This window comes from Muribaculum gordoncarteri, from assembly GCF_004803695.1.
Lineage (GTDB): Bacteria > Bacteroidota > Bacteroidia > Bacteroidales > Muribaculaceae > Muribaculum > Muribaculum gordoncarteri.
On sequence record NZ_CP039393.1, the window covers coordinates 3056587 to 3287272 of the forward strand.

Below are 230686 nucleotides of genomic sequence, written 5' to 3' on the forward strand. Positions count from 1 at the left end.
TGTGCAGGAGGGACAGGATGTAAAGGCCGGTGACACTCTCGTGCACATCCACTCGTCGCTCGCCGAAGCCAAGCTCTATCAGGCCGAGGCATTGAAGGATGCCGCATCGGCTCAGAACCGCAAGATCGACGCCGGTACACGCTCGCAGATAATCCAGAGCGCCTACGACCTGTGGCAGCAGGCGATAGCCGCACGCAATATCACCGAGAAGACCTACAACCGCATGGAGTCGCTCTTTAAGCAGGATGTGGTGTCGGCCCAGAAACGCGATGAGGCCGAAGCCGCCTATAAGGCCGCCGTTGCAGGTGAAAACGCCGCCCGGAGCCAGTATCAGATGGCCAAGGAGGGTGCCCAGCGCGAGGACAAGGAGAGCGCATCGGCCATGGTCGATGTTGCCAAGGGCGGAATAATGGAGGTTGAGGCGCTGCTTCAGGACCAGTATCTGACCGCTCCCACCAACGGACAGATAGATATAATCTATCCCCACGAAGGTGAGCTTGTGGCACTCGGCGCTCCGGTGATGAACCTGTTGAAGTTGTCGGACAAGTGGGTTACGTTCAATGTGCGTGAGGAGATGCTCAAGAATCTTCCCATAGGCAAGGAGATCGACATCATGATACCCGCGCTCGACCACAAGAAGACAAAGGCCAAGGTTTACTACGTGCGTGACATGGGTACCTATGCCGTGTGGCGTTCGACCAAAGCCACAGGCGACTGGGACAGCCGTACATTCCAGATCAAGGCCCGTCCGGTCGAGGATATTCCCGAACTTCGTCCCGGAATGTCGATAATATATCTGCAGCCCGAGAAGTAGAAACAGCAATAAAATTTTCAAACCTTTAATAATTATAGTATGTCCGGTTCATGGTCAATAATGAAGAGAGCGGTAGCCGAAGGAGTGCGTCAGCTTGCGCGGCGGCCCATCTACATCATAGTAATGGTGTTGGTGCCTATAGGCATGAGCTTCTTTTTCCTTGACTTGATGAACAAAGGACTTCCTTTGCAGTCGCCTACGGCGGTCGTTGACCTCGACAACACACCGTTGTCACGCCGGGTTGTGCGCAACCTCGACACTTCGGAGCTTGTCGACATACAGTACCGTCCTTCGAGCTACGGCGATGCCATGAAGCTGCTGAAAGAGGGTACGGTCTACGGATTTTTCATGGTTCCGCGCAATTTCCAGGCCGATGCCGAGGGAGGTCGCCCCACGACCATAACCTATTACTGCAACATGGCCTATTTCATTCCGGGCACACTGTCGTTCAAGGGATTCAAGACTACGGCGGTGTCGACATCGGGAGCCATAGCCATGACCACGCTCGTGAGTGCAGGTGTCGACGGCGAGCTGGTCAACAATCTGTTGCAGCCGGTGGTGACGCAGGAACACCCCATAGGCAATCCATGGCTTAACTATTCGATATATCTGAGCAACTCGTTCCTGCCGTGTCTTCTTCAGCTGATAATATTCCAGATAACGGCGTTCTCCATACTTCAGGAGATCAAGCTCGGTACATCAATAAAGTGGGTGAACGATGCAGGACAATCGATTGTCATAGCCCTCTTCGGCAAGCTGATGCCGCAGTTCATCATATTCACTTCGGTAGGTCTTGCCATGCAGTCGCTCATCTACTTCTACTGGGGATTCCCGCTGAACGGTAATGTGTGGAGCATGATATGGGCAATGGTGCTGCTGGTGATTGCATCGCAGGCGTTTGCGCTGATGATAACAAGCCTGATACCCAACCTGAGGTTCGCATTGTCGATTCTGTCGCTTGTGGGCATCCTGTCGTTCTCGATAGCTGCCTTCTCATTCCCTGTCGAGAGCATGTATCCGGCCGTGGGCATATTCTCCTACATAGTTCCTATACGTTATTACTTCCTCATATATATAAATGTGGCGCTTAACGGCTATGAGGTGTACTATTGCCGATGGGACTATATCGTGCTGATACTTTTCGCGCTTGCTCCGATGGGTCTTTTGTGGAAGCTTAAGAAGAACTCGTTGAATCCCGTATATGTTCCTTAGTGTTATGAAAATGATTAGTGACATAAAATATTGGTTCAGGAGTCTGTTCAAGGTCTGGGTCAACGAGTACAAGCTTGTTGGCAAGGACTTGGGCGTGATGCTGTTTTTCTTTGCGTTGCCGCTGATGTACCCCATCGTGTACACGCTCATCTACAACCCCGAGGTGGTGGAAAACGTGGCCATGGTGGTTGTCGACAACAGCCGCACCACCGAGAGTCGCGAGCTCGTGAGGATGATAAACGCGTCGCAATACACCGAGGTGGTGGACTATGCCATCGACCTTAATGAGGCCCGTAACATGATGAAGGAGCGCAAGTGCTACGGCATACTTGTGATTCCCGAGGACTATGCACGCCGTCTGGGTCGCAACGAGCAGGCTGTGCTGCCTATATACTGCGACATGAGCCTGATGCTGCGTTACAGGAGCATAATGTTTGCAATGACCGATATATCGCTCCAGCTTGGAAGCGACATACGCACCGAGGATATAAATGAATCGCCGGTGGCGTTCATGTCGGATGCCGTGGGCTCGACAGTTGAAACCGATGCATTCTTTGAGGGCGATACATCGCAGGGCTTTGCGTCGTTCATCATGCCCGGCGTCATAATACTTATCATACAGCAGAGTCTTATACTGGGAGTGCTGATGCTTAACGGCGGTGCCTGTGAGCGTCGCAGGCGTAACGGCGGATATGACCCGCTGACAATCGAGGCTCCCACATCGGCACGCCTTATAGGCCGTGCCATTTGCCTGATGACCATCTACATTCCCATGAGCATATATGTGCTCCATTATATACCGATGATGTTTGAGCTGCCTCATATAGGCAGCATGATCGACTATCTCGCGCTCATGTTGCCGATGTTGCTCGCCTCGATATTCCTGGCCGACATCATGCAGCCGCTTGTCACCGAGCGCGAAAGCTCAATGCTCGTGTGGGTGTTCTCGTCGGTCCTCTTCCTGTTTGTTTCGGGCCTTACGTGGCCGCGTTACGCAATGAACGACTTCTGGCTTACGATAAGCAGCCTCGTGCCGTCGTCATGGGGAGTACAGGGATTCCTTGCCATCGATGTGAACGGCTGCAAACTGGGTGACATACCCACGATTTACCTTATGCTGTGGGCGCTGACGGTGGCTTACTTCATTATAGCGGTAATAGTAGACCGGCGATGCCGACTGCGCGACATACGCCGGTACTCTAAGCCCCGGTATCAGGAGCGTTGAGGCTCCAATGCTTCGGGGTGGGTGAAGCTGCGGTAGTGGGCGAGGGGCAGATTCAGCTTGCCCGATGCTCTCAGCAGCTTGCGCAGTGACGAGATAATTTCACGCGACTCCTGCAGAACGTTAAGGTAGACATAGGCCACCGTGAGGTTGGCGGCATCGCCTTCGCGCAGATGCAGGTAGACATCCTTGGAGCGCAGCGACAGTTCATCCTTTATCCGGTCGCAGCGGCGGCGTATGCGGTCGATGGCTTCGGGTTCATCGTTCTCGATTGCCGCGATTGAGTCGTTGAACACTTCGATTATCTGCTTGCACAACGGGTTGAAACGGTCACGGAAAGAGTCGGGCAGCGGACGGAAGTTGTTGTCGACATGCTCCTTACATACTTCGGTTATGTGAAGCAGGTTGTATAGGATGGCCATCTCCATGTTGTTGGACAGGTGAAACCATGTGCTCTTCTCAATAGCCGTGTCGGGAGCGACATTACGCAGGCACAGCGTCATTTTGCGTCGCGTCGACTTCAACACATCCTTTTCGGATGACAATGACTTGGAGGTGCGTGACAGCAGCTTTGCGTTGTCGTTGACAAATCCCGATGTTATGTCGCTGTAGGTTTCCGATGCAAATTGCAGGAACGACTTCTGCTTGTCGTTGATGTAGATGCGCAGCAGTCGCCACACTTCGTTGCGGTCGGTTGTGTTCAGTATCGTCTGGAAAAGGGTGTCGTCCTTGACCTCCTTGGCTTTGTTGCGGAATCGGATGTTGCTGCGCACGAGAAGCACAAGCGCTATGATGCCTCCGGCAATCATTACGGGTACGCCTCCGAGGTGCATGAGGCACACTACGATTCCGGCTCCGATGAATGCGACACCTGCGGTTATGAACCAACCGCCGATTACCGAGATGACACCCGTTATGCGGAACACCGCGCTCTCGCGTCCCCAGGCCTTGTCGGCAAGCGAGGTACCCATTGCCACCATGAAGGTGACGAATGTTGTAGATAGGGGAAGCTTCATCGATGTACCCCAGGCAATCAACATTCCGGCGAGCATCAGGTTTACGGCACCGCGCACAAGGTCGAATGCTGCACCCTCCTCGGGCTGAGCCTTTGACGAGTCAAGACGGCGGCTCATGACGCGCTTCAGGCCTTGAGGCAGGCGGTCGTCGATCCATGAGAATGTGTTTATGGCACCGCGCACAAGCGAGCGTCCGAGGCGTGACGAGCCAAACATCTCGTCGCCTTGGCTTTGTGAGCTTAATCCGACGGTTGTCTGCGTCACCTGACGGGCCTTCTTGGAGGTGGCAAGCGACACTACCATTATCATTCCTGCACCCACGAGGAAGTAGAGCGGTGTATTGGCCGAGCTGTTGAGGCTGTCCATCATGAATCCGTGGAGATTGCCGCCTCCCGAGCTCATGTAGTCATTGTAGGAGTCGAGCGAGGTGAGGGGTATGCCTATGAAGTTGACAAGGTCGTTGCCGGCAAATGCCATTGCGAGGGAGAATGTGCCAACAAGCACTACCACTTTAAGTACATTTACGTGACACCAGTGCAGAATCTGCATTATGACGGTGAAGGCGACAAATGACGCCAGGAGAATCAATGCGGTGTTGGAGTTGATCCATGTCTTCAGCTCAGGGGTCATGAACGAGAGGTCCTTGATGCCCTTCAGGAGCATGAAGTAGACGATGGCAGTGCAGGCGATGCCGCCGAATATCGCTATTTTCCATTTAAGGCGGCTCTTGTACTCAAACGTGAATACCAATCGGGTCAAGAACTGGACTATCGTGCCGAAAATGAAGGCTATGGCAACCGACAGGAATATACCGATGATTACCGACAGCGCCTTCTCGGTGTTGAGCAGGTCGCCCATCGCGAGAGTGCTTTCGGGAGCCATGATTTTGAACAGTGCGACGACAAATGTAGCTCCAAGCAGCTCAAACACCATCGACACGGTGGTCGATGTGGGCATCCCGAGGGAGTTGAATATGTCGAGCAATATTATGTCGGTTACCATCACGGCCATGAATATGGTTATGACATCGTAGAATGACAGATTCTCAGGCCGGAATATGCCGTGACGGGCTACATCCATCATGCCGTTGCTCATGGCGGCTCCGATGAACACACCCGATGCGGCCACAATCATTACTGTCTTGAAGCTTGCGGCTTTTGAGCCGATTGATGAGGTGAGGAAATTGACAGCATCGTTGCTTACACCTACCGAAAGGTCAAATACGGCAAGTAAGAACAGGAAGATTACGACACCTAAAAATAGCAGATCCATAATTTCTTGAATTTATAATGTGCATTTTGTGATTGACACACAAAATTCAAGAAATCATGTTGCATAAATATGTCCGAATTGTTGAGTTTTTGTTAACCGAATGCTAATGTAAGCGAAAACGGAACTGCAATCCGCCGTCATTGGTGACGCTTATGTCGGAGCCGTGGATTCCTACTGCGTTACGCACGATAGACAGTCCGAGTCCGGTGCCTCCGGCTGCGCGTGACCTGCCCTTGTCGATGCGGTAGAATCGCTCGAAGATGTGGGGCAGATGCTCGTCGGGCACTCCGCATCCGTTGTCGCTGACGGTGAAATTGCCTTCGTTGTCGGCCTTGATGACGATTTCGCTGCCGCCGCTGTAGGAGATTGCGTTGTCGATGAGGTTGCGGAATATCGATTCAAGCAGTTGACGGTTGCCGTTGATTTTCAGCTGAGGCATGTCGACGGTTATGTTCATCGATGTGCGCAGTCGCTCCTCGGCCACTACATCGTTGACAAGTTCGACGAGGTCGACGGGTGCTTTCTCAATCATCTCCTCGCCCTCGTCCATGCGCGTTATGGCGGCGACATCCTTCAGCAGTGAGTTGAGTCGCTGTGCGTTGGCGAAGATGCGGTCGTTTAGTTCGCGCTTTTTCTCCTCCGACAACATTTCGGGATGGTCGCGCAGCAGTTCAAGGCACACGAGAATCGAGGCGACGGGAGTCTTCAGCTCATGGTTGATATTGTTGGTAAGCTGCTTCTTAAGGCGTATCTTGTCCTTTTCCTGTCGCAATGCTTCGCGATGCTGCTCGTCACGCTGGATATATAGTCGCACGATGTGACTTGCAATGCTGCCAAGCTCGTCGTGAGGAAATGCTTCGTCATTGTATATGCGCTCACCTTTTTCAGCTTTCTCGGCAAACAGGTTGAGGCGGCGTATGCTCAGCGATATCTTGTGTGACGCTACATAGCTTGCGAGGCTTAGTACTATTGCAAAGGCAATCATTATCCACAGGATGGAGCTGTCGGCTTTAAGCACTTCCTGAAGAGAATGGGTGTAGGGAGCGGCCGAGCGTATGACGATGCCGTCGTCGCCCCGCATCGCCGAGTAGAAGTAACTGCAGTTGTCGCTGACCGAATAGCGTGACACCGAATGTCCGATTCCCGACTTGCGGGCCTCGATAACTTCAGGACGGCTGTTGTGATCGCCCGACGGGAAGGGAGTGCTGTCGTTGTTGTCAAAGATGACATTTCCGGCGTTGTCGATTAATGATATGCGCAGATTGTCGAGCGGCGAGCCGATGTGACCGATTATACTGTCGATTGACACCCCACGGGATATGTCGTCGAGGATGCGGCGGTTGTGCATCTGCAGCTCGCAGTCGAGAAGCTGCTCCTTGAAGGCTTTTTCACGGCGGTACTGAAACACCATGAATGTACCTACAAGCAGCCAGCTCATGGTGAGCACAAGCAGCAGCACGCGTGAATGGAACGAGAATCTAATCTTGCTTCCAGCCATATCCGTAACCTGAGCGTGTGATTATGTTACCTCCGTAAGGGGCGATCTTGCCGCGAATGCGCGTGACATGGACATCGATTGAGCGGTCGACGACAATGACCTGCTCGGGCCACACTTTCTTCAGAATCTCTTCGCGCGAGAATATGCGGCCGGGATTCTCGACAAACAGGGCGAGAATCTCAAACTCCTTGCGCGGCAGCTTCACAGGCACGCCGTCGACGGTGCAGACCAAAGAGGCTCTGTCGCACACCACTCCGTGACCGGGCTTGGGCATGGTGCGTCGGAGCACGGCCTGGATGCGGGCTATCACGTTGCGTATGGAATAGGGTTTGGCGATGTAGTCGTCGCCTATGCGCAGGCCGTCGACCATGTCGTCAACGGAGTCGCGGGCGGTGAGGAATATGACCGGAATGTCGGCTGTAGAGGGATTGCGTTTAAGCAAATCGGCCAATTCAAGACCGCTCATGCCGTCCATCATGATGTCGAGCAGCAGCAGATTGAATGACGACAGGTCGAGCCGCAACGCCTCCTCGGCACTTGATGCGGTGGTGACATCGTAACCCTCAAACTCAAGATAGGTGCGCAGACACTCGCAAAGAGTTTCTTCGTCGTCAACTATCAGTATTCTTGCACATTTAGCGTTCATACGACAAATATACATCAAATTGCGAAATAATGTTCGATAACGCACTAACTTAATGAAAACTTAATAAAAGCAACGCACTAACTTAATGAAAACTTAATAAAAGCGGAGGCCCCCGGCGAGGGAGCCTCCGTTGTTTAGAACGTGACGCACGGAGCGTCGATGCGATTCAATTCAATCAATCGAGTGCTACGTTGCCTTTAACCGGGGTGATGGTGTAGGTGAACTTGTAGTCACCGTAGGGCAGCATGTACTCGGCGCGGGGGAGAGCACCCCAGCTGTTGACGCAACCAAGACCCATCTGCTTGAGGTCGATGCAGAGGTTGGTGAGGTCGGCTACGGGAACCTGAGGCATGTGACCCTGCATCTTGTTCTCGCCTTCGTCGAGCGACTCGATGGTGTAGTGGAGAGCCGATGCCGAGAAGGGTTCAGCTGCCGTCACCTCGATGCCGTTGCCTGCGGGGTTGAGCACTCGCCACCAACGGAGGTCGGTGCGTGTTCCTGTTTCCTGCGGACGGATATAGTTGTAGGGCTGCTCGGTAACGGTCTGGCGGTATATGCCGAGGTTGGTGCAGTTATTGCGGTCAATGTAGTTTTCGCCGGGGCCGCGTCCGTAGTATTCAACAGTTTCAAACGAAGCGGGCATAGGCATCTGCATACCGAAGCGGAAGAGGTTGGCAACCTTGGCATCCTTCGTGGCCGTCATGTCCTCGTTGACTGTTACGACACCGTTTCCGTCGACTGTGTAGACGAGCTTCAGCGTTGCTTTAACCGAAGGCATGTCGTAGTCAGCTGTAATCACGGCGCAACCGTCCTTGATTTCAGAGTTGAGAGCGGTGAGCTTGATTTCGGGGTTGAGCCATGCGCGGTATCTGCGCTGAAGGCCTGCGCCGTAGTCGTTGTCGGTGGGTGCGCGCCAGAAGTTGGGGGTGATTGAGGCACCGTCCTTCAACATCGATGTTCCGCCCACTTCGTAACGGTTGATGTAACCGGTGGCCTTGTCTACGGCCAGCGAGAAGTCGAGTCCGTTAACGACGAGGCTCTTGGCGTTGTCGTCGATCTTGGTGACGGCGGGAGCCGATGCCCTGACGATTGACGATGCGTAGGGGCGAAGAACGATCTGCTCCTGTGCTACAACAAATCCGGCGGGGAGAAGTCCCTCGCGTTCCTTGGTTGAGTAGTCGATATTGAGCAGCCACTCGCCGGTAGAGCCGATGGGGCCGTAGTTGATGGCATATTCGCGTGACTTCTGGGGAGCTACATCGAGATTTTCGATAACGCCGGTCTTAACGGGCACACCGTTGTGGAGGAGAGTCCAGTTGAGGGTAACGTAGCTGAGGTCGCGGAAGAAGTTTTCGTTGAATATGCTTACCTTGCCCTCGCCTGCAGCTGTGGTGAGGATGTTCTGCTGGATGCGTGCCACTTCGTAGGCGTGAGGATTGGGAATGCGGTCGGGGCTGATAAGACCGTTGTCGCAGAAGTTCTGGTCGTTGGCATCGTAGTCGTTGAAGTCGCCTCCATAGGCCCAGATGGTAGTTCCATTCTTGTCCTTCCAACGGATTGACTGGTCAACGAAGTCCCAGATGTAACCGCCCTGATATTTGGGATATTTGCGGATGAGATCCCAGTATTCCTTGAATCCTCCCTGAGAGTTACCCATTGCGTGAGCATATTCGCACTGGATGAGCGGCTTATTGTAGTTGTCGTTCTGAGAATATCTCTCGGAGTGCTCGTAGGGATAGTATATGGGGCAGAAGATGTCGGTCTTGCCGTCGATGCGAGCCTGCTCATACTGAACGGGGCGGCTGGTGTCCATGGCTTTAACCATGTCGTAAGCGGCTTCAAAGTTGGGGCCGTAACCTGCCTCGTTGCCAAGCGACCACACGATGATGCTCGGATGGTTGAAGTTGCGCTGTACGTGACGCTGGTTGCGTTCAAGGTGAGCCTTTGCGTAGGCGGGATTCTTGGCGAGGGTTTCGTCGCCGTAGCCCATTCCGTGGGACTCGATATTGGCCTCGGCCACTACATATATACCGTACTTGTCGCAGAGGTCATACCACAATGCGTCATCGGGGTAGTGACATGTGCGCACTGCGTTGATGTTGAGCTCCTTCATGAGCTGGATGTCCTGAAGCATGCGGTCGAGCGACACTACATAACCTCCGTCGGGGTCGAGCTCGTGACGGTCGGCACCCTTGAAGAGAACGGGCTGTCCGTTGACAAGAAGCTGTGAGTTCTTGATTTCAATCTTGCGGAAACCTACATTTACGGGAATAACCTCGAGGGTCTTGCCGTTTTTGGAGAATGTGGTGCGCAAAGTGTATAGGTTGGGAATTTCGGCACTCCACTTCAGCGGATTGGGGATGTCGAGAGTGCGCTTGACATTTCCCTTGGCGTTGTTGATTGTTTCGGTCTTGATAACCTTGTTGTCGGCATTGAGGAGCTCGAGGGTTATGTTGCCGCTGCCTTTCACGTCGATGTCGACACCGAGTTTACCGTCACGATAGTCGTCGGTAAGGTCGGCATTCACGCGGATGTCCTGAATGCGGTTCTTGGAACGTGCATAGAGATAGCTGTCGCGGGCGAGTCCGCTGAAACGGAAGAAGTCCTGGTCCTCAAGGTAGGTTCCGTCACACCAGCGGAAAATCTGGAATGTGATGAGGTTCTTCTGTCCGGGACGGATATAGGGGGTTATGTCAAACTCATTTTCAAGCTTGCTGTCTTCGCCATAGCCTACATACTTTCCGTTTACCCAAAGCGAGATGTTGGAAGTGGCCGAGCCGAAGTGGGCTATTACATCCTTGCCTTTCCAGTCGGCAGGGATTTCAATTTCCTTACGGTAGGTTCCCACATGGTTGTCCTTTTCGGGTACCTGAGGAGGATTGTTCTCAAAGTGATTGCGCCAGGCATATCCGTTGTTCACGTAGATGGGGTCGCCGTATCCGTTAAGCTCCCACATTCCGGGTACATTGATTTGTCCCCATGATGAATCGTCGTAGTTGACTTTCCAGAAATCGGTAGGGCGCTTGTCGGCATCGGCTACCCAGTTGAATTTCCATTTGCCGTTGAGCGACACGTAGTTGTCGCTTGATGCTTTGTCACCGTTGGAATCCTCGACCGATTCAAACGCAAAGTAGGATGAATGCATCGGAGCGCGATTCACGGCATTGACTTCAGGGTCGAGCCATTCGGGCGTTTTTGCTCCCGCCGCGAGAGCAACCGCAGCGAAAAGGCACGTAGCTGTGATTTTTTTCATTGGTGGAATGATCTGTTAATAATAATTGGATATATCTTCACAAATATAGCCAAAAAAAGCGACATAAAACGTTGTGATGCGGGATATTGTTAAATAACCTGCCACAAAACATAAAAATAGGGCCGCCGAATCGTAATGATTCATCGGCGGCCCGAAAAAGGTGGGAATAATATATCAGATTATCCTATTATTCAGTGTAGAACTTGAGGGTGTTGTTCTCGACGGGGTTATTGTTCATCAAGATGCCGATTACGTTGCCAAGCACGGCCTGTGCGCCGAGCTGCTGGCTGTAGCGGGCTGCATTCTCCTCGTAGCTGTAGGGGCGTGATTCGTTGTCAACACCGTAAACCTGGTAAACGTACACACCGTTGGTGCCCTTTACGGGACCTACGACAGCACCTTCCTTGCTGACGGGAACCTGACCGAGAAGCTCCGACTCGGTAACACCGATGCCGGGGATGAACATCTGACCGAATGTAACATCGGTAGAGTCAACCGAAGAGTTCATGAGAGCTGCATAGCCGGCAACATCGTTGGCCTTGCCTGCATACTCGGCAATGAGTCCGGCAGCCTTCTTGTTGTTACGTGCGCGCTCGGCGAGAGCAAGACGGATGTCCTCGTCGTCGGCAGGCAGATAACCGGGCTTGATGATGTCGTTAAGTGCGACAACGATGAGCTTGTCGTTCTGTCCGTCCTCGAGGATGGGAGAAATCTGTCCTTCCTTTGCATCCATAACCCACTTCACAGCGTTGCGGGTGTAGGGTACATTGCCAAGCATCGAGCTGTTGGCGGTGACCATTGCGGGCTGGAGGGTGTAGCCTGCCGAGAGAGCTCTTGTTACAGTGAGTGAATCGGCGCTGGTTACTCCGGCCATGAAGTTTTCAAGATCGGAGTTGAGCTTTGCGATTGTTTCGTCGGAGGGATATACCTTATAAGTTACGGTTGCGAAATCGTAGATGTTGACGGGAGCGCGCTTGGTGTTCACGCGGATGATGCGGGCGTCGGTTCCCATCGAATCGGCAATGAAGTAGTTGCTACCTGCGCTGAGGAGGCGATCCTTAACCTCGTTGTCGGGAGCTGAAGCGAGAGTCTGCCAGATATCGGCCTGTCCGCCTGCCACGCCGGGACGCTTGAGGGCTTCCTCGAAGGCGAGGCCCGAGTTGAGGGCATCAAGAAGTGAGTCGCGTGATGCGGCGTCGCCCTGGAATGCGATTACATCGACATTGATTGAGTCAACGGCGTTCTTTGAACCGATGAGCTTAACGATTGTAAACTCGTCGTTGATGAACGACAGCATCTTTACATCGCCGGGAGCCGCAGTGGTTACGAACTCACGGAGCTGCGGGTTGGTGATTGACGATGCGGCAGCCGAGTTGCGGTCAACGCCGAAGTTGGAGTCACCGTTAACTGCGTCAACGGCGGGAGTTGCGCTAAGGCGTGAGATTGTGGTGTCGACGAGCACTCGGCCCTGATTGATGTCGGCCTGTGAAGGAGCGATGTTTACAGCGATGAAGTGAGCGCGACGGGTTTCGTCGTTCACCTTGAAGCTGTTTTTCTCCTTGTTGTATTCGTCGCGGATGTCGGCGCTTGTCACCTCATACTGGTCGTTGGGGACATCGGCATAGTTCTTGTGAGCGTAGATTATGTGGCTTGTCGAAGCGTTGCTGTCGTAGAATGCTTTTGCGTCGAGGTCGTTGGCAACGATTGACGAGGCAAGAAGATACTGCAACTTCTGCTGCTTGAGCATTTCGGCCATCTGCTGTTCCTGACGGAGCCAAAGAGCCTGAATCTGCTGGGCCTGATCGGCGGGAACATTGTATTTAGTGGGGTTGAACGCTACATCGTAGAGCTGGTCGGGCGACTGGAAGCCCATCTGCTGTGCAAACTGGATCATTGCATAGTGGGCGTTGGGGCCGAGCATGGCTTTCGACAGCTCATTGTCGGTTACCTCGATTCCAAGGTCTTCGATTTCCTTGTTGATCAGTCGCTCCTGAATCATCTGGTTGAGGACATATTGCTGCAGAGCGGCAGGGTCCATCTTTGTGTTCTGCTGCTGGTACTGCTGGTTAACTTCCTCGTAGCGGCGCTGAAATTCCTGAATGTCGATTTTTTCTTTACCTACCTTTGCGATAGTGGTGCCGGTGCCGAACAGGGTGCGTCCCGAAGTGAAGAAGTCACCGATGATGAACGCGAGCAAAGCAGCTCCGACGACGATGAGTAGCAGTGTTGATTTACTGCGGATTTTTTCAAGTGTTGCCATTTATTGTTTTACGTTATTTTAATTTTTCAATGATAATGACTGAGCGATTTTACGCCCCGGCTCTCGCCGAATAGGGTAAAATCGCACAAAGATACTAAAATAATTCAATAGCATCGTCACTAAGTCAACATTTTATGCAATGTCGAGGATGATTATAGGCCAAATTCGTTGCGTATTGCGTCAACAGCATCGAGTTTTTCCCATGTGAAGAGCTCTACCTCTATGGTTTTGGTGGGTTCATACTTTGAAATGAACGTTTTGGTCACGGTGCGGGGTTCGCGTCCCATGTGGCCGAACGAGGCGGTTTCCTGATAGATGGGGTTGCGTAGTTTCAAGCGCTTTTCGATGGCGTGGGGACGCATGTCAAACAGCTTGGACACGTGCTGCGATATCTCGGCGTCGGTCATGTCGACATTGGCTGTTCCGCGGGTGTTGACATAGAGGCTTACAGGCTGTGCCACACCGATGGCATAGGCAACCTGGACGAGAGCTTCGCGAGCCACGCCGGCGGCAACGAGATTCTTGGCGATGTGACGGGCCGCATAGGCTGCCGAACGGTCGACCTTGGAGGGGTCCTTACCCGAGAAGGCACCGCCGCCGTGGGCTCCGCGTCCGCCGTAGGTGTCGACGATTATCTTGCGTCCGGTGAGTCCGGTGTCGCCGTGGGGACCTCCGATTACGAATTTGCCGGTGGGGTTGACATGGAGTATCAGCTTGTCGTCGAAAAGAGCCTTGACGCTGTCGGGAAGCTTGGCCTTCACGCGGGGGAGAAGGATGTCGCGGACATCGGTGCGTATCTTCTCGAGCATCATTTCATCGGCTTTTTCCTGCGACTCGGCATCTTCGGCCGGGATGAACTCGTCGTGCTGTGTCGAGATGACGATAGTGTGTATGCGCACCGGAGTGCCGTCGGGCGAGTATTCGATTGTCACCTGGCTCTTTGAGTCGGGACGGAGGTAGGGCATCAGCTCGCCTTCGCGGCGTATTGCCGAGAGCTCGCGCAGCAGTGCGTGACTGAGGTCGAGCGACAAGGGCATATAGTTGGGGGTTTCGTTGCAGGCGTAACCGAACATCATGCCTTGGTCGCCGGCTCCCTGTTCCTGCTCGTCGGCACGTTCCACACCTCGGTTGATGTCGGCGCTCTGCTCGTGGAGGGCCGAGAATACTCCGCAAGCGTTGCCGTCAAACTTCAGCTCGCTGCGGTCGTAGCCTATTTCGTTAATCACTCGTCGAGTCACATCCATCAGGTCGATGTAGGCTTTGCTCTTGACTTCGCCGGCAACGACTACCTGTCCGGTGGTGACAAGAGTTTCGCAGGCCACCTTTGAGTCGGGGTCATGAGCGAGAAATTCGTCGAGTATTGCGTCGGAGATTTGGTCGGCGACTTTGTCGGGGTGTCCTTCCGACACCGATTCCGAAGTGAAAAGATAATTGGTCATAGCTTAGTATTGCAGTTTAATTTGGTTCAAAAATAAAAATCCCCGTATCGACCTTGGTCGGGACGGAGTAAAAAACACTAAGCCGTTTTTATGATTTTAGAGCATTTTGCGGTTTTAGCATTTTTTACGGTGGTTGCAAGCAGCCAAATTTTTCCACCCGAATAAGGTTGTCACTAAAGGACGGTGCAAAGATAATACATTTTGTTGATATAATTGCAATGTATTGCATCAATTAACAATTGGCTGAACGTATTTGCTCAGATTCCGTTCCACAATATTTATTGTCGAACCGGCTCTTAAACTGCATCCCCAAAAGTTGGGCGTAAAACTTTTGGGGCGCAGGTCAGGCTTCGGTGTCGGGGATTGCAAACATTTCATGGAGCCGGTCGAATCGCGACAGGGAGTCGCTTCCATGACGCGCGATGGAGTTGCGCACGCGCGACAGCGGCTTCTTGGCCATGCTGCCGCTCTTGGAGTAGAACTTGTCGGCGTAGCAAATCAGCTTCTCGAGCATCGACTCGGGGCAGTAGTCGCCGAGGGGCAGGTCGAGTTGTTGCTGCAGGATGTCCTCCATTGTTATGCCTGTTCCGGTGTGACGCTCGGCAACAAGCGCCCATGACTCGGGAGCTCCTTCGTCGCGAAGTAGCCGGGCGCCGATCACGCCGTGACGCATATAGTGGGCGTCGCCATGGCAGTGTATGCCGGGAGCGTTGGTGGCGAAGATGCCTATGTCGTGCAACATTGCCGCGCTCTCCACTTCCACGGGGTCGAGGTTGAGGCTGCGCTCGCGGTTTATGGCGAGTGCGAGGTCGGCCACCTGGCGAGCGTGCTTCATATATATATGTCGCAGCTCGTTGTCGTCGGGGTAGTATTTGTCGATTATTTCCTGATAGGTCATTGCTGTGATTAAAAAGCCGAAAGACGCTCACCCGTGATCGGGAAGCGCCTTTCGGGTATGATGTTTCGATTGTGAGTCGTCGGGATTAGTCGATGACGGTGTTCCATCCGTGGATGTCCTCTTCCTCGCCGAGCTGTATTGCGCGCAGCTTGTTGTAGAGGGCTGTCACTACGGGGCCGGGCTGGCCGTCCTTGCTGACTACATATTTCACGCCGGTGTCGAGGTCGTCGATTTCGGCGACGGGCGAAGCCACGGCTGCTGTTCCGCAGGCTGCCGCCTCCTGGATTTCGGCAAGCTCCTCAAGTGGGATGTGGCGTCGTTCAACGGTAATGCCCATGTCCTCGGCAAGCTGCATGAGGCTCTTGTTGGTTATCGAGGGCAGAATCGATTCCGATGCGGGAGTTATATATTTGCCGTCCTTTATCGCGAAGAAGTTGGCGGGGCCGCATTCGTCGAGATATTTCTTCTCCTTGGGGTCGAGATAGAGCACGGCCGAGTAGCCGAGAGAGTGGGCGCGTTCGCCGGCTTCGAGGCTTGCGGCATAGTTTCCTCCGACTTTCCAGCGTCCTGTGCCTTTGGGGGCTACGCGGTCAAACTCGCGCATGATACATATATTGGTGGGCTTGAATCCCTCCTTGAAGTAGGGGCCCACGGGGGTTACGAGTATAAGGAAGAGGTATTCGGTGGCGGGCTTTACGCCTACTTGTGCCGAAATGCCTATCTCAAGCGGACGGATGTAGAGCGATGCTCCGCTTCCGTAGGGTGGCACGAAGCGCTCGTTGAGCTTCACTACTTTCTTTACCATTTCGGTGAAGAGCTCTACGGGGACGGGAGCCATCATGATTCCTTTGGCCGACTCGATTATGCGCTTGGCGTTCTCCTCAAGACGGAATATGCGCACTTTGCCGTCCTTACCACGGAAGGCCTTCAGACCTTCAAATATCTCTTGTCCATAATGCAATGCGGTGGCGGCAATGTGGAGATTGATTGTTTCGGATTGTGAAACTTCGATATCGCCCCATTTGCCGTCGCGATAGTAGCAACGTACGTTGTAATCGGTGGGGATGTAGCCGAAAGAGAGCTTTCCCCAATCTAATTCCTCGGTCATAGTTGAATTTATTTTGTCAATGCGCGAAATTAGTTATAATTATTTAATTCCGCATCCCAAAACCGATAAAATTTTAATCGGAGTGGGTTTAATCGGGCTTGTATTGCGTGAGCGGTCTATCGCGACGCTGTGATGTGGGTCACCGATTCGGGCAATTTCCGCTTGGGAATATTGTAGGTGGGCTTGAGGTAGAGCTTCAGGTCGATGAAGTCGATGAGCACATCCTGAGTGAAGAGGTTGAAGGGGTTCATTGCAAAGTCTTCCTCGTCGTTGTCGTAGTAGTAGGCTGTGTATGAGCCGCCTCGATCGCCGCACGACAATATGGCCGAATGGTCGACTATAGCGGGGAATTGTCCGCGTGCCGAAACCACAGTGTCGGCGTATAGCGGCCTCAATGTGCGCCTTGCTTCGCGATAGGGGAGCTTTATGCCCACTCGCTGCAGGCCGGTGTCGATGAAGTATTCGTCCTCGTCCGATTCAATTGATATGGGTATGTAGTATCTTTTGCCGAGCCAAATGCTTGTCCTCAATGCTTTTGAATAGCTTAAATCGACGCATTGGACATAGCCCGCAGGTAGTTTTACATATAGGTTGAGGGCTTTATTGTGATATTGATACTCAATCTTGAACTTCTGCAGGAAGTCTATACCGAGAACCGATAATCCGTTCTTTGAAGGTGCGAAATCCACGTTGTGTATTACGTTTATTATCTCATTATAGATCGTGGAGTCGTTTTCGTAGACCTTGTGGTGGAATGGTAGATCGATTTTATAGCGTGTTGCCGACAGCTGGATGTCGCCCATGCCGTCACGGCCCAATACGGGGTATATCTCTTTGCGCGGATGGTAGCCCATCTTTTCCAGGGTGGCGAGGGCCTCGGCGGTTATTGTGCTGAGGTCGCTTCCGGTGTCGATTTTGAACATCAGTCCCGGGGCTATCTCGGCCACGAATGGCGAGCCGCTAAGCGACATGGTGCCAACGATTCCGTCGGGGTTGTCGGAGCTGATGTCATTTTGTGATGTACGCGACAAGACAAACCCATAGCACAGGATGGCGCAAAGCAATACGACGATTAATGTTATTGTAGTTTTTGATTTCATTCTGATAGTAAGCACCCTTGTTATGCGGGGCGGCGCTTTCGGTGTGCAAATATAGGTCGAATAGCTTCAAAGAAAGTAAATGCGGCGCGGGAATTTAACTTTATTGTGACATTTATCGCAAATGTGTTATATAGATGTCGCAAATCGGTGACAAAAAGAAAGTCCCCGGCAAAAACTTGCCGAGGACTTGGGAGTGGGCGCTGAGGGATTCGAACCCCCGACCCTCTGCTTGTAAGGCAGATGCTCTGAACCAGCTGAGCTAAGCGCCCGAAAATTTTTCGGGAACTTCAACGAAGAATGGGGTTTAATATTGTGGGCGCTGAGGGATTCGAACCCCCGACCCTCTGCTTGTAAGGCAGATGCTCTGAACCAGCTGAGCTAAGCGCCCTTTCTTCGTTAAAGCGATGCAAAGTTACAACGATTTTCTGAATTGGCAAATAAAAACGGCATAAAAATCACTCAAAAAATCAAATTTATTGCGTAACTTTGTGCCTATCAATCATTATACATATATTATTTTGATATGCAACTGACTCAACTTACAGCTATTTCGCCCATTGACGGCCGTTATCGCGGCAAATGCGAGCGTCTTGACGAGTATTTTTCGGAGTTTGCGCTCATTCGTTATCGAGTGCGTGTGGAAATCGAGTATTTCATCGCCTTGTGCGAAATCCCCTTGCCTCAGCTCGCGGCTGTCAATCCGGAGATATTCCCCGAGCTGCGCAGCATATATAAAAACTTCACTTTGGCCGATGCCGAGCGCATCAAGTCGATAGAATCGGTGACCAACCACGATGTCAAGGCTGTTGAATACTTCCTTAAGGAGCGTTGGGACGCTCTTGGGCTGGAGAGCTTCAAGGAGTTCATCCATTTCGGCCTCACCTCGCAGGACATCAACAACACTTCGGTGCCCCTGTCGATCAAGGAGGCTCTTGAGCATGTGTATCGTCCGCTTCTTATGGAGCTTGTGGAGCATCTTGAGGCCCGCGCCGAAGAGTGGAAGGATCTGCCCATGCTCGCCAAGACTCACGGCCAGCCGGCTTCGCCCACTCGTCTTGGCAAGGAGATAAAGGTGTTCAGCTATCGTCTGCGCCGTCAGATAGCGCTGCTCGACGCTGTTCCCGTGAGCGGAAAGTTTGGTGGCGCCACCGGAAATTTCAACGCGCATCTCACTGCCTATCCTTCGATTGACTGGCGTGACTTTGCCGCACGTTTCCTCAACGACCGCTTAGGCATAGAGCGTGAGGAGTACACAACCCAGATTTCCAACTACGACAACATGGCTGCCATTTTCGACGCCCTGCGCCGCATCAACACTATCATCCTCGACCTTGACAAGGACATGTGGCAGTACATATCAATGGAATATTTCAAGCAGAAGATAAAGGCAGGCGAGGTAGGTTCGTCGGCAATGCCCCATAAGGTCAACCCCATCGACTTTGAGAACTCCGAGGGTAATCTCGGCATAGCCAATGCGGTGCTTGACCACCTGGCAATGAAGCTGCCTATATCGCGTCTGCAGCGTGACCTCACCGACTCAACCGTACTGCGCAATATAGGTGTGCCTCTGGGTCACATGATGATTGCCCTCAGCTCTACGCTTAAGGGACTCAACAAGCTGCTCCTCAATGAAGCCGCTATAGCCCGCGACCTCGACAACATGTGGAATGTGGTAGCCGAGGGAATCCAGACGATACTCCGTCGCGAAGGTTATCCGAAGCCCTACGAAACCTTGAAGGAGCTTACCCGCGTCAACACCACGGTTACTGCCGAGAGCATCGCATCGTTTATCGACACGCTCAATGTGAACGACGCGGTCAAGGAGGAGCTTAAGCATCTTTCGCCCCACTCCTACACAGGATATTGATAACATCGCAACCCCTCGGCCCGGTCGCAATTGCCCCGCCGACAGGTTGTAAATACTACTGATTTACGCCGCCCCGTCAGGTAAACTCCTGACGGGGCGGTCGTTTGTTTATCTTATGAGGGATAAATATTCGGGCGTGGCAATGATTAAAAAAGGTTAAAAATGCTTCGTGGGTATGATTTCACAGTGCTTTTTGATTCAATTAACGTTATGTAAATGTTGGCGCAGTCAAATAAAAAAATTAATTTTGCACAACTTAATGCACTATGACACGCAGTCGCGGGTCCTATTGCACGAGAAAAGTGTGAGGGCGTAATAATAGTAGTGACTGATTTACGATTCCAAAATGCTTATAATGAATGAGTCAACAATTTTATTAACATTTTATTAATAACAATTATCCGGTTTGTCCGGGAAATCAAACAAAACAACTAAAACGACGCCGCGAGGCAGACAACAAGCATTACTCAACCAATTTAAAAGTGACTGAATTATGGACAGTGAAGAAAAGAAACCCAAACGACCGAGAATCGGCGAAAATCGCATCGCAGCATCATCGGACGGAGATGCACAACATTACGGTAAAGTAAACTATGACCAACCGAGCGACTATCAGTCGTCGGGCGAGCATACTCAGGGAGATTACCAGCGAGAACGCAACTATCAACCCCGTCCCTACAACAACAATCGTCAGCAGGGTGGTTACGGCAACAATCGTTACAACCAGGGCGGATACCGTCAGGGCAACAACTATAACAACCGATACAATCAGGGAGGTTATCAGCCTCGTCAACAATATCAATCGCCTGCGGCATCGGAGGGCGCCGAAAGCACTACACCCGCCGAAGGCACTTCGATGAGCGAAGGTTACACTCCTTCGACTCAGCAGGAGGGCGGTTACAACAACTATCGTCAGCAGGGCGGTTACAATAACAATCGTCAGGGCGGCTATAACAACAATCGTCAGGGCGGTTACAACAACAATCGTCAGGGTGGTTACAACAACAACCGTCAGGGTGGCTACAACAATAATCGTCAGGGCGGTTACAACAACAATCGCCAGGGCGGCTACAACAACCGCCAGGGTGGTTACAACAACAACCGTCAGCAGGGTGGCTACAACAACAATCGCCAGCAGGGCGGCTATAACAACCGTCAGCAGGGTGGTTACAACAACAATCGCCAGCAGGGTCCCAACCGTCAGGGCGGTTACAACAACCGTCGTCAGCAGGGTCCCAACCGCCAGGGATTCAACGCACCCCGTCAGGGCAAGAGCTTCACTCCGCGTCCAAAGCGCATAGAGTACGAAATGCCGATACCCGATCCCAACGAACAGATTCGTCTTAACAAGTTCATGGCCAATGCCGGAATATGCTCACGCCGCGAAGCCGACGAATTTATCCAGCAGGGTCTTGTAAAGGTGAACGGAGAGGTAGTAACCGAACTCGGAACCAAGATTTCGCACAGCGATGTCGTTGAATATGATGAAAAGGTGGTGACACTGGAGAGCAAGTGCTACATCCTGCTCAACAAACCCAAGGATTGCGTGACCACAAGCGACGACCCCAACGGCCGCACAACAGTGATGGACCTCGTAAAGGGTGCTTGCAACGAGCGCATCTATCCCGTAGGTCGTCTTGACCGCAACACTACCGGTGTGCTTCTTCTCACCAACGACGGCGACCTCGCCTCGAAGCTCACACATCCCAAGTATGTGAAGAAGAAAATCTATCACGTGTGGACCGACAAGGACATCTCGGAAGATGACATGCAGGCAATCGCCGACGGAATCGAGCTTGAGGACGGCCCCATCCATGCCGACGCAATAAGCTATGCCACCGAGAACGACCGCAATCAGGCCGGTATCGAGATTCACTCGGGACGCAACCGCATCGTGCGCCGCATCTTCGAGAGCCTCGGCTATCACGTGACCAAGCTTGACCGTGTTTACTTTGCCGGACTCACCAAGAAGAATCTTCCCCGCGGTCGCTGGCGTTACCTCACCCAGGAGGAGGTCAACTTCCTCAAGATGGGATCATTTGAATAATCTACATTATTATATATAATATAGCTTGCAATGAAACGTACAAAGATAATTGACCTGTTTCGACCCGAACTGATAGGTCAGGAAGTGTGTGTCATGGGTTGGGTGCGCACCCGCCGAGGCAACAAGCATGTTCAGTTTGTGGCGTTGAACGACGGTTCGACAGTCAAGAACGTGCAGATAGTCTTCGACATGTCGCAGTTTACCGATGAGCAGCTCAAGCCCATCACCACAGGGTCGTCGATCAAGGTCGACGGTGTGCTGGTCGAGTCGATGGGCAAGGGACAATCGGTCGAGATTCAGGCTCGTGAGCTTGAGGTGTTCGGCACCGCCGACCCCGAGGCTTACCCGCTGCAGAAGAAGGGCCACACATTGGAGTTCCTGCGTGAAAAGGCGCATCTGCGTCCGCGCACCAACACCTTCGGCGCCATCCTGCGAGTGCGCAGTGCATTGGCATTTGCCATCCACAAGTTCTTCCAGGAAAAGGGATTCTTCTATCTCAACACTCCGCTCATCACGGCGAGTGACTGCGAGGGTGCCGGCGCTATGTTCCAGGTGACCACGCTCAATCTCAACAACCTCCCCAAAACCGAGGAGGGACAGGTTGACTACTCGCTCGACTTCTTCGGAAAGCCCACCGCACTTACCGTGTCGGGACAGCTTGAGGGTGAGCTTGGAGCCACCGCCCTTGGTGCCATATACACCTTCGGCCCCACATTCCGTGCCGAAAACTCCAACACTCCGCGTCACTTGTCGGAATTCTGGATGATCGAGCCTGAAATGGCGTTCTACGACATCACTGACAATATGGACCTTGCCGAGGAGTTTATCAAATACTGTATCAGCTATGCTCTTGAGCATTCGCTCGACGACATCCAATTCCTGGCCGAGCACTACGACCCCGAGCTTGTAGAGCGTCTGCGCTTCGTGCTCGACAACGAGTTTGTGCGCCTCTCCTATTCCGAAGGTGTTAAGATTCTTGAGGAGTCGGGTCACAAGTTTGAGTTCCCCGTATATTGGGGCGCCGACCTTCAGAGCGAGCATGAGCGTTATCTCGTCGAGGAGCATTTCAAGCGTCCGGTGATACTTACCGACTATCCCAAGGAGATAAAGGCCTTCTACATGAAGCTCAACGACGACGGAAAGACCGTAAGGGCCATGGATGTCCTCTTCCCGAAGATCGGAGAGATTATCGGCGGCTCGGAGCGTGAGGAGAACTACGACAAGCTTCTCGGACGCATCGAGGAGCTCGACATCCCCATGAAGGACATGTGGTGGTATCTTGACACCCGTCGTTTCGGCACCGTTCCTCATGCAGGATTCGGACTCGGATTTGAGCGTCTTGTGCTCTTCGTGACCGGTATGACCAACATTCGTGACGTCATTCCCTTCCCGCGTACACCCAACAACGCCGAGTTCTAAAACGAGGCTTGGTTTTGACATGATATCGCCGGTGCGGATTCAATTTCGCACCGGCTTTTTTTGCGGCATTCGCAATGCTTTGTCCGAAGCGTCGGGCTAAGACAAAAAACGGCGTTAAATGTTGTGTTAAATAAGCTAAATTATGTTAATTTTATGCTTATTTTATATGCTTTTACATTAGATATTACTTATTCTGCGTATTTTTGCAGCGATTCTTATAGCGATAATTGTTCAAATTGAAGCACGACTTCAAATAGGTAATACTAAAGATAGAAAATCAGCTATTTTATGTATTGATTTTAATAGCGGCTTGCCGATGCTACCTTGTTTTTTGTGCATTGGTGTGTGGGACTCCTGTCTACTTTATGTATGTTTGCCGGTTGATTGTGCCCAATGAGCGATTTAAAGAAATTGAGATAAATAAATTTAATTAATGTAAAACTAAACAAACTCTTGCATGAAGAACATTTGTTTTCAAATGACTCGGAAGGCCTGGATTGTCGCCGTGATGGTCCTGTGTTTCTCCTTCCCGGCTCTGGCACAGACGATTACAGTAACGGGTACTGTGACCGACGCTACCGGAGAACCTCTTATCGGAGCCAGTGTGATAGCTAAAGGTACCTCAGTGGGCGCTGCTACCGACTTCGACGGTAACTATTCCCTTTCGGTCGACCCTAAAGCCACGTTGATTGTGTCGTATGTCGGCTATGATACACAAGAAATACCTGTTGACGGTCGCACCAACATCAATGTTGTCCTCAAGGAGAACTCGGTGATGCTTAACGAAGTTGTGGCCATCGGTTACGGTAGCGTTAAGAAGAGCGATGCCACAGGAGCAGTTTCGGCCATCAAGCCCAGTGAGGTTCAGGCCGGTCTTGCAACATCGGCTCAGGACCTTCTCGTAGGCCGCAGCCCCGGTGTTGTCGTTACCACCAACGGTGGTCAGCCTGAAGGCGGTGCAAGCATCCAGATTCGTGGTGGTGCATCACTCAGCGCAAGCAACGAGCCGTTGATTGTTATCGACGGCGTGCCCATGGACACCAAGGGCACATTGGGTTCTTCCAACCCAATGTCACTCGTAAACCCCGAGAACATCGAGTCAATGACAATTCTTAAGGATGCCTCGGCAACTGCCATCTTCGGTAGCCGTGCATCTAACGGTGTGATCATCATCACCACCAAGAAGGGATCGTCGGGCGCTCCCGTCGTGAACTTTGCTGCCAATATGTACATCAACACTCCGCGCAACTATGTCGACATGATGAATGCTTCGGAGTTCAGCTCATTTATCCTCACCCGTTACGGTGAAGGCTCAAGCCAGGTTAACGCCCTCGGCGATGCAAACACCAACTGGCAGAAGGAAGTGCTCCGCACTACAGTGTCGAGCGACTACAACCTGAGCGTAGGCGGTACTTATAAGGTGCTTCCTTATCGTGTGTCGGTAAGCTACACCAACAACAACGGTATCGTGAATACCACCAAGATGGACCGTGCTACAGTGGGTATCAACCTTTCGCCCAAGTTCTTCGACGGCCTCCTTTCAGTTAACGCCAACGTGCGCGGCGCTTACATCAACAACCGCTTCTTCGACGGTAGTGCCCTTGGCGCATCGGTAAGCTTCAACCCCACGCTGCCCGTTTATGCTCCCGAAGGCAATGTGTTCAACAACTACACCACCTATGTGGGAACACGTGTTGCCCGTCCCACCGATGCAGGTTCAAGCATCAACACCATCCAGACACTCAACCCCGTGTCATTGATTAACGAATACAACTCTTCATCAAAGGTATATCAGAGCATAGGTAACCTTCAGCTCGACCTAGCAATGCCGTTCCTCCGCGAACTCCACGCCAACCTCAACCTCGGTTACGACTTGAGCCGCTCCAATGTCAACAACATCTGGGCAGCCAACTCTCCTATGTCGTGGAAAAACGGTAGCGACCTGCTCCTCCCCGATCCCGACAATCCTGCGGTTATGAAGATTCAGAATGTAAAGGACGGTGAAGGCCGTTACTTCCACGAACACCAGGTGAAGGCCAACCTCCTTCTCGACTTCTACCTCAACTACAAGAAGGATTTCGACGCCATCTCATCCAACCTTGACGCTACTGCAGGTTACTCTTGGCAGTCATTCCGTTGGCAGGGCAACAGCTTCACTCAGGTAAACACCGGTGAGCACAAGGGCTTCCAGGCTTATCCCACCAACTACTACCGCAACGACCTTAAGCTCGTTTCGTTCTTCGGTCGTATCAACTACACATTCATGGACCGCTATCTCGCCACCGTGACATTGCGTCAGGACGGTACTTCACGTTTCTCCAAGAATCATCGCTGGGGTACATTCCCGTCGGTTTCTCTTGCATGGCGTATCATCGACGAAGCTTTCATGGAACCCACACGCAGCGTGCTCAGCGACCTTAAGATCCGTGCCAGCTGGGGTATCACCGGTCAGCAGGATATAGGCGACGACTTCTTCCCCTACATGCCTATCTATACAATAGGTAACAACGGTAACTCGGCGCCCAACACCACTGCCTATCCCAACATCATCCCCGACGGAAAGGGCGGATTCATCAACGTTATCAAGCCTAACGGTTACAACTCCGACATCAAGTGGGAGGAAACAACCACATGGAACTTCGGTATCGACTTCGGATTCCTCAACAACCGCATCGCAGGTAACCTTGAGGTCTACAAGCGTAAGACCAAGGACCTGTTGACCTGGGCCACCGTTCCTGCAGGATCTAACCTGACCAATGCAATGAACACCAACATCGGTGACCTTGAGAACACCGGTATCGAGTTCAACATCAACACCCGTCCTATCGTGACACGTGACTTCACATGGACATCCGACTTCAACATCTCCTGGAACAAGAACAAGATCACCAAGCTTACCGACGGTGACGATCCCGGTTACTTCATCGCTACCGGTGGCATATCGGCCGGTACAGGTACCAACATCCAGGCCCACATGGTGGGACACCCCGCTTACAGCTTCTACGTTTACCAGCAGGTTTACGATGTTAACGGCGACCCCATCGAAGGTCAGTTTGTCGACCGTAACGGTGACGGCCAGATAACCGAAGCCGACAAGTACATCTATCACAGCCGCGACCCGAAGGTGGTGTTCACTTGGAACAACACGTTCAATTATAAGAACTGGGACTTCGGTATGGTACTCCGTGCCAACATCGGCAACTGGGTGTACAACGACTTTGAAGCAGCCAACACCTCTATCTCATCGACCTCATCGGCACCGTTGAGCAACCTCATGAGCAATCGCTTCCTCTTCAACGACCTTGGAGTGCGCGGCGTGCAGAGCGACTACTTCGTGCGCAATGCAAGCTTCCTCCGTTGCGACAACATCACCATTGGTTACACTTGGCCCAACCTGCTCAACGACGCACTTCGTCTGCGCCTCTACGGAGCGGTTCAGAATCCTTTCGTGATTACCAAGTACAACGGTCTTGATCCCGAGGTATTCGGCGGTATCGACAATGCCGTATATCCTCGTCCTGTCACCGTATCATTCGGTATAGTAGCTCAATTCTAATCCATTAAAACGATTATTAAAAATGATTATCAACAAACTTAAATATACAGCTATCGCTTGTGTGGCTTTAGGCATGGGACTCTCTTCGTGTGTCGACGACCTCAACATCGACCCCAAGAACCCGAGTCAGCTCACTACACTTACCAGCGGTGAACAATACTATCAGGTACTGGCCCAGGTTTATGGCGGCCTTGTGCTTTCAGGCGTTAACGGAGGCTCCGACATCACTGTCGACGACGGCGGTGCCGGTGTCTACACCCGTCAGTTGTGGAATCTTCAGGAACTTTGCACCGATGAGGCTTTCGTAGGAAAGAACTGGAACGATGCCGGTCTTGACGAGCTCGACTACGCCACTTGGTCGCCCGACAACCACTGGCTCTATGAGGCAATGTCACGTTTCACATTCCAGATCAACCTTTGCAACGAGTTCCTCCGCATCATCGATGAGGCATCTGTTGTAGCCAACCCCCTTTCAGCCGACGAAATCGCCCTCATGAAGTGTGAGGCCCGCACTCTCCGTGCCCTCTCTTACTATCACATGATGGACCTCTTCGGAAAAGGCCCTTGGGTTACCGAGGAACATGCGATAGGTACCACTCCCGAAACCATGACTCGTGCCGAGATGTTCCCTCTCGTAGTTGCCGATCTTGAGGATGCCATCAAGGGCCTTAAGCCCGCGTCGCAGACCATCTACGGTCGTGTGTCACGCGAAGGTGCCCTGATGCTTCTCGCCAAGCTCTACCTCAATGCCGAGGTCTACACCGGAACTGCAATGTGGCAGCAGTGTGCCACTGCCTGTCAGGAAATCGTAAAGACCATTCCCGACCTTGCTCCTACCTACCGTTACCTCTTCTGCGGTAGCAACGACAAGTATGTAGCTTCACAGTCGGCCGGTGGCCCGATGGAAATTCTTTGGGGTATTCCTCAGGACAACTCCAACACCCAGACCTACGGTGGTACTACCTACCTCGGACTCGGTGCCTATAACGCAAACATCGACAAGAACCTCCAGCAGCGTCTTGGCATCGAAGGTACAGGATGGGGTGGCCCGCGTGTTCGTCCCGAAGTGCCCAATGTCATCAGCGCACGTGACGAGGAGCGTTACCTCTTCTGGACCGAGGGCCTTTCCAACGACCTATCCAATATCGGTGACTGGGAAATGCCCGGTGGCAGCGGCTACATGAGCATGAAGTTCACCTATACCAACGAGAACGACTACTACAACACTTCGGGTGCCATAAAGATGAATACGTTCAATAACGCCGACTTCCCCTTGTTCCGTCTTGCCGATACATTCCTGATGCTCGCCGAGTGTCAGCTTCACGGTGTGTCATGCGACGGTCAGGCCTACTTCGACAAGGTGCGTGACCGTGCCGGAATGGAGTCACTGCCGCTCAACGAGCAGAATCTTCTCGACGAGCGTATGCGTGAGCTTTACTGGGAAGGACATCGCCGCAGCGACCTCATTCGCTTCGGAAAGTTCACCGGCGGTTCCTACCTTTGGAGCTGGAAGGGCGGTATAGAATCGGGACAGTCGATTGCCGCTACCCGCAACCTCTATGCAATTCCTACGCAGTATGTAAATACTCTTGGACAGAATGAAGGATATTGATTTAGTTAACCTTTAACAGAATAGCTTACAGTTATGAAAAAAATATTTTTGCTTTGCGCTGTATTATTGGCTGCAGTATCCTTCGTGAGCTGTGAGGATAATACCGACCCGAAGGCGAAACAACCCGTCAACAAGGACTTCCTCAATACTCCTCCGTTGGCCAATCAGACTTATGTTCTTGAAACAGCCGGTAGCGTGCAGTTTACCTGCTCTCAGCCCGACTACGATGTCGCAACTCCTCCCACCTATGCTGTTCAGGTGTCGCTCGACCCCGAGTTCAGCAAGGTGATCAGCGACTCCAAGTATCTCTATAGCGCCGAAGACGCTCTTCCTTATTCGGAAGTGGCTTACACCACCACTCACACCACTCTTGATGTTCCCGCACGCGACATAGCCGACGGTATCAGCGCATGTCTCGGTTACACCGACATTAGCCAGTATGCCGGACGCGAAGCCTATTCAGGCCCCGTGTATGTGCGTGTACGTTCGTTCTTCCCCTCGTTGACCGGTGATTTGGCCAACCTCTACTCAATCGAGTCCAACGTAGTGACTCTTCCCAATGTGATAAGCTATCCTTCGGTTCGTCAGCCGGGATGGATCTATCTCGTAGGTCAGCCTAACGGTTGGAACGAGCCGAGCGAATCCAATGCTGCAATTTATGAAGACTGGATGCTCTATGAGCCCGACAACGGTATCGGTACTCAGATTTATGTCGGAACATTCTTTATCCCCGACGGACAGTTTACGATGCGATTCTACAAGGAGTTGACCGGATGGGATGCCGATTCCTACGGTTCACAGAAGGATGACAATGCTGTAGACATCGAGTTTGACGGCGGCAAGTACTCAGGCAAGATTGGCGGCCCCGGTTACAAAGGTTATTATAACGTTCCCGGATGGACTGCCAACTGGGTTAAGTTTACTGTTAACCTCAAGGCCGGTAGCGTTGACTTCGAGATTGTCGACCCCGTTGAGTGATGACAAATAAGGTATGAACAAATAAATCTGACGATACAATGAAATTAAAACTTAATATTGCGCTTTTTGCGGCTTTCGCCCTCGGCCTTGCCGCTTGTAGCGACGATGTATATCGCGGTATTCCGCAGGTGACTCCGCAGGAACCGGTCATGCCGGCCGACGGAATCGAGGCTACCGATGTGTTGCCCGATGGAGGAGCCATCGACCTTTCGAGTGCCGAAACATTCTCGATGGTCAACATTACAAAGCTCGAGGACTTCCCTGCAACCGACGACCTCAGCGTGGTTATGCGCGTGTCGGAATCGGCCGACATGAGCAACCCCGAGGCTATGGTGCTCAACGTTGCTGACGACAATAAGACAGCTTCGGTCGCTTCAGTGAAGCTTAACGAAGTGTTCCGCAAGATGTTTGGCAAGTCGCCCAAGGCTCGCACCATCTATGTCGACTATACGGCTTATGCTCTTAACGGCACCTCTTCGGTGCTGCTCGGCGCCATCGGTGCAAAGCAGTCGCTCGTGGTGACTCCGCTTCCCGCCGACTTCGTAATCGAGGATAACTACTATCTCGTGGGTACTGCATGTGACTGGAAGATACCTCAGGCTATCGCATTCACCCACTCCGACAAGAGCCCCTACGACGATCCCGTGTTCAAGCTTATAAACATTGAGGTTACCGCCGAGCAGGCTGCTGCTGGCTGGTGGTGGAAGATAATTCCGGCATCGACATTCGAGGCAGGCGACTGGGTTCCCGGTGACAACACTCAATATGGTCCCGCCACCAACGGTGACGAGGCTATGGAAGGCAAGCTCGTGGGCGTTGACGCTCAGGCAGGTGTAATCAAGGTGGCAGGTCACTACGACATTACCATTAACATGGAAGACCTCACCTACACAATCTCCAAGACTCCGGCCGTGATGTATGTGCCCAACCAGTTTGGATGGGACAAGCACGGTATTCTCTACTCAACCGACTATGAGAACTTCCAGGGTCTTGCCGGTATCGATCCCATCTACGGATTCAAGTTCATGACCGGCGACGGTCAGTGGATAGGAGCCGGCAAAACCGAAGGCACTCTGTCGACTTCGGGCGGCAACATCCTTGAAGGCGTGCTTACAAAGGTTGGTCTGTACTATCTCACCGTTAATATGCCCGACATGAAATTCACTCAGGAGTATATCAGCAGTCTTGCCCTTATCGGTAGCGCTACTCCTAACGGATGGTCGGAAGCCGATGCGGTAGAGATGACGCCTAACTCCGACTATGAGATATGGACAATCGATGTTCATTTGGTTCCCGGCAGCTTCAAGTTCATGACCGACCATTCATGGGCTAAGCCTAATCTCGGAGGCGATGTAAACAATCTTACATTCGGAGGCGGTGACCTCAACTTCGAGGGCGAGGAAGGTGACTACATCGTAACCCTTGACCTCAGCAAGTATCCTTACTCTTGCACAGTGGTAAAGAAATAGTCTTATTGACTTTACTATATGATTTACGGGGCATGTCATGCGACATGCCCCGTACTTTTTTATCCGTTAGCTGACAAATTGTTAAATAATATCATTATGCGATAAAAACTCTGTCGTCATTATGATTTGTGAGGTCAAATGCCTATCTTTACAAATGACGGCAATGATTGAGCCGCCTGAATCAAAATTCAAGAATATATAACGATTAAGATTATGAAAACATCCTATCTTTTTCTTGCCGAAGGCTTTGAGGAAGTCGAGGCAATGACTCCGGTCGATGTTATGCGCCGTGCCGGTATGGAGGTATATACAGTATCGATAACAAAGAATCGTGAGGTCAAGGGCGCCCACGGAGTGACGGTGTTGGCCGACAAGACGATTGATGAAATAGATGCCGACGATGCCGAGTGGCTGATAACACCGGGCGGAATGCCGGGAGCTACCAATCTTGCCGCATCGGGCAAGCTCAGCGACATGTTGACCAACCAGTACCGTAAGGACGGACGCATCGCATCTATATGCGCGTCACCTGCAGTGGTGCTCGCTCCGCTTGGAATTGTACGCGGACAGAACGCCACCTGCTATCCCTCGTTCAAGGATGATCTTATAAAGGGCGGTGCCAACTATATCGACGACCGTGTAGTCATAAGCGGTAATCTCATTACCTCCAACGGCCCTTCGTCGGCTCTCTTCTTTGCTCTCGCCATCGTGTCGGAAACACTCGGCGAGGATGTGTCGGCTTCGGTAGGTGCCGGCATGCTTCTTGGCTGATCGGGCTATTTGCGATCAAGAGTTACGAAGCGGTAATTGACTCCCGAGCGGGGATCGGTTGCCGCTTCGCTTTGTTGTGTGACATCCCATTGGGTTGCGTCGATTTCGGGGAAGCGCGTGTCGGCGTCGGGAGCGTCGGCATCGATTTGCGTCAGGTAGATGCGTGACGCATGAGGCATAGCCTGACGGTAGATTTCACCGCCGCCTATTATCATTGCCTCGTCGCTTGTCGCCGTCATGTTGATTGCCTCGTTGAGCGACGTGGCTATTTCGATTCCGGGGGCGTTATATGACGCATTGCTTGTCACCACGATGTTGCGTCGGCCGGGTAACGCTCCGTTGGGAAATGACTCGAATGTCTTGCGCCCCATGATGATGGGCTTGCCCATCGTGACGGCTTTGAAATGCTTCATGTCGTCGCTTATGCGGTAGAGCAGGTTGCCCTTGTGGCCGAGGCCGCCGTCACGTGTCACAGCGGCTATTATTGAAATGCGTGTCGTCATACCGATACTTTTGCCTTTATGTGGGGATGCGGATCGTAGTCTTCGAGCTTGAAGTCGTCGTAGGTGAAGTCAAATATATTCTTCACATCGGGATTTATGACCATGCGGGGCAGCTTTCGCGGTTCGCGTGTCAGCTGCAGGTCGACCTGCTCGAGGTGGTCGTTGTAGATGTGTGCGTCACCAAGAGTGTGCACGAAGTCGCCCGCCTTTAGCCCCGTCACCTGCGCCATCATCATTAGCAGCAGCGCGTAGGAGGCGATGTTGAACGGCACGCCGAGGAAAATGTCGGCCGAACGCTGGTAGAGCTGCAGGCTCAGTCGTCCGTCGGCCACATAGAACTGGAAGAATGCGTGACATGGCGGCAGATTCATGTTTTCAAGGTCGGCGACATTCCATGCGCTCACTATTATGCGTCGTGAGTCGGGATTGTTCTTGATTGTTTCCACCGCTTCGGTTATCTGGTCAATCGACCCTCCCTTGTAGTCGGGCCATGAGCGCCACTGGAAGCCGTATATGTGTCCGAGCGATCCGTCAGGGTCGGCCCATTCGTTCCATATTCTCACTCCGTTGTCCTGCAGATACTTTACGTTAGTATCGCCTTTCAGAAACCACAATAGCTCGTATATTATGGATTTCAGGTGAAGTTTCTTGGTTGTAAGCAAGGGGAATCCCTCTTCGAGGTTGAAGCGCATCTGGTAGCCAAACACACTGCGTGTGCCTGTTCCGGTGCGGTCGCTTTTTGATACTCCGTTCTCCTTCACGTGACGGAGCAGGTCGAGATATTGTTTCATCGGTCGGTTGGTTGGTCGGTTGTAGTATCGGTTGAACATTCGGCCATGGGTGCCGCCTGTCCCTGTGCCGCGGGCGGTGCGGCCTTGGCATCGGTGCGTTGCAGCATCGGTATCGAGAGCTGCTTGCGCGTAGGGCGGTAAAATATGGCGTTGTCACGGCATGCCGTGAGGCAGTTGAAGCAGTTTACGCATCTCGAGCCGTCGACTGTGTGGTCGTCCATGTTTATGCATGATGCCTTGCACGCGTGTTCGCATCGACGGCAGTTGGTGCACAGGTCGGTGTCGATGTCTATGTGCCACAGCGACTGCTTGCTTATCAGTCCGAGCGTTGTCCCCACGGGGCAGATGGTGTTGCAGAACGTGCGTCCGTAGAACCATGCCGGAATCGTGATGGCCGTTATCGACACTATCGACAATATGACGCCGAAAGCCGATGCGGTGAACACGTGGACATAGGTTACATCCCACAGTCCGGTAGCGGTGCCCGCCTTGGCAATCAGGTTGTTGATGCATCCCCACACGGGCTTAAGCAGGTCGACCACACTGCGGGTGTATATGCTGTAGGGGGCGACTACGGTGGGAAGCAGCGTCAGTCCGCCTATGAGGCAGGCTATGATTATGGCGAGGCTTGTGTAGCGCAGCGTGGTGAGCGGCGGGGAGTAGTGGTAGTCGCGTCGCGACCCCTGACGGCTGCTTCGTCCCACTCTCGCAACGATGTCCTGCAGGGTGCCGAGCGGACATATCGATGAGCAGTATATGCGTCCGAACAGCGAAGTGAACAGCCACCAGAACACGAGAATGCCGAATGAGAATCCTATCGACACCGGGATTATCTGTATCCGCTCGATCCATCCTAATGCGTTGAGAAGCAGTGCGCTGTATTCAACCCACAGCAGCGTTACCATCGCCATGATGATAACCGACACTACAACGCGGCATATTTTCAGAGTTCTGTTCTTCATCTGTGAGTCGCACGGGGCTGTGACAAAATTACAAAAATCCCATAATTAAACACCTCTTTTATCCTAAAATGTGTTTTTATTGTTCATAAATGATTTTGTAGCAAGCTCGTTTGCCGGCGTTGTGAAGAAAAATCATTAACTTTGTGCTATGAAAGAGTTTTTTGCTATCATAAAGCGCTTCGTACCGCCCTATAAGAAGTACCTCGCACTCAACATACTGTTCAATATACTCACGGCTTTCCTGACGCTGTTCTCGTTTGCCATAGTCATTCCTATCCTTGAGATGCTCTTCGGCATCAACGAAGGACACTATGAATACATGCCTTTCAACGATTTCGAGCACATCAACGACATCCTGATCAACAACTTCTACTACTATGTGCAGGTGATGATTGCGCGTTGGGGACAGTCGGTGGCTCTTGCCGGACTTGCCGCAATTCTTGTGGTGATGACCGCCCTGAAGACGGGTACGGCCTATCTCAGCTCCTACTTCATCGTGCCGTTGCGCTCGGGAATCGTGCGTGACATACGCAACTACATGTACGACAAGATTGTGAGGCTCCCCATGGCGTTCTTCACCGACTCCCGCAAGGGCGATGTGATGGCGCGAATGACAGGCGATGTCGCCGAGATCGAGAACTCCGTGATGGCGTCGCTCGACATGATGTTCAAGAACCCCGTGATGATTATTGTGTGTCTTGTCATGATGGTGGCCATATCGTGGCAGCTGACCATATTTGTGCTCATCCTGCTTCCTATCGCCGGATTGGTCATGGGTCGAGTGGGCAAGAGGCTGAAGCGACAGTCGTTTGAGGGACAGACCCAGTGGGGCGTGCTCATGTCCAATATCGAGGAAACTCTCGGCGGACTGCGCATAATCAAGGCTTTTAACGCCGAAGAGAAGGTGCAGTCGCGCTTCCATCGTGAAAATCAGGTGTTTTACCGCATAAGCAACCGCATCGCGCGCCGCCAGTCGCTCGCACACCCCATGAGCGAGTTCCTCGGCACGCTCACGATTGCCATCGTCCTGTGGTTTGGCGGCACGTTGATTCTCAGCGGCAACGCGTCAATCACTGCCCCCAAGTTCATCTACTACATGATAATATTCTATAGCATCATAAATCCCGCCAAGGACCTGTCGAAGGCCGCTTATTCGATTCAGAAGGGTCTTGCCTCGATGGAGCGTGTCGACCGCATTCTCGATGCGCGCAATCCCATCCAGGATCCTGAGAAGCCCAAGGAGCTTGTCGACTTCAAGGGGGCTATCGACTATGAGGGCGTTACGTTCAGCTACGGCACCAATCCCGTCATAAAGGATGTGACGCTGCATGTTCCGGCCGGTGCGACGGTGGCTCTTGTGGGGCAGAGCGGTTCGGGCAAATCCACCTTGGCCGACCTGCTGCCGCGTTTCTATGATGTGGATTCGGGCAGCGTCAAGGTCGACGGCATCGACATTCGCGACCTGCGTGTGCACGACCTGCGCGGATTGATGGGCAATGTCAATCAGGAGGCCATCCTGTTTAACGACACTTTCTACAACAACATCACCTTCGGTGTGAAGGATGTGACTCCCGAGCAGGTTATCGAAGCGGCCAAGATTGCCAATGCGCATGAATTCATCATGGAGTCGGAAAACGGTTACGACACCAACATCGGTGACCGCGGATGCCGCCTTTCGGGAGGCCAGCGTCAGCGTGTGTCAATCGCCAGGGCCATCCTCAAGAATCCGCCCATCCTCATTCTCGACGAGGCCACCTCGGCTCTCGACAGCGAGAGCGAGAAGCTTGTTCAGGAGGCTCTTGACCGACTGATGCGCGACCGCACGACCGTGGTGATAGCCCACAGGCTGTCGACCATAAAGAACGCCGACATAATATGCGTCATGCATGAAGGCAGCATCGTTGAGGCCGGTACTCACGACGAGCTTATCGAAAAGAACGGCTTCTACAAGCGTCTTGTCGACATACAGAAATTCTGATTCTCGCCGAAGGCGTTGTGACGCATTTTTTTGCAGTGTGACGATAGGAATTTCGCGGTAATTATGTATCTTTGAATTCGTCTTAGATAAAAACCTAAATTTATAGAAACTATGTCAATACTTGAACCTGGCAAGAAAATTGCCATTTGCAGCGATCACGCCGGATATGAACTTAAAAGCATTGTTGAGGGATACCTGATGTCGCAGGGCATCGAGTATGAGGATTTCGGAACCGACAGCGATGCAAGCTGCGACTATGCCGACTATGCTCATCCTTGTGCCGAGGCTGTTGAAAGCGGACGCGATTACCCCGGAATCGGTATATGCGGAAGCGGCAATGGCATCAACATGACGCTCAACAAGCATCAGGGAATACGCTCGGCTCTCTGCTGGAATGTGGAGCTTGCCAAGCTTGCACGCGCCCACAACAACGCCAACGTGCTTGTGCTTCCCGCCCGTTTCATCGAGCCCGCTCTCGCGCTTGCAATTGTTGACGCATTCCTTGCAACTCCCTTCGACGGTGGTCGTCACGAGCGTCGCATCGCCAAGATTCCCGTAAAGAAATAGTGTCGGACATCATCGTTATTGCCGATGCAGCAACCTGCTTGACAGCCCTTGTCCGATTACAAGTCGGTACGGGGCTGTTAATTTTAGGTGCGTGACGATAAAAATCGCTATTCAGTTGTTATTGTTATTAAATGTTTTTGCGCAATGAAAAAGAAACTGGTTATATCGACAGGTGCAGGCATGAGCGCCGAGAGTGGAATTGCTACTTTTCGCGACAGTGGCGGACTTTGGGACAAGTATCCCGTAATGGAGGTGGCGAGTGCCGACGGCTTTGCCCGCAACCCCAAGCTTGTGCATGAATTCTACAATCAGCGTCGCCGTGAGCTTGTAAATGCCAAACCTAATGCCGGACATCTCGGTCTGGTCGACCTTGAACAGTGGTATGACACCTACATAATCACCCAGAATGTCGACAACCTGCATGAGCGTGCCGGAAGCAAAAACGTGCTGCATCTGCATGGCGAATTGATGAAAGTGCGTGCCATCGACGATGAAACAAAGGTGTATGAGCTTAAGCCTGACGCACTTGCAACGACTCCCGACACCGTTATCGACGGACACCGGGTGCGCCCCCACATTGTATTCTTTCAGGAGGCCGTGCCCAACATCGAGCCGGCCATCGAGCTTGCACAGGAGGCCGATGTATTTGTGGTGATAGGCACCTCGCTTAACGTTTATCCGGCGGCGAGTCTGCTCCATTTTGTAAGGAAAGGCGTGCCTGTTTACTATATCGACCCCAATCCGGCCGCTGTGCCTCAGGGTGTTACGGTGCTTAAAATGAAGGCGAGCGAGGGAGTGGCCAAACTTGCCGAACTGTTAAAACCTAAAAGTTAATTTACAATTGTAAATTCTGCGTTTTGTCGCTGTGTGCTGCCGGAATTAGTTGTAGTGCTGACTGTTAGGCCAATGTTGATAACTTTGCTAAAAATTGCTTGAAAAAAGTTTAAATTTGTGGATGTAAATTTTGGATAAAATCGCTAACTTTACAACCTAATTGGCGCGCACTATGGAACAGGAAGTTTACCACATACCGGCATTGCTTGATGAAACACTGCAAGGGCTTGATATTAAGCCCGATGGCATCTATGTGGATGTCACATTCGGTGGTGGCGGACATTCTCGTGCGATAATTCAGCGACTTAACGGGGATGGTCGCCTTTATGGATTTGATCAGGACGCCGATGCTATGAACAACGCAATCGACGACAGTCGATTTACATTTGTATACAGCAACTTCCGTTTTTTGCGTAATTTCCTCCGCTATTACGGTGTCGAGAGTGTCGACGGTATTCTTGGCGACCTCGGTGTGTCGTTTCATCATTTCGATGACCCCGAGCGTGGCTTTTCATTCCGTTGGGACGGCCCGCTCGACATGCGTATGAACCGTAACGCCACACGCACAGCCGCTTGGTACGTAGCCAATTATACCGAGCAGGAGCTTGCCGACGCCTTCTATCTCTATGGCGAGCTGAAGACGGCACGCCGCATTGCCGCTGCAATAGTCAAGGCGCGTCAGGAGTCGCCCATAACCACTGTGGAGCAGCTCCTTGCCGTAGTGAAGCCGTTCATAAATCCGCGCAAGGAGAAGAAGGAGCTGGCTCAAGTGTTTCAGGCTCTGCGCATAGTCGTCAACGGCGAAATCGAGGCGTTGAGCGACTTCCTGCAGCAGGCTCTCACCATGCTCAAGCCCGGCGGACGACTTGTCGTCATCACCTATCATTCGCTTGAGGACCGACTTGTAAAGAACTTCATGCGCACCGGCAATCTTAACGGAGAGCCGGCTCAGGACTTCTTCGGCCGCAACCTGTCGCCGTTCAAGCTCCTGACATCGAAACCCATTGTGCCCTCGGAGGCCGAGGTCGAGCGGAATCCGCGAGCACGAAGCGCCAAGCTGAGAGTGGCCGAGAAACTTCCGACCGACGATTAGCCGGCATGAGATATCAATTCACATTATGCGTCAAATCAAAAAATAAATCATAATAATCACACATGGCACAGGCCGCAGGCAAAAGCAAGAAAATTAAAGACGACAATCTGTTGGTGAAGCTCATCAACGGACGGTTGCTTTCCAGTGACTTTTTCGCTCGTCACTGGAAGTCGGTTCTGTTGGCCATTCTGATGGTGCTTATCTACATCACCAACCGCTATCAGTGCCTGACCCGAATGGAGGAGATACGCCGACTCGAGCAGGAGCTTGAAGAGGTGGAAACCGAGCGCATCCGCGTCCGCAGCACTTACATGAGCCGTATACGCGAGTCGTCGATGCAGGAGATGGTCGACACCATGCACCTTAACCTGCGCATTCAGGATAAGCCCCCTTACAAATTAAGCAAACATTAACCTCTCATCCTTGAAATGAAAAAAGAGAATCGATCACATATACTGCTGCGTTACGCTCTGGTGATAGGCTGCATCCTTGTCTTCGCCTCGTTTATTGTCTATAAGGCATTTGACACTACCGTCATATCGGCCTCGCGATGGAACGAGAAGGCGATGAAGGAGCTGTCGCGCGTCGACACTATACGCCCCGAACGCGGTAACATCCTTGCCAGCAACGGCTCGATACTTGCCACCAACCTCTGCTACTACAATGTGCGCATCGACTTCCGCAGCGAGCGTTTCATGGAGGGCCGTTACCTGCTTGCCGTCGACAGCCTTGCCGACAGCCTCGCGTTGCACTTCCCCATACGCGACAGGGCAGGGTGGAAGAAGCGTCTTCTCTCGCCGCTCGACAAGCCGCGTGAAAAGCGCCCCCGCGCCTTCAAGATTCTCGGCAACATATCCTACGCCGATTATCAGCTGCTGCGCACATTCCCCTTCTTCAACATCCGCAACGCCAACAAGACCGGTCTGACCAAGGAGAAGGTGATGCGTCGTGTCAACCCTTACGGAGCGATGGCGCGTCGTAGTGTGGGCGGTGTGGGCATCGATTCTATAACCGGCGAAACTCACGGAATATCGGGACTCGAACGCGCACTTGACTCCCTGCTTTACGGAAAGCCCGGCCTCGCCAAGAAGGTGCCGCTTACCAAGGACATCGTCAACTGGACCGATGTAGAGCCGGTTCCCGGCTACAACATAAAGACCACCATCGACATTAACATGCAGGACATCGTGGAGAACGAGCTCAACAATGTTCTCACCACCTGCAATGCCGACTGGGGAGTGGCAGTGCTTATGGAGGTGAGCACCGGCAACATCAAGGCCATCTCCAATCTTGAGAAGAGCCCGTCGTCCGATGAATACATCGAGGGCATGAACCGTGCCGTGCTCGGTTATGAGCCGGGTTCGGTGGTGAAGACCCTCTCGATGATGATAGCTGTCGAGGACGGAATCGTTAAGGATGTCGAGGAGGTGATAACCACCGGTCACGGATTTGCTTATGCCGGAGGCCGCCCCATTACCGACTCCCACGGTGTGGCGTCGATGCCCGTGCGCGAGGTGATCGAGCGCTCCTCCAACATCGGTATGGCTAAAATCATCACGTCACGCTACGGCGACAATCCCGGTGCATTCTATACCCGACTTAAGAAGCTCGGATTCCTCGACCCGATGAATACCGGAATCGCCGGTGAACGCCCTCCTCGCATCGACAGCGTTGCCAGCAACCGTGGCGGACGAATAGCCTTGTCACGCATGTGCTACGGTTACTCTACCGAAATTCCACCGCTCTATACGCTCTCCATATATAACGCCATAGCCAACGACGGCAAGTATGTGCGTCCGCGCCTTGTGGAGCGGCTGCTTGGCGAAGGCATCGACTCGGTGCTGCCTGTAAGCTATGTGCGTGACACAATGGCCTGCAGTCCGCGCACTGCCGAGATTATGCGCATGATGCTCACCAATGTAGTGTGGGGCGACCACGGCACCGGAAAGCTGTTGCGCAACGACAAGGTGCGCATTGCCGGAAAGACCGGTACATGCTACATCATCGAGAACGGAGCCTACAATACCGGCAAGAAGCGTCTTGCATTCTGCGGCTTCTTCCCCGCCGAAAAGCCTCTCTACTCATGCATCGTGCTCACATGCTATCCCAAGCAGAACATGTTTGGAGCGGCAAGTACGAGCGGCACAGTGTTGAAGAATATCGCGCTCAAGATGTTTTCGCGCGGAATGTTGAACAACAGTTCCGATTACCGCGAAGGCGAGCACGCTCCCACCAGGCCCACTTTCTTTGCATCGGGCGGTCAGCGCCGCATAAAGAACGTGCGCGACAATCTCGGCATGGGAAGCGTGAAATACTTCGAGCCGGGCAACCACAAGTCGGGCGTGCCGAGCGTACTCGGTTACAATCTTCGCGATGCCATCAATGTGCTTGAGAGCGCAGGGCTGGAAGTCGACTTCAACGGCACCGGCTATGTCGTGGCACAATCGCTCTCACCGGGCAGCACGTTACGCCCCGGCTCACGTGTAAGGCTCACATTAAATCAATAATCCAACGAAACCTAATTAAACCGCATAGGCAATATGAAATCCCTCTCACAACTCCTTTCACCATTGATGGTTGAAGAAATAATCGGCAGCGATGACAAAATCATCACCGATGTAGTAAGTGACTCACGTAAAGTTACCACAGGCTCGCTGTTTGTGGCTGTGCGCGGTACTACCGTCGACGGCCACTCGTTCATTCCTTTGCTTCAGTACAGCGGTGTAGCCGCCATTGTGTGTGAGGAGTTTCCCGAGTTCATCGAGTCGTCGATCACCTATATCAAGGTGAGCGACAGCGCCGTGGCTCTCGGATATCTTGCCTCGGAATGGTGGGACAACCCTTCGCGCAAATTGAATCTCGTAGGCGTGACGGGTACAAACGGAAAAACCACCACCGCCACTCTTATCTATGAGATGGCACGACTCATGGGATATAAGGCCGGACTGCTCTCGACGGTGTGCAACTATGTCGAGGACGAGGCCATACCTACCAATCAGACAACTCCCGACCCGCTTACAATAAACGCGCTGCTGCACCGCATGGTGGAAGCCGGATGCGATTACGCGTCGATGGAAGTGAGCTCACATGCCGCTCATCAGCATCGCATCGCCGGACTGCACTTCGCCGGCGGCGTGTTCTCCAACCTCACCCGCGACCACCTTGACTATCACAAGACCGTCGAGGCCTATCTTGCAGCCAAGAAGTCGTTCTTTGACGGACTGCCGTCGACGGCTTTCGCTCTCACCAACATCGACGATAAGGTGGGCGAGGTAATTGTGCAGAACACCAAGGCCCGTAAGTACACCTACTCGTTGCGCTCGCGCGCCGATTTCACCGGACGCATAATCGAGAGCCGACTCGACGGAACCACTATGTCGTTCAACGGCCGTGATGTGGAGGTGCTGTTTACTGGCAAGTTCAACGCCTACAACCTTACGGCAGTCTACGGCGTGTCGATTCTTCTCGGTTGGCCGCTTGAGGAGGTGCTCGTAGGCATGAGCCGCCTTGTGCCCGTGGCGGGACGCTTCCAGGCTTTCCACTCGCCCAAGGGCTATACAGCGATTGTCGACTATGCCCACACTCCCGATGCCGTTGTCAACGTGCTTCAGGCTATACGCGAGGTGATAGGCAACCGTGGCTCCATCATCACCGTGGTTGGTGCCGGCGGTAACCGTGACAAGGGCAAGCGACCCATAATGGCGCGTGAGGCCGCATTGCGCAGCGACCGGCTCATCCTCACTTCCGACAATCCCCGCTTTGAGGAGCCTGGCGACATACTCCGTGACATGGAGGAGGGACTCGACATCGAGGGTCGCAAGAAGTCGCTCAGCATCGTCGACCGTCGCGAGGCCATACGCGCTGCAGCCGCTTTCGCTCAGCCGGGCGATGTGATACTTATTGCCGGAAAGGGCCATGAGGACTATCAGGAAATAAAAGGGGTGAAGCATCACTTTGACGACCGTGAAGTTGTCAAGGAGGTGTTTGCCTGTGAATCATAACCTCACTTAATTTAAGGAGATGCTCTACTATCTGTTTGACTATCTTGAAAAGTTTGACATTCCCGGTGCAAGGTTGATGGACTACATCACCTTCCGCTCCGGTGCCGCTCTTGTATTGTCGTTGTTTATTGCCATCGTTTTCGGCCGTCGCATAATCGACCGTCTGCAGCTGATGCAGGTAGGCGAGATAATTCGTGACCTCGGCCTTGAAGGGCAGATGAAGAAGACGGGAACCCCCACTATGGGAGGCGTCATCATAATAATGTCGATTCTGATTCCCTGCCTGCTCATCGGTAATCTCTCCAATGTCTACATGATATTGATGATTGTCGCTACGCTGTGGCTCGGAACTCTTGGATTCCTTGACGACTATATAAAGGTGGCGCGTCGCGACAAGGACGGCCTTAAGGGCAAATTCAAGATAGTGGGACAGGTGGGCCTCGGACTCATCGTGGGCCTCACGATGGTGTTCAGCCCCGAAGTGGTAATGCGCGAAAACATCGAGGTGGAGAATGTGGAAAATCACGAAGTGGTGATAACCTACGAGCCTGAGAATGTTAAGTCGGCGCAGACGACCATCCCCTTTGTTAAAAACAACAACTTCGACTATGCCTATCTCACGCAGTGGATGGGCAAGTATGCCGTTACAGGCGGTTGGATTCTGTTTGTGCTCGTGACGATATTCGTTGTCACTGCGACATCCAACGGCGCCAACCTCACCGACGGCCTTGACGGCCTTGCCACAGGCACATCGGCGATTATTGGTGTGGCCCTTGCCATTATGGCCTATCTCGGCGGTAACATCATCTACTCCTCCTACCTTAATATAATGTATATTCCGGGGTCGGAGGAGCTTGTGGTCTACATGGCCGCATTCATCGGAGCCTTGATAGGCTTCCTATGGTATAACGCCTATCCCGCCCAGGTATTTATGGGCGATACGGGCAGCCTCACTTTGGGAGGTATAATAGCGGTCTTTGCAATTCTCATTCGCAAGGAGCTGCTGTTGCCCATCCTTTGCGCTATATTCTTCATCGAGGATCTCTCGGTGATAATTCAGGTGGCTTACTTCAAGCTGACCAAGCGCAAATACGGTGAAGGTCGCAGGGTGTTCAAGATGACGCCTCTGCATCATCACTATCAGAAGGCCGGCAATACGGTTCCGGCGCTGATTCAGCGGCCTTTCATCCCCATTCCCGAGTCCAAGATTGTAACCCGATTCTGGATTGTGGGCATAATGCTTGCCGTTATAACTTTTGTGACATTGAAAATACGATAGAAGAACTTTAATACAAGACTATGAATAAAAAGATTGTAGTTCTCGGTGGTGGTGAAAGCGGTGTCGGAGCCGCAATTCTTGCCAAGGATAAAGGAATGGATGTGTTTTTGTCGGACTACGGCAAAATCGCGCCTCACTATAAGCAACAGCTGATCGACGAGGGAATCGCCTGGGAAGAGGGCGGTCATGATGAGTCGCGCATACTTGCGGCCGATGAGGTGATCAAGAGCCCCGGAATCGCTCCCACGGCTCCCATAATGGTGAAGATTGCCGAGCGCGGCATACCGGTAATTTCGGAAATCGAGTTTGCCGGACGATACACCGATGCCAAGATGGTGTGCATAACGGGAAGTAACGGTAAGACTACCACAACGCTTCTCACCTACCACATTCTCAAGAACGCCGGTATCAATGTCGGCCTTGCGGGAAATGTGGGTAGCAGCCTCGCCCTTCAGGTGGCCCGCGAGCATCATGATGTCTACGTGATTGAGCTGAGCAGCTTCCAGCTTGAGAATATGTATGAATTCAAGGCCAATATCGCCGTGATGCTTAACATAACGCCCGACCATCTCGACCGCTACGACTATAAGATGCAGAACTATGTCAACGCCAAGTTCCGCATAATCCGAAACCTCACTCCCGAGGATGCCTTCATCTTCTGGCAGGACGACCCCGTGATTCAGGCTCAGCTGCGTCAGGTGACTACCGAGGCCCGGATGTATCCCTTCAGCGAACATCTCGAAAAGGATGTCGACGCATATATCGACGCTGACGACGAACTGGTACTCAATACTTCCCACACTTCGTTGAAAATGCCTCGCAATCATCTTGCCTTGCACGGATTGCACAATCTCTACAACTCCATGGCGGCAGGTCTGTCGGCCTGTCTGCTCGACATACGCAAGGAGGACATACGCCGCGCTCTTGAGGACTTTGAGGGCGTTGAGCATCGCCTTGAATATGTAGCCACTGTCAACGGTGTGCGTTACATAAACGACTCAAAGGCTACCAATGTCAACTCATGCTGGTATGCTCTTGAAAGCATGCCCAAGGGCGTAGTGCTCATCCTTGGCGGCAAGGACAAGGGCAATGATTATACCGAGATAGAGTCTCTCGTAAAGGAGAAGGTGAAGGCCATCGTGTGCATGGGCAAGGACAATGCCAAGCTGCTCGATTTCTTCACTGGCAAGGTCGATGCCATATACGACACCCACTCACTGCAGGATGCCGTCGACACTTGTGCCGCTATAGCCGCATCGGGCGACACGGTGCTGCTGTCGCCCTGCTGTGCAAGCTTCGACCTGTTCAGCAGCTACGAGGACCGAGGCCGTCAGTTCAAGGATGCCGTAAAACGCCTCAAATAAACTATAAACCCTACTCTCTCACGCTTAACACCTTAAAAAATGGAAGCCACTGAATCAGCCCCCGCATCAGGTGCTCATGTAGCCGAGGCAAAGCCTGCGATAACCTATAAACGACACGGCGACAAGTCGATATGGGGTATATTCATAACATTGTGTATCATCTCGGTAATCGAGCTCTACAGCGCATCGAGCCGTGAGGTCGCCGCAGCCGGAGTCTACGGCCCCATAATGCGTCACTGTTTCCTGTTGGGAATGGGTGTGTGCATCGTGTTGCTGCTTGAGAGGCTGCATTACAAGGCATTTTTTGCCTGTGCATGGGTCATCGCGTTCCTGAGTATGGGCATGATGCTCTATGTCACTCTTTTCGGAGAGATTGTCAACGGTGCGCGGCGTAGTTTCAGTCTTATGGGTATAACGATTCAGCCGTCGGAGTTCATCAAGTTGTCGGCCGTGCTCGTTATCGCTCAGATAATGTCGAAGTCGCAGCGACCCAAGGCCATCGGTGTGCGCACACAGGGCGTTGTCCTGTCGGCCATCATGGTGCTGCTGTTCGGCGGATTGCTGTTCAAGCAGGGATTGACCAATACTATCCTGCTCATGTCAATCAGTATGGCCATGATTGCCATCGGAGGCACCGAGCTTAAGAAGATGCTGTGTGTCGGCCTCGTATATGCCGTTATAGGCGGCGGCGTGGTGTTCGCCAAGTTCATGTCGGAGGGCGACAGCAAGGCAAAGGGCGATGAGATAGCCACTACCGAGCAGGCGCTTACCACCGATAAGCGACACGGCACATGGCAGGCGCGTCTTGACCGATTCTTCTCGGATGTGCCTAAATATGAGGAGGAGATTACGGCCAAGAACCGTCAGGAGATGTACTCCTACATGGCTCAGGCCAACGGCGGCGTATTCGGCGTCTTCCCCGGCAATTCGCGTGAAACGGCCCGCTTGCCGCTTGCTTTTTCCGACTATATATTCTCGATTATAATCGAGGACCTCGGATTTGTGGGCGGGGTGGGATTGCTCATCCTCTATCTGTGGCTGTTGGCTCGTGCCGGAATCATTGCCAAGAAGTGTCACCGCGCCTTCCCCGTGCTTCTTGTCATGGGTATGGCTGTGATGATAGTGCTCCAGGCGCTGTTCCACATGGCCATCACTACCGGCACATTCCCCGTTTCGGGACAGCCGTTGCCGCTTATATCCAAGGGCGGTACATCGATCATCGTGACATCGATAGCCATAGGCGCGATGTTGAGCGTGAGCCGCACCGCCGTGCAGAACGGTAACCGTCAGGAGGTAAAGGAGGAGCTGAACGCACTTCCCGAGGAGCTGCGTGCCGAGAATCCGGTTCAGTTGTAAAAAACAAGATATTTTATCCGTTATGGAACAAAAACATTATAACGTGCTTATAAGCGGAGGGGGCACCGGAGGACACATCTTCCCGGCTCTCTCCATTGCCAACGCCTTGAAGCGCAGGGATAAGCTCACCAATATACTTTTCGTAGGAGCCGAAGGCCGCATGGAGATGGAGAGGGTGCCGGCTGCCGGATATGAGATTGTGGGACTCCCCGTCAGCGGATTCAACCGCAAGAACATGTTGAGCAATGTTAAGGTGCTCTTCAAGCTCATGAAGAGCATGATGAAGGCCAAGCGCGTGCTCAAGGATTTCAAGCCCGACATTGCTGTGGGGGTAGGCGGATATGCCAGCGGTCCCATGCTGAAGGAGGCTCAGAAGTGCGGCGTGCCCACGCTGTTGCAGGAGCAGAACTCCTATGCGGGCGTCACCAACAAGCTTCTTGCCAAGAAGGCCGATGCAATATGCGTGGCCTACTCGGGCATGGAGCGTTTCTTTCCCGCCGACAAGATAATTCTCACAGGAAATCCCGTGCGAGCCGACCTGCTTAATGTCACGGCGACAAAGGAGGAGGCTCGAAAGAGCCTTGGCGTGCCTGTTGACCGCAAGTTAGTGCTTGTGGTGGGTGGAAGCCTCGGCGCACGCACCATCAATGAAAGCATTGCCGCCGCGCTCGACAAGATTGAGTATGAAGGAGCATTTGTGCTGTGGCAGACAGGAAAACTCTACGATGAGGAGTGTCAGGCTATCGCAAAGCGTCACCCCGGAGTGGTGAAGGCTGTGCCGTTCATTTCCGACATGGCGCTGGCCTACCGTGCCGCCGACATTGTGGTGTCACGTGCCGGAGCGGGTACCATCTCCGAGCTGCAGCTTATCGGTCTTCCCGTTGTGCTGATTCCGTCGCCCAATGTGGCCGAGGATCATCAGCGCAAGAATGCCGAGGCTCTCGTACAATGCGATGCCGCAGTGATGATTCTCGATGCCGATGCCCGTGAGAAACTCGGCGACGAGGTAGTGGCACTGCTCGGCGACGAGAAGCGTTGCAACCTCCTTGCCGAAAACGTGCGCCGCATGGCGTTACGTGACTCCGACGAGGTAATTGTCGATACTATCTACAAGATATTGAATAATCCGAAATAACGATGTCACATAAAAAGATATACTTTGCAGGTGCCGGAGGTATAGGCATGGCCGCCCTTGAGCGTTACTTCCTTGCCAAAGGGTGCCGGGTTGCGGGTTATGACCGCACTCCCACCGACCTTACACGCGCACTGCAGGACGAAGGGGTTGAGATAACGTTTGACGAGTCGGTCGAGGCCATTCCCGCCGACTTCAAAGGCTGCCCCGAGGAGGTGCTTGTCGTCTACACTCCCGCGTTGCCCGACATGCATCCTGGATTGAGCTATTTCCGTGAAAACGGTTACGAAGTTGTGAAGCGTGCCGCGGTGCTCGGCAACATAACGCGTGACACCAAGGGACTCTGTTTCGCGGGAACTCACGGCAAGACCACTACATCGTCAATGGCCGCACACATCCTGAATACCTGCAAGGTGGGATGTAACGCATTTCTCGGCGGCATCTTGCGCAACTACAACAGCAATCTGCTGCTCAGCGCCACTTCGCCCTATTCGGTGATAGAGGCCGATGAATACGACCGTTCGTTCCACCATCTGCGCCCCTACATCGCCGTCATCACCGCCACCGATCCCGACCATCTCGACATATACGGCACCGAGGAGGCTTATCTGGAGAGCTTCGCCCACTTCACCGAGCTGATAAAGCCGGGCGGCATGCTTGTGGTTCACGAGGACCTGAAGCTGAAGCCGAGAGTGCCCGAAGGAGTGAAGATCTACACCTATTCGCGTGACAAGGGCGATTTTCATGCTGAAAACATTCGTCGTGGCAACGGTGAGATAACGTTTGACATCGTGACGCCTTCGGAAACCGTGCGTGACATAACGCTCGGCGTCCCTGTCGAAATCAACATCGAGAATGCTATCGCCGCATTTGCCGCCTGTTACCTTACAGGCGACATCGAGATCGATGCCGCACGCGATGCCATCGCCTCCTTCATGGGCCCCAAGCGGCGATTCGAGTTCTGGCTTAAGGAGCCGGGTGCCGAGGGACGCGCCATAATCGACGACTACGCCCATCATCCCGATGAGCTGAGGGCATCGATAATGTCGGTGAAGTCGCTCTATCCGGGTCGCAGGCTCACGGTGGCGTTCCAGCCCCATCTCTATTCGCGCACACGTGACTTCGCTCCTGAATTTGCCGCGTCATTGTCGCTTGCCGACGAGGTTATACTGCTTGACATATATCCCGCCCGCGAGGAACCGATTCCCGGAGTTACTTCCGAAATCATATTCAATGACATAAAATGCAAGGATAAAGTCATGATTGATAAGCAACATTTGACAGAAACAATAAAAAATCGTAACTTTGAAATCCTGCTGACTGTTGGTGCAGGGGACATTTGCAACTATTTACCCGAAATTGTTAAAAACGTTAATCTCCGTTGATGAAGAAGTTTCTTAAGTGCTTGATTTCGATATTGCTGTTATGTTATCTCATCGGTGCCGTCGCCTGGTCGCGATTGCAGGCACGCGATGTGATGTGCAGCGGTGTCGCCATTGTAGTGCTTGACTCTTTGAATTCCAACTTCGTCACCGCTCATGAGATAGCGCGCGAGCTCGGCGATTTCAGCAACGATGCTCCCTCGATGAAGCTCACCGACATCGACACCGACAGCATTGAGCGACGCCTCGGCCTCATCGATAAGATCGAGAGCGTCCAGTGTCGCATATACACCGACAACACCGTGCGCATCGACATTGATCCGCTTCACCCGGTGCTGCGAGTGTTTGACCGCAATAAATCCTACTACATCAACAAGGATGGAAAGCGCATTTCGGCTACGGCGCGTTACCACACCGACCTGCCTGTCGTTTCGGGACATTTCGACTCGACATTCCGGGCCGTGTCGCTGCTGCCGCTTGTGCGTTACATAAACTCCGATTCGACATGGAATGCGCTCGTGACGCAAATTAAAGTCGACGGCCCCAACAATATAATACTTGTCCCCGTAATTCACGGCCATGTCATAAATATAGGCGACATGGAACACCTTGACAGCAAGTTTGATCGTATACGGATGGCCTATACCGATATTCTTCCGGTGAAAGGCTGGAACTATTACGACACTATTTCTGTTAAATGGGGAGGACAGATTGTTGCCACGCGACGCGCCAAGGCTCTTCATCACACCGTGAGCGCGGTCGATCTTGAAGCCGAGCACGAGGAGCCCGATTTGGGCACGATGCTTGCCGGCGATACGGCAGGAGTGGTGTCATCCAATGCGAAAAGGAGTAATTAATTGAAAAAGAATATAATAAATACCTCGTTCAAAACAATATGGAACAAAAATACATAGTTGCCTTGGAAATCGGCAGTTCCCACATCAGGGCTGCTGTCGGCGTAGTCGATGAGTCGGGAGTGCTGACCATACTTGCCGTAGAGGATGAAAACGCAATAAATGTAGTGCGTTACGGCTGGATACAGAATGTCGAGGAGGTGAGCAACCGCATAAACAAGCTCATCAAGAAGCTCGAGAACTATCAGAGCATCTCTCCCCGTAAAATCAAGTCGGTGTATGTTTCTATAGGCGGACGCTCGACTATGGCCACTTCGCGCCAGATTGTGCGTCACTTTGACGACGGGGTTGACATAACCGATAAAATCATTCAGCAGATAAAGGACGAAGCCCGTCAGATGGTGGTTTCCGACCGCAAGGTTATCGAGGTGCTTCCGCGTGAATTTGCCGTCGACAATCTCGACTGTCCAAATCCCGTGGGAACGGTGGGCCGAAATATAAAGGCCGAGATAAATCTTGTGACATGCAAGCCCGTCATCGGCTACAGCAACATTCAGCGTGCCGTGACCGAGCGTCAGCAGCTCAATATAAAGGGTGAGATTGTGCGTCAGTCGGCCATCGCCGACCTCGTGCTAACTTCCGATGAGAAGAAGCTCGGCTGCATGCTTGTCGATTTCGGTGCCGAAACCACAACCGTGTCGATGTACAAGAACGGAACGTTGCGTTATTTTGAAACCCTTCCGCTCGGTTCGCGCAACATAACGCGCGACATCATGTCGCTCAATCACACCGAGGAGAATGCCGAACAGCTCAAGAAGGTGCTCGGCGATGTGGTCAACGTAGAGCCCAACTACCGCAAGCATGACTTCGACGGTGACGCAACCGAGGTCAACAACTATGTGCGCGCACGTGCCGGCGAGATAATCGTCAACATAATCGAGCAGCCCAAGTATGCAGGCTACAAGATTTCGAGCGACTTGCCCGGCGGAATAATCATCGTCGGAGCAGGAGCCAAGCTTAAGGGATTCACCGACCAGCTTGCATCGCAGAGCGGATTGAACGTGCGTCTTGGTAACATCCCCGGAACTATACGCATCTCCGATCCCAAGCTGCAGTCGCTTGATTTTATCGATGTCATAGCACTGTTGAACGCCGCAGCCCGCCGCAATCCTCAGGAGTGTACCGAAGTGCCCGTTCAGGTTAATGTCACCTACGATTACGATGACAGCTACGACGAAGATGACGACGACGAACCCGGCCCCCGTCCCATAAAAGGCAAAGAAAAGAAGGAGAAGAAAGAGAAGAAACCCAAGGTTGAGGAGAAGCGCGAGCCCAAGGGCCCGAGCAAGCTCTCACAGTGGAAGGATCGACTCGCTACAATGCTCTTCAATGAGGCCGACGAAAATGATGAGTAACTTAAATTGAAAACTTAATAACGATAACAAGATATATGGCACCCGAAGATATACCCGCACCCAACGAGATAGGATTTACCGATAGAGAACCTACCGATGACATCATTAAAGTAATCGGCGTAGGCGGTGGTGGAAACAATGCCGTGTCCCACATGTATGAGCAAGGCATCAAGAATGTGTCGTTTGTTATATGCAACACCGACCGGCAGGCGTTGAAAAATTCGCCTGTGCCCACCCGTGTGGAGATAGGAAACGGCCTTGGTGCCGGAAACAAGCCTGAAATCGCCCGCGAGGCTGCCGAAGCGGCTGTCGACAAGATAAATCAGCTCTTTGACGACCACACCAAGATGGTGTTCATCACTGCCGGAATGGGTGGCGGCACAGGTACCGGAGCTGCCCCTGTAGTGGCTCGTCTGGCCAAGGAGCACGGATTGCTTACCATAGGCATTGTCACTATACCGTTCCTCTTTGAGGGCGAGCGCAAGATTCTCAAGGCTCTGAACGGAGCCGACGAGATGAGCAAGTATGTCGATGCGCTGCTCGTAATCAACAACCAGCGACTGACCGACATATACCCCGACCTCAACTTCGTTAACGCATTCGGTAAGGCCGACGACACTCTCACCACCGCGGCCCGCTCGATATCGGAGCTTATAACCTGCGACGGAAAAATCAACCTCGACTTCAACGATGTCGACACTACCTTGCGCGACGGTGGAGCCGCCATAATCTCTACCGGATACGGCGAGGGCGAGCAGCGTGTTACCAAGGCAATCGACGATGCCCTTAACTCGCCTCTGTTGAAGAACCGTGACATCCTGACTTCCAAGAAGTTGCTTTTCAACATCTACTTCTCGCCCGAGGCCGAGCAGGAGTTCAAGATGGAGGAAACCGAGGAGCTCACATCGTTCATCAGCAGCATCGACTCGGATGTCGATGTTATATGGGGTGCATCCTACGACCGCACTCTCGGCGACAAGGTGAAAATTACCATTCTCGCTGCCGGATTTGATGTTACGATCGACGAGAGCAAGAGCCGCGGCACCCGCAGCCGTGTGGTCAACTTCAACCGCAACAAGAAGGAAGAGGAGCATGACGCCACACAGCGTCTTGGCGACGAGTATGGCAAGGAGGCTGTTCTGCGCATGCAGGGCGACAAGGCCAAGGCGCGTTACATCGTGCTTACGCCTTCGCAGATGGACGACGAGCGTTCAATCGAGGCGATAGAGAAGAGCCCCACCTACAACCGCGACAAGAAGACCTCCGACGAGATAAAGGAGATGGGTAAGAGCTCATCGGGCAATGCCGACGAACCTCGACCCAACAATGCCGCATCCAACAACTCGGGATTCAGCATTCAGTTCTAAGTCAAAGCATTATAACTTATAAATGGAGGGCGTGACAATGGTGTCATGCCCTCACAATTGATTACCCCTCAAAACGTGGCCGCAAAAATAGTAGAAACTCCGCTGATGAAGCAGTACATCGAGATGAAGCAAAAGCATCCCGATGCCATATTGCTGTTTCGTGTCGGCGACTTTTATGAAACATTTTCCGATGATGCCATAGTGGCTTCCGAGATACTCGGCATAACGCTGACGCGTCGTGCCAACGGTGTGTCGCAGTATGTCGAGCTTGCCGGATTTCCTCACCATGCCCTTGATTCCTACCTTCCCAAGCTCGTAAGGGCCGGAAAGCGTGTTGCGATATGTGAGCAGCTTGAGGATCCCAAGCTCACCAAGAAACTTGTGAAGCGAGGCATAACGGAGCTTGTCACACCAGGAGTTTCGGTAAATGACGCGGTGCTGAATCATCGCGAAAACAACTTCGTGTCGGCTCTGCACTTCACCCGCAGCGGACTCATAGGCGTGGCTTTCCTTGACATATCGACCGGTGAGTTCCTCACCGCCGAGGGAAATGCCGACTACGTTGACAAGCTGCTTAACAACTTCGCGCCCAAAGAGGTGCTTGTCGAGAGGGGCAATCGCAAGCGTGTCGACGAAACCTTTTCGTCGCGTTATCTTGTCTTTGAGCTCGACGACTGGATATTCACCGACGAGGCAGCCAACGACAAGCTGCTGAAACAGTTTGAAACACGCAACCTCAAGGGCTTTGGAATACACTCCCTCCATGCCGCCATCATCGCCTCGGGTGCGGTGCTGCACTATCTCGACATAACCAAGCATACGATGACGAGCCACATAACGCGTCTGTCGCGCATCGAGGAGGAGAGTTACGTGCGTCTTGACAAGTTCACCGTGCGCAATCTCGAGCTGGTCGAGGGAATGGGCGACGAAGGCAAGAGCCTGCTTGATGTCATCGACCGCACTATAAGTCCGATGGGCGCGCGACTGCTGCGTCGCTGGCTGTTGTTCCCGTTGAAGGATGTGAAGGCCATAAACGCCAGGCTCGATGTCGTGGAGTATTTCTTCCGCCACCCCGAGCAGCACGATGAGGTGAAGTCACTTCTTGAGCATGTGGGCGACATGGAGCGCATAATCTCCAAGGTGGCCGTGGGGCGCATATCGCCGCGTGAGGTGGTGCAGCTGCGCAATGCGCTCAATGTCATGGAACCGCTCAAAAAGCTGTGTTGCGATGCCGACCTTGAAGCGTTACGTTCGATCGGCGAGCAGCTCAATCCCTGTTCATTGATTCGCGACCGCATTGCCCGCGAGATTGTCGATGACGCTCCTATTGCTCTCAACAGGGGAGCCGTCATAAAGGACGGTGTCGATGCCGAGCTCGACGAACTGCGTGAAATAGCCTTCAAGGGCAAGGACTACCTGCTGAAGATACAGGCGCGTGAGATTGAGGCCACCGGAATTTCAAGCCTTAAGATAGGATATAATAACGTGTTCGGTTACTATATCGAAGTGACCAATACGCACAAGTCGAAAGTGCCCACTGACTGGATACGCAAGCAGACCCTCGTAAATGCCGAGCGTTATATAACGCAGGAACTGAAGGACTATGAGGAGAAGATACTCGGAGCGCAGGAGAAGATTGCGATAATCGAAACGCGGCTCTACAACGACCTCGTGGCGCGTCTTGCCGAATACATTCCGGCCATACAGCTTGACTCGGCGCTCGTGGCGCGTCTTGATGTGCTGGCCGCATTTACGCGTGTGGCAAAGGAGAATCACTACAATCGTCCGGTGGTCGACGACTCGTTGTGCATCGACATTGTGGAGGGGCGTCACCCTGTCATCGAGCGTCAGCTGCCTCCCGGCGAGCCATATATCACCAACAGTGTGCATCTCGACAACGCGTCGACTCAGGTGATGATGATAACGGGCCCCAACATGTCGGGTAAGTCGGCGCTGCTGCGTCAAACCGCCCTCAATGTCATCATGGCGCAGATAGGCTGTTTCGTTGCTGCCGACAGCGCTCGTGTGGGCATCGTCGACAAGGTGTTTACGCGTGTAGGCGCAAGCGACAACATTTCGCTCGGCGAGTCAACTTTCATGGTCGAGATGAACGAGGCGGCTTCGATTCTCAACAACATGAGCGAGCGCAGCCTCATCCTGTTTGACGAGTTGGGCCGAGGCACATCGACCTACGACGGCATCTCAATAGCATGGGCCATCGTGGAGCATATACATGAGTATGGTAACATGCATCCCAAGACCCTCTTTGCCACCCATTACCATGAATTGAATGAGATGGAGGCGAGCTTCAAGCGCGTGGCCAATTACAATGTGTCGGTGAAGGAGATCAACGGCAAGGTGGTGTTTCTGCGCAAGCTTGCACGCGGAGGCAGCGAACATAGTTTCGGTATCCATGTGGCCAAGCTGGCCGGTATGCCGCAGTCGATAGTGAAGCGTGCCGATGAGGTGCTGCATCATCTTGAAACCAACAACCGTCAGGAGGCCATAGGCAAGGACTTGAGCAGCGTCGCCGATAATCGAAGCGGCGTGCAGCTGTCGTTTTTCCAGCTCGATGACCCTGTGCTGACTCAGATAAGGGACGAGATACTCAACATCGACATAAACAATCTCACGCCTATGGCGGCGTTGAACAAGCTGAATGACATACGCTCGATAATCACCGGCAAGGCATGATGCTGACGACGAGGTGTTGTCAAATGCTGAAAAATTCTGTTGAAAATTAATTGAGCGACGATTCGTCGATTACGCGGCGTGCGCCTATGTAACGTCGCGAGTAGTAGGGCTCCGATGAGTCGCTTATCGTTATGCCCGAACTGATGGCTGAATGGATGAACTTGAATGTTCCGGCATCGGCGTCGACATCAACCACCATTCCCACATGACCCACTCTTGAAGTGCCTGCACGGCGTCCGTTGAAAAACACCAGGTCGCCGGGACGCAGGTCGTCGGTCACTACGGGTGTTCCCTGGGTGTACTGTGAGCTTGACGATGCCTTTAGCGATATTCCGAATTGCTTGAAGATGTAGCCGGTGAATCCCGAGCAGTCAAATCCTTTGGGAGTCTTGCCGCCTCGACGGTAGCGCAATCCCATAAACTCCTTGGCGTGGTTTATCATGTCGAGCACCATCTGGGGTGTCTTGTACTCTTCGACGGCTTCGACGGGAGTAAGCACGGGCAACTCGGGCTTCCATGAGTTTATGTAAGCCAGATATTTTGGAGTTTCGGGAGTGGTCATCAGCTTTAGAGGCTCGGCTGCCGACATAGGCACGGCCATTGCCGTAAGCATGAGGATCCCAAGCAGGAAACGCATTATATAGGTCATCGCGTGATGTGAAACAGTAATTAAATGAAGGTTAAGAAAAAATCGTCATTACAAATTTATTAAAAAATAGCTAATCCCGACAAGTCCTGCCCGGAATTTAGGGTTTATTAGGATTGCGGGCCTGTTGACGACCGTGTTTTTGGTTAAATTCACATTTTGCGGGGCCGATGTCGCTATTGGAGCGAGCGACGGGTCTTAAGGTCGGCGGTCTTTTCCCATTTGAACATCTTGTCGCTCGGGCGTATCTTCGTGTCGGTCTTTATTGAGAAGCGGTCGCCTTTCACGGCTTTATCAACCGGCTTCAGGTCGACACGTATTTCATCGACCGTCATTATCACGGCTCCCGTTGTGGGACCGGTTATCACGACTTCGTCGCCGGTGTGCAGCTCTCCGTTTTCCATCACGAACTCGGCCACGCCTATGTTGGAGAAGTAACGCACTCCCTTGGCCGCATACACTTTGGTACGTGTGGCCGATGAGCCATACTTCGAGGTCCACTCTCCGAGTCGTTGTCCCAGGTAATATCCGTTCCAGAATCCACGGTTGAATATGCGGTTGAGGCTGTCGTCCCACTGCGCAATGCGTTCCTCGGTGAATGTGCCGTCGCACACCGCCTTTATCGCTTCGTCGTAGCACTGCACGGCTATCTTCACATATTCGGCACCGCGTGCGCGGCCCTCGATTTTGAACACTCTCACTCCCGCATCGATCATCTTGTTGAGGAAGTGGATTGTCTTGAGGTCCTTGGGCGACATGATGTACTGGTTTTCGATGTCGAGCGAGTCGCCTGTTTCGCGGTCGGTTACGGTGTAGCCGCGGCGGCATATCTGGGTGCAGGCGCCACGGTTGGCGCTTGAGTTCATCTCGTGCAGGCTCAGATAACATTTGCCCGAAACGGCCATGCACAACGCTCCGTGACAGAACATCTCTATTCTCACCGGTTTTCCGTGGGGGCCGCAGATGTTTTCGGCGATAATCGCCTGATGTATTGCGCTCACCTGATCGAGATTGAGCTCGCGGGCGAGTACCACGACATCGGCCCACTGCGAGTAAAATCGCACGGCCTCGATGTTGGTTATGTTGACCTGTGTCGAAATGTGTACCTCGACCCCTATCGAGCGTGCATAGAGTATAGCGGCTATGTCGCTTGCTATTATGGCGGTGATCGATGCCTCCTTTGCCGCATCGATTATGGCGTGACACTTCTCGATGTCGGTGTCAAATATTATGGTGTTGACCGTGAGGTATGTCTTTACCCCATGTGACGCACAGGTGTGTGCTATGTTGTGGAGGTCGTCGATGGTGAAGTTGTTGGATGAGCGGGCGCGCATGTTGAGCCCCTCGATGCCGAAGTACACGGCGTCGGCTCCTGCGTCAATGGCCGCATATAGCGACTCATAGCTCCCTACGGGAGCCATTATCTCGAAATCGTTGCGTTTCATAATTCTGCAAAGTTACTAATTATTTTCCTTTTATGTCGGCGTATTAGAGCTGGTTCGACAATAAATATTAACGGCAGGGGCGCATAGTGCGGAGCGATTTTTGGTCTGCGAGGAAGGAGTGTACTGGATGTACACGACTGACAAACAGACAGAAAAGCGCCCGCGATATGCGAGGCGATGGTAATTTCGGTTCAACCAATCGCCTCGGCCACTCGTTGGCGCTTTTCTTCATCTCTTTCGGTCACGATGGAGCCCCATCGCTCCCTCAAGAGCTAAAGAAAATCACTCAACAATTGACCGCCCTGCCGTTAATATTTAATGTCGTACCGGCTCTAAATTGGCCTGCGGGATATGAAATAGTGAAAAAAGGGTGAATTTTCTATAAATATATGCTTTGAAACGGCTATGAGCCACACTAAGAAATGAATTAGTTTTGTTAATATTATAAATTAATATAACTTTGTAGAACTAAAATTGACCCTAAAGCGGAAAAATGAGAGTAAAAATACATCGCGAAGGCCTGAATATATTGGTCGTATTGCTGTTCATCCTGCTGGTGATAAATATCCCGGCATGGCTGTTCATGCGACCTGTGGCCATTCCCGTTACATTTACCGTTATTTCGGCTGTCGTTTATCTGCTTGTATTGAACTTCTTCCGTTCGCCCCGCCGCTCGTTCAAGGGCAACCGCGACAATGTGGTGGTCGCTTCGGCCGACGGCAAGGTTGTGGCGCTTGAGGAAACCTACGAGGATGAGTTTCTGCACTGCAGGTGCATCCAGCTGTCGGTGTTCATGAGCGTTCTCAACGTTCACGCCAATTGGTTCCCGGTCGATGGCAAGGTACTCTACGTGAAGCACCATTCCGGACGATTCATGTCGGCCTACCTGCCCAAGTCGAGCACCGAGAATGAGCGTTCGACCGTAGCGATTGAGGCACGTAACGGACAGACGATAGTTATGCGTCAGGTGGCCGGTGCTCTTGCACGCCGCATTGTCACTTATGCCGCTCCGGGCGAGCCGGCATCGATTGAGGATCACATGGGTTTCATAAAGTTTGGCTCGCGAGTCGATCTTTATCTCCCTCTCGGCACTGAAATCTATGTGAAGCTCGGCGACAAGACAATAGGCGGAGTAACCACGGTGGGACGCCTTGCCGATAAGCCTACGGCTGAGTCAATTAAAAAATCCTGAATTGAAAAATGCTTAAGATAATAAAGTCCAACATCCCCAACACAATTACGTGCATGAGCCTTGTGTGCGGTTGTGTGGCATGTATCATGTCGTTCAACTACAACGTGATGTCGGGAGGTCTTTACGGTTACCAATGGGCGTTCATATTCATCGGTATCGCCGCTCTGTTTGATTTTTGTGACGGAGCCGCCGCACGATTGCTCCATGCCTACTCCAATCTCGGAAAGGAGCTTGACTCGCTGAGCGACCTCGTGAGCTTCGGCGTGGCACCGGGCATGTTGATCTACAACACAATCTCGGCCTTCTCCGACTGTCACTGGGTGGCCTATCTGGCCATACTTATTCCGGTGATGGGCGAATTGAGGCTCGCGCGATTCAATATCGACGACCGTCAGACAACATCTTTTCTCGGAATGCCTATTCCGGCCAATGCCATTTTCTGGATAGGATTTACGGCGTGGATTCATCGTTACGGTTATCCCGGCGACATTGTTATGGCGCTGTTGGTAGTAGTGGTGTCGCTTCTGATGGTGATGACACGCATGAAGATGTTCTCTTTGAAATTCAAGAATTTCGATATCCGTGAGAATCTGCGCAGGTATATAATAATCATTGCGGCGATATTCTTTGTTGTTATGTACGGAGTCGCCGGATTTGCCTACGCAATACTTTTCTATGTGGTTTTGTCGCTTGTAAGAACCAAGTACAGCGCATAACCGGTAGCGCCGGCAAAGCCCAACAAATCTCCTTATTATTTCGTTAATATATAGTTATGTCAGTATTTGCATTCATAATATTTTTACTGTTCATTTTTATTATATGGCCCATAGTGCGTGTAGCCGGAGCCATATCAAAAGCGCGCCGTCAGTTCTACGACAGGCAGGAGGCTTTCCGACAAGCCTATGGCGCTAATACTCAGAACAATAATTCCCGACAGAATCAGCCTCACAAAGGCAAGCGCAAGATATTCGGCCGCAATGATGGTGAGTATGTTGAGTTTGAGGAGGTCACCACTGCTTCATCCTATACCGAAACCAAGAAGAACGGCTATGAGGAGGAGCGATATACCGTAGAGCAACAGGTGACCGATGCCGAGTGGGAGGATATAAAATAGTGACGCTATGAGTTATTACATTTCCCGACTGTATGATTTTCTGAGGGAGCTGCAGGCCAACAACAATAGGGAGTGGTTTGCGGCCCACAAGGAGGAGTATGACAGTTTGCGGAGTCTGTGGCTTGACGACGTTGACCGCCTCATTGGACTGATGAGCCAATGGGAGCCGCAGCTCAGGGCGCTGAAGGCCAAGGACTGCGTGTATCGCATATATCGTGACACGCGTTTTTCGACCGACAAGACACCTTATAAGGTGTATTTCTCGGCCGCGTTCAGCCCTTACGGAAGGAAGACTCACCATGCGGCATATTATATGCAGATAGATGTGCGTGACGCCGAGAGCGGATTGTATGGCGGCGTGTGGTGCCCCGAGGCCGCCGTCCTGCGCAAGTTGCGTAACGCCATCGTTGACAATATCGAGGAGTTCAGGGCTATAATCGATGCTCCCGACATGAAGCGTTACTATCCGGGATGGATAAGCGAGTCGCTTAAAAGCGCTCCCAAGGGGTGGCCTAAGGATCACCCCGACATAGATTTGCTAAGGCTTAAGGATTACGGGAAGTTCTGCCGTTGCGACGAGAAGTTCTTCGATACTCCCGATTGGCCTGCCAAAGTTGCCGAGAGATTCAGGATTCTAAAGCCGATGGTCGACTTCCTGAACTACTCAATTGATGAAGAGATTTAGATGATAATACATCAATATTTCCTATTTATTTAACTAAAACAACATTTAACATGAAGAAGTATTTAGCAGAGGGTATCGGAACAATGTTTCTCGTTCTTCTCGCCTGTGGTAGCGCAGTTCTTGCCGGTCCGTCGATAGGCGGTTACGGTGTAGGCGTATGTTTTGGACTCGTCCTCATTTGTCTTTGCTATTGCATAGGCAACATTTCGGGATGTCATGTCAATCCCGCAGTGTCGTTTGCTATGTGGATCAGCGGAAAGCTTAACAGCAAGGATTTCGCAGGCTATGTAGTGTCGCAGCTTATCGGTGCCGTGATTGGTGCAGGTTTCCTCTATTGGTTTGTCGACATGTCGCCCGAGTTTAACTTCGGAGGCGTGACCGGTGCCAATAATCTTGCCACCAATGTGCTTCAGCCCGGTGCAACTTCCGGTATGGCTCTTCTTACCGAGATTTTGCTGACATTCTTTTTTGTATTCATCATTCTCGGTGCTACTGACGAGAACCACGGATTCGGTAAGTTTGCAGGTCTTGCAATCGGTATTGCTCTCGGACTCGTAAACATCGTGGGTATTCCTGTCGACAACTGCTCGGTTAACCCTGCCCGCAGCTTCGGTCCCGCAGTATTCTCGCCCGATGCATTCGGCGACTTCTGGATTATGGTCGTAGGTCCCCTTGTAGGTGCCGCTATCGCCGTTGTAGCATGGCGTGCCGTTGTTCCTTACCTGACAAAGAAGGCATAATACGCATTTAAACGAAAAAAGCAGGACGTACCGAAATCGATCGGCACGCCCTGTAATTTTTAGGATAGATACTGATTTTTGTGAGAACGAGAATCAATAAGTGATTGTGGGAGGCAGGGTAGCGGCCTCTTCAATCATTTTCTGAAGTTCGGTAACGCTGGGCACGCGACGAGTCAGGTGCTTTTCGTTGTTGACCTCTTCCATCTTTGCTGCGAGGTTCTCGGCATTGCGATGGCGGAGTTCCTTTACGGTGTCGACACCGGCTGCCTCAAGAAGTTCGGCAAATTGCGGACCGATGCCGTTGATGCGGAACAGGTCGGCGTGGTTGGCCCATTTCAGGATAAGTTTGGGAGAGATGCCTGTGGTTTCGGCAAGTTCCTTGCGGCCTTTGGGTGTAACGCAACGTTCGAGAAGTTGGTCGACGGTGTTAACGCCGGCTTCGGTAAGCTTCTGTGCGTAGGATTCACCAACACCTTCGATGTCAATAACTTTGTAGGTCATAATGGTAAATTTAAGTTAAGTTGTAAAGTAATAACGTTTAAACGCTACCAAATATAGGATTTTTTATTAATAAAAAATGTTAAATGGAGTTTATTCTGCGTATTGCCCTGATTATCTCACGTTTTCCTCCCGGAGGGCCTGGGAGTCGCTCTACTGAAAAGCCGATGGCTGAGAGCATTCGCCTTATGCAGCCCTTTGCGCAGTAGGTGGTGAGCACTCCGCCGGGATTCATGGCATGGAAAATGCGCCTGAACAGCTCGGGCGACCACATTTCGGGTTGCTTTTCGGGTGCGAATGCGTCGAAGTAGACAACATCGATTCCCGAGGGAAGGTCACACTGCGTGAAGTCGCAACGGCGTTTTTCGAGCGTGAAAGCGGGCGTCAGCTGCCGGGGTCCGTCCCATGGACATTGATGTAGGTCACGCAACAGTCGGGGGTCGACGAATCGGTCGAGTTGCATGCTGTCGACCTCTTCAAGCGACAGTGGATAGAGCTCCAGGGCTATGTAACGCACCGGCGACAGGTCGTTTGCGGCCATTGCGGTGACGGCGGCGTTCATTCCGGTACCGAGCCCGATTTCGAGGATGGTGACGGGGCCCGGCGATTGTGACGCACGGAACAGGTAGCCGCAGTCGCGGTAGATGTGACGGCTTTCGGTGATTGCCCCCTTGACCGAGTGGTAGTGTTCGTCGAGTTGCGGCAGGTAGAGTGTCGCGCTGCCGTCGTCGGTTATCTGTATCTCACGCTGCGGAGCGGGCTTCTCAGTGCACATTGAACGATAGATTTACCTTGTCGGGCGTTATGTCGAGCATAACGGGTGCGCTCTCTATCATGGGGAGATTGTGGTCGATGTGTCCTATGGGGAAGTTGTAGGCCACGGGGATGTTCAGGTCGGCGGTCATGTCACGCACCATGTCGAGCATGTCGGAATAGTTGCGGTCGGGGTGGTATTCTGTGAATTGTCCCACGATCAATCCTTTTATGCGGTCGAGCACTCCCGAGAGCCGGAGTTGGTAGAGCTGTCGCTCCACCTTGTAGATGGGTTCGGCTATGTCCTCGAGAAAGAGTATAGCGTCATCATGAGCGAACATGTCGTAGGGAGTTCCTATGAGTGCGCCTAAAACGGCGAGGTTGCCGCCGAATAGCTGCCCGGTGGCAGTGCCGGGTTTGTTGTTGTCATGTCGCACCTCGATGGAGTAGGTGGGGAGTGAGCCGCGCAGGATGTTGAAGAGCGTTACGTTGTCGGGGTCGTCAGCTCCGAACTCGGCCAGATGCTTGCACATCGAGGCGTGCAGGCTTGCGATGCCGAGCGATGACATGAATGCGTGTAGAGCCGAGATGTCGCTGAAGCCTATAAGCCATTTTGGATCGGCCTTTATGGCATCGGCAGGGAGGCTGTCGAGCAGATGCACTGCGCCGTACCCTCCGCGGCTGCATATTACGGCGCGTATCGTGGGGTCGCACAACGCTTCGGTCAGGTCGTTGAGGCGCTCCAGGCGTGAGGCGCTGTAGCTGCCGTGACTTCCGAGAGCCGATGGCATCACTACGGGAGTCCATCCTTGCGACATGATTACGGGTATGGCTTCGTCGACGAGGCGGTTGTCGATGCTACTTGCGGGCGACACGATTGCTATGCGGTCGCCTTCGCGCAGGGGTGCGGGGAATGTGACTCTCTTCATGTCAGCTGACCTGTACTTTTATTCCTTCGCCGCGCATGCGGTCGGCAATTTTTTCAAGTTCGTCCTTCTCCACCTTCTGCAGGTCGCTTTCGGGTGTTGCGCGGTCAATGGAGTAGAGCATCACCTCGGCGGGGCGTATTGTCTTGTAGGCCTCGATAAGTGCATCGACCTCTTCGGGAGTAGTGTTGTCGATGTGCTTTCCGTTGTGGTTGCCGCGCAGCATCATGGTCTGTATTATGCATTGGTCGCCGAATTGGGCAAGCTGGGGTATGAGGCGTTCGCAGGTGAACTGCGGCGAGCCGGGCTGGTCGATGAGCCTCATTGTGGGCGTGAGCGCCGAGTCGAGCTTGAGGATGCAGTTGTCGACACGCCTCAGGGCGCGGTTTACATCGGGACGGTCGAGGCGGGTTGAGTTGCACAGCACACTCACCTTGGCCGAGGGATAGTAACGGTCGCGCACCTCGATGGTGTCGTTTATTATATCCTCAAAGCAGGGATGCAGGGTGGGTTCGCCGTTTCCCGAGAATGTTATCACATCAAGTCGGTCGCCTGCCTGTGACATGGATTTCAGCTTCTCTTCAAGCTGCTTCTTTACATCGTCACGTGCCGGAAATCCCGTTGTGCCGGGGCCTTGTGAATTATAGCCGGCTTCGCAGTAAACGCAGTCAAATGAACATATCTTGCCGTCGTTGGGCGACAGGTTCACTCCAAGCGAAGTGCCGAGGCGACGACTGTGTATGGGGCCGAATATGGTTGAGTGAAAAAGTATGGTTACCATGATGTATTGAATATCTTATTGTTGTATAACAATCGGGGAGCCGATTAGTGCTGAAGTATTCGGTTAAAAAGAGCTATGTAGCGTCGGGCGACAGCCTCGGCCGAGAAGCGCGTCACCACCTCGTCATGGAGGCGGTTGCGCGTTATGTCGTGCTTCAATGCCCACAGGATGCCCTCGGCCACGCTTTGCGGCGACTTGTACTGCGCCATGTAGCCGGTGTCGAGGTGGGTGAATATGTCGGCTTGCCCTCCTTGCGCGAATGACACGGGAATGCATCCTCCGGCCATGCCTTCGATGAGGGTTCCTGGCAATGTTTCATAGAGCGATGTCGACAGGATGACGCGTGACGCTGCATAGAGGTCGCTGACAAGCCGGCTGTCGGTTATCATGCCAAGGTGACGATAGGGAAACTCCAGGCGGTCGAGCAGCTGTGGGTTGCGTATCGCCCCGAAGAACACTGCTTCGCACTCGGCTGCAACCTCGGGATGGGCGCGAGCTATGATGTTGAGCGCGTCGATGGCGTAGTCAAGCCCCTTTATGGGATCGTCGAGGCGTGCGGCACCCATCAGTATGATATTCCGGCCGGGCGTGACAGGCAGTTTGTCGCCCGGGCGTGACGGCGTGACATTGAAGTCGGCTGTGGGGAAAGCGTTGGGAATTACCGTCACATCGGCCGATTGCAGCAGTGAGCTTTCGCGGCACTTTCCCGCAAGCCAGTTGCTCACCGGCACAAAGTGAATGGGAACCGCCGCATAGAGGCGTGACTTGCGCTTCCACACCGTGCGCGACAGGTCGCGGTCGCGGCGTCCGTCATGCAGGTAGGGGCAATGTCCGCAGCGATCGGTGTAACGGGTGCACCGGTGGGCGTGATGACACACTCCGGTGAGGCACCACATGTCGTGCATGGTCCACACAATCTTTTTTCCGGCGCGGTGCAGCCGCTTGATGTCGTTGAGCGAGAGCATGCCCTGGTTTATCCAGTTGAGCGCGACGATGTCGGCTTCGCGTATCCAGGGATGTCGGGAGATGTCACATCCCGTGTCGGCCAGCGACACCTTGAAAAGGTCACGGCGGTTGAAACCGTTACCTGCCATTATGCGCAGTCGCTCAAGGGCGAAGTCGATAAATCGTCGTGTCTTTCCGCAGCATTGTGCCACGGCGGGATCGTCGGTGCTCTTGTTCAACACGAGCATGCGAGTGTCGACTCCTGCGTCACGCAGGGCATGCATGAGCCGTCGCGACACTATCGCGGCACCTCCGAGCGAGTCGCTGTTGTTGACGATTACGACCTTCATTGCGCGTTATCTTTTCTTCGACGGGAGCGAGGTGCTCAACACGATGTTGATGTCCTTTATCTGCAGTCGGGCTTCGAGATACTCCTTGAATTTCTTGGCCTGAGCCGACGACATTGCGGCGCTGTACTGGACGAGGGCGAGGTTTACGGTGTCGAGTTTTCCGTCGTAAACGTTGCTGACGATGCCTCGCGTCACGGCAATATCACGCACCTGCGGGAAGAGCACCTTCAGCTCGGGCGCTATTACGGCACCCATGGAGTCGTTACGTGCTATTTGCGCGTTGATGTTACGCAGAGAGTCGATTGTCGTCTGCTGTCGTGTTATGGTGGCCTGCGTCACCTGATACATGTCACGCAGCATTGTTGATGTGGCCTGGGCGGCGTCAAACTCAGTGTTGCTGTTGTAGCCCTGGCTTATTTTTAGCTTTGTCCCGGCAAGATGATACTGAGGCAGCTTGTCGGTCATGGCGAGCATGAGCGAGTCGTGGGGAATGGTGCGTCCGATGAGGTTGACGGTGAGCGTGCCGTTGCCGTTGTGGTAGGATGGCTTGAAGCTGAGCACCTGAGTGTCGGGGAAGGTGAACTCGTTGTCGACAAACTTGTTGCAGTTGGACATGAAGTTGTTCTCCTTAAACATGTTGTAGGTGAGGTAGGCCGCCGGAATTATCGTCAGGAACGCTATAGTGTAGATTGTAGTGCGCACTTTGCGGGCGCGCTCGGAATTGGCGAAGTCCTTGACCTTGTATTTCATGAGCCTTACGCCGAGTGTCGTAGCACAGGCGATGAACACCGAGTTGATGAAGAAGAGGTAGAATGCTCCGATGAAGTAGGTCCACTGCATTGTGGCGAGTCCGTAGCCCACGGTACACAACGGCGGCATAAGAGCGGTGGCAATGGCCACACCCGGAATCACATTGCCCTTGACGCGGCTGCCTATGGCGAGGATGCCAGCCGTTCCGCCGAAGAAGCCTATGAATACATCATAGATTGTCGGGGATGTGCGCGCAAGCAGCTCGCTGTGACCTTCGTTTACCGGCGAGATGAGGAAATAGATGCATGATGCGGCGATACTGAACATCGTAGCCATGAACAGGTTGCGGAACGAACGCTTCATCAGCTCGAAATCCTGAATGCCGACAGCAAGCCCCATACCGATTATAGGCCCCATGAGCGGCGAGATGAGCATCGCACCTATTATGACAGCGGTAGAGTTGACATTCAATCCAAGTGACGCTATGAATATGGCCACAATCAGGATTATGATGTTGATGCCGCGAAATGACACGCCTTCGCGTATTTCGGTTTCAGCCTCCTCCTGCGGAATGAGGAATCCTGTCAGGTCGAAGTAGCCGAAAAGGCTTGTCTTTAGTTTTTGGAGATTGAAGTTTGTCATATTACATCATTTATTTGTCGGTGTTTTTACAGGCCGGTTGCGGCGCAGGATTGCAAGCGGATTGATTGACTCGCGTCGGCACACGATGTAGACATAACCGGCGAGCAGCACAGTGCGGAAAAGCAGCCGGGCCCATTCGGGTTCTATCTTAACAAGCGAGGCCGTGACATAGAGCACGATTGCTATGACGAAGTAGCTGAAGATGCCTTTTATGTCGTAGCCTATGGGATATTTCGACCGTCCGATGAAGTAGCTTGCGAGCATCATTGTGCCGTAGCTTGCAAATGCGGCCCAGGCGCATGCCATGTAACCGAACCTCGGCACAAACAGCACGTTGAGCACCACCGTCACAAGCAGTCCGAGCAGCGAGAACCACATGCCCCAGGTGGTTTTGTCGGTGAGCTTGTACCACAGCGATAGGTTGAAGAATATGCCGAAGAAGAGCTCGGCCATCATGAGCACCGGCACAACTTTAAGTCCCGAGAAGTAGTTCTTATCGATGAAGTACTTTATTATGTCGAGGTAGAACATGACGCCAAGGAAGATGAAGAGCGCGAATATGATGAAATACTTCATGGCATCGCGGTAGGCCTGCAGCTTGCTGTCGCCGCTCTCGCGGTTCTGTGCGAATATGAAGGGCTCGTAGGCGAAGCGGAAAGCCTGGATGAACATCACCATCACTATCGCTATCTTGTAGTTGGCGCTGTAGATGCCGACCTGCCTCATGGCCTCGGCCTTGTCGTCAAACAGATCGGGGAACAGCAGCGTGGAGATGGTCTGATTCATTATTCCGGCCACACCCAGCACGAGCAGCGGCCACGAGTAGCGGAGCATCTCACGCAGCAGGCGGCCATTGAAGAGCAGCGGCACATTTACCGTGTCGGGCAGCAGGAGCAGCAGTGTCGCAATCGATGCGATGAGGTTGGCCGTGAAGATATAGCCTATTCCGTAGTCGGGCGCATAGAACCAGTCGATGAGCCACGGCGCAACGTTCATGATTTTGGGGCACAGGAGCAGGAAGAATAGGTTAAGACCTATGTTAAGCCCTATGTTGATGAGCTTTATAGTGGCGAAGCGGAGGGGGCGTTTCTTGTAACGCAGGTAGGCGAAGGGGAGCGAGGTGTAGGCATCGATGGCCACCGCGAGGGCAAGCGTCCACACGTAGGACTTGTGGCCGGCACACATCAGCAGTTCGGAGATGGGCGAGAGGAAAATCATCACGGCGGCGAAGAACATCGTCGAGGTGAATCCGAGCGACACAAGCGATGTGGAGTAGACCTCGTCGGGATTGGAGTAACGCTCATGGTTGGCAAACCGGAAGAATCCCGTTTCCATGCCGTAGGTGATTATTATCAGCACCACAGCCACAGCGTTGTAGAGGTAGCTGACTATTCCATATTCGGCCGGTACAAACATGTAGGTGTACAGCGGCACAAGGCACCAGTTGAGAAAGCGTCCGATTATGCTGCTCAACCCGTAGATTGCCGTATCCTTTACCAAACTTTTAATTCCTGCCATTGCTTACTATATACGTTGGTGAATCGTGTAGGGGAGAGAGGGTTTCAGGGCCTTGCCCGGGTGACGCGGATCAGAAGAGCGAACCCATGCCCCGTCCCTCGGGCGAGTGTCCGAGATGTATCCATGCAAGTTCGGTTACCTCGCGTCCGCGCGGAGTGCGTTTGATGAATCCCTCCTTGATGAGGAACGGCTCATATACCTCCTCGATGGTTCCGGGATCTTCGCCCAGTGCGGTGGCTATGGTGGTGAGTCCCACGGGGCCGCCTTTGAACTTGGTTATTATCGTTGTGAGAATCTTGTTGTCGATTTCGTCGAGGCCATAGCGGTCGATGTTCAGCGCCTCAAGCGCGTAACGTGCTATTTCGGGTTCCACCACTCCGCTGCCCTTGACCTGCGCGAAGTCACGCACACGGCGCAGCAGCGCGTTGGCAATACGAGGGGTGCCGCGGCTGCGTAACGCAATCTCGTGGGCCGCCTCGGCCGTGCACTTCACCCCGAGCAGACGCGCCGAACGCAACACGATGCGCTCGAGCACTTCGTGGTCGTAGTACTCAAGGTGACAGTTTATGCCGAATCGGGCACGCAGGGGCGATGTGAGCAGTCCGCTTCGCGTGGTGGCTCCGATGAGCGTGAAGGGCGACAGACTCAGCTGTACCGAGCGCGCACCGGGTCCCTTGTCGATCATGATGTCGATGCGGAAATCCTCCATGGCCGAGTAGAGATACTCCTCGACGATGGGGCTGAGGCGGTGAATCTCGTCGATGAAGAGCACATCGTTCTCTTCGAGCGAGGTGAGTATGCCGGCAAGGTCGCCGGGCTTGTCGAGCACGGGGCCCGACGTGATTTTTATGCCCACGCCGAGCTCGTTGGCCACAATCTGCGACAAGGTTGTCTTGCCGAGGCCGGGAGGGCCGTGCAGCAGCACGTGGTCGAGCGACTCGCCTCGCATGCGGGCGGCCGCCACAAACACCCTCAGGTTCTCGATTATCTTGTCCTGACCGCTGAACGAGTCAAACTCCGACGGACGCAACGCCTTTTCAAAGTCGGAGTCGCGGTCCTTGCCGCTCTGCGAGGCGCGTATGTCAAAGTCTTCACTCATTTGGGGGCGACGGGGGAATTATTGATTTTACTTTGGTTACTATCATTTGCGGTGGTATGCCGGCAAGGCAGTGGTAGTCGCCGCGTGAGCATGGCTTGTTGCCAAACACCGAGCAGGGGCGGCAAGTCATGGGCAGCTGCACGATGTCGGCCTCTTTCTGCCTGAAGCCCTTGAATCCGCAGTAGGGGTGGGTGGCGCCCCACACGCTCACCACTCTCACCCCGACGAGCGAGGCGAGGTGCATGTTGGCCGAGTCCATCGACACCATTGTGTCGAGATGGCTCAGCAGGGCGAGTTCCACGGCAAATCCGTGACGGGTCTCGGCAAGTGATGTCACTCCGTTGTAGCGCGACGCCCATTCGCCGAGAATCTTGCGCTCATAGTCGCCTCCGCCGAAGAGGAATATCTTGGTCGAAGGCATGGCAGCCAGTTCGGCCACGACTTTCTCCATCAGTTCGGGGGGATATATCTTACCCTTGTGCTTAGCAAACGGTGCGATGCCTATCCAGCGTTCACCCTCGGCCTTAGGCGGCGTTATGTCGGCAAACATGGCAGGGTCGCCCTTGTCCGAGCCGTAGAGGCTGGTGAATTTCTCTTCAAGAGCAAATCCGAACCGATAGAATACCTCGCGGTAGCGTGCGCGTGACGAGATGAGCGGCAGCATCACCTTGTTGCGCGGGCGGGTGAGTGCGCGCTTGTGCATGCGCCCCTTGTGTATCGAGTGACATTTCATGCCGTGCAGCGTACACACTGCGCGCAGGAAAAATGAGCGCAGCACGCCGTGGAGATCGGCAAATGCGTCGATCGAGTATTGTGCGCGAAGCTCCTTGAAGAGTCGCCACAGGTCGCGCGGTGTCTTGTACTCGTTTTTCACATCGACCCCTATCACCACGAGGTTTTCGGGGGGATTGATGAAGAGCGACTCCTGCACCGGCTTGGTTATGAAGATGAAGCGCGTGTCGGGGTTGCAGCGACATGCCGAGTAGACCACCGGAATGGTCATGGCCACATCGCCGAGCGCCGAGAAACGCGCCACGAGCAGATTCCTGGGCAGCCCGTTACTTGCTGGCATAGAGTACCGGGTTGGTGTCGGGGTCGTTGTACATCTTCATCTGTCGGTAGACCTTCATGTACTTGCGTCCGGCGGCAATGTCGTCGAGGAGCTGATTGATGGCCGTGATGAGGTCGCTGCGCTGTTCAAGCAGCACGTTGAGCTTGGCTTGGCACTTGGCTATGTGCTCGGGCGACGCATCGGTGCGGGCCACTTCCACCTCCATGTGATAGATCTTCAGGGCGAGAATCGAGAGGCGGTCGAGGGCCCACGCGGGGCTTTCGGTGTTGATTGTCGCGCCGTCGAGAGGCTTCACATCCTTGTAGGTTTCGCGGAAGTAGGTGTCGAGCTCCTCAACCATGTCGGTGCGGTCCTGATTGGAGCGGTCGATGCGACGCTTCAGGGCCAGTGCGGCCACAGGGTCGATTTCGGGGTCGCGTATGATATCCTCAAGATGCCATTGCACGGCATCGATCCAGTTCTTGGCGAAGAGTGTGTGCTCGATAGAGCCGTTCTCGTAGGGGTTGTCTACCTTGGCGTCAACATTGTCATACTCGTGATAGAGTCGTGTAGTGTCGTCGAATACGCGGTAGCACTTGTCAGCAAAATCCATAATCATTGGGGTTATTGTTGTTACTAAGACACAAAGATAGCGTTTGCCCTCCTAATTTGCAATTCATGAAATGTGTTTTAGCCGTTTTTGTGCCGTTTTTTGGTTTGTAACGGGCTGAAAAAGTCAGGGGCGCGGACCTAAGTTCGCGCCCCTGCCGGGAATACCTGTTATAAACTAATCTTAATTACCTGTTTTCTGATATTTGGAATTGCCTGAGGATTACTTTTCAGCCGGCTTTCCTGCAACGAGGGGCCAGTAAGGATTCTGGTAGAGTACCGATTCCGAGGGGCTTGCTCCATCGGGTGAGGTGAGCATAAGCTCGTTGATGGGCAGCGGGTTCAGGTAGTGAGCCATGCGCCATGTACAGCCGTTGTAGGCAGCCTGACCTTCGGTGCGTTCAAATGGACGGAGGTATTCGCTCTTTTCAGGTGCCGAAACGTTGGCATTGGCTTCGTTCCAAACCAAATCGGTGTACCAATTCTGCATCGGAGTGTTCCAGAGGTGCATACCTTCAAGGTGAGCGGGTGAGGTGATGAGCTGATCGTAAGAACGCCAGCGCTTGAGGTCGGCATCACGGAAACCTTCAGAGAGAAGCTCGCAACGACGCTCGCGACGGATGTTGTAGAGCGTACGGTCGGTCAACAGTGCGCCTGCGCTGTAGGCACCCCAGTCGTTCTCGGCCTCCTTGTTCATGTCGGTGAGCGAGATGGTCTTGTTGTAGTCGGGATCTACTTTTGCACGTGTGCGTATTGCGCGCCAGTAAGAGTCGGCTGTACCGTCGATTGTGTGGTTGAGCTCGTAGGAAGCCTCCATGTAGTTAAGGAGAGCCTCAACGGCGCGGAAACAGGGAGCTGCGGTGTAGCCGCCACCGTTGGCATAGTACTTGCGGTTGAAGTTGCCGCCCTTGCGGAGTGCATAGCCTGTAGCGTAGCCGCGCTCGTCATCACCGAGGGTGATAAGGGGATAGGGCTCAACGGGAACAACTTCGGTACCCTGTCCGTTGTCGGGCTCAAAGAGGATGTTCTTCTGTCCGGGCTCCTTAAGGAATACGCTAAGACGAGAGTCGCGGTTGACGCGTACATCGGCAATTGTCTTGTCGCCCATGTAGTATCCGTCGCCGTCGGCATAGGTTCCATGGGTGTAGACGGGAGTACCGTCGGCCATGAGGAAGTTCTGAACATAGCCACGGGTAAGACCTGTGCGCTGGTTGCCACGACCGGCTGCTGCATTGACATTGTGAGTTACAAGTCCGCGGCCGTATTGACGCCAGAGAAGAACTTCGGGATAGCCCGACAAATCTTCGTCGCAGAACATGTTGTAGTAGGGGTTGGCGGGCTCGTCGGCTGACTGCTGAACTTTACCGGTGTTGGCGGTGAGGTTGCCTACATACTTGTCGCCTACCTCCTTGGCAGCCGCCATGGCCTGCTGGAAGAAGAACTTGATTTCCTCGTCGATTGAGCCTGAGGGATAAGAGAAGTCGGGGTTGTAGCTTGCTCCGGGCCATCCTTCACCGCCGGGCACGAATGCAGTGCCCTTGAAGTATTTCAGCCAGGTGGCTTCGTAGAGAGCCACGCGTGACTTGAAGAGCAGAGCGAGGTCGCGGTTGATGTACTGAGAGCTGTAGTTGGTTTCGCTCATCAACAGGGCGGCCTTGTCGAGGTCCTCAAGGATGAAGCGGGCCACCATGTTGCGGGGTGCACGCTTGCTGGCCTCGGTAAGGGTAGCCATGTCGTCGGGCAGCGGCTCGGTGATGATGGGGAAGTCGCCGAATGTCTTCAGACGGTTGAAGTACTGGTAGGCACGGAGGAAGTAGCCTTCGCCGAGCGCATGCTTTATTTCGCTGAGGTTTCCGTAGATGGTGTTCTCCGATCCGTTGATGTCCTCACCGTAACGTGCAAGCGCGTTTGTGAGCATGAAGTTGATGTAGTAGATGCGGGTGAAGCTCCATGTTCCGTGGGTGTTGGCTACGAGCCAGCGGTCGGTGGTGTATTTGTTGTCGGCAGTGACATATATCTGGTTGTCAGTGCCTGAGTCACCTCCAAACAATCCATAGCTCCAGTTGCCGTGGCTCGGGAGAGTATTGGGATACTCGTCAAGCACTACGGCACGTATCTGAGCCAGAGTCGAGTAGTATTTTTCGGGAGAAATCTGCGACATCGGCTCCTTTTCAAGGAAGTCGGAGCAAGATGAGAACATCATCAATCCTCCCACGGCCAATGCTGCCGAAAGATGTGATATTTTATTGTATTTCATGATTGTTACTGTGATTTAATGATTAGAGAGTAAGTGATAATCCGAATGCCCAAGTGCGAGAAAGGGGATATGCGTTACCGTAGCTTCCGTTGTAACCGCCTTTGATTGTTTCGGGATCAAATACCTTGGAGAGCTTGGTGTGCGTCCAGAGGTTGTCGACCGATACATAAAGACGGAGATTCTGAACGAAGAACTTGCGGCTCAACTCCTGAGGAATGGTGTAGCCTACCTGGAGGTTCTTCAGACGGATGTAGGATGCATCCTGGAGGTAGCGGGTCTGTGCCTTCTGGTTCTTGTCCTGATCAAATACGGGACGGGGATAGTAAGCGTCGGTATTTGCCGGAATTATACGATCGGGCAGACCGAGATCCTTGCCGCGGTAGTAGTCCTGATGTTCACCGAGAGCTGCCGACCACCACATGTTGCTGGTGACACCCCAGAAGATGGGTGAGTAGGAGAAGAAGTCACGCTTGCCTACGCCCTGGAAGAATGCGCGGATGTCGAATCCCTTGTAGCTTGCGTTAAGGTCGATACCGTAGAACAAGCGGGGAGTCTCGTTACCGATAACCTTTAAGTCGCCGTGGTCGTCAAGAGTTTCAGCTCCTGAATTGATGCCTGGGTTTCCGTCGAGGTCGCGGTACATGATGTCGCCTTCGCCCCAGTCCCAACCAAGGGACTCCTGTCCGCCAACGGCTTCAAGGTGTGCTTCCATTTCAGCGTTGCTCTTGGCTATACCGATGGTTTCATAACCCCATATTTCGTTGATTTCGCGGCCGTTATTGTGACTCCATATAGACCGGGTTGCATTGCCGGGATAATTGCGGATATAGGTGCGTGCGTCAGAGAGGTTGAATGATACACCGTAATTGAGGCCGAATGCGGTGCGGTCGCGCCATGCGAGGGTAAGTTCCCATCCGTTGGTCTTGAGGTCGCAGTTGTTGGCCGAGGGAGGATTAAGACCGAGAGTTGCGGGCAGCTGTACTGCGGGGCCCACCATGTCGTCGGTGTAGCGGATGAAGGCATCGAATGTACCTGTGAGTCGGTTGTTGAACAAGCCCCAGTCAAGAGCTATGTTCCATGTGCGCACCTTTTCCCAGGTAAGGCTCGAGCTTACAAGGCCGTTTACCTAAGTGGTAGCCGGACGCTTGCCGTTGATGAGCCAGTTACCGTTGGCCTGGCCGATTGACATTGTGCGATAGGTGGGATACCACACATTGGTGTTCTGGTTGGCGAGGCTACCGTAGGATGCACGGAGCTTCAGGAGGTTGCAGTAGGGAGTGAAGTCACGCCAGAACTCCTCCTGGGCGATGTTCCAACCGAGAGAGAATGAAGGAGCCCATGTCCAGCGACGGCCTGAGCGGAAACGTGATGAACCGTCGTAACGGAGGTTGCCTTCTACAAGGTAACGGCCCTTGTAGTCGTAGTTGACACGGCCGAAGAAGCCCATAATCGACCACTGGTTGCGCTGACCTCCTACTGAAGGCTGCTGCTCGCTGCCGTTGCCGCGAAGACCGGTGATGAGGTCGAGTTCGGGAAGGTCTTCGTCCTGAAGTCCGTAACCGGTAGCGTTAAATTTGGTCTGACGCATCTCTTCCGACTGGAAACCGAGCATAACTTTGAAGTTGTGGTTCTCTTTCATTGTCCAGCTGTAGTCGGTGTAGATGTTCCAGTTCATATAGTTGTTCTTGGCAAGTGACTGTTCAAGACGGGAGTCACCCTGAGTGTCATCGACCGAACCATCGACTTTGTGGTTGTAGTAGGGGAGGAAAGTGGAACGGCGTTCGGAATTGTCGGTAGAGTAGTTGAACTCAACGTGGGTAACCCAGTTCTTGATGGGCTCGATAACTACTCCGGCCTGCTGATAGAGCTGGTCGCGTTGAACGGTGCGCACTCCACCGAGAGCAAGTGACATTGCGGGGGTGTCGGCGTTGGAGTTGAAGTAGTAGCCGTTTTCGTCATATACGGGGAGGTTAGGCCATGTCTGGCGACCGATCTTATCGTATAGACCGTTGTCAAATCGGCTTGGGCGGTCGAGGTCGGTGCGAACGAAGCGTGCGCTGTAGTTGAATGTCACCCAAGAGGCGAGCTTTGCCGAAAATTTACCGGCCGCGTTGTAGCGCTTCTGCCCGTCGTGACCGTGACGGAGCATACCGTTATAGTCGAGGTAGCCGATTGATGCGAAGTAGTTTACATTGCCGTTACCGCCGCTTATGCTTGCATTGTGCTCCTGCGAGAAGGCGTTGTCACGGTATAGTTCAGAGTACCAGTCGGTGTTGGCGTATGCTCTTGTGAAGGGGTCCCCGGCGGGCTTTCCCCATACCTCGCCGTTGGTGGGAAGACCTCCCATGTTGCTGCCGCCGTTTTCCTGGAACTCGATCATGTTCTTAAGAGTGGCGTCGTCAAACTGAACGCCCCAATTAGCGTTGGCAGCGGCTTCGTTATAGTACACAGCAAAGTCGTAGCTGTTCATGCTCGACGGCATGCCGATGGGCGATGCCCAGCGGAAGCTGTTGCTGTAGTTTACGACAACTTTGCCTTCCGAACCCTTCTTGGTGGTAATCATGATTACACCGAAGGCAGCGCGGCTACCGTAAATTGAAGAAGATGCCGCATCCTTAAGAACCGAAATGGTTTCGATGTCCTGGGGATTGACGGTGTTGATATCGCCTTCCATACCGTCGATGAGTACGAGCGGCTCTCCGCTTGAACCTTCGCCGATTGTTCCGACACCACGAATGTTGATTGACATGTTGGTTTCAACATCACCTGCATTACGAGTGAGCTGAAGACCGGGGATAAGACCTTGCAGGGCTTCGGTTGCGTTCTTTACCGGGCGGGCTGCGATGTCCTTTGCTGTGGCTACGCCCACGGCACCGGTAAGGTTTACTTTCTTCTGAGTACCGAATCCCACTACGACAACGTCGTCAAGTACATGGGAGTCCTCTTTGAGGGTTGTTTCAACGCCTTCGCCGGCCTTTAAAACTGCAGTTTCACATCCCACGAAGGAGATTTCGAGTTCCGCACCGGGGCGCACCTTATAAGGTGTAGTTACCGTCGAGGTCGGTGGCGCAAGCATTGCTTGGATTGCCTTTTTCTCGTACAGTGGCTCCGATTAACGGATCGCCGAATGAATCAAACACTGTGCCCGTGGCTGTTACCAGGGATTGCTGTGTGTCGGTCGCCGTTTGGGGCTGACCCGCCGCATTTACGTGGGGTGCTCCTGTTACGAGAGCCATGCCCAACAATGTGGCCACAAGAATTCTGTTGAATGTCATTTGGTAATTTAAGGAATTAATTTGACCTGATATTTAAGGATAACTTAAATTTCGTTTGTTTTGGGGGCATTAGAACCTGATTGATTAGGTTTTTCATGCTGATTGGTTTTGTAGCTGTGCAAATTTACGTTAAAAAATTACCCCCCCAATTATTTAACACATATTAACCAAATTAACGTGAATAAATGCTTGATTTTTACAATTGGCCTCTCGCTTGGTGGATACACGTTTGGGCATATCCTTGGTTGTAGTGGGTTATTGGGCAGCTACGCAGCCCTCGGGGATGGTGGGAGGCGCGACATGACCTCACGCTGCACGCACCTAAAGGCGCGTTTGCATGAGGCTAACCTTATTGGGCAGCTAACGCAGCCCTTGCGCTAACGCGGGGGTTCACGGGTGACGCTTCGCTCACCCGCGGTTACGCACATGTAATGCCTCCGGCATACCATCCCCACTCATGCTATGTATTAAAAAAAATTAGAAAAAATTTGGAGATGTGAAATAAAGGATATACCTTTGCGGTATGGTAGTGATGTATATGACTACACTACTACATCACGCTGAACTTATAAACATTAATTATATAGCAATATGAAAAAGTTATTTTTGACATTAGCAGTGATTGTAGCATCGATGAGCTGCAACGCACAATTGTTATGGAAAGTTTCAGGCAACGGAGTAAAGGGCGATTCCTATCTCTTCGGCACTCACCACGTGGCACCCGTCGACATGCTCGACAAGACCCCCGGCTTTAATGACGCTTTGAAAGGAGTCGATGCCGTTTACGGTGAAATCGACATGGCTCTCATGGTATCGCCCGAGGCCCAGCAGTCGATTTTGTCGCTGGCCATGGCACCTGCCGACAGTACTCTCAACAAGCTTTACACCACTGAGCAGTATGACTCGATAAATGCCGTGTTGAAGAAATATACCAGCGGCATGGCTACGCTTGACCAACTCAATATGCTTAAGCCCTCGATGGTTGCCACTCAGATAGCAATGTTCCAAAACATGGTGGCTTTCCCCGGCTTCAACGCTTCGCAGCAGCTCGACCAGACGGTACAGCTGAAGGCCAAGGAACTTGGCAAGGCCATCAAGGACTTTGAAACAGTTGAATTCCAGATGAATCTGCTGTTTGGCGACCCTATCGCCGACCAAGCCGAGGGACTTCTCAAGGCAGCACGTACCGATGAAGAGGCCATAGGCCATGTGAAGGAATTGGCACGCGCCTACACCGAAGGCGATCTTGCCGCTATAGAGAAGGTGATGTTTGCCCCTGAAATAGGCATGGACGAGGAAACTGCAAAGCACATGCTCTATGACCGCAACGACAACTGGATCAAGACCATCAAGGATGCCGTGGGCCACGAATCGATAATGGTAGCCGTGGGTATAGGTCATCTCGTGGGCGAGCGCGGACTCATCAAGCAGCTTCAGGATGCCGGTTACACCGTGACTCCGGTTAAATAAATGACATTACAGCTTCATACTTACAATTCATACTTACACTTGTAGTTAAAAAATCACATTACATGTTAGAACTGAGAAGGCTTAAATTTGCTTACCGCAAGGGTGCCGAGGCGTTGACCAACGCCTCGGCCTCGATTGGCGGGGGTGTCTATCTGCTCCTTGGAGAGAACGGAGCCGGAAAGACGACATTGCTGCACCTGATGGCCGGATTGCTCTATCCCGGCAGTGGTGAGTGTTTGCTCAACGGCGACCCGATAGCGTCGCGACGCCCTTCCGACATGCAGCGGATATTTTTCCTTGGCGACAACATGCCGTTTCCGGGGCGCACGATCGACGAGTTTGTGAAGATGCACGCTCAATTTTTCCCGACCTTTGACCCTCAGCTGCTTGCCGACATACTTGGCCGTTTTGGTATAAACCCGGCGGAGCGCCTTGACGGCATGTCGCTCGGAACGCGCAAGAAGGCACAGCTTGCCTATGCTCTTTCGCTGCGCACGCAGGTGCTCCTTCTCGACGAACCGGCCAACGGGCTCGACATATCGTCGAAGAAACTGCTGCAGGAGATAATCGTAGAGAACATCACCGAGGAGCAGACGATAATCGTGTCGACCCACACCGTGTGGGATTTCAAGAACCTATTTGACGGGCTTTTGGTGCTGAATCACGGACAACTCCTAGTGGCGTCGACTGTCGACGAGATTCTCGGCCGCATTGCCTTTGTGAGCGCTTCGGAGCCGCCGGTGGGTGCGCTCTACATCGAGCGTGTTGCCGGACGATTCAACGCCATCGTGAAAAATGACGGCGACACCGATACCGACATCGACTATGTGCTGCTCTACTCGGCGTTGATGAACGCCGACGCGCGTGACAATATTGTAAAACTTCTAAATGATTAACCGAGATGGACGCTAAATGTGATTGCATGGATTCGTTTTCATGGAGAAGGGTAGGCCGCGTGGCCCGCTTCTATTTTCCTTATATAAAGAAGCAGCTGATAATCTATCCCGCTTTTTCGATTTTGGGGATGGTGATTGTGATACTATCGGAAAGAGTAGCAGGACTGGGCTATGGATTGTTCCTGGCTGTTAAGGGGGCATTGTCGATGATGCTTGTGTTTGCGCCCACGATATTTGCGTCACGCAACGGACTTGATGTTGAAACCGTGCTGCCGGCTACCGGTGCCGAAAAGTCGACATTCATCATAGGCTATGTATGCATTGTGGTTCCTATACTTCTCTATCTTCCCGTTTTTGGGGGCATGCCATGTGACATGCTTAAGGATAATGCCGACATAGCGCGTGTTTTGGCGTTACGTAGCAGTCTTTCCGCTTCTACCTACGGGTTTACAATTATCGAAAACCTGTTTCCGATATCGGTGTGCCTCTATGTTGTCATGAAGCGCACAACCAACCGCATACTGCTTGGTATGGTTTGGTCGGTTGTTGCACTTATATCGATGAGTTTCGTAGGAGGCATCTACGGTATGGTTATGGCCATCTACGGACGATTCTGGGAAAAAAGCAGCAGCGATGTCGAAAGCGTCATGAAGCTGGTGACTGAAGGTATGGAATCTTTCGTCATAGTACTTGGGGTTATATTGCTTATTTGTAGTATCTTTGTACTATATCGCACCCATAAGGTGATAAGCAATCGTCAAATATAACAGTCAATGGACTTCAAGAACAATAAACCGATATATAAGCAGATAATTGACTACTGTTTCGGCAACATCATGTCGGGAGAGTGGGCTGTCGACGGGCGAGTTCCTTCGATAAAGGAGCTTTCGGTTGAGCTTGCTGTCAATAACCGCACTGTTATAAAGGCTTACGAGTATATGCAGATGAAGGAGATAATCTACGTGAAGCGCGGCTTGGGTTACTTTGTGTCGCCCGACGCGCGTGACATAATCGTCGAGGAGCGTCGTGACGAGTTTTTCCATGACACGCTCGACGATGTGTTCAGGGAAATGGATATACTCGGAATCTCAATCGATGATGTGGTGAAGCGCTACCGCGATCACATCACTTCGTGACGGTAATCGTAGGTGTTGCGCAGCTGCTCAAACCTCTCGGGATTTTCTTTCAACGATAAAGTGTCGGCCGCCGGAGTGTAGCTCTCGGCTATGGCTTCCAATGTAACGCTCTCGGCTGCGCCGGGAGCGACTTTTTCGTGCATCTCCACTTGTGGGAGGTTGAAGTGGGCCGTGAGCGCGTTTACCGCCATGGTGGTAGCGCGTATTTTGCCTTCGCGCGAATATCCCGCTATGTGGGGAGTGGCTATGAGCGCTTTTTCAAGGAGCGGGCGTGATATTGTCGGCTCGTTTTCCCAGCAGTCGATGGCTGCGGCTCCTATCGCACCGCTGTCGAGTGCGTCGATCAGCGATTGTGTATCGGTCACGGGGCCTCGCGAAGAGTTTATTACAAGCGGCTTGCGGCCAAGCTCAGCTGTGGAGGAGCCGTCGAGCAGGTGGAAGGTGGGGTGCGCTCCCTGTCGGGCCATGGGTGTGTGAAATGTTATCACATCGGCCAGGCGTGCTATGGATGCCATGTCGGTGAACATCGCGTCGCCTTCGCGCTCGGCTCTCGGAGGGTCGCAGAGCAGAACCTTCATTCCCAACTGCCGTGCCCATCGCTCCACGATTGAACCTACGTGACCTACGCCCACTATGCCTATGGTGAGCGACGACAGCGGTCGGCGGTCGTCGACTGCCTTACGCCATATTGCGATGGAGCCGAACACGTATTGCGCTACGGCGGGAGCGTTACATCCCGGAGCGTTGGCCACGGTTATGCCGTTGGTCTTGCAGTAGTCGAGGTCGATGTGGTCGGTGCCTATGGTGGCGGTGGCTATGAACTTGCACGTGGTGCCGTCGAGCAGCCGGGCGTCACATCGTGTGCGTGTGCGCGTTATCAGCGCGTCGGCGTCACGTAACGCTTCGTTGGTGATTTCATCGGGCGACAGGTAGGTTACGTTGTCGACAATGGGCTCAAGCAGCCCCTTGATGAAGGGTATCTTGTTTTCGATGATGACTTTCATATAGAGATGATGACTTTCATATAGAGATGATGACTTTCATATAGATATGCTCCAGATGTAGAGTGCGGTGTAGGTTCCTATTATACAGAGGATGGGAATGTAACTGCGCAGCTGGTTGTTAAACCTGAAGAAGTGGCCTATCTGCAGGGCCGAGCAGCAGTTAAGTATGGGCAGATAGATTATGAGATTGTTGTAGTCGACGAAAATGAGCACAACCGTAATCAGCGACACTACGAGCCAGAATCCGTTGTAGGCGCGTGTGCGGGCGTTGTAACGGTAGATTCGCATAAGGTTAAGTGTGCCGAACCCGAATCCGAGGAACAGCGTCACGCCCGTGTAGACGATAATCTGCGCAAGCTCTCGGCCTTCAAGTGCGTTGAACAGGCTCACAAACTCGGGTAGCGTGAAGTTGGACGGCGATATGATGCCGAATCCCCACAGAATCCAATAGGGCGTTACGATGCCGATAGCGGCCGCCATCAGTCCGCGCATTGTGAACGAGCGCATCTGCAGGCATCCCACCAGGAAGGCCACAATGTATATGGCATAGGCGTAACTTGTCAGCGAACCTATGCTGATGAGGAAGAAGGTGAGGAATATGCGGCGCGTGAGGTCGGGATTCTGGAAGGTTGAGAAGAGGGGTATTATGGCGAATAGAAGTATCGCGCACATGACGGTGCCGTCGTAGAACTGCCCCATGATGGAGGGGAGTCCCCCTGCATGATCATGAACATGCCCACAAACAGGTGTGACATGGTGCGCAGCACGTTGAATCGCCTGTTCATGTAGGAGAGGAGCAGGGCGAGCAGTACATTGACGGCGATTCCGGCCCACAGCGAGGCGTAACGGTCGGTAATCCATTCGTTGGCCGATGGAAGTCCGAATCCGTTGTTGCCCGTTATGTAGACGATGTCGCCGTTGCGATAGGCAATAATGGTGCCGATGACGGCTGCGGCCATCATCAGCATCATGCCATAGCGTGAGTGCAGATATCGTGTGATTTCCTGCTCCTTCACAGCCTGTAGGGATTATTTCTGTTGTAGAGCCATGAGGTCGCGGCCTATGTCGCGACGGAAATAATGGCCGTCAAAGTCGATGAGCGCGATTGAGGCGTAGCTGTTGGCAAGTGCGTCAGCTATGCTGTCGCCGTAGGAGCTTACCGAAAGAACTCGTCCGCCCGATGTCACGACATTGCCCTCGGCGTCACGCTTGGTACCGGCGTGGAACACGGTGCTTTGCGTCACCTTGTCGAGGCCGCTGATGAGTTTGCCCTTTTCGTAGCTTCCGGGGTATCCGCCCGACACCATCATCACGGTCACTGCCGTGCGCGGGTCCTGACGGAGCTCGAGGTCGCCGAGGTTGCCTCGGGCGGCTGCCTGCATCAGCTCGACGAGGTCGCTGTCGATGCGCAGCATTACTGCTTCGGTTTCGGGGTCGCCCATGCGCACGTTGTACTCGATTACCATAGGCTCGCCCTCAACGTTGATGAGGCCGAGGAATATGAATCCGCGATAAGTGATGCCTTCCGATGCAAGTCCCTTGACGGTGGGCTCGATTATGCGAGTGCGCACCTTCTCCATGAAGGTGTCGTCGGCAAACGGTACTGGGCTTACTGCGCCCATTCCGCCGGTGTTGAGTCCGGTGTCACCTTCGCCTATGCGCTTGTAGTCCTTGGCTACGGGGAGCACGCGGTAGTCGTTGCCGTCGGTGAGCACGAATACCGAACATTCGATGCCCGAGAGGAACTCCTCGATTACCACTGTGGCCGATGATGCTCCGAACATTCCCGAAAGCATCTCCTTAAGCGACTCGCGGGCCTCCTCGATGGTGGGGAGTATGAGCACGCCCTTTCCGGCAGCCAGTCCGTCGGCTTTGAGCACGTAGGGCGGCTTCAGCTCTTCAAGGAAGCGGTATCCCTCCTCGATGTTGTCGGCAGTGAAGCTGCGGTAGCGTGCGGTGGGGATGTTGTGACGCACCATGAACTGCTTGGCGAAGTCCTTGCTGCCTTCAAGCGCGGCACCTGCACGGCTTGGGCCTACGACAAGTATGTCACTGTCGGCAAATCGGTCGTAGATGCCCTTTACAAGCGGGTCTTCGTTGCCTACGACAATCATCTTGATGCCGTTGTCGGTTACAAATTTATCGATTGCGTCGAAGTCGGTAGGCGACATGTCGACATTGGTACCATACTGGGTAGTGCCTCCGTTTCCGGGGGCTATGTATAACTTGCCGAGAAGCGGGCTTTGGCTGATTTTCCATGCGAGAGCCGATTCACGGCCTCCCGAACCAAGAAGCAGAATGTCGATGGGTTGCTGCATATTCACGGGTTGTTAAGTGGTTACTACGTTATTTGTTTTCGTTGGATGATGAGTCGTTGTTTTCGTCGTTGCGCTTCCATCCGCGGCGGCGCATTACGGGAAGGGTGGGCTTGCGTCCGAGTATTGACTTCAGCGCCTTTTCGTTGCGGCGTATTGCCAGCGGGTTTTCCGAAGGTTCCTGAGTCGGCTCCACTTCGGGCTTGTTTGACGGATATTTCTTGCGACCGAGCGGTTTCGGCTTATATTTTTCCTTGAGCGCGTTGTGTTTCTCGCCACGCTTTTCGGGGCGGTCGCCTTTCTTGCCTCCGAATCCCTTGCGGCGTGCGTTGTTGCGCCATTCGTCGTCGGTGAGGCGGCGCTTGGGCTTGCTCTCCTTGGGCGAGGAGTTGCTCTCGGGATCCTTCAGCGAGTGACCTTCGCGACGGAAGCTCTTGTAGTCGCCCTCGAAGATGATGTATTCGCGGAGCTCACACTCGAGCGAACCGTTAAGCAGGGGCATCTTCAATGAGGGTGCCAGTCCTATGCGACGGAAATACTCGTCCTGATATCCGATAATCCAGGCGTGGTAGCCCTTGAACACGTTTTTGAGCTTGTTGCCTATCATCTCGTAGAGGCCGTCCATGTCGTTGACCGAGATGCGCTCGCCGTAGGGGGGATTGGTTACGAGCACTCCGTCGGCGGGAGCCTCAGTCCACTGCGACAGGGGCTTTATGCTGAGGTCGATGTAGCGTCCCACGCCGGCCTGCTTGATGTTTTGCTCGGCGATGGCGATTGCCTTGGGCGATATGTCGCTTCCGTAGATCTTGTAGTCGAATGTGCGCTCCTGCGAGTCGTCGTTGTAGAGGCTTTCAAAGAGTTCTTCGTCGAAGTCCTTCCACTGCTCGAATGCAAAGCGCTTGCGATAGACTCCGGGATTGATGTTGGCGGCGATGAGGGCGGCTTCGATAAGGAATGTGCCCGAGCCGCACATGGGGTCGACGAGCGGACACTCGCCTTTCCATCCGCTCTTGAGCAGAATGCCGGCGGCCAGCACTTCGTTGATGGGAGCCTCGGTCTGTGCCACGCGATAGCCGCGCTTATGTAGTGACTCGCCCGATGAGTCGAGCGACAGCGTGACGCGGTTGCCGTCGATGTGCACGTTTATCATTACATCGGCATCCTGCAGGCGCACGCCGGGACGCTTGTCGGCACCGAAACGGTCCTTGAAGAAGTCGACGATGCCATCCTTGACGCGGTAGGTGACATAACGCGAGTGGGTGAACTGCTCGGAGTTGACAACTGAATCAATGGAGAATGTCTTGTCGATTGATAGCACCGAAGTCCAGTCAAACTCCTTTGTCATCTCATAGAGCGCGTCGGGGTCCGATGCCGTGAATTTGTAGATGGGCTTCAGGATGCGCAGGGCGGTGCGGCAGCACAGGTTGGCCTTGTAGAGAGTGGCGAGGTCGCCCTCAAACGCTACCATGCGGCGTCCGGGCTGTACGTTCAGGGCGCCGATTCCGCGAAGCTCGTCGGCCAGGATCTCTTCCAGTCCTTGGAAGGTCTTTGCTACCATTTCAAATTTTTCAGTATTCATCACTGCTTGATTCTTAAAACGTTGTTGGCTTTTGCTTGAATGAGTCGTTCTCCCGGGGCTACATTCTGGGTTACCCAGATGTTACCTCCTATGATGGCGTTGTCGCCGATTGTTATGCGTCCCAGGATGGAGGCGTTGGAGTATATGATTACGTTGTTTCCTATGATGGGGTGACGCGGTATTCCCTTGATGGGGTTGCCGTCGGGATCCATGTCAAAGCTCTTTGCTCCGAGTGTCACACCCTGATACAGCTTGACATTGTTTCCGAGTATGGCGGTAGCGCCGATCACCACGCCGGTTCCGTGGTCGATGGTAAAGCCTTCGCCAATGGTGGCTGCGGGGTGTATGTCGATACCCGTTTCGCTATGGGCCTGCTCGCTTATCATGCGGGGTATTATAGGCACATCGAGCTTTATCAGCTCATGGGCTATGCGGTAGTTGCAGATGGCGCGTATGCCGGGATAGCAATATATCACCTCCTGGGTGGAGGTTGCCGCAGGGTCGCCTCGGTGGGTGGCGTAGACATCGGTGTTGAGGAGTCGGCGCAGATTGGGGAGCTGCTTGATGAACTCGGCCGCTTTTTCGGCAGCCTTGTGCTCCATCTCATCGTAATCGGGGGCTGTGTCGGTGCATATATCCATCGACAATCCGGCGTGAATCTGGTCAACGAGCAGGTGATAGAGCTTTTCGGCCCACAATCCGGTGAAGTAAGTCACATTGTTGCGTGTCACATCGCTGTCGCCGAAGAATCCGGGAAAAATCAGGGCTCGCGAAAGGTAGATGATTTCCTTGACCGCCTGCTGCGAGGGAAGCGGTTGGCCCTGCCACTGCGAGGGGCAGATGTTGGTCAGGTTGTCGGTGTCCGACAGTCGCCTGACAGTGTCGCGAAGCGTTGCTTCATGTTGCTGATTCAATCCCATCGTTGTACTTGTGAATGCCGGCATATAGTGCTCCCCGGCCTATTCGTTGCAAAATTAGCCAAAAATCCCCATATTCACAATTGTGACACTCTTATTTACTCATTTTCATCCTTTTCGGTCGTTTCTTCATTATCGCCCAGACGGAAGAGCGAGAAATTTACCGATCCGTAGGTGCGGTGGTCGAAGAATCCGGGAAGCGACGAGAAGTCGTAGGCCTTGGAGTGCTCGACTATTACAATGGTGTCGGGCGACAGCATCCGTGAGCCGAGTATGCGTGAGGGAACCTCGCCGAAGTTGGGCAGGTCGTAAGGGGGATCGGCGAAGATTATGTCGAATTTGGTTGCGCAACTCTCGATAAACTTGAATGCGTCACCTTTGATGAGGTTGAGGTTCTTGCAGTTGAGCTGCTGCGCCACCTGCTTGATGAACTTGTATTGCGTGGCGGCCTTTTCAACCGATGTCACTTCGGCGCATCCGCGTGAAAGGAACTCAAATGTTATGGCACCCGTTCCGGCAAACAGGTCGAGAGCCTTCAATCCGTCGAAGTCGACCATGTTTTCAAGCACGTTGAATATGTTTTCACGCGCAAAGTCGGTAGTAGGGCGTGCTGAAATGTTGGTGGGCACGTCAAATCGGCGACGGCCGAATTTTCCTCTTATTATTCGCATAGCGGCAGTATTATTAAGTCAAACGGAGCTTTTCCCCATTGCTCGTCGTCCTTGAGAATGTAGGCGGGCGGGACCACCGGCATTACATATCCGAGGAATTTGCGCAGAATGGGGGTGATTTCATCGCGCAACGCTTCATCGCCGGCTATGAGGAGCTCGTTGCCGGCAGGGTCGAGGTCGAGCATGTCACGGCAGGCCATGATGTAGTAGACGGCGTCCATGATGTCACGGAACCGGAATGTGTTGGCCATGCGCAACGAGTCATTGCCAAGCACGATGATGTCCATCGCATCGCGGCGCAGGTTGACATACATCTTGCCGGCGTTGTCAATGCGGTTCTTGTCGAAGAAGTAGCGGCATTGCGGCGACAGGTTATGTCTTATCACGGGATTGTTGAACGTGCGGCGCAGGAAAGCCGTTATGTTGTTGTCGACCGACATGACAATCGTAGCTCCGATGTGCGTCATGTCGTCGACAATCACTTCGCCCGAAGCCGCTTCCTCGCCGATGGCCTTGATGAGGAGCGCCCGCGGCATGTCACTGTCGCCGGCTATGATGTCGTCGGGTACTATCGCAAACCGAGGCGTGTCGATCAATATGTCAATCTGCAGGAAGTCGCTCAGCAGCACGGGATTGTCGTAGACCACCTCCTCGAGCGATTTCATCAGCGATGCCGATGACGCTTCGAGCGGCAGGCGGCGGTAGATCGCCGATGCTATGTCGTCGGGATTGTAGACGAGTGCATGAAGCGAGTCGTGTCCGAGCCGCAGGGCCAGCCGGCTGCTCCGGGGCTCTTTTATGGTTTCCTTGTCAAGAACGCATATTCCCATACCTGACAGTCGGTTAGCGGCGCAGATTGCGCAGGTTGTTCTGGTTGTTCATGTTGCCTATGTTGCTCGAGCCGTTGGGGTTGCCGGGACCGAAGAAGTTGGTGTCGTCGTAGTAGCCGTCCTCATCTTCATCGCGGTTGCGGTTGTCGTTCTCATCCTCGACAAATGTTCCGTCGGGATTGCGACGGCGCTTCTTCTCCTTGGGCTTGTTCTTCTTTATTTCCTGAGGCTTCTGAAGGTCGATGGGAGTTTCATATATGTCCCAGCTTTGCTCGACATCCCAGTTCTTTTTCAGAACTATCTTCTTGGGGTAGTAATATACCTCCTCGGGCTGTATGGAGTCGAGAAGATTGCCGGTGTCATACTCACCGTTGCCGTTGCGGTCGATATATAGTCGGGCGTAGTAGGTGCCGGGTTGCAGATAGGGGAACTCTGCAACACCGTCCTTCAACGGAGCTATTGCAACGGGATTGTCGTCGGAGCCGAGCACCTCGACAATAGCCGAGTCACGCACACCCGTGACATTGAATGCGAGCAGCGAGTAGTCCTCCAGGGCACGGGCGGTGAACTCATGCTTGAACGGTTTGTTCCACTCGTTGTAGATGCCTACTATCGATGCCGAGTCGGCTGAGAATCGGTATTTTACACCGGGCTCCCACTTGTATTCCACTTTGTAGCGCATGGTGTTGAATGGGTCGACCCTCACGAGTTCCGGCACGGCAAGGGTGTCGAATATCGTGTCGCGTATCATCTCAAGATGCAGTCCTTCGGGGATGATGGTGTCGAGGGGCTGGTTCATCTCAAATATTATAGGCAGGTATATCTCCTGGGTGTTGCTTGTCTTTGCCGATATGTTCAGGAAGGTGAGCTGAGGCCCGACGATGGAGTCGCTGTTTTCCTCGTCGTCTTTTTTCTTCTTTACCTTCTTTTCCTTGGTTTTGTTGGCTTTGGGTTCGCGATAGAGCACCCTTATCGTGTCGTCGCCCCACGACAGTTGTTGCAGTGTGTCGGTGCGCAGGAAGTGCAGTGCAAGCATCATTGTGTCCTGGGCCATAAGGGCGGTGTCGGTTATGAAATATTCGAGTGTGTCGCGTGTCATACCCGTGTTTAGTATCGCAAGCTCGTCGATGCGCTTTCCTGCTGCCGGGCCGTTGAGCAGTGTGATGGTGGGGAATGTGTCGCTCGGAGCCGCGAGGTTGAGCAGAAGACGACGGCGGTCGGGACGGGTATAGTCCTTGAGGTACTGCGCCTTATATCCTTCGTTGAACCATGTGAGCAGAATGTCGTTGGGGAAGTAGTTGGTGCCCGGATGGGTGACGATGGAGTCGCGTCCGTCGAGTGTTATGAGTGTGTCGTTAACCGTAGTAGGTTCGGCATATGGTGACACTGTCACATCGTAGAACGCCACATCCTCGGAACGGTCCCAATGGTAGTCGCGGTTGATGTCGTTGAGCGCGTAAATGCGATAGTTGCCGGGCTTAAGGCCTCTTATTATGAACTGGCCGAGCTGGTTGGTGCGTCCGATACGTTCAAGCGGCAGTGTAGTTATTGCAGTGTCGGAGAGGTTGCTGTAGACACCCACGAGCATATTCTGCGCGGGTTCAAGCGTACGCGCCTCGAAAACCATACCGGCTATTCGCAACGAGTCGATCGAGTCGCCGGTCGAGAAGTCGATTGCAAATCCGTCGAGCGTGTTTCCCTCGTTCAGGTCCTTTATCGCGTCGGAAAAGTCGATGGTATAGGTGGTATTGTCCAGCATGGAGTCACGCAATTCGGCCGTGACACGTTTGCCGTTTGCCGTAATCGACGGGATGTTCTTCTGAGGAGGCGACACTACGACCTTGTTCATCACATCCTCTACCTGCACATTCTCATTAAAGTCGATGGTGATGTGATTCTTTTTGAAGTTCACAGAGCCGATAGCGGGGTTGCTCTGAACGTAAACCGGTGGGTCGACATCGTATTCGCCTCCGGTAGGACGGCCCATTGAAGCGCATGCGGCGAGGATAAACGCCGCAACTGCTGCCAATATCAGCCTCATATATGTAACATCGTTTAATTTCATGTTGACAAAGATACGAATAAGTCGAGTGCAATGCCAAATTTATTTGAGCATTGCCGAGCGAGAGTATCTAAGAAGTATTCAAAGATACGAATAAGTTGAGAGCAAAAGCAAAATTTATTTGAGCATTGTCGAGCGTGAGTATCTAAGACTACAGTCAAAGATACGAATAAGTTGAGAGCAAAAGCAAAATTTATTTTGATTTTGCCGAGCGGAAGTATCTAAGACAGAGTCAAAGATACGAATAAGTTGAGAGCAAAAGCCAAATTTATTTTGATTTTGCCGAATGTAAGTATCTAAGATGCAATCAAAGATAAGCAAAAAATAAATTGTGGCACATTTTTAGTTGATGATTTATAAAAAAGCATTATCTTTGTGGTCGCAAATCGCGCTCGGGGTGTAGCACAGTTGGCAGCGCGCCACGTTCGGGACGTGGAGGTCGGAAGTTCGAGTCTTCTCACCCCGACATTCAGGACTACCTGACATTCAGGTAGCCCTGAATTTTTTTATACCTCCCCGTTCATGAATCCGAGTTGTGGTTACACACAAAAATTCAATAGATTGAACATTATATGCTGTGAAAAAGTTTCTTATATAGGAAACTTTTCATATATTTGCAATATGAACACTAAATTGAAAAAAATAGGAGAGCTCCTTAACATTTGCCGAAAAAATAGAGGACTGACCCAGGAGGAGGTCGGTTCGATGATTGGTGTTCAAAAGGCTATGGTATCGAAAGTTGAAAATGGCTTATGTGTCAATTTCGACACTATCAGTCGTATTGCTGCGGCTCTTGAAGTTGAACCTATGGTGGAATTGAAGCCGGTGAAAAAAGCGGATAAGAACATTATCGACTATGTGATGACGGCAATAATAGAATTTGCCAAGAGGCACAGACTTACAATCAAGGAGGCAAGCAATTATCTCAATCGTTTCAAGGGAATCGATTTCTTGATGGAATTTTATGATGTTGAACATACATTGTCATTCAACGACTGTGTTGACGACTTGACGGTTGTATGCCAAAACAACGGAGGGGAGATAAGATGATACTGTATCACGGCTCAAATGTTTCGATTGATAAGATAGATCTTGCGAAATGCCGCCCTTACAAGGACTTTGGAAAGGGTTTCTATCTGACCGATATTCGCAATCAAGCAGAAAGGATGGCTGCGAGAACGGCAAAGATGTTCCGAGGCGAACCTATATTGACGAGTTTTGAGTTTGATTTGGATTCAGCTTTAAGGCACGGCCTGAAGATAAAGATTTTCGACTCTCCAAATGAAGAGTGGGCGCGCTTCGTCATGGTAAATCGTGACATAAATACTAAGCAGCCGGGACATGATTACGATATAGTGATAGGCCCGGTTGCCGATGACACAATTGCCAGACTACTGCGTATGTTCACTGAGCATTTCATCAGTGAACGGCAACTTGTCGAGGAACTGACATTTTCTGAAGTTACATCACAATATTTCTTTCACACTAAGGCAGCGATAAAGATGCTGAAAAAGATATGAACGATAACACTGCACGATATTTATTTGAAGGTATTTCGGCCGATGTTGTTCGCTATCTTGTGGAGCGTGACGGCATGGAGTTGCCTGACGCAATCTCGGTGTTTCACAATTCGGAAACATTTTCCAAACTGGAGGATTTCGATACGGGGCTTTACATAGAGAGTCCGGCCTATGTATACGATTTACTTCAATCGGAGTTGGAAAACGGCCGGCTTGTGCCTTGAGGATTTATTCAGCCATCAATGTGTGGGTGCGAAAAAGGGGCGCCGCTGCAGAGGTAAGCGGCGCCCCTTTATAATTATGTGGGAATGGAAAATGTATAGGACTACAGTTTTACCGATGTGGCATTGCCGTCGTAGCTTACGGTGCGTGTCACCTTGTGGGCCGCTATATCACCGGCTTCGGTGTCGGGATTTACGACAACGATGTTGAAGCTGCGGTTGTTGAGCATTCCGGGATATGAACCGTTGCGCTGACCGATGTGCAGAGTGCGGGTGGCATCGTCCCAACGGAAAGGAATTTCAGCAAACATTCCCTTCTCGTAGTCGTAGCTTTCGCCGTCGTCCTCATAGAGGATGAATTCGCCGTCGTCACCGGGATATACGCGCAGCTCAAGGCTGTCCCAAGGCTTTTCGGTAGTGTACTGCACCGCAGGGCCAAACGGGATGATGCTGCCGCTCTTTACATATACCGGCATGCGGTCGATGGGGGCGAGGCACTGCACATTCTTGCCGCCGTCGCTCACCTCGTTGCTCCAGAAGTTATACCACTTGCTGCCTTCGGGCAGATAAACGTTGACGGGCGCTGCCGCCTTGGTTATGTCGGGGTATATGGTATGGCCGTTCTTGTCGGCGTCAAGATAGGTGTATAGAGGATCGGTGACGGGCTTTACGAGAAGCGCCTTGCCAAACATATACTGGTCGTCGAGCGTAATCGCCTTGCGGTCGGCGGGGAAGTCCATTACGAGCGGACGCATCATTGTGCCCGAACGCTGCACCACATCGCCTGCGAGGCTGTAGATGTAAGGCATGAGGCGGTAGCGAAGCTCGATGGCTTTCTTCTGGGCGTCAAATGCCCAGTCGCCGGGATTGCCGAAGTTGTAGAGCTCGCTTACCATAGGCGACGAGCAGTGGTTGCGCATCATGGGCATGAAGCATCCCCATTGCATCCAACGCACTTGGAGCTCCTGCATGGCAGGACTCTTGGGATCGTTTTTGTAGTCCCAGCCGAAGAATCCGCCTATGTCTGTGTTCCAGAACGGGATTCCGCAGATAACGTAGTTCAGTCCTGAAGGAATTTGGTTTTTCATCACGTTCCAGTTGGAAACCACATCACCGCTCCAGCTGAATGTGCCGTAGTGCTGCAGGCCAAATGTTCCGCAGCGTGTCATCTGCACCGAGCGGCGGTTGTTGCCCTTCATTTTGCGCTGATGCTCGTAGATTCCCTTGTTGGTCATCAATGCGAATGCATTCTTGACACTGCGCCACGAGCCGTCGTGGGTCATGTAGTCGGCATCGCCCGGAGCCTCGAAGTGGTCGGGTTCGGTGGAGTCGGTCCACCATGCGTCGATGCCCATCTTGTAGAGGTTGGTGAGATATTTCCAGTAGATGTCACGCGCCTTGGGGTTGAACGGGTCGTAGGGACGCACACCGCGGTTGCGCGGCCATGTTTCAAACGGCAACAGCGCGCCTATCTTGTCGAGCTCGCGGTATTGGTCGGTCCACGGGCCGAAATTGGCCCAGATGGATATCATCAGCTTCGAGTTGTTGTCGTGAACGTAGCTCACCATCTCCTCGGGCGACTTTATGCGCGGGTCGGGATACACAGCGTTGGGGTCTTCGTCGTTGGGCAGGTAACGCATCCATTTGGCATCGCCCATCTTGTTGATGTAGTGGGGATTAACAAATTTCATCGCGTTCCAGTTGGAGTCGCAGCCCCAGTATTGCCAGTCCTGCACCATTCCGTCGAGAGGAATCTCGAGGGCGCGGTAACGGTCGAGTACATCACAGAGTTCGTCGCTGCTCTTGTAGCGTTCGCGGCACTGCCAGTGTCCCAGGGTCCAGATGGGGAACATGGTAGCTTCGCCGGTAAGCGAGCGTATGCCGGCAATAACGCCGTCCTGAGTGCCGTCGCGATAGATGAAGTAGTAGTCGATCGAGGGTGCTACCTCCGATGTGAACGATGCAATGTTGTCAATGTCGGTAAACCTTGAGTCGCCGGCATTGTCCCAGTACAGTCCGTAGCCTTTGTCGGATGTGAAGTAGGGTATCGTGATGTTGGTGTTGCCACACCACATCCTTACATCCTGACCGCGCTGGTTGAGAACCGGAGATTGGCGCTGACCGAGTCCGAATATCACCTCGGTTGAGTCAAGATTGTAGGACTGGCTCACTTTGAACCGTCCTTCATCGACCTTGTTGACACAGGGAGCGTGGCTCGATGCGCTTTCACTCAGCAGGAGATTGCCTTTGGAGTCGGAGAAGCGCACATTACCGTCGGCTCCTATTGAGGCTGTCAGCGACGACGACTTCAATGTCACGCCGTTGGCCTTGCGCTCAGTGCCGAGCGTCACGCTCTCGGGCTGCATGATTACCGAGTAGCTCTTCTTGTCGGGAGCCGTTGCGCCCGGATATTTGCTTACTCTTACGATTGAAGGTGAATAGAATGTGACACGGGTGGTCCACTGTCCGTCGGGGGTGACGGTGGCTCCTCCATTGTCCACACTCACGCTTTGAGCCGTGAGTGTGGATGAGATGGATAGGATTGCCAGCCTAAAACTAAATTTTTTATCATAGAAAATGGATATATGGTTGGTTGACATTAATATCCGGGGTTCTGGTGCAGCTTGCTGTTGGTAAGCAGTACCTTGTTGGGTATCGGGTAGAGGTTCTTGTCGGCGTTGCTCTTGTCGTGGGAGAACCATGACTTGGTGGTGAACGCGTTGAAGCGTACCATGTCCTGACGGCGACGGCCTTCCTGACAGAATTCCCATCCGAGCTCGTCGAGGAAGCGGCCGTAGGTTATGTCGGCACCGCCTTCCGATGAGGTGGCATACTCGTCGCGGCGACCATAGTCATAGACGCTGCCGCCCTTGAGTTGCTCGTCGGTCACGACTGCCTTCTCGGGGTTGTTGGGGAATGCGCGTGAGCGCACCATTGTCACGAGCTCGCCTGCGCCCGGCTTGCCGTCACGCATCAATGCCTCGGCCTTCATCATGAGAATGTCGGCGTAACGGAAGAGAGGGAAGTCGTTGCTGAGGCGGTTGGTGATTCCGTGGGCATACTCAAACTTGCCCCAGCGGAAACCGTCGTCGACATCCGATGCGTCGATTGAGGGAACATCCACTTCATATATGAGAGGATTGCCGTCGGAGCTGCGCAGGAGGATGTTGCCCGATGCGTCATATTGTTGTCCCTGGATGTACCACTCGGCAAGACGCTTGTCGTCGGGGTCGAAGCTATTGATGAACTGAGGAATTGCGCATACACCACCCCAAGGACGGTCGGTGAAGCCGTAGGTGGCCTGGTTCTCGGGTGCGAGAGTGTAGAGGTGGAAGTCAAATGCATTCCAGTCGGTCACGTAGATTTCATCGAACGGAAGGGCAAATATTATCTCCTTTGAATTTTCGTTGGCGGTGACAAAGGGGGCGTTGATGTCGGATTCAAGACCGTAGTCGCCGGTGGCCTTGGCATGTTCGATGACAGCGTTGCAGTGGGTAACACATTCGTTCCACATGGCTTGTCCAGTCCACACTTCGGCGTTGAGATACATCTTGGCAAGCAGGGTGTGGGCGGCCCACTTGTTGAAACGTGCATAATAGTATCCGCGTGCCTGGTCGGAGAGGAGGGGAAGATTGTCGTTAACCTCCTTCACGATGAAGTCAAACACCTGCTTGCGGGTTGACTGTTCGGGCAGCTCGACATCCTTGAAGTCGGTGATGATGGGCACATTGCCGTAGAGGTCGATGAGCACGTAATAGTAGGATGCGCGAAGCACTTTCAACTCGGCGATAAGACGCTCTCGTGCATCGCCCTGAATGTCGATGACATTGTCCTCAATCTGCGACAGCACTCGGTTGCAGGCGGTGACACCGTTGAACGTGCGCTCCCAGCCGTTGAGCACGCCTTCATCCTCGGTGGTCCAAGTGTGCTGATGCCAGCGCTTGTAGATGTATCCGTCGACCCATCCTATACCGAGTCGGGCCGGAATGACATCCTGGTCGGCCGACAACTCCTGCGACCTCACTACACCCTGCCACAGCAGCATTGTCTGTCGCCAGGGGATGTAGGCGGCGTTGACCACATAGCTTATATCGGCTTCGGTTTTGGGTTCATATTGCGATGACACGATTGAGCCGTAGCTCTCGTCCTTGAGTTCGGTGCATGATGCCGATGCAAGCAGCAGAGCCGCCATGCCAAATGCTTTGAATATATTATGTTTTTTCATCGTTGTATTCATTTATCAGGTTAGAAACTTACGTTGACTCCGAATGTGAACGAGCGTACCTGCGGATAACGGTCGCGGGTGTCGTAGCCGGGGGTGAGTCCGTCGGTCGACACTTCGGGGTCGATGCCCTTGTAGTGGGTGAATGTGAAGGCGTTGAGTACCGAGCCGTAGAGTCGCAGCGACTGGATGTATTTGCCTATCTTGCCGAATGTGTAGCCGAGCGTTATGTTGTCGATTTTCCAGTAGTCGCCGTCCTCGATATAGTAGCTGTTGAACTCGGGCTCTACCTCCTTGCTTAGAGGCACTTTGCCAAACACGGGGTCAAACACTGTCTTCAGTCGGTTCTCGAAGCGGCTGTTTTTGGTGTTCTCGTAGTTGAGGCGGGCACCGTTGATAACCTGGAATCCGAATGCGCCGCGCATTGTCACGTTGAGGTCCCAGCGGCGATAGCGCAGGGTGTTGTTCCATCCGGCATACCATTTAGGTAGACCGTTGCCTATCACGTGCTTGTCCTCGGGAGCGTGGGTGAAGTCCTTGTAGTTGACGAGCTCGCCGTTGCGGTCCTCGTAGATCCATCGTCCTTCATCGTCGACATCCACTACCTTGAATCCGTAGAAGTTACCGATGCTCTCGCCTACCTGCACACGGTGTGACGAAGTCACCTGACCCGAATATTCGGCTGTACCGGTGTCGAAGAAGTCATATTCGGTCTTGAACACGCTGCCCGAGAGGCTCTTCAGCTTGTTGGAGTTGATCGAGAAGCTTGCCGAGGTGGTCCACTCAAAGTCACGCATCTGAACAGGAACCACGTTTACGAGCACCTCGACACCTCGGTTCTCCATTGTACCTCCGTTGGCTGTTGTAACGTTATAAAGGTTGGGAGGTGTGGGCACTGAGTAATCGTAGATAAGGCCGTCGATGCGACGGTTGTAGAAGTCGATTGAACCGTTGACGCGGCTGTTCCACGACATGAAGTCGATACCTACGTTGAACTCCTTCTTCTCTTCCCACTTAAGGTCGGGGTTGGGGTTTGACGCCGGAACGATGGTCTGAATCCACTGTCCGTCGAGGTAGGCGTAGGAGCCGTAGCGCAACATTGCCACTCCGAGGAATGACGCACGCGGCTGTGAGCCTGTGACACCGTAACCCACACGGAGCTTCAAGTCGTCAAATATGTTCTGGTCCTGCATGAACTTCTCCTGGGTTATGCGCCATCCGAGTGATACCGACGGGAATAGACCCCATGCGTTGTCGGTGCCCCACAGCTGGCTTGCGCCCTCGTAACGCAGGGCGGCCATGAGCAGGTATTTGTTGTCGTAGGAGTAGGTGGCGCGGCCGAAGAAGCCGATGAGGTTGGTGATTGACTTGGAGGAGCCTACATTGGCCTTTCCGTCCTTAAGTGCCGAACCGATGCCGATGTTGTGCCATCCGCCGAAGTAGTCGTCCTGGAATCCCCAGTTATCCACCCAGATGTTTTCGTAATTGTTTTCGTTATAGCTGTAACCGCCAAGTATGGTGAACTTGTTGCGTCCTATCGATGCGTCATATTGAGCGGTGAGTTCGAGAAGCTTCTCGACTGAGATCGACGAGCCTACCGATGACCATCCTTTGTAGCCGTCGCGACGGGCCGATATGTGGTTGAGCGTTTCGCTGTAACCACGGTTCATCACAAATCGGTTGTAGGAGTAGTTGGCCTGAAGGGTGAGGTCGCGTATGGGGTTGTAGGTGATGCCGGCGTTATAGCGCAGCTGGGTGTTCTTTACATCGCCGTCGGCCTCGGTGAGAAGTGCCACGGGATTTTCATACTCAAACTTGCTGAGGTTCTCGTACCATGAGCCGTCCTCGTTGCGCACGGGTTCGGTGGGGTTGCGTCGGGTTGCCTGGCTGTAGGCCACGCCGCGGAAGCTGCCGCCGTTGACGGTCGATTCGCGCCAGTCGGAGCGGCCGAGAAGCCCGAAACGCAGACGCACTTTGTCGTCAAAGAGTCGCTGCGTCACCTCGATGCGTGCGCGGAAATTCTCAAAATTGGAGCGCTTCATGATACCTTGGCGCGAAGCATAGTTCACGTTGGCTATATAGTTGGCGCGTGATGTTCCTCCCGATAGCGAAAGGTTGTGCACATGGCTCACCGGGGTGCGGGTTATCTCGTCGACCCAGTCGGTGTCGTAGCCTTGGTCATAGTCGGGATATAGCTGAGCAAACTCCGATGCATTGAGCATGTCGTGCTTCTTGGAGATGTGTGATGTGCTGATGTAGCCGCTGTAGTCGACTCTCAGAATCTCGGAGCCGCGAGCCTGCTTGGTGGTGATCAGGATTACGCCGTTGGTGCCTCGTGTACCGTAGATGGCTGCCGCCGATCCGTCCTTGAGCACGTCGATGCTCTCGACATCCTCGGGTGCAACGGTGTTGAAGTCGCCGGGTATTCCGTCAATTAGAATAAGAGGTGCTGTGTTGGCGCCGCCGATTGTGCTTGTACCGCGCAGGCGAATCTGGGTGTTGCCTGTCGGGTCGCCTGAGGGATTGGTGATTGCAAGTCCTGCGACTTTGCCTTGAATGAGCTGACCCACATCCTTTACGGCGCCTTTGACGAAGTTCTCCGACTTGACGCTGGCGACGGAGCTTGTTACATCGCCTTTACGCTGCGTGCCGTATCCGATTACGACAACTTCGTCAAGATTCTGTGAATCTTCAATCATCTTAATGGTCAGTTCTTCAGTCGATTTTAGTGTTATAGTCTGCGGAACGTAGCCTATATAGCTGACTTGCAGCTGCTTACCCTCGATAGGGGGGGGTAATGTGATAGAGAACCGTCCGTCGATGTCGGTCGAGGTTCCTATTGACATTCCTTTTACCATTACGGTAACTCCGGGAAGCGGTTCGCCCGATTGCGAATCCACTACGTTTCCATGGATGCTTTGTTGAGCGTAGGATGATAATGTAAAGCTCAATAAAAGCAAAAGTTGAAACAATTTTTTCATGTAAGATAATTTTAGGTTAATGAAAATGATTGGTTCAACAAAATTATAAAAGAGGTCCGTCACCGTGACAACACGGATGTTGAATAAAAGGATATGGATGTTGATTTTATTGTTGATTCCTGGCGGCGCGTTGAGCGTATTCGCTTGGTTTGCAGCCGTATTCCTCCACGAAGCATCGGCTCATGTGACTTGTGGAGCTGAAGCCTGTGCGGTCGGCTATTTCGGCCATGGTCAGTCGCCCTTCCTTGACCATTGCAGCTGCATGGTTGAGACGGATGCTGCGTATAAATGAGCTGGGCGACTTGTCGAGCAGGAATGTCATCTTCTTGTATAATCCCGTGCGTTCCATGCACAGCTTCTCGCTCAGTTGCTTTACCGAAAAGCCTCTCTCGCCTATGTTGGCCTCGACAAGGTTTATGGCCTTAGCTATGAACTCCCTGTCCTGCGGCGAAATTGCCGGCTCGGCCTCTTCGCTGCCCGTGACGCTGCACTCGGGGTCAGGCTCCGGCTTGTCGTCGGCCGCCCTGTCGGCTTGTCCGCGCTCGTAGGAGTCACATCGCTCGATGAGGTTGTGTATACGCATCAACAGCATCTCTTCGCGATGCTTGCGCTTCAGCCTGTTGCGCGTAATGTGCTGATATATGGCAAATGACGCTACAATCAACGCTATTGCCACAAGGATGTAAACGATTATGGCGCCACGGGTGAACCACCACGGGGGAGTGATGACAAATTGCAGTGAGTTTACGGGAGCGTCGTCAAGTGTCGACGCGTCGGTGGCGGCGGCAACCTGCACTGTGTATCGGCCCGGAGGCTGATTCATGAATTTCAGGTGCATGAATCCGTTGCGGTCGACGATGCCGTTGTCGTCCGACGCCGAATAGACGGTCCACGGCGCGTCGTTGTCGATGTCGGTGAGTATGCGCACCTTGAATGTCGTCATCATTGGCCGCGCGTAGTTGAGCGACGCTATGTCGAGCGACAGGTTGTTGTCGTGAAACGGCAACGTGACGGTGGCACCGGGGTAGATGTCGATGCGCCGGTTATTGGCCGTGAGTCGGGTGAACACGGGATTGAACGTGTCGGGCTCCACCGACATCGAATCGGGATGGAATACGGTCCACCCGTTCTGACCCTGGAATACGAGAAAACCGTTATCGAGCCGCAGGGCACGCTGCTGTATGTATTCGTCGGAAAGTGCGCCGTCATTTATGTCAAAGCTGCGCACGGTGAATCCTCCGTCACTCTCGGGCCTCACCGACGATATTCCGTAGGCCGTTCCCGTCCACATTGTGCCGTCGGCGGCTTCGACAAGCGACTTCACGTTGTTGTTGACGAGTCCGTTTTCGGTGTAGAGGATTACGCTGTCGCCGGTGTTGCGTGTCACTTTCAGTCCGTCGGAAGTCGCGCTCCACAGCCATCCCCGCGAGTCGGTGATTGTGTCGTTGATTCTCAATGCCGTGCCGTGTCGTTCTCCGAAGCTGAATGTCGTGGGCAGCATTTCAGACCGCTCCTCCGAAGAGTGCATCCTGAATCTCAGCGGGTGGGAGTAGAGCAGCCCCGAATGATAGGTGCCTATCCACACTCCGCCGTGGTTGTCGATGAATATCGTGTTGAAATTGTCGGTCTTTATCGGGCCGTCGGGAGTCTTTATCCCCTCAATAAGCCTCGGCTCGAGCGAATGTCGGTCGACATGCCACAACCCGCCCTGACTCGTTATGAGAAGGTCGCCGTGAGGGGTCATCGCGAGAGTGTGCAATATATAAGGAGTGCGCATTATTTGGCGCCACGACAGGGTGCGCGGGTCAAACTGCAGCAGTATCGAATTGCCGAAATTGGTGCGTATCTGATAGATTTTTCCGTCGGGAAAGTACCTTACGAGCGATGAGCCCCTGAACTTTCCGGCGATGTCGTCGCCGTAGGCTCGCGATTCAAACAGGGTGGCCGATGTGTTGCGGTCGAGGCCGCGCACCAATCCGGTGCTGTAGAATAGCATCACCGTGTCGCCCGTCACCTCCAGGTCCTGAAGGTTGCCGCTATCCTTTACCAACGGCAGGTGACGCTGACGCTCCACATCCCACAGCCCGGCGGAGTCAACAAGCCAGATGTCGCTCCTGCGGTCGAGGAAGAGGTCGTTGACGCGCCCTCCCGAGGGCTTCATCGTCGTGAACATCCCCTCAAGGTCGTTTACATAACCCATGCGGTTTACATCGAGGCACTGCATGTTGTGACGCTCCTTTATCCAGAGCCGGTTGTCGCGTCCCGCATACACGTGATAGGCGCCGTCGTAATCGGCAAGCCTGTACATGCTTGAGTCAACGTAGTGAACATAGTCGAATCCCCCGCCGTTGTAGATGTTGACATTCCCCGAAGTGGTCACGGCCATGCGTCCGTCATGCAGCTGCAGCAGATGAAGCACTTCGTTGTCGCTAAGTCCGTCACGTGTGCCGATGCGTGTAAACACAAGGCCGTCGACCCGTATCGAGGCACTTGATGTGACGATGACGGCAAGAAGCGTGATGATTGCGGCAATCAGGCGATGGTAGCGTTTCATGATGTTGCAAAATTATTCATTTTTCGGAATAAAAAACTTCAAAATGTCATGAAAAAATATTTTGTCATCCAAAGTGGCGTTTTTGTGTTGAATGTCATTTTTATTAATTAACTTTGCGTCAACTATTAGTATACGGTAACTTTAAAAATATTGCATAGAGATGAATCACGTGTCAAATCGCGTTCAATCGCTTGCACCGTCGCAGACACTTGCGATGTCGCAGAAGAGCAATGAGCTTAAGGCTCAGGGTGTGGATGTAATAAACCTGTCGGTAGGAGAACCCGACTTCAACACTCCCGAGCACATAAAGGAGGCCGCCAAGCGTGCCGTCGACGAGAACTACACTTTCTACACTCCCGTGCCGGGTTACATGACCTTGCGCAAGGCCATTTCGGAGAAACTGAAGAAGGAGAACGGCGTGGATTTCGCTCCCGAGCAGATTGTGGTTTCGGGCGGTGCAAAGCAGTCGCTGTGCAATGTCGTGCTGTCAGTTATCAACCCCGGCGACGAAGTTATCATTCCCACTCCGGCTTGGGTGAGCTACGTTGAGATGGTGCATCTCGCCGAGGGCAAGAACGTTCTCGTTCCCGCCACCATCGAGCAGGATTTCAAGATTACTCCCGAGCAGCTGCGTGCCGCTTTGACCGAGCGCACCCGCCTCATCATCTTCTGCTCGCCATCCAACCCCACCGGCAGCGTCTACAGCCGCGAGGAGCTCGCCGAGCTCGTAAAGGTGCTTGCCGACTATCCCGACGTGCTTGTGCTCGCCGACGAGATATATGAGCACATCAACTTCACCGGAAGCTTCACCTCGCTCGCCTCGTTCCCCGAAATCGCCGACCGCGTGTGCATCGTCAACGGCGTGTCAAAGGCTTATGCCATGACAGGATGGCGCATCGGATTCCTTGCCGCCCCGCTGTGGCTGGCACGTGCCACCAACAAGCTCCAGAGCCAGTACACCTCAGGCGCTTCGTCAATAGCACAGAAGGCCGCCGAGGCTGCCTACACCGGTTCGCAGGAGTGTGTCGAGGAGATGCGCAAGGCATTTGAGCGCCGCCGCGACCTCGTTGTGGGACTCGCACGCACCATCCCCGGATGGAAGGTCAACAATCCTCAGGGAGCTTTCTACCTCTTCCCCGAGGTGTCGAGCTACTTCGGCAAGCGTTACGGCGACACAGTGATCAACAACGACTCCGACCTCGCAATGTATCTGCTCGAGGAGGGACACGTGGCCACAGTTGCCGGCTCGGCATTCTGCACTCCCGGCTACATACGCCTCAGCTACGCTACCAGCGACGACAACATCCGTGAAGCCATGCGTCGCATCGAGGCCGCTCTCGCCAAGCTCGTGTGATGCCGGGGCGTTAAACCAAATTTACAAGTATAAGCAATAACTACAGGATATCCTAATGAAGCCTATCGAGGGTAAATCGGACTGTGTGGTGATTATTCCCACCTACAATGAGCGTGAAAACGCCGCCGCCATCATCGAGGCGGTCATGAACCAGCCTCACGAAATGGATGTGCTCGTGGTCGATGACGGTTCGCCCGACGGCACCGCCGCCATTGTGCGAGGAAAGATGGAGGAGCATCCCGGACGAGTGCATCTGCTTGAACGAAGCGGAAAGCTCGGACTCGGCACCGCCTACATCACCGGGTTCAAGTGGGCCATCGAGCGCAAGTATGAATACATATTCGAGATGGACGCCGACTTTTCCCACAACCCCGACGACCTCATGGCTCTATACAAAGCGTGTGCCGAAGGTGGCGCCGATGTGGCCATCGGTTCCCGTTACGTGACGGGGGTGAATGTGGTCAACTGGCCCATGGGGCGCGTGCTCATGTCCTACTACGCATCCAAATATGTGCGCATAGTGACCGGAATGCCCATCCGCGACACCACCGCGGGATTTGTGTGCTATCGCCGCCGCGTGCTCGAAACAATCAGGCTCGACGATGTGCGCTTCAAGGGCTATGCATTCCAGATTGAGATGAAGTTCACCGCCTACAAGTGCCGGTTCAAGATTGTCGAGGTGCCCATCGTGTTTGTCAACCGGGTGCTCGGCGAGAGCAAGATGAGCTCGGGCATATTCTCGGAAGCGGTGTTTGGAGTGGTGCGCCTCAAGGTGTGGAGCTGGTTTCACAAATATCCCGATTGCAGTAAAAAATAGTCATATATCCCCGTGAACGATACTATCATCTACAATGCTCTGCTTATCAACGAGGGCGAGAAATTCAAGGGTTACGTGGTGACCGACGGCCCGGTCATAGCCCGTGTGGGGCGTGGTGACGCGCCTGCCGATCTCATTGCAGCCTGCCGCGAGGCTGTCGACGCCCGAGGCTCCTATCTGCTCCCCGGAGTGATCGACGACCAGGTACACTTCCGTGACCCCGGACTGGTGCATAAGGGCGACATTGCCACCGAGTCGATTGCCGCAGTGGCGGGAGGTGTGACATCGTTCATGGACATGCCCAATACCAAGCCGCCAACAGTGACCCAGAAGGCGCTTCGCGAGAAGCTGCAGCATGCGTCGGAGGTGTCGGCGGCCAACTACTCATTCTTCATCGGAGCTACCAACGACAACATGCGTGAGCTCCTTGAGTGTGACTATAAAATCACTCCCGGCGTGAAGCTGTTTCTGGGTTCGTCGACAGGCAATATGCTCGTCGACGAGGAGTCGGCGCGTGACCGCATATTCAGCGAAGTGCCGGCCATAATAGCCGTGCACTCCGAGGACGAGGCAACCATACGCGCCAATCGTCAGCGTTACGAAAGCGAGTGTGGAGGCAGCGTGCCGGTTGAGATGCATCCGCTCATCCGCAGTCGTGAGGCTTGCGTGCTGTCGACACGAAGGGCCATCGAGCGCGCCGAGCGATGCAACACGAGGCTTCATGTGCTGCATGTGTCGACCGCCGATGAAGTGGCCATGTTTTCCGATGCACCGCTCCCCGAGAAGCGCATAACGGCCGAGGTGTGTGTGCACCACCTTTGGTTCTGCGACGAGGACTATGCCCGGCTTGGATCGAGGATAAAGATGAATCCCGCGGTCAAGAGCCGTGCCGACCGCGATGCTCTCCGTCAGGGATTGCGCGACGGCCGCATCGACATCGTGGCCACCGACCATGCTCCGCATCTGCCTGCCGAAAAGGAGGGCGATGCCCTCACTGCCGCTTCGGGGGCGCCTATGGTGCAGTTCTCGCTTCCCGTGATGCTGGAGCTTGCCGACATGGGAGTGTTTACTCATCAGCTCGTGGTCGACAAGATGTGTCACGCGCCCGCAAGACTGTATGACATCATGGGGCGAGGCTTCATCCGCGAGGGTTATATGGCCGACTTGGTGCTGGTGAAGCCCGGCGAGGCCTACACGGTGACCGACGACATGGTGCTGAGCCGATGCGGCTGGACGCCACTTGCCGGTACAACTCTCCACAATCGCGTTACCGATACATGGGTAAACGGGCATCGGGCGTGCCGTGACGGAAAAGTCGACGACACTGTGCGAGGCACGGAATTGCGATACGGCGGTAAATGACTTGAAAACTAACGAAATAATAGGGGCGGCCTTGCAAGGCCGCCCCTATTCACTATATAGAATAAGATTAAGACATCGTTCCCCAATATTTGTTATCGCTCGGGCAGTTCCTCCCCCCATTTGGGAAGATTCTCCTTCCAGTCGGGATTATTTGCAATATACTCTTTTTCCATTTCGCTAACTTCAGCCCATGATGGGATATTGGTAAATCCGTAACCTTCCTGTTGCTGCAATATTTGACCATGAAAGTTATTGAATCTGATAGGGTCCTTAAGAAGTTTTTCAAGAACATCTGCAGGTACCTCGCCTTGGAGGCGATTTCCCTGCAGATTTGCACCCGAATGTATTACGCTTCCGTTGACCAACCAGTCCACACCTCCGGCACCGGTCCAGTCCAATGATGTGAAGTTATTATTGAAAAGCTGAACATAGGCATGGGTTATTGCCGGACATTCGCCCGTGAATGCGTTATCAGGCATATAGAATATAGGTTCAGGATAGGTGGGGCGATATCTTAATCTGGTTACCGAAGGAGGTAGTTTTTTCAGCTTCCTATTTTCTATTATTGACACATATGTAAGGTTTTCGGTGAAGATGTCATCAGGAAGTGAGGTGAATTGCGTGAATTCAATCCATAAATGTTCAAGATTCAGCTTGGTCACTGATTCAGGTAATTCTCCATAATAGCATTTTCCTATTATAGAAAGTGACCTGAGGTGCTTAAGCTCTCCGATACATTCAGGAATGTACCCATAAGCTCCTGATTCAGGTTCATCAAATGAGAAAATCTCTAAACCCACAAGATTGTAACGCTTTTCCTCCTTATCCCAGACCCACATGCTTGGCCATGTCTTTATGCTGTCGAGTATTAATTCCGGCCCCACTCCTTCCAGTTTTCCGCTATATGATTTATATATTTCGCAGGCGATTGCGCTGTCTTGTTCATTGAACAGACGGTATGGCTTTTGCGGTTCCGGATCGTCATCGGAACTGCATCCCCCCAATATTAATCCATGCAGTGCGAGAATTGTCAAAAGCCAAAACAATAACTTTCGTATAATCTTAAATCTAAACGGTTAATAATTTATTTTCATATTCCGCATCACTGCATGATACGGTTAGTGTCGCTGCAATCATGATTGCAGAGGCAACGAGGGGTAGAGTTTTTCTTTTCATGGCTAATATAATTTGGTTATTAGTTTTGGCAATCGGATATTGGCTTAATCTATCGGCAATATAGCAAAATAAATCTACAAAAAACAAATATTATGCAAAATTTAACAAAATAAACAGCAAAATGCTACTCCATTTGCCGATTCCGGGAGGTAAAATTGAAAAGTAATCGATAAAAAGACAAATATAGGTTAAATAAATCGCGAGGATTATTTGACATGTAAAATATTTAACCGTAAATTTGCGAACCAAGCCACTTGAGCGTCAAAAGCAATGACATTCAAGTGCTTTTTATCGATAATAGGCCAAAAAACTAAGTGAAATCATATAAATGTCATGTTAGAGAAAACCAATGTAAAGACTCTTGACAAAGTAGTCGTGAGATTTTCCGGCGATTCCGGCGACGGAATGCAGCTTGCCGGCAACATCTTCACTAATGTGTCGGCCGGAGTCGGAAACCAAGTTTCGACTTTCCCCGACTATCCGGCAGAAATCCGCGCCCCGCAAGGTTCGCTTGGCGGAGTATCGGGATTTCAGGTTCATATAGGAACAAATGTACACACACCGGGCGACAAGGCCGATGTGCTTATTGCCATGAATCCCGCTGCCTTGAAGCAGAATGTCAAGCACCTCAAGCCCGGAGGTGTAGTGATTGTCGACATCGACTCATTCAAGGAAGCCGACCTGAAAAAGGCTCTTTTTGAAACAGCCGACCCCTTCAAGGAACTTAACCTTAACGCACAGGTGATTGAGGTGCCCGTCACCTCGATGACCAAGGCCGCACTTGCCGAATCGGGACTTGACAACAAGTCGGTGCTGAAGTGCCGCAACATATTTGCTCTCGGCCTCGTGTGCTGGTTGTTTGACCGCCCGCTGGAGGCTGCCATGCACCATCTTAAGAACAAGTTTGCCCGCAAGCCCGCCATTTACGAGGCCAATGCCAAGGTAATCCAGGCCGGCTACGACTACGGGTCCAACATACACGCCTCGGTGTCGACCTACCGCATCGAGTCGGAGGACATCCGTCCGGGACACTATACCGACATCAACGGCAACACGGCCACTGCATGGGGATTGATAATGGCCGCCGAGAAGTCGGGTCGTCCGCTCTTCCTCGGAAGCTACCCCATCACTCCCGCCACCGACATTCTTCATGAGCTTGCCAAGCGCAAGGATCTCGGCGTGAAGGCCGTGCAGATGGAGGACGAGATTGCCGGAGTTTGCTCGGCTATCGGAGCGTCATTTGCCGGAAACCTCGGCGTCACTTCAACTTCGGGCCCCGGCCTTGCATTGAAGAGCGAGGGTATAGGTCTTGCCGTTATGGCCGAGCTGCCGCTGGTGGTAATCGATGTACAGCGCGGAGGCCCCTCGACCGGACTTCCCACCAAGACCGAGCAGACCGACCTTATGCAGGCCCTCTACGGTCGCAACGGCGAGTCGCCCCTGGTGGTAGTGGCTCCCGCATCGCCCACCGACTGCTTCACCATGGCCTTTGAGGCTTCGCGCATAGCGATCGAGCACATGACTCCCGTGATTCTGCTCTCCGATGCATTCATCGGCAACGGCTCGTCGGCATGGCGCATTCCCGACGATGACGAATATCCCGCCATCAAGCCCCATTACGTGCCCGAGGAGATGCGCTCCACATGGCGTGCCTATCAGCGCGACGAGGAGAGCAATGTGCGCTACTGGGCAATTCCCGGAACCGAAGGCCTCACCCACCGCCTCGGCGGCCTTGAAAAGGACTTTGTGACAGGTGCCATATCGACCGACCCCGCCAACCATGAGAAGATGGTGTATGTGCGCAAGGCCAAGATTGAGAAGATTGCCAATGACATTCCCGAACTCGAGGTGCTGTGTGACGCCGATGCCGACACGCTGCTCGTGGGCTGGGGAGGTACCTACGGACACCTCTACACCGCAGCTCAGGAGCTGTGCAAGGAGGGCCGCAAGGTGGCTTTTGCCCATTTCCGCTACATAAACCCGCTGCCCCGCAACACCCGCGAAGTGCTTTCACGCTACAAGAAGGTGATATGCGCCGAATTGAACACGGGACAGTTTGCCGACTATCTGCAGAGCAAGTTTGCCGGACTTGAGGTTAAGCGCATCAATAAGGTTCAGGGTCAGCCCTTCCTGGTGCAGGAGGTCGTTGACGGCGTTAAAAAATTTATGGACGAAAAGTAAAAAGTTACGACTATGGATTGCATAAAATATACAGCAGCTGACTATAAGAGCGACCAATCGGTGCGCTGGTGCCCCGGATGTGGCGACCATGCCATACTCAACGTGCTCCACAAGGCTATGGCCGAAATAGGCGTGGCTCCCCACAACACAGCCGTGATTTCGGGCATCGGGTGCAGCTCGCGCCTCCCTTACTACATGAACACCTACGGATTCCACACCATCCACGGCCGTGCCGCCGCAGTGGCTACGGGATTCAAGGTGGCCAATCCGGCAATGACCGTGTGGCAGATTTCGGGTGACGGCGACGGCCTTGCCATAGGCGGAAACCACTTCATCCATGCAGTGCGTCGAAATGTCGACATCAACCTGCTGTTGTTCAACAATAAGATCTACGGCTTGACCAAGGGTCAGTATTCACCCACAAGCGCACGCGGATTTGTGAGCAAGTCATCGCCCTACGGCACTACCGAGGATCCGTTTATCCCGGCCGAACTCGTGTTTGGCGCCCGTGGCAACTTCTTCGGCCGCTCGATCGATGTCGACCTGCCCATCGCCCAGGAGGTGATGGTGGCCGCCGCCCGTCACCGTGGCACTTCGGTTGTAGAGATGCTTCAGAACTGCGTGATATTCAACAACGGCATACACAACTACATCAGCGACCGCGAGTTCCGCGCCGAGCGCACAATTCATCTGCGTCACGGCGAGAAGATGCTCTTCGGCAAGAACATGGAGAAGGGACTTGTGCGCGACGGATTCCTGCTGAAGGCCGTCGAGCTTGGCAAGGACGGATACACTATCGACGATGTGCTCGTTCATGACGCTCACACCCCGAGCAACTTCCTCCACCAGCAGCTTGCCATGATGGACGGCTACGACCTGCCGCTTGCTGTGGGCGTGATCCGCGATGTGGAGAGTCCCGTCTACAACGAGGAGATCGACATGCAGATCGAGCAGGTGCGCGCCAAGAAGGGATTTGACCGGTTGCGCGACATGATTCTCGCAGGCGAAACCTGGGAGGTCAAGTAAGCCACCCGTTACGATAAAAAGCGAAGCGCGATTGTGTATCCCACACAGTCGCGCTTCTTTCATTATTAGTGGAGGCGTCTTCGGCCTGTTGTATTAATCTCTATGGAGGCCGTTCCCAATTTTCAGTGTCCTCCACCCGATTACTCAATTCAGTGCATTAAAAGCTATTCTCTTTATATGTTATCCTTGTTGCAGTATGTGCGGGTCTATAGCATCGCCGTCAGCGGCAGGTTCATCTGGGGCAGCTTGTCGCGGCGTATCATCACGTTGACTGCGCCGTTGTCCTTTCCGTCGGGACGGAATATGTAGGTCACCGTTATCTGCTCGCCGTGGGTTATTGTGGCGCTGTACATCGTTTCGCGCTTGTTGAAGTAGTAGGTAAACGACACCTGGTTGCTGTCGCTCGATATGATTGCCTTGTCGGCCTGCTCTTCATCGTCCATGAACGCATCCTTAAGCCTCTGTGCGAGGGCCTTGCTGTTGATGGTGTAGGTGCGCACGGTCTTTTCGATTTTGTGGTTCTTGGGATTGCGCGTGGTTACCGAGTTCACTATCACCGACTTGTCCTTGGCTATTGCGTTTATTGCCGACTGGATGTTTTTCTGGGCCGAAACCTCGACCGAACATGCCACTGCGAATACCACTGCGAGCAGCAGGCTCTTGATGATGCTTGATGAGTTCATTGCTTGGAGTCTATTTGAATGATTAATTTATTATTGTCTGCCTTTTTGTTCTATTTCGTTCTCGGCCTGCTGGAGGTTGCGGTAGGTTTCGAGAGCCTTGCGCTCCACATCGTCGGCATGGGCGATGGTGGCCTCTATCTCGGGCATTATCTCGTTGATGTTGCTGTTGACCGTGTTGCCCACTTTCACGTAGCTGCCGTCGTAGATGCTCGTCGAGGATGTGCTGCCGGTAAACAGCGCTATTCCAACGCTCACCATCACGGCCACCATGGCTGCGGCGGCGATGCTCCACCTCACGAGCCTTATGCGTATGATGCGGCTCTGTCGGCGGTTCTCCTCTATGAGCCGGCGGGGATCCTCCTCCATCTTGCCGTCATACCACGCAAACATCGGGGCGTACTCTTGCAGTGACTGAGGCACATCCTCATTCTTGAAAAAGTCATATAGCGCCTGCTCTTCGGCGTTGCTCGTTTCACCGTCAAGAAACTTTTCGATGTAGTTTCTTACGTTTTTCTTTGTTATAATAGTAGTGTTCATCGTTCAATTGGGCATAAATTGTTGTTTTACTCTCTTTCTCGCTCTCGACAGGTTGACGCGCACGGCTCCGGGATTGCTTCCCGTTATTGCGGCTATCTCTTCGACCTCGAAGCCTTCGACATGCTTCATCCTCAGTATCGATTGCTGTAGGTCGGGCAGTGCCGATATTGCGTCGAATATCTCCTTGAGGCTCTCCTCCCGGATGATTTTCGTTTCAGTCGATTCGTCGCCTTTTACATCGTATAGCTCGTCGATGTCGACCATTCCCGACCGGCGGCCTCTTATGCAGCTTATGGCGAGATGCCGCGTGATGACCGAGGCCAGGGAGTCGACGCTTCGGTAGTCGTCGAGTCGGTCACGCAGAAACCATAGCTTCAGCAGCGTGTCCTGCACCACATCTTCGGCGTCGTCACCGTTGTTGAGGTACCGGATGGCGAGCTGCAGAAGTTGCGGACGCATACGTGTTATTCGGCTTTCAAACTCTTTCCGTTCCATATTCACCTATATGACGCAGTGATGTGGCAAAACGTTACATCAATATTCCGATTTTTTTAAAAACAGTCGGCGTGACTTGCATATTTCTCGTTTTTTTGCATACCTTTGCGAGTGCGAAAGTGCATAGTTGAATATTAATTGAGAAATATAAAAAACGGAAATTATGGCAAACAATTTTAAGCCGGAAACCCTGTGTGTGCAGGCCGGTTGGACCCCTACCAAGGGAGAGCCGAGAGTGCTCCCGATCTATCAGAGTACTACTTTTAAATATGATACGAGCGAGCAGATGGCCCGTCTGTTTGACCTTGAGGACACGGGTTTCTTCTACACCCGTCTTCAGAATCCCACCAATGAGGCCGTTGCCGCAAAGATTGCCGCTCTTGAAGGCGGAGTGGGCGCGATGCTCACCTCCAGCGGACAGGCCGCCAACTTCTATGCACTGTTCAACATCTGTCAGGCAGGCGACCACTTCGTGTGCTCCTCGGCCATCTACGGCGGCACGTTCAACCTCTTTGGCGTGACAATGAAGAAGCTCGGAATCGATGTGACATTCGTCAATCCCGACGCAAGCGAGGAGGAGATTATAGCCGCTTTCCGTCCCAACACCAAGGCGCTCTTTGGCGAAACCATATCCAACCCCTCGCTCGAGGTGCTTGACATCGAGAAGTTTGCCCGCATAGCCCACAGCCAGGGTGTGCCCCTGATTGTCGACAACACATTCCCCACGCCCATAAATTGTCGCCCGTTTGAATGGGGTGCCGACATCGTTGTACACTCGACCACCAAATATATGGACGGTCACGCAACGAGCGTGGGCGGCGTCATCGTCGACAGCGGAAACTTTGACTGGGAGGCCCATGCCGAGAAGTATCCCGGACTTTGCACCCCCGATGACTCATACCACGGCCTCACCTACACAAAGGCTTTCGGCAAGATGGCCTACATGGTCAAGGCCACTGCGCAGTTGATGCGTGACCTCGGAAGCATCCAGTCGCCGCAGAACGCATTTCTGCTGAATCTCGGTCTTGAAACGCTGCACTTGCGCATGCCCCGCCACTGTTCCAACGCTCAGGCTGTGGCCGAATACCTCTCGGGCAACGACAAGGTGGCCTGGGTCAACTATTGCGGACTGCCCGGCAACAAGTATCACGACCTTGCGATGAAGTATATGCCCAACGGATCCTGCGGCGTAGTGTCGTTTGGACTCAAGGGCGGCCGCGATGTGGCTATAAGGTTTATGGACAACCTGAAGCTTGCCGCTATCGTGACGCACGTGGCCGATGCGCGCACTTGTGTGCTGCATCCTGCAAGTCACACCCATCGACAGCTTTCCGACGAGCAGCTCCTGGAAGCGGGAGTGCGCCCCGACCTCATCCGCTTTTCGGTGGGAATCGAGAATGTCGACGACATCATCGCCGACATCAAGCAGGCTCTCGAAGCGTGACGCTTGCAGTTAAGTAGAAAACATTAATAAATATGACGCAGGGTTTCTCGATTGAGGGGTGCCTTTCATTGTTATGTGCATTAAAATCACTAACTTTGCGCTTTAATTTAATATAATAGGACAAAAACGTGGAACCCAAATATATTTTTGTCACCGGCGGCGTGGTTTCTTCCCTTGGTAAGGGAATTATTTCGTCGTCGCTTGCCTGCTTGCTTAAAGCAAGAGGCTTCAGGGTTACGATTCAGAAGTTTGACCCGTACATCAACATCGATCCGGGCACATTGAATCCCTATGAGCACGGCGAGTGTTATGTGACCGTCGACGGTCACGAGGCCGACCTTGACCTCGGACATTACGAGCGGTTTACCAACGTTCCCACTACCCGAGCCAACAATGTCACCACAGGACGCATCTACCAGAGCGTGATCGACAAGGAGCGTCGCGGCGACTATCTCGGCAAGACCGTCCAGATAATTCCCCACATTACCGATGAAATAAAGCGCAACGTAAAGTTGCTCGGAAACACCGGTAATTTCGATTTCATAATAACCGAAATCGGAGGTACGGTGGGCGACATCGAGTCGCTCCCATTCCTTGAAAGCGTGCGTCAGCTGCGCTGGGAGCTTGGTCAGGACTCGCTTTGCATCCATTTGACCTATGTGCCCTACATCCGTGCCGCCAAGGAACTGAAGACAAAGCCCACGCAGCACTCGGTGAAGCAGTTGCAGGAGGTGGGTATACAGCCCGACATCCTCGTGCTGCGTACCGAGAAGGAGATTCCCGCCGACATGCGCCGCAAGATTGCGCAGTTCTGCAACGTGTCGCCCGACGCCGTGATTCAGTCGGTCGACATGCCCACAATCTACGAAGTGCCCCTGCGCATGCATGAGCAGCACCTCGATGAGATTGTGCTTCGCAAGACCGGAGTACCTGTCGAGGGTGAGCCCCACATGGAGCCTTGGCTCAACTTCCTCCGCAAGCTCGACAATGCCGAGGAGGAGGTGACGATAGGTCTTGTGGGCAAGTATGTCGAGCTTCAGGACGCCTACAAGTCGATCAACGAGTCGCTCTTTCAGGCCGCTAGCTATAACGACCACAAGCTCAAGCTCGTGTATATCCACTCCGAGAAGCTCAATGCCGGCAATGTCGACGAGCTTCTGTCGCCGCTCGACGGCGTCATCATTGCGCCGGGATTCGGTCAGCGAGGCATCGAGGGCAAGTTTGTAGCCCTTAAGTGGTGTCGCGAGCACGATGTCCCCACATTCGGCATCTGTCTTGGCATGCAGTGCATGGTCATTGAGTTTGCCCGCGATGTGCTTGGACTGCATGAGGCCAATTCTACCGAGATGAATCCCACCACCCCCGACAATGTAATCGACCTCATGGAGGATCAGAAGACGGTTGTCGACAAGGGAGGCACAATGCGACTCGGAGCCTACGACTGCCGTCTGCAACCCGGTTCGCGAGCCGCCAAGGCTTACGGATGCACCGATGTGAAGGAGCGTCACCGTCATCGCTTTGAATTCAACAACGAATACCGCGAGCGTTTCGAGGCCGCCGGCATGCGGTGTGTGGGCGAAAATCCCGCCACCCGCCTTGTCGAGGTAGTGGAGCTGCCCGACCACCGTTGGTTTATCGGTACGCAGTATCACCCCGAATACTCTTCGACGGTCCTCAACCCCAACCCCCTATTCCTTGACTTTATAAAAGCTGCAATCGCATATAAACACGAAAAGAAATAATGGATAAGAACACAATGTACGGTTTGCTCCTGATGGGAGCTGTCATCCTTGGATTCATGTGGCTCAACCAGCCCGAACCCAAGCCCGACAGCATTGCCCCCGCCGAGCAGATAACCGCAGAACAGGCCGAGGCGATGGCCGATGCACAGCTCGCTTCATCGCTCGACACACTCACTCCGGCCGAAACTTCGATGCTGGCCGCCGCCGTTCACCAGTACGGAACTCCCGACTCGGTGTCAGGCCGCGTAACGATGCAAAATTCAAAGGTGGATCTCGTATCCGACGGATACCTGTTGACCGGCTCGGTCAATGTCGACGGCAAGAGCGTTGACATAGCCGACCTCTCCAATCCCGCCGCTGCGGGGCTTTCACCCGTCATCGCCTCAAAGGCTGTGAAGTTGCTCAAGACGACAACCCGTGAGCTTACACAGTACCAGGGATTTGCACGTTACCTTCAGGGCGACAGCTCTACCGTGCGTCTTGAAAATGAATACATCGCGCTCGACCTCTCCAACAAGGGCGGCGTCATATCGCGTGCTGAGCTCAAGGACTACAAGTCCTATAAGGGCGGCAATGTCGTGGTGTTTGAAGGCGACGACAACGGCTACTCGTTTATCCTCAACTCGGCCGACCGTGAGTTTGACACCCGCAACTTCTTCTTCGAGCCGGTTCAGGAGAGCGACACCACGGTGTTGATGACGCTCAATCTCGGAAGCGGTGCATCGTTTGGAATGCGTTACACCCTTCTCCCCGAAAGCTACGTGGTTAGAATGGAGATTGTGCAGAACGGCATGCAGTCGATTATCCCCTCCAATGTGGCTACAATGGATTTCCTCTGGCATCAGAAGATGATTCGCCAGGAGGAGGGCCGCATGTTTGAGGAGCGTAACTCGGGATTGTACTATATGTATGCCGGAGGCGGTGTCGAAAACCTCAGTGAGTCGTCAAATGACGATGAGGAGGTCAACGAGCGCATCAAGTGGATAGGATTCAAGAATCAGTTCTTCTCGATGGCATTCATCGCCCGAAGCTCGTTCAATAACGCCAATCTCACCTCAACCATACTCACAAAGAGCCAGCCCGGCTACCTGAAGGAGCTTGAGGCCGTTTCGTCGGTCGACTACAACGCCTCCAACCCCATGCCGGCACAGTTTGACATTCTCATCGGCCCCAACCTCTATCCCATGTTGTCGGGACTTGATGACAAGCTGAACGACGGCGAGGATCTTCACTTGACACGACTCATTCCTCTCGGATGGACTCTCTTCCGCTGGATCAACACATGGATTGTGATTCCCGTATTTGACATCCTCGGCAAGTGGTTTACCAACTACGGCGTCATCATCCTGTTGCTCACAATCTTCATCAAGATCATCATCTTCCCCTTCACCTACAAGAGCTACATGTCGCAGGCCAAGATGCGCTTGCTCGCTCCTGAGATAAAGGAAATCAATGAAAAGTATCCCGGTCAGGAGAATGCCATGACCCGTCAGCAAAAGACGATGGAACTTTACTCGCGTGCCGGTGCCAATCCCATGGCGGGCTGTCTGCCCATGTTGCTGCAGATGCCGGTGCTTATCGCCATGTTCACCTTCTTCCCCTCGTGTATCGAGCTGCGCGGCGAGCCATTCCTTTGGGTTAAGGACCTGTCGGCTCCCGATGCCATCATCACCTGGAGCGGCAACATTCCCTTGGTCACCGAGTACTTCGGCAACCACCTGTCGCTGTTCTGTCTTCTCATGACCGTGACCAACATCATCTACACTAAGGTCACGATGCAGAATCAGCCTTCGGGAGCGTCGATGCCCGGCATGAAGTGGATGATGTATCTGATGCCTTTGATGTTCCTTGTCTTCTTCAACAACTACGCCGCAGGTCTTTCCTACTACTACTTCCTGTCGCTGTTGATCACAATCGTGCAGACCTATGTGTTCCGTCACGTTGTAAATGAGGAGAAGATGCGCGCCAAGATGCAGGAAGCATCCAAGAAGCCCCGCAAGAAGTCGGGTTTCATGGCTCGTCTTGAAGAGGCTCAGCGTCAGCAGCAGGCCATGCTCCGCGAGCAGGAGAAGCGTAAAAAGGGTGCCAACCGCCGATAAAGCGGCTCGCCGGTATTATTTAAATTAATTGATGGACTATGAATAATTTCGTGTTCTGGAGCCCGACCAAGTTCGTTTTCGGGCGTGACACCGAAAGCCGCACCGGAGCCTTGGCTCGTGAGTTTGGCGGCCGTAAGGTGCTGCTTGTCTACGGTGGCGGCTCGGTTGTGCGCAGCGGTTTGCTCGACCGGGTTAAGGCATCGCTTTCAGCGAGCGGTATCGAATGGGAGGAGATGGGCGGAATTCAGCCCAATCCCACCGACGACCGCGTTTATGAAGGTATTGAACTGGTGCGCTCGCGGAACATCGATATGCTCATTGCCGTGGGCGGCGGTTCGGTCATCGACACTGCCAAGGGCATCGCATGCGGAGTTCCCTACGAAGGCGACTTCTGGGACTTCTATTGCGGCAAAAAGATAGTGGAGAAGGCTCTCCCCGTGGGTGTCGTGCTCACCATCCCGGCTGCCGGAAGTGAAGGCTCGGGCAACTCGGTCATCACCAAGCGTGACGGACTGATCAAGCTCAGTCTGCGCACCGAAAGCGCCCTTCGCCCCAAGTTTGCGGTGATGAATCCCGAACTCACCTTCACGTTGCCTCCCTATCAGACCGCATGCGGCATCGTCGACATGATGGTCCACATCATGGAGCGTTATTTCACCAATACCCCCGATGTCGAGATTACCGACCGCGTGGCTGAGGGTGTGCTCATCGCGATAATGGAGGAGGCTCCCAAAGTGATGTGCGACCCCGAGAACTATGAGGCGCGCGCCAACATCATGTGGAGCGGCACTCTCGCCCATAACGGAGTGTGCGGCACAGGCCGTGCCGAGGATTGGTCGTCACACTTTATCGAGCATGAGATAAGCGCGATATATAACGTTGCCCACGGAGCCGGACTTGCCGTCGTGGTTCCCGCATGGATGCAGTATGTGGCCGGTGTCAATCCCGTCAAGGTGGCGCAGTTTGCCCGTCGTGTCATGGGCGTTGTGTCGCAGGGCGATGACAAGTCGGTAGCAGCCGAAGGCATCAAGCGTCTTAAGGATTTCTTCATGAGCATAGGTATGCCCGTTACATTCAAGGAGCTCGGCATCGACAATCCCGACATCGAGCGACTTGTTGCAAAGCTTCACGAGCACAAGGGTGAACGCATCGGCGGTTATGTCAAGCTTTCGGCCGATGACACCATAAAGATATATGAGATGATGCAGTGACGCTCAGGTCACGGCACATATACGACTTTTTAGGAGAGCCTGAATGTGTACTTCAATGACGGAGTGCATCCCAGGCTCTCCTTGAATTTACTTAGGCCTTCGTTTACTCCGTCGCAGCTGTCGACAGGCCCGAAGTCGAGCATCCTCGCTCCCTCGGCCTTGTAGTGACGCATAATGTGGAGCGCGAGAAGATTCATGGCTCCCGGATGATGGTGCAGGGGCAGGTCGCCCCAGTTGATAAGCTGCACGATTCCCGGTGCTGCGTGATGCAGCTGGGCGGCGGCTATGTCGATTCCGTCAAAAGTCATTATAAAGAAGTCGCTGTTGGTCACCGGTGCGGTCGCGATGAAGTCGTGCAGCGACATTCGCAGCTCTCGCCCTTTTGCGTTGTGATTGGCAAGTATCAGGTTGTAGTTGCGCGTTATTTCGCTCTCGGTTGCGGGTTGCCTGGTGATAGTGTAGTGTGACATCAACGCTCTACCTATGCTCCACCGCGATTTGGGCGACATCAGGTCTATGGGGTCGAGGTGACGCGTCAGGTCGGCCGCATAGTTGAGGTGGGGCGTTATCTCGATGCCGGGTGTCAACATTAACGAGTAGGCGCATTTTATGGCGGCGTTGTCGCCGTAACATTCGGGGGGCAGCGTCACGACAAGCGACCGCCCCGTCGATTTCGTGAATGAGCAAAGCGACTTGACTGCGTTGTCGATGCATCGGAACGACTGCCGGCGGTTGACCGTCAATCCGCCGAACGGGGCCGACCACGGTGACATGATAGCTCCGTCACGCTCGCCCGCAATCATGCCGCAGCGCAATCTTCCTCCGTCATATAACGCAAGGTATAGCACATCGTCACACTTGCTGCGGTTCAGCTCCGAAAATTGGACTGAATTGTAGATGTGTCCCGGATGTGGGAATGCTCGCCTGTAGCTGTCGGAATCGAGTCGTTGTATATGCATCGTTGGGCTTTTGTCGTCACAATATTACGAAAAATAGTTCATATCCGCAATCTCCCCATGTCGAATAAGCAATATTGGGCGTTGAGTAACGTTGGATTTATGTAGACGCTTACACTATGATAAATCGTTTTCTCAACATATTCCTTATAATTGTGCTTCTTGCCGTTGCGAGCGGTTGCATCGAGGATGGATTCACCGATGATTCATCGGCCCGTCCCGAGTTTTCGGTCGACACCCTCAACCTTGGACTCGCATTCTCGGGCGAGATCACATCCGTCCACAGCTTCAGGGTTTACAATCGTCACGACCGCAATTTGCTCATAAGCCGCATTGCGTTACGTGACGGCAATGAAGCCTACAGGCTGAATGTCGACGGCGTTGCCGGCAAGGAGTTTGCTGATGTCGCCATAAGGCCGCACGACTCCATCTATGTGTTTGTCGACGCGCAGTTCCCTCCTGTGGGACATGACGGCAAGCTGACTGTTAAGTCGCTCCTCGACTTCGAGGTCAACGGCGGTCGCTCCACGGTGGTGCTGAGTGCCGAGTGCATCGATGTGACTGTCGTTCCGGCTTCGGTGCTGTCGGCCGATGCCCTTTGGTCGGGTGCTTATCATGTCATGGGTGATGTGACGGTTGCTTCAGGCGTGACATTGAATCTCGCCGAGGGCACTACACTCTACTTCCACGACAAGGCATCACTCAATGTCGAGGGTGCCGTTGTCGCCGACGGAACTCCCGAAAAGCCGGTTGTGATGTGTGGCGACCGTAACGGAACGATGGTGGGACGCATCCCCTACGACATTGTGCCGGGACAGTGGAGCGGTGTCACTTTCGCAGGCACCGGGAGCCGGTTGTCGCACACTGTTGTGCGCAACACCTCGTCGGGCATTGCCGTGACGGGCGGTGAGATCTCGATGCTTAATTGTGTCGTGCGCAACTCGCGTGAAAGCGTCATCTCCGTTACCGATGCCGAAGTCAAGGCTGTGGGATGTGAATTTGCCGACGCGCCCGGCGGCGTTGTGACGCTCGACGGCCGCGCCCGATTGACGATGAATCACTGCACTGTCGCCAACAGCTACCTTTTTGCTCCCGTGACGGGCGCTCTGCTTGAGCTGAAAGATGACGGAGTGTCATGCCACATAACCAACTCCATCATCTACGGCAACGGCCCGATGATGAACACTAAGTCACCCGACTCGGGTGATATCACGCTACGGCGTTGTCTTGTGGGAGCTGACGGCAGTGACGACGACACATTCATCGACATGATATGGAACTCCGACCCCATGTTCATTACCGACACCGACCGCTATATCTTCGACTATCGCGTCGGCCCCGGCTCTCCTGCCGAGGGAGCGGCCGATGCATCACTTACTTTGCCCGAGGCCGTGCGCGATTTCTACGGCCGCGAGCGAGGCTCAACATCCGACCTCGGCGCCTACCAGCATTGATATGGAATCATTAATATGCTATGATTCCATATCGTTAGAGTGTTACATGCCGGCGTATGATTTTACTGTAGGGCTTTCAACATCGACTCCAAATTCACGGGCACGGGCCATGATGGCGCGTGCAAGCTTCGGCTTCAGGTCATCGGGACAATAACGGAAATAGGCTTCGGCTGCGCGCACGTGTGCCGCATCGGGCATTGGATATTCACGCCTTTCAGGAAGTCCGAACACCTCATCGGGCAGTTCTTTCTTCTCTTCATAACTTAATCGGTCGGTCATAATAATATTGATATTAATAGGTTACTTCTATCTTAAAGTAACATATACGGGAAAGCATCGGTGTGCTTCCCAATCCATTATTATGCTTTATTAACAGTGTCAGTTGCCGTCGGCGCTTATTGCGGCAAGTAACGCCGCCAGTAATAAATATATTTTCATGGGGATATTATGTTGTTCGGTTTGACAAAGTTAAGACCCCGTACCCCAATATTTATTAATACTGGGGCGGTCAAGCGTTATGCAGATGTGTTAGCGCATTGAGGGAGCAATGCGGTTGCATTGTGACCGAAATAAGCGGACGCAGATGCTTGACGATTGGTCGTGGTGGTTGAAACTTCTTCCATGGGAACAAGAGAAATACTCTTTCAAACTGTTAGTATATTTCTTAGATATAAGTATGACAAAAATTTGAACACATCGAATTTCGGCTTGTAGAGCCGTCTTAGAAGAACGTTTGCGATTACTTCCAGACCATACTTGATTAGTGATTTGGCTCTCTTGCCGTGTTTCAATATTCTGATAGCTTTTACATTGATATCCTTATGTTCACCAACAAGATACGCCCACGCCAATGCAATACAGACCATCGCCGTAAGACGAGCGATGCGGTCAATGTCGCGCAGGTGGGTGTCCTCGATGTTGAAGCCGGAGGATTTCATAGCTCTGAAGCATGTCTCAATCTGCCATCGTTGTTTGTAAGTGGCAACGGCCTCTTCGGGGCGGTTATAACAAATCAGAATTTGCAGTTCAGGCACGCCATCGGAGTTTTTCAGCAAGGCTCCGGAAATATAGACATATTCCCCTTTGAGGAGAAACAGCTTGTCGTAGACACGTTCCTGGCCGAGCTTAAGACCGTGAAACAGATGCCACGCCCTGACATCCTGGCAGGATTTGGGATTGCGCAACCAAAAATTCTGTTTAATCCGCAGATAGTATCGGATGCGTCTGTTGTTGAGATATTCGACCCATTCCTTGCCGACAAACTCGCGGTCGGCAACAAGAGAGTCGATACACTCGGCTCCGAACAACCGTATAAATCTATCAATCAGCCGCGTCCGTTCTTTCCAATTGGAATTGCCGCGTTTGTCGAGCATGGTAAAGAGCAGAGGAAAGGCAACACCCTTGTAAGTGACACCAAGCATAAGGATATTGATGTTGACCTCACCGAATTTCCAGTTGGTGCGGTCAAGACTCAGGACCAGTCCTGTCTTGACGGGCAGAAGAGCAAATATCACTTTGGCGATAAGGTCAAGGTTGAGGGCATATCCGGCAAGGAACCTTTGCAGACGGTGCAGGTTGGAATCACGCTCCACACACGTAGGCATTGCAGATGCTATCTTGTGGAGACTGACTGTCTGCACAACGCAAAGTGCCTGAAGAACAAACGCAAGCAATTTTATGCGGGCAAGATTCATTACCGAGCCAAGATGCTCTTGCATAATCGGGACGATTTGATTAACTTTACAATTGTCCCTGATAGTTGTCGTAACTTTCATGGAAAAAGCGGTCAAACTTTTCTTTAAAGTTACTAATTTTCAGGGACTTTTACAAGTAATAACTAATTAAAAAAATCAATCATATAACTGACAAAAATTAATTTTTGTCATCTACTAAAAACATGACATATGAAAAGTCTTGCAATCGCATCGCTCCTGTTATGTGCAGTGGCGATTCCTTTTAAATCAATTGTGGCTAAAGGAATCAAGCCTTTATCACAAAGTGATAAGCAACGGTTGATAGTAACTACCGATCTCGGAGGTACCGACCCAGATGACACACAGTCGATGATCCATCTGCTCGTATGTTCTGACCGAATTGATATTGAGGGCATCATAAGCTCTCAGGTGTGGATGGATGACCCTGACAAGTCCGATAAGATACGGGAAGTATTATCCTGGTATGAAGAAGTCAGACCAAATTTGGCTTGTCACTCAGCCGGATTCCCTGACGCAGATTATCTTAAATCAGTCACGGTGACCGGACAAAAGCACTCCAACATGTCGGGGGTTGGTGACTATATGGATTCTCCGGGGTCTGAGCTGATTATTTCCACCGTTGACAATGAAGAAGACGGTCGTCCGGTCTGGATTGCGGCATGGGGCGGAATGAACACCGTGGCTCAGGCATTGTACAAGGTTAAGAACACGCGAAGCGAAGAAGAATTAAGTAGGTTTATAAATAAAATACGAATCTACGATGTTCTGGGACAGGACGATGCAGGTGCATGGATTGCAAAGAATTCCCCGAACCTTACATACATCAGAAATGTGGAAGTGTACGGATGGGGACCCTCTGACGAGTGGACCAGAGAAAACGTCCAAAACAGAGGAAGTCTCGGTTCTCATTATCCAAATAGGATATGGGCTACCGAGGGGGATTCTCCATCATTCTTCTATGTATATGCAAACGGGCTTAATGTTCCTGAACATGTCGATTATGGAGGTTGGGGAGGACGTTTCGACGTTAAAAAGCAGAGTAATATACGAGGAATGTCATTTATCGAAAAGAGCGGAAAGACTGAAAAACAGTATGATGATTACTACATGACAGGAAGCTCTCCCGAAGGTTGCAATGCCATAAACCGATGGCGTGGTCATATATGGAACAATTTTGCAGCACGAATGCTATGGTCTACCACTGCTGACTTTTCAACCGTCAATCACCATCCTGTAGCAGTGGTAAACGGAGATAAATCTCTAAAATGTATGTATAGAACAGTAAAAGCAGGTGATGACGTAAAACTTGATGCGCAGAAATCGGAAGACCCCGATGGAGATTCAATCTCATATAAATGGGCGATATATCCTGAGCCCGGGACTTATCGTGGTAATGTGACAATACATGAAGAAACACAACCTGTATGCAAGATTGAAGTGCCTCGGGATGCTTCAGGAAAGAACTTCCATGTCATACTCGAAGTCACTGATAACGGAACACCTGCACTGACTGCTTATCGAAGAATTTTGTTTGAGGTGGAGTGATGTAAATATGATTCGCTAAACGAAATCTATAAAATTATTTTAATTACATGACAAAAATTTGAAAACATCGAATTTAGGAGTATAAGCAGGACGCAGAAGTATGGTCGCAATTTCCTCCAAACCATACTTGACAAGCGACTTTGCCTTTCTTCCATGTCTCAGAATCCTTATCGGTTTAATATTTATATCTTTATGTTCACCAACGAGATATGCCCATACGAGAGCCATGCAGACCATCGCGACAAGTCTCGCGATGCGCTCCATATCACGCATATGGGTGTCCTCGATGTTGAAGCCGGAAGATTTCATGGCTCTGAAGGCCGTTTCTATCTCCCAACGCTTTTTGTATGTCAAAATCGCGCCCTCGGGCCGGTTGAAGCATATGAGAATCTGCAATTCCGGAACTCCATCGGAGTTTTTGATTAGGCTGCCGGCAAGATAGACATACTCGCCTTTGTGAAGAAAAAGCTTATGGAAGAATTTCTCCTGACCGACCTTCAGATCATTGAACAGCCACCAGGCGCGGATTCTCTCACCGGTGGATGGCTTGACAATCCAGAAGTTCTGACGTATCCGGATGTAATACCGTATGCGACGGCTGTTGAGCCACCCTGTCCATTCCTTTCCGATGAACTCGCGGTCTGCCACAAGACAGTCGATGCATTCCGCTCCGAAAAGACGGATAAAACGTTCCATAATCTTCCTGCGTTCGTTCCAGTTGGAGTTGCCACGTTTAGGGAGAAGACTGAATATCAAGGGGAAGGCAATCCCTTTATAGGTGATGCCCAACATAAGAATATTGATATTGAACTCTCCGAACTTCCAGTTGGTGCGATCCATGCTGAGCACAAGACCGGTCTTGACAGGAAGCAGCGAGAAAATCATACGCGCTATGATGTCAAGGTCAAGAACATACTTGGCAAAGAATCTTTGGAGCCGTCTGAGGTTGGAATCCTTGTCGACAGCCGTAGGCATCGCGTCAGCCAGTTTGTGGAGGCTGACAGTCTGCACAACACAGAGTGCGTGGAGCAGCAGCGGCATAAGTTTTATGCGTGCCAGATTCATACTTTGTCCAAAGTGCTCTTGCATAATCGGGAGGATTTGGTTAACTTTGACCAAGTACTTGGAATTAGTAGTTTTCATGGAGAAAAGTCGCCAAACTTTTCCTTTAAATTACTAAATTTCAGGGACTTTTGCAAATTTAATCACTTGAAAATTAAATGTTTAACAGCATAAATTTAAATTTTGTCATCTACTAAATTCTTAGATATATAACTGATTTATCGAAACATTTATTGCGTCGGTGCTTGGAAGTTACCTATGCATCGCATATCTTCGGCGCTTTTTGCCTTGCTCTTCAGTCACGTAGCTACGGCTACGCTCCTTCATCACAAGACAAAAATCACTCGAAGGTCTGCGACCCCAGTGTTAATAAATATTGAGGACGGGGTCTAAGATTTTTTGTGATTTGAAAATTGCAAGACGAAAAAATACATATCTTTGTACTTGGTGAATGTGGCGATACGGGTTGTAATTTGTAATCAGGTGTCCCGAATTATTGCATTTATGGCTGGTCGCCGATTTTTAAACCGCTAAATATTCATGGACTCACATTATGATTAAAAAAATTGTATTGTTGATAGGAATGTGTCTGTTGTCGCTTCAGTTATTCGCGCTTGAAGGCAAACGGCTGCTTATCCTTAATTCCTATAATGAAGGTGCGCCATGGGCGCAGGAAATTATAAATCCTATAATGCGTGAGGTGTCCAATCGCGACGGCTTTCAGGCCGTGGAGGTGGTGCATCTCAACAGCACCCTGATTCATAACGACAAGGACTTCGACAATATGTCGCGAGGCATATTCGACCGTTTTGTCGACCGTAAGCCCGACTACCTGGTGCTTGTGGGCGACTTTGCGTTCACGCTGCGCGACAGCATAGTCGAGCGATGGGGCGATGTGCCCATGTTGCTTGTGGTCCAGTCGGAGCAATACGGAATGCGCGACTACTACTACACCTACATCGATGAGAATGAGGAGATGAATCCCGACCGGCTCTATCCGCTTGAGTCGATTCACGACGACTACAACTTCTCGATAGTGGTGACCCCCAATCTTTACAAGGAAACGGTCGACATGATGGCCTATATGTTCCCCGACATGAACAAGCTTGTATTTGTGGCCGATGCACTCTACCAGAACAGGCAACTGAATCAACAGCTGCGTGAATACCTGTCGAAGGAGTACCCCGACATGGACTATGAATGGCTCGTGGCCAACGAGGAGAACAGCCGCGCCTTGCAGCAGTATCTCAACAATACCGACCATAACATAGGAATGTTGTTGTCGACATGGTTCTTTGAACGAATGACCGTGCACGGACATCCGCAGCTGATTGCCGGAGAAGCGAGGATGATATCGGGTGCCCACCGACCGGTGTTCGGACTGCGTGCCGCCTATCTCAACTACGGAATAACGGGCGGATATTTCCCGTCGCCCGACGAGATGCAGAAGAAGATTCATGCCGGACTGCTTGACCTTATATCGGGCAAGGACATGAGAAAGGTGCCGTTCAGGAAGGTGGCCGACTCCTATCCGATTGTCAACTACAACCACCTGATGCGTGACGGCATTCCCGAAAGCTCGTGTCAGCCCGGCACCGTGTTCATGAATCGCCCCAAGAGCGCATGGGAGTTATATCACACCTACATAATCGCGGGCGGAATCGTGCTGCTGGCGATTATGGCCGTGATCGTGGCGAGGGTTATGTTCCAGAACCGCAGGATTGCGATGTTGCGCGCTCACGAGCGACTGCTCAACAACATGCCGGTGGGATTTTCGCAGGCAAAGGTAGTGCGTGGCAATGACGGCAATGTCGTCGACATCGAATATCACGGCGGCAACGCTATGTTCAGGGAGCTGCTGAAGAAGAACGCTTTGCCGGGAAAGCCCGACAAGCTCTTTGACGCTGACTTCATCGCCAAGATTGTGGATCGGCTTCTGCACCGCCGCCGATCAGTGCGCTTTTCCTACAATTTCCCCTATACCGATGCCACCTACGAGTTTCTGATAAGCATAGGCAGCGAAGTCAACAAGGTGGTGGATGATGTAAACGTGTTTGCCGTCGACATAACCGAAAAATGCAACGCCGAGCGTGATCTGCGGGAATTTGCCCACAAGCTCGATGTGACGATGAACGTAGCCCACATAATACCTTGGCGCTGGGACATACGCAAGCACAAAATCATGTGCGAGGCCATGAGAATGCTTCGCCGAAGCCACTACAACGTTACGGCCATGGCCGAGGATGTTAGAGTGATAAACGAGGAGGATTATCTGAGTTGCATACATCCCGACGACATGGAGCGCGTGTGCGATGTCTATCGCCGCTTTGTCGAAGGTCGGTTGGAGTATATCAAGATGGAGTATCGCTTTATACGCAGGAAGCCGAAGTGTGACATGGTTGAGTGGATTGAGGTGTGTGCCGCCGTGACCGAGCGCGACGACAACGGAATGCCCACGGTGCTGATAGGGTCGATGCTGCTGATTACCGAGCGCAAACGCCAGGAGGAGATGCTTATTGCGGCGCGTGAAAGGGCTGCCGAGGCCGACAAGCTGAAGATGGCCTTCCTTGCCAACATGAGCCACGAGATACGCACGCCGCTGAATGCCATTGTGGGATTCTCCAACTTGCTCGCCAAGACTGTCGATGTCGACAAGAAGCAGCGGTTTATCAACATTATAAACAAGAACAATCAGCTGCTTCTCAAGCTTATTGGCGATGTGCTGGATATGGCCAAGGTTGAGTCCAACACTCTCGACTTCAACTTCCGTCCCACCGACCTGAATCATCTGATACAGGAGGTCGACAGCACAATGCGTATCAAGCTCAGCAACGATGTGATGCTGAACTATGTGCTCGGAGCTCCCGACTGCATAATCGACACCGACCCCGACCGTCTTAATCAGGTGCTGATGAATCTGCTTAACAATGCGGCGAAGTTCACCACCAAGGGTAGCATAACATTCGGATATGAACTGCGTGACGATGAGATATATTTCTATGTGCGTGACACCGGAATAGGCATTCCCGACCAGGATGCCGAGCGGCTCTTCTCGCGCTTCACCAAGCTCAACAACTTCATTCCCGGCACCGGACTCGGACTGTCGATAAGCAAGAGCATCGTCGAGATGCTCGGAGGCAGCATCGGGGTGAAGTCGGCCGGACATAACCGAGGCTCGATTTTCTGGTTCACGATTCCCAACAAGCAGGTTTCGGCAATGTCGGAAATAAATGAAATCTATTTTAGAGAAGTAAATTAGCAACCAAAACGTATATAAAGCACAATACAATTATGTCATTTGAATTTGATTCAAAGCCGGCTAAAGTGGAGGTCGATGTGAACGAGTTCATAATGTCGATTGCCGGCGCGGCTGGCAAGAGTGTGCCTTCGCGCACAATTCTGAATCACGTGCTCGGAGCCATGAAGTGTAAAGTCAACACCGACCCCGAACTGCTGTCGCAGGTCATGTTCAATCTTCTCGACAATGCCTGCAAGTTTACCTCGCGGGGCAGCATAACATTTGGCTACGAGATGCTGCCTGATGCGGTATGTTTCTTTGTAAGGGATACCGGCGCGGGAATATCGGCCGAAAGGCAGATGACGCTGTTTGACCCGACCGACGGCAACAGGCACGGGCTCGCCCTCTGCAAGGACATTGTCGAGTCGCTGCACGGAGAAATAGGGGTGGAGTCGGACGGAGAGGGAAAAGGCTCTCAATTCTGGTTCACGCTTCCTGTCGAGGCTGATGAAGATGACAATGAGGAGGCTGAGCAGCGTGATGTCACGCCCACGCCCGTTTTCGAGAAGCCGCTCGACGCAAGTAGGCCCACAATCCTTGTCGCCGAGGATAACGACAGCAACTACTTCCTTGTGTCATCGATACTTGAGGATGAGTACAACCTCATCCATGCACATAACGGCAATGAGGCCGTAGAGCTTTTCGCTGAATACAATCCGCATCTTGTGCTGATGGATATAAGCATGCCCGATATGGACGGATATGAAGCTACATCCATTATACGGTGCAGCAACACCGATGTGCCGATAATCGCCGTAACGGCCTATGCATTCCAGGCCGACCGCCTGCGAATAATGGATAGCGGCTTCAACGGATACATTTCCAAGCCCATTGACGCCGACCACCTCATGACGGAGATCGCCCGCCTTCTTAACAACGGCCGATAGCGGCCGGCGGGCACTGCCCGTGGGCGGGGCTGTGTTGGGCGGCGGGTATAAAGAATGAGGGCGTCAGAATTGATTCTGACGCCCTCGCTTGCTTATTGTCGGGGTGACTAGACTCGAACTAGCGACCTCACGCCCCCCAGACGCGTACTCTAACCAACTGAGCTACACCCCGATTTCTGAAAAGCGATGCAAAGATACTCACTATTTTTTTACGATGCAAGAAAACGGCCGTGAATCTGTCTAATTTTACTTATTTTAACAGTTGGAGGCCCTTTGTGACGCTTAATTGCGGGTGTAAAAAAGATTTGTATATAACGCGTTTTTTTTGTAATTTTGTTTGCCCTTTTAGGGCGTTTGACTACGCATTCAGCGTTTGCGTAAAATATTGTAATTCAAGAAATAAAATCTACAATAATAAATTTATGTCAGAACAAAGAGAAGAGTACGGTGCAAGTAGCATCCAGGTCCTTGAAGGTCTTGAGGCTGTGCGTAAGCGCCCGGCGATGTACATCGGAGATATCAGCGTTAAGGGTCTGCATCATTTGGTGTACGAGGTCGTGGACAATTCAATTGACGAGGCTCTTGCAGGTTATGCCACACACATTGACGTCACAATCAACGAAGATAATTCAATAACGGTTATCGATAACGGTCGAGGCATACCCGTCGACATGCACGAGAAGGAGCACAAGAGCGCTCTTGAGGTCGTGCTCACCGTGCTTCATGCGGGAGGTAAGTTTGACAAAGGTTCCTATAAGGTTTCGGGCGGTCTGCACGGCGTGGGCGTGAGCTGCGTTAACGCACTCTCGACCTATCTGCGCGCCGAGGTGCATCGCGACGGAAAGGCATACATGCAGGAGTATTCATGCGGAAAGCCCATCACCGAGCTGAAGATAATCGGCGACAGCACCCACACCGGTACAAGCATAACATTCAAGCCCGACGACAGCATATTCACCGTTACGGTCTATGACTACAACACCCTGGCCAATCGTCTTCGCGACCTCGCCTTCCTTAACGCCGGCATCACGCTGACTCTTACCGACAAGCGTCAGGTCGACGAAAACGGCGAGTACAAGAAGGAGGTATTCTACAGCGAAACCGGTCTTGAGGAGTTTGTACAGTACATCGATTCAAGCAAGGAGTCGCTGATAAATGATGTCATACACCTCACAACCGAGCGTCAGGGCATCCCCGTAGAGGTGGCATTGACCTACAACACCACCTACAACGAAAATGTATATTCATTTGTCAACAACATCAACACCATAGAGGGCGGCACCCACTTGACCGGATTCCGTCGCGGACTCACTTCGACCCTCAAGAAGTATGCCGAGGACAGCAAGATGCTCGACAAGGTTAAAATCGACATCTCAAGCGATGACTTCCGCGAGGGCCTTACAGCCGTAGTGTCGGTAAAGGTGATGGAGCCCCAGTTTGAGGGCCAGACCAAGACCAAGCTCGGCAACAACGAGGTGATAGGAGCCGTACAGACCGCCGTGAGCGATGCACTGCGCATCTATCTCGAGGAGCATCCCCGTCAGGCCAAGCTGATTGTCGACAAGGTGATACTTGCAGCCACCGCCCGTCACGCCGCCTATAACGCACGAAAGAACGTGCAGCGCAAGTCGCCGCTTTGTGGCGGAGGCCTTCCCGGTAAGCTCGCCGACTGCTCGTCGCGCACAGCCGAGGATTGCGAACTCTTCATCGTCGAGGGAGATTCGGCAGGCGGTACAGCCAAGCAGGGCCGCGACCGCACCTATCAGGCCATCCTGCCCTTGCGCGGTAAGATCCTGAATGTCGAAAAGGCTATGGACCACAAGATATTCGACAACAAGGAAATCACCAGCCTGTTCCGCGCCATGCGCGTCACCATAGGCACCGAGGAGGATTCCAAGGCCGTGAATCTTGAAAAGCTGGCCTACCACAAGATTATAATCATGACCGATGCCGATGTCGACGGAAGCCACATCGCCACACTGCTCATGACATTCTTCTTCCGCCGCATGCGCCCCGTGATAGAGAACGGTTATCTCTATCTTGCAACGCCGCCGTTGTACAAGTGTACGCGAGGCAAGGTCGAGGAGTATTGCTGGACCGATCAGCAGGTGCAGGCATTCATCGCCGCCAATGGCGACAAGACCAAGGTGATGCGATACAAAGGTCTTGGTGAGATGAGTGCGCAGGAGTTGCGTGACACTACCATGGCCCGCGAGCACCGACTGCTGAAGCAGGTGACGATAAACGACGCCGCCGAAGCCGACCGTATTTTCTCAATGCTGATGGGCGAGGATGTTCCGCCGCGCCGCGATTTCATTGAGGAGAACGCCAACTATGCCAACATTGACGCATAGTCGAGCGTTACTTATTTGTAAAAATTGACATTGGACACTAACTAAAATTCATCTATATTAATTATGGCTACAGCACCAAAGCACACCCGACGCAAAGTTACGCGTGAACTATACGCGATGATTGATGATTTTATCGACAATCAGGGTAACAAGACATTCAACTACAAGCAGGTGTCGCATGCTCTCGGGGTCGACACCCCACAGGCACAGAAAGCTGTAGCCATGCGCCTTGCCGAGCTGGAGTTTGACGGCGAGCTGATTGAGGTAACTCCCGGTAAATACAAGGCCCCCAACCGGGGCAATGTGGCTACCGGAGTATTCACCCGACGCAGCAACGGCAAGAACACCGTGATTCTCGACGGCGACGAAGAGGGCATATTTGTGGCCGAGCGCAACTCGATGCACGCTCTTAACGGCGACAAGGTTAAGGTGCTTGTCGCTGCCCGACGCAAAGGCGTGGAGCCCGAGTGCAAGGTACTCGAGATTATCGAGAAGAACGATCAGGTGTTCATTGGCGCACTCACTGTCGAGCGTCACTACGGAACTCTGTCGACCGACTCCAAGTTCCTGGCAACCGACATCTTAATTCCGCGCGGAAAGCTGAAAGGCGGCAAGACCGGCGACAAGGCCATTGTGCGCATAACCGAATGGCCCGACGATGCAAAGAACCCTCACGGCGAGGTGGTTGACATCCTTGGCCGCAACGGCGAGAACAACGCCGAGATGCACGCCATATTGGCCGAATTCGGACTCCCTTACAACTATCCCGAGCAGGTGGAACGTGCTGCCGAGAAAATCGACGCCGGCATAACCCCGGCCGAGATTGCCCGCCGAGTCGACATGCGCGATGTGACCACATTCACCATCGACCCGCGTGACGCAAAGGACTTTGACGACGCGCTTTCGCTGCGCCGACTGCCCAACGGAAATTGGGAAGCCGGAGTGCACATTGCCGATGTGACGCATTATGTGCGTCCCGAGAGTGCTCTCGACAAGGAGGCTCAGAAACGTGCCACCTCGGTCTATCTTGTTGACCGCGTGGTGCCCATGCTTCCCGAACACCTCAGTAACGGAATATGCTCGCTGCGCCCCGACGAGGAGAAGCTCACCTTCTCCTGCGTGTTTGAGATGGACGGTGACGCAAATGTAATAAAGAGCTCGATCTGCCGCACGGTAATCAAGTCAAACCGCCGATTCACCTATGAGGAGGCTCAGGAGATAATCGAAACGGGCACAGGCGACTATGCCGAGGAGATACTCGAGCTTGACAAACTCGCCAAGATTCTGCGCCGCCGCCGTTACGAAAACGGTTCGGTGGAATTTGACCGCGAGGAGGTGCGATTTGACATTGACGAAAACGGTCACCCGGTCGATGTGTTCTTCAAGGTGTCGAAAGACTCCAACAAGCTTATCGAGGAGTTCATGCTGCTTGCCAACCGCACTGTGGCCCAGCGCATAGGCCAGCCCAAGGATAAGAAGAAGCCCAAGGCATTTGTCTACCGTGTGCATGACAAACCCGACGACATGAAGCTTGTCGACCTTGCCGCCATAGCCCGCAACTTCGGATACAAGATAAAGACCTCGGGCACCGCCAAGGAGATCAACAAGTCAATCAACAAGATGCTTGTCGACATAAAGGGCAAGGGCGAGGAGAATCTGCTTTCGGTTCTTGCCATACGCTCAATGGCGAAAGCCGTCTACTCGACCGACAACATAGGCCACTACGGACTCGGATTTGACTACTACACCCACTTCACATCGCCCATACGCCGCTATCCCGACATGATGGTTCACCGCCTGCTTGAGAAGTATCTTGACGGAGGACGCAGTGTCAATCAGCCCAAGCTTGAAGAGCAGTGCAAGCATTCAAGCGACATGGAGCAACTTGCCGCCAACGCCGAGCGAGCTTCGATAAAGTACAAGCAGGTTGAATATCTTGCCGACCGACTCGGCGAGATGTACGACGGCGTCATTTCGGGTGTTACCGAGTGGGGCCTCTATGTGGAGCTGAACGAAAACAAGTGCGAGGGTCTTGTCCCCATTCGTGACCTGGCCGATGACTACTACGACTTTGACGAGCGCAACTACTGCCTTGTGGGCCGACGCACCAAGACCCGTTATCGCCTTGGCGATGAGGTGAAAGTGCAGGTGGCGCGTGCCAATGTGGAGCGCAAGATGGTCGACTTCGCGCTTGTCGACGACAAGGGACGCCCTGCTGCCGATGACAATGTCGGAAATAATGTGACGGCAAAGGAGGCGTTGGGCAACAGCGACAAGCTCAAGAAGGGACCGCGCCGCGCCAAGCAGCAACGCACCCGTCGCCGCTGATCGGGCCGCAACCGGAAGTTGACGCTTCGCGCCTGTCATTAAAAATTGGATTCACTATTAAATTTATACAACTATGAGATTTCTGATAGCCGTAATGTCGATTGTAATGTTTGTGTTTGCGGCGTGTGCCAACGGAGGCCATGCTACAAATGCAGTCAAGGCCGAATCCTCGCCGGTGTCGACGGTTCCGGCTGTCGAGGAGCTGCCTTTGCCTTCGGTGCCCTCCACGTTGACGGCCCCCGAGGAGCGTGCCGCCTATATAGTGTCGCATTTTTGGGACGCTATGGATTTCGGCGACACGATACGCAGCCACAATCAGGATTTCATGGAGCAGAACTTTGCCAACTACGCGAGCCTGTTCCCCTATACCGACAACGCCGTGCTGGCAACCTGTGTCAGCGACCTGCTGCGTAAGGCGCAGGCCGACGAGGGGGCCTACAATCTGCTTGCCGACATAGCCGACAAGTACCTCTACGACCCCGAGTCGCCTATGCTCAATGAGGAGTATTACATCCTGTTTCTGGATGCGATAACCGGTTCCGACTACATGGACAAGACGCGTCGTTCAAAGTATGCCTATCAGCTTGAGGACGCATCCAAGAACCGTCGGGGACACAAGGCCACCGATTTTGAGTTTGTCGACAGCAAGGGCCGCAAGTCGACGCTGTATGCCGATGCCGACGGCCACAGTTACAGGCTTGTGATTTTTTACGATCCCGAGTGCGAGCATTGCGAGGAAACGATTGAGTTCCTGAAAGGAAATCAGTCGTTGAAAAATGCCGTCGCCGACGGAAAGATGAAGGTAATCGCCGTGTATGCCGATGGCGACGAATCGGTTTGGGAGGGTGCCAAGGACTCTCTGCCGGCCGAGTGGACCAACTCCTATTCACCCGACGGAGCCATTGAGGGCGAGGAACTTTACGTGTTGAGAGCCATGCCTACGCTCTATGTCATCGCTCCCGACAACACCGTTGCGCTGAAGGACCCGTCGGACCGCATGGTTGTCCAATTCATTGAAGAGGCATTAAAGTAGGCGGAGAGAAACAATCACCTGTCGCCGTTGTTTATAATTTGACATTAAGTCGTTGCACGGCAACAAAATGCGTGAGCATTGCCGTTATGTGGCTTAAAAATGTTAAATTTGCATTTTAAAATTATTAATATGGGAAGACTTGTAGCTATCGTAGGACGCCCCAATGTGGGTAAATCAACCCTTTTCAACCGCCTTACACAGACTCGTACCGCGATTGTAAACGACACCGCCGGTACCACGCGTGACCGGCAGTATGGCAAGGTCGACTGGTGCGGTAAGGAATTTTCAATTGTCGACACCGGCGGATGGGTGGTCAACTCCGACGATATCTTTGAAAGCGAGATAAACAAGCAGGTACACCTTGCAATCGAGGAGGCCGATGTGATATTGTTTGTCGTGGACGCCATGAATGGTGTTACCGACCTTGACGACCATGTGGCCGAAATATTGCGACGCTCCAAGAAGCCGGTGATACTTGTTGCCAACAAGGTCGATTCCAACGACTGGCTCTACAATGTGCCTGAGTTCTATTCGCTCGGCCTCGGAGAACCATATCCCGTGTCGGCTTCCAACGGCTCGGGCACAGGCGACTTGCTTGATGAGGTGGTGAAGGATCTTCCCGAAGAGGACGACACCGAGGAGCAGCTTGAGCGCATACCGCGTTTTGCCATCGTTGGCCGTCCCAACGCCGGAAAGTCGTCGATAATCAATTCGTTCATCGGCGAGGACCGCAATATAGTTACCGATATCGCCGGCACGACCCGCGATTCGATATATACGCGATACAACAAGTTCGGCTTCGACTTCTATCTTGTCGACACCGCCGGAATACGCAAGAAAACCAAGGTAAACGAGGACATCGAGTACTACTCGGTGATACGCTCCATACGCGCCATCGAGGCATCGGATGTGTGCATCCTCATGATTGACGCCACTCGAGGCATCGAAAGCCAGGATGTGAGCATCTTCTCGCTGATTCAGCGCAACAAGAAGGGACTTGTGGTGTGTGTCAACAAGTGGGACCTCGTCGAGGACAAGTCGCAGAAGGCGATTGACTTCTTTGCCAATGCCATAAGGCAGCGCTTCGCCCCGTTCACCGATTTCCCGATAATATTCGGTTCGGCCCTGACCAAGCAGCGCATATACAAGGTGATCGAAACCGCGGTCGATGTCTACAAGAACCGCGAGCGCGTCATCCCCACCTCGCAGCTCAATGTCTACATGCAGGAGGTGATAGGCGCTTATCCTCCACCTGCCAACAAGGGAAAATATATCAAAATCAAGTATGTTACAATGCTGAAGGATTCGGTGATTCCCACATTTGTATTCTTCTGCAATCTTCCGCAATGGGTCAAGGATCCCTATCGGCGCTATCTTGAGAATAAGATAAGGGAGAAGTGGGACTTCAGCGGTACGCCCATTAACATATTCATGCGCGAGAAATAGCGTGACATGAACATTCCTACATAACGCGTTTACTGTAATTTAAGAGAACTGAACAATGAAGACATTTGAAGAATTGGGCGTACGTGACGACTTGCGCAAAGCCATCGAGGAGCTCGGATTTGAGAATCCAATGCCGGTGCAGGAGAAAGTGATTCCCCACCTGCTGAATGAGGATGGCGATGTGGTTGCGCTTGCGCAGACCGGAACGGGAAAAACCGCAGCTTTCGGACTGCCGGTGCTCCAGCGCATCGACATATCGCACAATGTGCCCCAGGCGCTGATCATAGCTCCCACACGCGAGCTGTGCCTGCAGATAGGCAGTGACCTGGCCGACTTTTCCAAATACATCCCCCGTCTTGAGGTGCTTCCCGTCTACGGCGGCTCAAGCATCGAGAGCCAGATACGCAGCCTTAAGCGTGGAGTGCACGTGATAGTGGCTACGCCGGGCCGACTCATCGACCTCATAAACCGTGGCGTGGTGAAGCTCGACGATGTGCACACCGTGATTCTTGACGAGGCCGACGAGATGCTCAACATGGGCTTTGTCGACGACATAAACGACATCCTGAGCCATGTGCCCGAAAACCGCAAGATGCTCCTCTTCTCGGCTACAATGCCGCAGGAGATTGCTAAAATCGCGGCCAAGTACATGCACAACCCCCAGGAGTTTGTGATAGGCACCAAGAACGAAGGCGCCGAGAACGTAAAGCATGTCTACTACATGGTGAATGCCCGCGACAAGTATCTCGCGCTTAAGCGTATAGCCGACGACAATCCCAACATATACGGAATCGTATTCTGCCGTACCCGCAAGGAAACCCAGGAGGTGGCCGACTGGCTGATTCAGGACGGATATAACGCCGACTCGCTGCACGGTGAGTTGTCGCAGACCCAGCGCGATGTTGTGATGAAGAAATTCCGAGACCACGTGCTGAAGCTCCTTGTTGCCACCGATGTTGCGGCGCGCGGCCTTGATGTGAGCAACCTCACCCATGTCATAAACTACGGCTTGCCCGACGACATTGCCACCTACACCCATCGCTCGGGCCGTACGGGCCGAGCCGGCAAAACGGGTGTGTCAATCGCCATTATCCACTCTCGCGAGCGCAACAAGTTGCGTGAGATTGAGAAGCGCATCGGAAAGACTTTTGAGCGCAAGGAGGTGCCCACACCTGCCCACATCATCGAGAAGCAGCTTTACAATCTCGCCGACAGGCTTGAGCGCGTGAAGGTTGACGATGATGAAATTGCAAAATATCTGCCCGGAGTGAGCCGTAAGCTCGGATGGCTGTCGCAGGAGGACTTGCTGAAGCGCGTCGTTTCGCTGGAGTTCAACCGTCTTCTTGAATATTACAAGGACGCTCCTGCAATTGACTATATCGATGAAAAGCCGTCAAAGAAGGAGCGCAAGGAGTTGTCAAAGCCCCGCACCGCCGAGGAGAAGGATCGCCGCACGGCCGACCGTGGCATGGCCCGAATATATGTCAACGCCGGAAAGAGCGACGGATTCTATGCCGGAAATCTCATCGACATACTCAACCATTCGGTGCCCGGACCGCGCATCGATGTGGGACGAATCGACCTGATGCCCGGTTACTCGCTGTTTGATGTCAAGAAGAACGATGCCCGCAGGGTGGTCGAGGCTTTGAACCACATCGACTTTGTGGGTCATAAGCTCTATGCCGAGATTGCCGATCCCGAAAAGGACTATTCGCGTGCAGCCACTCGTCGCAAGCGTGAGGCGGCATCGGCAGGCTCGGGCAAGCAGGCCAACGGCAACTTTGACAAGTTCATAAATAAGAAGGGGCGAAAAGGCTCACACAAGAAATAATAATCTCTCACTCATTGATTATGAATATCTTAAAACAATTTTTTATAGGCGTGGTCGCCATGATTGCGGTAACGCCTTCGGCAATGGCTCAGCTTAAGTCGGTCGACGCTTTCACCAATGCGCCCATGTCGGTGTTCCCGTTACTTGACAAGAACGCACGCCTCGACATGGTCGACTACTTCAACAGCGGGTCATCGACTGCCACTCAGAACTCATTGCAGGGCCGCTCGCGTGTTACCGAGTTGACCGACAATGACATAAAGATAGCCATGACCGATGCTTCGAGCTATCAGCTGTCGATTCTTCCCGATAAGAGCAACGAAGGCTGCATAGCGCTCATTTCGACTGTAGCCACTCCGGCTCCCGACAGCCGCATAACATTCTACTCTCCATCGTGGCAGCAATATGACACCAAGTCGAGGTTTGAAGCCCCTTCGATGACCGACTGGCTCACCGATGCCGGCCGCAAGACTCCCGACGAGGTTGCCAATATGGTGCCGTTCATGCTGGCATCCTACTCCTACGATCCGGCAACCTCGACGCTTACGCTGACCAATAATCTCAAGCAATTCCTCTCGGAGGACATATATTCGATGGTGGCTCCGCTGCTTCGCGATCAGCTTGTCTACAAGTGGAACGGAAGCCGCATGGTTAAGCAGAAGTGATCAAGTCGCAGCAAGTGGAAGCGTTGACCCTCTATCAGCTTAATCGGCGCATAGCCGAGCTCGTTACCAATTCATCGACCCAGAATGTGTGGGTCACTGCTGAATTGAGCGATGTCGCCGTGCGCGGAGGACACTGTTACATGGAGCTGCTGCAGAAGGACCCCGACACGGGAGCTACTGTGGCAAAGGCCCGTGCAGCCATCTGGGCCAACGTGTTTTCGCGATTGCGCTCCGACTTCTACATTGCCACTGGTCAGGATTTTGCCACCGGGCTTAAGGTTATGGTGAGGGCGTCGGTTTCGATGCATCCCGTCTATGGGATGTCGCTGGTCATCAATGCCGTAAATCCTGAGTACACCATGGGCGACCTTTTGCGCCGACGCAAGGAGATGCTTGCCAGGCTGAAGGCCGAGGGAATCCTCGACATGAACCGTAGCCTTTGCTGGAATGAGCCCCCGCTGCGCATTGCGATCGTGTCGGCCGAGGGCGCTGCCGGTTATGGCGATTTCATGAATCAGCTCAATGGCAATCAGCTTGGCCTTCGCTTCACGACCCGGTTGTTCCCGGCCATAATGCAGGGCGAGCGCACGGCTCAGAGCGTCATTGCCGCCCTTGGTCTTATCGCTGTCGAGCAGGATCAATGGGATGGCGTGGTGATAATTCGCGGCGGTGGTGCCACAAGCGACTTGATGGGATTTGAGAACTATGACCTTGCTTCGGCTGTGGCCCAGTTTCCGCTTCCGGTGATTGTGGGAATTGGTCATGAGCGCGATGTGACGATATTGGACTATGTGGCCAACATACGCGTTAAGACCCCCACGGCTGCGGCCGAGTGGCTTATCGAGCAGGGAGCCATGGCGCTTGATCGCCTTGACCGTCTTGGCAACGACATAGTGCATGTCGTCAGGGAGCGTCTGGCAGGATGCAAGATTCAGCTCGGCCAGATGGAGGGTGCCATTCCCTCGGTTGCCCGTGGAATGCTTGAACGCTCCCACAATAAGATGGCGCGTTACGCGATGGCGTTGCAGTCGGTGGCGTCGAAGCGCATCATCCCGCAGCTGTCGCGCCTTGAGGCTTTGGAGTCGACACTCAAGCTGACGACGGCCAATGCCATAGAGCGTCGTTCGACCCGACTTGACGCGATGAACCGACTTCTCGACGCGCTGTCGCCTATGTCGACACTAAAACGAGGCTATTCAATAACACGCTTCAACGGTCATGCCGTGACAAATGAAGCCGACATCCCGGCGGGGGCAAGGCTTGAAACGACACTGGCCGAGGGAGTGATGGTTTCAATAAAACAATAACGCAATACGACGATGTCAAATACACCTGAATTCATCCCCGTAAAGGAGCTTAGCTATAACAAGGCTGTGAGTGAGCTTGAGGATATACTGCGACAGATGCAGAGCGATGCGCTCGACATAGACCTCCTGGCCGCCTACACACGCCGAGCCACGGAGCTGCTGGCTGAATGCCGCAGCCGACTTACAGCTACCGACAAGGAGCTGCAGTCGATTCTGTCCAATGACAAATGACGCACCCTCCCGCCCGCGTGACGGCGCGCGTCGGCGTTGCATGGGATGTTATCGGTTGCCCAATAGATAATAATTCATAATTATTTCGCTATTGCGTCACGTGGAGTGTGACGGCTGCAAAATTTGTTGTAATTTTGTAGTCGTTAAACTCACCGAGTGCTTGCTACCTCGTAAAAAACAAGAATCATGAATCAATCAGTTCCCCGATTTACATTGCCTTTTTTGGTGCTCACTGTGCTATTCTGTGTGTGCCTTATAGTTTCCAACCTGATAGAGATAAAGACTGTCGACATCGGATTTGCCACAATCACGGCCGGCATGGTTGTCTTTCCGTTGAGTTATATCATCAATGACTGCATAGTCGAGGTGTACGGTTTCCGCAAGGCGCGCACCGTCATCTGGCTTGGATTTGCCATGAATCTTCTTGTCACTCTGTTTCTGCAGTTTGCCATATTGCTTCCCGGAGCCGATTCGTGGCAGTCGCAGGACGCTATGGAGGCGGTCTACGGCACCGTTCCCCGCATACTCGGGGCCTCGTTTGTCGCCTTCCTCTGTGGCTCGATGGTCAATGCGTTGGTGATGAGCAAGATGAAAGTAGCTTCGGGAGGCCGTCACTTTTCACTGCGAGCCATCGTCAGCACTCTTTGGGGCGAAGGCACCGACTCGATAATATTTTTCCCGCTCGCATTTGGCGGTATCCTGCCTTGGAGGGAAATCGTGTCGCTTATCGTGGCTCAGGCGTTGTTGAAGACCGCCTATGAGATTGTTATATTGCCCGTGACGCTGAAGGTGGTGAAAAAGCTTAAGAGCATCGAGTCGACCGACACCTACGACCGTGGCATATCCTACTCGTGGTGGTGATTGATTACGGGAGTTTTCGCTAAATCAGCCCGTTGCCGGCCTTGATTATGTCAACGAGGATCGGCTTCAATCCGCCCACGAAGCACTCAACGGCTATCACCATCAGTATGAGTCCCATGAGTCGCATCATCACGTTGTTGCCGGTTTCGCCGAGGATGGGTACCAGCTTCGTGGAAGCCCTCAGGATGATGTAGGTCAATATGTAGATAAATGCTATGCTCGCCACGAGCGTTATCTTCATCGGCATGGTGTTGGCGTCCTCCATCAGCATGATTCCGTTGGCAATGGCACCGGGTCCGCAAAGCATTGGAATCGACAGAGGGGTTATGGATATGTCGTTGGCATAAACCTTCACCTCTTCATCCTTCAGCTTGGTGTTGGAGTATTGCGCCTGGAGCATGTCAAATCCTATCTTGAGGATTATGAATCCGGCCGCGATGCGGAATCCGTTGGTCGATATGCCGAAGAGTGTGAATAGTATTTGTCCGCAGAATGTGAAGCATATCAGGATTATAAATGATATTAGCGTTGCGCGTTTTACTATGCGGTTGCGCTGATCGTTGTCGAGGCCTTTGGTCATCGACAGGAACACCGGCATCGTGCCAAGGGGATTGGTAAGAGTGAAAAACGATGTCAGGCAGATGAATGCAAATGGAAGAAGACTGTCCATATACGATGTGATAAATTAGGTTTACAAAATTAATATTAATTTGGGAGCCGTCACAATGTTATAATACAATCTTTTTCACTTTTTTTGTATAACGGGACACTGTATTAGGGCGTAGAGCCGTCGCCGAGGCCGTTTTTAGCACGATTTTTCGCAAAATGCATAAAATTTTTCTCCAAAATTTGGCGGTTAAAAAAAAACTGCTTACCTTTGCATCGCAATTGAGAAATACATGACTCCGTAGCTCAGTTGGTAGAGCAAATGACTCTTAATCATTGGGTCGAGAGTTCGAGCCTCTCCGGGGTCACAGAAAGGTCTATCAGACCGACGAATTCCTCTGAAAATCATTGATTTTCAGAGGTTTTTCTTTTTACCCCTATCCCCAATCGGCGCAGAATATTGAAACTGCGGGTGTGCAAGAAGGTGGCAATAAAAATTGCACCTTGTTTTGCCACCTCGAAAGGTTCTATTTCATTATTTTTCAAAGATATACGAAGAATAAAGCCATTGGGTATCTGCCACCTCGCAAGGTGGTTGCAGGTGGCAAAGGGTAGTCCTGAACTTCAGTGGATACAGGCTGATGAAGCCTCCTTAAAACACCGTTGCCGCCATTTTTAGCTACCGACATAGTTAAAAATTGTTATGCAAAGGTGGCAATTTGAGGTGGCAATTCAACATTATTCGTTGAATTGGTCGTTTTGCCACCTCGCAAACCCGGATATTTCATTTGTCCTTCGGATGTGCAGTTTGTGTACCCGAAAAAAAATTTGTATCTTTAGTTTAACCATTAAAGCCACAAGTCAAATGAAATTATCCAACGAGAGCTACTTCTCACTGAACTTCATGGTCAGGAGAAGCCGCCCCAACAAAGAGGGCGAATTTCCCATTCTGCTGCGAATAACGATGAATGGGCAACGTGCGGAGGTATATACCAACAGGTATGTAGCTCCCAACAACTGGGATGCGTCCAAAGGTCAGTCGAAAGGCAAGACCAAGAAGGACCTTGAACTGAACCGCTATCTTGATACCATCAGAACCAAGATATGCGAAATCCACAACCAGCTCGTCATGCGCGATGAGATGGTCAATCCCGACACTCTGAAAAAGGCATTTCTCGGCAAGTTGCAAAAGCCGACGATGCTCTGCGAGGCGTTCCGCGAACTCAACAAGAAGGTAAAGGACCGCAACGAGCGTGGCGACATCTGCGAGGGTACGCGCCTGCGTTGGGAACGATGCGTCAAGTATCTGGAGGAATTTCTCATCGACAAGCACGATGTGAAAGATATTCCGATGAATAAACTGACATCCGGAATGGTTGACGACTTCGAGCATTTCCTGCGCATAAAGAAGGGATGCGCCAATAACGCCGCTGTCCGTTATATCCGCTATCTCAAAAGCGTTATACGCACCGGTATCGCAAACAAATGGATTGAAGATGATCCATTCGTGGGCAAACGCTATGTCCGCACCAAGCCAAAGCGAGAGAAGCTCACGGAAGCTGAACTTCAGCGCATCATAGAGCTTGACCTCAGCGAGCTGCCCCGTCTCGACCTCGTGCGTGACACTTTCGTGTTCTGCTGCTTTACCGGACTGGCTTTCGCAGACATATCTACCCTCAAGCGTGAACATGTCGTTACTGACGACAAGGGCGAGATGTGGATACGCAAGGCCCGCGAGAAAACGGATGAAATGAGCGTAATCCCAATGCTGGAGATTCCGCGCAGACTGATGGAGAAATACCGCAGTCACCCACGGGCTGTGGAAAAGGACGCCGTCATACCGGTTATCTCAAACCAGCGTATGAACTCGTACCTTGATGAGATAGCAAGCAAAGCGGAGATAAAGAAGCACCTGACGACACATATTGCCCGCCATACCTTCGCCACAATGTCGCTCAACAATCATGTGCCTATCGAAACGGTATCGAAGATGCTGGGGCATAAAGACATTGCCACCACCCAAATCTACGCAACCATGCTTGACCAGACTGTATCGGAAGATATGGGCCGCATGAGAGACAAGTTCGACAGTCTGAAAGTTGACATCAAACCGTTGCCGGAGAAGCCGACAACATTTGAGCGTCCGCCTCAGCCTAAGCGCGGACGACCTAAAAAGACGAAATGACCCACTGCTAAATGAAAGAGCGACAATCGAGTATTTTTACTCAGTTGTCGCTCTTAAATTATTTAATCGTAATACGCCGAATGGAAATTCTCGTCAAGCAGTTGCTGTATTTCATGTTCCGGATATAGGCATTTGCCGCATATCATATAATACGAGAGTATTCCCCGGTCACGGTAGTTCTGTACCGTGCGCCTCGTCACTTTGAGGCGTTCTGCAACTTCTTTGTCATCGAGGAAACAGATACCTCCCAATACAGGATGATGGCTGTCTCGGATTATACCGACGGCTTCAAATGCGTTCTGGGATTGTGTACGGGCTGCGATAATACGTCTGTCCGATTTGGTTATAATCTCATTCCCCATAGGCGCCCCTATTATAATTGATACCGTTACGCTCCATGTAACGGATAACTTCGGTGACAGGATACCTGATGCTTCCGTCATCAATTCTGACATAGCCTATCTTACCGCCGTTGCGGAGGGATTGCAGGGTTGTCGAGCCTATATGGAGAAAATCGCAGACCTCGGCAGAAGTCATCATGTCGGCAGTTTCCTTTCGGCGCAAGCGATTTGCCAATACTATGACCATATTGCATAGAAGCTCATGCTCGTCAAGGATACAATCGAGAGTCTCCTTCTCAATCAATAATACTTCCATAAGTAATTTGGATTTAGTGGTGGTGTGGATAAGAGCTGTAAAAAGGCAGCGGGTATCCCTCCCGCTGCCTCACCACTAAATCCACAATCAAAAATAAAATTTATGACTGCGATTCAGTGGCAAAGTTAGCGATTTCTATCCGATTTTCGGCTATGTTGGGCCGATTATTTTTGATAGAAATGCGATTTACAGCGGATTGCAGGGTTTTACTCTCCGGCTTCGGGGTCGATTGTCTCTATCATGCACAGCAGGGAGCCTGAGAAGTCCTCGATTACCGAGCGTCCGGCCTGGTCGCCTTGATAGAGGTCGTTAGCCTCGAACTGCCATGTGAGCAGCATCTCGGCGAACTCGTGGCCGGCAAACTCGTCATAGACATACTGGCCTTCGGGCGAGAGATAAACATCGCCGCCGTCGAGGGTGACGAGTCCCTTGCGTATGAGGCTGTCCAGTGCGCTGCCGTAGTCGCCGGTTTCCAGCGTGTACGGTACGCTGGTGTGCATCATTTCATCGACATACTCCGCTTTTGAGGTCACGGCGCACATCACATCGGTGAAGGCGTTGGATTCGGCTACCGGGGCATCGCAGGGATATACCGCCGCGTCTGCGATTGTAACACCTGTCTGGAACGTGCCCGTCTCGGTCACTTCATACGCTTCGCCGGTAAGCTCCCACTGGCGGTAGAACACGGCTTCGCCTATCTTGAACTCCACGGTGGCATACTTGCGGCTCGGCTGTTGCTCCACAACCGCCTTCATGCGGTTGAATATGAGCCAGTAGAGCTGCTTCTCCTTTTCAGGCAGTTCCTGATCTATGGCGCGGAGGGTGATTATCGCGTGGTGGTCGATGGTCGCGTCGTTCTCGCCCCAGCGGTAACCGGGCGTGTCGGGAAATACCGTCCGGATATGTCCACGGAGCTTTTCGGGCAGATGTGAGCAACGTGTCAGGGGCGACGAGATAAGCCCCCTGTCATAAAGGCTCTGTGCCAGTCTGAGAGTATGGGCGGGCATGAAGCCGAGATTGTTGAAGGCGTCCATCTGGAGCGTGAGCAGCGTGTGGAAACGGATATTGAAACGGTCGGTCTCATCAACCGTCAGCGTGGCCGATACCGTCTCACCGACAGGGATTTCATCGGCGACTGCGAGGGCGTCTTCCTCGGCCTCCCAAACGGCTTCGGATTCAAATCCCTCGCCGCCGTTGACATTCACACGGATTGAATGTCCGTCGGGGATACCGTTGAAATCGTCGAAACGGCCGGTAAGGTCGCCCACATAATCGAGGGCGATTGCCTCCTGACGGGTAAGGTCGTATTCGGGCAGTCCGATATGGAGAAATGTCTGGTTGATGTTGTATGTGAACATCAGATCCATGCCTTTCGATACAAGGCCGGTCTGTGCGAGGCGGTGCAGGTGTCGCCCGGACTCGCGGAAGTGGAAGGCCCCGCGTATGGCGCCGTAGCTGAGGCGCGTGAGCCACATTCTGCTGCGGGGGCATCCGACACGGAAATGTCGGCAGATGTTGAAGAAGCGTGCCTGTGCGTCGGCTCCGCCGTCGGAGGCGAATACCACTTCCCCGGCTGCATGGAACAGGGGTTTGAGCTGTCGTTCCAGCTCTTTCATCGTCACCGACATACGGAACTTGTCGGGCATGAAGGGATATTCTCCATCTGCCAGTTCGCACAGCGGAGTCTGGCGTATGAAACGGGGCGGGATGTTGGCGACGGTGACGGTATCTGATGTGTAGATTCCGCTGACGGCTTCGGTGTTCGCGCCCAGAGAAAGGGCGACGGTCTTGGTGGCGAGAATGTTCTCGCAGATAATAAGAATCATAAATTTAATGTGGGTTTAGGGGTGATTTTATGAAAGTCACGGGGACGGTCGCCCATCCCCGTGACTTGGGGATAGTTGTGTTTGGGTTGACACGGTTGGCCGCAGGTTGGGATACTTATAGCCTTGCTGTGGACATAGTGGTTGGAATTGCGGCTATGCGGCGGCAATCATGTCGGGTGAATCGCAGTATAAAACTGATTGTGGAATATGCGCGGTGAGTGGCGGTCAAGGCTTGGGGCCTTTGGGCTTACGCTGCTGCCTCTGCTGGTTTTCGTCCTTCGGGGCGGTCTGCCCGCGCTGGAGTGGCTCCTGCACGTTCTTGGTTGCCTCGTTGGTCGCCCCGTTGTTGTTCACTGCATACTGGGTCTTGCTTTCCTCTGCGATGCCGACGACCTTGTCGCGGTCGGGATATACCCGCGTGGTCTCAGGCTGACGTTTTTCGGGATTGTACTGGAAATAGACGGTGCAGTCGTTGCCGAATTTGTCTTTGGTCTCGCCTACGAGGACTTTCTTTCCTGCGAGATAATCGGCCTGCTGCTGTTCATCCAGCGGCAGCTTGCACCAATGTTCGAGTCGCTTGACGGAGCCGTCGGGATTGTGCCATGAATCCCTTACTTGCTGTTGTTGGGAACTGTTCTGCTCCTGCTTCTGGCGGTAAACATCGGAATTGACGAACACGATGTCGCGTTTCGCTGCGTTGTATTGCAGGTCGGCGGTGAATTTGGCACCGTTGGGGAGTTCCACGTGCTGCTCGCGTATCATGCCGCCGTTTTTGAGTATGCCGATGGCCTGCATATCGAGGCTGATATTGGCGACTTTGGGCTTGATGTAGATTTTATCTACCGGCACGGCCTCTATCTCATTGGTGAGCCTGTCGATGCTCACGAGGCATTTTTTCATTTCCCCGGTTTTTGGGTCGGCGAGTTCAACTGCTTTGCCGAGATTGCCGGTCTTGCGGAGTTCCGCCTTGTCCTCCTTTGTGAATGTATAACCCTTGAATTCCTGATCGAGCTGCGGCTCATTGCGGATGAAGTGAGGCACGAGTGAATATGAGCCGTCGGGGTTGGTACGGAACGAGAGTTTGGCCTGAAGCGAGAATGTCTCGTCGCCGAAACGGGGCGTTACCGTGAACAGCTGCGGCGACTTGTGGTTATATACCATCTGGTCGAGTGCCCCTGATTTTTCAAGGTCGTCGCGCTTAATGCCCCACTGCTGTTCGATTTTTACCCAGTCGATGCTGTCGCGGTCGATAGGCGGTTGCTTGATGCCGGTCGTTTCCGGCTGCTGTGTCTTAGCCGTGGCCTGTTCCTGCTGCTCTGCCTGTGCGGGGGCTTTCATTTCCACCTCGTAAGGCTTGAGCATTTCGGCATTGTCGCCGGGATTCCTGATGATGTCAGCCATTGCGGGGCCTACAAGCTCGTATTTGTCTTCCTGCAATCTGAAGAAGCTGAACAGCGTGGGGTTCCTGGCCTGCCGCATGAAATTCGACATGAACGCTTCGAGGGGGTTCTGCCCTTTGTTGAACTTTATCAGTTCGCTTAATGGCGTCGATTTGACATCCGCCATCTGGGGAGTGCCGTCGGGATTCTGCCCTACGACTGCTCCCACCTGCCCGCTTGTGTTGTCGCGGGCGATCAGCACTTCCTGCTGGTCGGGAGTTTGGTCCATAATGAATTATGATTTAGTGGTGGTGTGGTTGGCGTTTCCGCCGTTGGTTGATTTCTTCTTTACAGTCTTATAGTCTGGATGGGACGAACTGATGAAGGAGTTTTCGAGAAACCTGTCGAGGTCGCATTGAAGCACAAACTTGATATTGCCCTCTATGCTCTCGTAAACCTTGATTTTTCCTGCGTCGCGGTAGCGTCTAATTGTTTTCTCGCTGACATCAAGCCCGGTTACGATGTCTTCGAGAAGAATAATCGGCTCTCCGTGGAAGTATAATCGCGGTCTGTTTCCCGTAGGGTACTGGCCGGGACTTCTGGCGCGCTGCTCCACAAGTGAAACGTATGCGTTTGCGGCGGTCTTGAAGTCGGCCTCGTGCGTGTCGTTCTGCTGCATAGGCTCAGTCTGTGGCTATGTCTGTTTTGCGAAGCGCCAGGACATCGAACCCGATAACAGGGCCGAGTATCTTTGCGGCGGCGATGAGAAACATCGAGCCTAACATCCATGCCTTTGCTTCGTCGGGCATTCCGGCAAGCGGATTGAAGCCGGACTTGCGGGTTGCTGATTTGCGCCCGTTGATGCGCTTTCTCTGTTTGGGCTTCCTGCTGAAGCCTGTGGCGTTTGGGGGAGTTGTTGCTTCCATACGGTTATATGTGTTTTGAGTTAGACTTGTCGAGGATTGCGCCTCGTTTGCAATTATAACCGACTGGATTTTAGAAAGGGCGATTTAAGGAGTGTTAAAGTTGTAACGCGCTGAAACAATGAAGATTTCAGAGATAGAATAATTGTGATGTTAAATCTTGACTGTTGGCGAACAACCAACCGTGTTTTTCCAAAGGTAAAGGATTTGAGTGTTCTCGATAGATTAGATAGGGTCAAAAAAATAGCGTATAATATCTACGCTAACTATTGAAGGCTCTGCAATGCCTATGGTGATAGCTTGAATACTATACGCTATGCTTTAAGCATAGCATAAGCATCACGCCAAGCTCACCATTATGAATTTTGCAGATTCTCAATAGAACTTATGCGGAAGTTATGTTATCCTGTATTTTTGATGCGACTGACTCCTCAGTCGCTATTCTTTGCTGTTTTGCGTTGCAAAGTTACGCATTTTTATTGAGGTAATCAAGACTCAATTTCTCCGTGGGGATTGATATGGTGCTTTTTACGGAGCTGAATAAGTGTCTTTTCGGACACATTCAGCAGTTTTGCGGCACCTCTCCATGTTCCGGCACGGATATAGGCCCTTATGATGCGGTCTTTCTCCGCTTTCGGATTGCGGTGGGTCAGATCTTCGGCTGTTTCCGGCTGAATGTCGCTGAAAACAAGGTCATCGGCAGATATGATGTCGCCGTCGGCATGGAAGGCTGCCATTAGAATGGTATCTTTCAGTTCACGGATATTGCCGGGCCACGGATACAGTTTCAGAGCCTTTATAGCCGATGCGTCGAGCCGCTTTCTCACCTGAGATGTCTTATGCGCATATATGGCAAGAAGATAATCGGCAATGTCAGGAATATCCTCGGTCATCTCGCGCAACGGCGGCACGTTGATACCCGACTGACGCAACATATAGAAAAGATTGTCGCGGAAATCTTCCTCGGCGAGCATCTTCATCAGTGTGCCGTTGGCGGTGCATATCATCCTCACATCGGGATGTTCCTCCGAGAGAATATGCAGGAACACCGATTGTTTCTCGAAATTGAGAAGCTGGATATTCTTCAGGATGATTGTTCCTCCGGCAGCGTTCTGGGAATAGCTTTTGATGCGGTTATACATCTCGTTGCGGTCGGATTTGGGGTCGTGCAGACCTACCAGCTCCGCGCCTCCGGCCTCGATTACCGTTATAGGCTTCTGTGTCCGAGAGCTTTGGAGATATATTTGCCGTGCAATCTGTTCCTTTCCCATGCCGCTTTCACCGAATATGATGCAGTTGACATTGGTCTGGGCAATTCGTTCTATCGACTGCTCAATCTCCTTGAACTTTGCACTCCGTCTTGGAATCAGTGCATTGTCGAGCTGTATCACAACACTCTCAGGCTTGGCATATCTGCCGACGGTTTCAACAAGTTGCTTGTCAATCGCCGGGCGCTGTACAACATCCACGGCACCACCATCGCGCATCACCGAGAGAAGATCTACGGCATTCATGTTATCCACTATGGCAATAACGGGAAACTTGTATCCCTCGCATTTTTGCCAGTTAATTAACTCTTGCGCGGTGCCGTGGGCGAATTTCATCGCCGTTACCACGACCGCGCCGGGCGGCAGTTTCACCACCGCCTCTTTTGCTGCCTCCATGCTCTCGAAGGCAATCGGCTCGTAGCCGGACTTGACAAGCAAGCCCGACATAAGCCGACGGTCGGAGTCAGATGCCTCTACAATGAGGATCTTGTTCATGTTTGTAATATTGGTTATTATTTATGGTAAAAGGCCACGTCACTGTGACGCAGCCTTCACTTATTTCTAAGCGATATTCCCAGAGGAAGTTATATTTTACTTTATAAGTATCTTCCCTGTATATGTCTTGTTTTGAGCAGATGCTTTCACGATGTATAAACCGATTGTGTAATTATCCGTGGGGATTATGGCAGATTGGGTGTGACATACATTTCTGCCTTCTATGTCATAGACATCGACTGACTCTGGGGCAATATTAGATATTCGTATATAACCGGCAGCGTCCCATCTGATATCAGCCGTCGTTTCGGCGGCAACATCGGCTATACCGGCTCCGTCAGGATTGTTAATTACCTTGAAAGAATCAAACAGAGTAGGATTGCCATTATCATCAACTGTGTAAGTCGATACTGTGAAGGATTCAGGAGTGACATCAACGCGGCTGAATGTCGGTTCACCGGTCTGTCCAAATTTACCCGAAAACAAACCCCAGTAGTTTTCGATTTCATGCTTGGAATAAGAAGCAATCATCTCTTCCTCAGTTCGAGGTTCGTACTTCTTCTTACCGGCCGAATTATTGAGGAAATAGAGAGTTCCGGCAGCCGTGTTGAAAACACCTCCTTCACGGCCTGTCATATTTTCTCTTGCACCAGGTTCTCCAACCGTCAGAACTTCCTCGACGCCATTAGATGCGAGCGTTTTTGTAGTGTTGTTTACTGGGCCAATGACCTCATAGATATGGTCGTGACCTTGAAAAGCCATGTTTATTCCAAGTTCGGAAAATAGAGGAAGCATGGCGGCGCGGACAGCTTTGCCATCGGCATCATCCTGATGTGAGCGGCTGCCTGTAAACATATTCTTGTGGAAAGATGCAATTTTCCATTTGACATCCTTATGGGCTCCCACCTGAGAGCGCATCCATTTGCCAAGACTGTCCAGATAACCGGGCTTATTCCAGTTCTCATAGCTCATAACCAAATACAGGACATCGCCTCTTACAAATGAGAATACGGTACCATCCATATCGGTGGGAACCTCTGCGTTCTCATTGTACGAATTGTCATTGTTGAAGTGATAGGCAAAATTGCGGTTGCCACTGATGTCATGATTGCCCATTGTGACGACAAGAGGTGTATTTAGCCATATGTCCTGCATGGTTGAGAACCACTGTTCGTATTCCCATTCGGAGTTGTTCGACCCGGATGTTTCCACGAGGTCTCCATTACACAGTATGAACGCTGCTTCAGGAACCAATTTGCGTGCTGCATGTACGGTTTTCTGCGACACGTTGAACATCTCGTCATTCTGTGCTTGTGTGTCGGTTATATAGATGAATGAATAACCTGCGTTCTTGTCGGCGGATGCCGTGGTGAAGGTACCGATTTCGCTCCATCCATCGGCTGAACCGACACGATAGGAATATGTGGTAGCAGGAGTGAGGCCAGCCGCTTTTGCCTTATGGCTCAGGTAATCCACCTTGATATTGCTTTCTATGCCGGAAAGTTTGTTCTTTTCGATGGAATAGTTGAGGCCGTTGACCTGCTGCACTGCGGCCGGGAATGACATGTCGGGATTATCGAAATCCGCAGGAACTGCATTCTCTTTCGCCACAATTTGAACCTCTCCGTTCTTTGTTCCGGGATTGGTGAACCATGCGAATCCCATTACGGTGCATGGGTCGCCGTTGACAGTCATGGCTATGCTGTAAGGCATACCCGATGACTGCATTTCCGCAAGCGTTCTGCGGAGTTGCATTGCGGCTGGCGTCGAATAGTTGTCATAATCGACCGTAACAGTAGTCTGTGCCCACGCTGTGCAGTGTAAAAGAATTGCACTGACGGCAGAAATTAAAACAGTCTTTTTCATTTTCTTGAATTGTTGTTGATCCTTATGTTATCAATAGACGGTGCTCTGAGGGTCGAAATTGGTCCAGCCTTTCATCCAGTTGTCGTAAGCATCGCGGAAGGCTCCGATATAACCGCCTTTGCCGTCGCTTATTTCCGTCATGGGGCAACAGTTCTGTCCTGTCATGAATGGGTCGGAAAGATTGAGCGCGGATTCGTCCATAACGCGGTTCCCTGAGCCGCCGAGGAAGAATGTGTGTGAGAACGAGGGTTGGTTGCGGTCTTCCGTGCCGGTCAGGTAATCGAAAAGATAGTCTCTGTATTCCTTATTCTTGTCGGTGCCTATGGCATCCATTCCGGCAAACACTATGTTTTCAAGTTTGAAGCCGCCGGACTTCGCGTAAGAAACGGTCTGTCCTTTCTCGCCGTCGATTATCACACCGATAGGCCAGCCTATTGCAAGGGCGTTGGATATGTTGAGTTTGCTGCTGCGGCGAATCTGGAAGGCAGACTGGAACTGACCGAGTTTTGAACCGTTGTCGGGGAACATATTGCCCGCTGTTATATAGTCGCTGCTGTTGACAAAATCGGAGTTCTTGACTGTCTTGGGCCCGATGAGTGTGACATTGCGGAACCGAGCCGAAGTGAAGGGTGTTGTTTCAGCACCGCTGGCGTTGTTGTCACTCTCGAAGCCGTTTGACTGCGAGGTATCAGCGATACGCGGGTCGCGCACTGAGAGGCAGTAGCTCACTTCGCCGTCGAAACCGTTGTCGGTGTCGAAGTCATCATCCCACCCCTTGTAGGCGACGAGGTAGGAGCAATTTGCCGATCCTCCGAACCACTCGAAGGAGTCATCGTTGGAGTATGACACCTGTATGTGGTCAATCTGTGTGCCGCTGCCGACAGAGCCGAATGTAACGCCATTGATTTCCTTGTCGGTGTCGAAGGGATAACCTGCGAACTCCACGCGGATGTAGCTGTATATGCCTGAATTATCGGCTTTGTTGTTGCCTCCGTGAATGGTTGTCGGGCCACCTTCAATCTGCTGCGTACCCTGATTGTTCAGGCCCTTGCCACAGACTATCAGACCGCCCCAGTCGCCGGGACGACGCTGGCCGGGAGCCTGTGCCGAAGTCATGACGATAGGTTCGTCCGCTGTACCTTGCATCTTGCAGTATCCGCCCGGCTCGACGATGAGAGCCGCCATCGTGCCCTTGTCGCCCTTGATGACCGTTCCGGCAGGGATAGTGAGGCGTGCGCCTTCATCGACATACACCCAGCCTTTGAGAAGGTATGTGCCTTTTTCGAGCTTCACATCGCCTGTGAAGTGGAAGTTCTGGGTACCGTTGCCGAGTTCATCGCCGTTGAATACGATTCCGGCACTGTAAGCGACATTCCCTTTGTAGGTAACATCGGGGTTAACAGGATTGGGGGTCGGCTCATCATTATTGGATGAGCAGCTTGCGGAGAGAAGGCTCAGGGCGCAAGCCATCGCCATCATGATATGACGGCCGGTCTGTTTTTTTGTTCTTTCCATTGAAATGGGTTTTGGTTTAACTTCTGTCATGATATGACTTTCTTAGAAACTGTATGTTATTGATAGATTGAAATTCCGTCCCGGCTTGTAGCTTCGGGTTATTTCTTCGATACTCTTGTTTTTACCGAGGACTTCGACTTCCTCAATCTGTTTGAACAGGTACCGCTCGGCAAGAACATCACGCACCGAGGCTTTCAACTCCCAATGACCGAATTTCTTGCCAAACGATATGTCCAATGAATTGCGCGGCATCTCGTAGGAGTTGGGGATGTTGCGGGCGTTACCATCAACGCCTGTTCCGTATTTGTTTCCTACGCCGACGATTCGCTTGCCGATGCGGTTATAGAGTACAGCTGCCGACCATCCGTCGCGGTTATAGAACAGGCCGGTGTTGATCAGGTACGGCGACTGTCCCTGCATCGGACGGTCGATGTTGTTGCCCTTGTCAAATGTCACTTTGCTCTTGATAAGCGAGCCGTTGAACGAAAGGCTGAAATCGTCAAGACCGATAAATCCGAGGTTTTTGCGGATGTCCACTTCTATGCCGTAATTGTCAGCTCCTTTTGCATTGATATATGAGTAGATGAGGTCTGTGCCTCCGGCAACGGTATATGTCCATTCAATCGGATTGGTGAATTTCTTGTAGAACAGCGCCACCGAAACAATCTCGTTCTTCGACGGGTACCATTCATATCTCAGGTCTATGTTCTGAATATATGCGGCTTTGAGGTCATAATTGCCCATCACGCTGCTTCCGAGGTCAAAATCGTAATAAACCGTAGGCGCAAGTTCACGGAACTCAGGGCGGTTTGTGGTGCGTCCGTAGGCGGCTCTGACCTGATGTCTGTCATTGAAACGGTAGCTCACGTTTACCGACGGGAAGAAATCCTTATAGTAATAATGGGTGTCCTGAAGGCTTTCCTCCGACTGGCGGGTATTCATTCTCAACAACTGATCGACATATTCATATCTTACACCACCGTAGATTGTAAGTGAACGCCACGGAATGTTGACACCGACATATCCCGAAATCTGTCGGCTGCTTGCCTTGTAGCTGTTCAGGAAATTGACATTCTCGTACAGATAGAGCTTGTCGGGGCCATAGTTCTCGGGTATCAATATCTCACCCGTAACATCCGGATTGAACATAAACCCGTCCGGAAGGTTATTGTCGGGTTGCCAGCCGTATTGAAATTCACGGACATCGTATGTCCTGTTGCGGTACTCTCCGTATAGTCCCGTCTTCAACACCGGTTTTATTGCTCCGAAATCAAATTCGTGACGATAGTTGGTATTGAGTGATGCCGTGTGTTCCCTCAGTCTTGTAAATTCACGGCTTATGCGGTAAATACCCATCCTTTGGTCGGTGCGGTCTGTGAGTTGGATCAGCCGTCTGTCCGGCATGTCCCGGTCGGAATAGGCATAACCGGCACTCCAGTCCCAAAGGGAGGCGGAGCTGAATTCATGCCGCCCTGTAAATTGGGTGTTGAATGTGTTGCGGGTGGAGTAATAATATTCCATGTCCTGAATGTTGTCAGGCTGCGAGTTGAATCCCGTGCGGTCGGAATAACGGTTCTTGACGATTCTGTTATAGATGTTCTTCCATTCAAAACGGTGTCTGTCGTTTTGAGGGAGGAAAGAGAGATTGAGCAGTGCGCCAAGTTTGAGGTCATTGGTATATTGGTTGTCGGTCGCTTTGCGGAGATATACGGGGCTGTCGTTGGTCACATCGTATGGCCCGTAAAGGGAATTCTCCATATCAAGAAGAGTGCGGTATGCGTCCGAGAAATTTACGCTTGCCAGTAATCCGAGAGAAGACCCGGATTCAAATCTCCAGCGGTTGCTGTATGAGGCGTTGACTTTCAGATCGCCTATCGGCTTCTTAACATAGACTTTCCAGTCGTTGTTGAAGCCGTTGTTGAGCGGGTCGATACGGTTCGGGAAACCGGAATAAGTCAATAATGGAGAATCAAATCCACCTGAATAGTATTTGCCTCCGCCTTTATAGTATTTGAAATCGCGGAAATGTGTCATGTCATTGAATGAGGTGCCGACCGAGATGTCAAATCCGCTTTTCGCCGGTTGATACTTGGTCCTTACCATAACGAATCCTCCGGTAAAATCCGACGGATATTCAGGCGCGGGACTTTTCACAATCACTATGTTGTCAAGCTGTGAACTCGGTATTATGTCGAATGAGAAAGCTCTTGAATCTGCTTCTGAACTTGGCACCGCGCCTCCGTTGAGCCACACATTGTTATATCTCTGGGAGAGTCCGCGCACCATCACGAACTTGTCGTCTATGATTGAGATACCCGGTACACGGCGTATCACTTCCGAAGCGTCTTTGTCCTGAGTCTTTGCTATCTGTTGGGCCGACACTCCTGTCTGCACCACATCGCTCTGTTTCTCTTCCTCAATCATTGCGGATTCGGTGTCCTTTCGTGCGACAGCGGTAACAGTCACTTCGGCCAGAGATGTGGCGTCCGGATTCATGCGGATGTCCAATGTAATTATCTCATCACCGGCGGGTATCTGTCGTGTTATCACTGTGTCCCTGTAACCGATGTACTTAACGGAAAAATCATACTTTCCTTCCGGAAGCCGAAGGGTATAATTGCCGTCAATGTCTGTTGCCGTTCCATTGATGCCGGGATTGGCCATGACAGACGCGCCTATCAGCGGCTCGTCAGTGCCGCCGTCATACACCGTTCCTTTTATTATGCCGGCTTCCATGTCGGCATAGCATCCGACGAGGGCGACAAGTGTAAGACTTAGCGGTAAGCTTTTCAAATTCATATAAATCTTCGTTATCATTTTCGGGGGCAAAATTACGGTCAGATTGTTTCATGAATTTTTCAGATTTGTTGAACTATCATTAAATCGGCTGATATTATTAAAGTTTCATTAAACTTTTGACAGATAGCCCTGTAATTGGAGAGTTCTAACTAATTTTGCAATATGGAAAAAGCAAAAAGAATACTTGTGGTCGATGACGAGGAAACGCTTTGCGATGCCCTTGCCTTCAATCTTGAAGCCGAAGGATATGAGGTGGCAACGGCTTACAGTGCCGAGGAAGCATTGACCCATGACCTTTCGGGTTACGACCTGATACTCCTTGATATAATGATGGGGGAGATTTCCGGCACCCAGCTTGCCCGCATAATGAAGGCGAATCCAGCCACGGCTTCGGTGCCGATAATATTCTGCACCGCAAAAGACACCGAAGATGACATGATAAAGGGGCTTGACCTCGGAGCCGACGACTATATAATGAAGCCTTACTCGCTGAAGGCGGTGCTTGCAAGAATCCGCACGGTGCTTCGCCGCACATCGGCGTATGCGGCGGTTCCACCGACGGCAAACGACGAGGTAAGTTACAAGGGGCTTGTGTTGTCAAAGCGAAACCGTACCTGTCATGTCGATGGCAGTGAGGTGAAGATGCCAAAAAAGGAATTCGAGATTCTGCTGAAACTGATGTCGAATATCGGGCAGGTTTTCTCACGTGCCGAACTGCTGAAAGAAATATGGCCTGATGAGGTGGTGGTGCTCGACCGCGTGGTGGATGTCAACATCACCCGTATCCGCCAGAAAATCGGTCAGTACGGCAAGAATATAGCCACACGTTCAGGTTACGGTTATGGATTCATCGAATAGGCTCACATATCCGCAGCGGCTTTTCCTTTGGCTGCTCGGTTATTCTCTACTTCTCGTGGGGTGCTTCATCACTTTCCAATACCACCGTGAAAAAGAGTTCAAGGCGGATGAAATGAACACCCGGCTTCAGATGATAAACACCTATATCCTTACGGAACTGGAACATGGTAAAAACATATCGGATATCAGTCTGCGCGATTTCCATCCCTTCGATGACATAAGGGTAAGCGTGATAAAGAATGACGGAACGGTAGTCTATGACAATTCAATCGACTCGCTTCCCGGCAAGAATCATCTTGACCGTGAAGAGATAAGACAGGCTCTTGCACATAAATCCGGCTACACAGTGCGCCGTCACAGCGAAAGCACAGGCGATTCTTACTTTTATTCAGCCACCAAAGGCGATAACGGATACATAGTCCGCACGGCAGTACCTTATTCAATATCGTTGAGCGGGTTACTGAATCCGGATGTCAACTTTATTTGGGTTATGGGAGCTGTCGCATTGGTCATGTGTGTGCTGGGGTATTTTGCCACCAGACGAGTCGGGCTGCATATCACCAGACTTAAAAAATTTGCAGAAGATGTTGAGAGCGGTATTAAGATTTCGGATTCGGAGCCTTTCCCAAGTGACGAATTAGGGTCAATATCAAATAATATCGTCCGTATCTATGCCCGCCTGCAACAAGCTAACATTGACCGTGACAGGGAACATAATGCCGCACTCCACGAACAGCAGGAGAAGGAACGGATAAAAAAACAGCTTACCAACAATATCAATCACGAACTGAAAACACCCGTCGCATCCATAAAGGTATGTGTGGAAACGCTTTTGGAACATAAGAACATCAGCAGCGAGAAACACGACTTATTTCTACAACGCTGCCTGATGAACGCGGAGAGGTTACAGCATCTTCTCGCGGATGTAGCCCTTATAACTCGAATGGACGACGGCAGTGCTACAATAATGAAGGAGAATGTAGATCTTTCCCGGATTATCAGTGATGTTGTCAGTGACCGTGACATCATAGCCGGATCAAAAGGGATAGTCATAGAGAATGATGTTGTCAGGACGCTCGAAATGTCAGGCAATCCATCGCTATTAGAAGCGATGTTCAATAACCTTATTGACAATGCCATAGCATACAGCGGCGGTGACACAATTAAAATCAGGCTGCTTTATGAAGATGTCAAAAAGATTGTCATTACCGTATCGGACAACGGTGTCGGGGTTAACGAAGAGCATATGCCCCGCCTTTTCGAGCGGTTCTACCGTATAGACAAGGGCCGGAGCCGCGCCGCCGGTGGCACTGGCCTCGGCTTGTCAATAGTCAAAAATGCCGTCATGCTTCACGGAGGTACAATAACAGCGGAGAATGTCAGAACCGGCGGCCTGTCTTTCAAGATAACGCTCAGTAGATAGTCGGCATTATCGCAATTAACGATACTTTAATATTTATGAAAAATCCATGAAATCATACGAAAGTACTTTTGCACTGAAAACCAATAATAACAGTAACAGTGAAAAAAGTAATTTCGTTAATCGTGGGTATGCTTGCCATAAGCTTAACCATACAGGGAGCGGACTCCGGCGGCTCCCGCCTGCTCAAGGGACGTATTTTGGACAATGAACACAATCCTCTCCCTGGCGCTGTTGTCATTCTTGATGGCAAAGCCCATTCAGCAGTGGCTGATGCCGATGGGTTCTATTCCTTTTCCAACCTTGAGTCAGGAACTCATAGACTGAATATCTCATATCTGGGTTTTGTCCCGGTATCCCAAGCCATCGTTCTGGCAGACACGGATGTAACGCAGGATATTATAATGTCAGACTCCTCCAAAGAGCTCAACGAAGTTGTGGTGACAGGTGTATTTTCGGGTCAGCAACGTGCCATAAACGCGCAGAAGAGCAACATAAATGTCACAAACATCGTTTCGGCTGATCAGATTGGCAAGTTCCCCGATTCAAACATAGGGGATGCCCTGAAGCGTATAAGCGGTATCAACGTGCAATATGATCAGGGAGAAGCCCGTTTCGGACAAGTTCGCGGCACACCCGCTGATTTCAGCTCCGTGACCATCAATGGTTCAAGAATCCCCTCGGCAGAAGGTGACATTCGCAATGTGCAACTTGACCTTATTCCGTCCGACATGATTCAGACTATCGAAGTCAACAAGACTCTGATGCCTGATCAGGACGGGGATGCGATAGGCGGTTCGATAAATCTTGTCACCAAGAACTCTCCCCGCCGACTTACACTTAACGCCGTAGCGGGGACCGGTTACAACTGGATAAGCCGGAAAGCGCAGATGAATTTCGGTCTCACCATAGGCAACCGGTTCTTCAATGACCGTCTTGGCATTATGGTTTCGGCTTCCTATAATAACGCCCCGTCCGGTTCTTACAATACTGAATTTATCTGGGGAAAGGATGATGCCGGAAAACTCTATCTATCTGATTACCAGATACGCCAGTATTACGTCACACGTGAGCGGCAAAGCTATTCGTTGTCAGCGGATTGGAAATTCAATGATTTCAATAAAATATGGTTCAAGGGAATTTTCAACAACCGCAACGACTGGGAAAACCGTTATCGCACGACTTTGAAAGACATCACACCTGACGGAGTCGCGGATGTACGTGTCCAGACAAAGGGTGGATCGCACGATAATCGCAATGCGCGTCTCGAACGTCAGCGTACTATGGATTTTACCCTCGGTGGTGAAAACCGGCTCGGTTTCCTGAGCCTTGACTGGAGAATCGGATATGCACGTGCCTCCGAAGAAAGGCCCAATGAGCGATACATAGACTTCCGGTTGAAGAAGCAGCATTTTTCATTTGATCTGTCGAATCCGCGAACACCTTTCGCAACACCCGACGAGGGTTCGACAATGCTCCTTGACGACAAATTCTCTCTTAAAGACCTCACTCAGCAACAGGAAGACATAACGGAACAGGACTTGAAAGCGTCGCTTGATTTCAAGACTCGCCTCAGCGACCGTTCAAAATTGAAATTCGGTTTCAAGTTTGTAAACAAGACAAAAGATAAGGAGATCGATTACTATGAATATACCCCTGTTGATAAAAAGGGGTTCAATAAAGACGCTTTGGCACATTCGGTTAATGAATCCACCGACCGTTTCATGCCGTCATCCCGCTATCAGACAGGTTCATTTATAAGCAAACAGTTTCTGGGGAGCCTCAACCTTGATGATGCCTCCTTGTTTGAAAAGGCGCAGGTTGCCGAAGAACTTGTTGGAAACTACAATGCCAGAGAGAACGTGACAGCAGGTTATATCCGACTTGATTCCAGAATCACAGATAATCTGAACTTCACCGGTGGATTAAGGGTCGAAAACACAGCATTGCGTTATACCGGCAGAATTTATGATGACGAATCGGGTACAGTATCAAAGACCGACCCTGAATCGTCAAGCTACATAAACTTCCTCCCCTCCATGATATTCAAATGGGATGTCAATAAGGACTTCATGATACGTGCGGGATATAATCAGTCGATTTCCCGTCCTAAGTATTCGGCATTGGTGCCAGGCATGAACATCAAGCGTGGCGACAACGAAATCGTAATCGGCAATCCGGGACTTAAAGCCACGACCTCGCACAATATAGACCTCAACGCGGAATATTATTGGAAATCCATCGGACTTGTATCAGCCGGCCTCTTCTATAAACGGATTGAAGGCTTTATAGTCGATGAAGTTTCATTCAATCATGAATATGAAGGGCACGTGTGGACCAAGTTCACGCAGCCTAAGAACGGCGGTAACGCCAATATCTTCGGCGCGGAGTTCTCTTACCAGCGCGACTTCAGCTTTATTGCTCCGGCTCTAAGATGTGTCGGACTCTACGGAACATATACCTATACCCATTCCAGAGTCACGGATTTCAATTTTGAGGGCCGCGAGAATGAGAAAGGATTGAGCCTTCCCGGTTCTCCGGAGCATACAGCCAACGTGTCGCTCTACTTTGAGAAATTCGGACTTTCCGCCAGACTATCGTTCAATTATGCTTCGGACTTTATTGATGAGATGGGTGCAAGCAAGTTTTATGACCGCTACTATGATAGCGTGAAATACATGGATTTCAACATAAGTTATACATTCGGAAAGAAGACAAAATTCACAATCTATGCCGACTGCACAAATCTACTGAATCAGCCGCTACGCTACTATCAAGGTAGCAAAGACCTCACCATGCAGCAGGAGTATTATGGAGTGAAGATCAACGGCGGCATAAAAGTTTCATTCTGACAATCACAAAACAAATAATGACAATATGATACGAAAATTATTCATCACGGCAGTAGCCGTTGCCTCGGTCATGTTTTCATCCCTGACCGCATGGGCACAAAACGAAATTCCCAAAGGGGATATAAACCTCATCGTGGCATCCGATCTTGGACGCAACGGGTATTATGACCAAAAGAAGGTAGCGGCCACAATGGGAGATGTTGCTGAACAGATAGGCCCTGATGCGGTGCTTGCCCTCGGCGACACACATCACTATGAGGGTGTGGAAAGCGTGTCCGACCCATTGTGGATGACCAACTACGAACTTATCTATTCTCATCCTGAACTGATGGTGCATTGGTATCCAATATGCGGCAACCATGAGTATCGCGGCAACACACAGGCTGTAATTGACTATTCCAAAGTGTCGCGTCGCTGGGATATGCCTGCGAAGTATTACACCAAGGCCTTCAAGGACGGTGATACATCGTTGCTGGTGGTATTTCTTGACACTCCTCCGCTGATTGACAAGTATCGCAAGAAATCCGACACTTATCCTGATGCAACAAAGCAGGATGCTGATGCTCAGCTCAAATGGCTGGATTCAGTTTTGTCTGATGCCTCTGAAGACTGGATTGTAGTAGTGGGTCATCACCCTATATTTGCTTCTACCGACAAATCTGAGTCAGAAAGAACCGATATGCAGAAACGAGTTGACACCATATTGCGCCGTCATAACGTGGATATGTATATCTGCGGACACATACATAATTATCAGTATATAAAGAAAACCGGCTCAAAAATTGATTATGTTGTAAACACTTCCGGCTCAAAGACAAGAGTCCCCGGAGATATCGAAGGGACTGTTTTCAAAAGCGACGCACCCGGCTTTTCGGTGCTTAACGCCGACCGAGAATCTCTCCGATTGAATATGCTTGACAAGGAGGGCAATATCCTATATACAGTGAAACGAGACAAATAAATCTTCTAATTATCAATTTTCTGAGGCTGTATCACGTTGATGCAGCCTCAATTGTTTCACAATAGCTTAAAGATTTTGAAATATTCATGAAATGTTTTACCGGTTACTTTGCACTGAAAAAAGTAATTTGAGAAAACAATGGAAATACTGTTCCTCTGTGTAGTGATTTTTCTGTTCCTGCTGGCGGTGTTCGACCTGTCGGTGGGGGTAAGCAACGATGCTGTCAATTTCTTGAACTCCGCGATAGGTTCGCGGGCGGCATCGTTCAAGAGAGTGTTGATAGTCGCCTCTATCGGAGTATTTATCGGGGCGGCGATGAGCAACGGGATGATGGATATTGCCCGGCATGGTATATTCCGACCTGAGCATTTCTCGTTCTATGACCTCATCTGCATCTTCATGGCGGTGATGGTGACCGACATCATACTGCTCGATATTTTCAATTCGCTGGGTATGCCGACCTCCACCACCGTTTCAATGGTGTTCGAGCTTCTCGGAGCTACATTTGTAGTGGCTTTGATAAAAATGGCCGGTGGTATCGACCTCGGTTTCAACGACCTGCTGAACACCGAAAAAGCCCTGTCGGTAATACTCGGAATATTCCTTTCGGTAGCGATAGCGTTTTTCTTCGGAACTGTGGTGCAATTTCTCTCCCGAATGATATTCTCCTTCAATTACCGGAGCAATCTCAAATGGAAAATCGGGATTTTTGGAGGCATCTGCGCCACAGCGATTGTTTATTTTCTTCTTATCAAAGGCGCTAAAGACCTTACATTCATGACCCCGGAAGTCAAAGGATGGATTAAGGCCCATACCGGACTGATCATTCTCTGCTGTTTCGGATTCTTCACGATATTGATGCAACTGCTGCATATATGCAAGGTGAATGTCCTGAAGATAATCGTGCTTATGGGTACTTTCTCTCTGGCAATGGCATTCGCCGGAAATGACCTTGTGAACTTCATCGGTGTTCCCTTGAGCGGTCTGGCTTCATATCAGGACTATATCGCCAACGGCGGAGGCGACGCTCACGGATTCCTGATGGATTCGCTCAACGGTCCGGCAAATACTCCAATTTATTTTCTCATTGGCGCGGGCGTGATAATGGTCGTATCCCTCGCCACATCGAAGAAGGCGAAGAATGTCACCAAGACAGAAATCGGCCTCGGTTCTCAACAGGGAGGCGACGAGATGTTCGGCTCGTCGCGTATCAGCCGCCGACTTGTGCGCTGGACGCTTTCATTTCTAAATTGGGTGCGAGGTATCACTCCGCCGCGTGTACGCCGGTGGTTCAATCGTCGTTTCAATGTCGATGAAACAATAATGGATCAGGGAGCGTCATTTGACCTTATCCGTGGTTCGGTAAACCTTGTGCTTGCCGGTGCCCTGATAGCCTTCGGCACATCGCTCAAGTTGCCGCTGTCCACAACATTCGTCACCTTCATGGTAGCAATGGGTACCTCTCTCGCCGACCGTGCTTGGGGTCGAGAAAGCGCAGTGTTCCGCATCACGGGCGTGATTTCCGTCATCGGCGGCTGGTTCCTAACCGCCGGTGCAGCCTTCATTGGAGCCGGAATCATAGTCGCCGCAATGCACTACGGAGGTCATTGGGTGATGTTCCTGCTCGCAGCTCTTACCATCTTCCTTATTATCCGCAGTAACAGGCGGTTCAGCAAGAAAAACGATGCTGAGAATGGGGGCGACGCTCTTTTTCAAGCAATCATCACCACTCAGGACAAAACGCAGACTTGGCCGTTGCTGCTTATGTATATCACTGAGCAACAACAGGGATTCTTAGCATACGCGGAGGAAAAATACCGCGACATTACAGCAGCCTTCATCGGTGACAATGCCGGAGTGTTAAACAAGGCGGAGTCAAGTCTGGCGAAACAGAAAACAGTATTGAAAAACGCGCGCCGCAAGGAAACGCTATGCCTGCGCCACCTGACACGCGAGATGGCAATAGAGAAAAGCACATGGTTCTACCTGAGCAACAACCTGTGCATGAACATTCTCTATAACCTGCGGCGCATCAACGAGGTGTGCAAGGAGCATGTGGAAAACAATTTCATGCCGCTTCCACCACGCTATGCAACAGAGTGTGAGCTGCTCCGCACCCGTATCAGCACACTGTTCAACGATACACTGGAGTTGATGAAATCGGGCGATATAGCCGCCATCAGCGTACTGCGCCGTCACTGCGACGAGATAAAGGATATTGTTTCCGACACTTACCATCGTGCCCACGACCAGTTGCGCGACGGGGATACCTCGGCTATGGCTGTGCTTTATGTCTATGTCAATATGCTTCAGGAAACGCAGGAAATGGTATCGTCCATCCGCAAATATCTCCGAGCCTTTGCAAAACTCCGCGATTCGGAGTTCCGCAGCCGCCCCGCGCTTTCATCTGCTTCTTTAGAGTAAAAAAGATTGTTTTACGTTACGCTATGGGGATATGCAAAGTATCTCCATAGCAAATTTCTCTCAATCGCATGAAACTATTTCTGATAATCCTAACAATATTCATCTTCCTTGTCATATATCTCGTGATACGCAGAAACCGTAGGGAAGCAGATGATTCAGGGATTTCCGTCAAGGGAAACCCCAATTTTGACGATATGGTTTTATGTGTTGCCGAATCATGCCGTAATGTTATCTGTCTCGCGCTGGATTCATTAGCCGATGTCGATGTCATAAATGCCTGTAAGAATCACAGGATTAGTTCAGACTCCTTATGCACACTGGATAATAAAGTCAGGCGTAGTTTCGGTGTCAATTCCGACAATAATTCAAGGCTCGTATATGTATGCTATATGATTGAATCGGCAGAAAAAATCGCAGAAACGATACGACACATAGTGTGCCGCCCGTCATTCAGCATCTCCATTTCTGATAAATGCGAGATTCAGGCATTGCGGAAGATGATGGATGATATGCTTGAACCGGCTTTTGACTTTCAGATGATTGACGGGAACAAGAATTTTGTCGAGCATCTTATTGCTGTCCGTTCCAAATCTATGGGATATGAGGATTTCAGCGATGGTGCGCAGGCTTATTCCTATCTTACATTACTGTATTATCTTCACTCTTTAATAAACTCATTCCGCCACATCATTTCCACATCATCACAATCGCTCATGCAGTAATTGTATTTTCCTCAGCTAATTATCTTTAATAATAAGTTATTGATTAAACAAAAATACTAAACAAAATGAAAGACAAACTCACTATCGCGCTTGTCGCTCACGACAACCGTAAAGCCGACATGGTCGATTGGGCGCGTTATAACACCGAATATCTTTCAAAGCAACATCTTGTCTGTACTGGCACTACGGGTGGATTGATAAAGAAAGCATTTGAAGAAATGGGGGTTACTGCCGATGTGCAGTGCATGAACTCCGGTCCAATGGGCGGCGATGCCGAAATTGCCGCAATGGTGGTGCGTCATGAAATCGACCTTGCTGTCTTCCTCATCGACGACCTTAACCCGCAGCCCCACGAAGCTGACATACAGATGCTTCTGCGTCAGTGCCGTATCCATAATGTGCCTATCGCCTGCAACCGTATAAGTGCAGACCTTATGATTTCGAGCACTTTGTGGAGCGATCCAGATTATCATCCCGCACCACAAAACTATGTCCACTTCGACCGCACTCCTGAAAAGGAGGAATAAGGGGTATTGGTTGGATTTAATGAAACTTTAATGATACGCACATAACCGTGAAACAGTTTAAGGCGACCTTTGCGGTAAAATTACAATGCAATGGAAATGAAGAACGTAATAAATGCATCCTTTCTCGCAATCGTCATTATGTCTGCTCCCATAATCACGGCACAGGAAATCTCCGGCAGTTTTCTCAAATCTGAATATATGCCGGAAATACATGGAACTATCCGTGCAAAATATGAATATGAACCGCCCATCGACAAGGGGCGGTTCGAGATTCGCAATGCACGCCTCAGCGTGGAGGGAAAAATCATTCCGATTGTGAGATATAAGGCGGAGATAGACCTCTCCGACGAGGGACAGATAAAAATGCTCGACGCTTACATAAGGCTCCAGCCGAAAGATCGGTTGAAATTCACATTCGGCCAGATGCGTGTGCCGTTCAGCATCGATGCCCACCGTTCTCCCCATCTGCAATACTTCGCCAACCGCTCCTTCATAGCCAAGCAGGTCGGTAATGTCCGCGATGTGGGTGTCTCGGCATCATGGACTTTCGGACAGCAGTTACCTGTCACTCTCGAAGGTGGTATATTCAACGGCTCCGGTCTCACCAACCAAAAGAACTTTTGGACAAACGACTATAATTTCTCTTTCAAGGCATTCACGATGATTGCCCGTCAGTTCAACGTGACCCTGAGTTGCCAAAAAGCAAAAACTGGAGATGTGAATACGATGCTCTACGATGCGGGAGCATATTGGGAAAACAGCCGCTGGCACATAGAGGCGGAGTATCTGCGGAAATATTATGCCCATGATTCATTCCGTCCGGTGAACGCCGTAGATGCCTTTGCCGCATATCGTCTGCCACTGAAAAAAGGTCTTACAGCAATATCATTCCTCGGCAGATATGATTATATGTCCGACCATAACAACGGCAGTAAAGATGATAAGGGGGCACTTACCGTCAGTGACCTTGAGCGGCATCGTCTTACCGGCGGCGTGACACTCAGCCTCGGTAAGAAAGCGCTTCAAGCCGATATACGCCTCAATTACGAGCAATATTTCTACAACAAAGGTGTAACCCCCGCAATTTCAGAACAGAATAAAATTGTCGTCGAGTTCGTGGCCCACTTCTAACTAATAAACAAAGGCAGCAAACTCCGTAGAGAGTCTGCTGCCTCAAATTATCTTAACCCATTGAAAACCGGTCGAGAATTATAATATAGTCTTGGTTCTGCTACCATTGACTCTTTTGAGTTGGCGGTTTGGGTTTGGTTATCTTTTACTTCGACCCTTTGGGCGTCGGACTGCTTGAGTTCCTCTCCGTCCTTTTCATCATGCTTTGGAGCAAGTTCGGCGGTTATTTTGCGGTCAAGGGCGGCAAGATCGGATTTGAGTTGCTTCAGTTCGTCCTCCTTACCCCACTGCTTGGAGATGATGGCTTCGAGCTGGGGTACATCAGCTTTCAACTTGGCGGTGCGTTCCTCGTATTGGGCGACGATGCCGGGTATTTTCTCCAAAGCGTTGACGAAGTTCATGCAAGCGGCATGGGTATCGCTCATGGCGATGAAGCCGTTGTTGAACTTGTATTTGTAGTTGCCTTCGACTACAAAACGGTTCTGAACGGACTCCTTGCCGTCAACGAGTGTACGCTCCGAGATAATGCTGATTGGGAAGCCATAGACTTCGCCGATACGCTGATACTGACCGTGTGTGTCGGTCTGTATCGCCAGCTTTTGCAGATGGATACCCATTTTCTTCTCATCGGACTGGTTGTAGCTGTCTATGGTGAGATTGTTGAGCGGATTTCCGTCCTGGTCTCGTCTGACAACTGCCTCATAACGCGCTACGTCAGCTTTCATCCTGCCGATTGCCGCCTCATTGTTGGCAATGTCGTGGGTGACGGTCTGATAACGGAACTTGGAATCGGAGATACCCTTGTTGTGCGCCTTGCGCTCACTCTCCAGTGCGGCGATGCGCTTTTCAAGTTTCGCCTTTTCCAACAGGTCGGTGTTGCCGCTAAGAATAGCCATGTATTCCGAGAAGTTCATGCCGTTCTTCTCATCCATTGCACCCTCGTCGATTGTTCTCGCTCCGAGCGCGCCGGATTTGAGCTGGTCGATGAACGTAGCCTTACAATGGAGAAGGTTGAACTTATAGGAGTCCAGCGACTTCTCCACGGCATAGATGATTACATCCACCTTATTATCAGCGTATAGCTTGGCAATTTCGTTGCCTGCTCTTATGCCTCTGCCATCGCGTTGAGTCAAATCGCTTGGGCGCCAGGGTGTATCGCAATGATGAATCGCAACACACCTTCTTTGAGCGTTGACTCCGGTACCTAACATAGAAGTCGAGCCGAAAAGCACACGCACATCGCCGTCGTTCATAGCCTGAATGACAGCCTTTCTTGACCTTTCTGTCTTACATTCCTGAATGAAGCGTATCTCATGCGCCGGAATACCGTAGTCTTCAATCAGCTTCCGTTTGATTTCGGAATAGATATTCCACTCGCCGGGCTTATATGTCGATAAATCGCTGAATACAAACTGTGTCCCTTTCTGTTCGTCATATCTGCGGTAATACTCGGCTATCATACGAGCGCAATGCGAAGCTTTGTTATTCGGGTCGTCTCCATATTCAGGGTCAATCATACGCATATCAAGAGCCATCTTTCGGGCATAGTCCGTGGCTATGATCATCTTCGCCTTTTCCTCGGTCTCAGACAACGGCGCTCTGCCGAGAATTGTAGCATCTCCGGTTTTGGCAAACTCCATCAGCTTTTGGATAAAATCCTCCTGCGCCGGTGTCGGAGGGATATTGTGGAGTATCTCATTCTTATGCGGCCGGTCAACTCCTACATCTTCAGCCGTTCTATAATCGGTAATTTCATTATAGAAAGCCGCCAACTCCGGCACTTTGATAAAGTACCTGAAACGCTCCTTTTGGACAATATTATTCGTGACATTGAACTCGAAGTCGGTAGTTTTCTTTGCGAAGATTGCGGCCCACGCATCGAAGCAGCGGATCTCCTGCCTTTCAAGTTCATTCGGGCGCAGATACTTGAACAGCAGATACAGTTCAGTCAGGCTATTGGATATGGTGGTACCACTGAGAAAAGTAGCACCCAAATCCTTGCCTGTACGCTCCTGAATAGTGCGTATGGCATATAACAGATTGAGTGCCCTCTGGCTTCCCTCACTGTTGCCCAGACCCGCCACACGGTCATGTCGGGTGTTGAACATAAGGTTCTTGAACTGGTGCGACTCGTCCACAAAGATATGGTCTATACCCATCTGCTTGAAGTCAACGACGGCATCCTTGTTCTGCTCCATCTGATACTGTATGGTGGCAATCTTGGCTGTCAGGTTCTCCTTCCGCTTGATAAGACCTTTGAGCATACCACGCGACACATCATGCCCTTGTTGCTTCACCACTTCAAGGTTTTCCTCAACCGTGTCAAGCTCTGCCTGAAGAATCTGCTGCTGCATCTCCGGCGACTGCGGGATCTTGCCGAATTGGTCGTGCGACATTATCACGCAATCGTAGTCGTTGTTCTTGATCTGATTGAAGAAGTTGACGCGGTTTTCCGCTTTGAAACTCTTTTCATCGGCGAAAAGGATGCGGGCATTTGGATAAGCTGACTGATAGGTCATGGCTATCTCGGCTACATTGGCTTTCAAGCCGATAATCATCGGTTTATGAGCCAGTCCGAGACGCTTCATTTCATGCGCTGCAATGCACATTATCAGCGTTTTACCCGTTCCAACCTCGTGGTCGCAGATGCCGCCTCCGTTCTGTTTCAGCATCCATATACAGTCCTTCTGGCTCTGATAAATGGAGCTTATTCCATAGCGGTCGCCAAGGATTTTCATGTTCAAATCAGGGAAGGTCTGATGGCTACCGTCATACTGAGGTCTGACGAAGCAGTTGAATTTGTTGTTATACAAATCCACCAGCCTTTCCTTGAACTCCGGGCTTTGTGCCTCCAGCCAGTCAGTAAAGCCATTTCTTATCTCGTCGATTTTGGTATTGGCGAGTTGGATTGCCTCATTATCAGGCACCTTGATGTCGTGGCCGTCATCATCCTTGCCGATAGACTTCTTGATGTCGGGGACGGTATTGTGCAATGCGTGTTTCAACAGGCTCATGCCGTCATATACGCGATAATAGCCCCTGACACAGAATCCCTCCCATATCTTCATGTTTTTATGGCTCGTGTCCGCCGAATACTCATCCATTGAGGAAGAATAGGCAATCTTTATGTCTGTTTCATACAGATGCGACATATAGGCGGAGTAGATTCCGGTCGGGATCCATCGCTCACCGAAGTTGAAATCAAGCTCATCGAACTCGATACGGCGGGGCCGGGCTTCCTCCAACGCTTTGAGGGAATCCTGCGACATGGCGATGAACGGCTCTATGCCGTCATAGCCGGGAAAGTCCTTGATACGTTCTTCCTCACGGTCAATCCATGCCTTGACCGCCTCGGCTTTGGCAACTACATTACCGGCTATGAAGCGGTCTTTTATCTCATAATTGCTCACAAGGGGATTGTAATATATGTGTCCTTCAAGGTTTTCAACCATTGCGTCCTCATCCATATCCACAAGTGAAGACATATATTCAAGATTGACCTCGCCGTATTTGTTGAGCGACGCGGTCAGTGCCTCCATCGGAGTATCGACCGAAGTAACCTCGTCAACGGCGAATGAAACAGGATGGTCGAAGATGTCAGCCTTGACAAACTGACCGTTTTCGCCGCGCTCCAACGCCAGTGCGTCACGACCGTTGGCGTCCATCATTATGAATTTGACATTCTGTTTCTCGTTCAGGTTGCCATACTTGGCTACAAACTCATCGTAATAATAATTGAGGTGTTCACGTAAATGTTCCGACGGCTCGTGGGTCTCCGCCTCGTAGTTGTAGAGCTGCTGATAGGTCTCCGAAAGAGTGACATACAGCATGGCGCGTTTCTCCTGCTCCGGTTTGAGGTTGAGGGGTGTGAATGTCGCTCCGGTCTTGCGAACATCGGAGAGAAAGCCTACCATGCCGTCGGCAACGACCATTGAGCCGTTCTTGTGAAAGAACTGAATATCCTCCGAGAACGGACGCGGCGACATATCGCGCTCGATAGGAATAGCCGTAACTTTCGGCTGGCGGGCACGACCACCGGGAATGAAATCGCCTTCGGTCTTTTCGATATAAGTTTCTCCGGGGGCAATTCCGGCGGCTTGTGCCGCTTCCTGAGATTCCTTTTCAAGACGCATCTCCTCCATCTGACGATGGGCAATCGACATCATGGCTTCATAAAAGCCATTGATGGGGGGATTGTCGTCCCAGTTCAACGAGCCATAGAACTCAAGCTCCTTATCAGTCAGTTTACGGAATCCTGATGATTTTATCGGCTTTGCCTTGGTTGCAGGATTGGCAGGCTTCGGCTTCTCCTCCGGCTTTTGCATCTGCTGACGACGGTTGTTTTTCTGCTGAATAGGCTCCAGTTCTCCGAAAAGATTGTATGCGAACAGTCGAGGGTCAGGATTGTCCGAATAATCCGGCCTACCGTCGGTCTCTATCTCTTTGGTGGGTTCCGGCTTCGACGGCTCGACAGGTTTAGGTTCTGTTTTAGACGACTGGTTAGGCGTAACCGTTTCGACTACTTTCTGTTTGGAAGTCCTTTTCAGTTTCGGGTCTTCCAACTGCTCACAAATAGCCACACGTTTGCCGGCCCGCACAAGTTTGGGCAGATATGTGTCGAGCGCGTGATGCGGAAATCCGGCCAATTCGATACGGTTGTCAAGACCGTTCATCCGGCGCGTCAGAGTGATACCCAGTATCTCCGACGCTTCAACCGCATCCTTGCCGAAAATCTCATAGAAATCACCCACACGAAATAGAAGGATGGCATCGGGGTGTTTCTTTTTCATCTCCTGATACTGTTTGAGCAAAGGCTCATTTCTCTGCTCAATCTTCTCGGCAAGCGGCTTCTTTTTCGGAGGTTCGGGCTTGACATCCTGCTCTACCTTCGGTGTTGGTGTCGGCTTTACAGGGTCCGGCGTAGGCGGCTTGATACCATTTGAATTATATAATTCCAGATTCAGGCGCAGACGCAGCGACTCATCCAGCGCAGTCCGCAAATCGTGGGCTATGCCGTCAACACCACCTTCGTGCTTGTAGATGATAGCGGGTTTTCCAAACTGGTCTGTTCCGACTTTTGCATCGGTGCATATCACATTCTGGGGAAACGCCTGAAAGAATTTGTTACCGGGAACTTTTGTACCACGATCAACAACAGACTGAATGAAAAATTCCTCGTCTGCCGATAACGCTTTCTTACCGGTGTGCTTCTGGAGAATAATTAGGTCGGATCCCGCATCCGTTCCGGCATTATCGCTGAAAGTGTTGTTGGGAAGACGCAATGCTGCCACAAGGTCGGCACGTTTCACAAGCTCCATCCTCACGAAAGGACTGCCCGCGTTCATCACACCCTGGGATGCTATGAAAGCGACAAGTCCACCCTCGCGCACTTGGTCGAGTGCCTTCAGAAAGAAATAATTGTGGATTGTCTTGGTAGCCTGACGGTAGGCAACATCCTTGCTTACGGCATACGCCGGGTCTGCGACAGCGAAATCCCCGAAAGGAACATTGGAAGCAGCGACATCGAAATATCCGTTGAAATCGCGCTCAATCTTCTCAAAACCCTCTATGCGGGTCAATATTGAAGGATGCAACGCCGACAGTATTTTGCCGGTGAGCAGATCCTTCTCATAAGCCAATACCTCGGCACCGGGGTACTTGTCATTACGCAGGAAGGAATCAATAAATGCACCCTGTCCGGCAGATGGTTCCAGAAAACTTTTCACCTCTACACCGGAATATTTTAACGCATCTGATATGGCATCCACTATGCGGTTGTCGGTATAAAACGCCGTCAGCACAGAGGCTTTCAGAGAATCCATATACCGCGCAAATTCCTTATCATCCTTAGAATAATCATGGATGATGCGACGCAGTTCCACGGTCGGCGCAAACAGCTCGATGTCGGATTTGCTCCACTTGGCAGCATCCTCCAAATCGTTGGCGTCGTTGAGGATACATTTCAGACCTCCAAATCCGGCATACTTGCGCAGCACAGCTATTTCCTCAGCAGTCTGCGCTCCACACCCGGCCACTCCAAGACGAAAGGCAAGCCTTATCGCCTCGATGTTGTCGCGCATTGTCTGTAACTTATTGTAGGCCATTGTCGGAAAGATAGATTACGATTCTGCCCACAATCTCGGTTTCCATCAATTCAAGGTCAAGGGCATCAACGCCTATCGCCATACGGTCAACGCCGTCGAACAGGTCGGGAATATCCGTCATAACCTGATTTGTCCAGTATTCGACAGCTATTTCACTGTCAAGGTCGATGGTGTCTCCGAAATTCTCAAGGATAAGTTCCGATACCGTGTTATACTCCGATTCTCCGATATTGGAGAAAAGCACGGATATGGCCTCTGCCTCAGCCATCGGCACATTGGCTCCGTTGCGCCGCGCATTTTCAAAGGCATCGAGTGCGGCGATAGAGTTGGCGATAATCTGGGGATGGTCTGGATCAACCTGATATTTGTTGAGCTGGAGATACTGCAACAAATAGAAATAGTAGTAATTGAAGTCAGTAAGACTTCGGTCAAGTTCTAACATGATTGTGGATATTTAGTGGTTGGTGATTACTTTGGGTCGAACAGGTGGCGCAGTGCCGGGTCTGACATTATGCGCTCTTTCTCGTCGGCGATGATTTGGATCACATCGGCTTTCACCTGCTCGTAGTTGCGCTGGATAATCGCTTTCATACGGGATTTGTCCGGGGTGTCGTCCTTGAAATCGGTGAGTATGGGTATAGGCTTGTAACGGTCGGTTTCTGCTTTGACTTTTTTACTGTCAATGACAATCTCGGCATGAAATATCTTCTGGTCTATGCGCTCGTTGATGTTGTCACAAACTGCGCCTACGAACATTCCCTGTGTCAGAGTGGAAATCTTGCTCGGCGGGATAAGACTGTCCATCTGCGTGTTGATGGAGTGGCTCACATCCTGACGGTTTATCGAGATAGACTGCCGTTTCTGGAGAACTTTGCCGAAACGCTCTGACAGTGTCTTGGCGGTTTCTCCCACGACCTGCCCGGAGAATATGTTGCCGACGGTATTCATCACAACTGCTGCTTCCTTGTCACCGTAGTCGCGTTTTAGCTGAGAGAAGTCCTGAAAGCCGAGGCAGACGGCAACCTTGTTGCTTCGGGCGGTGGCAATGAGATTGTCGAGGCCCTTGAAATATATGGTCGGGAGTTCGTCTATAAGAACACCGCTTTTCAGCATACCTTTCTTGTTTATGATTTTGACGATACGGGAGTTATACAGTCCGAGTGCCGCGCCATATATGTTCTGGCGGTCGGGATTGTTGCCCACGCACAGGATTTTCGGCTCTTTCGGATTGTTGATGTCGAGCGTGAAATCATCGCCGGTCATTACCCAGTAAAGCTGCGGTGAAATCATACGCGACAGCGGGATTTTCGCCGACGCGATTTGTCCCATCAACTGCTCAGCTGCTCCACCTTGCCATGCGTCCATAAACGGCGACAGGTAGTTTTCCAGCTCCGGGTAGCTCGTGAGAATAGGAAATAAATCCTCGTATCTTCTATTCAAAAGCTCGATGGCATGGGGAAAAGTACAGTGTATTCCTCCTTTGTAGAGTTTTAAGAAATAGATAATTGCCGCGAACAGCACAATCGGTGACTCTACAAAGAAATCTCCCTGTTTTTGCACCCAATTTCGGTTCAGGTTCATCATTATGGTATAACTGCTCTCGTATGCGTCTGCAATATCGGTCATAAAGTCCGGGTGTATCGGATTGCATCGGTGGCTACGCTCCGGATCGTCGAAATTTATCATGTAAAATTTCGGCTTTACTTTGCCGTAACCGTCCTTATGCGTCAGCAGGTGATTATATGCTATCTCGCTCAAATCCGGGCTTTTGAAGTCATAGATATAGCCGCTGTAACCTTTCTCTATCATCTGTTTGATAAATGAGTTGATTACGGCGTAAGACTTGCCGGAGCCGGGTGTGCCAAGCACGATTGTGGCGCGGAACGGGTTGACTACATTTATCCAGCCCTTGTGCCATTTCTTCTCAAAGTAGAATCTGGTCGGCAGGTTTATGGAATATTCGTTGTCCATCAGTTCTGTTTCCTGCATGAAGCTCTCGTTCTCGTCGTTGAAACGGTCGTCCATCATGTTGTTCTTCAGCATACGCCCCGCCCATATACCGCCCATCATCAGGCAGATGTAGCCCGTGACGGTGGTGATTATATAGGTGTAGCGCATACCGGCGTCGAGTGTCCACCAGTTCAGCAGGAACAGCACACAGCCTATGGCGAGTGTCACGCCGATGTGCCGCCATGTGATGTTCTCGCTTCTTACGCCTCTGGTGCCGAAGCACGACAGTCCGAGAAGCAGCAGCGCGAAAAGTTTGGCGTTGAAGGTGGTGTTGAAAAGTCCGCAGGTACGGTTGAAGTTGGCGCAGATCTTATAGACGGTCGAATAGAACCAGCCGCTGTCCACGGTTTCCACGCGGGTGAACCAGTAAAGGTTGGCGACAACCAGCACGATACTGACTGCCCGCAGGAAGTCCATGATCTTCGCCAACGCTCTGAGGTCGTCCTCTTGTTGGCTCATAATAAAAAGTGGGATTAAAGATTAAAATTTTGGTCTGTGACCTTTTTTCTTCTTTCGCTGCATACGGCGGCGGAATTCTTCCTCGTCGGGATTGAACGACTGCCCCGGCTGGAACAGGTCAAGCCCCGGAAGCGTGAAGCCACTTTCGCTGTAATCAGTAGTGGAAGAATGAGTGGCGGCCGATTGATGCTGGCTGCCTGCGGTGTGTTGCTGCCAATCCGACGAAGTCTGAGTGTCGATGTTCTGGGATTGAGAATCCGAATGGGTGTCGGTGTTCTGCTCCGGTTCCGTCACAATAACGGGTGTGTCGGGAATCGGCACATCGATTGTCGGTTGCATCTGCGGATTGTTGAAACGCTCGTTAAGGGCGTTTGCCGAGAACTGCTTGCCGAGTCTGGAACCGTTCAATACCGTCATGGTGTTGTGATCTATGAACGTAACGCCGTATATACGTCCCTCGTCGGTGTGACGGAAAACAACATCTATGCCGCAGTCTTTTAATTTGGCTGTAAAATCATCCTTACCCGTTGATTGGGCGAGGCAGTCCGCAACCTTGTGTTTAGTGGGTGTAATGTCGATCTTGTCCTTAGCTTTCTCGAAACGGCTGTCAATCGCCGTTCTGCTTGCGAATTTGCCGAGGCGCGACGCCTTGAACGGATTGGCAATCACCTTGCCTTCATCATCGGTGGCGAAATACACCAGACCGTGATACTCACGACCGTTAACCCTGCCGTCGGTCTGCTCACACCTTATATTATATAAGGAAAGAACGGCGTTATACTCGCCCATCGTCTGAAACTTGTATCGCATACCGACCATTTTGACGGTGTTGGCAACCTGACGCTTGATGTCGCCGGAGGGGTCAACCTTCTTGATCGGCATATCGGGAGTGATTTTCTCACGCTCAGCAACTTTCAGCCCATACTCCTTCTCCAGCTCGCGGCACACTTTCTTGTTTTTGTAAAAGTTGTTGCGGTCGGATATACAGCGTCCGTCAGTACCGACACGGAGCGCGACTATGTGAACATGGTGCCGGTCGATGTCGGAATGTTTGTAAATCATATACGGCATATCGGCAAAGCCCATCTTCTCCATATATTCATGCGCCAGACGGGTAAAATCGGTGTCGCTAAGAACATCGTCGGGGTGCGGATTAAGCGAAATGTGCATCATCGGTCGCTCTGTGCGGGAAGATGTAGGAATCCAGCGCATGAAGTCCTCGTATGCACGATGAATATCAACTGAGCCGCTGCCGTCATTGTATATTTTGTTGGTGTCAAGCAGCCGGCCTTTCTCCTTGTTGATTTTCTCGCCGTTATAGGTCAACGCGCCATAGAGCGAGTTGCCTATCGAGATTTTAGCGACCATTGTTCATCGAATTTCTGTGCGAGTGCGACAATCTCGCTGTTTACCTTTACCAGCTCGATAGTCAGTTTCTCCAGTTTGTAAAGAGCCGACATTGCTTTTTTCTCGGTGAAGTTCTCGCGCAGTGTCTTTACCACGTTGTCGTATGAAACGCCGAGTGTGCGGAAAAGTGAGTTGAACGACGACAGCTTGTCGATGAACACACGGGTGTTCTCGTCAATGGTATAGACCTTAAAAGGCTTCTGAAATATGAAATTCTTAATGAACGCGCCCTTGCTTTCAAGACCGGAACGGTCGAACATGGCGAGGAAGCGGGCGTTTTCCTCGGCATTGAACCGCACTACATAGCGGTTTACAGACGGGTCTGTCTTGGGGCGATGGCCCCCTTTGCCTGAAATCTGAGTCATAATTATGTGGATTAAGTGGAGGTATCGCATAGCGACATGACAGGCCAACGCAGTTTCACCGTATGGATTTACGACTTTGGAGTAAATCTTCCCCATGTTCACATGGCAAGTGTTTTCCGTGGCACGAACTTCGATTCGTGTGCCGGGAAACATAACTTGTCGTTATATATAGTGATTATCTTTCTGATATTTAAGAGCATAGTCCTATTGCTTTGTACGAAATATGTACGATTTAGATAAAATGGGGATAACGAACGAAAGGGATTTGGGAATTTTTAGCAGTTGTTAGGGATTATTATTTGCGGTTGATTTCGTCTTTTGATGGCCTGAATAGGTCGATTGATGTGTCATATTATTACATGGACTGGGGAAAAGAAACAGAATTGTGAGGTTCGGATGCAGATTTTTCTTTTGCCCCGCCATTCTATGTATGTGCGTTGGAACGTGAGTATAGTTAAGTATGGATGTATATACATAGACCTATATTATAATCCCACTTTGGGCTTAAAATATTCACCGGACAGCAAATGGAAGATTACAAATTTACTTTCATATTCTGTGGCAAGTCCTCAGAAATACAGTCCTGTATGGCAGTATTCTCAAAGATTTTTTGTAACTTTGCATCGCAATACCTGTACGCGGAAGCCCGATAAGGTTGGCTCAGGTGCAAGTCTGAGCTACTGAAGGGTAATGCGGGCGGGGTTGTTGACATATTTTAATAGAGCGTCTTTGTGCGCTTTGTTCTTGACTCTGAGAAACTTTCCACAATCTCAATTCCAGTCAAAGACAAAGGCAACTAAGTCGCTCACGGATGGTAATAGTCCGCCATGTGTCATTTTGATACATGGTATTACTATATACCTATACGTGGGCTTCTGCGTTGCTCGTCTCGACTGGATAGGCACGTGGAAAGGCCGCTCGGAGTGGGACGAGCAAGGAAAGTGGATCCCACGTTTCTGTTTCTATATGCCATGACATTGTAAACCAATCAACCGAATAGGGATTCTTCGGGCGGACGATACACCGAAGATGAAATTAAAAAACAAGATAATATCTTATAGCGCAATCTCATGTTTGATGTTTTGCGTTGGAGTGTTTATGCAAAGTTGCGGCTCCAATGTGAACACTAATATGAATGAGCATTTCACTGAAGATGGATTCCTAATTACAGATAGTCTTGACACAAATTTCAACCGGGCGATGCCCTCGTCCGTTAAATTCTATGTTGAGGTTTCTGGGAGCATGAATGGATTTTTCAGAGCAAATAAGCCAACGCAGTTCAAATCCGATGTTTGGAATGTGTTGAATTCTTTTTCATCTCTTGCTCCTAATGTTTCGATTCTAACAAATGATGGCTCTCAAGGTGCAACACTTCTATTAGGAGACTTCAGAACCAATATGAACACAGGTGCTTTTATATCATCGGCCTCTACAAAAGTTCCCCTAATGCTTCAAACCATTATTGAGAATCTGAACACTGATGCGGGCGAGGTCGCTGTACTTATATCAGATATGAAATATAGTCCGGTTGGAGCAGCTGCCCCTTCTGTCTTAATGTCTCAATACACAACGGACATAAATGGTATCATTGGCAGATTTGGCAAGGCAATAAGTATTATTGGTGCCACTTCTGATTATTTAGATAAAGGCGGCAACGAGGTTTGCAAGAGATCTCCTTATTATTTCGTTATCCTCGGAGAACAAGAAAATGTTGCGGAGATAAGAAACTATATATCGTTGTTGCTTAAGAAAAAGGGGCATTTGGTTGATAATATTGAGAGTGGTTTTAATTACGGACACCCGGATTATTCATTCGGAATTTCCAACAAATGTTACCAATTCGAGAACGAACCTACATTTATCGGTTATGAAGAAGCCGATGATGTTGATACTTGCACAATAAAGCTAAAAGTTCCCCTTGAAAATTATCGTTGGCTAATGGCTGATGAAAATATTTTTCGGGATGCGCTTAAAGTAAGGTCTCTATACGGCTCCACCGTAAATATTGGAAAAATTGATATTGATGTCAAAGATGTAACCGGCTCTGACAAACAACTTAACCGTGAAGCAACTGCTACTATTGATTTGAAGATTTTCAATATGCCAACTGATTCGGAAGTAATTGAATGGAATCTCGAGTTACCCATTACAAATTACGCATTATTTAATGAATTCTTTGATGAGGCTGATGACGAGAATGACCCGAATAAATCATACTCTGTATTAGACTTTCTAACAGGAATTTTTCAAGGAGGAGTTGTAACACACGATATGAAACCGAACTATATACTCGTATCTAAAAACGATTAAAGTATGAAACTACTACCATTATATAAGTGGATTGTCGGCTCGCAAAACGATTTCACAAGACAGTTCCAAAATAATGACCAACTATTCAATCAAGCAAGGTCCTTTTGGAATAAGCTTGATGGATCAATGTGGATTGTGATTATTTGTATGCTCGTGTTAGGTATTGGTGTTGCAGCCTATTACTATACTTCATACAACAATGCTCCGGGACGACATTATAAACCTATAAAGTGGATTTATTTCTTAATAGCTACTTTCTTTTTAACATTGCTTTTCACATATGGTATTGAGTACCTTGTGTGTGAACCCAAATTAAACGGTTCTTCCACATTAGAATTTATGGTTGCCATCGGAAATGCACTATATGCCTGTATAGTTTATTTCATAACTTCTGTGATATGGTGTAATGCATTGCCAACTAACGCATATCGTCTCTTCAAATTCTAAATGACATGAAAAAGGTATTTGTTTTTTGCATAGGCGGAACAGGAATAAGGGTGATGAAAAGTATCACTATGCTTATGGCCGGAGGCATGGACACAAACGGATACGTTGTGGTTCCTATCATTCTTGATCCTCATCTTGATTTGGAAGAGAAGAAGAATCTTCATTCTTTAATTGCCGAATATCAAGAGATATATCGTCGTTCGATAAATAATGGCAATCAGACATTAAATCCTTTGTCTGGATTCTTTGGCTCGGACATTCGTACAATAGACGATTTGAATAACCAGACAAATGACACTCAGGAAACTGCCGGTAGTAAAGAGAAATTCAGATCATATATTGAGCTTGCCAATCTTGGGACAACCGACATCAATAATTTTTTAGTTGAGACCTTGTTTTCAACTAAAAATCTAAATAACCCCTTATCTGTCGGATTTAAAGGCAATCCTAATGTTGGTACTGTTGTCCTCGGCGAGATGATTGAGGGTGCTGAATGGTTCAAGTCGTTCAAACAACACTGTGAAAAAGATGACCGTGTGTTCATTATCAGTTCAATCTTTGGAGGAACTGGAGCATCTGGTTACCCCCTCCTTGAAAAGAAAATCCGTCTTTCTGAAAATGAACCCGCAGTTAAAAACGCTCTTATGGGGGCTGTTACTGTCCTGCCTTATTATGGGCTTAAGGATCCAGCGACTACTGGCAGTGACATTGATTCTGCGAACTTCTATACCAAGACCAAAGCGGCATTGGCATACTATCATGGGACAGTAAAAGCAGACTATCTATACTATGTAGGAGAAACGAGCCTTAAGCAAGTGTACGAAAATGATGAGAAGAAGCAAGATGACAAGGCAAATTTCATTGAACTTGTAGCAGCATCTGCTCTTTTCGATTTCCTGAAAAGAGGTGAGCCAACACGTCAACAGTTCCTTTCAAGAGCAATTGACGATGATAAAGAATCCTTGGATTTAGTCTCAATGGGGGCTGGTTATAAGGAACTAATCAAAAGTGTGGCTGATTTTATGCTCCTTAGATTACTTGTAGAGGAACTTCCGGAAGAAAGTTTCTTCCCGTTGAGTAAGAATAGAGGATTCAACTCATCATTCTATGGAGATTCCGCTTTCCAATCATTATTACGTTTTTGCAACGGTTATTATAATTGGTATTTGGAACTTGCACAAAACAAAAGAGCTTTCGCTCCTATCAATTTTGACAACCCAAAGAAAATGAGCGGATGGATAAAGACAATTGAGCTTGATGCCAAAGATGATTCTTATTATTTGCTTGAGATGACAAAAGTTAGTAATAAGAACAAGTCCAAGGACCATGAGAACAAATTCAGATTCTTTCTGCAATTTGCCTATGATGCCATAGATAAATACACCAAGAAGATTTACAAATAGAATATGTCAAGAATAGACCTAAACATAATAGACAGAGGAATCAAAGGCACGGAATGGATTGCCGAAGATGTTAGTCTTACGCCCGAACATCTTGATGAAGTGATGGAGCAAAAGACTGACAATAGCGGTGCTCTTAATTCTTTGCCAACACCTTTCGCTCGTTTCTTTGTAGCCCGCGAGGCATTTCGTCGTGCAATGGAGGAACATACGAATCCGAAAAAAGAAGCTGGTTTTGCATATCGTCAAATGGTTTCGGACATTCTTGATGTGTACGAATTACTGTTTAATCTGAAGTATCATAAGAACACTTGGACTGCTGGACAGAAGCTTGAGCTTCGAGAGTGGAACAGTGCCGAAAATCTCAAGAAGATAAAGAAGCTCATGCCAGTCTTATATAGTTCGATAAACGAATATTACAAGACGGACATTGGTGAGGACAAATTGTATTTTCTTGTCTTTACAGAGAATGGTAAAGATTTGCTTTTGGCAAGCACATCGCCAATGACAGGTTTCATCACTCCTCCTGATATGGACAAAGCCATCATAAAGGAGAATGGAGCAAATGTTGTCCATATTGCAGGAGAACAATATGCAGATCTGCACATACATCGTAAATCAGGAGGTGAATACTTTCGTGACATCAAGATGTTTGAAGAACGTGATGAAGACTTCAAGAATTACATGTATAATGAGGTCTTCGGATCAGAGACCGTAGATGACAAGTTCAAAGCGATTAAAGAATACATCAGAAGTTTCAAGAATGATACAGAAATTCGTAATGACTATCAATTACGACTAACAGGTGTAACGACAGATCAGAACGATGAACTTGTCATAAATGGGCTAAGAATCATGACGTCTGACGAAATTGATGTCAATAGTTTCTTTACTCCAACGCTAATCAAGGTTCCTTACAGAATTTCCAGAGACCACTTCGTTGCCGTAACTTATCAAAATGACAGTAGTGATCGTGATTATGATTATTTGCTTCCGTTTAAGCCCGAAGTCCTATCTCTTTTCCCTGAGAATAAGATAGATTCTGATGTTCATATAAACAGGAACTCTGTAACTGTATATCTTAGATACAATGGAAAAGAATACAAAAAGGAATATGGGAAAGAGGCATTAAATCAGGCATGGGGAACCATAATAGACTATAAAGCAGACTCAATCTCGTTTGATTTAGGAATATTCCCCAATATTCTCTCATCTAAGGCCAGCGAGAATAACTACTTTAAGGTAATGGTAATTGGTGCGGACACAGATCCCGAACCTCCATATTTCAACATAGATGAGATTTCTCTTCAGTTCTATAAGGATGGAGAACTTGTGAGAGAACAAGACAATCTTTCATCTGGTGTTAGATTTGGAGTTCGTCCCGCAGTAGTGCGTTCCCGGCAAAAAACAGACAATACTGAGGGAGGCACAAAATTCTATGAAGTATTCAACACCGATTTCAATGCCATAGAGATAGAGGTGCTGGGTAACACGGGGCTTGTTATACCTATATTCAAGCGTAGTACAGAGACAAACGACACGTTTACATATGCTATCGACCTTGGCACTTCTAATACGTTCATCTCGAGATGCAAGAATGGCGAAAACAATATGCCTGAATTGTTTAAGATGGAACGACCTATGGTTAACTATCTCCATGAAGTCCCATCAGATAAGCAGGTCTCATTGACCAATAGAATAGAGGGAACAATCTTTGATTTGGCTAAAAACCGCATCAAAACGGAGTTTATGCCTGCATATATTGATGGCGTTGATTACAAGTTCCCGATTAGAACTGCATTATGTGGTCTCTTGAAGAAGACTGATGACCCTGAGTTGTTTGACAATCATAACATAGCTTTCTTCTATGAGAGGGTTATGCCTGATGAGGATCAGAGAATTCTCACTGACATCAAGTGGGTTGAAAATGATGCAATGCTTCGTGTTTTCATTCGAGAGTTGTTACTCATAATAAAGGCTGACGTTCTTCAGCACAACGGTGATTTAGACCGCACAAAGTTGGTGTGGTTTAGACCATTGAGCTTTATGGGGAATATGAGAGAAACATATAAAGACGTATGGAATAGCGAGGCTGAGAAGATTTTAGGGATTCAGGCTAATCAAATTTCTTGTTTCTCAGAATCAGAGGCTCCCTACTATTTCTTTAAGAAGAAAGACTATATAAAGGACTCCGAAGCTGTAACAGTAATAGATATCGGCGGCGGCTCAACCGACTTTGTGTATTTCCGCAACAATCAACCCTTGATGGCTAATTCAGTACATTTTGGGTGTGATGTACTTTGGGAAAATGGTTTCATGGAATTTGATAATGAGAGGAAGAACGGAATCTATCGAAAATACGCTGATACTCTCAGGTTCAAGCGACAAGATCTTGAAGAGCTGAACATCAATTTCAAAGATATCGAAGCAACTAAAACAAAGGATATTATAAATTTCTGGTTAAGTAATTCAGAATTTTGTGATATTAAGAAGTTGTTAAGTCGTGATTTCAAGGCGGTATTCATATATCATCTTACATCCATATTGTTCTATATGGCATCAATGTATAAGGACTATGGATATGCCGCTCCACGTTCCGTGATTTTCAGCGGCAATGGTAGTAAATATATCGACAGCTTCATTAGTTCAGACAAGAAAATACTCAAGAAGATTATTGACCTTACTTTTGCAACTGTGTTTGGTGGAGATCATGATGTCAAACTGGAATTACCGGCAGAACGTAAGGAGGCAACTTGCTATGGAGGCTTGTATCGCGATTCAAATGCTCTTGATGTACCGAGTAAGACATATCAAGGGGATTTGTCGCAAAACTACAATACAGTAGGAGACATCAATAAGAACATGCAAGAATTGCGCAAGGAGTTATTGCATAAGTATGATGTCATGAACTCACTCTACAAAAGAGTCTTGGATTTATTAAAACAAGAACATATAATCGACAATACAGCCAATACAAAGGTATATGTGGATGCTGCCATGAAAGATTTAGGTACTCCATTTAAGACCTATTATCAATCACAAGTAAAGGAAGTCTATCAAGAAGAAGTGCCTTTATTCGATACAGTATTCTTCTTGCCTATTATTGACAGGATATTTGATTTAACTAATTTGAAAGCATAAATGAGCTTCATTTTCACCATACTCATTTCGATACTGGTATCGCTGATATTTGTCGGTCTTCAGATTCGATTCTTCAATGAGACCCGAAAGTATCGTATTCTTTTTGAAAACTTTTTCAAGAAGAAAGAACCTTACGGCACGTTCTCTAAGAAGGTTGGGGATGAATACATTCCACAACTGACGGAGGTCGGGGAGCCAAATTCTGACCTTAATAATCTCATTATGGAAATAAACCATTATATTGAGAAGACTAAAGGCACGACTGACTTTTCCGTAATACAAAATAAGGTTGAAAGAAAGCTGACCATGAGGTATGACCAATCTACCGCAAGGCTGTCATTTCCAACTTATCTTGGCCTCATGGGAACATTCCTCGGAGTATTCATGGGAATATTGATGTTTATCGGTGGCTTTGATGGAGCCGGGAATATATCAGATGATTCCATAAAGAATCTTTTGATTGGAGTCTTGGTTTCTATGTTTACAAGTCTAATTGGCTTGGCTCTAACTACGTACAATACCGCGGAATCCGGTGGAGCAAGAAAGAAAATAGAAGAAGATAAGAACGAATTCTTTGATTTTGTACAAACCGAACTCATGCCTTCGATTGACGTAAGTATGGTAGTCGCAATAACAAAACTTCATGAGACCGTAGATAAATTTGAACCGGCATTTGATAAAGTAATCAATCGTTTTCAAAATACGTTCGATAGATGCACAAAAGCATTTGGTGAAGATTTTGAAAAACACGTTAATGCTGTATCCAATGCTGTTGAAGTTATGGGTGAGAACATGGATAAAATCAATCAGAACATACGATTGCAGGAGATGCTTTTATCCACTCTGAAAAGCAACGAGATTGTACGTGGCTTAGATAGATATGTCGAAGCAGCCAACCATTTCATTGGAATTACTAAATCACTTGATAAGTTTGAGGAAGCAAGACGCATGATGCTCGCAGCAGCACAAGAGGCGATTGTTATTCAAAATAAATACAATGACTCACTGCGAGTGCCAAGAGAGATAGCACTGAAAGTCAACTCAATACTTGACCGAATCACAAAATTTGAACAGTCTATAAATGATGTTGGTGAATCATTGGCTAATCGACATGTGTTAGGGAATCAGGTTATTGAGGCGATACAGCGTCAAGTTCAAGGTATTTCGAAGAAAGGAAAAATTGCCGACAAGTTCCTTGAAATGGCAGATGGTAAACTTGAGGACTTATTCAGAAGACAAACGGAAGTTCTGGAAAGTATGAACGATCGATATAAAGATGCAATCGAAGGTCATATAGAAGGATTCGAGAATATGATTAAGGCTCAAACTTCACAACTTGAATCGCAACATGAAGAATTCATAACCGCGATTAAAGAAAAATTCAATATTGAAGATATTCGTGAGGAATTTACCAACCTAAGGAAATTAGAGATCATAGAGAAGCGATTGTCTGAAATTATAGGAGGAATCGTGAGTCCCAATAATGTCGAGGACATTCAAAAAGAGATTAAATCAGTGGAAACACAACTCCAAGATTTGAAAGTAGAGCTTGAAGCCATCAACAAGAATACCAGAGATAAAGAGAGTAATGGAGGTGGTGGTTTCTTCGGATTTGGACGACGTTAAAAATTGACTAAATATGGACGGTAAGAATAACGGTTCATTCTGGCCAAGTTACGTTGATGTTATGACGACATTGTTCGCCATAACATTGGTATTGTTCGTTGTGTCATTCGCCCGATTTAAGATAAAGGAAACGGAACTCAAAGAAAGCAACGAGATATTACAGACTCTCGTTGATGAATACGAAAATATCATTACTGTCTATTCTACAGTAAGTAAAATTGACTCAACGGAATATTTTGGGTACAATGAACAATATCTAAAACACTTGTTTACTGTTGATGTTGAGTATCAGACAAAAGAGTTCCATATTGACAGATTGAAGTTAGATAAGACGGATACTGTTGCTGCTAATAAGGTCAGAAGAGATATTCTTATAGCCGGTAATCTCGTAAAGTCAACAATTCAAAGTATTGAAAAATCAGATTCTGTAGATAGTAACATCAAATTTCTTGTTGTTATTGAAGGTCAATCGTCAAGAATTAGATTTGATGAAGGCCCATGGATGAATAATTACACATTGTCGTATCTAAGAGCACAGTATCTTAATAAATTTTGGAAAGAAAACGGAATAGATATAGATGCGATACCACGATGTGAGTTGATTATATCTGGCAGTGGAGAACAAGGCGTTCCTCGAAATATCCCAAATGAATCTAAACTACGTAATTCTTTCCCAAATCAAGCAGACTATCAGAAAGCCTGGAATGAAATTGAAATGGGGAATCAAAGATTTTTGATTCACATTGTTCCGGTTATCGGCAATATTGATGTTTCAAAAGAAAAAATAGACCATCTAAAAGGGAAAAGACTGTAATGGAACAACAAGATTTAAATGCTGAATATGGACGGATATTTGGCGTTGTCCATTATCCAACCCTTTTTGATAAGGATGATTCGGCATACAGCGAACTTCGTAAAGAAATCATTGATACACCTCGGTTGTTTACCTCGACAAATAAGTTGCCATTTGAAAGCATCTACGATTTTTCTATTGAACAAGAAATTGATTGTAATAGAGATTATCTTGAACAAAAACCGGGTAATACTGACCTATATGATGTCATTGTTGGGATTAGGAATCATGTCACAACAATTATTACCGGCATCTTATCTGTTTTAGGAGGGTACAAGCAAGCTACTGAAACATCTCAGTTCACGAATCCTTCAAAAAACAATCATGTATTTTGGATAACGAAAGCTGGTAGATGTAGAGCCTATGGATACTTTGACAAAGAGACTAAAAACTTTTATATTGGAGTAGGTAGCTTAATTTCAATAATTGATGATTCTGATTATATTGCATCTTCATCTTATAGGAATAGACACAGACTCATTGATAAATATGGCGTGAATATCGGAAACTATGTCAAAATTAAGAAGGATGTTAAATGCCGAACAGCGGTTGCCGCAGCAAGATATACTTTAGGAGCAATGGTTAATCTTGACTTATGGAAAGATTCGCAAGGCAAAACGTTATATGAAGTATATCCAGACTATTTCTTTCGTTAAAATGAATACCGAACCACAGAATTTAATTCCATTCTGCGGTTCGGTCTTGTTCTATTCAGATATTTGTGCTTGCTCTTGTTTGATGATTACGTTTCTGAGGCTATCCTGCTTATGTGTATTGTTGCCGAACATTATCTTTTCACGTGGAAGGATATAGTCATTCATATATTCCTCTGACATGATAGAGCGGTAGTTTCGGTAGAGCCATTCGACTTTTTCAAGCCGGGTGTTGTTGAGATACTGGCGGCGGTTGAAGTGTAAGGACGCTACGGAGATACCTATGAATGCCACCATTGCCAGTATCCATATTTTCGGACGAAGACCCCATACGGGCATATTGATATGATACTTCCCGTAATTGCGGAGGTCATGGGCCGCATCCTTCATGAACTGTACTTCCTTTGTTAGTGCGGCGTTTGCAAGATTCGCCGATCCTTTTGCCAGAGCCTCGTCAATCTCCTTGCCCACGTTGATATTTATTGCACGGCTGATTTGTTTTGCAATTTCTTCAGCAGGCACAGACACACTTATATTCGTTTTGCGGAAACTAAGGTCAATCGCTTTCATCTGATTTATCAGAACCTCCTTTATATCCTCATAAGAAGGAATTTGGCTGACAGTCTCGCCGATTTCGGCGACTTTCTCGCATAGCGGGACTATGTCGGATATGCGTGGCAGGTCTGTGGGCAATCCAACGTGTGCGGAGGTGTTTTGCGACTGCACATATTGGACTGAGCGTATCTGCCTGACAGCATCATCCATTATCTCACGGAGCGTTTCGGGAAGATTCTCAAACTGCGCCATTGAAGCTGCAAGTTTCTCATACTTGCGCCTGAGGATGGCGTAATCCTCTTCAAGATTCTGTTTAGCCATAATTTTATCTTCTCATTGATTTGCCATTTTTTCTTTTGCGCTTCGCTTCCTGCCGATCCATTTCGTTCTTGAATGCCATTTCCTCGGCATTTACTGACGGGCCAAGTGTAAACAGGTCTGACAACAAGCATCCTCCGACATTGACAGTTGCTTCCGCAACACTTCCAAGGGCGTCAACAATAGATGATGAAGGAGCATCACGTCTTGTCGATGCCTGATGAAGACCAATACCTGAATGATTATTCCGTAGCCGTTCAAACCGAGCATTGAGCCTGCCGTAACTGTAATCACGAGAAATATCGGAGGCCTTGAAGCGATGGTCACCCATTCGGAAAGACACTCCCTCAATGACATCTGAATTTCTGCGCTGCTTGAACTCCACCGAGATATTTCTCACAGCAAGGTTTCTTATCAGGTCATTCCAACTTCGGGATGAGGAAAGTGCATCTGATACCGTCATGCGAATTTCAGCCTTGGCGAGTTCCTTACCATGAAGATTTTCGGTCGACTGATGTTGGTTCTCACCGCCAAATGTCAGACCATATTTCAATTTCAGTGACTTGCACACGGCTATATTTCTACGGTAGTTATGCCCCGATGTTATACGCTTGCCGTCCTTGCCAATCATGTTATAGATGATATGGAAATGTGGCGAGCCTGTTTCAAGATGCCGCACGATGATGTGCTGTGTCTTATCAAGCCCCATGCCTTTGAGATAATCTCGAGCAATTTTCATCATCAGTTCATCGGTCAGCCTGTCTTTGTCGGCGGAATGAAAACTCACCGAGATGTGTCCGGCAGGAGACTTCACTCTCGGATTCAGCGAAGCCCCGGCTTCCATGCTCGCTATAATCTGTTCACGTGTCTCACCGATTATACCCTGCGAACCGATGATGCGCCATGTGTCGGAAGTGTAGATATTATGGTCATGGTTAACACGCATGACGTAGTCGACACATCCGGCAAAAGAGCGGCTTTTGAGATTTTTCGCTATCATTGGATATGTTGTTTCAGAATTTGATTTTGTTGAGAAGCCGTGAAAGCTGCCCGATTATACTCTCAATTTTCGGAGCCATTGACACCAATCCGACCGTATGGGCGAGCTTCAAAAGTTGGTTGAAGTTCACTCCGATTTTTAGAATCTGACGGATGTATTCCTTCTCATCGGGCGACAGCCTCGGAGAAATTTTAGCGTTTAATGTCGCTTCGCGGATGTACTCCGTCACCGTCATTCCTGCGAGTTCGGCACGGAATATCAGACGCTCGTCCTGTTCCTCGTCAAACCTCACCATGTGTGGCTTGCTCTTCTTCTTTTCGCCAAGAGAGGGACGGCCTGTTGTCTTCGGCTTCCTAATCTTTATGCTTGTATTATTTCTCATCTTCAATAAAAAATTGTTGATAAAATATCGACCATCGGGAGCGGAGTGGCAAGCCGTTCGGATAGTTGCTCCGAACCCTTTTTGATTTCAAAAAGGTTACCTTGCCACTCCCTTAAAACTTATTGTTTCAGTGAGTGTCGGCTACGCCGTGCACTGACGGTTTTGCTCCCTGCGGTCGCTATAGTGGTACACCAGTTTGATTGGCTGATCAGTCAGGACTTCAACTGATTGAGACTTCAGTTATCTGCCTAATCAGGCAATCAGCATTGTGCATGATTGGGGTCGTGATTGGTTGACTAATCAGTCATGCAATTCTCCACTCACAGACGCAATCCGTTCTTATAGTTGTGCCGGATGAGATAGTCATTGAAGTCACTAAACTGGCTATACTCAGTAGAGCGGTCAATCACTCGCTCGCCGAATGCTTCTGACAATACTGATAGCACTCGATGCCCTGCATCATCGTTATCAAGATAGCAGTTGATAACTTCGTACCGACTGAGATGCGACATCGCCTTGTTGACATTGGCAACCGAGTTCAGCACGATAGAATCTGTATCTGGAATTGCCGATATTGTCAAAGCAGAGAGGTAATCCAAGAATCCCTCGAACACGGCACATTCGATTGACACGGTGTTGCAATAATCAGGATTGTTCGGAATGCTGATATTTTTGGGTGAGATACAACCTTTGAAGTATCGGTTGCGCAACTCAACTCCGCTGGATATATTCGGGAATGCCACAGCAAAATACGGTCTGCCATTGAGGGTGTAATGAGCCTCCTTGCAATTCGCCTTGGCGATGTGTGCCGGGATACCCCGCTCTTTGAGGTAAGCGAGAAGTGCGGGATTTCCCAATGGCACGATTTTTATGTTCTCAAAACTCGGAGCATAGTGTCGCGGGGCATAAGAGGAAGCGACTGTCTGCGCCGATGGTACAGGGCAACACTTGACAATGCAGTCCATGAGATAGCGGATATCTTCGGAATGGTAGAGTTCCGCTGCAAGGTCAATTATGGTGCCTCCTTTTGCGATTCCGAAATCATACCAAGTGTTCTTATCAAGCTGCACTTTGAACGATGGTGTGTTTTCCTGTCGCAAAGGTGAGCGATACCACAATCCGTTGCCTCGTCTGTAAGCCGGTTCATAGCCGAGTTGGGACAAGAAGGTGGCTAAAGGGATTTTCTTAATCTCTTCTATCATGAGGGGTAAAATATTTTAGGTTGGATGGATATTGTGTGCTTCCGCAGTATAGGCCTTATATATACACTTCTGAACTATACTGTACTAATTCAATAGTAATATTGTGGGTTGAAGCGATAGGCCTTCGTTGCCTCGTCAATCTCAATCATCCGCTTGTTTGTAAGGAACCTTTTCAACCGTGAGATGATTGAATAACTGCGCTTGTAGCCGATTGAGGCATATCCATCGGTAAGTGCTGCTATCACAGCCTTGTATCCTTTAATGTCGCCATTGGCAAAGGTCGCCTCCAATGCCTGACGATGTTGCGCATCCGACAGTTCTCCATAGTTGAAGCCACGTTTGACCGTCTTTTTCCCGAATTCATGATCGTGTTCCTGTTTGGGCAGTCCTTCGTCATCAACCGAGAACGCCATAGGCTCCATGTCTATTGAGCGTATAAGAGGTGCGGTTACTTCGCTGATGGAGTTGTCATCAATGCTCTTGGCTATCTGGAGCACAGTCTCAGCCTTGTTGTTGAGTTCCGTGCCGATATGACCTCGCACATTATCGTCCGCCTTGTTCTGGTGAAGCACCGTGTGGATGTGTATCTGATAGCGGTCAGTCCATGACATGAGGCGAGTTATCACGTTGGTGGCTTCGGTGGCATTGTTGATGTCATACATCAGATCCCGGATACCGTCAATTATTACCAATCCTATGCCGGGAGTTGTGGATATTGCATATTCAATCATCGCCAATCTTTGCTCCGGAGAGTAAGGACGCAGGGAAGCAAACTTGAAATTTTTAGGGTGGCTGTCAACCGGAAGTCCGGCAAGCCGCAAAATGCGCCATATCACACGCTGGCAATGGTACGGACTCTGCTCAGTGTCAATGTAGAGGATTGTTCGCTTGTTCTCCGGCAATTCCCCGATGTATGCCATCACTTCGCCGTTCTTCAATGCCGCCGCGGTCAGTGCGGTCACGTTGAAAGTCTTTCGGCTCTTGGCTTTCCCGGTGGACGCGCTGAAATTGCCGAGAGTGCCGATTACCGCTCCATTGCAGTACAATACCTCCGTATCAGCCTTGCAGTTGTCGGTTATTTGCAACAGCGAGTTCTCCCACATCTCCGCCGGGGTCGGCGGCTGTGGCTGTTGTGTAGTGACAGGTTTCATCGGCGGGCGGCTTTGGACGTTGATACTGGCTCAAGTATGCCAATGGTGTTGCCATTAAGCAGTTTGCTCTGCGCCCAGTCAGCGAGTTCGGCAATACGGAAGTGGAGCTTAGTCCCGAACTTATAGAACGGCATGGAGCCGGATGAAGTCAGCTTATAGACCTGACTTTTCTTGATTTTGTAGCCGTTGGCATTGAGGTACTCCACCGCTCCGTCTATGTCAACGGAGTCGGCATCGTTGTAGGGCTTGGCGAGTGACATTATTTCGGTCATGCACTCCTTGACCGCCGATTGAATCATGTCCTTGACCTGATGAATCGGGATGACGATAATCTCGTTCATTTCGCAGATATTTTAATTTGAATTTTCTTAATTTTGTTAATACCTGCCGCGATTCACGGCCTCGGAACTATTCCGACGACCATATAACAACATAACTCATGTCGTTGGTTTTCTCCTTTTTGCGAATGGCAGAAGATTGGCAAATGAATGTCAGTATTCTGTCTGCAATCGGGAAAATCGGGGCAAATATTGGAATTTATACGTCAACCTCTGTTGACTTTGCAAAGTTGGCGATTCCAATCTTTGCGGATTGTAGAGTATATGTAGAGTCTATAATTGATTTTGTAGATTATCTGTTATGGCTCAGTATTTTCTCTACCGCCTTGACCTCTGTCGATGTTGCAAAGTTCGTGATGAAAATATCCACGGATGGGGTACTACCCCAAAATATCCCAAAATTGTATGGTTCATGGGATAAAAAATATCGGTACGACCTCGTAATTTGTTGAGGTTGTACCGATTAACTATTGGCGAAAATTTTGTCAGTCTCTCAATTTTGGGATACTAAATTGCTTAAAGATCTGACAATCACAATGAAAAGATGCGTTTAAACGCTGATTTCAGTGATCACAACGTTATTTCCCCAAGGCTGTCTATCGCCTGTTGCTTTCTTGAATCAACCACATGGAGATATTTCTCCGTCATTTTCAAACTCGCGTGTCCCATCAGCGATGACACGGTCTTGATGTCAGCTCCATTGTCAAGGATATTCACTGCGAAACTGTGACGGGCGCAGTGCCACGTGATATGTTTGTTGATTCCTGCGGCTCTCGTCCATTTATAAAGATGACGGTATATGGTGCGCCCCTCCGATGTTAGAGGGAAAATCAATGTACTGCGGTCTTCAGGCAAGTCTCCGATAAGTTTCATCAGATGTTCGTTCAGCGGCATTGTCACTCCACTATGTGCGCTCCTCCATTCGATTTTCTTCTGATTGAAGCGCAGTGTCATGGTCGTGAAGTCAATGTTGGAGTAAGTCAACCTCTCGATGTCACACTTGCGTATGCCTGTAAAGCAACTGAACAGGAATGCACGTCTTATCATCAGATTCTCTCCGGGATAATGCGTTATCATCATTCGCCGTATCTCGTCCATCGTCAGAATGTCCTTGGTCAAAATATTGACATCAAACTTGATGGACACGCCCTTGCATGGATCTTTCTTCATATATCCGGCATCAATGGCGTTAAGTACGACTCGATGAAACCAATGAAGGGATTTCTTCGGGCCCTCGCCAGTGCCGACTTTCTTGCAATATTCAGCAAATGCCATCACCATTTCTGTGTCTATCAAGTCCATTCTCAGAAATGTTGAGAATTTCTTGTATTTTGGGGAGGATTCCAAGAAACCTATAAGGCGGCTGTAAGACGTCTTGTATCCAGACTTGACGCCTTTAGTGAATGTTGTCGAGTTGCAATGCTGCTCACGGAAGTATTTGAGGAAGTCAATCTCAGTTTCGCCTTTGAGTCGATAGCCCTCACGGGATTCAAGAAACTCTTGTTCTTTTTCAAAACGTATTTTCTCCGCAAGCTGTAAGGTGTTCTTGTTCTGCAACCGCTCCTGGGCGTTGCGTGGTTTCAGCCAAATATAGAGATTCAGTTTCTCCCGGCGGCGCACATGTTTGATAGAATATTTCACACGACCTTTTGACGGGCCAGACTCGTAGATTACCTGCTCACCATTCTCATCAAGAACAGGAGTTTCGGAGCGACCGAGATAATATTCGAGAGAGAGACTTGCCCTGCCGTCCTGAAGTTCCAGTTGGACAAGTTTCGGATTTTGTCTGCTTTTATTTTCGACTTTCGCCATAAATCATTAAATTTGTGGTGTTAAGCAAAGATAGCGACAACTTGCCGAACGCAAAAATCGCCCTCAATATCTATTAACACTTGAATTGTACGAAATGTGTACGATTGGCGAAAAATAATCAAAAACAACGAAATTCACAGCAACGTCCAATTAACCTAACTGCCTAATACTCATTGCTGTTATCTTCCTATCGCTTTCTTGACTTTCCTCCTGCATTAACATACCTTGCAATGTTCATGTGGACATCCCTCCTAATATGAAATAAGGAAATGACTTTATCGGATATGCCCGGTTATATTCCGACCTGTGTGTTTCCCTGATTCCAATGCGCCGGATGGTGCCTGTTATCGTTATGCTTCCATAAATTTACAAAAAATCGGGCGCAATTCCTAACAACCGGAGAAAATTTTGTGAGCTTTATTTCCCGGCGATGGAGCCGGTGCCGATGCGCCAAAAAAATATGCACGGCGAAATGTTAAAAATTCAGCCGAATTTTTCGGACATAACCGGACATACTTGGACATAGCCGGACAATGCTCTTAATCACAAGAATTTGGCTTATTTTCAGATTTGCCAGTTTGCAGAATTATTTGTTTCTTTGTGTAGAGATTGACAGTTAAACCTGCCTTCAAGGAGTTCAACTTACCGATATTATTATAGAACTATCCATTGAACTGCAAGTATGATTTTCAATCTGTCTTGAGAACATTATTTTTATTGATGGATATATCTGTTTTTAGACAAATCTGTATCCTTCCTTACAGTTCAACTTATAGATATGGAATTGGAACTGTTTAATGAACGATAAAGATACAGTCTTATAGATTTATGTATCTGCAATATTATTTACTGTTTGATTGACAAATCTATTTATCTATAATTCATAGCTTGATGGCTTCAAGGCTTGACAGCTATGGGTGATAGACAGAACCCACCACTAAACTCCACATCCAAACCCGAACCAGACATGACTGACGAACCCAACCATTTCCGGCTCACTTAGCCGATGCCCTCCCGACAGCGGAGGAAGGTCGCTGCGAGCGGCATAGAAAGCTGTCAATCCACCCCGCATAGCATATGCCGGCACCGCTTCGCGCCGATGGAAGCCCGGTCTATCCGTGTCAGAAGATACGCTGACGGCCAAAGCTATGCACCCACCACTACATCCAAATCCAAATTAAATTCTATGACAGACCCCAAATTTGTCGCTTTCTCCACCCAGAAAGGGGGAGCAGGCAAAACCACTCTGACCGTTTTGGCGGCGAGTTACCTCTACTATGTGAAGGGGCTTAAAGTCCTTGTCGTGGACTGCGACTATTCGCAGTACAGCATCGAAGAGATGCGCCAGCGCGACAAAGACCTGATCGAGTGCAGCCCCCAGTTCAAGAAACTTTTTTCCGACAATCTGCGCCAGACCAAACTCGCACCTTATCCTCTCCTGACGGCAAAGCCGGAGGAGGCTATGCAGAAGGTACGCGAAATCATCGAGGACGGCAACGATATAGACATCGTTTTCTTCGACCTGCCAGGCACGGTCAATAACCGTGGTGTCGTCAACATTCTCAACTGCATGGATACGGTTATCGTGCCCGTCGCAGCCGACAAGGTTATCCTTGAAAGCTCACTCGCCTTCGCCCTGAAGATACAGGAGTGGCTCACTACCGGACGCACACAGGTCAAACAGATGTATATGCTCTGGAATCTCGTCGATGCCCGCGAGAAAACAGACCTCTACGACCAGTATGAGGCGGTTTTCGAGGAATACGGTCTTATGACGCTTAAAACCAAGATCCCGGATACCAAAAAGTATCGGCGTGAAGGGTCAAAGACACTCAACCGCGCCGTGTTCCGCTCGACGGTTATGCCGCCGGACAAGACACTGCTCAAAGGGACCCGTCTGTCGGAACTTACCGATGAATTGCTCGATTTACTCAAACTCTGACCGATATGGCAAAGAAATATGAGTCGGAAATCGATCCCGATGAGTTCATCAGGTCATTCAGAGAGGAGTCCTCCTCTCTGTCAACGCTGAAAAGGAAGCCTAAAGAAAGTCCGACGCCTGATACACCCGATTCGACAGAAGACAGGGCTGCCTCCACCAAATCCAGTCACGCGCCCGCGAAACAATCTTCTGCCGATACAAAACGGGAGGCCCAGTTCCGTGAACGATTTATCACGAGAACGACCTATCTGCGTCCACAGGTCAAATTCCTTATGGTAGAGATAGACCCGGTTCTGATTGGTAAAATCAAGAGGCTTATCGCTTTCGAGAACGGTTCCTGCTCCCTCAAATCCTATATCAACAATGTACTGGCATCCCATTTTGAGGAGTATGCCGATGTAATCAACCCCAAACTCTAACCAGCTATGCCCAAATCAGCATCAATCTCAACTATTTCCGACAGGAATTTCAGGGTAATACCGAAGGATGGCAGAAAAAATCCCGATGTTTCAACGCATATGGCTTCAAATGGTAAAGCCGTTATGGAAGCCGATGTATATGAAAACCCTTCTCTCCCGAATCGTACTCACGAATACATGGAACGATTCGTATATAACAATACGTATGCGGCTCCACAAGTCAAATACGTCACGACAGAGATAGACCCTGAAATTGTATGGAAAATACGTAGTATCCTGTTCGGCCGCAAGAAAGGGCGCGTATGCTCGCTAAAGGCTTTCATCAACAACGTACTGGCAGCCCATCTGGAGGAATATGCCGATGTTATCAACCAGCTTAAACTCTAACCAACTATGCCCAAATCCCCGTTTGTAACCATCAACGTGAATCCGGCCACTGACATAGATGTCAGAGCCGCCGAGGAGCGCAGGAAATATGCCGCCAAGTTTCTCCGGCCAGGCATTGTGCGCTCCAACACCAAAGTGTATATCTATCCCGAAGTCCATGCCGTCCTGAGCCGCATGGCAGACAGGTTCCGTGATACCGGCGCCTCCATCGGCTCGTATGTATCGGAGATCCTTCTCGACCACTTCGCCAACAACCGCGAGGTCATGGAAGGTCTCTATGACGAGAACAGCCAGCCTCTTTTCTGATGGAAACGCTGCTTATCATAGCATTGCTTGCAAGCAATGTGTGGCTTATCAGAAAAGTCCTGACAAAGCCGGATGTTCAGAGCGTCGGCAAAAATGAAAATGGCGCCGCGCCGGAACCACCGCCCGCAGATGAAGCTCCGCCTGAAGAAGTAGTAGGCAAAAGCTCCTTCGATGCCGACAAGTTCATGGACTCGTTCCGCGAAATCGCAAAGGAAGCCGCTACCGAAGCCGCAAGGGAGGTCGTGCCGCTTATAGTCATGGAACTCGGCAAACCCTCAGATGCCGGACTACCCGATACTCCCGAAGAAAAGCCGAGGATGCAAATCCCGCCCGAAAAGCTGGATGAGATATTCTCAACCCACTCCGTGAGTGAGCTTACCGGCGAAACTCCGCCTCCCGCCGAGGCAAATGCCGACGGTATAGACTTCGATGAAATGCAGACCGCCATGAAGGTGCTGAAAAATCAGCCTCACACCACTGAGGATGAACAGACTGCCCGACGGGTAGTTTCCGAACTTGAAGGCACCGAGATTATCGAATATGTCAAACTCGACCCGGTAGTGCGCAAACGCATACTGATGATTGAGTGTCAGTTGCCCGACATACCTGAAGATGCTCCGGCTCCGGCTGAGAAAACCGACGAGGCAATCGGTAAAGCCCGCAAGATTGTCTTTCATGCCGACATCGACACTACCGATATTGACGCCATCGACTTCAATATCCTTCACTGACCACCACTAAACCGCTTTAGCGCTTTGCTAAGGCAAAGAAATCCACAATCCAAATCAATTTATTTATGACTAAATTCTTCAAGTCGCTCTACAAGCGCATCGTGGAGTTTATGAACGCTCCCGGTATGCGCCGCCCTATGGCCGCCATGCTCACACTGATGATATGTGCCGCCAATCTCTATGCCGCCGGCAACGGTCTGGCAGGCATCAACGAGGCAACCTCGATGATGACCTCCTATTTCGATCCCGCCACGAAGCTGATTTATGCCATCGGCGCAGTCGTCGGTCTTATCGGCGGTGTCAAGGTCTATGGCAAGTTCAGCTCCGGCGATCCCGACACGAGCAAGACCGCCGCATCGTGGTTCGGTGCCTGTATCTTCCTTGTTGTCGCCGCCACAATTCTGCGCTCGTTCTTCCTCTAATCCATGCCGCTGATGGAATACTCTGTTAACAAGGGCATAGGCAGGACGGTCGAATATAAGGGGCTTAAAGCGCAGTACCTGTTCATCTTCGCAGGAGGTCTTATCGCCGATTTCATACTGTTCGTAATCCTCTATATGTGCGGGGTGCAGCAGGGTCTGTGCATAGGCTTCGGTGCCATAAGCGCGTCGGTGCTGGTGTGGTACACTTTCCACCTCAACGGCAAGTACGGCCAGTACGGACTTATGAAGCTCACATCGGTGAAATACCGTCCCCGATATATCATCAACCGTCTGCGTGTGCGCAATATATTGAAGGGAGGCTGCCGATGAGAAACATACTGAAAGCCACAACACTGGAGTCAAAGCTGCCGCTTCTCGCCGTGGAACACGGCTGTATCATCAGCAAGGATGCCGACATAACCGTGTGCTACGAGGTTACGCTGCCGGAGCTGTTCACCGTCACATCGCAGGAATACGAGGCTATGCACGCCGCATGGTGCAAGGCTATCAAGGTATTGCCCCGCTTCACGGTGGCGCATAAGCAGGACTGGTTTGTGTCGGAGAATTATAAGCCGGAACTGCAAAAAGATGATTTGTCTTTTCTTGACAGGAGCTTCGAGCGTCATTTCAACGAGCGTCCGTATCTGGCGCACAAGTGCTACCTGTATCTGACAAAGACCACAAAGGAGCGTATGCGACAGCAGTCCAACTTCTCCACACTCTGCTGTGGGCGTATCACTCCGAAGGAACTCAATCACGATATGATTGTGGGCTTCATGGAAGCCGTGGGCCAGTTCGAGCGCATAATCAACGACACCGGATATATCTCGCTGCGCAGCATGGGTGACGATGAGATTGTCGGCACCGACAGCACATCGGGCATCATCGAGAGGTATCTCTTGCTGTCAACCGACGATGTAACCTGTCTGGAGGATATAGACCTGTCGCCGAAAGAAATGCGCGTCGGCGACAAGATGCTATGTCTGCACACCCTCTCGGACACCGACGACCTGCCAGGAAAGGTCAGCACCGACAACCGCTATGAACGCCTGTCAACCGACAGAAGCGATTGCAGACTGAGCTTCGCATCTCCCGTGGGTCTGCTCCTGCCGTGCAACCACATCTATAACCAGTATGTGTTTATCGACGACCACGACGAGAATCTGGCGAAGTTTGAAAAGACGGCGCGCAATATGAACTCGCTTTCAAGGTACAGCCGTTCCAACGCAATCAATAAGGAGTGGATAGACCGCTATCTGAACGAGGCACACAGCTATGGTCTTACATCAGTGCGCTGCCACTGCAACATCATGGCTTGGAGTGACGATGCCGAGGAACTGCGCCGGATAAAGAACGATGTCGGTGGTCAGCTTGCGACTATGGGATGTATGCCGAGGCACAACACCATCGACTGCCCGACGCTGTATTGGGCGGCTATGCCCGGCAACGAAGCGGATTTCCCTGCCGAGGAAAGTTTCTATACTTTCATCGAGCCTGCCGTCTGCTTCTTCACTGCCGAAACAAACTACCGTTCCTCACTCTCCCCATTTGGAATAAAAATGGTGGATCGCCTTACGGGTAAACCTGTCCACTTGGATATTTCCGACGAGCCGATGAAGCGCGGCATAACCACCAACCGCAACAAGTTCATTCTCGGCCCGTCGGGTAGCGGCAAGTCTTTCTTCACCAACCATCTGGTACGACAGTATTACGAGCAAGGCGCGCATATCCTGCTGATTGACACCGGCAATTCCTACGAAGGTCTGTGCAACCTTATCCACAACCGTACCCACGGCGAAGACGGTGTGTATTACACCTACACCGAGGAAAAGCCGATTTCTTTCAATCCGTTTTTCACCGAGGACGGGGTGTTTGATGTTGAGAAAAAGGACTCCATCAAGACGCTGCTTCTCACGCTCTGGAAGTCAGAGGACGACAGAGTTTCCAAAACGGAGAGTGGCGAATTAGGCTCCGCACTGTCGATGTTCCTTGAAAAGATGAAGAAAGACCGCGACATCGTTCCCTGCTTCAACTCTTTCTATGAGTTTATGCGCGATGAATACCGTGCTGAAATGGCGCAGCGTCCTATCCCCATCTACAAGCAGGATTTTGACATCGACAACTTCCTGACTACATTAAGGCAGTATTATCATGGCGGCCGCTTTGACTTCCTGCTGAACTCCAGAGAGAACATCGACCTGCTTAACAAGCGTTTCGTGGTATTCGAGATTGACGCTATCCGCGACAACAAAGACCTGTTCCCGGTGGTGACAATCATCATCATGGAAGCCTTCATCAACAAGATGCGCCGTCTGAAAGGAGTGCGGAAAGTCCTTATCTGCGAGGAGGCTTGGAAAGCGTTGTCAACGGCGAATATGGCTGAATATATGCGCTATATGTTCAAGACAGTGCGCAAATATTTCGGCGAGGCTGTGGTGGTTACACAGGAGGTTGACGACATAATATCGTCGCCGATTGTCAAGGAGACCATCATCAACAACTCCGACTGCAAGATACTTCTCGACCAGAGAAAGTATATGAACCGCTTTGACCAGATACAAGAGCTGCTGGGACTTACCGATAAGGAGAAGGCGCAGATACTCAGTATCAATCTCTCCAATAATCCGAACCGATTATATAAGGAGGTGTGGATCGGGCTGGGCGGAACACAGTCGGCGGTGTATGCAACCGAGGTATCGCCGGAGGAATACCTCGCCTACACGACCGAGGAAACGGAGAAGATGCAGGTACTCGCCCGCGCCCGTCAGCTCGGCGGCGACATCGAGGCGGCTATCAAACAATTAGCCAACGAGAGGAGAGAGAACTGATGTATGAAAGTCAAGCAATCCCTAATATTCATCATTTCAGGTCTGTGCCTTTTCCTCGGCCTCCTCCTGACAGTAATCCGGATGCTCTCCATCTTCATAATAAGATGCGCCAGAAGCATCAGATAATGTAATCAATTCCACCACTTAATCCACAATCAAATGAAGCAATTAAAGTTTCTTATTCCCCTAATCGCCCTGTGCCTTCTTTTAGGCACGGGCAGGGCTTCGGCCCAGTGGACTGTCATAGACCCGTCCAATATCGCGCAGTCCATCGTAAACAACTCTAAATCACTCGTGCAGGAGTCGCAGACGGCGACGCACATGGTGAAAAATTTTCAGGAAACGGTGAAAATCTACCAGCAGGCGAAGAAATATTATGACGCGCTCCAGTCGGTGAACAACCTTGTCCGCGATGCCCGCAAGGTGCAGCAGACAATCCTGATGCTCGGCAATATCTCCGGCTATTATGTCAACAATTTCCAGAAAATGCTGACAGACCCCAATTTCACAAGCGCGGAACTGTCGGCAATCGCTTCCGGCTACACCCGTATCCTTGAAGAAGCCAACGGTGTCCTCGGCGACTTGAAGCAGGTAGTCAATATAACTACACTGAGCATGACCGACAAAGACCGCATGGATGTCGTGGACGACTGCTACAAGGAGATGAAGCGTCTGAAGAACCTCACGGCGTACTATACCAACAAGAACATCAGCGTGTCATACCTGCGCGCCAAAAAGAAAGCCGACACCAAACGTGTGGTGGCTCTCTACGGCGACGGCTCCGAAAAATACTGGTGATGCCTATGCTGTGCGCTATTGATTTTTCAAACCTCCACACCATCCTGCGCTCGCTTTATGACGAGATGATGCCTCTTTGCGAGGATATGGCGGGAGTGGCACAGGGCATAGCTGGACTCGGAGCCTTGTTCTATGTCGCCTACCGTATATGGCAGTCGCTGGCAAGAGCCGAACCCATTGATGTGTTCCCGCTTCTGCGTCCGTTTGTAATCGGATTCTGCATAATGTTCTTTTCTACCGTGGTATTAGGTACAATCAATTCCGTGATGTCGCCGATAGTGCAGGGTACCGCCTCGATGCTCGAAGGCCAGACTCTCGACATGAAAAAATACCGGGAGGAAAAAGACCGTCTGGAATACGAGGCGATGATGAACGACCCATCGACAGCTTACCTCGTTGACGATGCCGAGTTTGACAGGCAGATTGATGAGTTGGGCGTGACGGAGATAGGAACAGCCGCCGGAATGTATATCGAGCGCGGAATGTATAAGGTCAAGAAGGCAATCCAGAATTTCTTTCGTGAGCTGCTGGAGATGCTCTTTCAGGCTGCCTCGCTGACTATTGACACAATCCGTACTTTCTTCCTTATCGTGCTGGCGATACTCGGACCTATTTCATTCGCTCTCTCCGTGTGGGATGGCTTCCAGTCAACCCTGACACAATGGATATGCCGCTACATTCAGACCTATCTGTGGTTGCCGGTGGCAGACCTGTTTTCGACGATACTGGCGAAAATACAGGTGCTGATGTTGCAGAACGACATTTCGGAACTGACTAATAATCCGAATGTTGACCTTGACGGGAGCAACACCGCTTATACCGTCTTTATGATTATCGGCATTATCGGATATTTCACAATTCCAACGGTGGCAGGCTGGATCATACAGGCAGGTGGCGCAGGTAATTACAACCGTGCGGTCAACACCACTGCAATGCAGGTCGGCTCCGGTGCGGCAAGCGTCGCCGGCGGAGTTGCAGGTAATGTGGCAGGTCGGGCCGGTAAACTTCTCAAATAATCATGCCTATGGAATTTAAGTCATTAAGGAACATTGAAACATCGTTCCGCCAGATACGCCTTTTCGGTATCGTGTTCGTTGCGATGTGTGCCGTTGTGGTGTCGGTGGCCATGATAATGGTCTTCAATTTCGCCGAGAAACAGCGGGAGAAAATCTATGTCCTTGACAACGGCAAGTCGCTTATGCTCGCCTTGTCGCAGGACATGAGCCAGAACCGACCTGCGGAGGCGCGTGAACACGTGCGCCGCTTCCACGAGCTGTTTTTCAACCTCTCGCCGGATAAATCCGCCATCGAGCATAACATCAACCGCGCTCTGATTCTCAGCGACAAGTCGGCATACAACTACTATACCGATTTCTCGGAAAAAGGTTATTACAACCGTATCATAGCCGGAAATATCAATCAAGTCGTGCAGGTTGACAGCGTGGTATGCGATTTCAACACATATCCCTATACCGCCAGAACATACGCGCGCCAGATGATTATCCGCGAGTCCAACATGACGGAGCGCACTCTGATAACGGTATGCCGCCTTTCCAACGTGTCGCGCTCCGACGACAATCCCAACGGATTTATTATTGAAGGTTTCAACATCCTTGAAAACAAGGATATAATCACTACTAAACGATGAAAGTCTTTTCAAATCTCCGTGCCGCGAGAGACACCGTATATAATAAGGTGTGGCACACCCCAAAGGGAAAACTCTCTGCCAAAGTGAGGGGCGTCTGCGACGGCCTTCCTCACAAGCAGCGGCTTATGGTTGTGAGCGTCATGCTCTGCACCTTCGTGCTGATCGCCTTCTTCGTGTTCGGTCATGCCTGCTATAAAATCGGGCTGGGTCATTCCCGTCGGATTGTGGAGGTGGAGCATATACAACCGCTGGAAATCAACAATCCCGATGTCAAACCGATAACCCCGGCAGCCTATGACGATGCAGGAATGGAAAGCGAGGATTAACGGCTTCTTCCAGCCCAAATCACAGGCTGAACGGCAGAAGATGATGGAGTATCTTATCGTGATGCCGGCGGCGATACTATGTGGGGCCGTAATATTGTGGCTTCTATACACCAGCCTCAACAAGAGCGACGAGCGCGTGGGCGACGCCTTCAACACCGAGATACCCGAAGGGGAGAACGACGGCATGAAAGACAAGATGTCGGAATATGAGGCTGCGGAAGCTGCAAAAGAGAAAGAAACCCGTCAGCAGACGGTATCCGTCCTCGACACCCTCACAGCCACAACCCCGCAAGACAGCGATATGCGTCAGCCTTCGGCAGTGGAAACATCGGCGCAGGCGTATCAGGAAGTGCAGGCTTCGCTCGATGATTTCTTTGTGCCGGAAAATAATGAGGCGGCACAGGTCGCCGAGTTGCAGGCGCGGATCGACGAGCTGGAAGCTCAAAATGCGATGGCGCAGCAGCAACAGCAGCCGGATCAGATGGAGATACTTGAACGCTCCTACCAGTTGGCGGCACAATATATGGGTAACGGCAACGGCGGCAATTATCCACCTCCGGCCTCTGCCGACGATGAGAAAGGCAAGCGCAATGTGCAGCCGGTGGCACAGGTGTGCAGAAATGTTGTATCATCCCTCAGTGCCTCGTCAAGCAGAAGTTTCAACACCTCCGTCGGCTCGTCAAGAATTGTGAATAAGAACACAATCGCCGCAGTTGTTGCCAACAATCAGAGTGTAACCGACGGCGAGAGTGTAAAGTTACGGACAACCGAACCGATGTGGGTAGGCTCACGGCTGATACCACGCAATACTGTAATTGTCGGCTCTGCAAGAGTGCAGGGCGAGAGGCTGGAAATCGAAATATCCTCTATCGAGTGCGACGGCTTCATCTACGATGTGGAGTTGCAGGTTTACGACTCCGACGGCCAGGAAGGTATCAACATTCCCAACTCTATGGAGAGTGACGCGCTCCACGAAATCGGTGCCAATATGGGCAGTACGATGGGCAGCTCAATCAACATCTCCACCAATACAGGGGCGCAGATTGCTTCAGATGTTGGGCGAGGACTGATAAACGGTGTCAGCCAGTATCTCAACAAGAAGCTGCGAACCGTGAAAGTCCACCTCAAAGCCGGCTACCATGTGATGCTTCACCAGCCGGAAGATATATGATTATTTACCACTTAATCCACAATCAAATGAATTTCAAATTATTTATTCTTTCTCTCGTTGCCGTCCTCTGTATGGCAACCCCAGCCTTCGCAAAAGGCAAAAAGACGGTCAATAGTGCCGATAACAATGTGTCGCCTGATACTGAACAGGTAGCCGAACACGACTTGAACGTGTACGACCCCGACTACACCGACGGCGACAAGTTCAGCGGTCTTACCCGAAAAGTCGGCTTTGACCGCATGATTCCGCCTCACGCTCTGGAGGTATGCTACAACAAGACGACGCACATCATCTTCCCGGCAGAAATCACCTATGTCGATTTGGGCAACGAAAACCTTGTTGCCGGACTTGCAGACGGTGCGAAGAACGTGCTGCGCGTAAAATCCGCTTTCAAGTCGTTCAAGCAGGAAACAAACCTGTCGGTAATCACGGAAGATGGTAGCTATTACACGTTTAACGTGAAATTCGCCAAAGAGCCGCTGTTGCTCAGTATCGAGATGACAGACTTTCTCCACGACGGCGAATCGGTGAACCGTCCCAACAACGCACAGGAAATCTACCTTGAACGCCTCGGCAGTGAGAGTCCTATGCTTGTAAAACTGATTATGAAAAGTATCCACAAGCAGAACAAGCGCGAAATCAAACATATCGGGTCAAAGCGTTTCGGTGTGCAGTTCCTTTTGAAATCCATATATGCTAATAACGGTTTGCTGTACTTCCACACGGAGCTGAAAAACACCTCCAACATTCCTTTCGATATTGATTTTGTGTCTTTCAAGATTGTGGACAAGAAGGTTATCAAGCGTACAGCCATGCAAGAGCAGATACTTGAACCACTACGCGCCCAGAACTATGTAGTAGTCGTTCCCGCAAAATCCTCTGAACGCACTGTGTTTGCGCTGGAGAAATTCACTATTCCCGACGACAAGCAGCTTGTCATAGAGGTCGCCGAAAAAGAGGGGGGCAGACACCAGTCCTTCGTTGTGGAGAACGAGGATATTGTCCGCGCAAACGTAATTGATGAACTTTCAATTCAGTAACCTATGAGAAAAGCGATGATGATAATCGCTGCCATGCTTGCCCTTTTTACAGGGCAGGCAATGGCCCAGCGATGCCTCCCCGGTATGTCAGCCGTGGAAATAAAGGCGAATATGGCAGACGGTTTCTATACCGGCAACTCCCGCGACTGCGGATATTCATTCGGAGTGTATTACTCAGTGTTCAAGGGAGGCGCGAACACTTGGAACTTCGGAGGAGAGTATCTCCAGACCTATAAGCCATACGCTGAAAAAGGTCGTATTCCTGTGGCGCAGTTCACGGCAGAGGCGGGCTATAATCTCCACCTTGTCAGCGACTATTCGCAGACTTTCCACCTCTATGGCGGTGTATCGGCTCTCGGTGGATATGAAACGGTGAATTGGGGCAAGCACACCCTGTCCGACGGCTCCACGCTCCATAACGGCGATGCCTTCATCTATGGCGGTGCGCTGACCTTGCAGGCCGATTTCTATCTCTCGGATAAAATCGCGTTGACAGCCAATATTAAAGAGAGGTTTGTGTTCGGCAACTCAACGGGGCATTTCCATACGCAGTATGGTGTCGGTGTCAAATTCATAATTGAGTAGCCTATGAGATACACAGATAATGACATCCCGACTATCCCGTTGAGGGAGTTTTTGTCAGCTCTCGGAGAAAAACCGGTAAAATCAACAGAACATTTCAATGTTTACTATCCTCCATATCGGGATGATTCGGAACCGGTTTTTGTGGTATATCACACCACAAACCAGTGGCATGATTATGACTCCGACGAGAAAGGAAACATAATAGACCTCGCCAAACTGTTGATGAATCCGGCGCTTGATAAAAATCCGAAAGCATTTATCGTGAGGTGCATGAATGATTATGAAATCGGTAAAGAGATTCTGGAAAGAAGCTCCCGGCCCATTGAACCTGTCATAATCAAACTTGACATCAAGAATGTCAGACTGACGGACTTTATGAAGGCACTCGGACAGGAACATCCCGTAGCGGCAAACGGTAATCTCCGCATCTACAAAGCTCCTTATGACGCAAAGGGAGAACCGACAATGGTAATCAATACAGAGACAAACCTATGGCGTGATACTAAGTCCGGCGCCTACGGTGGAATCTATGACCTTGCCTATGAGTTGACGGGTTCATGCAATATGGCAGAGCTTAACCGCTATATTGCAGGGCAGATGCAAGAATTAGAGAAGTCTAAGGCGGAAAAGGTAGAGCTGCCGAAACAGGAATCACCGAAACCCAAACGCAAAATGCGGTTTTAGCTTATGGATATAGACGCTATCAAAGGAATATCCCTTGTGGATTTCCTGCACCGCCTCGGCTACGACCCCACCGGACGCGACAGCAAAGGTCTGTGGTTCTATGCTCCGTACCGCAACGAGCGTAAGCCGTCGTTTCATGTCAATCCGCGCAAAAATGTATGGTTCGATTTTGGGACAGGAGAAGGCGGCGACATATTCACTCTCGCAGGAGCGTTATCCGGCAAGACCGATTTCGTTGAGCAGGCTCGGTATATCGCCGATAAGATGGATATGCCTGTGGCAGAGCCTTACAAACCGTTGCCGTTTGTTGAGGAACCGACATTCCAGAATGTGGAAATATCTCGTCTGGAGTCGTCCGCGTTGCTCCGCTATTTAGAACAACGTGGCATACAGAAAGAGATTGCACAACGCTACTGCGTACAGGTTGACTATGAGCTTCACGGCAAACATTATTACGCCATCGGTTTTGAGAACAACGCTCACGGTTACGAGCTGCGCAACCCGTTCTTCAAGGGGAGTTATCCGCCAAAGAGCATAACCCGTATTGTCAATGGCAATCCGCGCTGCAATGTGTTCGAGGGTTTCATCGACTTTCTTTCGTCTGAACGCCTCGGCTACAATGACGGCAACGACGGTGTTGTGCTTAACTCCGTGGCTAATGTCGGAAAGGCAATCCCGGTTCTTGCGGAATACCCGCTGATACTGTGCTACCTCGACAACGACACCGCCGGGCGTGCCGCAGTCGCCAGACTGCGCCGCGAGTTCGGCGACAGGGTGAGCGACAAATCCGCGCTCTATCCCGACCACAAGGATCTGAACGATTATCTGCAATCGCTCACTCAAAAACAAATCACTAAACCCAAATTCAAATTATGACTACAAATTTCTGTTCACGCATCGGCGATATTCGCCTAACCCCCGCCCGGTTCTTCGGGTTCTGGATTGCTCTTTTTGCAATCGTAATCTCCATGACTTCCTGTTCCGACGACCTCGATGTGCAGCAGTCCTATCCGTTCACGGTGGAGGTCATGCCCTACGGCGACAAAATCACGCAGGGACAGACCGTGGAGCTGCGTTTTGAGATTGTTCCCGAAGGCAACTATTCCAACACCCTCTATACAATACGCTATTTCCAGTATGACGGCGAAGGCACTCTCAAACTCGTTGATGGCCCGGTGCTGGTAAATAATGACCGTGTGCTTCTTGAAAGCAAGACCTTCCGGCTGACATATACTGCAAAATCCTCTCAGGCTCATAAACTCCTGATTGTGATTGAAGACAACTTCAATTCGACCCCGTGGGAACAGACCTTTGAGTTCAACGGCAAGGACAGCGGCGATGATGATGGTGGCAAAATCATCGGCCCGATTGTCGGCCCTGTAACACCGGTTGTGCGATGAAGAAACTATTGTTATTCTTCATGGCGTTGCTGACCCTTGTGGCGGCAACGCCCGCCGCCAACGCAAAGCGGTCTATAATGGAACTGCCTCCGTTTGAGCGTGCCGTGCTGATAATCAAAAAGTTTGAAACGCTCCACAAACCGAAACACTGGCCTTATGTAGGCTACGGTCACCAAGTCCAACCCGGAGAACCTTACCGCCGTGGCGTGCAGCTCACCGAAAGACAGGCAGACGCCCTGTTGCGAAAAGATCTCCGCAAGTTCTGCGCCTTATACTCGCAATACGGCAAAGATTCAATCCTTTTAGCCTGCCTCGCCTACAACTGCGGACCCGGCGTAGTCAACAAGAGCAGTGTTCTGAAGAAACTCAAATCCGGGAACCGCGACATCTTCAAGTCCTACACCTCCCACTGCCGGTATAAAGGCAAATTCCACAAGCAACTCCACCAACGCCGGATTATGGAAATTATGATATTGTTCCAGAAATAATCTGATTTGCGCAAGCAATTACCATGCGCCAATGCCGCCTGTGGCGGCCGAAATTTTTAGCGAAAAATCAGTGGAGCGACTTCATCACGAGGTCGCTCCACCTGCTATATTACGACTTGGCAAATTTTTTATTATTTCTTATTTAGCCACTCATCACGGCGTTGTCTGCACTCTTTGAGTGTACCAGCCACGCAGGAGAATAGTTCTCCATTGGTGTGGCGGTAATCGTATTGATAGTGTTTCTTACGCCGTGTGCGGTAGCCGGTGTAAAACACCTCGTATTGTTCGGTGCCGGGAGTGGTGGTAGTGCTTACTCCGTTGGCGGTCATTTTCGTTGTCATAGTATCGCGGTTTTAGTATTCAACAATCAATATCCGATATTCAAATGTTATATCGGGGTTGGTTATCTCCCTTTGTTTCAGCCATTTATCAAAAGCTTTTGATAAATGGCTTTATCTAAAGAATTATATAATCACTACTTTCAAAGTTAAAAATCAATAATAACCTATTAGTCAGCGGCAATCGCGATAACTATCTTGGGATAATATATGTATTACTTATAGAACCCCATAATATTGTCAAGATATGGAAAACACGATTATTCCCACTGATAGTTTGATAGAGGTTTGTGAAAAGGCTGTTGAGACCTTTCAATTGGCGACTGATGTCAAAAGTCGGTTTATGAGAGGGATTAGAGTGCTAAGCAGGCATTTACAGCAGGACGGTGTGTTAAATTATAAACCGGAAGAAGGAGAACGGTATATAGTTGAGATATTTGAACAAAACCTGTCTAAATACAGAAAGATGCAGATAATACCTGCAATCCGGGCTGTCAATGCCTATCTTAATGGTGAGGCGACCTATACGATTCCAAAGGCGCAACGCTATGTTCATAAATCCTATCGTTTTCCCGGAGATATTGGTACTGTTGCAGAACAGTTCATAAACGAACGCACAGACGAAAAACATCTAAGCCTGAATACTGTTCGACAATATAAAAGAGTCCTCAGCAAATTTGCGGTTCTTATGGAGCTAAGGCATAGAACGCTGTGGGATTTATCCGAAGCAGACATTGTCGCGTTCATTGGTTCGACCCACAACAGTGATTTCGACAGGCTTTCTATACTTCGGTTCTTTATGTCTTATTTATACGACAACAAGATTACAACCACAGATTTGAGCCATCCGTTGATTGGGAAATCGAGAAGAAGGCCGACAAAATTACCTTCATACTATGAAGCGCACGAAATAGCCTCCATAGAAAATGCCATATGCAAGAGCGGCAAGAAAGGACTCAGAGACTATGCCATGATACTGTTGGCATCCAGACTTGGATTGCGCAGCTCGGATATATTAGATCTTAAATTATCTGATATAGACTGGGATGCCAATGTTTTACGGATAATGCAGCATAAAACGAGAGCCCCGATTGAGTTGCCCCTGATTCCAATTGTAGGGAATGCTATAGCATCATATCTAAGATACGGGCGACCAAAATCAACCCTTAAAAATGTTTTCCTTACCTGTAATTTCCCCGTAAGACCTCTTATGGAAGGTACATTCCGTGAAATCGTGGTGGAATATATGCGTAGGGCCGGTGTGGGATATGATGGCAAACATCACGGCCCCCATAGTCTTCGCCACAGTCTTGCATCACGGATGTTAAAAAATGGGGTGGCGATGCCTGTAATTTCAGAAGCCCTCGGACACCAGTCCACAGACACCACCATGTCCTATCTCGCAATTGATAATGAATCATTGCTTCTCTGTGCAAATGACGTGGTATTGGTCAAAGAAAGTTTTTACACACAAAAGGACAAGTATTTTTATGGATAGCAATAGAGTTTTCAACAGTGTCCTCGCCGCATACCTGAAAGGATACATAGCGGAGAAGGAGTCCCTATGCCAAAGCACAGAATCGTCTTATTGGTGCCTGCATGAATTTGACAAGTATCTAATTGAAATTGGACATGCCGGTCTCAACATATCCAAGCGTACATATGATGGATGGCTTGAATGGGCATCTATAAATCGAAAAAGATCCACGATACACTGCAAGGTTCTAATCCTCACATCCTTTATGAAATATATGTGCTCAATGGGTAATGATTGCTACGTTCCTCCACCGCATAAAAACCACGCATCGGATTTTGTTCCGTATATATTCTCAGATGAAGAAATAGGGCGTATATTTGAAGCCAGTGACAATCTGGCTCTTGCATATTATACCGGACACAACACTGTGCTTTTCTCAATGCCCGCTTTAGTCCGGTTCCTATATAGCACGGGCGTCAGAATATCAGAGGCTCTTGCTATAAGAAACAAAGATGTAAATTTTGACAAGAGACAGATTTTAATTGAAGGCCTCAAAAATAAAATGCAACGTCTGGCGCCAATCAACCAGTCTCTTGAGAAAGTGCTTAAACAATATCTTCAATATAGAAACATGTTACCGGTTCCCGGAATTGATGAGCCGGAGGGTTTTATGTTTGTTTCAGGATTAGGACGGCAAATCAAAAGGAATACAGTTTCAAAATGGTTCAAAAAAATCATATTGGCTGCCGATATACCCTATAATGGTCAACAGGAAGGACCAAGAATCCATGATTTGCGTCATACGGCCTGCGTTCATGCGATGTCCCGTCTTGTGTCAAAGGGCTACGATATATATTGCGCTCTTCCGATGCTTGCAAGATATATGGGACATAAAAATCCCACAAGTACCGAGTCTTATGTCAGATTGACACAAAGCATGTATCCGGATGTATTGCTGGCGATTCCTTGACTCAGACTATTCTTCATAAATCTCTTAATTCAAAGGATATGATACATAAGAATAATTATCTTGACTTTGCAATATGTCTGGAAAAGTTCTTTTCTGACTATCTGATAAAGGAGCGTGGCGCGAGCAACCATACTATACGCTCTTACCGTGATACGTTTATATTGCTGATTGATTACTTGTCAAAAGAAAAAAGTATAAAGCCGTACAATATATGCTTCAGTCAGATTGGGAAAGAATGTGTCTTGGAATTTCTTGACTGGCTCGAGTGTAAGCGGGACTGCACACCGGGGACAAGGAATCAGAGATGTGCTGCGTTACGCTCGTTTTTTCGATATATAATGTATCTCGACCCTACACATATGTCCCAATGGAAAGAAATATGTAAAATCAGGCTGAAGAGATATGTGAAAGGCTCGTTGGCATATGTGTCAGTGGAGGCATTGAAATGTCTTTTGGATTATGTGCCGGTAGATACCCGAAAAGGGAGAAGGGACTTGGCAATGCTGACTTTAATGTACCAAACAGGGGCGCGTGTTCAAGAAATAATCGACTTGACTCCAGCATCAATTAGGCTGTCAAAGCCATTCACCGTCGAACTTCTCGGAAAAGGTTCCAAAAAACGAATAGTCCCGATTGATGGGAATTCGATGGAACTTGTGAGTTGCTATATCAAAGAAAATAATCTTGATGATTGTGCCAAACGTGTTTTCCCTTTGTTCTTTAATTGTTGGGGCGAGAGGTTGTCAGCAGCCGGAGTTGCATATATTCTTGAAAAATATTATTCTATGGCAAAAAAGGAACATGAAGATTTGTTCCCAGACAAGATAAGCCCTCATGTATTGCGCCATTCAAAAGCGATGCATTTACTGCAATCAGGCGTAAACTTGGTATATATAAGGGATATCCTTGGTCATGCATCTATTAAGACTACAGAAATATATGCAAGAGCGGATTCCAAGTATAAACGAGAGGCATTAGAAAAAGCCTACGTTGATGTGTGTAACGTCCATACGGAATGTGAATGGGAAAAAGATGATAAACTCAAACAGTTTCTCAAAAGTTTGGCATAGATTATAATCACAAGAATTTATATAAAAGACTATTGATTTTACAGGTGCTTATTTCAGATATACTGACTAAGTATTGATTATATAACTCTTTAGATAAAGCCATAGGTGGTGGCTGCCGTAGCCATAGACGAAGTATCGGTCAAGGTCGTACTTGTCGGCAAAGTCGGCTACAATCTGCCGCAGGGTTTCCTCGCTGTCGGCATAGAGAATATGGTTTACAAACTCTATGATGGTTTCGGCTATCTTATCATCAAAGATGATTGTCGGGTGTTCAAATGTTACATTCATAATCGGAGGATTTATGACCTGCGCCATTGCTGACGCAGGTCGGGTTAGACATCATGCCGATATTACATCAGCGTTTTCGGATTTTTGATTTGCTCTCCTTGCAATCTTGTGGATATTTCTTTGCACAAGCGACACTATGCGGTTGTGATACTTGGTGTCTTGATTATAAGCACCATGCGACTGCGAGATTATAAGGCGTTTGAGGTCTATCTCAATAGTTTCTAACCGTTTGTCACCGATATGAGCCGACATCACAAGGGAATTGTTTTCTGCGTAATAGCCGTTGGTATATACGCAGTGGTGCATTATCTCGCCTTCGTTGTAGAAATCCTCGGCGGTCTGCAACACGGAAACCTCAATAAGTCCGTCAGAAAACACGAGGTCAAGGTATCGTGACATCCGTTGCGGATAGGTCTTTTTCGCTTCATCGTCTTTTCTCTGTCGGATTTGACGCTCTATCTCCGCATTTCGCTCTCGCTCAATCCTCACTTTTTCTTCACGCCGTTTCAGCAACTCCACAAGGCGGTTGTGTTCCGACCTAAGATTTTTGGGGCATAGATAGAGGGGGTTGTGAATGTCCATGCCGAGCCGTTCAAGAGTGTTGATATGGTCATACCATGTCGTAACATCTTTGACTTTGTAATTGTGCCGCAGGCATATTCTTATGAGTTGCCAGCTGTCACGGCGGTATTGTGAGCGGTAGAGGTAGTATGACAATAACCCATACTGCCTTGTCTTTACAAGGGTTTCCACCTTGTTGTCGGACATCAGACCTTTCAGCAGGTCGTAGGGGTCTGTGTAGTGGAAGCCATTAAACCCGTTGCGTCTGATAATCGGCAGGACACGGCATTTGGGATATGTGGCGTATATGGGGATATTGTCGTAATTGGCGGTTCTGCTCCTAATCTCCATGTCGCTGTCAAAATTCCACGCATCGCAGTATCGTGGCATAAAGCATTTTTTCCGTGCGATGTTCACCTCGTTGCCCTCGGCGTCAAACCAACGCTGCAACGCCTCGTTAACGATGTATTCAGCTTTTTCACCCTTACGGCTGCACCATTTAACGTATATCACTCTAATTACTTGAAAATTATCCCTTGTGGTAACAACCGCAAAGTGTGCCGTCTGCGTTGATTTGCGTTTGAGCGAGTGGCTGACGGTGAGTTTTGCCCCACATTTCGGGCAACGGCATTTATTGCCACGCTTACCCTCCGCTGACCATTCGTGGGCACATTCGGAACATACCATAGAGCCGTTTTTGCCACGATAGGCGATGTGTTCAAAGCATTGCGAGTATGCCCATTGCTTTTGTGTCGCGGTTATGGGGCGCAGTGTGGCAGATAGTTTTACCACTTTCTTATGTAATGCTGTCTTGGGTTTCATAGTCGTAAAGTGTTAGAGGTCAAAAAGACTGGGTTGTGCGATTTGGGGATTGTTCTCAGTTGCTTTCTTCTCGGTGGTCTTGGGTCTGCGCATTTTAGCCATTTCCTCGTCACGGAGTTTGTTGATGGCTTCCTGCCGTGCCTGTTCCTTTTCTTCTTCGGTGAGTTCCACAACGTGATTAACTACCACGTGGCAGTTGGTCGCTGTATTGCTTACCTCGATTTCCGGCTCATCCCAAAAGTGCATAGCCCAGCCGAAGATTTCATCGTCGGTAAAACCGCAACATCCGCTTTTCTTGACCTCTCCAATGATATAAGTCTTATGAGAAGCTTCTCATAACACCTATTATGAGTAGAGTCATATTATGAGAAGTATTATCCAGTACATTCTGTATTCTCTTTATTTTCAGTCAACTCCTTTCAGCACTTGACATAACAACTTCTCATAACTATATTTGCCACGGGTAATATTACCCTATAACACAATGGTAAATGTATGAAAGAAGAGAATCTACAGCATCTCATTTCGAGATGTGAGGCTTTTCTCCGAGACTCTCGCTATGCTGCCATATCCATACGGAATAATGTCCGACGATGGAACAGTGGCATAGCACAGTATCTGAAGAGAAAGGGCCTTGACGATTATTCACCTCCTTTGGGGGATGAATATCTATGTTCCATACAGGCCCTTGGTATATATACTGAGGGAACTGTAAACGAATATCGAAGATCTGTCCGGATGCTTAATGATATGCTTTTGCTCGGGCATATCAGAAGATCAAGCAAAGTTCCTGTGAAATATGACTTTAGCGGAGCGATTGGCATGGAAATGCTGAAGTTTATAGATTCACAGAGACGTTTGCGCAGAGCCGAAAAGACGATTGCCCATCATCAGCGCAATCTAAGCTATTTCCTTGAATATCTGGTTCAAGGTAAGTCTCTCACACATCCTATGAAGATAACAGAAGGGGACATTGTGGCTTATATTGAAGCTTGCTCTAATAAAGTAAGCGCAAGATATTCAATCAGAATGCTTATGTCTTTCTGGTATAAGCATGGGGTAGTCGCAAATGACTTCGATGAGTTTTTTCGTGCTTTCAAAGTCAGGTGCAAAGAGAGAATCCCTTCGTTCTATTCATCTGAAGATGTCGTAAAAATCGAGGAATCCGTCAATCGCAACAGCGCTCTCGGAAAAAGAGACTATGCAATCATCCTATTGGCTTCAAGACTCGGACTCCGTGCGTCAGATATATCCACGTTGACTTTTGATGAGATAGACTGGGAGAGCAATCTTATCAGAAAAAAGATGGTAAAGACCGGCAATTTCATAGAGTTGCCACTTCTGCCAGAGGTCGGAAATGCCATAATAGACTATCTTAAGAATGGTCGTCCGAAATCATCGGCTGTGAATTTGTTCATACTGCACAGACCTCCATATACCTCCCTAACTGCCTATGCAGTATGCAGCCAAATAAACAGGCTGATCACACTCAGTGGAGTGAATGTCACGGGGAAGCATCATGGCCTACATTCACTCAGACACTCTCTTGCCTCGGCGCTTCTAAAACAATCAACGCCGATAGAAACCATCTCCGAGGTGCTTGGACATCAGAGTTGTCAGTCGACTATGAGCTATCTGTCCATAGACATGGAATCGCTCCGGCAATGTGCACTTGAAGTACCGCTTGTTCCGGACACATTCTATAATCAGAAAGGAGGGGTATTTTATGAGCGACACTGATTATAAAAGCGTTCTGGCTCCATATATGGCTCAACTTATGGAAATGGAGCGTGCCGCAGGCGCAGTCAACACGCATCTTCCCGGGACCTTGAAAGCCTTTGATGATTTTGCCTGCTCTTATGGCCTGAAAGACACATCTGTGAGTGAGAGTTTTATTACCGACTGGCTCAAAACAAGGATTAACGAGAGTGAAAGAACTGTCTATAACAGGGATATTCAGTTAATGGCTTGATTTATCAAGCTGAAAATGGAGCGTGGTCGCCCTATGGCGGTGCTGTTTTGATTATGAGGGCAAATTTTCAATTCTCGGCGATAAAATATGACATTTCGGACAAATAGGGATACACTGATTCGCCTCCGATGTGCTTCGGAGATGAGATGACAGTATGATTTTTCACGCTCGCTGTTTTTGTAACTGCTTCTCTTTTTCTTCGATGGCGAGTTGTCGGGCGGCAAGTGTTGCGGCGTTTGCCATGTGGATGCCGAAAAAGAGCAGCAGGGTTTCGCTGCGGGAGTTGCGTGCCGCTATCCGGCCAACGCTGTAGTGTTGTTTCTGATTACCGAAACTGCCCTCCATGGCGGTAGAGCGCAGTGTCCCGATTATTCGTCGGGCTGTGCTTATGTCAGCATCTTCATCCTTGGGCTTCGGGCCTTTGCGGACAAAACAGGTCGTCATGCCGTTTTCGGTGCAATACCGCCGGTTGTCGTTGTTGGCATAGATGGTGTCTGCCCCTACCCTGGTCACTTTGATACCGGTCAGTTCCTGTTGATATTCAATACACTCCTGTAATCTCACGCCCTCGTTGAAGGCTTCGAAGGAATGGTGTTCGATGAATGAAATTCCGTCAATCTGGATGTTGTTGACCTTGACTCCGAACTCCACTCGCTTGTTCTCCTTGCCTCTGACAATAGGACGGATGTACGGACGGTCTATGCTGACGATACGGTGTTTCACCTCCTTTTTCTGAGCAAGTGCGCTCTGCTGGCGATACACCTCTTTTAATGCACTGAGACGCTTGCTTTGCTCTGCGGTGAGCGTGATGTCAACGGTGTGTATCTTGCAGATTCTGTTCCATTGACCTATCTGTTTGGAAAGCAGGCCGAGCAATCGACGGCGGAGTTTGGCGGTTGCCGCCCTGGTGTGCTTGCGATGCTTGGCATAGGTGAGTCTGTCGCGGTCAATATCACGATACTTGTTGCGTGGCAACCGTTCCTTCAACGCCTTGCAGGTCTTTTTTATAAGTGATTGAATCCACTCGCAGCATTCCCACAACAGCTTTACATCTGTCGGGAATCGCAGATGGCTCTCGTAACAGGTGGCGTCGGTCAGGCACAGGTTCTTGTCTTTTAACAAACCGCCCCACTTGTCATACAGCAATTTCTGTAGTTCTTTGATATCAAGAGCTCCGGCTATACGCTGACGGATAGCACTGACTATCTTGCCGTTCTTTATGGGGTTGGCCGGATCTATGAGCACCCCGCAGAACATCTGTATGTGTATACTGCCGTTGAGCATCTCGATCAGGCCGTCATCCGACTGTCCGGTATATGGCTTGAGAAACATCAGCGCCACCTCTCCCTCCGGCGGGAACATCGGAGTGTTGCCCTGAGGATGCGTTTTGGGAAAATGCGAACGGATTTTCTCTGCCAGTTCTTTCAATGGCAATTGCGCATGGATGCGCCCGAGCTCGCTTACGGCAAAACTCTCGCGATATTTTTGCATGAAATCGAACTCGGTAAACGGCAACGTGGCCGTAATCTCGGATATTTTTCGTAACTTCACGTACAATTATTTTAAGAATTACCCCGAATAAGCCCGTGATGGGTCCATCGGGGGTTCATTGTAAAGTTACAAAATATCTACGACTTTGGCAAACAATTAGTTGGCAATTAACTGAGTATCCCTATAACAAAGTCTCGGTCTGGAGAAAACTTCTTACTCTGATGAATCGCAGAGGTTGTAAATGCTATGTCCCCAGAGCTATGAGAAGACCTCATAGCACGTTTACGCCATACGTGTTCACGGAATCAGAACTTTCATCCATATGGATGGAAATAGACCGCCAAAGAGCACACAAGAACAACGCCGACTCCCCACTCATGGCGCTCCCTGCCATTTACCGGCTTTTATACAGTGCCGGTCTAAGAATGGGCGAAGCTCTTTCAATCAGGAATAAGGACGTCAACCTGCAGGACGGCACAATACTCATACACGCCACAAAAAGAGAGGCGGAGAGAATAATAGCCCTTCATGACACCATGAAGGACATACTCCGAGACTACATCGAGTGCAGGAACCGAATGCCGCTGTCCAGACTCACAAATCCGGAACATCACCTGTTTGTAAAGCTGGACGGTACTCCCGTCACGGATAAGGCTGTGTACGCCAACTTCAGAAGTCTGTTGAGAAAATGCGGGATACAATATGGTGGTCGTTCCAGAGGTCCATGTGTCCACTCTCTGCGACATACCTATGCGGTACATGCTTTGGCGAACATGACCAGAAAAGGCATGAATATCTATGCGGCACTTCCTGTTTTGTCTGCAAGCATGGGACACCATTCCCTGGAAGCCACTGAATATTATGTGCGTCTTACTCGGAACACATATGCCGACATCGAAAGAAACAGCTCTGCGATTAACGCGTTTGTCTATCCATCTAAATCAAAGAGCCATGATGACTGAGACAGACTTTGCAAACCGGTTAAGCTCATTTATGAGCGAGTATCTCCCTCATGACCGTAATGTGAGCAAGCACACGCTGGCCTCGTATAAGGTGGCATTTATCGACTTCATAATCTTTATGGAAAAGCAAAAGTCTGTAAATGTCAACCGTGTTATGCTCAAGCATATAACAAGGGAAAACATACTCGATTATCTCCACTGGATAGAGACTGAGAAAGGCATCAGTCTTGCAACACGCAATTATCGGTTGGCTGCGGTGAAGTCTTTCTGTCGGTTTTTAATGTATAAAGATGTCGATCGCATGGCTCAATGGCAGAATATTATGTCCATACCTAAGGCCAAAACAGAAAAAAAGGCGTTGGAGTATCTTACTCCTGAGGGTATAAAGCTTATTCTCGAACAGCCGGATCAATCGACCTCAATGGGGCGCCGACATCTTGCACTTCTGGCTCTGATGTACGATACCGCTGCAAGAGTGCAGGAAATGGCAGACTTAATCGTCGGCAGTCTTCGCATTCAGTCGGAACCATATACAATTAAAATAGTAGGCAAAGGGAACAAAGCCCGTATAGTACCACTCTCAAAGGAACAAGTATCTCTGATTAAACAGTATATGTCCGAAAATCAGAAATTGCTCGTTTCTCATACATCGCCTTTGTTCCAAAACTCCAGAGGCGAAAAACTTACAAGAGAAGGAATCGCCTACATACTAAAAAGATATGCAGACATGGCAAGACATCTGAATCCGGGGCTGATACCGCAAAGAATAAGCCCGCACTGCATAAGACACAGCAGAGCCATGCACCTTCTTCATAAAGGAGCCATGCATATCGTAGACCTTAGGGACTTCCTCGGCCATGCTTCGATAGTCACTACCGGAGTATATGCGAGAGCAGACTCCAAAGCCAAACGGGAAGCTTTGGAGCAAGCTTATAAAGGTGCAACATCTGAAATGTCAGAAAGAGAATGGGAAAATGACAAAAACCTGTTGACCTGGCTTAAACAGCTGGGGCACTAAATCTTTATGAGAAGTCCATCTGATAAGTAGCCAAGATAGACATCTGGATATCAAGCCGCTTTGAAATGGACTTCTCATAACATATCTCTACTCATAATAGGCGCAACACTGTTCCATCGTCTTGGAGGGATTTGCCAGCCTTACCGCTACAAGAGGGTCGTTCTCAGCCCTTGCCATAAGATATTGGGCGATTGTGTCTTGGAACGCTTGTGTTCCTTTCACTGTGTTCATTGCCATAGTCGTAAATGTTTTTAGAGTGTCGTTATCCAATAGATTATCCCTATTGCGGTGAGTATGGATATTAGCCAGCCTACACCTCGGAATATCGGTTTGAGTATCGCCCAAAGGAGCAACCCGACAATCGCCGTTATCGCCAACCCCACCACCTTAGCCGCCTTTTTTAATGCGGTATGAGCTGGTGATGATGTGAAGCTCGGATTTTTGATATGTCTGTCGTTCAGTGTCATAAAGCGATATTTTTTTAATGCGTATAATCGCTGTTTGAAGTTTGTTCGCTCGTTGACCACAAGGCACGACGGGAGAAAAAGGGGTGTTCGGCACTTGCCCGAAAAAATACTACCGACCAACGGGAGCTGTGGAGATTTTTTCAGGCGAATGCAAAGGAATACCCCGTCCCGGCGTGTTCATCAACTCCGAGCGAACAGACTTTGAACTATGATTATAATCCGCACGAAACATAGAGCTGGCATCGCCCCGGTGGGTGACACTGAACGACAGACATACAGAAAATGCTATCCGTAAGAAAATAAGCAATGTCCATAACCATTTCCGAAAACTAATGTATGTCATACTTTCTCACCGATGATAATGTCTGTACTTTTATTAGAAACTGCTATGACAGCCCCGGATAAGGCAATGTATGTGTCGGGGACGACCCCGGAATTTATGGAGGGATCGTAAGCGACACGTTCTTTGCCGCCGTGGGCCGTATCAAACGGAGAGTGGCGCGGCGGCTCAAATTCCATATTAAGGAGCAGGCGTTAAGAACAAGGGCTGTCGATTAGAAGTCTTGTGTGTGCGACAAGCCTGTCGCAATCTCACAAGGCGTATGAGGCAGCCGGTGTTCCGCCGGCTCCCATAGTCGGCGTGCGGTCGGAGGGTGTCAGTGAAGCCTGCTTCGCCGTCACCATCTGACGGCATAGCCGACGACAACACCGTGAGCCGTCACGCCTCTCGCAGTTTCCGCAGTGCTTCCCTATTGAGATGAGAGTTTTGTGCTCTAATCTGATTTACGTTTGTATTCCATAAATCCTGTAAATTTGCAGTAAATTCGGAATGGAAAACGGACAATCATTCTTAAATGCTCATTTACGCAGTGCGTGAACTATAAGGTGACTGAATCTCAATATATTTTTGTAACTTTGCATATACAATCCCACTGAATTTATGACGATTGATTTAGACTACATAGAGCATTTGGCTGAAAACCATGAAGGTGTTGATGTCGAATTTAAGGAAACCACCGGACAGCTTAACCGTGGCATGGAGACATTATGCGGTATGTTCAACGGCTCCGGAGGTGTCGTTGTGTTCGGGGTATCGAACAAAGGCAAAATCATCGGACAGGAAATCGGCGACAAGACCACCCGTGAAATCGGGGAGGCAATCAATAAATTCGATCCGGCGGTTGACATTCAACCGATATATGTGCCGGTTGACAATTCCGACAAGTATGCCATAGTATTCCGGACAGATGGATTGGAGAGTGATAAGCCTTATATGTGGGATGGCAAACCATATCGCAGACATGACAGCGTTACAAGTGTCATGCCCCGCGAGAAATTCATCCGGCTTCATGAGCTTCAGCGCGGATTGAAATACAAATGGGAGAATGAAGTGAATCAGAATCTGACCATTGATGATCTTGATGAACAGCTCATACACAATGTAATCCAGAGCGCTGTAAGGCGAGGCCGACTATCAAACGATGCCCTTAATGATACTGTGCCCATCGCTTTGTCACGACTAAATCTGACTAAAGACGGAGCTGTATGCAATTCAGCGGCTGTATTGTTCGGGAAAGTTTTTTCCGATTATCCACAATGCAGGTTACGCCTTGCGCGGTTCAAAGGGGCCAGCAAGCAATATTTCATCGACAACCAACAACATGAAGGTAATATCTTTGAGTTGGTGGATGCGGCTATGGCTTTCTTCTTCAAGCATCTCAACCTTTCGGGTACGACGCATAATCGACTTTACAGAGAGGATAATCTTGAGATTCCGTATGATGCTTTGCGTGAAGCAGTTGTCAATGCATACTGTCATATGCGATGGGGATATGAGATCGCTACTGTGGGTATTGCGATTTACGATGACTGTATAGTAATTGAGAATGCTGGTCGCTTCCCAGTCAGAATCTCGCCAAACACTCTGATGCGTAAGGAGGAAGAAGATCGTAAAAATACCTCAATGCCTCCGAATCCGGTAATTGCCAATGTCATGTATCTTGCCGGCCTCATCGAACATTGGGGGCGTGGATTGTCAATGATGGCAAGACAATGTGAAGGTGCTGGATTGCCTGCTCCGGAATTCTATTGTGACGGTACTATCGTCAAAATTACTTTTATGCGTCCCAAGAACACAGTGGACGTAAGTAGTAGCGCAAATAGTAGTGCAAGTAATAGTGCAAGTGATAGTACAAGTAATAGTACAAGTAATAGTACAAGTGATGGTACAAGTAGAGGTTCAGCTGCTGCAAGCTTGACCAAAGAGGGTAGGACAATCAAAATGTCTATATTGAAACTAATTGGGATAATAGGAGAAGATTGGTTATCCCTACATGATATACTTGGAATCATGAGGCTTACGTCAAGGTTTTCATTTACAAAAACTTATCTAAAACCTGCGATATCGGCAGGTTTAGTTGCACTTGAAAATCCGGATAGCACGAATGCTCCAAACCAGAGATACGGATTGACTTTGAAAGGCAAAGCATTGTATTATGAACGTCTCTATAACGAAAATGATGTTCAAAATGACCTGCAAAGAATAAAAGTTGACCCGCAAACCGATTTAGAGGGTCAAAATGACCTTCAAATAGTGGAAGATGGCCCTCAAAAACATGCTGTCATCCGAGCAATCAAAGAAAACAATGGAATCAGTCGCGCTGAGTTGGCTCGAATTGCCGGATGCTCAGAGAGTACAATCAAACGACGGATGAAAGAGTGGAATATTGCATGGCTTGGTCATCCTAAAACCGGCCATTGGGTATTTGTCAAGGATATTCAATAACCGATAGAGATGGATGTTTCCCGTGAAAATATTACCAGTTGGAGGATTCCTGGCATTGTGATCATTAAATAGAGATATGGCAAAGAAGGGTAAGAATAAAGTAACTGTTCCAACCAAGTATGCAGAAGTGAAAGTCAATCATGGCATTTTTGAGGACTATCTTCAATATGGCCCCCAATATGATACCGTCAATGATTGTCCAGTCATACCCGGCGAAACGGAGTTTGTTCCAAGACAGCGACTGGGAAAACTCTCGAAAAGCATGAGGAATGTTCTTCGGGAATATATGAGCCATGCCGTTACTGAGTATTGGGAGGCGCATAGACAGATTCCGGTTGACGGTGACCTGAAGCAACTTCGTAAACTGGCACTTGACACTCTACTGGGAGAGTTTCATATCTATGTAAAGGATGATAAGGAAACCTCTCTCTTCCTTAATGACACAGTCGCTGTCACAATCAATAGAATCCTCAAAAAAGAGAGTCTATAAGTCAGAAAAAGGGAGACATCCTGTTGTGAATATCAATAACAATGTACTGATGATAGAAGTCTGGTTAGGGACTTTTATGTTTTCGTATTCATCAATGCACAGCATGACCCGATAAATATTACTCTCGGATGTATAGAATTTTTAACCCTGAAAACAGCCTGAAATCAGACTATTATAGCTACTTTTGCGTTGTAGATATACGAAGAACATTGAAATGTCCGGGTGTGCAAAAAGGGAACATCCATGATTTTCAAGTAATCTAAAGTGTTGACAGACAGCATAGTTGACTTCGTTTCGGGTAAATCTCTCCGGGGTCACAAAGCAGTCAGCACATCGCTGACTGCTTTTTTATTGCCCAAGCCCCATCCCGCCGCATTTTTTCTGAAAATTCATGTACTTGAATTTTCAGAAAAATGCCCCCAATATATTATCTTTGTATTATAATACCAATGAACTTACATTCACGGTGGCTAATAGCCGCTGACTATTATTTAAATAATTCATAATTGTAAGTTTTTTGGTTAATTAGGAGGCTGTGTCGTAATAAGATTTACGGTGCAGCTTTTCTTTTTAAGCTTTGAGGTTTCAATTATGAACTAATTGGGACTAATTGCAAAAAAAGTATGCAGAAATAATGTACCACTTTTTTAGTGGTATATTGCCATGGCAGTGGTATAACTGTTGCCATTCTATTTTATTTACACCACTTTTGGGCGCATGGAGGTGTAGGGCTGTGGAGGATGCGGAGTGGGTTAGGGATTTTTCTTGGGGGTGTATTTGGATTGGACGAGGGTGTAGGCGCGTTGGACGAGGGTGTAGATTTCGGGGTCGGGGATGTCGCCGTTGAGGTTGAGTTGTATCCAGTGTCTAAGGCTCTGATTGAGAGGGTTGCTCACCGATAGGTGCCGGTTGCGTATTTCCGCTATTTCTTCGGGGGTTGACTTGACTGTAACCGATGTGAAATCGTCCATATCCACGAAGCAGAACATGTGATCGAGTATATAAAATACAAGGATGGAGTCGTAGCGACGGGCAAATTTGCCGAAGGGCGTTTTCTCGGTAACGCCGTCCATTGACAGGCAATATTCACGGAATTCTTCGATGTTCATAGTTTCGGGTTGTTGGATAACGGCGGTCTTTATCTTGTCGGTTAATTAAATATAAATTGATTTGAGTATATAAAAGCGGCGTTTTCGTCACATTCAGCTGGCATTTGGCTGTATCAGGCTGAATTTGACGCGCTTTATAATTGCAAAATTAATAAAATATCGGATATTGCGGATGTGTTGCGGTGTTTTTCCGCATTTGTGGGATTGTGGGATAATTTGTAACTTTGCACCCGCTATGACACAAAGGACTAAAAATATACGCAATATGAATAAGCACGCCGAGTCAAGGATGTGCCGCATAGTCTTTGTGCATTGGTTCAGCGGATTCATCTAAATCAAGGAATGTTTTTACAGGAGCGTTGGCTCCTTGACAATGCCTTGACAGCCTATGCCATAGACTGTCAGGGGTGATTGCTATTTGTATTATTACGCATTATAACATTCCTTTAATATTATGTTTATGGTTTTATCATTACTGATGCTCGGCATGGGCATCGGCTGTGTGCTGCGCCGCTTCCGCTGTTCGGCCGACACATCGCGTTCTGTTTCAATAACTATTGCAGCCTTGATATTCATTTTCGGAACGGGAGTCGGTTCCAATAAGGCTATTCTCGACAATATAGGCAACATAGGAGTTCCGGCACTGGTGATCTCGATACTTGGAATATCGGGAAGCCTTGTCGCCGCATACGGATATGACCGTTTCTTCGGCAAGAAAGGAGGTGAGAAATGAGCGTAAAGCACATTGCCGAAATACTTTTCCTGCCGTCGCTCCTTGTCGCAGGTATAATTATTGGCTTTTCGGGTATTGTCCCCCAATGGCTTACCGACGGCGGATTGTCATCGGTTCTGCTCGGTCTGCTGGTGTTTCAGGTGGGGCTTGGGCTTGGCTCTCGCCGTGATTTTACGGAGATATTGCGCACAGTCAGCTTCAAGACTCTGCTGCTGCCGCTCTTTACAATCACAGGCACGCTGATAGCCACCGCTGTGGCATTTTTCATCATAAAAGGCATCAGCTTAAAGGATTGCCTTGCCGTGGGGAGCGGGTTCGGATATTACTCTCTGTCATCGATGCTCATTATGCAGTTTAAGTCGGCGTCGGGGGCTGAGGCTGCCGGAATGTTGGCTACCACGGCCTTGCTTGCCAATATCATCAGGGAACTGGCGGCGTTGGTGTTCTGCTCCTTCATCTCGAGGAGCGGTCGTGGCATATCGGCTATATCTCTTGCCGGAATAAATTCGATGGATGTGTGCCTTCCGTCCATATTGTCGGACCGTAGTCGCAATAATCTTATGCCGTTGGCTATAATCCATGGGATTATTCTTGAAATATCGGTTCCGGTGCTCATCTCGATATTCTGTTAGGGCAGGGTAGGCTGTCGAGGTGAAATGAATTTTTTGCATTAAAAAATGTGCTTCGCGACATTATGGGGTGAAATCGGGCGCTTCGGCCTACTATCTTTGCTGAAAAAGATAATACCATGGAAAACGCCGAAACGCCCAAGAAGAAGAGAGTCTACAAGTTGAAGTTTGACCAACTTTGGGTCGATGCCATCAATCAGATACCGGTGTACTATCACAGCGAGATTTACTACTGGATTGATTATTATCAGAATCATAACGATAGCGATATAATAGGCACGATGAGCGATGACTTGGTGCGCACTTTGTTTATGCTCATCTATCCTACAATCAGGCGTCGTCGCCTTGCCCGTCAGCGTCAGCGCCGTTACTGTGAGCGCAAGAAGGCCGCCCGCCTTGCTGCCGAGGCTTCCGCACAGCCTTCTGCCGCTTCTAAGCCTTCTTCTCCTGCCGTGCAGCCTGAACGTGCCGCCCAAGATGGTCATTCCTCTGCTGTGAAGCCCGATTGTCGTCGTGACGGTTGCCGATCGACACAGCCGTGTGCGCAAGGGCCGCATCAGCAGGTGGCGCGCGGCAATGACGACCCTCAGCTTGAGGAGCGTATCAGGCGTCTATTGGAGTTTTGCGATAAGATATGTCCTCCCGATTCCTGCTACTATGTAGAGGCCGATGCGTCCTTAAACAGCGGCTAACCTGCGTTGTGCTTGTGTCGGCGGGTAATTGTAATGCCAAAATAATCTAAAAAGCTCATCAGGGCATTAGTTTTTTTTGCGATAGAGTTGCATAATTCAAAAAAAGAACGTAATTTTGCATCGCAATTTACGGAAAGCCGTAAATCTCCTACTAAATAATGCTTCAATAGCTCAGTCGGTTAGAGCATCTGACTGTTAATCAGAGGGTCGTTGGTTCGAGTCCATCTTGAAGCGCAAAAAGGCAGGGATTGGAAATTAATACGAAAGCTTCAATAGCTCAGTCGGTTAGAGCATCTGACTGTTAATCAGAGGGTCGTTGGTTCGAGTCCATCTTGAAGCGCAATTCCGATTTCCGGTGAAAAAGGTCGTCCGATATTCGGGCGACCTTTTTATTTGTATCCTATACCCGGTGATGTTTGTGCAACCCGCAAGGGGTTGTGGAGCATGGACGCGGCCTGTCCACGGGTAGGGCTGTCGCCCAACCCGCGGTTAAGTACATGTAATGCCTGACGGCATATTCTGCCCTGCGGGGTTGTGCAGCGTGGGTTGGAGCGAATTGGGCGGTTGATTTTGTGGGTGATTCAAAATAAATATTTAACTTCATGGATTAATCTTAAAATGACCATATTAATCTTAAAATGACCATTATGAAACATGTGCTATTGAAGTGTTTTGCACCATTGGGCGTTATGGCGATGGTGTCGTGTGCCGCCGAGGCACCGAGCGAAGGCGAGTATAAGCCGCGAGTGGTGATATTGACGGACATCGCTCCCGTGGAAACCGAACCCGACGATATGGAGTCGATGGTGAGGCTGCTTTCCCATGCCGACCTTTATGAGATTGAGGCGATAATAACCGCATCGGGGTGGAACAGCGGCGGTCGCGAGTACCCCGAGGAGTGGGGGCAATATCTTCAGACGGTGATCGGTGCCTACGAAAAGGATTTGCCCAATCTTATGAAGCGTTCCGAGCAGTCGGAGTTCAAGCCGCTTGCCGAGGAGGCTGACAAGCAGATGATCGGCTATTGGCCGAGCGCCGACTACCTGCGCAGCCGTGTGTTCAGCGGCAGCAAGTATCTCGGAGTGTCGCATATCGGAGCCGATAACGTTTCGCCGGGCAGCGACTACATACTTTCGCTTGCGCGTGAGGATGACGAGCGCCCGCTGTGGGTTCTCGTGTGGGGCGGAGGCAACACCGTGGCTCAGTCGCTGTGGCAGGCACGCAACAGCGATGACAAGGAGCTGCTCGGCGATGTGCTCGACAAAATCAGAATATACACTATCACCGACCAGGATGTCGACTGGATCAAGAGGGCGCAGCACGACCTAAGTTCCCATCAGTGGATGAGGGAAGAGTTTGGCGACAGCCTCTTCTTTATATGGGACGAGAGCGCATGGCTGTCGCAGAATGAGATAGGCGCAGCCCATTGGCCCGAATATGAGCAACACATACAGGGCAAGGGCAACATGGGTGCTGTTTATCCCCGTTACCGCTGGGGAGTCGAGGGCGACACTCCGTCGTTTCTCTACGTGATGCCCACGGGTCTTAACGACCCCGAGAATCCTTCGGATATAAGCTGGGGCGGATATTTCAAGAGCGGTATGACAGCCGACAGCGTTACCAACTGCTACACCAACATCTCACCCGAGGTAAAGGCTGTGTCACGTAAATATGAGGAGCTTTTCTATCCGGCCGTGTTCAACAACTTTGCCGCCCGAATGGCCTGGGCTCACGAAGGTAAGGGCAATCGCAATCCGGTGTCCGTGGTCAACGGCAAGAAGGGGCTTGCGCCAATCGTGATCAATGCACGCGGCGGTGAGTCGATAACGCTCGATGCGTCGCAGTCGACCGATCCCGACGGCGACAAGATAAATGTCAATTGGAGCCTGTTGCCCGAAGCCGGCAACGCTGATGTGGAGGGTGTGGTGATCGCCGATCCCGACAGCCCGAAGACCGAGCTTACATTGCCCGCGCTCGACAAGGGCAGCCTGGTGAATGTGCTGTGCACGGTAACCGACAACGGCACTCCCGTGCTGACATCCTATCGACGGGTAATCATCGACATCGAGTAGCGACCGGCCCCCAATCAGCCGGGTTGTAATGGAAACGGGGAGGTGCACCTGAAGGTGCATCTCCCCGAAGTTTATTCTTAAGCTATGTATACTGTTTTATTAGTCGATAAGCTGATCGGCCTTGTAACCGCCCATCTCACGGATGGCGTTCTTAAGCATTACATATTGCTCGAAGAGGTTGTTTACGGGTATTTCGTTCTTTGTATAGTCGTGCATCGGGCTCTTGAGGAAGAAGCTCAGGAATGACTGGATGCCGTAGCGTCCGCAACGTGCTGCGAGGTCGCTCAACAGAACGAGGTCAAGACACAAGGGAGCTGCAAGGATTGAGTCGCGGCAGAGGAAGTTGATCTTGATCTGCATCGGATAGCCCATCCAGCCGAAGATGTCGATGTTGTCCCATCCTTCCTTGTTGTCGTTGCGCGGAGGATAGTAGTTGATACGTACCTTGTGGTAGTAGTCGGTGTAGAGGTCGGGCTGCTTTTCAGCAACGAGGATTGACTCGAGAGTTGAGAGCTTGCTCACCTCCTTGGTGCGGAAGTTGGCGGGTTCGTCGAGTACAAGACCGTCGCGGTTACCGAGGATGTTGGTTGAGAACCATCCTGCGAGGCCGAGGCAACGTACACCGATGATGGGGGCGAAACCTGACTTAACGAGGGTCTGGCCGGTCTTGAAGTCCTTACCTGCGATAGGCATCTTGGTCTTCTCGGCGAGCTCCCACATAGCGGGGATGTCGACAGTTGTGTTGGGGGCACCCATGATGAAGGGAGCGCCTTCGGTAAGTGCTGCATAAGCGTAGCACATAGAGGGAGCGATGTTCTCGCGGTCGTCGGCCTTCATAGCGGCTTCGAGATCGGCGAGCTTATAGTGTACCTTCTCGTTTACGGGAACATAAACCTCAGTAGAAGCAGCCCAAAGCACAACTATGCGTGCGCAGCCGTTGGCTTCCTTGAAGTCGCGGATATCCTTCTTAAGTTCCTGAACCATGTCCCAGCGGGTCTTGCAGTCCTTAACGTTGTCACCGTCAAGACGCTTTGCATAGTTGTGGTCGAATGCAGCCTTCATGGGCTTGATCTTCTCGAGCTCGTCCTTAACGGGGAGGATGTCCTTCTCCTTGAGAACTTCGGCGTTCATAGCCGATTCAAATGCGTTGGCGGGATATACGTCCCAAGCTCCGAACACGATGTCGTTGAGGTCGGTGATGGGAACAATCTGGTTGTATTTGAGGTATTTCTTGTCGGCACCTTCTCCAACACGCATTACATCATATTGTGTCATTGAGCCAACGGGCTTGGCAAGACCCTTGCGAGTCATCAATACACCTGTCATAAAAGTTGAGGATACGGCTCCAAGTCCTACTACGAGAACGCCAAGCTTGCCTTCGGCTTTCTTTACTTCAATCTGATTCATGATTGTGAGGTTAATTTTTACGGTTTAAGTATTTAAATTGTTGTTTTATTCACTTGCATAATGAAAATTACGCGCTCATCCGATGCCGGTAGCAGCGAAAAAGCGCGTAAAAGTAATCCTTATTTTTCAAATGTAAAAATATTTTTCAGCTAACTTTCCTTATTTTTCGTAAAGAATAGTTAAATATAGGGACGATGTGTTAATTTAGTAAAATTTACATTCACATCTCGAATAATAATGTTAACGGATTATAACGCTGCATCGAGTACATCAGCCAGTTTTTTGATGATCGAGGGGTGCATCACGGCATCTTCGTCGGCGGTCCAGCCTTTTCCTTTGAGCCAGGCAACCTTGCAGCCGATGCTTTCGGCGGGCACGATGTCCTTTTTATAGGAGTCGCCCACCACGAGCACTTCTTCGGGCTTCAG

General features: G+C 50.6%; 190 protein-coding genes, 7 tRNA genes and 1 pseudogene (2 of these 198 running past the window's edge). 113 read left to right on the forward strand and 85 right to left on the reverse strand.

The genetic code is table 11. The annotated features are described in order from the left end of the window. The 3 genes in view from E7746_RS13355 to E7746_RS13365 are tightly spaced (at most 60 nt apart) and all read left to right on the forward strand, a layout consistent with a single transcriptional unit that may run on beyond the window. Window positions 1-814, forward strand: partial view of an HlyD family secretion protein gene (locus tag E7746_RS13355; protein ID WP_123394927.1) — the 3' portion only. Its footprint begins 215 nt before the window's first position; 814 of the gene's 1029 nt are visible here — the last part of the coding sequence; its start codon lies beyond the left edge, outside the window; it ends in the stop codon at window positions 812-814. Window positions 815-874: 60 nt separating this feature from the next. Continuing rightward, on the forward strand, window positions 875-2026 hold the full coding sequence (locus tag E7746_RS13360; RefSeq protein WP_168184400.1) for an ABC transporter permease: 1152 nt from the start codon (window positions 875-877) through the stop codon (window positions 2024-2026). 4 nt (window positions 2027-2030) lie between these two features. Next, window positions 2031-3251: an ABC transporter permease gene (locus E7746_RS13365; protein WP_168184401.1), complete on the forward strand. Its 1221-nt coding sequence runs from the start codon at window positions 2031-2033 to the stop codon at window positions 3249-3251. On the opposite strand, the gene E7746_RS13370 is transcribed toward E7746_RS13365, so the two are convergent. The 11 genes from E7746_RS13370 to E7746_RS13420 form a co-directional block, all read right to left on the reverse strand. Beyond that, a complete protein-coding gene (locus E7746_RS13370; RefSeq protein ID WP_136411126.1) occupies window positions 3239-5536 on the reverse strand; it encodes an inorganic phosphate transporter in 2298 nt (765 codons plus the stop codon). The two genes, E7746_RS13365 and E7746_RS13370, sit on opposite strands and share 13 nt — an antisense overlap. 103 nt (window positions 5537-5639) lie before the next feature. After that, the gene (locus tag E7746_RS13375; RefSeq protein ID WP_123394931.1) at window positions 5640-7034 is read right to left on the reverse strand and encodes a sensor histidine kinase; all 1395 of its coding nucleotides are present in this window, start codon (window positions 7032-7034) and stop codon (window positions 5640-5642) included. Further along, window positions 7015-7680 (reverse strand): response regulator transcription factor, encoded by a 666-nt coding sequence (locus E7746_RS13380; RefSeq protein ID WP_136411127.1) that lies wholly within the window; start codon window positions 7678-7680, stop codon window positions 7015-7017. Before E7746_RS13380 ends, E7746_RS13375 begins: the two co-directional genes overlap by 20 nt. Window positions 7681-7855: 175 nt before the next feature. Beyond that, the gene (locus tag E7746_RS13385; RefSeq protein ID WP_136411128.1) at window positions 7856-10933 is read right to left on the reverse strand and encodes a glycoside hydrolase family 2 TIM barrel-domain containing protein; all 3078 of its coding nucleotides are present in this window, start codon (window positions 10931-10933) and stop codon (window positions 7856-7858) included. Between the two features lie 187 nt (window positions 10934-11120). Next, a complete protein-coding gene (locus E7746_RS13390; protein WP_136411129.1) occupies window positions 11121-13193 on the reverse strand; it encodes a SurA N-terminal domain-containing protein in 2073 nt (690 codons plus the stop codon). Window positions 13194-13345: 152 nt separating this feature from the next. Then, window positions 13346-14632, reverse strand: a complete 1287-nt coding sequence (gene metK / locus E7746_RS13395; protein ID WP_123394935.1) for a methionine adenosyltransferase — start codon at window positions 14630-14632, stop codon at window positions 13346-13348. A 343-nt stretch (window positions 14633-14975) separates the two neighbouring features. After that, complete coding sequence (locus E7746_RS13400; protein ID WP_123394936.1) at window positions 14976-15530, reverse strand: HDIG domain-containing metalloprotein; 555 nt, start codon at window positions 15528-15530, stop codon at window positions 14976-14978. Window positions 15531-15615: 85 nt separating this feature from the next. Next, window positions 15616-16638, reverse strand: a complete 1023-nt coding sequence (locus E7746_RS13405) for a branched-chain amino acid aminotransferase (protein WP_123394937.1) — start codon at window positions 16636-16638, stop codon at window positions 15616-15618. A 116-nt stretch (window positions 16639-16754) separates the two neighbouring features. Continuing rightward, window positions 16755-17738 (reverse strand): hypothetical protein, encoded by a 984-nt coding sequence (locus E7746_RS13410; protein ID WP_136411130.1) that lies wholly within the window; start codon window positions 17736-17738, stop codon window positions 16755-16757. Window positions 17739-17932: 194 nt separating this feature from the next. Beyond that, window positions 17933-18007 (reverse strand) — tRNA-Val (locus E7746_RS13415). A gap of 44 nt (window positions 18008-18051) precedes the next feature. Further along, a tRNA-Val gene (locus E7746_RS13420) sits at window positions 18052-18126 on the reverse strand. A gap of 135 nt (window positions 18127-18261) precedes the next feature. Between E7746_RS13420 and purB the strand changes: the two genes are divergently transcribed. From purB to E7746_RS13460, 8 genes are all read left to right on the forward strand, one after another. After that, window positions 18262-19605 (forward strand): adenylosuccinate lyase, encoded by a 1344-nt coding sequence (purB, locus tag E7746_RS13425; RefSeq protein ID WP_136411131.1) that lies wholly within the window; start codon window positions 18262-18264, stop codon window positions 19603-19605. Window positions 19606-20098: 493 nt separating this feature from the next. Next, window positions 20099-21652, forward strand: coding sequence for a pseudouridine synthase (locus tag E7746_RS13430; RefSeq protein ID WP_136411132.1), 1554 nt, complete (start codon window positions 20099-20101; stop codon window positions 21650-21652). A gap of 30 nt (window positions 21653-21682) precedes the next feature. Next, on the forward strand, window positions 21683-23071 hold the full coding sequence (gene asnS, locus E7746_RS13435) for an asparagine--tRNA ligase (protein ID WP_136411133.1): 1389 nt from the start codon (window positions 21683-21685) through the stop codon (window positions 23069-23071). 478 nt (window positions 23072-23549) lie between these two features. Further along, the gene (locus E7746_RS13440) at window positions 23550-26627 is read left to right on the forward strand and encodes a SusC/RagA family TonB-linked outer membrane protein (RefSeq protein WP_136411134.1); all 3078 of its coding nucleotides are present in this window, start codon (window positions 23550-23552) and stop codon (window positions 26625-26627) included. Between the two features lie 22 nt (window positions 26628-26649). Continuing rightward, entirely contained in the window at window positions 26650-28239 is a 1590-nt protein-coding gene (locus E7746_RS13445; protein WP_136411135.1) for a RagB/SusD family nutrient uptake outer membrane protein, read from the forward strand. A gap of 33 nt (window positions 28240-28272) precedes the next feature. Continuing rightward, window positions 28273-29217, forward strand: coding sequence for a SusE domain-containing protein (locus E7746_RS13450; protein ID WP_136411136.1), 945 nt, complete (start codon window positions 28273-28275; stop codon window positions 29215-29217). Between the two features lie 38 nt (window positions 29218-29255). Next, window positions 29256-30686 carry an Outer membrane protein SusF domain-containing protein gene (locus E7746_RS13455; protein ID WP_136411137.1) on the forward strand — a complete coding sequence of 477 codons (1431 nt, stop codon included), beginning with the start codon at window positions 29256-29258 and terminating at the stop codon, window positions 30684-30686. A 213-nt stretch (window positions 30687-30899) separates the two neighbouring features. After that, window positions 30900-31457, forward strand: a complete 558-nt coding sequence (locus tag E7746_RS13460) for a DJ-1 family glyoxalase III (protein WP_123394946.1) — start codon at window positions 30900-30902, stop codon at window positions 31455-31457. Window positions 31458-31462: 5 nt separating this feature from the next. Here E7746_RS13460 and E7746_RS13465 read toward each other — a convergent pair whose 3' ends face one another. From E7746_RS13465 to E7746_RS13475, 3 genes are read right to left on the reverse strand one after another with little or no spacing between them, the layout of a single operon-like run. Then, window positions 31463-31960, reverse strand: coding sequence for a dihydrofolate reductase (locus E7746_RS13465; RefSeq protein ID WP_136411138.1), 498 nt, complete (start codon window positions 31958-31960; stop codon window positions 31463-31465). Beyond that, entirely contained in the window at window positions 31957-32751 is a 795-nt protein-coding gene (locus E7746_RS13470; protein ID WP_136411139.1) for a thymidylate synthase, read from the reverse strand. Before E7746_RS13470 ends, E7746_RS13465 begins: the two co-directional genes overlap by 4 nt. Then, a complete protein-coding gene (locus tag E7746_RS13475) occupies window positions 32748-33713 on the reverse strand; it encodes a 4Fe-4S binding protein (RefSeq protein WP_136411140.1) in 966 nt (321 codons plus the stop codon). Before E7746_RS13475 ends, E7746_RS13470 begins: the two co-directional genes overlap by 4 nt. A gap of 148 nt (window positions 33714-33861) precedes the next feature. Between E7746_RS13475 and E7746_RS13480 the strand changes: the two genes are divergently transcribed. The 16 genes from E7746_RS13480 to mutS all read left to right on the forward strand — a co-directional run bounded on the left by E7746_RS13480 (window position 33862) and on the right by mutS (window position 55029). After that, complete coding sequence (locus tag E7746_RS13480; RefSeq protein WP_136411141.1) at window positions 33862-35691, forward strand: ABC transporter ATP-binding protein; 1830 nt, start codon at window positions 33862-33864, stop codon at window positions 35689-35691. A 111-nt stretch (window positions 35692-35802) separates the two neighbouring features. Then, window positions 35803-36258 carry a ribose 5-phosphate isomerase B gene (gene rpiB, locus E7746_RS13485; protein WP_123394951.1) on the forward strand — a complete coding sequence of 152 codons (456 nt, stop codon included), beginning with the start codon at window positions 35803-35805 and terminating at the stop codon, window positions 36256-36258. 144 nt (window positions 36259-36402) lie between these two features. Then, window positions 36403-37092, forward strand: coding sequence for an SIR2 family NAD-dependent protein deacylase (locus E7746_RS13490; protein ID WP_123394952.1), 690 nt, complete (start codon window positions 36403-36405; stop codon window positions 37090-37092). 172 nt (window positions 37093-37264) lie between these two features. Next, the gene (gene rsmH / locus E7746_RS13495) at window positions 37265-38185 is read left to right on the forward strand and encodes a 16S rRNA (cytosine(1402)-N(4))-methyltransferase RsmH (protein ID WP_136411142.1); all 921 of its coding nucleotides are present in this window, start codon (window positions 37265-37267) and stop codon (window positions 38183-38185) included. Between the two features lie 62 nt (window positions 38186-38247). Then, on the forward strand, window positions 38248-38598 hold the full coding sequence (locus E7746_RS13500) for an FtsL-like putative cell division protein (protein ID WP_136411143.1): 351 nt from the start codon (window positions 38248-38250) through the stop codon (window positions 38596-38598). A gap of 15 nt (window positions 38599-38613) precedes the next feature. Further along, complete coding sequence (locus E7746_RS13505) at window positions 38614-40692, forward strand: penicillin-binding protein (RefSeq protein WP_136411144.1); 2079 nt, start codon at window positions 38614-38616, stop codon at window positions 40690-40692. 33 nt (window positions 40693-40725) lie between these two features. Then, window positions 40726-42186 (forward strand): UDP-N-acetylmuramoyl-L-alanyl-D-glutamate--2,6-diaminopimelate ligase, encoded by a 1461-nt coding sequence (locus tag E7746_RS13510; protein ID WP_136411145.1) that lies wholly within the window; start codon window positions 40726-40728, stop codon window positions 42184-42186. A gap of 19 nt (window positions 42187-42205) precedes the next feature. Continuing rightward, a complete protein-coding gene (gene mraY / locus E7746_RS13515) occupies window positions 42206-43465 on the forward strand; it encodes a phospho-N-acetylmuramoyl-pentapeptide-transferase (protein ID WP_135947142.1) in 1260 nt (419 codons plus the stop codon). 20 nt (window positions 43466-43485) lie between these two features. Further along, window positions 43486-44829, forward strand: coding sequence for a UDP-N-acetylmuramoyl-L-alanine--D-glutamate ligase (murD, locus tag E7746_RS13520; protein ID WP_136411146.1), 1344 nt, complete (start codon window positions 43486-43488; stop codon window positions 44827-44829). 39 nt (window positions 44830-44868) lie between these two features. Then, window positions 44869-46185, forward strand: coding sequence for an FtsW/RodA/SpoVE family cell cycle protein (locus E7746_RS13525; RefSeq protein WP_136411147.1), 1317 nt, complete (start codon window positions 44869-44871; stop codon window positions 46183-46185). A gap of 22 nt (window positions 46186-46207) precedes the next feature. Beyond that, entirely contained in the window at window positions 46208-47320 is a 1113-nt protein-coding gene (gene murG / locus E7746_RS13530) for an undecaprenyldiphospho-muramoylpentapeptide beta-N-acetylglucosaminyltransferase (RefSeq protein WP_136411148.1), read from the forward strand. A gap of 2 nt (window positions 47321-47322) precedes the next feature. Then, window positions 47323-48702, forward strand: coding sequence for a UDP-N-acetylmuramate--L-alanine ligase (murC, locus tag E7746_RS13535; protein ID WP_123394961.1), 1380 nt, complete (start codon window positions 47323-47325; stop codon window positions 48700-48702). Continuing rightward, window positions 48702-49556 (forward strand): cell division protein FtsQ/DivIB, encoded by an 855-nt coding sequence (locus tag E7746_RS13540; RefSeq protein WP_123394962.1) that lies wholly within the window; start codon window positions 48702-48704, stop codon window positions 49554-49556. Before murC ends, E7746_RS13540 begins: the two co-directional genes overlap by 1 nt. 38 nt (window positions 49557-49594) lie before the next feature. Beyond that, window positions 49595-50968, forward strand: a complete 1374-nt coding sequence (ftsA, locus tag E7746_RS13545; RefSeq protein ID WP_136411149.1) for a cell division protein FtsA — start codon at window positions 49595-49597, stop codon at window positions 50966-50968. Window positions 50969-51003: 35 nt separating this feature from the next. Next, entirely contained in the window at window positions 51004-52335 is a 1332-nt protein-coding gene (ftsZ, locus tag E7746_RS13550; RefSeq protein ID WP_136411150.1) for a cell division protein FtsZ, read from the forward strand. A 75-nt stretch (window positions 52336-52410) separates the two neighbouring features. Beyond that, on the forward strand, window positions 52411-55029 hold the full coding sequence (gene mutS / locus E7746_RS13555) for a DNA mismatch repair protein MutS (protein ID WP_202877157.1): 2619 nt from the start codon (window positions 52411-52413) through the stop codon (window positions 55027-55029). Window positions 55030-55075: 46 nt separating this feature from the next. On the opposite strand, the gene E7746_RS13560 is transcribed toward mutS, so the two are convergent. Together E7746_RS13560 and E7746_RS13565 are read right to left on the reverse strand one after the other, a co-directional pair. Continuing rightward, the gene (locus E7746_RS13560) at window positions 55076-55678 is read right to left on the reverse strand and encodes a C40 family peptidase (protein WP_136411151.1); all 603 of its coding nucleotides are present in this window, start codon (window positions 55676-55678) and stop codon (window positions 55076-55078) included. Between the two features lie 173 nt (window positions 55679-55851). Further along, window positions 55852-57120 (reverse strand): peptidase U32 family protein, encoded by a 1269-nt coding sequence (locus E7746_RS13565; protein ID WP_123394966.1) that lies wholly within the window; start codon window positions 57118-57120, stop codon window positions 55852-55854. A 493-nt stretch (window positions 57121-57613) separates the two neighbouring features. On the opposite strand from E7746_RS13565, the gene E7746_RS13570 reads away from it, so the two are divergent. Genes E7746_RS13570 through E7746_RS13590 form a run of 5 tightly spaced genes read left to right on the forward strand, consistent with a single transcriptional unit; the run spans window position 57614 to window position 60851 of the window. Further along, a complete protein-coding gene (locus E7746_RS13570; protein WP_123394967.1) occupies window positions 57614-58312 on the forward strand; it encodes a phosphatidylserine decarboxylase family protein in 699 nt (232 codons plus the stop codon). Window positions 58313-58320: 8 nt separating this feature from the next. Beyond that, window positions 58321-59028 (forward strand): CDP-diacylglycerol--serine O-phosphatidyltransferase, encoded by a 708-nt coding sequence (gene pssA / locus E7746_RS13575; protein ID WP_123394968.1) that lies wholly within the window; start codon window positions 58321-58323, stop codon window positions 59026-59028. Between the two features lie 56 nt (window positions 59029-59084). Beyond that, a complete protein-coding gene (locus E7746_RS13580) occupies window positions 59085-59426 on the forward strand; it encodes a DUF4834 family protein (protein WP_123394969.1) in 342 nt (113 codons plus the stop codon). A 7-nt stretch (window positions 59427-59433) separates the two neighbouring features. Continuing rightward, the gene (locus E7746_RS13585; protein WP_123394970.1) at window positions 59434-60111 is read left to right on the forward strand and encodes a DUF2461 domain-containing protein; all 678 of its coding nucleotides are present in this window, start codon (window positions 59434-59436) and stop codon (window positions 60109-60111) included. Window positions 60112-60161: 50 nt separating this feature from the next. Then, window positions 60162-60851, forward strand: a complete 690-nt coding sequence (locus E7746_RS13590; RefSeq protein ID WP_123394971.1) for an MIP/aquaporin family protein — start codon at window positions 60162-60164, stop codon at window positions 60849-60851. Between the two features lie 93 nt (window positions 60852-60944). Here the strand turns inward: E7746_RS13590 and E7746_RS13595 are convergent, their stop codons facing one another. The 14 genes from E7746_RS13595 to E7746_RS15315 all read right to left on the reverse strand — a co-directional run bounded on the left by E7746_RS13595 (window position 60945) and on the right by E7746_RS15315 (window position 76305). Then, window positions 60945-61352 carry a DUF4332 domain-containing protein gene (locus E7746_RS13595; protein WP_123394972.1) on the reverse strand — a complete coding sequence of 136 codons (408 nt, stop codon included), beginning with the start codon at window positions 61350-61352 and terminating at the stop codon, window positions 60945-60947. A gap of 79 nt (window positions 61353-61431) precedes the next feature. Further along, entirely contained in the window at window positions 61432-62124 is a 693-nt protein-coding gene (gene mnmD, locus E7746_RS13600; RefSeq protein ID WP_123394973.1) for a tRNA (5-methylaminomethyl-2-thiouridine)(34)-methyltransferase MnmD, read from the reverse strand. Continuing rightward, window positions 62114-63031 carry a S66 peptidase family protein gene (locus E7746_RS13605; protein ID WP_136411152.1) on the reverse strand — a complete coding sequence of 306 codons (918 nt, stop codon included), beginning with the start codon at window positions 63029-63031 and terminating at the stop codon, window positions 62114-62116. The genes mnmD and E7746_RS13605 overlap by 11 nt, the downstream gene beginning before the upstream one ends. Window position 63032: 1 nt before the next feature. Then, window positions 63033-63809, reverse strand: coding sequence for a radical SAM protein (locus E7746_RS13610; RefSeq protein WP_136411153.1), 777 nt, complete (start codon window positions 63807-63809; stop codon window positions 63033-63035). 44 nt (window positions 63810-63853) lie between these two features. Then, window positions 63854-65104, reverse strand: a complete 1251-nt coding sequence (locus E7746_RS13615; RefSeq protein ID WP_136411154.1) for a glycosyltransferase — start codon at window positions 65102-65104, stop codon at window positions 63854-63856. A 6-nt stretch (window positions 65105-65110) separates the two neighbouring features. After that, window positions 65111-66496, reverse strand: a complete 1386-nt coding sequence (locus E7746_RS13620; RefSeq protein WP_136411155.1) for a DUF389 domain-containing protein — start codon at window positions 66494-66496, stop codon at window positions 65111-65113. A gap of 6 nt (window positions 66497-66502) precedes the next feature. Continuing rightward, a complete protein-coding gene (locus E7746_RS13625; protein ID WP_136411156.1) occupies window positions 66503-68014 on the reverse strand; it encodes a lipopolysaccharide biosynthesis protein in 1512 nt (503 codons plus the stop codon). A 70-nt stretch (window positions 68015-68084) separates the two neighbouring features. Continuing rightward, the gene (gene ruvB, locus E7746_RS13630; protein WP_136411157.1) at window positions 68085-69113 is read right to left on the reverse strand and encodes a Holliday junction branch migration DNA helicase RuvB; all 1029 of its coding nucleotides are present in this window, start codon (window positions 69111-69113) and stop codon (window positions 68085-68087) included. Next, window positions 69106-70185 carry a glycosyltransferase family 9 protein gene (locus E7746_RS13635; RefSeq protein WP_168184402.1) on the reverse strand — a complete coding sequence of 360 codons (1080 nt, stop codon included), beginning with the start codon at window positions 70183-70185 and terminating at the stop codon, window positions 69106-69108. The genes ruvB and E7746_RS13635 overlap by 8 nt, the downstream gene beginning before the upstream one ends. Continuing rightward, window positions 70172-70777: a DUF4254 domain-containing protein gene (locus E7746_RS13640; protein WP_136411158.1), complete on the reverse strand. Its 606-nt coding sequence runs from the start codon at window positions 70775-70777 to the stop codon at window positions 70172-70174. The genes E7746_RS13635 and E7746_RS13640 overlap by 14 nt, the downstream gene beginning before the upstream one ends. Before the next feature lie 219 nt (window positions 70778-70996). Next, window positions 70997-73030: a RagB/SusD family nutrient uptake outer membrane protein gene (locus tag E7746_RS13645; RefSeq protein ID WP_136411159.1), complete on the reverse strand. Its 2034-nt coding sequence runs from the start codon at window positions 73028-73030 to the stop codon at window positions 70997-70999. Between the two features lie 22 nt (window positions 73031-73052). Next, entirely contained in the window at window positions 73053-74117 is a 1065-nt protein-coding gene (locus E7746_RS15305; protein WP_238337241.1) for a SusC/RagA family TonB-linked outer membrane protein, read from the reverse strand. A gap of 39 nt (window positions 74118-74156) precedes the next feature. After that, a complete protein-coding gene (locus E7746_RS15310) occupies window positions 74157-76106 on the reverse strand; it encodes a SusC/RagA family TonB-linked outer membrane protein (RefSeq protein ID WP_238337243.1) in 1950 nt (649 codons plus the stop codon). Further along, the gene (locus tag E7746_RS15315) at window positions 76066-76305 is read right to left on the reverse strand and encodes a carboxypeptidase-like regulatory domain-containing protein (RefSeq protein ID WP_238337245.1); all 240 of its coding nucleotides are present in this window, start codon (window positions 76303-76305) and stop codon (window positions 76066-76068) included. Before E7746_RS15315 ends, E7746_RS15310 begins: the two co-directional genes overlap by 41 nt. Before the next feature lie 591 nt (window positions 76306-76896). Here E7746_RS15315 and E7746_RS13655 point away from each other — a divergent pair. The 4 genes from E7746_RS13655 (at window position 76897) to E7746_RS13670 (ending at window position 79807) form a co-directional block, all read left to right on the forward strand. After that, window positions 76897-77775: a TraB/GumN family protein gene (locus E7746_RS13655; protein ID WP_123394982.1), complete on the forward strand. Its 879-nt coding sequence runs from the start codon at window positions 76897-76899 to the stop codon at window positions 77773-77775. 62 nt (window positions 77776-77837) lie between these two features. Beyond that, window positions 77838-78671 carry an ATP-binding cassette domain-containing protein gene (locus E7746_RS13660; protein ID WP_136411160.1) on the forward strand — a complete coding sequence of 278 codons (834 nt, stop codon included), beginning with the start codon at window positions 77838-77840 and terminating at the stop codon, window positions 78669-78671. 5 nt (window positions 78672-78676) lie between these two features. Further along, window positions 78677-79438 carry a hypothetical protein gene (locus tag E7746_RS13665; RefSeq protein WP_238337247.1) on the forward strand — a complete coding sequence of 254 codons (762 nt, stop codon included), beginning with the start codon at window positions 78677-78679 and terminating at the stop codon, window positions 79436-79438. 6 nt (window positions 79439-79444) lie between these two features. Then, window positions 79445-79807, forward strand: a complete 363-nt coding sequence (locus E7746_RS13670; RefSeq protein WP_136411162.1) for a GntR family transcriptional regulator — start codon at window positions 79445-79447, stop codon at window positions 79805-79807. On the opposite strand, the gene E7746_RS13675 is transcribed toward E7746_RS13670, so the two are convergent. From E7746_RS13675 to E7746_RS13715, 9 genes are all read right to left on the reverse strand, one after another. Then, a complete protein-coding gene (locus E7746_RS13675) occupies window positions 79792-80811 on the reverse strand; it encodes a 4-phosphoerythronate dehydrogenase (RefSeq protein WP_136411163.1) in 1020 nt (339 codons plus the stop codon). The two genes, E7746_RS13670 and E7746_RS13675, sit on opposite strands and share 16 nt — an antisense overlap. A gap of 36 nt (window positions 80812-80847) precedes the next feature. After that, entirely contained in the window at window positions 80848-81510 is a 663-nt protein-coding gene (locus tag E7746_RS13680; protein ID WP_136411164.1) for a hypothetical protein, read from the reverse strand. After that, the gene (locus tag E7746_RS13685) at window positions 81456-81827 is read right to left on the reverse strand and encodes a hypothetical protein (protein WP_136411165.1); all 372 of its coding nucleotides are present in this window, start codon (window positions 81825-81827) and stop codon (window positions 81456-81458) included. Before E7746_RS13685 ends, E7746_RS13680 begins: the two co-directional genes overlap by 55 nt. Before the next feature lie 12 nt (window positions 81828-81839). After that, entirely contained in the window at window positions 81840-83117 is a 1278-nt protein-coding gene (purD, locus tag E7746_RS13690) for a phosphoribosylamine--glycine ligase (RefSeq protein WP_136411364.1), read from the reverse strand. A gap of 40 nt (window positions 83118-83157) precedes the next feature. After that, window positions 83158-84705, reverse strand: coding sequence for a THUMP domain-containing class I SAM-dependent RNA methyltransferase (locus E7746_RS13695; RefSeq protein WP_238337249.1), 1548 nt, complete (start codon window positions 84703-84705; stop codon window positions 83158-83160). Then, window positions 84705-85625, reverse strand: a complete 921-nt coding sequence (locus tag E7746_RS13700; protein ID WP_136411166.1) for a serine O-acetyltransferase — start codon at window positions 85623-85625, stop codon at window positions 84705-84707. The genes E7746_RS13695 and E7746_RS13700 overlap by 1 nt, the downstream gene beginning before the upstream one ends. Window positions 85626-85720: 95 nt before the next feature. Continuing rightward, the gene (locus E7746_RS13705; protein WP_136411167.1) at window positions 85721-86293 is read right to left on the reverse strand and encodes an RsmD family RNA methyltransferase; all 573 of its coding nucleotides are present in this window, start codon (window positions 86291-86293) and stop codon (window positions 85721-85723) included. Then, a complete protein-coding gene (locus tag E7746_RS13710; protein WP_136411168.1) occupies window positions 86284-87123 on the reverse strand; it encodes a DUF3822 family protein in 840 nt (279 codons plus the stop codon). The genes E7746_RS13705 and E7746_RS13710 overlap by 10 nt, the downstream gene beginning before the upstream one ends. A gap of 13 nt (window positions 87124-87136) precedes the next feature. Beyond that, the gene (locus E7746_RS13715) at window positions 87137-89188 is read right to left on the reverse strand and encodes an Ig-like domain-containing protein (protein WP_136411169.1); all 2052 of its coding nucleotides are present in this window, start codon (window positions 89186-89188) and stop codon (window positions 87137-87139) included. A 390-nt stretch (window positions 89189-89578) separates the two neighbouring features. Between E7746_RS13715 and E7746_RS13720 the strand changes: the two genes are divergently transcribed. From E7746_RS13720 to E7746_RS13735, 4 genes are all read left to right on the forward strand, one after another. After that, window positions 89579-89651, forward strand: a tRNA-Pro gene (locus tag E7746_RS13720). Between the two features lie 155 nt (window positions 89652-89806). After that, window positions 89807-90235, forward strand: a complete 429-nt coding sequence (locus E7746_RS13725; protein ID WP_136411170.1) for a DUF3791 domain-containing protein — start codon at window positions 89807-89809, stop codon at window positions 90233-90235. After that, entirely contained in the window at window positions 90232-90705 is a 474-nt protein-coding gene (locus tag E7746_RS13730; RefSeq protein ID WP_136411171.1) for a DUF3990 domain-containing protein, read from the forward strand. Before E7746_RS13725 ends, E7746_RS13730 begins: the two co-directional genes overlap by 4 nt. Then, on the forward strand, window positions 90702-90929 hold the full coding sequence (locus E7746_RS13735) for a hypothetical protein (RefSeq protein ID WP_136411172.1): 228 nt from the start codon (window positions 90702-90704) through the stop codon (window positions 90927-90929). Before E7746_RS13730 ends, E7746_RS13735 begins: the two co-directional genes overlap by 4 nt. A gap of 101 nt (window positions 90930-91030) precedes the next feature. Here the strand turns inward: E7746_RS13735 and E7746_RS13740 are convergent, their stop codons facing one another. From E7746_RS13740 to E7746_RS13755, 4 genes are all read right to left on the reverse strand, one after another. Next, a complete protein-coding gene (locus tag E7746_RS13740; RefSeq protein WP_136411173.1) occupies window positions 91031-93526 on the reverse strand; it encodes a glycoside hydrolase family 31 protein in 2496 nt (831 codons plus the stop codon). Further along, window positions 93526-95151: a RagB/SusD family nutrient uptake outer membrane protein gene (locus tag E7746_RS13745; RefSeq protein WP_238337250.1), complete on the reverse strand. Its 1626-nt coding sequence runs from the start codon at window positions 95149-95151 to the stop codon at window positions 93526-93528. The genes E7746_RS13740 and E7746_RS13745 overlap by 1 nt, the downstream gene beginning before the upstream one ends. 20 nt (window positions 95152-95171) lie before the next feature. Further along, complete coding sequence (locus E7746_RS13750; protein ID WP_136411175.1) at window positions 95172-98129, reverse strand: SusC/RagA family TonB-linked outer membrane protein; 2958 nt, start codon at window positions 98127-98129, stop codon at window positions 95172-95174. A 106-nt stretch (window positions 98130-98235) separates the two neighbouring features. After that, the gene (locus E7746_RS13755) at window positions 98236-100683 is read right to left on the reverse strand and encodes a helix-turn-helix domain-containing protein (RefSeq protein ID WP_136411176.1); all 2448 of its coding nucleotides are present in this window, start codon (window positions 100681-100683) and stop codon (window positions 98236-98238) included. A 160-nt stretch (window positions 100684-100843) separates the two neighbouring features. Between E7746_RS13755 and E7746_RS13760 the strand changes: the two genes are divergently transcribed. Genes E7746_RS13760 through E7746_RS13770 form a run of 3 tightly spaced genes read left to right on the forward strand, consistent with a single transcriptional unit; the run spans window position 100844 to window position 104216 of the window. Then, window positions 100844-102037 (forward strand): pyridoxal phosphate-dependent aminotransferase, encoded by a 1194-nt coding sequence (locus tag E7746_RS13760; RefSeq protein ID WP_123394993.1) that lies wholly within the window; start codon window positions 100844-100846, stop codon window positions 102035-102037. Window positions 102038-102092: 55 nt separating this feature from the next. Then, window positions 102093-102854 (forward strand): polyprenol monophosphomannose synthase, encoded by a 762-nt coding sequence (locus E7746_RS13765; RefSeq protein ID WP_136411177.1) that lies wholly within the window; start codon window positions 102093-102095, stop codon window positions 102852-102854. A gap of 12 nt (window positions 102855-102866) precedes the next feature. After that, the gene (locus E7746_RS13770; RefSeq protein ID WP_123394995.1) at window positions 102867-104216 is read left to right on the forward strand and encodes a dihydroorotase; all 1350 of its coding nucleotides are present in this window, start codon (window positions 102867-102869) and stop codon (window positions 104214-104216) included. A 92-nt stretch (window positions 104217-104308) separates the two neighbouring features. On the opposite strand, the gene E7746_RS13775 is transcribed toward E7746_RS13770, so the two are convergent. Next, complete coding sequence (locus tag E7746_RS13775; RefSeq protein WP_136411178.1) at window positions 104309-105250, reverse strand: leucine-rich repeat domain-containing protein; 942 nt, start codon at window positions 105248-105250, stop codon at window positions 104309-104311. A 475-nt stretch (window positions 105251-105725) separates the two neighbouring features. Here E7746_RS13775 and E7746_RS13780 point away from each other — a divergent pair, with 475 nt between their 5' ends. Both E7746_RS13780 and E7746_RS13785 read left to right on the forward strand, forming a co-directional pair. Next, window positions 105726-107573, forward strand: a complete 1848-nt coding sequence (locus E7746_RS13780) for a 2-oxoacid:acceptor oxidoreductase subunit alpha (RefSeq protein WP_136411179.1) — start codon at window positions 105726-105728, stop codon at window positions 107571-107573. A 12-nt stretch (window positions 107574-107585) separates the two neighbouring features. Next, complete coding sequence (locus tag E7746_RS13785) at window positions 107586-108599, forward strand: 2-oxoacid:ferredoxin oxidoreductase subunit beta (RefSeq protein ID WP_123394998.1); 1014 nt, start codon at window positions 107586-107588, stop codon at window positions 108597-108599. A 206-nt stretch (window positions 108600-108805) separates the two neighbouring features. On the opposite strand, the gene E7746_RS13790 is transcribed toward E7746_RS13785, so the two are convergent. Genes E7746_RS13790 through E7746_RS13800 form a run of 3 tightly spaced genes read right to left on the reverse strand, consistent with a single transcriptional unit; the run spans window position 108806 to window position 110314 of the window. Continuing rightward, the gene (locus tag E7746_RS13790; protein WP_136411180.1) at window positions 108806-109282 is read right to left on the reverse strand and encodes a DUF5024 domain-containing protein; all 477 of its coding nucleotides are present in this window, start codon (window positions 109280-109282) and stop codon (window positions 108806-108808) included. Window positions 109283-109312: 30 nt separating this feature from the next. Beyond that, the gene (locus E7746_RS13795) at window positions 109313-109819 is read right to left on the reverse strand and encodes a hypothetical protein (RefSeq protein ID WP_136411181.1); all 507 of its coding nucleotides are present in this window, start codon (window positions 109817-109819) and stop codon (window positions 109313-109315) included. Window positions 109820-109822: 3 nt separating this feature from the next. Beyond that, complete coding sequence (locus tag E7746_RS13800) at window positions 109823-110314, reverse strand: RNA polymerase sigma factor (protein ID WP_136411182.1); 492 nt, start codon at window positions 110312-110314, stop codon at window positions 109823-109825. A gap of 163 nt (window positions 110315-110477) precedes the next feature. On the opposite strand from E7746_RS13800, the gene E7746_RS13805 reads away from it, so the two are divergent. The 4 genes from E7746_RS13805 (at window position 110478) to E7746_RS13820 (ending at window position 116810) form a co-directional block, all read left to right on the forward strand. Then, window positions 110478-111758 carry an O-acetylhomoserine aminocarboxypropyltransferase/cysteine synthase family protein gene (locus E7746_RS13805; protein ID WP_136411183.1) on the forward strand — a complete coding sequence of 427 codons (1281 nt, stop codon included), beginning with the start codon at window positions 110478-110480 and terminating at the stop codon, window positions 111756-111758. A 128-nt stretch (window positions 111759-111886) separates the two neighbouring features. Beyond that, complete coding sequence (locus E7746_RS13810) at window positions 111887-113500, forward strand: CTP synthase (protein WP_136411184.1); 1614 nt, start codon at window positions 111887-111889, stop codon at window positions 113498-113500. Next, window positions 113500-115599 carry a membrane protein insertase YidC gene (gene yidC / locus E7746_RS13815; protein ID WP_238337251.1) on the forward strand — a complete coding sequence of 700 codons (2100 nt, stop codon included), beginning with the start codon at window positions 113500-113502 and terminating at the stop codon, window positions 115597-115599. Before E7746_RS13810 ends, yidC begins: the two co-directional genes overlap by 1 nt. Before the next feature lie 38 nt (window positions 115600-115637). Then, a complete protein-coding gene (locus tag E7746_RS13820) occupies window positions 115638-116810 on the forward strand; it encodes an iron-containing alcohol dehydrogenase (RefSeq protein ID WP_136411185.1) in 1173 nt (390 codons plus the stop codon). A 29-nt stretch (window positions 116811-116839) separates the two neighbouring features. On the opposite strand, the gene E7746_RS13825 is transcribed toward E7746_RS13820, so the two are convergent. Further along, a complete protein-coding gene (locus E7746_RS13825; protein WP_136411186.1) occupies window positions 116840-117769 on the reverse strand; it encodes a hypothetical protein in 930 nt (309 codons plus the stop codon). A gap of 116 nt (window positions 117770-117885) precedes the next feature. On the opposite strand from E7746_RS13825, the gene E7746_RS13830 reads away from it, so the two are divergent. Beyond that, window positions 117886-119220 carry a right-handed parallel beta-helix repeat-containing protein gene (locus E7746_RS13830; RefSeq protein WP_136411187.1) on the forward strand — a complete coding sequence of 445 codons (1335 nt, stop codon included), beginning with the start codon at window positions 117886-117888 and terminating at the stop codon, window positions 119218-119220. A 42-nt stretch (window positions 119221-119262) separates the two neighbouring features. Here the strand turns inward: E7746_RS13830 and E7746_RS13835 are convergent, their stop codons facing one another. Together E7746_RS13835 and E7746_RS13840 are read right to left on the reverse strand one after the other, a co-directional pair. Beyond that, on the reverse strand, window positions 119263-119499 hold the full coding sequence (locus E7746_RS13835) for a hypothetical protein (RefSeq protein ID WP_123395007.1): 237 nt from the start codon (window positions 119497-119499) through the stop codon (window positions 119263-119265). Between the two features lie 365 nt (window positions 119500-119864). Then, entirely contained in the window at window positions 119865-120995 is a 1131-nt protein-coding gene (locus tag E7746_RS13840; RefSeq protein WP_136411188.1) for an IS4 family transposase, read from the reverse strand. 129 nt (window positions 120996-121124) lie between these two features. Between E7746_RS13840 and E7746_RS13845 the strand changes: the two genes are divergently transcribed. After that, a complete protein-coding gene (locus E7746_RS13845; protein ID WP_136411189.1) occupies window positions 121125-122480 on the forward strand; it encodes a nucleoside hydrolase-like domain-containing protein in 1356 nt (451 codons plus the stop codon). Between the two features lie 39 nt (window positions 122481-122519). Here E7746_RS13845 and E7746_RS13850 read toward each other — a convergent pair whose 3' ends face one another. After that, window positions 122520-123623, reverse strand: coding sequence for an IS4 family transposase (locus E7746_RS13850; protein ID WP_136411190.1), 1104 nt, complete (start codon window positions 123621-123623; stop codon window positions 122520-122522). Window positions 123624-124095: 472 nt separating this feature from the next. Between E7746_RS13850 and E7746_RS13855 the strand changes: the two genes are divergently transcribed. Together E7746_RS13855 and E7746_RS13860 are read left to right on the forward strand one after the other, a co-directional pair. Further along, complete coding sequence (locus E7746_RS13855; RefSeq protein ID WP_136411191.1) at window positions 124096-126801, forward strand: sensor histidine kinase; 2706 nt, start codon at window positions 124096-124098, stop codon at window positions 126799-126801. Between the two features lie 32 nt (window positions 126802-126833). After that, window positions 126834-127727 carry a response regulator gene (locus tag E7746_RS13860; protein WP_136411192.1) on the forward strand — a complete coding sequence of 298 codons (894 nt, stop codon included), beginning with the start codon at window positions 126834-126836 and terminating at the stop codon, window positions 127725-127727. Window positions 127728-127825: 98 nt separating this feature from the next. Here E7746_RS13860 and E7746_RS13865 read toward each other — a convergent pair. Next, window positions 127826-127899, reverse strand: a tRNA-Pro gene (locus E7746_RS13865). Window positions 127900-128149: 250 nt separating this feature from the next. Here E7746_RS13865 and gyrB point away from each other — a divergent pair. From gyrB to E7746_RS13910, 9 genes are all read left to right on the forward strand, one after another. Continuing rightward, the gene (gyrB, locus tag E7746_RS13870) at window positions 128150-130081 is read left to right on the forward strand and encodes a DNA topoisomerase (ATP-hydrolyzing) subunit B (RefSeq protein ID WP_136411193.1); all 1932 of its coding nucleotides are present in this window, start codon (window positions 128150-128152) and stop codon (window positions 130079-130081) included. A 63-nt stretch (window positions 130082-130144) separates the two neighbouring features. Beyond that, the gene (gene rnr / locus E7746_RS13875; protein WP_136411194.1) at window positions 130145-132409 is read left to right on the forward strand and encodes a ribonuclease R; all 2265 of its coding nucleotides are present in this window, start codon (window positions 130145-130147) and stop codon (window positions 132407-132409) included. A gap of 73 nt (window positions 132410-132482) precedes the next feature. Beyond that, complete coding sequence (locus E7746_RS13880; RefSeq protein WP_136411195.1) at window positions 132483-133442, forward strand: DUF5106 domain-containing protein; 960 nt, start codon at window positions 132483-132485, stop codon at window positions 133440-133442. Window positions 133443-133571: 129 nt separating this feature from the next. Beyond that, window positions 133572-134888, forward strand: a complete 1317-nt coding sequence (gene der, locus E7746_RS13885; protein ID WP_136411196.1) for a ribosome biogenesis GTPase Der — start codon at window positions 133572-133574, stop codon at window positions 134886-134888. Between the two features lie 55 nt (window positions 134889-134943). Beyond that, window positions 134944-136719, forward strand: coding sequence for a DEAD/DEAH box helicase (locus E7746_RS13890; protein WP_136411197.1), 1776 nt, complete (start codon window positions 134944-134946; stop codon window positions 136717-136719). 20 nt (window positions 136720-136739) lie between these two features. Further along, window positions 136740-137384, forward strand: coding sequence for a DUF3256 family protein (locus tag E7746_RS13895; protein ID WP_136411198.1), 645 nt, complete (start codon window positions 136740-136742; stop codon window positions 137382-137384). Beyond that, entirely contained in the window at window positions 137381-138691 is a 1311-nt protein-coding gene (gene xseA, locus E7746_RS13900) for an exodeoxyribonuclease VII large subunit (RefSeq protein WP_136411199.1), read from the forward strand. The genes E7746_RS13895 and xseA overlap by 4 nt, the downstream gene beginning before the upstream one ends. A 12-nt stretch (window positions 138692-138703) precedes the next feature. Beyond that, on the forward strand, window positions 138704-138922 hold the full coding sequence (gene xseB, locus E7746_RS13905) for an exodeoxyribonuclease VII small subunit (RefSeq protein ID WP_123395017.1): 219 nt from the start codon (window positions 138704-138706) through the stop codon (window positions 138920-138922). 186 nt (window positions 138923-139108) lie between these two features. Beyond that, window positions 139109-139783 (forward strand): queuosine precursor transporter, encoded by a 675-nt coding sequence (locus tag E7746_RS13910; protein WP_135946326.1) that lies wholly within the window; start codon window positions 139109-139111, stop codon window positions 139781-139783. Window positions 139784-139802: 19 nt separating this feature from the next. Here the strand turns inward: E7746_RS13910 and E7746_RS13915 are convergent, their stop codons facing one another. Then, window positions 139803-140453 carry a MarC family protein gene (locus tag E7746_RS13915; protein WP_136411200.1) on the reverse strand — a complete coding sequence of 217 codons (651 nt, stop codon included), beginning with the start codon at window positions 140451-140453 and terminating at the stop codon, window positions 139803-139805. 231 nt (window positions 140454-140684) lie between these two features. Here E7746_RS13915 and E7746_RS13920 point away from each other — a divergent pair. Further along, window positions 140685-140757, forward strand: a tRNA-Lys gene (locus E7746_RS13920). A 497-nt stretch (window positions 140758-141254) separates the two neighbouring features. Beyond that, window positions 141255-142574 carry a site-specific integrase gene (locus tag E7746_RS13925; protein ID WP_238337252.1) on the forward strand — a complete coding sequence of 440 codons (1320 nt, stop codon included), beginning with the start codon at window positions 141255-141257 and terminating at the stop codon, window positions 142572-142574. 62 nt (window positions 142575-142636) lie between these two features. Here E7746_RS13925 and E7746_RS13930 read toward each other — a convergent pair whose 3' ends face one another. The 10 genes from E7746_RS13930 to E7746_RS13975 form a co-directional block, all read right to left on the reverse strand. Then, window positions 142637-142936 carry a helix-turn-helix domain-containing protein gene (locus E7746_RS13930; protein ID WP_168184405.1) on the reverse strand — a complete coding sequence of 100 codons (300 nt, stop codon included), beginning with the start codon at window positions 142934-142936 and terminating at the stop codon, window positions 142637-142639. Next, complete coding sequence (locus E7746_RS13935; protein ID WP_136411202.1) at window positions 142926-143231, reverse strand: helix-turn-helix domain-containing protein; 306 nt, start codon at window positions 143229-143231, stop codon at window positions 142926-142928. The genes E7746_RS13930 and E7746_RS13935 overlap by 11 nt, the downstream gene beginning before the upstream one ends. 206 nt (window positions 143232-143437) lie before the next feature. Next, window positions 143438-145057: a DNA topoisomerase gene (locus E7746_RS13940; protein WP_136411203.1), complete on the reverse strand. Its 1620-nt coding sequence runs from the start codon at window positions 145055-145057 to the stop codon at window positions 143438-143440. A 225-nt stretch (window positions 145058-145282) separates the two neighbouring features. Beyond that, window positions 145283-146725, reverse strand: a complete 1443-nt coding sequence (locus tag E7746_RS13945) for a DUF4099 domain-containing protein (protein WP_136411204.1) — start codon at window positions 146723-146725, stop codon at window positions 145283-145285. A 6-nt stretch (window positions 146726-146731) separates the two neighbouring features. After that, the gene (locus tag E7746_RS13950) at window positions 146732-147115 is read right to left on the reverse strand and encodes a MerR family transcriptional regulator (protein WP_136411205.1); all 384 of its coding nucleotides are present in this window, start codon (window positions 147113-147115) and stop codon (window positions 146732-146734) included. Window positions 147116-147119: 4 nt separating this feature from the next. After that, the gene (locus E7746_RS13955) at window positions 147120-147362 is read right to left on the reverse strand and encodes a hypothetical protein (RefSeq protein WP_136411206.1); all 243 of its coding nucleotides are present in this window, start codon (window positions 147360-147362) and stop codon (window positions 147120-147122) included. 485 nt (window positions 147363-147847) lie between these two features. After that, window positions 147848-149122 (reverse strand): sigma-54-dependent transcriptional regulator, encoded by a 1275-nt coding sequence (locus E7746_RS13960; RefSeq protein WP_136411207.1) that lies wholly within the window; start codon window positions 149120-149122, stop codon window positions 147848-147850. A gap of 96 nt (window positions 149123-149218) precedes the next feature. Further along, window positions 149219-150877, reverse strand: coding sequence for a fibronectin type III domain-containing protein (locus E7746_RS13965; protein ID WP_238337253.1), 1659 nt, complete (start codon window positions 150875-150877; stop codon window positions 149219-149221). A gap of 141 nt (window positions 150878-151018) precedes the next feature. Then, window positions 151019-152503, reverse strand: coding sequence for a hypothetical protein (locus E7746_RS13970; RefSeq protein WP_202877158.1), 1485 nt, complete (start codon window positions 152501-152503; stop codon window positions 151019-151021). Between the two features lie 42 nt (window positions 152504-152545). Further along, entirely contained in the window at window positions 152546-155302 is a 2757-nt protein-coding gene (locus E7746_RS13975) for a TonB-dependent receptor (protein ID WP_136411209.1), read from the reverse strand. 162 nt (window positions 155303-155464) lie between these two features. Here E7746_RS13975 and E7746_RS13980 point away from each other — a divergent pair, with 162 nt between their 5' ends. From E7746_RS13980 to E7746_RS14015, 8 genes are all read left to right on the forward strand, one after another. Continuing rightward, the gene (locus tag E7746_RS13980) at window positions 155465-156160 is read left to right on the forward strand and encodes a response regulator transcription factor (protein ID WP_136411210.1); all 696 of its coding nucleotides are present in this window, start codon (window positions 155465-155467) and stop codon (window positions 156158-156160) included. After that, window positions 156144-157583 (forward strand): sensor histidine kinase, encoded by a 1440-nt coding sequence (locus tag E7746_RS13985; protein ID WP_136411211.1) that lies wholly within the window; start codon window positions 156144-156146, stop codon window positions 157581-157583. Before E7746_RS13980 ends, E7746_RS13985 begins: the two co-directional genes overlap by 17 nt. Window positions 157584-157681: 98 nt before the next feature. Further along, the gene (locus E7746_RS13990; RefSeq protein ID WP_394347699.1) at window positions 157682-160432 is read left to right on the forward strand and encodes a TonB-dependent receptor; all 2751 of its coding nucleotides are present in this window, start codon (window positions 157682-157684) and stop codon (window positions 160430-160432) included. A gap of 28 nt (window positions 160433-160460) precedes the next feature. After that, a complete protein-coding gene (locus E7746_RS13995; protein ID WP_394347700.1) occupies window positions 160461-161393 on the forward strand; it encodes a metallophosphoesterase in 933 nt (310 codons plus the stop codon). Window positions 161394-161531: 138 nt separating this feature from the next. Then, window positions 161532-163817: an inorganic phosphate transporter gene (locus E7746_RS14000; RefSeq protein ID WP_136411213.1), complete on the forward strand. Its 2286-nt coding sequence runs from the start codon at window positions 161532-161534 to the stop codon at window positions 163815-163817. Between the two features lie 389 nt (window positions 163818-164206). Further along, window positions 164207-164539 (forward strand): hypothetical protein, encoded by a 333-nt coding sequence (locus tag E7746_RS14005; protein ID WP_136411214.1) that lies wholly within the window; start codon window positions 164207-164209, stop codon window positions 164537-164539. Between the two features lie 65 nt (window positions 164540-164604). Continuing rightward, window positions 164605-165066 carry a methylglyoxal synthase gene (locus tag E7746_RS14010; RefSeq protein ID WP_136411215.1) on the forward strand — a complete coding sequence of 154 codons (462 nt, stop codon included), beginning with the start codon at window positions 164605-164607 and terminating at the stop codon, window positions 165064-165066. A gap of 96 nt (window positions 165067-165162) precedes the next feature. After that, window positions 165163-166197, forward strand: coding sequence for a porin (locus E7746_RS14015; RefSeq protein ID WP_136411216.1), 1035 nt, complete (start codon window positions 165163-165165; stop codon window positions 166195-166197). A gap of 47 nt (window positions 166198-166244) precedes the next feature. On the opposite strand, the gene E7746_RS14020 is transcribed toward E7746_RS14015, so the two are convergent. The 5 genes from E7746_RS14020 to mobA are packed head-to-tail and all read right to left on the reverse strand — an operon-like array spanning window position 166245 to window position 176542. Continuing rightward, a complete protein-coding gene (locus E7746_RS14020) occupies window positions 166245-172301 on the reverse strand; it encodes a MutS N-terminal domain-containing protein (RefSeq protein WP_136411217.1) in 6057 nt (2018 codons plus the stop codon). Continuing rightward, the gene (locus E7746_RS14025; RefSeq protein WP_136411218.1) at window positions 172288-172743 is read right to left on the reverse strand and encodes a DUF1896 family protein; all 456 of its coding nucleotides are present in this window, start codon (window positions 172741-172743) and stop codon (window positions 172288-172290) included. The genes E7746_RS14020 and E7746_RS14025 overlap by 14 nt, the downstream gene beginning before the upstream one ends. 26 nt (window positions 172744-172769) lie before the next feature. Next, a complete protein-coding gene (mobC, locus tag E7746_RS14030) occupies window positions 172770-174770 on the reverse strand; it encodes a conjugal transfer protein MobC (protein ID WP_136411219.1) in 2001 nt (666 codons plus the stop codon). 21 nt (window positions 174771-174791) lie between these two features. After that, the gene (gene mobB, locus E7746_RS14035; RefSeq protein WP_136411220.1) at window positions 174792-176138 is read right to left on the reverse strand and encodes a conjugal transfer protein MobB; all 1347 of its coding nucleotides are present in this window, start codon (window positions 176136-176138) and stop codon (window positions 174792-174794) included. Beyond that, entirely contained in the window at window positions 176117-176542 is a 426-nt protein-coding gene (mobA, locus tag E7746_RS14040) for a conjugal transfer protein MobA (protein WP_136411221.1), read from the reverse strand. The genes mobB and mobA overlap by 22 nt, the downstream gene beginning before the upstream one ends. A gap of 1131 nt (window positions 176543-177673) precedes the next feature. Here mobA and E7746_RS14045 point away from each other — a divergent pair. The 6 genes from E7746_RS14045 to E7746_RS14070 all read left to right on the forward strand — a co-directional run bounded on the left by E7746_RS14045 (window position 177674) and on the right by E7746_RS14070 (window position 186975). Further along, entirely contained in the window at window positions 177674-178852 is a 1179-nt protein-coding gene (locus tag E7746_RS14045) for a hypothetical protein (protein WP_123399948.1), read from the forward strand. Between the two features lie 452 nt (window positions 178853-179304). Then, complete coding sequence (locus tag E7746_RS14050; protein ID WP_123399952.1) at window positions 179305-180702, forward strand: FtsZ/tubulin family protein; 1398 nt, start codon at window positions 179305-179307, stop codon at window positions 180700-180702. Between the two features lie 3 nt (window positions 180703-180705). After that, entirely contained in the window at window positions 180706-183840 is a 3135-nt protein-coding gene (locus E7746_RS14055; protein WP_123399954.1) for a Ppx/GppA phosphatase family protein, read from the forward strand. Further along, entirely contained in the window at window positions 183841-185466 is a 1626-nt protein-coding gene (locus E7746_RS14060; RefSeq protein ID WP_123399956.1) for a hypothetical protein, read from the forward strand. Between the two features lie 13 nt (window positions 185467-185479). Continuing rightward, window positions 185480-186280, forward strand: coding sequence for a hypothetical protein (locus tag E7746_RS14065; RefSeq protein ID WP_123399958.1), 801 nt, complete (start codon window positions 185480-185482; stop codon window positions 186278-186280). After that, on the forward strand, window positions 186280-186975 hold the full coding sequence (locus E7746_RS14070; RefSeq protein ID WP_123399960.1) for a DUF4357 domain-containing protein: 696 nt from the start codon (window positions 186280-186282) through the stop codon (window positions 186973-186975). Before E7746_RS14065 ends, E7746_RS14070 begins: the two co-directional genes overlap by 1 nt. A 51-nt stretch (window positions 186976-187026) precedes the next feature. Here E7746_RS14070 and E7746_RS14075 read toward each other — a convergent pair whose 3' ends face one another. The 7 genes from E7746_RS14075 to E7746_RS14105 form a co-directional block, all read right to left on the reverse strand. Continuing rightward, on the reverse strand, window positions 187027-187848 hold the full coding sequence (locus E7746_RS14075; RefSeq protein WP_123399962.1) for a hypothetical protein: 822 nt from the start codon (window positions 187846-187848) through the stop codon (window positions 187027-187029). Window positions 187849-187852: 4 nt separating this feature from the next. Then, window positions 187853-188845 (reverse strand): relaxase/mobilization nuclease domain-containing protein, encoded by a 993-nt coding sequence (locus tag E7746_RS14080; RefSeq protein ID WP_123399964.1) that lies wholly within the window; start codon window positions 188843-188845, stop codon window positions 187853-187855. A 13-nt stretch (window positions 188846-188858) separates the two neighbouring features. Next, complete coding sequence (locus E7746_RS14085; protein ID WP_123399966.1) at window positions 188859-189227, reverse strand: plasmid mobilization protein; 369 nt, start codon at window positions 189225-189227, stop codon at window positions 188859-188861. Between the two features lie 320 nt (window positions 189228-189547). Beyond that, window positions 189548-190429 carry a toprim domain-containing protein gene (locus E7746_RS14090; protein WP_123614186.1) on the reverse strand — a complete coding sequence of 294 codons (882 nt, stop codon included), beginning with the start codon at window positions 190427-190429 and terminating at the stop codon, window positions 189548-189550. 89 nt (window positions 190430-190518) lie between these two features. Further along, window positions 190519-191580 carry an AAA family ATPase gene (locus E7746_RS14095; protein WP_123400133.1) on the reverse strand — a complete coding sequence of 354 codons (1062 nt, stop codon included), beginning with the start codon at window positions 191578-191580 and terminating at the stop codon, window positions 190519-190521. Beyond that, a complete protein-coding gene (locus E7746_RS14100) occupies window positions 191577-191921 on the reverse strand; it encodes a helix-turn-helix domain-containing protein (RefSeq protein WP_123400135.1) in 345 nt (114 codons plus the stop codon). The genes E7746_RS14095 and E7746_RS14100 overlap by 4 nt, the downstream gene beginning before the upstream one ends. Before the next feature lie 567 nt (window positions 191922-192488). Continuing rightward, window positions 192489-193730, reverse strand: a complete 1242-nt coding sequence (locus E7746_RS14105) for a site-specific integrase (protein WP_123400139.1) — start codon at window positions 193728-193730, stop codon at window positions 192489-192491. Window positions 193731-194916: 1186 nt separating this feature from the next. On the opposite strand from E7746_RS14105, the gene E7746_RS14110 reads away from it, so the two are divergent. The 19 genes from E7746_RS14110 to E7746_RS14200 all read left to right on the forward strand — a co-directional run bounded on the left by E7746_RS14110 (window position 194917) and on the right by E7746_RS14200 (window position 208905). Continuing rightward, entirely contained in the window at window positions 194917-195672 is a 756-nt protein-coding gene (locus E7746_RS14110) for a ParA family protein (protein ID WP_136411222.1), read from the forward strand. A gap of 5 nt (window positions 195673-195677) precedes the next feature. Beyond that, on the forward strand, window positions 195678-196091 hold the full coding sequence (locus E7746_RS14115) for a DUF3408 domain-containing protein (protein ID WP_136411223.1): 414 nt from the start codon (window positions 195678-195680) through the stop codon (window positions 196089-196091). Window positions 196092-196268: 177 nt separating this feature from the next. Continuing rightward, complete coding sequence (locus E7746_RS15150) at window positions 196269-196478, forward strand: DUF3408 domain-containing protein (protein ID WP_168184406.1); 210 nt, start codon at window positions 196269-196271, stop codon at window positions 196476-196478. Window positions 196479-196484: 6 nt separating this feature from the next. Next, window positions 196485-196784, forward strand: coding sequence for a DUF3408 domain-containing protein (locus tag E7746_RS14125; protein ID WP_136411225.1), 300 nt, complete (start codon window positions 196485-196487; stop codon window positions 196782-196784). Next, window positions 196784-197515, forward strand: a complete 732-nt coding sequence (locus tag E7746_RS14130; protein ID WP_136411226.1) for a hypothetical protein — start codon at window positions 196784-196786, stop codon at window positions 197513-197515. The genes E7746_RS14125 and E7746_RS14130 overlap by 1 nt, the downstream gene beginning before the upstream one ends. A 125-nt stretch (window positions 197516-197640) precedes the next feature. Continuing rightward, window positions 197641-197937 carry a DUF4134 domain-containing protein gene (locus tag E7746_RS14135; protein WP_136411370.1) on the forward strand — a complete coding sequence of 99 codons (297 nt, stop codon included), beginning with the start codon at window positions 197641-197643 and terminating at the stop codon, window positions 197935-197937. 9 nt (window positions 197938-197946) lie between these two features. Beyond that, window positions 197947-198267: a DUF4133 domain-containing protein gene (locus E7746_RS14140; RefSeq protein WP_168184419.1), complete on the forward strand. Its 321-nt coding sequence runs from the start codon at window positions 197947-197949 to the stop codon at window positions 198265-198267. Next, the gene (locus E7746_RS14145; protein ID WP_136411228.1) at window positions 198264-200765 is read left to right on the forward strand and encodes a TraG family conjugative transposon ATPase; all 2502 of its coding nucleotides are present in this window, start codon (window positions 198264-198266) and stop codon (window positions 200763-200765) included. Before E7746_RS14140 ends, E7746_RS14145 begins: the two co-directional genes overlap by 4 nt. A gap of 159 nt (window positions 200766-200924) precedes the next feature. Then, window positions 200925-201563, forward strand: a complete 639-nt coding sequence (locus tag E7746_RS14150; protein WP_136411229.1) for a DUF4141 domain-containing protein — start codon at window positions 200925-200927, stop codon at window positions 201561-201563. A 17-nt stretch (window positions 201564-201580) separates the two neighbouring features. Then, the gene (gene traJ, locus E7746_RS14155) at window positions 201581-202579 is read left to right on the forward strand and encodes a conjugative transposon protein TraJ (RefSeq protein ID WP_136411371.1); all 999 of its coding nucleotides are present in this window, start codon (window positions 201581-201583) and stop codon (window positions 202577-202579) included. Window positions 202580-202587: 8 nt separating this feature from the next. Beyond that, complete coding sequence (gene traK / locus E7746_RS14160) at window positions 202588-203211, forward strand: conjugative transposon protein TraK (protein WP_136411230.1); 624 nt, start codon at window positions 202588-202590, stop codon at window positions 203209-203211. Then, entirely contained in the window at window positions 203208-203537 is a 330-nt protein-coding gene (locus E7746_RS14165) for a TraL conjugative transposon family protein (RefSeq protein WP_136411231.1), read from the forward strand. The genes traK and E7746_RS14165 overlap by 4 nt, the downstream gene beginning before the upstream one ends. Beyond that, entirely contained in the window at window positions 203512-204708 is a 1197-nt protein-coding gene (traM, locus tag E7746_RS14170) for a conjugative transposon protein TraM (protein ID WP_238337256.1), read from the forward strand. The genes E7746_RS14165 and traM overlap by 26 nt, the downstream gene beginning before the upstream one ends. Window positions 204709-204779: 71 nt before the next feature. Continuing rightward, the gene (traN, locus tag E7746_RS14175; protein ID WP_136411233.1) at window positions 204780-205748 is read left to right on the forward strand and encodes a conjugative transposon protein TraN; all 969 of its coding nucleotides are present in this window, start codon (window positions 204780-204782) and stop codon (window positions 205746-205748) included. Between the two features lie 3 nt (window positions 205749-205751). Then, the gene (locus E7746_RS14180; RefSeq protein WP_136411234.1) at window positions 205752-206333 is read left to right on the forward strand and encodes a conjugal transfer protein TraO; all 582 of its coding nucleotides are present in this window, start codon (window positions 205752-205754) and stop codon (window positions 206331-206333) included. Between the two features lie 3 nt (window positions 206334-206336). Continuing rightward, on the forward strand, window positions 206337-207017 hold the full coding sequence (locus E7746_RS14185; RefSeq protein WP_136411235.1) for a hypothetical protein: 681 nt from the start codon (window positions 206337-206339) through the stop codon (window positions 207015-207017). Between the two features lie 3 nt (window positions 207018-207020). Then, window positions 207021-207893: a toprim domain-containing protein gene (locus E7746_RS14190; protein ID WP_136411236.1), complete on the forward strand. Its 873-nt coding sequence runs from the start codon at window positions 207021-207023 to the stop codon at window positions 207891-207893. After that, complete coding sequence (locus tag E7746_RS14195; protein WP_136411237.1) at window positions 207890-208417, forward strand: DUF3872 domain-containing protein; 528 nt, start codon at window positions 207890-207892, stop codon at window positions 208415-208417. The genes E7746_RS14190 and E7746_RS14195 overlap by 4 nt, the downstream gene beginning before the upstream one ends. Further along, complete coding sequence (locus E7746_RS14200; RefSeq protein WP_136411238.1) at window positions 208414-208905, forward strand: glycoside hydrolase family protein; 492 nt, start codon at window positions 208414-208416, stop codon at window positions 208903-208905. Before E7746_RS14195 ends, E7746_RS14200 begins: the two co-directional genes overlap by 4 nt. A 131-nt stretch (window positions 208906-209036) precedes the next feature. Here E7746_RS14200 and E7746_RS14205 read toward each other — a convergent pair whose 3' ends face one another. Then, a complete protein-coding gene (locus E7746_RS14205; RefSeq protein WP_136411239.1) occupies window positions 209037-209246 on the reverse strand; it encodes a DUF3873 domain-containing protein in 210 nt (69 codons plus the stop codon). Between the two features lie 244 nt (window positions 209247-209490). On the opposite strand from E7746_RS14205, the gene E7746_RS14210 reads away from it, so the two are divergent. The 4 genes and pseudogenes from E7746_RS14210 (at window position 209491) to E7746_RS14220 (ending at window position 212760) form a co-directional block, all read left to right on the forward strand. Beyond that, window positions 209491-210741 carry a tyrosine-type recombinase/integrase gene (locus E7746_RS14210; protein WP_136410497.1) on the forward strand — a complete coding sequence of 417 codons (1251 nt, stop codon included), beginning with the start codon at window positions 209491-209493 and terminating at the stop codon, window positions 210739-210741. Continuing rightward, a complete protein-coding gene (locus E7746_RS14215) occupies window positions 210734-211690 on the forward strand; it encodes a tyrosine-type recombinase/integrase (RefSeq protein ID WP_168184338.1) in 957 nt (318 codons plus the stop codon). Before E7746_RS14210 ends, E7746_RS14215 begins: the two co-directional genes overlap by 8 nt. Before the next feature lie 38 nt (window positions 211691-211728). Beyond that, window positions 211729-212022, forward strand: a pseudogene (locus E7746_RS15320) (site-specific integrase); the annotation flags it as partial. A gap of 27 nt (window positions 212023-212049) precedes the next feature. Beyond that, window positions 212050-212760: a tyrosine-type recombinase/integrase gene (locus tag E7746_RS14220; RefSeq protein WP_238337377.1), complete on the forward strand. Its 711-nt coding sequence runs from the start codon at window positions 212050-212052 to the stop codon at window positions 212758-212760. Between the two features lie 66 nt (window positions 212761-212826). On the opposite strand, the gene E7746_RS14225 is transcribed toward E7746_RS14220, so the two are convergent. The 3 genes from E7746_RS14225 to E7746_RS14235 are packed head-to-tail and all read right to left on the reverse strand — an operon-like array spanning window position 212827 to window position 214743. Then, window positions 212827-213048, reverse strand: a complete 222-nt coding sequence (locus E7746_RS14225) for a hypothetical protein (RefSeq protein WP_136411240.1) — start codon at window positions 213046-213048, stop codon at window positions 212827-212829. A gap of 51 nt (window positions 213049-213099) precedes the next feature. Beyond that, entirely contained in the window at window positions 213100-214431 is a 1332-nt protein-coding gene (locus tag E7746_RS14230; protein WP_136411241.1) for a PcfJ domain-containing protein, read from the reverse strand. A 12-nt stretch (window positions 214432-214443) separates the two neighbouring features. Further along, window positions 214444-214743, reverse strand: coding sequence for a PcfK-like family protein (locus E7746_RS14235; protein WP_136411242.1), 300 nt, complete (start codon window positions 214741-214743; stop codon window positions 214444-214446). A 183-nt stretch (window positions 214744-214926) separates the two neighbouring features. Here E7746_RS14235 and E7746_RS14240 point away from each other — a divergent pair, with 183 nt between their 5' ends. Continuing rightward, entirely contained in the window at window positions 214927-216171 is a 1245-nt protein-coding gene (locus E7746_RS14240) for a site-specific integrase (RefSeq protein ID WP_136411243.1), read from the forward strand. Further along, window positions 216158-216403 (forward strand): hypothetical protein, encoded by a 246-nt coding sequence (locus tag E7746_RS14245; protein WP_136411244.1) that lies wholly within the window; start codon window positions 216158-216160, stop codon window positions 216401-216403. Before E7746_RS14240 ends, E7746_RS14245 begins: the two co-directional genes overlap by 14 nt. A gap of 162 nt (window positions 216404-216565) precedes the next feature. Here E7746_RS14245 and E7746_RS14250 read toward each other — a convergent pair whose 3' ends face one another. Continuing rightward, the gene (locus E7746_RS14250) at window positions 216566-217954 is read right to left on the reverse strand and encodes a DDE transposase (protein WP_136409462.1); all 1389 of its coding nucleotides are present in this window, start codon (window positions 217952-217954) and stop codon (window positions 216566-216568) included. 200 nt (window positions 217955-218154) lie between these two features. Between E7746_RS14250 and E7746_RS14255 the strand changes: the two genes are divergently transcribed. Further along, window positions 218155-218856 (forward strand): tyrosine-type recombinase/integrase, encoded by a 702-nt coding sequence (locus E7746_RS14255; RefSeq protein ID WP_238337259.1) that lies wholly within the window; start codon window positions 218155-218157, stop codon window positions 218854-218856. Next, window positions 218846-219874: a tyrosine-type recombinase/integrase gene (locus tag E7746_RS14260; RefSeq protein ID WP_136411246.1), complete on the forward strand. Its 1029-nt coding sequence runs from the start codon at window positions 218846-218848 to the stop codon at window positions 219872-219874. Before E7746_RS14255 ends, E7746_RS14260 begins: the two co-directional genes overlap by 11 nt. Before the next feature lie 87 nt (window positions 219875-219961). Here E7746_RS14260 and E7746_RS14265 read toward each other — a convergent pair whose 3' ends face one another. Beyond that, a complete protein-coding gene (locus E7746_RS14265) occupies window positions 219962-220111 on the reverse strand; it encodes a Cas9 inhibitor AcrIIA9 family protein (protein WP_136411247.1) in 150 nt (49 codons plus the stop codon). A gap of 14 nt (window positions 220112-220125) precedes the next feature. Next, a complete protein-coding gene (locus tag E7746_RS14270; RefSeq protein WP_136411248.1) occupies window positions 220126-220341 on the reverse strand; it encodes a hypothetical protein in 216 nt (71 codons plus the stop codon). 940 nt (window positions 220342-221281) lie between these two features. Between E7746_RS14270 and E7746_RS14275 the strand changes: the two genes are divergently transcribed. Both E7746_RS14275 and E7746_RS14280 read left to right on the forward strand, forming a co-directional pair. After that, on the forward strand, window positions 221282-223126 hold the full coding sequence (locus tag E7746_RS14275) for an ATP-binding protein (RefSeq protein WP_136411249.1): 1845 nt from the start codon (window positions 221282-221284) through the stop codon (window positions 223124-223126). Window positions 223127-223202: 76 nt separating this feature from the next. After that, window positions 223203-223616 (forward strand): hypothetical protein, encoded by a 414-nt coding sequence (locus E7746_RS14280; protein ID WP_136411250.1) that lies wholly within the window; start codon window positions 223203-223205, stop codon window positions 223614-223616. 752 nt (window positions 223617-224368) lie between these two features. Here the strand turns inward: E7746_RS14280 and E7746_RS14285 are convergent. Continuing rightward, window positions 224369-224725 (reverse strand): MmcQ/YjbR family DNA-binding protein, encoded by a 357-nt coding sequence (locus tag E7746_RS14285; RefSeq protein WP_136411251.1) that lies wholly within the window; start codon window positions 224723-224725, stop codon window positions 224369-224371. A 460-nt stretch (window positions 224726-225185) separates the two neighbouring features. Between E7746_RS14285 and E7746_RS14290 the strand changes: the two genes are divergently transcribed. The 6 genes from E7746_RS14290 to E7746_RS14315 all read left to right on the forward strand — a co-directional run bounded on the left by E7746_RS14290 (window position 225186) and on the right by E7746_RS14315 (window position 228851). After that, window positions 225186-225458 carry a LysO family transporter gene (locus E7746_RS14290; RefSeq protein WP_168184408.1) on the forward strand — a complete coding sequence of 91 codons (273 nt, stop codon included), beginning with the start codon at window positions 225186-225188 and terminating at the stop codon, window positions 225456-225458. After that, the gene (locus tag E7746_RS14295) at window positions 225455-226090 is read left to right on the forward strand and encodes a lysine exporter LysO family protein (protein ID WP_136411253.1); all 636 of its coding nucleotides are present in this window, start codon (window positions 225455-225457) and stop codon (window positions 226088-226090) included. Before E7746_RS14290 ends, E7746_RS14295 begins: the two co-directional genes overlap by 4 nt. 116 nt (window positions 226091-226206) lie before the next feature. After that, window positions 226207-226779, forward strand: coding sequence for a hypothetical protein (locus E7746_RS14300; RefSeq protein ID WP_136411254.1), 573 nt, complete (start codon window positions 226207-226209; stop codon window positions 226777-226779). Window positions 226780-226939: 160 nt separating this feature from the next. Beyond that, window positions 226940-227013 (forward strand) — tRNA-Asn (locus E7746_RS14305). 32 nt (window positions 227014-227045) lie between these two features. Continuing rightward, window positions 227046-227119, forward strand: a tRNA-Asn gene (locus tag E7746_RS14310). A gap of 307 nt (window positions 227120-227426) precedes the next feature. After that, complete coding sequence (locus tag E7746_RS14315; protein WP_202877159.1) at window positions 227427-228851, forward strand: DUF1593 domain-containing protein; 1425 nt, start codon at window positions 227427-227429, stop codon at window positions 228849-228851. Window positions 228852-228950: 99 nt separating this feature from the next. On the opposite strand, the gene E7746_RS14320 is transcribed toward E7746_RS14315, so the two are convergent. Next, the gene (locus E7746_RS14320) at window positions 228951-230258 is read right to left on the reverse strand and encodes an inositol-3-phosphate synthase (protein WP_136411255.1); all 1308 of its coding nucleotides are present in this window, start codon (window positions 230256-230258) and stop codon (window positions 228951-228953) included. A 248-nt stretch (window positions 230259-230506) separates the two neighbouring features. Further along, window positions 230507-230686, reverse strand: the final stretch of a protein-coding gene (locus E7746_RS14325; RefSeq protein WP_136411256.1) for an HAD family hydrolase. Its footprint extends 528 nt past the window's final position; only the last 180 of its 708 coding nucleotides appear in the window; its start codon lies beyond the right edge, outside the window; the stop codon is at window positions 230507-230509.

What these genes read in the sequence shown, in the direction of transcription:
- E7746_RS13360 (WP_168184400.1), top strand. Translation starts at nt 875, where the DNA reads ATGAAGAGAGCGGTAGCCGAAGGAGTGCGTCAGCTTGCGCGGCGGCCC.
- E7746_RS13365 (WP_168184401.1), top strand. Translation starts at nt 2,031, where the DNA reads ATGAAAATGATTAGTGACATAAAATATTGGTTCAGGAGTCTGTTCAAG.
- E7746_RS13370 (WP_136411126.1), bottom strand. Translation starts at nt 5,536, where the DNA reads ATGGATCTGCTATTTTTAGGTGTCGTAATCTTCCTGTTCTTACTTGCC.
- E7746_RS13375 (WP_123394931.1), bottom strand. Translation starts at nt 7,034, where the DNA reads ATGGCTGGAAGCAAGATTAGATTCTCGTTCCATTCACGCGTGCTGCTG.
- E7746_RS13380 (WP_136411127.1), bottom strand. Translation starts at nt 7,680, where the DNA reads ATGAACGCTAAATGTGCAAGAATACTGATAGTTGACGACGAAGAAACT.
- E7746_RS13385 (WP_136411128.1), bottom strand. Translation starts at nt 10,933, where the DNA reads ATGAAAAAAATCACAGCTACGTGCCTTTTCGCTGCGGTTGCTCTCGCG.
- E7746_RS13390 (WP_136411129.1), bottom strand. Translation starts at nt 13,193, where the DNA reads ATGGCAACACTTGAAAAAATCCGCAGTAAATCAACACTGCTACTCATC.
- metK (WP_123394935.1), bottom strand. Translation starts at nt 14,632, where the DNA reads ATGACCAATTATCTTTTCACTTCGGAATCGGTGTCGGAAGGACACCCC.
- E7746_RS13400 (WP_123394936.1), bottom strand. Translation starts at nt 15,530, where the DNA reads ATGACCTATCAGGAAATAATCGACAAATACTACCCCGACGACAACGAG.
- E7746_RS13405 (WP_123394937.1), bottom strand. Translation starts at nt 16,638, where the DNA reads ATGACCGAGGAATTAGATTGGGGAAAGCTCTCTTTCGGCTACATCCCC.
- E7746_RS13410 (WP_136411130.1), bottom strand. Translation starts at nt 17,738, where the DNA reads ATGAAATCAAAAACTACAATAACATTAATCGTCGTATTGCTTTGCGCC.
- purB (WP_136411131.1), top strand. Translation starts at nt 18,262, where the DNA reads ATGCAACTGACTCAACTTACAGCTATTTCGCCCATTGACGGCCGTTAT.
- E7746_RS13430 (WP_136411132.1), top strand. Translation starts at nt 20,099, where the DNA reads ATGGACAGTGAAGAAAAGAAACCCAAACGACCGAGAATCGGCGAAAAT.
- asnS (WP_136411133.1), top strand. Translation starts at nt 21,683, where the DNA reads ATGAAACGTACAAAGATAATTGACCTGTTTCGACCCGAACTGATAGGT.
- E7746_RS13440 (WP_136411134.1), top strand. Translation starts at nt 23,550, where the DNA reads ATGACTCGGAAGGCCTGGATTGTCGCCGTGATGGTCCTGTGTTTCTCC.
- E7746_RS13445 (WP_136411135.1), top strand. Translation starts at nt 26,650, where the DNA reads ATGATTATCAACAAACTTAAATATACAGCTATCGCTTGTGTGGCTTTA.
- E7746_RS13450 (WP_136411136.1), top strand. Translation starts at nt 28,273, where the DNA reads ATGAAAAAAATATTTTTGCTTTGCGCTGTATTATTGGCTGCAGTATCC.
- E7746_RS13455 (WP_136411137.1), top strand. Translation starts at nt 29,256, where the DNA reads ATGAAATTAAAACTTAATATTGCGCTTTTTGCGGCTTTCGCCCTCGGC.
- E7746_RS13460 (WP_123394946.1), top strand. Translation starts at nt 30,900, where the DNA reads ATGAAAACATCCTATCTTTTTCTTGCCGAAGGCTTTGAGGAAGTCGAG.
- E7746_RS13465 (WP_136411138.1), bottom strand. Translation starts at nt 31,960, where the DNA reads ATGACGACACGCATTTCAATAATAGCCGCTGTGACACGTGACGGCGGC.
- E7746_RS13470 (WP_136411139.1), bottom strand. Translation starts at nt 32,751, where the DNA reads ATGAAACAATATCTCGACCTGCTCCGTCACGTGAAGGAGAACGGAGTA.
- E7746_RS13475 (WP_136411140.1), bottom strand. Translation starts at nt 33,713, where the DNA reads ATGAAGAACAGAACTCTGAAAATATGCCGCGTTGTAGTGTCGGTTATC.
- E7746_RS13480 (WP_136411141.1), top strand. Translation starts at nt 33,862, where the DNA reads ATGAAAGAGTTTTTTGCTATCATAAAGCGCTTCGTACCGCCCTATAAG.
- rpiB (WP_123394951.1), top strand. Translation starts at nt 35,803, where the DNA reads ATGTCAATACTTGAACCTGGCAAGAAAATTGCCATTTGCAGCGATCAC.
- E7746_RS13490 (WP_123394952.1), top strand. Translation starts at nt 36,403, where the DNA reads ATGAAAAAGAAACTGGTTATATCGACAGGTGCAGGCATGAGCGCCGAG.
- rsmH (WP_136411142.1), top strand. Translation starts at nt 37,265, where the DNA reads ATGGAACAGGAAGTTTACCACATACCGGCATTGCTTGATGAAACACTG.
- E7746_RS13500 (WP_136411143.1), top strand. Translation starts at nt 38,248, where the DNA reads ATGGCACAGGCCGCAGGCAAAAGCAAGAAAATTAAAGACGACAATCTG.
- E7746_RS13505 (WP_136411144.1), top strand. Translation starts at nt 38,614, where the DNA reads ATGAAAAAAGAGAATCGATCACATATACTGCTGCGTTACGCTCTGGTG.
- E7746_RS13510 (WP_136411145.1), top strand. Translation starts at nt 40,726, where the DNA reads ATGAAATCCCTCTCACAACTCCTTTCACCATTGATGGTTGAAGAAATA.
- mraY (WP_135947142.1), top strand. Translation starts at nt 42,206, where the DNA reads ATGCTCTACTATCTGTTTGACTATCTTGAAAAGTTTGACATTCCCGGT.
- murD (WP_136411146.1), top strand. Translation starts at nt 43,486, where the DNA reads ATGAATAAAAAGATTGTAGTTCTCGGTGGTGGTGAAAGCGGTGTCGGA.
- E7746_RS13525 (WP_136411147.1), top strand. Translation starts at nt 44,869, where the DNA reads ATGGAAGCCACTGAATCAGCCCCCGCATCAGGTGCTCATGTAGCCGAG.
- murG (WP_136411148.1), top strand. Translation starts at nt 46,208, where the DNA reads ATGGAACAAAAACATTATAACGTGCTTATAAGCGGAGGGGGCACCGGA.
- murC (WP_123394961.1), top strand. Translation starts at nt 47,323, where the DNA reads ATGTCACATAAAAAGATATACTTTGCAGGTGCCGGAGGTATAGGCATG.
- E7746_RS13540 (WP_123394962.1), top strand. Translation starts at nt 48,702, where the DNA reads ATGAAGAAGTTTCTTAAGTGCTTGATTTCGATATTGCTGTTATGTTAT.
- ftsA (WP_136411149.1), top strand. Translation starts at nt 49,595, where the DNA reads ATGGAACAAAAATACATAGTTGCCTTGGAAATCGGCAGTTCCCACATC.
- ftsZ (WP_136411150.1), top strand. Translation starts at nt 51,004, where the DNA reads ATGGCACCCGAAGATATACCCGCACCCAACGAGATAGGATTTACCGAT.
- E7746_RS13560 (WP_136411151.1), bottom strand. Translation starts at nt 55,678, where the DNA reads ATGACCTATATAATGCGTTTCCTGCTTGGGATCCTCATGCTTACGGCA.
- E7746_RS13565 (WP_123394966.1), bottom strand. Translation starts at nt 57,120, where the DNA reads ATGAAACGCAACGATTTCGAGATAATGGCTCCCGTAGGGAGCTATGAG.
- E7746_RS13570 (WP_123394967.1), top strand. Translation starts at nt 57,614, where the DNA reads ATGAGAGTAAAAATACATCGCGAAGGCCTGAATATATTGGTCGTATTG.
- pssA (WP_123394968.1), top strand. Translation starts at nt 58,321, where the DNA reads ATGCTTAAGATAATAAAGTCCAACATCCCCAACACAATTACGTGCATG.
- E7746_RS13580 (WP_123394969.1), top strand. Translation starts at nt 59,085, where the DNA reads ATGTCAGTATTTGCATTCATAATATTTTTACTGTTCATTTTTATTATA.
- E7746_RS13585 (WP_123394970.1), top strand. Translation starts at nt 59,434, where the DNA reads ATGAGTTATTACATTTCCCGACTGTATGATTTTCTGAGGGAGCTGCAG.
- E7746_RS13590 (WP_123394971.1), top strand. Translation starts at nt 60,162, where the DNA reads ATGAAGAAGTATTTAGCAGAGGGTATCGGAACAATGTTTCTCGTTCTT.
- E7746_RS13595 (WP_123394972.1), bottom strand. Translation starts at nt 61,352, where the DNA reads ATGACCTACAAAGTTATTGACATCGAAGGTGTTGGTGAATCCTACGCA.
- mnmD (WP_123394973.1), bottom strand. Translation starts at nt 62,124, where the DNA reads ATGTGCACTGAGAAGCCCGCTCCGCAGCGTGAGATACAGATAACCGAC.
- E7746_RS13605 (WP_136411152.1), bottom strand. Translation starts at nt 63,031, where the DNA reads ATGAAGAGAGTCACATTCCCCGCACCCCTGCGCGAAGGCGACCGCATA.
- E7746_RS13610 (WP_136411153.1), bottom strand. Translation starts at nt 63,809, where the DNA reads ATGGTAACCATACTTTTTCACTCAACCATATTCGGCCCCATACACAGT.
- E7746_RS13615 (WP_136411154.1), bottom strand. Translation starts at nt 65,104, where the DNA reads ATGAAGGTCGTAATCGTCAACAACAGCGACTCGCTCGGAGGTGCCGCG.
- E7746_RS13620 (WP_136411155.1), bottom strand. Translation starts at nt 66,496, where the DNA reads ATGACAAACTTCAATCTCCAAAAACTAAAGACAAGCCTTTTCGGCTAC.
- E7746_RS13625 (WP_136411156.1), bottom strand. Translation starts at nt 68,014, where the DNA reads ATGGCAGGAATTAAAAGTTTGGTAAAGGATACGGCAATCTACGGGTTG.
- ruvB (WP_136411157.1), bottom strand. Translation starts at nt 69,113, where the DNA reads ATGAGTGAAGACTTTGACATACGCGCCTCGCAGAGCGGCAAGGACCGC.
- E7746_RS13635 (WP_168184402.1), bottom strand. Translation starts at nt 70,185, where the DNA reads ATGCCAGCAAGTAACGGGCTGCCCAGGAATCTGCTCGTGGCGCGTTTC.
- E7746_RS13640 (WP_136411158.1), bottom strand. Translation starts at nt 70,777, where the DNA reads ATGGATTTTGCTGACAAGTGCTACCGCGTATTCGACGACACTACACGA.
- E7746_RS13645 (WP_136411159.1), bottom strand. Translation starts at nt 73,030, where the DNA reads ATGAAATACAATAAAATATCACATCTTTCGGCAGCATTGGCCGTGGGA.
- E7746_RS15310 (WP_238337243.1), bottom strand. Translation starts at nt 76,106, where the DNA reads ATGCTTGCGCCACCGACCTCGACGGTAACTACACCTTATAAGGTGCGC.
- E7746_RS15315 (WP_238337245.1), bottom strand. Translation starts at nt 76,305, where the DNA reads ATGACATTCAACAGAATTCTTGTGGCCACATTGTTGGGCATGGCTCTC.
- E7746_RS13655 (WP_123394982.1), top strand. Translation starts at nt 76,897, where the DNA reads ATGAAAAAGTTATTTTTGACATTAGCAGTGATTGTAGCATCGATGAGC.
- E7746_RS13660 (WP_136411160.1), top strand. Translation starts at nt 77,838, where the DNA reads ATGTTAGAACTGAGAAGGCTTAAATTTGCTTACCGCAAGGGTGCCGAG.
- E7746_RS13665 (WP_238337247.1), top strand. Translation starts at nt 78,677, where the DNA reads ATGGACGCTAAATGTGATTGCATGGATTCGTTTTCATGGAGAAGGGTA.
- E7746_RS13670 (WP_136411162.1), top strand. Translation starts at nt 79,445, where the DNA reads ATGGACTTCAAGAACAATAAACCGATATATAAGCAGATAATTGACTAC.
- E7746_RS13675 (WP_136411163.1), bottom strand. Translation starts at nt 80,811, where the DNA reads ATGAAAGTCATCATCGAAAACAAGATACCCTTCATCAAGGGGCTGCTT.
- E7746_RS13680 (WP_136411164.1), bottom strand. Translation starts at nt 81,510, where the DNA reads ATGGGGCAGTTCTACGACGGCACCGTCATGTGCGCGATACTTCTATTC.
- E7746_RS13695 (WP_238337249.1), bottom strand. Translation starts at nt 84,705, where the DNA reads ATGAATACTGAAAAATTTGAAATGGTAGCAAAGACCTTCCAAGGACTG.
- E7746_RS13700 (WP_136411166.1), bottom strand. Translation starts at nt 85,625, where the DNA reads ATGGGATTGAATCAGCAACATGAAGCAACGCTTCGCGACACTGTCAGG.
- E7746_RS13705 (WP_136411167.1), bottom strand. Translation starts at nt 86,293, where the DNA reads ATGCGAATAATAAGAGGAAAATTCGGCCGTCGCCGATTTGACGTGCCC.
- E7746_RS13710 (WP_136411168.1), bottom strand. Translation starts at nt 87,123, where the DNA reads ATGGGAATATGCGTTCTTGACAAGGAAACCATAAAAGAGCCCCGGAGC.
- E7746_RS13715 (WP_136411169.1), bottom strand. Translation starts at nt 89,188, where the DNA reads ATGAAATTAAACGATGTTACATATATGAGGCTGATATTGGCAGCAGTT.
- E7746_RS13725 (WP_136411170.1), top strand. Translation starts at nt 89,807, where the DNA reads ATGAACACTAAATTGAAAAAAATAGGAGAGCTCCTTAACATTTGCCGA.
- E7746_RS13730 (WP_136411171.1), top strand. Translation starts at nt 90,232, where the DNA reads ATGATACTGTATCACGGCTCAAATGTTTCGATTGATAAGATAGATCTT.
- E7746_RS13735 (WP_136411172.1), top strand. Translation starts at nt 90,702, where the DNA reads ATGAACGATAACACTGCACGATATTTATTTGAAGGTATTTCGGCCGAT.
- E7746_RS13740 (WP_136411173.1), bottom strand. Translation starts at nt 93,526, where the DNA reads ATGTCAACCAACCATATATCCATTTTCTATGATAAAAAATTTAGTTTT.
- E7746_RS13745 (WP_238337250.1), bottom strand. Translation starts at nt 95,151, where the DNA reads ATGAAAAAACATAATATATTCAAAGCATTTGGCATGGCGGCTCTGCTG.
- E7746_RS13750 (WP_136411175.1), bottom strand. Translation starts at nt 98,129, where the DNA reads ATGAAAAAATTGTTTCAACTTTTGCTTTTATTGAGCTTTACATTATCA.
- E7746_RS13755 (WP_136411176.1), bottom strand. Translation starts at nt 100,683, where the DNA reads ATGAAACGCTACCATCGCCTGATTGCCGCAATCATCACGCTTCTTGCC.
- E7746_RS13760 (WP_123394993.1), top strand. Translation starts at nt 100,844, where the DNA reads ATGAATCACGTGTCAAATCGCGTTCAATCGCTTGCACCGTCGCAGACA.
- E7746_RS13765 (WP_136411177.1), top strand. Translation starts at nt 102,093, where the DNA reads ATGAAGCCTATCGAGGGTAAATCGGACTGTGTGGTGATTATTCCCACC.
- E7746_RS13780 (WP_136411179.1), top strand. Translation starts at nt 105,726, where the DNA reads ATGTTAGAGAAAACCAATGTAAAGACTCTTGACAAAGTAGTCGTGAGA.
- E7746_RS13785 (WP_123394998.1), top strand. Translation starts at nt 107,586, where the DNA reads ATGGATTGCATAAAATATACAGCAGCTGACTATAAGAGCGACCAATCG.
- E7746_RS13790 (WP_136411180.1), bottom strand. Translation starts at nt 109,282, where the DNA reads ATGAACTCATCAAGCATCATCAAGAGCCTGCTGCTCGCAGTGGTATTC.
- E7746_RS13795 (WP_136411181.1), bottom strand. Translation starts at nt 109,819, where the DNA reads ATGAACACTACTATTATAACAAAGAAAAACGTAAGAAACTACATCGAA.
- E7746_RS13800 (WP_136411182.1), bottom strand. Translation starts at nt 110,314, where the DNA reads ATGGAACGGAAAGAGTTTGAAAGCCGAATAACACGTATGCGTCCGCAA.
- E7746_RS13805 (WP_136411183.1), top strand. Translation starts at nt 110,478, where the DNA reads ATGGCAAACAATTTTAAGCCGGAAACCCTGTGTGTGCAGGCCGGTTGG.
- yidC (WP_238337251.1), top strand. Translation starts at nt 113,500, where the DNA reads ATGGATAAGAACACAATGTACGGTTTGCTCCTGATGGGAGCTGTCATC.
- E7746_RS13820 (WP_136411185.1), top strand. Translation starts at nt 115,638, where the DNA reads ATGAATAATTTCGTGTTCTGGAGCCCGACCAAGTTCGTTTTCGGGCGT.
- E7746_RS13825 (WP_136411186.1), bottom strand. Translation starts at nt 117,769, where the DNA reads ATGCATATACAACGACTCGATTCCGACAGCTACAGGCGAGCATTCCCA.
- E7746_RS13830 (WP_136411187.1), top strand. Translation starts at nt 117,886, where the DNA reads ATGATAAATCGTTTTCTCAACATATTCCTTATAATTGTGCTTCTTGCC.
- E7746_RS13835 (WP_123395007.1), bottom strand. Translation starts at nt 119,499, where the DNA reads ATGACCGACCGATTAAGTTATGAAGAGAAGAAAGAACTGCCCGATGAG.
- E7746_RS13840 (WP_136411188.1), bottom strand. Translation starts at nt 120,995, where the DNA reads ATGAAAGTTACGACAACTATCAGGGACAATTGTAAAGTTAATCAAATC.
- E7746_RS13845 (WP_136411189.1), top strand. Translation starts at nt 121,125, where the DNA reads ATGAAAAGTCTTGCAATCGCATCGCTCCTGTTATGTGCAGTGGCGATT.
- E7746_RS13850 (WP_136411190.1), bottom strand. Translation starts at nt 123,623, where the DNA reads ATGAAAACTACTAATTCCAAGTACTTGGTCAAAGTTAACCAAATCCTC.
- E7746_RS13855 (WP_136411191.1), top strand. Translation starts at nt 124,096, where the DNA reads ATGATTAAAAAAATTGTATTGTTGATAGGAATGTGTCTGTTGTCGCTT.
- E7746_RS13860 (WP_136411192.1), top strand. Translation starts at nt 126,834, where the DNA reads ATGTCATTTGAATTTGATTCAAAGCCGGCTAAAGTGGAGGTCGATGTG.
- gyrB (WP_136411193.1), top strand. Translation starts at nt 128,150, where the DNA reads ATGTCAGAACAAAGAGAAGAGTACGGTGCAAGTAGCATCCAGGTCCTT.
- rnr (WP_136411194.1), top strand. Translation starts at nt 130,145, where the DNA reads ATGGCTACAGCACCAAAGCACACCCGACGCAAAGTTACGCGTGAACTA.
- E7746_RS13880 (WP_136411195.1), top strand. Translation starts at nt 132,483, where the DNA reads ATGAGATTTCTGATAGCCGTAATGTCGATTGTAATGTTTGTGTTTGCG.
- der (WP_136411196.1), top strand. Translation starts at nt 133,572, where the DNA reads ATGGGAAGACTTGTAGCTATCGTAGGACGCCCCAATGTGGGTAAATCA.
- E7746_RS13890 (WP_136411197.1), top strand. Translation starts at nt 134,944, where the DNA reads ATGAAGACATTTGAAGAATTGGGCGTACGTGACGACTTGCGCAAAGCC.
- E7746_RS13895 (WP_136411198.1), top strand. Translation starts at nt 136,740, where the DNA reads ATGAATATCTTAAAACAATTTTTTATAGGCGTGGTCGCCATGATTGCG.
- xseB (WP_123395017.1), top strand. Translation starts at nt 138,704, where the DNA reads ATGTCAAATACACCTGAATTCATCCCCGTAAAGGAGCTTAGCTATAAC.
- E7746_RS13910 (WP_135946326.1), top strand. Translation starts at nt 139,109, where the DNA reads ATGAATCAATCAGTTCCCCGATTTACATTGCCTTTTTTGGTGCTCACT.
- E7746_RS13915 (WP_136411200.1), bottom strand. Translation starts at nt 140,453, where the DNA reads ATGGACAGTCTTCTTCCATTTGCATTCATCTGCCTGACATCGTTTTTC.
- E7746_RS13925 (WP_238337252.1), top strand. Translation starts at nt 141,255, where the DNA reads ATGAAATTATCCAACGAGAGCTACTTCTCACTGAACTTCATGGTCAGG.
- E7746_RS13930 (WP_168184405.1), bottom strand. Translation starts at nt 142,936, where the DNA reads ATGGGGAATGAGATTATAACCAAATCGGACAGACGTATTATCGCAGCC.
- E7746_RS13935 (WP_136411202.1), bottom strand. Translation starts at nt 143,231, where the DNA reads ATGGAAGTATTATTGATTGAGAAGGAGACTCTCGATTGTATCCTTGAC.
- E7746_RS13940 (WP_136411203.1), bottom strand. Translation starts at nt 145,057, where the DNA reads ATGATTCTTATTATCTGCGAGAACATTCTCGCCACCAAGACCGTCGCC.
- E7746_RS13945 (WP_136411204.1), bottom strand. Translation starts at nt 146,725, where the DNA reads ATGGACCAAACTCCCGACCAGCAGGAAGTGCTGATCGCCCGCGACAAC.
- E7746_RS13950 (WP_136411205.1), bottom strand. Translation starts at nt 147,115, where the DNA reads ATGCAGCAGAACGACACGCACGAGGCCGACTTCAAGACCGCCGCAAAC.
- E7746_RS13955 (WP_136411206.1), bottom strand. Translation starts at nt 147,362, where the DNA reads ATGGAAGCAACAACTCCCCCAAACGCCACAGGCTTCAGCAGGAAGCCC.
- E7746_RS13960 (WP_136411207.1), bottom strand. Translation starts at nt 149,122, where the DNA reads ATGAACAAGATCCTCATTGTAGAGGCATCTGACTCCGACCGTCGGCTT.
- E7746_RS13965 (WP_238337253.1), bottom strand. Translation starts at nt 150,877, where the DNA reads ATGCAACTCCGCAGAACGCTTGCGGAAATGCAGTCATCGGGTATGCCT.
- E7746_RS13970 (WP_202877158.1), bottom strand. Translation starts at nt 152,503, where the DNA reads ATGGAAAGAACAAAAAAACAGACCGGCCGTCATATCATGATGGCGATG.
- E7746_RS13975 (WP_136411209.1), bottom strand. Translation starts at nt 155,302, where the DNA reads ATGAATTTGAAAAGCTTACCGCTAAGTCTTACACTTGTCGCCCTCGTC.
- E7746_RS13980 (WP_136411210.1), top strand. Translation starts at nt 155,465, where the DNA reads ATGGAAAAAGCAAAAAGAATACTTGTGGTCGATGACGAGGAAACGCTT.
- E7746_RS13985 (WP_136411211.1), top strand. Translation starts at nt 156,144, where the DNA reads ATGGATTCATCGAATAGGCTCACATATCCGCAGCGGCTTTTCCTTTGG.
- E7746_RS14000 (WP_136411213.1), top strand. Translation starts at nt 161,532, where the DNA reads ATGGAAATACTGTTCCTCTGTGTAGTGATTTTTCTGTTCCTGCTGGCG.
- E7746_RS14005 (WP_136411214.1), top strand. Translation starts at nt 164,207, where the DNA reads ATGATTGAATCGGCAGAAAAAATCGCAGAAACGATACGACACATAGTG.
- E7746_RS14010 (WP_136411215.1), top strand. Translation starts at nt 164,605, where the DNA reads ATGAAAGACAAACTCACTATCGCGCTTGTCGCTCACGACAACCGTAAA.
- E7746_RS14015 (WP_136411216.1), top strand. Translation starts at nt 165,163, where the DNA reads ATGAAGAACGTAATAAATGCATCCTTTCTCGCAATCGTCATTATGTCT.
- E7746_RS14020 (WP_136411217.1), bottom strand. Translation starts at nt 172,301, where the DNA reads ATGGCCTACAATAAGTTACAGACAATGCGCGACAACATCGAGGCGATA.
- E7746_RS14025 (WP_136411218.1), bottom strand. Translation starts at nt 172,743, where the DNA reads ATGTTAGAACTTGACCGAAGTCTTACTGACTTCAATTACTACTATTTC.
- mobC (WP_136411219.1), bottom strand. Translation starts at nt 174,770, where the DNA reads ATGAGCCAACAAGAGGACGACCTCAGAGCGTTGGCGAAGATCATGGAC.
- mobB (WP_136411220.1), bottom strand. Translation starts at nt 176,138, where the DNA reads ATGGTCGCTAAAATCTCGATAGGCAACTCGCTCTATGGCGCGTTGACC.
- mobA (WP_136411221.1), bottom strand. Translation starts at nt 176,542, where the DNA reads ATGACTCAGATTTCAGGCAAAGGGGGCCATCGCCCCAAGACAGACCCG.
- E7746_RS14045 (WP_123399948.1), top strand. Translation starts at nt 177,674, where the DNA reads ATGAATGAGCATTTCACTGAAGATGGATTCCTAATTACAGATAGTCTT.
- E7746_RS14050 (WP_123399952.1), top strand. Translation starts at nt 179,305, where the DNA reads ATGAAAAAGGTATTTGTTTTTTGCATAGGCGGAACAGGAATAAGGGTG.
- E7746_RS14055 (WP_123399954.1), top strand. Translation starts at nt 180,706, where the DNA reads ATGTCAAGAATAGACCTAAACATAATAGACAGAGGAATCAAAGGCACG.
- E7746_RS14060 (WP_123399956.1), top strand. Translation starts at nt 183,841, where the DNA reads ATGAGCTTCATTTTCACCATACTCATTTCGATACTGGTATCGCTGATA.
- E7746_RS14065 (WP_123399958.1), top strand. Translation starts at nt 185,480, where the DNA reads ATGGACGGTAAGAATAACGGTTCATTCTGGCCAAGTTACGTTGATGTT.
- E7746_RS14070 (WP_123399960.1), top strand. Translation starts at nt 186,280, where the DNA reads ATGGAACAACAAGATTTAAATGCTGAATATGGACGGATATTTGGCGTT.
- E7746_RS14075 (WP_123399962.1), bottom strand. Translation starts at nt 187,848, where the DNA reads ATGGCTAAACAGAATCTTGAAGAGGATTACGCCATCCTCAGGCGCAAG.
- E7746_RS14080 (WP_123399964.1), bottom strand. Translation starts at nt 188,845, where the DNA reads ATGATAGCGAAAAATCTCAAAAGCCGCTCTTTTGCCGGATGTGTCGAC.
- E7746_RS14085 (WP_123399966.1), bottom strand. Translation starts at nt 189,227, where the DNA reads ATGAGAAATAATACAAGCATAAAGATTAGGAAGCCGAAGACAACAGGC.
- E7746_RS14090 (WP_123614186.1), bottom strand. Translation starts at nt 190,429, where the DNA reads ATGATAGAAGAGATTAAGAAAATCCCTTTAGCCACCTTCTTGTCCCAA.
- E7746_RS14095 (WP_123400133.1), bottom strand. Translation starts at nt 191,580, where the DNA reads ATGAAACCTGTCACTACACAACAGCCACAGCCGCCGACCCCGGCGGAG.
- E7746_RS14100 (WP_123400135.1), bottom strand. Translation starts at nt 191,921, where the DNA reads ATGAACGAGATTATCGTCATCCCGATTCATCAGGTCAAGGACATGATT.
- E7746_RS14105 (WP_123400139.1), bottom strand. Translation starts at nt 193,730, where the DNA reads ATGGCGAAAGTCGAAAATAAAAGCAGACAAAATCCGAAACTTGTCCAA.
- E7746_RS14110 (WP_136411222.1), top strand. Translation starts at nt 194,917, where the DNA reads ATGACAGACCCCAAATTTGTCGCTTTCTCCACCCAGAAAGGGGGAGCA.
- E7746_RS14115 (WP_136411223.1), top strand. Translation starts at nt 195,678, where the DNA reads ATGGCAAAGAAATATGAGTCGGAAATCGATCCCGATGAGTTCATCAGG.
- E7746_RS15150 (WP_168184406.1), top strand. Translation starts at nt 196,269, where the DNA reads ATGGAACGATTCGTATATAACAATACGTATGCGGCTCCACAAGTCAAA.
- E7746_RS14125 (WP_136411225.1), top strand. Translation starts at nt 196,485, where the DNA reads ATGCCCAAATCCCCGTTTGTAACCATCAACGTGAATCCGGCCACTGAC.
- E7746_RS14130 (WP_136411226.1), top strand. Translation starts at nt 196,784, where the DNA reads ATGGAAACGCTGCTTATCATAGCATTGCTTGCAAGCAATGTGTGGCTT.
- E7746_RS14135 (WP_136411370.1), top strand. Translation starts at nt 197,641, where the DNA reads ATGCGCCGCCCTATGGCCGCCATGCTCACACTGATGATATGTGCCGCC.
- E7746_RS14145 (WP_136411228.1), top strand. Translation starts at nt 198,264, where the DNA reads ATGAGAAACATACTGAAAGCCACAACACTGGAGTCAAAGCTGCCGCTT.
- E7746_RS14150 (WP_136411229.1), top strand. Translation starts at nt 200,925, where the DNA reads ATGAAGCAATTAAAGTTTCTTATTCCCCTAATCGCCCTGTGCCTTCTT.
- traK (WP_136411230.1), top strand. Translation starts at nt 202,588, where the DNA reads ATGGAATTTAAGTCATTAAGGAACATTGAAACATCGTTCCGCCAGATA.
- E7746_RS14165 (WP_136411231.1), top strand. Translation starts at nt 203,208, where the DNA reads ATGAAAGTCTTTTCAAATCTCCGTGCCGCGAGAGACACCGTATATAAT.
- traM (WP_238337256.1), top strand. Translation starts at nt 203,512, where the DNA reads ATGCAGGAATGGAAAGCGAGGATTAACGGCTTCTTCCAGCCCAAATCA.
- traN (WP_136411233.1), top strand. Translation starts at nt 204,780, where the DNA reads ATGGCAACCCCAGCCTTCGCAAAAGGCAAAAAGACGGTCAATAGTGCC.
- E7746_RS14180 (WP_136411234.1), top strand. Translation starts at nt 205,752, where the DNA reads ATGAGAAAAGCGATGATGATAATCGCTGCCATGCTTGCCCTTTTTACA.
- E7746_RS14185 (WP_136411235.1), top strand. Translation starts at nt 206,337, where the DNA reads ATGAGATACACAGATAATGACATCCCGACTATCCCGTTGAGGGAGTTT.
- E7746_RS14190 (WP_136411236.1), top strand. Translation starts at nt 207,021, where the DNA reads ATGGATATAGACGCTATCAAAGGAATATCCCTTGTGGATTTCCTGCAC.
- E7746_RS14195 (WP_136411237.1), top strand. Translation starts at nt 207,890, where the DNA reads ATGACTACAAATTTCTGTTCACGCATCGGCGATATTCGCCTAACCCCC.
- E7746_RS14200 (WP_136411238.1), top strand. Translation starts at nt 208,414, where the DNA reads ATGAAGAAACTATTGTTATTCTTCATGGCGTTGCTGACCCTTGTGGCG.
- E7746_RS14205 (WP_136411239.1), bottom strand. Translation starts at nt 209,246, where the DNA reads ATGACAACGAAAATGACCGCCAACGGAGTAAGCACTACCACCACTCCC.
- E7746_RS14210 (WP_136410497.1), top strand. Translation starts at nt 209,491, where the DNA reads ATGGAAAACACGATTATTCCCACTGATAGTTTGATAGAGGTTTGTGAA.
- E7746_RS14215 (WP_168184338.1), top strand. Translation starts at nt 210,734, where the DNA reads ATGGATAGCAATAGAGTTTTCAACAGTGTCCTCGCCGCATACCTGAAA.
- E7746_RS14220 (WP_238337377.1), top strand. Translation starts at nt 212,050, where the DNA reads ATGTCCCAATGGAAAGAAATATGTAAAATCAGGCTGAAGAGATATGTG.
- E7746_RS14225 (WP_136411240.1), bottom strand. Translation starts at nt 213,048, where the DNA reads ATGAATGTAACATTTGAACACCCGACAATCATCTTTGATGATAAGATA.
- E7746_RS14230 (WP_136411241.1), bottom strand. Translation starts at nt 214,431, where the DNA reads ATGAAACCCAAGACAGCATTACATAAGAAAGTGGTAAAACTATCTGCC.
- E7746_RS14240 (WP_136411243.1), top strand. Translation starts at nt 214,927, where the DNA reads ATGAAAGAAGAGAATCTACAGCATCTCATTTCGAGATGTGAGGCTTTT.
- E7746_RS14245 (WP_136411244.1), top strand. Translation starts at nt 216,158, where the DNA reads ATGAGCGACACTGATTATAAAAGCGTTCTGGCTCCATATATGGCTCAA.
- E7746_RS14255 (WP_238337259.1), top strand. Translation starts at nt 218,155, where the DNA reads ATGAGAAGACCTCATAGCACGTTTACGCCATACGTGTTCACGGAATCA.
- E7746_RS14260 (WP_136411246.1), top strand. Translation starts at nt 218,846, where the DNA reads ATGATGACTGAGACAGACTTTGCAAACCGGTTAAGCTCATTTATGAGC.
- E7746_RS14265 (WP_136411247.1), bottom strand. Translation starts at nt 220,111, where the DNA reads ATGGCAATGAACACAGTGAAAGGAACACAAGCGTTCCAAGACACAATC.
- E7746_RS14270 (WP_136411248.1), bottom strand. Translation starts at nt 220,341, where the DNA reads ATGACACTGAACGACAGACATATCAAAAATCCGAGCTTCACATCATCA.
- E7746_RS14275 (WP_136411249.1), top strand. Translation starts at nt 221,282, where the DNA reads ATGACGATTGATTTAGACTACATAGAGCATTTGGCTGAAAACCATGAA.
- E7746_RS14280 (WP_136411250.1), top strand. Translation starts at nt 223,203, where the DNA reads ATGGCAAAGAAGGGTAAGAATAAAGTAACTGTTCCAACCAAGTATGCA.
- E7746_RS14285 (WP_136411251.1), bottom strand. Translation starts at nt 224,725, where the DNA reads ATGAACATCGAAGAATTCCGTGAATATTGCCTGTCAATGGACGGCGTT.
- E7746_RS14290 (WP_168184408.1), top strand. Translation starts at nt 225,186, where the DNA reads ATGGTTTTATCATTACTGATGCTCGGCATGGGCATCGGCTGTGTGCTG.
- E7746_RS14295 (WP_136411253.1), top strand. Translation starts at nt 225,455, where the DNA reads ATGAGCGTAAAGCACATTGCCGAAATACTTTTCCTGCCGTCGCTCCTT.
- E7746_RS14300 (WP_136411254.1), top strand. Translation starts at nt 226,207, where the DNA reads ATGGAAAACGCCGAAACGCCCAAGAAGAAGAGAGTCTACAAGTTGAAG.
- E7746_RS14315 (WP_202877159.1), top strand. Translation starts at nt 227,427, where the DNA reads ATGAAACATGTGCTATTGAAGTGTTTTGCACCATTGGGCGTTATGGCG.
- E7746_RS14320 (WP_136411255.1), bottom strand. Translation starts at nt 230,258, where the DNA reads ATGAATCAGATTGAAGTAAAGAAAGCCGAAGGCAAGCTTGGCGTTCTC.